The 225,671-nt window shown below is 64.4% G+C and carries 214 protein-coding genes and 1 tRNA gene (2 of these 215 running past the window's edge); 109 read left to right on the top strand and 106 right to left on the bottom strand.

Going from position 1 to position 225,671, the window contains the following annotated elements; translation table 11 throughout:
• Positions 1 to 680: the 5' portion of a cupin domain-containing protein gene (locus DDT93_RS09650; protein WP_109465580.1), read on the bottom strand. It extends 358 nt beyond the left edge of the window; 680 of the gene's 1,038 nt are visible here — the first part of the coding sequence; the start codon lies at positions 678 to 680; the stop codon falls past the left edge of the window.
• Positions 681 to 886: 206 nt separating this feature from the next.
• Between DDT93_RS09650 and DDT93_RS09645 the strand changes: the two genes are divergently transcribed.
• The 4 genes from DDT93_RS09645 to DDT93_RS09630 all read left to right on the top strand — a co-directional run bounded on the left by DDT93_RS09645 (position 887) and on the right by DDT93_RS09630 (position 3,215).
• Positions 887 to 1,120, top strand: a complete 234-nt coding sequence (locus DDT93_RS09645; protein WP_109465579.1) for a hypothetical protein — start codon at positions 887 to 889, stop codon at positions 1,118 to 1,120.
• A gap of 85 nt (positions 1,121 to 1,205) precedes the next feature.
• Positions 1,206 to 1,619, top strand: a complete 414-nt coding sequence (locus DDT93_RS09640) for a VanZ family protein (protein WP_109465578.1) — start codon at positions 1,206 to 1,208, stop codon at positions 1,617 to 1,619.
• A gap of 247 nt (positions 1,620 to 1,866) precedes the next feature.
• Positions 1,867 to 2,844 carry a response regulator gene (locus tag DDT93_RS09635; protein WP_109465577.1) on the top strand — a complete coding sequence of 326 codons (978 nt, stop codon included), beginning with the start codon at positions 1,867 to 1,869 and terminating at the stop codon, positions 2,842 to 2,844.
• Entirely contained in the window at positions 2,844 to 3,215 is a 372-nt protein-coding gene (locus DDT93_RS09630) for an Hpt domain-containing protein (protein ID WP_109465576.1), read from the top strand. Before DDT93_RS09635 ends, DDT93_RS09630 begins: the two co-directional genes overlap by 1 nt.
• A 95-nt stretch (positions 3,216 to 3,310) precedes the next feature.
• Here the strand turns inward: DDT93_RS09630 and DDT93_RS09625 are convergent, their stop codons facing one another.
• The 3 genes from DDT93_RS09625 to DDT93_RS09615 all read right to left on the bottom strand — a co-directional run bounded on the left by DDT93_RS09625 (position 3,311) and on the right by DDT93_RS09615 (position 8,479).
• Positions 3,311 to 3,679: a response regulator gene (locus DDT93_RS09625; protein WP_109465575.1), complete on the bottom strand. Its 369-nt coding sequence runs from the start codon at positions 3,677 to 3,679 to the stop codon at positions 3,311 to 3,313.
• A 38-nt stretch (positions 3,680 to 3,717) separates the two neighbouring features.
• Positions 3,718 to 5,211, bottom strand: coding sequence for a PAS domain-containing sensor histidine kinase (locus DDT93_RS09620; protein WP_198654810.1), 1,494 nt, complete (start codon positions 5,209 to 5,211; stop codon positions 3,718 to 3,720).
• Positions 5,212 to 5,614: 403 nt separating this feature from the next.
• Positions 5,615 to 8,479 carry a PAS domain S-box protein gene (locus DDT93_RS09615; RefSeq protein WP_109465573.1) on the bottom strand — a complete coding sequence of 955 codons (2,865 nt, stop codon included), beginning with the start codon at positions 8,477 to 8,479 and terminating at the stop codon, positions 5,615 to 5,617.
• A 486-nt stretch (positions 8,480 to 8,965) separates the two neighbouring features.
• On the opposite strand from DDT93_RS09615, the gene DDT93_RS09610 reads away from it, so the two are divergent.
• The 6 genes from DDT93_RS09610 to DDT93_RS09585 all read left to right on the top strand — a co-directional run bounded on the left by DDT93_RS09610 (position 8,966) and on the right by DDT93_RS09585 (position 15,004).
• Positions 8,966 to 10,165, top strand: coding sequence for an aromatic ring-hydroxylating oxygenase subunit alpha (locus DDT93_RS09610; protein WP_109465572.1), 1,200 nt, complete (start codon positions 8,966 to 8,968; stop codon positions 10,163 to 10,165).
• Between the two features lie 92 nt (positions 10,166 to 10,257).
• The gene (locus tag DDT93_RS09605; protein ID WP_232825408.1) at positions 10,258 to 11,067 is read left to right on the top strand and encodes an ABC transporter permease; all 810 of its coding nucleotides are present in this window, start codon (positions 10,258 to 10,260) and stop codon (positions 11,065 to 11,067) included.
• Positions 11,064 to 11,897: an ABC transporter permease gene (locus DDT93_RS09600; RefSeq protein WP_109465570.1), complete on the top strand. Its 834-nt coding sequence runs from the start codon at positions 11,064 to 11,066 to the stop codon at positions 11,895 to 11,897. The genes DDT93_RS09605 and DDT93_RS09600 overlap by 4 nt, the downstream gene beginning before the upstream one ends.
• A gap of 2 nt (positions 11,898 to 11,899) precedes the next feature.
• On the top strand, positions 11,900 to 12,994 hold the full coding sequence (locus DDT93_RS09595) for an ABC transporter ATP-binding protein (protein WP_109465569.1): 1,095 nt from the start codon (positions 11,900 to 11,902) through the stop codon (positions 12,992 to 12,994).
• A gap of 4 nt (positions 12,995 to 12,998) precedes the next feature.
• Positions 12,999 to 14,225, top strand: coding sequence for an aromatic ring-hydroxylating oxygenase subunit alpha (locus DDT93_RS09590; RefSeq protein WP_109465568.1), 1,227 nt, complete (start codon positions 12,999 to 13,001; stop codon positions 14,223 to 14,225).
• Positions 14,222 to 15,004, top strand: a complete 783-nt coding sequence (locus DDT93_RS09585) for a methyltransferase domain-containing protein (RefSeq protein WP_109465567.1) — start codon at positions 14,222 to 14,224, stop codon at positions 15,002 to 15,004. The genes DDT93_RS09590 and DDT93_RS09585 overlap by 4 nt, the downstream gene beginning before the upstream one ends.
• Before the next feature lie 3 nt (positions 15,005 to 15,007).
• On the opposite strand, the gene DDT93_RS09580 is transcribed toward DDT93_RS09585, so the two are convergent.
• The 8 genes from DDT93_RS09580 to DDT93_RS09545 all read right to left on the bottom strand — a co-directional run bounded on the left by DDT93_RS09580 (position 15,008) and on the right by DDT93_RS09545 (position 23,724).
• Positions 15,008 to 15,433, bottom strand: a complete 426-nt coding sequence (locus DDT93_RS09580) for an EVE domain-containing protein (RefSeq protein ID WP_109465566.1) — start codon at positions 15,431 to 15,433, stop codon at positions 15,008 to 15,010.
• Between the two features lie 2 nt (positions 15,434 to 15,435).
• On the bottom strand, positions 15,436 to 15,813 hold the full coding sequence (locus DDT93_RS09575; protein WP_109465565.1) for a VOC family protein: 378 nt from the start codon (positions 15,811 to 15,813) through the stop codon (positions 15,436 to 15,438).
• 162 nt (positions 15,814 to 15,975) lie between these two features.
• Positions 15,976 to 16,662: a helix-turn-helix transcriptional regulator gene (locus DDT93_RS09570; protein ID WP_109465564.1), complete on the bottom strand. Its 687-nt coding sequence runs from the start codon at positions 16,660 to 16,662 to the stop codon at positions 15,976 to 15,978.
• Positions 16,663 to 16,777: 115 nt separating this feature from the next.
• The gene (locus DDT93_RS09565) at positions 16,778 to 17,842 is read right to left on the bottom strand and encodes an extracellular solute-binding protein (protein ID WP_109465563.1); all 1,065 of its coding nucleotides are present in this window, start codon (positions 17,840 to 17,842) and stop codon (positions 16,778 to 16,780) included.
• Positions 17,843 to 18,018: 176 nt separating this feature from the next.
• Complete coding sequence (locus tag DDT93_RS09560; protein WP_109465562.1) at positions 18,019 to 19,353, bottom strand: aminotransferase; 1,335 nt, start codon at positions 19,351 to 19,353, stop codon at positions 18,019 to 18,021.
• 62 nt (positions 19,354 to 19,415) lie between these two features.
• Complete coding sequence (locus tag DDT93_RS09555; protein WP_232825407.1) at positions 19,416 to 20,621, bottom strand: aminomethyltransferase family protein; 1,206 nt, start codon at positions 20,619 to 20,621, stop codon at positions 19,416 to 19,418.
• Positions 20,618 to 22,090: a phytoene desaturase family protein gene (locus DDT93_RS09550; RefSeq protein ID WP_109465561.1), complete on the bottom strand. Its 1,473-nt coding sequence runs from the start codon at positions 22,088 to 22,090 to the stop codon at positions 20,618 to 20,620. Before DDT93_RS09550 ends, DDT93_RS09555 begins: the two co-directional genes overlap by 4 nt.
• Entirely contained in the window at positions 22,087 to 23,724 is a 1,638-nt protein-coding gene (locus DDT93_RS09545) for a phytoene desaturase family protein (RefSeq protein WP_109465560.1), read from the bottom strand. Before DDT93_RS09545 ends, DDT93_RS09550 begins: the two co-directional genes overlap by 4 nt.
• A 142-nt stretch (positions 23,725 to 23,866) precedes the next feature.
• Here DDT93_RS09545 and DDT93_RS09540 point away from each other — a divergent pair, with 142 nt between their 5' ends.
• Complete coding sequence (locus tag DDT93_RS09540; protein ID WP_109465559.1) at positions 23,867 to 24,514, top strand: TetR family transcriptional regulator C-terminal domain-containing protein; 648 nt, start codon at positions 23,867 to 23,869, stop codon at positions 24,512 to 24,514.
• Between the two features lie 6 nt (positions 24,515 to 24,520).
• Here DDT93_RS09540 and DDT93_RS09535 read toward each other — a convergent pair whose 3' ends face one another.
• From DDT93_RS09535 to DDT93_RS09525, 3 genes are all read right to left on the bottom strand, one after another.
• Positions 24,521 to 25,648 carry an aromatic ring-hydroxylating oxygenase subunit alpha gene (locus DDT93_RS09535; protein WP_109465558.1) on the bottom strand — a complete coding sequence of 376 codons (1,128 nt, stop codon included), beginning with the start codon at positions 25,646 to 25,648 and terminating at the stop codon, positions 24,521 to 24,523.
• A 235-nt stretch (positions 25,649 to 25,883) separates the two neighbouring features.
• Positions 25,884 to 26,540 carry an OmpA family protein gene (locus tag DDT93_RS09530; RefSeq protein ID WP_109465557.1) on the bottom strand — a complete coding sequence of 219 codons (657 nt, stop codon included), beginning with the start codon at positions 26,538 to 26,540 and terminating at the stop codon, positions 25,884 to 25,886.
• 125 nt (positions 26,541 to 26,665) lie between these two features.
• A complete protein-coding gene (locus DDT93_RS09525) occupies positions 26,666 to 27,517 on the bottom strand; it encodes a bifunctional helix-turn-helix domain-containing protein/methylated-DNA--[protein]-cysteine S-methyltransferase (RefSeq protein WP_109465556.1) in 852 nt (283 codons plus the stop codon).
• A gap of 177 nt (positions 27,518 to 27,694) precedes the next feature.
• On the opposite strand from DDT93_RS09525, the gene nth reads away from it, so the two are divergent.
• From nth to DDT93_RS09485, 8 genes are all read left to right on the top strand, one after another.
• Positions 27,695 to 28,339 (top strand): endonuclease III, encoded by a 645-nt coding sequence (gene nth, locus DDT93_RS09520; protein ID WP_109465555.1) that lies wholly within the window; start codon positions 27,695 to 27,697, stop codon positions 28,337 to 28,339.
• On the top strand, positions 28,336 to 29,331 hold the full coding sequence (locus DDT93_RS09515) for an adenosine kinase (RefSeq protein WP_109465554.1): 996 nt from the start codon (positions 28,336 to 28,338) through the stop codon (positions 29,329 to 29,331). Before nth ends, DDT93_RS09515 begins: the two co-directional genes overlap by 4 nt.
• On the top strand, positions 29,328 to 29,933 hold the full coding sequence (locus DDT93_RS09510) for a GNAT family N-acetyltransferase (protein WP_332872692.1): 606 nt from the start codon (positions 29,328 to 29,330) through the stop codon (positions 29,931 to 29,933). The genes DDT93_RS09515 and DDT93_RS09510 overlap by 4 nt, the downstream gene beginning before the upstream one ends.
• A 222-nt stretch (positions 29,934 to 30,155) precedes the next feature.
• The gene (locus DDT93_RS09505) at positions 30,156 to 32,366 is read left to right on the top strand and encodes a DEAD/DEAH box helicase (protein WP_109465553.1); all 2,211 of its coding nucleotides are present in this window, start codon (positions 30,156 to 30,158) and stop codon (positions 32,364 to 32,366) included.
• Positions 32,367 to 32,495: 129 nt separating this feature from the next.
• A complete protein-coding gene (gene deoC / locus DDT93_RS09500) occupies positions 32,496 to 33,497 on the top strand; it encodes a deoxyribose-phosphate aldolase (RefSeq protein WP_109465552.1) in 1,002 nt (333 codons plus the stop codon).
• A gap of 48 nt (positions 33,498 to 33,545) precedes the next feature.
• Positions 33,546 to 35,882: an aldehyde dehydrogenase family protein gene (locus DDT93_RS09495; protein ID WP_109465551.1), complete on the top strand. Its 2,337-nt coding sequence runs from the start codon at positions 33,546 to 33,548 to the stop codon at positions 35,880 to 35,882.
• 118 nt (positions 35,883 to 36,000) lie between these two features.
• A complete protein-coding gene (locus DDT93_RS09490) occupies positions 36,001 to 36,822 on the top strand; it encodes a DUF6635 family protein (RefSeq protein ID WP_109465550.1) in 822 nt (273 codons plus the stop codon).
• Between the two features lie 76 nt (positions 36,823 to 36,898).
• Positions 36,899 to 37,516, top strand: a complete 618-nt coding sequence (locus tag DDT93_RS09485) for a trimeric intracellular cation channel family protein (RefSeq protein WP_109465549.1) — start codon at positions 36,899 to 36,901, stop codon at positions 37,514 to 37,516.
• Positions 37,517 to 37,554: 38 nt separating this feature from the next.
• On the opposite strand, the gene DDT93_RS09480 is transcribed toward DDT93_RS09485, so the two are convergent.
• From DDT93_RS09480 to DDT93_RS09455, 6 genes are all read right to left on the bottom strand, one after another.
• Entirely contained in the window at positions 37,555 to 38,895 is a 1,341-nt protein-coding gene (locus DDT93_RS09480; protein WP_408607919.1) for a M16 family metallopeptidase, read from the bottom strand.
• A complete protein-coding gene (locus DDT93_RS09475) occupies positions 38,892 to 40,274 on the bottom strand; it encodes a M16 family metallopeptidase (protein ID WP_109465548.1) in 1,383 nt (460 codons plus the stop codon). The genes DDT93_RS09480 and DDT93_RS09475 overlap by 4 nt, the downstream gene beginning before the upstream one ends.
• Before the next feature lie 90 nt (positions 40,275 to 40,364).
• Positions 40,365 to 40,874: a DUF3035 domain-containing protein gene (locus DDT93_RS09470; RefSeq protein ID WP_109465547.1), complete on the bottom strand. Its 510-nt coding sequence runs from the start codon at positions 40,872 to 40,874 to the stop codon at positions 40,365 to 40,367.
• 53 nt (positions 40,875 to 40,927) lie between these two features.
• Positions 40,928 to 41,410 carry a signal peptidase II gene (gene lspA, locus DDT93_RS09465; RefSeq protein WP_109465546.1) on the bottom strand — a complete coding sequence of 161 codons (483 nt, stop codon included), beginning with the start codon at positions 41,408 to 41,410 and terminating at the stop codon, positions 40,928 to 40,930.
• A 15-nt stretch (positions 41,411 to 41,425) separates the two neighbouring features.
• A complete protein-coding gene (gene purH / locus DDT93_RS09460; RefSeq protein WP_109465545.1) occupies positions 41,426 to 43,015 on the bottom strand; it encodes a bifunctional phosphoribosylaminoimidazolecarboxamide formyltransferase/IMP cyclohydrolase in 1,590 nt (529 codons plus the stop codon).
• Positions 43,016 to 43,156: 141 nt separating this feature from the next.
• Positions 43,157 to 44,347: a Zn-dependent hydrolase gene (locus tag DDT93_RS09455; protein ID WP_109465544.1), complete on the bottom strand. Its 1,191-nt coding sequence runs from the start codon at positions 44,345 to 44,347 to the stop codon at positions 43,157 to 43,159.
• 230 nt (positions 44,348 to 44,577) lie between these two features.
• Here DDT93_RS09455 and DDT93_RS09450 point away from each other — a divergent pair, with 230 nt between their 5' ends.
• Together DDT93_RS09450 and DDT93_RS09445 are read left to right on the top strand one after the other, a co-directional pair.
• Positions 44,578 to 45,231 carry a histidine phosphatase family protein gene (locus tag DDT93_RS09450; protein WP_109465543.1) on the top strand — a complete coding sequence of 218 codons (654 nt, stop codon included), beginning with the start codon at positions 44,578 to 44,580 and terminating at the stop codon, positions 45,229 to 45,231.
• An 11-nt stretch (positions 45,232 to 45,242) separates the two neighbouring features.
• Positions 45,243 to 45,857: a glutathione S-transferase family protein gene (locus tag DDT93_RS09445; protein ID WP_109465542.1), complete on the top strand. Its 615-nt coding sequence runs from the start codon at positions 45,243 to 45,245 to the stop codon at positions 45,855 to 45,857.
• Positions 45,858 to 45,872: 15 nt separating this feature from the next.
• Here DDT93_RS09445 and DDT93_RS09440 read toward each other — a convergent pair whose 3' ends face one another.
• Positions 45,873 to 46,190: a DUF3775 domain-containing protein gene (locus DDT93_RS09440; RefSeq protein ID WP_109465541.1), complete on the bottom strand. Its 318-nt coding sequence runs from the start codon at positions 46,188 to 46,190 to the stop codon at positions 45,873 to 45,875.
• A gap of 180 nt (positions 46,191 to 46,370) precedes the next feature.
• Between DDT93_RS09440 and DDT93_RS09435 the strand changes: the two genes are divergently transcribed.
• Positions 46,371 to 47,441 (top strand): bifunctional transcriptional activator/DNA repair enzyme AdaA, encoded by a 1,071-nt coding sequence (locus tag DDT93_RS09435; RefSeq protein ID WP_109465540.1) that lies wholly within the window; start codon positions 46,371 to 46,373, stop codon positions 47,439 to 47,441.
• A gap of 9 nt (positions 47,442 to 47,450) precedes the next feature.
• Here DDT93_RS09435 and DDT93_RS09430 read toward each other — a convergent pair whose 3' ends face one another.
• From DDT93_RS09430 to DDT93_RS09415, 4 genes are all read right to left on the bottom strand, one after another.
• Positions 47,451 to 48,350, bottom strand: coding sequence for a LysR substrate-binding domain-containing protein (locus DDT93_RS09430; RefSeq protein WP_109465539.1), 900 nt, complete (start codon positions 48,348 to 48,350; stop codon positions 47,451 to 47,453).
• Between the two features lie 251 nt (positions 48,351 to 48,601).
• Positions 48,602 to 49,939: a nucleotide sugar dehydrogenase gene (locus DDT93_RS09425; RefSeq protein ID WP_198654823.1), complete on the bottom strand. Its 1,338-nt coding sequence runs from the start codon at positions 49,937 to 49,939 to the stop codon at positions 48,602 to 48,604.
• 130 nt (positions 49,940 to 50,069) lie between these two features.
• Positions 50,070 to 52,532 (bottom strand): tetratricopeptide repeat protein, encoded by a 2,463-nt coding sequence (locus DDT93_RS09420; RefSeq protein ID WP_198654809.1) that lies wholly within the window; start codon positions 52,530 to 52,532, stop codon positions 50,070 to 50,072.
• A gap of 65 nt (positions 52,533 to 52,597) precedes the next feature.
• Positions 52,598 to 53,287: a sugar transferase gene (locus DDT93_RS09415; RefSeq protein WP_109465536.1), complete on the bottom strand. Its 690-nt coding sequence runs from the start codon at positions 53,285 to 53,287 to the stop codon at positions 52,598 to 52,600.
• A gap of 638 nt (positions 53,288 to 53,925) precedes the next feature.
• Between DDT93_RS09415 and DDT93_RS09410 the strand changes: the two genes are divergently transcribed.
• From DDT93_RS09410 to DDT93_RS09400, 3 genes are read left to right on the top strand one after another with little or no spacing between them, the layout of a single operon-like run.
• Complete coding sequence (locus DDT93_RS09410) at positions 53,926 to 54,771, top strand: ExeA family protein (RefSeq protein ID WP_109465535.1); 846 nt, start codon at positions 53,926 to 53,928, stop codon at positions 54,769 to 54,771.
• 2 nt (positions 54,772 to 54,773) lie between these two features.
• Positions 54,774 to 56,318 (top strand): GumC family protein, encoded by a 1,545-nt coding sequence (locus DDT93_RS09405; protein ID WP_109465534.1) that lies wholly within the window; start codon positions 54,774 to 54,776, stop codon positions 56,316 to 56,318.
• Between the two features lie 41 nt (positions 56,319 to 56,359).
• Complete coding sequence (locus tag DDT93_RS09400; RefSeq protein ID WP_109465533.1) at positions 56,360 to 57,211, top strand: CpsD/CapB family tyrosine-protein kinase; 852 nt, start codon at positions 56,360 to 56,362, stop codon at positions 57,209 to 57,211.
• Between the two features lie 91 nt (positions 57,212 to 57,302).
• Here DDT93_RS09400 and DDT93_RS09395 read toward each other — a convergent pair whose 3' ends face one another.
• From DDT93_RS09395 to DDT93_RS09365, 7 genes are all read right to left on the bottom strand, one after another.
• Positions 57,303 to 58,160 carry a mechanosensitive ion channel family protein gene (locus DDT93_RS09395; RefSeq protein ID WP_109465532.1) on the bottom strand — a complete coding sequence of 286 codons (858 nt, stop codon included), beginning with the start codon at positions 58,158 to 58,160 and terminating at the stop codon, positions 57,303 to 57,305.
• A complete protein-coding gene (locus DDT93_RS09390; RefSeq protein WP_109465531.1) occupies positions 58,160 to 58,459 on the bottom strand; it encodes a 4a-hydroxytetrahydrobiopterin dehydratase in 300 nt (99 codons plus the stop codon). The genes DDT93_RS09395 and DDT93_RS09390 overlap by 1 nt, the downstream gene beginning before the upstream one ends.
• A complete protein-coding gene (locus tag DDT93_RS09385) occupies positions 58,456 to 59,643 on the bottom strand; it encodes a GNAT family N-acetyltransferase (protein ID WP_109465530.1) in 1,188 nt (395 codons plus the stop codon). Before DDT93_RS09385 ends, DDT93_RS09390 begins: the two co-directional genes overlap by 4 nt.
• A 48-nt stretch (positions 59,644 to 59,691) precedes the next feature.
• Positions 59,692 to 60,462 (bottom strand): glycerophosphodiester phosphodiesterase family protein, encoded by a 771-nt coding sequence (locus DDT93_RS09380; protein WP_109465529.1) that lies wholly within the window; start codon positions 60,460 to 60,462, stop codon positions 59,692 to 59,694.
• Positions 60,459 to 60,917: a RidA family protein gene (locus DDT93_RS09375; protein WP_109465528.1), complete on the bottom strand. Its 459-nt coding sequence runs from the start codon at positions 60,915 to 60,917 to the stop codon at positions 60,459 to 60,461. Before DDT93_RS09375 ends, DDT93_RS09380 begins: the two co-directional genes overlap by 4 nt.
• 69 nt (positions 60,918 to 60,986) lie before the next feature.
• The gene (locus DDT93_RS09370) at positions 60,987 to 62,312 is read right to left on the bottom strand and encodes an HlyD family type I secretion periplasmic adaptor subunit (RefSeq protein ID WP_109465527.1); all 1,326 of its coding nucleotides are present in this window, start codon (positions 62,310 to 62,312) and stop codon (positions 60,987 to 60,989) included.
• Positions 62,309 to 64,036, bottom strand: coding sequence for a type I secretion system permease/ATPase (locus tag DDT93_RS09365; protein ID WP_109465526.1), 1,728 nt, complete (start codon positions 64,034 to 64,036; stop codon positions 62,309 to 62,311). Before DDT93_RS09365 ends, DDT93_RS09370 begins: the two co-directional genes overlap by 4 nt.
• Before the next feature lie 249 nt (positions 64,037 to 64,285).
• Between DDT93_RS09365 and DDT93_RS09360 the strand changes: the two genes are divergently transcribed.
• Positions 64,286 to 65,071, top strand: coding sequence for an MlaA family lipoprotein (locus DDT93_RS09360; RefSeq protein WP_232825427.1), 786 nt, complete (start codon positions 64,286 to 64,288; stop codon positions 65,069 to 65,071).
• Entirely contained in the window at positions 65,061 to 65,672 is a 612-nt protein-coding gene (locus tag DDT93_RS09355; protein ID WP_109465524.1) for an MlaC/ttg2D family ABC transporter substrate-binding protein, read from the top strand. Before DDT93_RS09360 ends, DDT93_RS09355 begins: the two co-directional genes overlap by 11 nt.
• A gap of 82 nt (positions 65,673 to 65,754) precedes the next feature.
• Here the strand turns inward: DDT93_RS09355 and DDT93_RS09350 are convergent, their stop codons facing one another.
• A complete protein-coding gene (locus DDT93_RS09350; RefSeq protein ID WP_109465523.1) occupies positions 65,755 to 67,998 on the bottom strand; it encodes a transglycosylase domain-containing protein in 2,244 nt (747 codons plus the stop codon).
• Positions 67,999 to 68,252: 254 nt separating this feature from the next.
• On the opposite strand from DDT93_RS09350, the gene DDT93_RS09345 reads away from it, so the two are divergent.
• Entirely contained in the window at positions 68,253 to 68,591 is a 339-nt protein-coding gene (locus DDT93_RS09345) for a P-II family nitrogen regulator (protein ID WP_109465522.1), read from the top strand.
• Positions 68,592 to 68,624: 33 nt separating this feature from the next.
• Positions 68,625 to 69,947, top strand: a complete 1,323-nt coding sequence (locus DDT93_RS09340) for an ammonium transporter (protein WP_109465521.1) — start codon at positions 68,625 to 68,627, stop codon at positions 69,945 to 69,947.
• Positions 69,948 to 70,037: 90 nt separating this feature from the next.
• Here DDT93_RS09340 and DDT93_RS09335 read toward each other — a convergent pair whose 3' ends face one another.
• The 4 genes from DDT93_RS09335 to smpB all read right to left on the bottom strand — a co-directional run bounded on the left by DDT93_RS09335 (position 70,038) and on the right by smpB (position 73,269).
• The gene (locus tag DDT93_RS09335) at positions 70,038 to 71,222 is read right to left on the bottom strand and encodes an amino acid aminotransferase (RefSeq protein ID WP_109465520.1); all 1,185 of its coding nucleotides are present in this window, start codon (positions 71,220 to 71,222) and stop codon (positions 70,038 to 70,040) included.
• The gene (gene sseA, locus DDT93_RS09330) at positions 71,222 to 72,079 is read right to left on the bottom strand and encodes a 3-mercaptopyruvate sulfurtransferase (RefSeq protein ID WP_109465519.1); all 858 of its coding nucleotides are present in this window, start codon (positions 72,077 to 72,079) and stop codon (positions 71,222 to 71,224) included. The genes DDT93_RS09335 and sseA overlap by 1 nt, the downstream gene beginning before the upstream one ends.
• A gap of 61 nt (positions 72,080 to 72,140) precedes the next feature.
• The gene (locus DDT93_RS09325) at positions 72,141 to 72,788 is read right to left on the bottom strand and encodes a glutathione S-transferase family protein (RefSeq protein ID WP_109465518.1); all 648 of its coding nucleotides are present in this window, start codon (positions 72,786 to 72,788) and stop codon (positions 72,141 to 72,143) included.
• Between the two features lie 4 nt (positions 72,789 to 72,792).
• A complete protein-coding gene (gene smpB / locus DDT93_RS09320) occupies positions 72,793 to 73,269 on the bottom strand; it encodes an SsrA-binding protein SmpB (protein ID WP_109465517.1) in 477 nt (158 codons plus the stop codon).
• Positions 73,270 to 73,508: 239 nt separating this feature from the next.
• Between smpB and DDT93_RS09315 the strand changes: the two genes are divergently transcribed.
• On the top strand, positions 73,509 to 76,118 hold the full coding sequence (locus tag DDT93_RS09315) for an AMP-binding protein (protein ID WP_109465516.1): 2,610 nt from the start codon (positions 73,509 to 73,511) through the stop codon (positions 76,116 to 76,118).
• An 81-nt stretch (positions 76,119 to 76,199) separates the two neighbouring features.
• Here the strand turns inward: DDT93_RS09315 and DDT93_RS09310 are convergent.
• Positions 76,200 to 76,286: transfer RNA gene (locus DDT93_RS09310), tRNA-Leu, on the bottom strand.
• Between the two features lie 220 nt (positions 76,287 to 76,506).
• Here DDT93_RS09310 and DDT93_RS09305 point away from each other — a divergent pair.
• A complete protein-coding gene (locus DDT93_RS09305) occupies positions 76,507 to 77,490 on the top strand; it encodes a complex I NDUFA9 subunit family protein (protein ID WP_109465515.1) in 984 nt (327 codons plus the stop codon).
• Positions 77,491 to 77,504: 14 nt separating this feature from the next.
• Here DDT93_RS09305 and DDT93_RS09300 read toward each other — a convergent pair whose 3' ends face one another.
• Complete coding sequence (locus DDT93_RS09300) at positions 77,505 to 78,308, bottom strand: undecaprenyl-diphosphate phosphatase (RefSeq protein WP_109465514.1); 804 nt, start codon at positions 78,306 to 78,308, stop codon at positions 77,505 to 77,507.
• A 233-nt stretch (positions 78,309 to 78,541) separates the two neighbouring features.
• Here DDT93_RS09300 and DDT93_RS09295 point away from each other — a divergent pair, with 233 nt between their 5' ends.
• The 4 genes from DDT93_RS09295 to gltB all read left to right on the top strand — a co-directional run bounded on the left by DDT93_RS09295 (position 78,542) and on the right by gltB (position 85,481).
• Positions 78,542 to 79,981, top strand: a complete 1,440-nt coding sequence (locus DDT93_RS09295; protein WP_109465513.1) for an NAD(P)-dependent oxidoreductase — start codon at positions 78,542 to 78,544, stop codon at positions 79,979 to 79,981.
• Between the two features lie 87 nt (positions 79,982 to 80,068).
• The gene (locus tag DDT93_RS09290; RefSeq protein WP_232825405.1) at positions 80,069 to 80,509 is read left to right on the top strand and encodes a GFA family protein; all 441 of its coding nucleotides are present in this window, start codon (positions 80,069 to 80,071) and stop codon (positions 80,507 to 80,509) included.
• Entirely contained in the window at positions 80,506 to 80,952 is a 447-nt protein-coding gene (locus tag DDT93_RS09285) for a GFA family protein (RefSeq protein WP_109465511.1), read from the top strand. The genes DDT93_RS09290 and DDT93_RS09285 overlap by 4 nt, the downstream gene beginning before the upstream one ends.
• Positions 80,949 to 85,481: a glutamate synthase large subunit gene (gene gltB / locus DDT93_RS09280; protein WP_109465510.1), complete on the top strand. Its 4,533-nt coding sequence runs from the start codon at positions 80,949 to 80,951 to the stop codon at positions 85,479 to 85,481. Before DDT93_RS09285 ends, gltB begins: the two co-directional genes overlap by 4 nt.
• A 56-nt stretch (positions 85,482 to 85,537) precedes the next feature.
• Here gltB and DDT93_RS09275 read toward each other — a convergent pair whose 3' ends face one another.
• On the bottom strand, positions 85,538 to 86,326 hold the full coding sequence (locus tag DDT93_RS09275) for an AraC family transcriptional regulator (RefSeq protein ID WP_198654808.1): 789 nt from the start codon (positions 86,324 to 86,326) through the stop codon (positions 85,538 to 85,540).
• Positions 86,327 to 86,426: 100 nt separating this feature from the next.
• Between DDT93_RS09275 and DDT93_RS09270 the strand changes: the two genes are divergently transcribed.
• The 5 genes from DDT93_RS09270 to DDT93_RS09250 all read left to right on the top strand — a co-directional run bounded on the left by DDT93_RS09270 (position 86,427) and on the right by DDT93_RS09250 (position 92,261).
• Positions 86,427 to 87,635: an MFS transporter gene (locus DDT93_RS09270; RefSeq protein ID WP_109465508.1), complete on the top strand. Its 1,209-nt coding sequence runs from the start codon at positions 86,427 to 86,429 to the stop codon at positions 87,633 to 87,635.
• Positions 87,636 to 87,673: 38 nt separating this feature from the next.
• A complete protein-coding gene (gene mtgA, locus DDT93_RS09265) occupies positions 87,674 to 88,411 on the top strand; it encodes a monofunctional biosynthetic peptidoglycan transglycosylase (RefSeq protein WP_109465507.1) in 738 nt (245 codons plus the stop codon).
• 55 nt (positions 88,412 to 88,466) lie between these two features.
• The gene (fzlA, locus tag DDT93_RS09260; RefSeq protein WP_109465805.1) at positions 88,467 to 89,132 is read left to right on the top strand and encodes an FtsZ-binding protein FzlA; all 666 of its coding nucleotides are present in this window, start codon (positions 88,467 to 88,469) and stop codon (positions 89,130 to 89,132) included.
• Between the two features lie 87 nt (positions 89,133 to 89,219).
• Positions 89,220 to 90,254, top strand: coding sequence for a tRNA epoxyqueuosine(34) reductase QueG (gene queG, locus DDT93_RS09255; RefSeq protein ID WP_109465506.1), 1,035 nt, complete (start codon positions 89,220 to 89,222; stop codon positions 90,252 to 90,254).
• 6 nt (positions 90,255 to 90,260) lie between these two features.
• Positions 90,261 to 92,261: a hydantoinase/oxoprolinase N-terminal domain-containing protein gene (locus DDT93_RS09250; RefSeq protein WP_109465505.1), complete on the top strand. Its 2,001-nt coding sequence runs from the start codon at positions 90,261 to 90,263 to the stop codon at positions 92,259 to 92,261.
• Positions 92,262 to 92,309: 48 nt separating this feature from the next.
• Here the strand turns inward: DDT93_RS09250 and msrA are convergent, their stop codons facing one another.
• The gene (msrA, locus tag DDT93_RS09245) at positions 92,310 to 92,819 is read right to left on the bottom strand and encodes a peptide-methionine (S)-S-oxide reductase MsrA (protein ID WP_109465504.1); all 510 of its coding nucleotides are present in this window, start codon (positions 92,817 to 92,819) and stop codon (positions 92,310 to 92,312) included.
• Positions 92,816 to 93,265: a peptide-methionine (R)-S-oxide reductase MsrB gene (gene msrB, locus DDT93_RS09240; RefSeq protein WP_109465503.1), complete on the bottom strand. Its 450-nt coding sequence runs from the start codon at positions 93,263 to 93,265 to the stop codon at positions 92,816 to 92,818. Before msrB ends, msrA begins: the two co-directional genes overlap by 4 nt.
• A 145-nt stretch (positions 93,266 to 93,410) precedes the next feature.
• Here msrB and DDT93_RS09235 point away from each other — a divergent pair, with 145 nt between their 5' ends.
• Positions 93,411 to 93,932, top strand: a complete 522-nt coding sequence (locus DDT93_RS09235; protein WP_109465804.1) for a glutathione peroxidase — start codon at positions 93,411 to 93,413, stop codon at positions 93,930 to 93,932.
• Here DDT93_RS09235 and DDT93_RS09230 read toward each other — a convergent pair whose 3' ends face one another.
• The 4 genes from DDT93_RS09230 to DDT93_RS09215 form a co-directional block, all read right to left on the bottom strand.
• Positions 93,933 to 94,808 carry a DMT family transporter gene (locus tag DDT93_RS09230; RefSeq protein WP_109465502.1) on the bottom strand — a complete coding sequence of 292 codons (876 nt, stop codon included), beginning with the start codon at positions 94,806 to 94,808 and terminating at the stop codon, positions 93,933 to 93,935. It lies immediately after the preceding gene.
• A 125-nt stretch (positions 94,809 to 94,933) separates the two neighbouring features.
• A complete protein-coding gene (locus DDT93_RS09225) occupies positions 94,934 to 95,221 on the bottom strand; it encodes an HU family DNA-binding protein (protein ID WP_109465501.1) in 288 nt (95 codons plus the stop codon).
• A gap of 142 nt (positions 95,222 to 95,363) precedes the next feature.
• Positions 95,364 to 96,827: an AMP nucleosidase gene (locus DDT93_RS09220; RefSeq protein WP_109465500.1), complete on the bottom strand. Its 1,464-nt coding sequence runs from the start codon at positions 96,825 to 96,827 to the stop codon at positions 95,364 to 95,366.
• Positions 96,824 to 98,626, bottom strand: coding sequence for an adenine deaminase (locus DDT93_RS09215; RefSeq protein WP_109465499.1), 1,803 nt, complete (start codon positions 98,624 to 98,626; stop codon positions 96,824 to 96,826). The genes DDT93_RS09220 and DDT93_RS09215 overlap by 4 nt, the downstream gene beginning before the upstream one ends.
• A gap of 115 nt (positions 98,627 to 98,741) precedes the next feature.
• Between DDT93_RS09215 and DDT93_RS09210 the strand changes: the two genes are divergently transcribed.
• Positions 98,742 to 99,164, top strand: coding sequence for a glyoxalase (locus tag DDT93_RS09210; RefSeq protein ID WP_109465498.1), 423 nt, complete (start codon positions 98,742 to 98,744; stop codon positions 99,162 to 99,164).
• Between the two features lie 6 nt (positions 99,165 to 99,170).
• On the opposite strand, the gene DDT93_RS09205 is transcribed toward DDT93_RS09210, so the two are convergent.
• Positions 99,171 to 100,061, bottom strand: coding sequence for a LysR family transcriptional regulator (locus DDT93_RS09205; RefSeq protein WP_109465497.1), 891 nt, complete (start codon positions 100,059 to 100,061; stop codon positions 99,171 to 99,173).
• A 106-nt stretch (positions 100,062 to 100,167) separates the two neighbouring features.
• Here DDT93_RS09205 and DDT93_RS09200 point away from each other — a divergent pair, with 106 nt between their 5' ends.
• The 5 genes from DDT93_RS09200 (at position 100,168) to DDT93_RS09180 (ending at position 106,279) form a co-directional block, all read left to right on the top strand.
• The gene (locus DDT93_RS09200; RefSeq protein ID WP_109465496.1) at positions 100,168 to 100,923 is read left to right on the top strand and encodes a class II aldolase and adducin N-terminal domain-containing protein; all 756 of its coding nucleotides are present in this window, start codon (positions 100,168 to 100,170) and stop codon (positions 100,921 to 100,923) included.
• An 11-nt stretch (positions 100,924 to 100,934) separates the two neighbouring features.
• A complete protein-coding gene (locus tag DDT93_RS09195; protein ID WP_109465495.1) occupies positions 100,935 to 102,041 on the top strand; it encodes a TauD/TfdA family dioxygenase in 1,107 nt (368 codons plus the stop codon).
• Positions 102,041 to 103,201, top strand: a complete 1,161-nt coding sequence (locus tag DDT93_RS09190) for an acyl-CoA dehydrogenase family protein (RefSeq protein WP_109465494.1) — start codon at positions 102,041 to 102,043, stop codon at positions 103,199 to 103,201. The genes DDT93_RS09195 and DDT93_RS09190 overlap by 1 nt, the downstream gene beginning before the upstream one ends.
• 280 nt (positions 103,202 to 103,481) lie before the next feature.
• A complete protein-coding gene (locus DDT93_RS09185; RefSeq protein WP_109465493.1) occupies positions 103,482 to 105,503 on the top strand; it encodes an acetate--CoA ligase family protein in 2,022 nt (673 codons plus the stop codon).
• Positions 105,500 to 106,279: a carnitinyl-CoA dehydratase gene (locus DDT93_RS09180; protein WP_109465492.1), complete on the top strand. Its 780-nt coding sequence runs from the start codon at positions 105,500 to 105,502 to the stop codon at positions 106,277 to 106,279. The genes DDT93_RS09185 and DDT93_RS09180 overlap by 4 nt, the downstream gene beginning before the upstream one ends.
• A 9-nt stretch (positions 106,280 to 106,288) precedes the next feature.
• Here the strand turns inward: DDT93_RS09180 and DDT93_RS09175 are convergent, their stop codons facing one another.
• The 6 genes from DDT93_RS09175 to paaA form a co-directional block, all read right to left on the bottom strand.
• Entirely contained in the window at positions 106,289 to 106,918 is a 630-nt protein-coding gene (locus DDT93_RS09175; protein WP_109465491.1) for a class I SAM-dependent DNA methyltransferase, read from the bottom strand.
• A gap of 31 nt (positions 106,919 to 106,949) precedes the next feature.
• A complete protein-coding gene (locus DDT93_RS09170) occupies positions 106,950 to 107,999 on the bottom strand; it encodes a 2Fe-2S iron-sulfur cluster-binding protein (RefSeq protein WP_109465490.1) in 1,050 nt (349 codons plus the stop codon).
• Positions 108,000 to 108,009: 10 nt separating this feature from the next.
• Entirely contained in the window at positions 108,010 to 108,507 is a 498-nt protein-coding gene (paaD, locus tag DDT93_RS09165; RefSeq protein WP_109465489.1) for a 1,2-phenylacetyl-CoA epoxidase subunit PaaD, read from the bottom strand.
• On the bottom strand, positions 108,501 to 109,235 hold the full coding sequence (paaC, locus tag DDT93_RS09160) for a 1,2-phenylacetyl-CoA epoxidase subunit PaaC (protein WP_109465488.1): 735 nt from the start codon (positions 109,233 to 109,235) through the stop codon (positions 108,501 to 108,503). Before paaC ends, paaD begins: the two co-directional genes overlap by 7 nt.
• Positions 109,235 to 109,516 carry a 1,2-phenylacetyl-CoA epoxidase subunit PaaB gene (gene paaB / locus DDT93_RS09155; protein ID WP_109465487.1) on the bottom strand — a complete coding sequence of 94 codons (282 nt, stop codon included), beginning with the start codon at positions 109,514 to 109,516 and terminating at the stop codon, positions 109,235 to 109,237. Before paaB ends, paaC begins: the two co-directional genes overlap by 1 nt.
• 74 nt (positions 109,517 to 109,590) lie before the next feature.
• A complete protein-coding gene (paaA, locus tag DDT93_RS09150) occupies positions 109,591 to 110,586 on the bottom strand; it encodes a 1,2-phenylacetyl-CoA epoxidase subunit PaaA (RefSeq protein ID WP_109465486.1) in 996 nt (331 codons plus the stop codon).
• A 109-nt stretch (positions 110,587 to 110,695) separates the two neighbouring features.
• Here paaA and DDT93_RS09145 point away from each other — a divergent pair, with 109 nt between their 5' ends.
• A complete protein-coding gene (locus tag DDT93_RS09145) occupies positions 110,696 to 111,559 on the top strand; it encodes an SDR family oxidoreductase (RefSeq protein ID WP_109465485.1) in 864 nt (287 codons plus the stop codon).
• A complete protein-coding gene (locus DDT93_RS09140) occupies positions 111,556 to 112,152 on the top strand; it encodes an exopolysaccharide biosynthesis protein (protein WP_109465484.1) in 597 nt (198 codons plus the stop codon). The genes DDT93_RS09145 and DDT93_RS09140 overlap by 4 nt, the downstream gene beginning before the upstream one ends.
• Here DDT93_RS09140 and dxs read toward each other — a convergent pair whose 3' ends face one another.
• Genes dxs through DDT93_RS09110 form a run of 6 tightly spaced genes read right to left on the bottom strand, consistent with a single transcriptional unit; the run spans position 112,153 to position 117,400 of the window.
• Positions 112,153 to 114,081, bottom strand: coding sequence for a 1-deoxy-D-xylulose-5-phosphate synthase (gene dxs, locus DDT93_RS09135; RefSeq protein ID WP_109465483.1), 1,929 nt, complete (start codon positions 114,079 to 114,081; stop codon positions 112,153 to 112,155).
• Between the two features lie 24 nt (positions 114,082 to 114,105).
• Entirely contained in the window at positions 114,106 to 114,957 is an 852-nt protein-coding gene (locus DDT93_RS09130; RefSeq protein ID WP_232825426.1) for a polyprenyl synthetase family protein, read from the bottom strand.
• A gap of 15 nt (positions 114,958 to 114,972) precedes the next feature.
• The gene (locus DDT93_RS09125) at positions 114,973 to 115,215 is read right to left on the bottom strand and encodes an exodeoxyribonuclease VII small subunit (RefSeq protein WP_109465482.1); all 243 of its coding nucleotides are present in this window, start codon (positions 115,213 to 115,215) and stop codon (positions 114,973 to 114,975) included.
• Positions 115,208 to 116,140 carry a histone deacetylase family protein gene (locus tag DDT93_RS09120; RefSeq protein WP_109465481.1) on the bottom strand — a complete coding sequence of 311 codons (933 nt, stop codon included), beginning with the start codon at positions 116,138 to 116,140 and terminating at the stop codon, positions 115,208 to 115,210. The genes DDT93_RS09125 and DDT93_RS09120 overlap by 8 nt, the downstream gene beginning before the upstream one ends.
• A 49-nt stretch (positions 116,141 to 116,189) precedes the next feature.
• A complete protein-coding gene (locus DDT93_RS09115) occupies positions 116,190 to 116,891 on the bottom strand; it encodes a response regulator (protein WP_109465480.1) in 702 nt (233 codons plus the stop codon).
• Positions 116,891 to 117,400: a MarR family winged helix-turn-helix transcriptional regulator gene (locus tag DDT93_RS09110; protein WP_109465479.1), complete on the bottom strand. Its 510-nt coding sequence runs from the start codon at positions 117,398 to 117,400 to the stop codon at positions 116,891 to 116,893. Before DDT93_RS09110 ends, DDT93_RS09115 begins: the two co-directional genes overlap by 1 nt.
• A 162-nt stretch (positions 117,401 to 117,562) precedes the next feature.
• On the opposite strand from DDT93_RS09110, the gene DDT93_RS09105 reads away from it, so the two are divergent.
• Both DDT93_RS09105 and DDT93_RS09100 read left to right on the top strand, forming a co-directional pair.
• Entirely contained in the window at positions 117,563 to 118,435 is an 873-nt protein-coding gene (locus DDT93_RS09105) for a branched-chain amino acid aminotransferase (RefSeq protein ID WP_109465478.1), read from the top strand.
• 33 nt (positions 118,436 to 118,468) lie between these two features.
• Positions 118,469 to 119,590 carry an alpha/beta hydrolase gene (locus DDT93_RS09100; protein WP_109465477.1) on the top strand — a complete coding sequence of 374 codons (1,122 nt, stop codon included), beginning with the start codon at positions 118,469 to 118,471 and terminating at the stop codon, positions 119,588 to 119,590.
• A gap of 7 nt (positions 119,591 to 119,597) precedes the next feature.
• Here the strand turns inward: DDT93_RS09100 and DDT93_RS09095 are convergent, their stop codons facing one another.
• The 3 genes from DDT93_RS09095 to DDT93_RS09085 are packed head-to-tail and all read right to left on the bottom strand — an operon-like array spanning position 119,598 to position 121,842.
• Positions 119,598 to 120,149, bottom strand: a complete 552-nt coding sequence (locus tag DDT93_RS09095; protein WP_109465476.1) for a Smr/MutS family protein — start codon at positions 120,147 to 120,149, stop codon at positions 119,598 to 119,600.
• Complete coding sequence (gene mltA / locus DDT93_RS09090; protein WP_109465475.1) at positions 120,149 to 121,189, bottom strand: murein transglycosylase A; 1,041 nt, start codon at positions 121,187 to 121,189, stop codon at positions 120,149 to 120,151. The genes DDT93_RS09095 and mltA overlap by 1 nt, the downstream gene beginning before the upstream one ends.
• A complete protein-coding gene (locus DDT93_RS09085) occupies positions 121,186 to 121,842 on the bottom strand; it encodes a Tim44/TimA family putative adaptor protein (RefSeq protein ID WP_109465474.1) in 657 nt (218 codons plus the stop codon). Before DDT93_RS09085 ends, mltA begins: the two co-directional genes overlap by 4 nt.
• Positions 121,843 to 121,950: 108 nt before the next feature.
• Here DDT93_RS09085 and DDT93_RS09080 point away from each other — a divergent pair, with 108 nt between their 5' ends.
• Positions 121,951 to 122,445 (top strand): FxsA family protein, encoded by a 495-nt coding sequence (locus tag DDT93_RS09080; protein WP_109465473.1) that lies wholly within the window; start codon positions 121,951 to 121,953, stop codon positions 122,443 to 122,445.
• 81 nt (positions 122,446 to 122,526) lie between these two features.
• Positions 122,527 to 123,012: a protein-export chaperone SecB gene (gene secB / locus DDT93_RS09075; protein ID WP_109465472.1), complete on the top strand. Its 486-nt coding sequence runs from the start codon at positions 122,527 to 122,529 to the stop codon at positions 123,010 to 123,012.
• A gap of 52 nt (positions 123,013 to 123,064) precedes the next feature.
• On the opposite strand, the gene dnaQ is transcribed toward secB, so the two are convergent.
• The 4 genes from dnaQ to DDT93_RS09055 are packed head-to-tail and all read right to left on the bottom strand — an operon-like array spanning position 123,065 to position 125,766.
• Positions 123,065 to 123,754, bottom strand: coding sequence for a DNA polymerase III subunit epsilon (dnaQ, locus tag DDT93_RS09070; RefSeq protein WP_109465471.1), 690 nt, complete (start codon positions 123,752 to 123,754; stop codon positions 123,065 to 123,067).
• Positions 123,747 to 124,340 carry a dephospho-CoA kinase gene (gene coaE / locus DDT93_RS09065; RefSeq protein WP_109465470.1) on the bottom strand — a complete coding sequence of 198 codons (594 nt, stop codon included), beginning with the start codon at positions 124,338 to 124,340 and terminating at the stop codon, positions 123,747 to 123,749. Before coaE ends, dnaQ begins: the two co-directional genes overlap by 8 nt.
• Positions 124,340 to 125,170: a shikimate dehydrogenase gene (locus tag DDT93_RS09060; protein WP_109465469.1), complete on the bottom strand. Its 831-nt coding sequence runs from the start codon at positions 125,168 to 125,170 to the stop codon at positions 124,340 to 124,342. Before DDT93_RS09060 ends, coaE begins: the two co-directional genes overlap by 1 nt.
• Complete coding sequence (locus DDT93_RS09055) at positions 125,167 to 125,766, bottom strand: Maf family protein (RefSeq protein ID WP_109465468.1); 600 nt, start codon at positions 125,764 to 125,766, stop codon at positions 125,167 to 125,169. The genes DDT93_RS09060 and DDT93_RS09055 overlap by 4 nt, the downstream gene beginning before the upstream one ends.
• 408 nt (positions 125,767 to 126,174) lie before the next feature.
• Between DDT93_RS09055 and hemJ the strand changes: the two genes are divergently transcribed.
• The 7 genes from hemJ to DDT93_RS09020 all read left to right on the top strand — a co-directional run bounded on the left by hemJ (position 126,175) and on the right by DDT93_RS09020 (position 133,552).
• On the top strand, positions 126,175 to 126,621 hold the full coding sequence (hemJ, locus tag DDT93_RS09050) for a protoporphyrinogen oxidase HemJ (RefSeq protein ID WP_109465467.1): 447 nt from the start codon (positions 126,175 to 126,177) through the stop codon (positions 126,619 to 126,621).
• A gap of 125 nt (positions 126,622 to 126,746) precedes the next feature.
• Positions 126,747 to 128,024, top strand: coding sequence for a transcription termination factor Rho (rho, locus tag DDT93_RS09045; RefSeq protein ID WP_109465466.1), 1,278 nt, complete (start codon positions 126,747 to 126,749; stop codon positions 128,022 to 128,024).
• Between the two features lie 28 nt (positions 128,025 to 128,052).
• Positions 128,053 to 129,342 (top strand): tRNA uridine-5-carboxymethylaminomethyl(34) synthesis GTPase MnmE, encoded by a 1,290-nt coding sequence (gene mnmE, locus DDT93_RS09040; RefSeq protein WP_109465465.1) that lies wholly within the window; start codon positions 128,053 to 128,055, stop codon positions 129,340 to 129,342.
• Between the two features lie 11 nt (positions 129,343 to 129,353).
• Complete coding sequence (mnmG, locus tag DDT93_RS09035; RefSeq protein ID WP_109465802.1) at positions 129,354 to 131,222, top strand: tRNA uridine-5-carboxymethylaminomethyl(34) synthesis enzyme MnmG; 1,869 nt, start codon at positions 129,354 to 129,356, stop codon at positions 131,220 to 131,222.
• Positions 131,219 to 131,836: a 16S rRNA (guanine(527)-N(7))-methyltransferase RsmG gene (gene rsmG / locus DDT93_RS09030; protein ID WP_109465464.1), complete on the top strand. Its 618-nt coding sequence runs from the start codon at positions 131,219 to 131,221 to the stop codon at positions 131,834 to 131,836. Before mnmG ends, rsmG begins: the two co-directional genes overlap by 4 nt.
• A complete protein-coding gene (locus DDT93_RS09025; protein ID WP_109465463.1) occupies positions 131,829 to 132,638 on the top strand; it encodes a ParA family protein in 810 nt (269 codons plus the stop codon). The genes rsmG and DDT93_RS09025 overlap by 8 nt, the downstream gene beginning before the upstream one ends.
• A 20-nt stretch (positions 132,639 to 132,658) precedes the next feature.
• Complete coding sequence (locus DDT93_RS09020; RefSeq protein ID WP_109465462.1) at positions 132,659 to 133,552, top strand: ParB/RepB/Spo0J family partition protein; 894 nt, start codon at positions 132,659 to 132,661, stop codon at positions 133,550 to 133,552.
• Here the strand turns inward: DDT93_RS09020 and hemW are convergent.
• The 3 genes from hemW to rph are packed head-to-tail and all read right to left on the bottom strand — an operon-like array spanning position 133,549 to position 136,020.
• On the bottom strand, positions 133,549 to 134,706 hold the full coding sequence (hemW, locus tag DDT93_RS09015; RefSeq protein WP_109465461.1) for a radical SAM family heme chaperone HemW: 1,158 nt from the start codon (positions 134,704 to 134,706) through the stop codon (positions 133,549 to 133,551). The two genes, DDT93_RS09020 and hemW, sit on opposite strands and share 4 nt — an antisense overlap.
• Positions 134,699 to 135,310 (bottom strand): RdgB/HAM1 family non-canonical purine NTP pyrophosphatase, encoded by a 612-nt coding sequence (gene rdgB, locus DDT93_RS09010; RefSeq protein ID WP_109465460.1) that lies wholly within the window; start codon positions 135,308 to 135,310, stop codon positions 134,699 to 134,701. The genes hemW and rdgB overlap by 8 nt, the downstream gene beginning before the upstream one ends.
• Entirely contained in the window at positions 135,307 to 136,020 is a 714-nt protein-coding gene (gene rph / locus DDT93_RS09005; RefSeq protein WP_109465459.1) for a ribonuclease PH, read from the bottom strand. The genes rdgB and rph overlap by 4 nt, the downstream gene beginning before the upstream one ends.
• Before the next feature lie 114 nt (positions 136,021 to 136,134).
• On the opposite strand from rph, the gene hrcA reads away from it, so the two are divergent.
• Both hrcA and DDT93_RS08995 read left to right on the top strand, forming a co-directional pair.
• On the top strand, positions 136,135 to 137,199 hold the full coding sequence (gene hrcA / locus DDT93_RS09000; RefSeq protein ID WP_109465458.1) for a heat-inducible transcriptional repressor HrcA: 1,065 nt from the start codon (positions 136,135 to 136,137) through the stop codon (positions 137,197 to 137,199).
• Between the two features lie 9 nt (positions 137,200 to 137,208).
• Positions 137,209 to 137,772 carry a nucleotide exchange factor GrpE gene (locus DDT93_RS08995; protein ID WP_109465457.1) on the top strand — a complete coding sequence of 188 codons (564 nt, stop codon included), beginning with the start codon at positions 137,209 to 137,211 and terminating at the stop codon, positions 137,770 to 137,772.
• A gap of 32 nt (positions 137,773 to 137,804) precedes the next feature.
• On the opposite strand, the gene mutS is transcribed toward DDT93_RS08995, so the two are convergent.
• Positions 137,805 to 140,423 carry a DNA mismatch repair protein MutS gene (gene mutS, locus DDT93_RS08990; RefSeq protein ID WP_109465801.1) on the bottom strand — a complete coding sequence of 873 codons (2,619 nt, stop codon included), beginning with the start codon at positions 140,421 to 140,423 and terminating at the stop codon, positions 137,805 to 137,807.
• Positions 140,424 to 140,603: 180 nt separating this feature from the next.
• Here mutS and DDT93_RS08985 point away from each other — a divergent pair, with 180 nt between their 5' ends.
• On the top strand, positions 140,604 to 142,859 hold the full coding sequence (locus tag DDT93_RS08985; RefSeq protein WP_109465456.1) for an NADP-dependent malic enzyme: 2,256 nt from the start codon (positions 140,604 to 140,606) through the stop codon (positions 142,857 to 142,859).
• Between the two features lie 11 nt (positions 142,860 to 142,870).
• Here DDT93_RS08985 and DDT93_RS26465 read toward each other — a convergent pair whose 3' ends face one another.
• A complete protein-coding gene (locus tag DDT93_RS26465; protein WP_157960131.1) occupies positions 142,871 to 143,011 on the bottom strand; it encodes a hypothetical protein in 141 nt (46 codons plus the stop codon).
• 183 nt (positions 143,012 to 143,194) lie between these two features.
• On the opposite strand from DDT93_RS26465, the gene DDT93_RS08980 reads away from it, so the two are divergent.
• Both DDT93_RS08980 and DDT93_RS08975 read left to right on the top strand, forming a co-directional pair.
• Complete coding sequence (locus DDT93_RS08980) at positions 143,195 to 143,911, top strand: sulfotransferase-like domain-containing protein (protein WP_109465455.1); 717 nt, start codon at positions 143,195 to 143,197, stop codon at positions 143,909 to 143,911.
• 169 nt (positions 143,912 to 144,080) lie between these two features.
• Positions 144,081 to 144,425 (top strand): DUF7282 domain-containing protein, encoded by a 345-nt coding sequence (locus DDT93_RS08975; RefSeq protein ID WP_408607925.1) that lies wholly within the window; start codon positions 144,081 to 144,083, stop codon positions 144,423 to 144,425.
• Positions 144,426 to 144,582: 157 nt separating this feature from the next.
• On the opposite strand, the gene DDT93_RS08970 is transcribed toward DDT93_RS08975, so the two are convergent.
• Both DDT93_RS08970 and DDT93_RS08965 read right to left on the bottom strand, forming a co-directional pair.
• Positions 144,583 to 145,809 carry an argininosuccinate synthase gene (locus DDT93_RS08970; RefSeq protein ID WP_109465453.1) on the bottom strand — a complete coding sequence of 409 codons (1,227 nt, stop codon included), beginning with the start codon at positions 145,807 to 145,809 and terminating at the stop codon, positions 144,583 to 144,585.
• A 72-nt stretch (positions 145,810 to 145,881) separates the two neighbouring features.
• Positions 145,882 to 146,223 carry an Hpt domain-containing protein gene (locus DDT93_RS08965; protein ID WP_332872690.1) on the bottom strand — a complete coding sequence of 114 codons (342 nt, stop codon included), beginning with the start codon at positions 146,221 to 146,223 and terminating at the stop codon, positions 145,882 to 145,884.
• A 184-nt stretch (positions 146,224 to 146,407) separates the two neighbouring features.
• On the opposite strand from DDT93_RS08965, the gene DDT93_RS08960 reads away from it, so the two are divergent.
• Entirely contained in the window at positions 146,408 to 147,673 is a 1,266-nt protein-coding gene (locus DDT93_RS08960; RefSeq protein ID WP_232825404.1) for a PP2C family protein-serine/threonine phosphatase, read from the top strand.
• Positions 147,674 to 147,681: 8 nt separating this feature from the next.
• Here DDT93_RS08960 and DDT93_RS08955 read toward each other — a convergent pair whose 3' ends face one another.
• Positions 147,682 to 148,125 (bottom strand): NUDIX hydrolase, encoded by a 444-nt coding sequence (locus DDT93_RS08955; protein WP_109465451.1) that lies wholly within the window; start codon positions 148,123 to 148,125, stop codon positions 147,682 to 147,684.
• Positions 148,126 to 148,202: 77 nt separating this feature from the next.
• On the opposite strand from DDT93_RS08955, the gene hslO reads away from it, so the two are divergent.
• The 8 genes from hslO to DDT93_RS08915 all read left to right on the top strand — a co-directional run bounded on the left by hslO (position 148,203) and on the right by DDT93_RS08915 (position 157,173).
• Complete coding sequence (hslO, locus tag DDT93_RS08950) at positions 148,203 to 149,189, top strand: Hsp33 family molecular chaperone HslO (protein ID WP_109465450.1); 987 nt, start codon at positions 148,203 to 148,205, stop codon at positions 149,187 to 149,189.
• Complete coding sequence (locus tag DDT93_RS08945; RefSeq protein WP_232825403.1) at positions 149,182 to 149,778, top strand: CoA pyrophosphatase; 597 nt, start codon at positions 149,182 to 149,184, stop codon at positions 149,776 to 149,778. The genes hslO and DDT93_RS08945 overlap by 8 nt, the downstream gene beginning before the upstream one ends.
• Positions 149,775 to 150,929, top strand: a complete 1,155-nt coding sequence (locus DDT93_RS08940) for a CCA tRNA nucleotidyltransferase (protein WP_109465448.1) — start codon at positions 149,775 to 149,777, stop codon at positions 150,927 to 150,929. Before DDT93_RS08945 ends, DDT93_RS08940 begins: the two co-directional genes overlap by 4 nt.
• A gap of 213 nt (positions 150,930 to 151,142) precedes the next feature.
• Complete coding sequence (locus tag DDT93_RS08935; protein ID WP_109465447.1) at positions 151,143 to 152,990, top strand: ABC transporter ATP-binding protein; 1,848 nt, start codon at positions 151,143 to 151,145, stop codon at positions 152,988 to 152,990.
• Positions 152,987 to 154,819 (top strand): ABC transporter ATP-binding protein, encoded by a 1,833-nt coding sequence (locus DDT93_RS08930; RefSeq protein WP_109465446.1) that lies wholly within the window; start codon positions 152,987 to 152,989, stop codon positions 154,817 to 154,819. Before DDT93_RS08935 ends, DDT93_RS08930 begins: the two co-directional genes overlap by 4 nt.
• Positions 154,820 to 154,825: 6 nt before the next feature.
• Complete coding sequence (locus DDT93_RS08925) at positions 154,826 to 155,347, top strand: P-loop NTPase family protein (protein ID WP_109465445.1); 522 nt, start codon at positions 154,826 to 154,828, stop codon at positions 155,345 to 155,347.
• Position 155,348: 1 nt separating this feature from the next.
• On the top strand, positions 155,349 to 156,566 hold the full coding sequence (locus DDT93_RS08920; RefSeq protein ID WP_109465444.1) for a class I SAM-dependent RNA methyltransferase: 1,218 nt from the start codon (positions 155,349 to 155,351) through the stop codon (positions 156,564 to 156,566).
• 103 nt (positions 156,567 to 156,669) lie between these two features.
• Complete coding sequence (locus tag DDT93_RS08915) at positions 156,670 to 157,173, top strand: L,D-transpeptidase family protein (protein WP_109465443.1); 504 nt, start codon at positions 156,670 to 156,672, stop codon at positions 157,171 to 157,173.
• A 31-nt stretch (positions 157,174 to 157,204) separates the two neighbouring features.
• On the opposite strand, the gene dalA is transcribed toward DDT93_RS08915, so the two are convergent.
• Positions 157,205 to 157,717: a divisome-associated lipoprotein DalA gene (dalA, locus tag DDT93_RS08910; protein WP_109465442.1), complete on the bottom strand. Its 513-nt coding sequence runs from the start codon at positions 157,715 to 157,717 to the stop codon at positions 157,205 to 157,207.
• Positions 157,718 to 157,891: 174 nt separating this feature from the next.
• On the opposite strand from dalA, the gene DDT93_RS08905 reads away from it, so the two are divergent.
• Positions 157,892 to 158,506: a L,D-transpeptidase family protein gene (locus tag DDT93_RS08905; protein ID WP_109465441.1), complete on the top strand. Its 615-nt coding sequence runs from the start codon at positions 157,892 to 157,894 to the stop codon at positions 158,504 to 158,506.
• Between the two features lie 504 nt (positions 158,507 to 159,010).
• A complete protein-coding gene (locus DDT93_RS08900) occupies positions 159,011 to 159,193 on the top strand; it encodes a hypothetical protein (protein WP_109465440.1) in 183 nt (60 codons plus the stop codon).
• A 95-nt stretch (positions 159,194 to 159,288) separates the two neighbouring features.
• Here DDT93_RS08900 and hemH read toward each other — a convergent pair whose 3' ends face one another.
• Both hemH and DDT93_RS08890 read right to left on the bottom strand, forming a co-directional pair.
• Positions 159,289 to 160,341 carry a ferrochelatase gene (gene hemH, locus DDT93_RS08895; protein ID WP_408607924.1) on the bottom strand — a complete coding sequence of 351 codons (1,053 nt, stop codon included), beginning with the start codon at positions 160,339 to 160,341 and terminating at the stop codon, positions 159,289 to 159,291.
• Positions 160,342 to 160,401: 60 nt separating this feature from the next.
• The gene (locus DDT93_RS08890; RefSeq protein WP_109465438.1) at positions 160,402 to 161,220 is read right to left on the bottom strand and encodes a methyltransferase domain-containing protein; all 819 of its coding nucleotides are present in this window, start codon (positions 161,218 to 161,220) and stop codon (positions 160,402 to 160,404) included.
• A gap of 26 nt (positions 161,221 to 161,246) precedes the next feature.
• Between DDT93_RS08890 and DDT93_RS08885 the strand changes: the two genes are divergently transcribed.
• The 4 genes from DDT93_RS08885 to DDT93_RS08870 are packed head-to-tail and all read left to right on the top strand — an operon-like array spanning position 161,247 to position 163,547.
• Positions 161,247 to 161,966 (top strand): ComF family protein, encoded by a 720-nt coding sequence (locus DDT93_RS08885; protein ID WP_109465437.1) that lies wholly within the window; start codon positions 161,247 to 161,249, stop codon positions 161,964 to 161,966.
• 37 nt (positions 161,967 to 162,003) lie between these two features.
• Complete coding sequence (gene grxC, locus DDT93_RS08880) at positions 162,004 to 162,261, top strand: glutaredoxin 3 (protein ID WP_109465436.1); 258 nt, start codon at positions 162,004 to 162,006, stop codon at positions 162,259 to 162,261.
• The gene (locus DDT93_RS08875) at positions 162,261 to 163,091 is read left to right on the top strand and encodes a carbon-nitrogen hydrolase family protein (RefSeq protein WP_109465435.1); all 831 of its coding nucleotides are present in this window, start codon (positions 162,261 to 162,263) and stop codon (positions 163,089 to 163,091) included. The genes grxC and DDT93_RS08875 overlap by 1 nt, the downstream gene beginning before the upstream one ends.
• A gap of 12 nt (positions 163,092 to 163,103) precedes the next feature.
• Positions 163,104 to 163,547: a MarR family winged helix-turn-helix transcriptional regulator gene (locus tag DDT93_RS08870; RefSeq protein WP_109465434.1), complete on the top strand. Its 444-nt coding sequence runs from the start codon at positions 163,104 to 163,106 to the stop codon at positions 163,545 to 163,547.
• A 4-nt stretch (positions 163,548 to 163,551) separates the two neighbouring features.
• Here DDT93_RS08870 and ubiG read toward each other — a convergent pair whose 3' ends face one another.
• Positions 163,552 to 164,295, bottom strand: a complete 744-nt coding sequence (gene ubiG, locus DDT93_RS08865; protein ID WP_109465433.1) for a bifunctional 2-polyprenyl-6-hydroxyphenol methylase/3-demethylubiquinol 3-O-methyltransferase UbiG — start codon at positions 164,293 to 164,295, stop codon at positions 163,552 to 163,554.
• 55 nt (positions 164,296 to 164,350) lie between these two features.
• Here ubiG and pip point away from each other — a divergent pair, with 55 nt between their 5' ends.
• The 6 genes from pip to infB all read left to right on the top strand — a co-directional run bounded on the left by pip (position 164,351) and on the right by infB (position 171,667).
• A complete protein-coding gene (gene pip, locus DDT93_RS08860; RefSeq protein ID WP_109465432.1) occupies positions 164,351 to 165,331 on the top strand; it encodes a prolyl aminopeptidase in 981 nt (326 codons plus the stop codon).
• On the top strand, positions 165,328 to 166,143 hold the full coding sequence (locus tag DDT93_RS08855; RefSeq protein WP_109465431.1) for an ABC transporter substrate-binding protein: 816 nt from the start codon (positions 165,328 to 165,330) through the stop codon (positions 166,141 to 166,143). The genes pip and DDT93_RS08855 overlap by 4 nt, the downstream gene beginning before the upstream one ends.
• 138 nt (positions 166,144 to 166,281) lie before the next feature.
• Positions 166,282 to 166,887, top strand: coding sequence for a ribosome maturation factor RimP (rimP, locus tag DDT93_RS08850; protein WP_109465430.1), 606 nt, complete (start codon positions 166,282 to 166,284; stop codon positions 166,885 to 166,887).
• Positions 166,887 to 168,527, top strand: coding sequence for a transcription termination factor NusA (nusA, locus tag DDT93_RS08845; protein WP_109465799.1), 1,641 nt, complete (start codon positions 166,887 to 166,889; stop codon positions 168,525 to 168,527). Before rimP ends, nusA begins: the two co-directional genes overlap by 1 nt.
• A gap of 24 nt (positions 168,528 to 168,551) precedes the next feature.
• Complete coding sequence (locus DDT93_RS08840; RefSeq protein WP_109465429.1) at positions 168,552 to 169,181, top strand: RNA-binding protein; 630 nt, start codon at positions 168,552 to 168,554, stop codon at positions 169,179 to 169,181.
• Complete coding sequence (infB, locus tag DDT93_RS08835; RefSeq protein ID WP_109465428.1) at positions 169,181 to 171,667, top strand: translation initiation factor IF-2; 2,487 nt, start codon at positions 169,181 to 169,183, stop codon at positions 171,665 to 171,667. Before DDT93_RS08840 ends, infB begins: the two co-directional genes overlap by 1 nt.
• 148 nt (positions 171,668 to 171,815) lie before the next feature.
• Here the strand turns inward: infB and DDT93_RS27055 are convergent, their stop codons facing one another.
• The 4 genes from DDT93_RS27055 to DDT93_RS08820 all read right to left on the bottom strand — a co-directional run bounded on the left by DDT93_RS27055 (position 171,816) and on the right by DDT93_RS08820 (position 174,630).
• Positions 171,816 to 171,950: a hypothetical protein gene (locus tag DDT93_RS27055; RefSeq protein WP_269800945.1), complete on the bottom strand. Its 135-nt coding sequence runs from the start codon at positions 171,948 to 171,950 to the stop codon at positions 171,816 to 171,818.
• 200 nt (positions 171,951 to 172,150) lie between these two features.
• On the bottom strand, positions 172,151 to 172,549 hold the full coding sequence (locus DDT93_RS08830) for a (deoxy)nucleoside triphosphate pyrophosphohydrolase (protein ID WP_109465427.1): 399 nt from the start codon (positions 172,547 to 172,549) through the stop codon (positions 172,151 to 172,153).
• On the bottom strand, positions 172,546 to 173,772 hold the full coding sequence (gene argJ, locus DDT93_RS08825; protein WP_109465426.1) for a bifunctional glutamate N-acetyltransferase/amino-acid acetyltransferase ArgJ: 1,227 nt from the start codon (positions 173,770 to 173,772) through the stop codon (positions 172,546 to 172,548). The genes DDT93_RS08830 and argJ overlap by 4 nt, the downstream gene beginning before the upstream one ends.
• 6 nt (positions 173,773 to 173,778) lie before the next feature.
• Positions 173,779 to 174,630 (bottom strand): peptidylprolyl isomerase, encoded by an 852-nt coding sequence (locus DDT93_RS08820; protein WP_109465425.1) that lies wholly within the window; start codon positions 174,628 to 174,630, stop codon positions 173,779 to 173,781.
• Between the two features lie 176 nt (positions 174,631 to 174,806).
• On the opposite strand from DDT93_RS08820, the gene secA reads away from it, so the two are divergent.
• The 3 genes from secA to DDT93_RS08805 all read left to right on the top strand — a co-directional run bounded on the left by secA (position 174,807) and on the right by DDT93_RS08805 (position 180,222).
• Positions 174,807 to 177,533: a preprotein translocase subunit SecA gene (secA, locus tag DDT93_RS08815; RefSeq protein ID WP_109465424.1), complete on the top strand. Its 2,727-nt coding sequence runs from the start codon at positions 174,807 to 174,809 to the stop codon at positions 177,531 to 177,533.
• Positions 177,534 to 177,628: 95 nt separating this feature from the next.
• Complete coding sequence (locus DDT93_RS08810; RefSeq protein ID WP_109465798.1) at positions 177,629 to 178,645, top strand: hypothetical protein; 1,017 nt, start codon at positions 177,629 to 177,631, stop codon at positions 178,643 to 178,645.
• A 23-nt stretch (positions 178,646 to 178,668) separates the two neighbouring features.
• On the top strand, positions 178,669 to 180,222 hold the full coding sequence (locus tag DDT93_RS08805) for a phosphate ABC transporter substrate-binding/OmpA family protein (protein WP_109465423.1): 1,554 nt from the start codon (positions 178,669 to 178,671) through the stop codon (positions 180,220 to 180,222).
• Between the two features lie 70 nt (positions 180,223 to 180,292).
• On the opposite strand, the gene radC is transcribed toward DDT93_RS08805, so the two are convergent.
• The 4 genes from radC to DDT93_RS08785 form a co-directional block, all read right to left on the bottom strand.
• Positions 180,293 to 181,054 carry a RadC family protein gene (gene radC, locus DDT93_RS08800; RefSeq protein WP_109465422.1) on the bottom strand — a complete coding sequence of 254 codons (762 nt, stop codon included), beginning with the start codon at positions 181,052 to 181,054 and terminating at the stop codon, positions 180,293 to 180,295.
• 80 nt (positions 181,055 to 181,134) lie between these two features.
• Positions 181,135 to 182,274 (bottom strand): molecular chaperone DnaJ, encoded by a 1,140-nt coding sequence (dnaJ, locus tag DDT93_RS08795; RefSeq protein WP_109465421.1) that lies wholly within the window; start codon positions 182,272 to 182,274, stop codon positions 181,135 to 181,137.
• 76 nt (positions 182,275 to 182,350) lie between these two features.
• Positions 182,351 to 184,270, bottom strand: coding sequence for a molecular chaperone DnaK (gene dnaK, locus DDT93_RS08790; protein ID WP_109465420.1), 1,920 nt, complete (start codon positions 184,268 to 184,270; stop codon positions 182,351 to 182,353).
• A gap of 227 nt (positions 184,271 to 184,497) precedes the next feature.
• On the bottom strand, positions 184,498 to 185,475 hold the full coding sequence (locus DDT93_RS08785; protein WP_109465419.1) for an SDR family NAD(P)-dependent oxidoreductase: 978 nt from the start codon (positions 185,473 to 185,475) through the stop codon (positions 184,498 to 184,500).
• 114 nt (positions 185,476 to 185,589) lie between these two features.
• Between DDT93_RS08785 and DDT93_RS08780 the strand changes: the two genes are divergently transcribed.
• The gene (locus tag DDT93_RS08780) at positions 185,590 to 186,186 is read left to right on the top strand and encodes a TetR/AcrR family transcriptional regulator (protein ID WP_157960130.1); all 597 of its coding nucleotides are present in this window, start codon (positions 185,590 to 185,592) and stop codon (positions 186,184 to 186,186) included.
• Positions 186,183 to 186,794 (top strand): alpha-ketoglutarate-dependent dioxygenase AlkB family protein, encoded by a 612-nt coding sequence (locus tag DDT93_RS08775; protein ID WP_109465417.1) that lies wholly within the window; start codon positions 186,183 to 186,185, stop codon positions 186,792 to 186,794. The genes DDT93_RS08780 and DDT93_RS08775 overlap by 4 nt, the downstream gene beginning before the upstream one ends.
• Here DDT93_RS08775 and DDT93_RS08770 read toward each other — a convergent pair whose 3' ends face one another.
• Positions 186,795 to 187,616: an ABC transporter permease gene (locus DDT93_RS08770; RefSeq protein WP_109465416.1), complete on the bottom strand. Its 822-nt coding sequence runs from the start codon at positions 187,614 to 187,616 to the stop codon at positions 186,795 to 186,797.
• 121 nt (positions 187,617 to 187,737) lie between these two features.
• Here DDT93_RS08770 and cysQ point away from each other — a divergent pair, with 121 nt between their 5' ends.
• The 8 genes from cysQ (at position 187,738) to DDT93_RS08730 (ending at position 196,804) form a co-directional block, all read left to right on the top strand.
• Positions 187,738 to 188,535 (top strand): 3'(2'),5'-bisphosphate nucleotidase CysQ, encoded by a 798-nt coding sequence (gene cysQ, locus DDT93_RS08765; RefSeq protein WP_109465415.1) that lies wholly within the window; start codon positions 187,738 to 187,740, stop codon positions 188,533 to 188,535.
• Entirely contained in the window at positions 188,535 to 189,335 is an 801-nt protein-coding gene (locus DDT93_RS08760) for a 3-deoxy-manno-octulosonate cytidylyltransferase (RefSeq protein WP_109465414.1), read from the top strand. Before cysQ ends, DDT93_RS08760 begins: the two co-directional genes overlap by 1 nt.
• Before the next feature lie 225 nt (positions 189,336 to 189,560).
• Positions 189,561 to 190,454 (top strand): UTP--glucose-1-phosphate uridylyltransferase GalU, encoded by an 894-nt coding sequence (gene galU, locus DDT93_RS08755; RefSeq protein WP_109465413.1) that lies wholly within the window; start codon positions 189,561 to 189,563, stop codon positions 190,452 to 190,454.
• A gap of 23 nt (positions 190,455 to 190,477) precedes the next feature.
• Positions 190,478 to 191,461, top strand: coding sequence for a UDP-glucose 4-epimerase GalE (gene galE / locus DDT93_RS08750; protein ID WP_109465412.1), 984 nt, complete (start codon positions 190,478 to 190,480; stop codon positions 191,459 to 191,461).
• Positions 191,462 to 191,470: 9 nt separating this feature from the next.
• Positions 191,471 to 192,487 (top strand): glycosyltransferase family 2 protein, encoded by a 1,017-nt coding sequence (locus DDT93_RS08745; protein ID WP_109465411.1) that lies wholly within the window; start codon positions 191,471 to 191,473, stop codon positions 192,485 to 192,487.
• Positions 192,488 to 192,689: 202 nt separating this feature from the next.
• A complete protein-coding gene (locus DDT93_RS08740) occupies positions 192,690 to 193,676 on the top strand; it encodes a glycosyltransferase family 2 protein (protein WP_109465410.1) in 987 nt (328 codons plus the stop codon).
• Positions 193,673 to 195,370, top strand: coding sequence for a DUF5927 domain-containing protein (locus DDT93_RS08735; RefSeq protein ID WP_109465409.1), 1,698 nt, complete (start codon positions 193,673 to 193,675; stop codon positions 195,368 to 195,370). Before DDT93_RS08740 ends, DDT93_RS08735 begins: the two co-directional genes overlap by 4 nt.
• 45 nt (positions 195,371 to 195,415) lie before the next feature.
• Complete coding sequence (locus DDT93_RS08730; protein ID WP_109465797.1) at positions 195,416 to 196,804, top strand: nodulation protein NodH; 1,389 nt, start codon at positions 195,416 to 195,418, stop codon at positions 196,802 to 196,804.
• A gap of 5 nt (positions 196,805 to 196,809) precedes the next feature.
• Here DDT93_RS08730 and DDT93_RS08725 read toward each other — a convergent pair whose 3' ends face one another.
• From DDT93_RS08725 to DDT93_RS08685, 9 genes are all read right to left on the bottom strand, one after another.
• Entirely contained in the window at positions 196,810 to 197,274 is a 465-nt protein-coding gene (locus DDT93_RS08725) for a PTS sugar transporter subunit IIA (protein WP_109465408.1), read from the bottom strand.
• 45 nt (positions 197,275 to 197,319) lie between these two features.
• A complete protein-coding gene (gene hpf, locus DDT93_RS08720) occupies positions 197,320 to 197,892 on the bottom strand; it encodes a ribosome hibernation-promoting factor, HPF/YfiA family (RefSeq protein WP_109465407.1) in 573 nt (190 codons plus the stop codon).
• A gap of 253 nt (positions 197,893 to 198,145) precedes the next feature.
• Positions 198,146 to 198,904 (bottom strand): LPS export ABC transporter ATP-binding protein, encoded by a 759-nt coding sequence (lptB, locus tag DDT93_RS08715; protein WP_109465406.1) that lies wholly within the window; start codon positions 198,902 to 198,904, stop codon positions 198,146 to 198,148.
• Positions 198,904 to 199,407, bottom strand: coding sequence for a lipopolysaccharide transport periplasmic protein LptA (gene lptA / locus DDT93_RS08710; RefSeq protein WP_109465405.1), 504 nt, complete (start codon positions 199,405 to 199,407; stop codon positions 198,904 to 198,906). Before lptA ends, lptB begins: the two co-directional genes overlap by 1 nt.
• A gap of 3 nt (positions 199,408 to 199,410) precedes the next feature.
• Positions 199,411 to 200,010 (bottom strand): hypothetical protein, encoded by a 600-nt coding sequence (locus DDT93_RS08705; protein ID WP_109465404.1) that lies wholly within the window; start codon positions 200,008 to 200,010, stop codon positions 199,411 to 199,413.
• 19 nt (positions 200,011 to 200,029) lie between these two features.
• Positions 200,030 to 200,992 (bottom strand): KpsF/GutQ family sugar-phosphate isomerase, encoded by a 963-nt coding sequence (locus tag DDT93_RS08700; RefSeq protein WP_109465403.1) that lies wholly within the window; start codon positions 200,990 to 200,992, stop codon positions 200,030 to 200,032.
• Entirely contained in the window at positions 200,989 to 201,603 is a 615-nt protein-coding gene (locus DDT93_RS08695; protein WP_109465402.1) for a ribonuclease D, read from the bottom strand. Before DDT93_RS08695 ends, DDT93_RS08700 begins: the two co-directional genes overlap by 4 nt.
• Before the next feature lie 162 nt (positions 201,604 to 201,765).
• Positions 201,766 to 202,815 (bottom strand): TRAP transporter substrate-binding protein, encoded by a 1,050-nt coding sequence (locus tag DDT93_RS08690; protein WP_109465796.1) that lies wholly within the window; start codon positions 202,813 to 202,815, stop codon positions 201,766 to 201,768.
• Between the two features lie 68 nt (positions 202,816 to 202,883).
• Positions 202,884 to 204,074: a cytochrome P450 gene (locus DDT93_RS08685; protein WP_109465401.1), complete on the bottom strand. Its 1,191-nt coding sequence runs from the start codon at positions 204,072 to 204,074 to the stop codon at positions 202,884 to 202,886.
• A gap of 132 nt (positions 204,075 to 204,206) precedes the next feature.
• On the opposite strand from DDT93_RS08685, the gene DDT93_RS08680 reads away from it, so the two are divergent.
• From DDT93_RS08680 to DDT93_RS08670, 3 genes are all read left to right on the top strand, one after another.
• Positions 204,207 to 205,121, top strand: a complete 915-nt coding sequence (locus DDT93_RS08680) for a LysR family transcriptional regulator (RefSeq protein WP_198654807.1) — start codon at positions 204,207 to 204,209, stop codon at positions 205,119 to 205,121.
• A gap of 146 nt (positions 205,122 to 205,267) precedes the next feature.
• Positions 205,268 to 206,140 carry an amidohydrolase family protein gene (locus DDT93_RS08675; RefSeq protein WP_109465399.1) on the top strand — a complete coding sequence of 291 codons (873 nt, stop codon included), beginning with the start codon at positions 205,268 to 205,270 and terminating at the stop codon, positions 206,138 to 206,140.
• Positions 206,141 to 206,305: 165 nt separating this feature from the next.
• Positions 206,306 to 209,308: a methyl-accepting chemotaxis protein gene (locus DDT93_RS08670; RefSeq protein ID WP_198654806.1), complete on the top strand. Its 3,003-nt coding sequence runs from the start codon at positions 206,306 to 206,308 to the stop codon at positions 209,306 to 209,308.
• A gap of 358 nt (positions 209,309 to 209,666) precedes the next feature.
• Here the strand turns inward: DDT93_RS08670 and DDT93_RS08665 are convergent, their stop codons facing one another.
• The 5 genes from DDT93_RS08665 to DDT93_RS08645 all read right to left on the bottom strand — a co-directional run bounded on the left by DDT93_RS08665 (position 209,667) and on the right by DDT93_RS08645 (position 215,531).
• Positions 209,667 to 210,782, bottom strand: a complete 1,116-nt coding sequence (locus DDT93_RS08665; protein ID WP_109465397.1) for a flagellar basal body P-ring protein FlgI — start codon at positions 210,780 to 210,782, stop codon at positions 209,667 to 209,669.
• Entirely contained in the window at positions 210,779 to 211,786 is a 1,008-nt protein-coding gene (locus tag DDT93_RS08660; protein WP_109465396.1) for a flagellin, read from the bottom strand. Before DDT93_RS08660 ends, DDT93_RS08665 begins: the two co-directional genes overlap by 4 nt.
• 3 nt (positions 211,787 to 211,789) lie before the next feature.
• Positions 211,790 to 213,241, bottom strand: a complete 1,452-nt coding sequence (flgK, locus tag DDT93_RS08655) for a flagellar hook-associated protein FlgK (protein ID WP_109465395.1) — start codon at positions 213,239 to 213,241, stop codon at positions 211,790 to 211,792.
• 37 nt (positions 213,242 to 213,278) lie between these two features.
• The gene (locus DDT93_RS08650) at positions 213,279 to 214,580 is read right to left on the bottom strand and encodes a flagellar hook protein FlgE (RefSeq protein WP_109465394.1); all 1,302 of its coding nucleotides are present in this window, start codon (positions 214,578 to 214,580) and stop codon (positions 213,279 to 213,281) included.
• Positions 214,581 to 214,685: 105 nt separating this feature from the next.
• The gene (locus DDT93_RS08645) at positions 214,686 to 215,531 is read right to left on the bottom strand and encodes an OmpA/MotB family protein (protein ID WP_109465393.1); all 846 of its coding nucleotides are present in this window, start codon (positions 215,529 to 215,531) and stop codon (positions 214,686 to 214,688) included.
• Between the two features lie 231 nt (positions 215,532 to 215,762).
• Between DDT93_RS08645 and DDT93_RS08640 the strand changes: the two genes are divergently transcribed.
• The 7 genes from DDT93_RS08640 to DDT93_RS08610 all read left to right on the top strand — a co-directional run bounded on the left by DDT93_RS08640 (position 215,763) and on the right by DDT93_RS08610 (position 223,432).
• The gene (locus tag DDT93_RS08640) at positions 215,763 to 216,197 is read left to right on the top strand and encodes a MarR family winged helix-turn-helix transcriptional regulator (RefSeq protein ID WP_109465392.1); all 435 of its coding nucleotides are present in this window, start codon (positions 215,763 to 215,765) and stop codon (positions 216,195 to 216,197) included.
• Positions 216,198 to 216,332: 135 nt separating this feature from the next.
• A complete protein-coding gene (locus tag DDT93_RS08635; protein WP_109465391.1) occupies positions 216,333 to 217,184 on the top strand; it encodes an FAD binding domain-containing protein in 852 nt (283 codons plus the stop codon).
• Complete coding sequence (locus DDT93_RS08630; protein WP_109465390.1) at positions 217,177 to 219,918, top strand: molybdopterin-dependent oxidoreductase; 2,742 nt, start codon at positions 217,177 to 217,179, stop codon at positions 219,916 to 219,918. Before DDT93_RS08635 ends, DDT93_RS08630 begins: the two co-directional genes overlap by 8 nt.
• Positions 219,911 to 221,401, top strand: a complete 1,491-nt coding sequence (locus DDT93_RS08625) for a 6-hydroxynicotinate reductase (protein WP_109465389.1) — start codon at positions 219,911 to 219,913, stop codon at positions 221,399 to 221,401. Before DDT93_RS08630 ends, DDT93_RS08625 begins: the two co-directional genes overlap by 8 nt.
• Before the next feature lie 3 nt (positions 221,402 to 221,404).
• The gene (locus DDT93_RS08620) at positions 221,405 to 222,283 is read left to right on the top strand and encodes a UPF0280 family protein (protein WP_109465388.1); all 879 of its coding nucleotides are present in this window, start codon (positions 221,405 to 221,407) and stop codon (positions 222,281 to 222,283) included.
• Complete coding sequence (locus tag DDT93_RS08615) at positions 222,270 to 222,851, top strand: amino acid synthesis family protein (RefSeq protein ID WP_109465387.1); 582 nt, start codon at positions 222,270 to 222,272, stop codon at positions 222,849 to 222,851. The genes DDT93_RS08620 and DDT93_RS08615 overlap by 14 nt, the downstream gene beginning before the upstream one ends.
• A complete protein-coding gene (locus DDT93_RS08610; protein WP_109465386.1) occupies positions 222,848 to 223,432 on the top strand; it encodes an amino acid synthesis family protein in 585 nt (194 codons plus the stop codon). Before DDT93_RS08615 ends, DDT93_RS08610 begins: the two co-directional genes overlap by 4 nt.
• Here DDT93_RS08610 and fliP read toward each other — a convergent pair.
• The 4 genes in view from fliP to fliF are tightly spaced (at most 32 nt apart) and all read right to left on the bottom strand, a layout consistent with a single transcriptional unit that may run on beyond the window.
• Positions 223,429 to 224,130 (bottom strand): flagellar type III secretion system pore protein FliP, encoded by a 702-nt coding sequence (gene fliP, locus DDT93_RS08605; RefSeq protein WP_109465795.1) that lies wholly within the window; start codon positions 224,128 to 224,130, stop codon positions 223,429 to 223,431. The two genes, DDT93_RS08610 and fliP, sit on opposite strands and share 4 nt — an antisense overlap.
• Before the next feature lie 32 nt (positions 224,131 to 224,162).
• Positions 224,163 to 224,447 (bottom strand): FliM/FliN family flagellar motor switch protein, encoded by a 285-nt coding sequence (locus DDT93_RS08600; protein ID WP_109465385.1) that lies wholly within the window; start codon positions 224,445 to 224,447, stop codon positions 224,163 to 224,165.
• The gene (locus DDT93_RS08595) at positions 224,440 to 225,039 is read right to left on the bottom strand and encodes a FliH/SctL family protein (RefSeq protein WP_109465384.1); all 600 of its coding nucleotides are present in this window, start codon (positions 225,037 to 225,039) and stop codon (positions 224,440 to 224,442) included. The genes DDT93_RS08600 and DDT93_RS08595 overlap by 8 nt, the downstream gene beginning before the upstream one ends.
• A protein-coding gene (gene fliF / locus DDT93_RS08590) for a flagellar basal-body MS-ring/collar protein FliF (RefSeq protein ID WP_109465383.1) crosses the window boundary here: on the bottom strand, positions 225,039 to 225,671 show its final stretch. 987 nt of this gene lie beyond the right edge of the window; the window shows 633 of its 1,620 coding nt (coding positions 988-1,620); its start codon lies off the right edge, out of view — the gene reads right to left on this strand; its stop codon occupies positions 225,039 to 225,041. The genes DDT93_RS08595 and fliF overlap by 1 nt, the downstream gene beginning before the upstream one ends.

Here is a 225,671-nt window from a genome sequence, read left to right as displayed (position 1 = left end):
TCGGTGCGCGCCCAGGGGTAGCGCATCATCGGGTAGCGACGGACCGTGTTGTTCAGCCGCCGCGAGGGCGCCAGCCCGGCGGCGCGATACTCGACCTGGCTTGCGTCCGGGCGATTGCGCTGCGCCTGCAGCGGCGCCTCCTCGGCATAGGAGCCTTCGAGGTAGACGAAAAGTGGCAGGTCCAGCGCATCGAGCCAGATCACCGGCTCCTCGCCCTCGTGACCGTGGTCGTGCCAGTCGCCTCCCGGGGTCAGGACAAGATCGCCGTCTTCCATGGGGAGCTTCTCGCCGTCGACGACGGTAAAGCCGCCCCGGCCCTCGACGATGATCCGCGCCGCCGACGGGGTGTGCCGATGCGCCGGTGCGGTTTCGCCCGGCAGCAGCAGTTGCATTCCAAGGTAGATCGAGGAGGTCGCCTGCATCGCGCCGGTGCCGCGCCCGGGATCGGACAACACCAGAACGCGGCGCTCTGCCTTTTCCACCGGGGTCAGTTCGCCTGCACGCAGCAGCAGCGGGCGGAGGCTCTCGAAGGCCCAGTGGCCGGGCCGTGTCACGGGGTTGGGCGCGCCATGGGGCAGGACGTTGCGCATCATCGGCCAGAGTGGCGCGACGCCCGCGCGGGTCATGTCGTCGCGATAGTCCTGCGGCAGTTCCTCCAACGTTCCTAGCTGCTCTGACATCGGGTGTCCTCCTCTTTCGGCGCGCGCCCTCCCGGCGGCATATATGATGTATACTTACTATATGCATACCTGTCAACTCGGCGCACACCAGCTGTGTAACGCGGCTACGTTTACCGAAAAGACCCATGCGAAACCGAACGTTAGGAGACTGCTGCTAAACACGACGCCCCGGATGTTGACGGGCAACCGAGTCGCAGAGGGTCGTCATGGCCGCCGCCTACATCATTCTCGCGCCGCTGGCCGGACTGGTCTGCGCCATCGCCCTTCTGATTGCCGGTGCCGGGGTCTGGATCGCGCTGGCGGGTTACCTCGCCTCGGGGGTCGCGGTCTTCGGGCTGCTCTGCATCGTCACCCTCTCCCGCCCCCGCCGGACCGCGCCGAAGAACCGTTCCGGCAGAAAAGCAAATGCTGCCCGCAACAGCAATCTGATTGAACAATAGCCAATCGTGACACCATCGGCGCAGGTTTGCCGCCGTTGCCCTTCCTGCAGGTGACAAGCCCCTTCAGTGCCCATAAGGTCGCGCCATGACTGAGGTAAATTCTTCTCCGGTTCCCGCCATCAGCGCGCATGGCGGCGCCCGTTTCCTGAACCGGCAGGCTCTTGGGCTGGCCCTGACCACCCTGGTCGCCGTGACCGTCGTACTCACGACGCTGATGCCATCCGCCTATGTTCCCGGACCGCCGGGTGGTGACAAGACGATGCATCTGCTGGCCTTCGCCGCACTCACGCTGCCGACTGCCTTTCTGGCGCACCGACACCTCACCTGGGTCCTGCCCTTTGCCATCGTGCTGGGCGCCGCGATCGAGATCATCCAGCCCGCGTTTGGCCGCCACCGCGAACTCGCGGATCTCTACGCCGACAGCGCCGGGGCCCTTGCGGGGGTCGGCGTGGGGCTGATGTGCCGCGCCCTGCTCGGCCGACTCGGCCTGATGACCTGACCCCGATCCCTTGCAGGCGCAAGAACCTGCGCAAGGCATCCATCCAATGCCGCAGGGCAGCACAACGTAACGTCAACGGCGGAAATCAGCCTTTAATCCTTGGGATTTACCAGAGGATTTCACTTTTGACGCCACATTCCTGCCCGATTCATTCGTGAATATTGCATGTAATTGAAAATGTTCGCGCGGGACCGAACTCCCCAATAATACGAGACACCGCGCGAGATGAGCTCTGTAGAGGCACAGAATGCGTATTCTTGCGGTCGATGACGACCCGATCATTCTCGAACTTGTGGCCGAGCTTCTGGTCACGTTCGGCCACCATGACGTGGATACTGCCGGGTCTGCTGCCGAAGCTCTCGAGATTGTCGGCGATCCCCAGAGCGATCTCTACGACTGCTTCCTTCTCGACATCCAGATGCCCGAGATGGACGGCATCCAGCTGTGCCGCAAGTTGCGCGAAACCAGCCGCTACGTGCGCACGCCGATCCTGATGATCACCGCGATGTCGGACAAGGCCTACATCGACAACGCCTTCTCCGCCGGTGCGACGGACTACGTGACCAAGCCGTTCGACATCAACGAACTGCGCGAGCGCATCACCACCGCCGAGGCCCGTATCGCGGGCGAGGGTGCGCTGACCAAGAAGATCTTCGCCGTGTCGCGCGGGACCGAGCCGCAGGAGCAGGTCAAGGTCGCGCTGAACGAGCCCGTGACCATCATGGACGTGGACGGGGTGATCGACTACTTCGCCTTCGAGAACTACGTCTCGCAGCTGTCGCGCGGGTCGCTGTTCGGTTCCACAGTCTTCGGCTTTGCCATCCGCGGCATCGCCTCGCTCTATCGGCAAAGCACCGCATTCGGGTTTGAGTGCCTGATCACCGACACCGCCGAGGCCATCTCGGACTGCCTGCAGGGCAACCAGTTCCTGATCACCTATGCCGGCAACGGCGCCTTCATCTGCGTGGTCGAAGGCGGCTACCGCCCCGATCTCGAGCGGCTGACCGACATGGTCAACCTCTGCATCCACGACATGGACCTGCACTTCTGCGACGGGCGCAAGCTGGACTTCCGCGTCGCTCCGGGCGAGGCGCAGCGGATGATCTGGCGCGGCAATGGCAACGCGATGGAGGCCGTTATCCTGGCCCACCAGACCGCGGAGGACGAGGCTCTGCGCCGCGAGAAGATGCAGAATGACTTTTGGCTGACGGAGCGCGCAGGTTGATGTCCAACGCCGATTTGCTTCCGGGCATCGCCCGTATCCGGGCCCGTTTTGTCGGGATGCTCGGTGACCGCCTGAGCGAACTGGAAAGCCTCGTGGCTAGCGGCAACGGAATCGTTCCCGAGCCTGCCGCTCTGAACGACGCCAAGGCGATCCTGCACAAGATTGCAGGCTCGGCCGGCACGCTCGGTCTTCAGGACCTGGGCGAAGCCGCGCGCACCTGCGAGAATGACATCATCTGCTATCTCGACACCGGTGCGCCGGGCCTGCCCAAGATCTTCAACGATCTCGGCGATTTCGCGGAACTGGCCGAGGACCTGCTGGAGGAAGAGCAGCCAGAGGATGCGGAGCTCGCTCAGGCCGTACACGCCTGATCCGCACCTCAACGATATGGAATGAAAAAAGCAGGCCCCGGGGCCTGCTTTGTCGTTTCTGGGACCCGGGCAGGGCCCCAGTCTCTGGTGGCGTGTCAGCCGTTCAACGCGGCCATGATCTGATCGCCAAGGGTGATCGGGTCAAAGGGTTTGACCACCACGGTCAGCGCCGACATGGCCTTCAGTTCCTCGACCTCGGCAGGCTGGGCCCGTGCGGTCATGAAGATGGCGGGCGTTGTCTCGAGGCCCTTGATCTCGCGCAGCTTCTGCAGCGTGGTCGGCCCGCTCATGCCCGGCATCATGACATCCAGCAGAAGGATCTCGGGCTTGAACTGGGGCGCCTTCTCCAGCGCGTCCTCGCCCGAGGGGCACTGCATCACCTCGAACTGGCCTGACAGCTCCAGCGCCATCTTGGCAACTTCCCGAATATCCTCGTCGTCTTCGACGTGCAGCAGACGCATCATCGCGGCTTCCTCTCGTTTCTTTATTGCAAGTCCCGTGATCAGACTGCGCGATCGACGGGCTTGAGCTGCTCGACCTCGGCGGGCACGGCCGCGGGAAACTCCGCGTAGAAGGTTGCGCCCTTGCCAAGCTCGCTGAACAGTCCGATGGACCCTTTCTGCTCTTCCATGATGACCTTGGCAATATTGAGTCCCAACCCGGTGCTCTCTACGCCCCGGTTGGCAGTTGTGGATGCCTGTGCAAAGCGCTCGAAGATGCGCGCCTGCGCCTCTTTCGCGATGCCCTGGCCGTAGTCCTGAACGTTGATGCGGATACGATCCCCGATCCGCTCCATGTAGACGCGCACGCGTCCGCCCGGAGGCGAGAACTTGGCCGCGTTCGACAGGAGATTGGTCAGCACCTGCAGGGTACGGCCGAAATCGTAGTCGGCGCAGGCGTCGGGGTCGATCTCTTCCTTAACCACCTTCACGTCAAAGCGGTTGGCGAACTGCTCGTTCGCCGCGACCGCCTCTTCGATGACGCTGGCCAGAGGCTCGACCTTCAGCTTGAACTCCATCTGCCCGGCCGCGATCTTCTCGATATCGAGGATATCGTTGATGATCATCACCAGCCGGTCGGCGTTCCGATAGGCGATGCTGAGCATGCCGCGCGCCTTTTCGGGCAGTTCACCCGCGGCGTTCGACAGCAGCAGGCCCATGGCGCCCTTGATCGAGGTCATCGGCGTGCGCAGTTCGTGGCTGATGGTCGACATCAGCTCGGCCTGGGCGCGTTCCGCCTGAACCCGTTCGGACATGTCACGCAGCACCACGACCAGTTGCTCACGGGCGGCGTAGGGGCTGACCCGCTGCAGGCGAATGTCATAGGGCCGCGAGTCGATCACGGCCGTGTAGCTGACATGGTCCTTGCCGGTGACCAATGTATCGACATGGGTCCTGAAGGTCTCCGTCTCGAAATCCTCACTCACGGTAGCGAGGTTCTCGGGCGTGTAATCCTCGACGCTCCAGCCCTTCCGGGCCAACGCCGCCTCGTTCATGTAGGTACAGCGCAGGGTCGCGGGATCGAACATGTAGACCTCGTCCCACAGCTTGTGGAGCGCGGTGTAGAGTTCCTTCTGCGCGGCCGCCATCTTGTTGTCGGTGATGTCGGTGCGGACCGAGATCGAGCCGACGAGGTTGCCCTTGGCATCCATGCGCGGAACGATGGTCGCCTGGGTCCAGAGAACATTGCCCTGCTTGCACTGAAGACGGGTTTCGCCCGACCAGGGCTCGCCACGGTCCAGCCCCGCCCGGATGTCCTCCATCTTGCTAAGGTCATCTTCGAAGTAGAGCCGATCCATGCTGATGCCGCTGAGGTCGTCCAGCGCATAGCCGGTCGCGTCGCGGAACTTGTCGTTCACATGGACGATGCGCGCCTTGTCGTCGGTGAGGGTCACCATGGCATGACGGTTCAGCGCGGTGACTTCCTGCACGAGGCGCGCACGGGTGTCGTTGTTGCCGGCGAAAAGCGCCGGGCGGAAGACCGAGCGCCAGGTCAAGCCAAGCGCGAAAACCGCCCCGATGAGGGCGAGGGTGCTGAGAATGAGCAGCGGGAGGGAGGATGCAATAACGATAGCCCCAAACAGGGCAAGTACGAGAAAAGACAGACATACCAGTGCTGCTGCTGCATTGAACTTCTTAGAGTTCATGAGTCTTCTGCCTCTTTCTGTCGATCGGGCCCAAATTATTATTTTTAACTTCCTGGCGATGCCGGGATGTTTGGAATTCAGGGCTTTAACTGTCAATCTCGTATGGGATTTCTGCGCGTTCAACCGCGCATTTTGAGGCCCAGAACGTGTCAAAAGTGGGATATTTCCCACAGTCTCGTTAGTCAAATCTTAGTATTTCAAAGGGTTATTCCACGTCTCTTTTTTAGTGAGGCGGGCCCGTGTCCCGGTGATCTCACATGCCCGCGCTCGCCCGCGATCTTGCAAAGTCGTAGGCTTCGTCCTCGTCGTCCTGCCGGCGTACGGTGAACCAGAACACCGTCTCGCGTCCGGGATCGCTGGTGTAGCCGATCTCGCCGCCCATGCGTTCGACCAGCTGCTTGCAGATGCTCAGCCCGAGGCCGGTGCCGCCCTTCTCTCGCGTGTCCGTGCTGTCGGCCTGCGAGAACGGTTTGAAGATGTTCGAGCGGAAGGAATCCGGGATCCCCGGCCCGTTGTCGCGCACGAGGAAGCGAACCATGTTCTTTTCGGGCACGACCTCCAGGCTGACCGTGCCGCCGCGCTTGGAGAACTTGCAGGCGTTCGACAGCAGGTTGGCAAAGACCTGGAGCAGGCGCGCGCGATCGGTCCACAGCCCGACCACCTCCTCGCAGGGGGTGACCTTCAGCTCGACTCCAAGGTCGTTGGCATAGGGCATCATCTGCTGCGTGATCTCGGAGAGGACGCCGGTGACCACCTCGTGCGAGTAGTTGAACTGCATCCGCCCGGACTCGATCCGCTCGATGTCGAGAATGTCGTTCACCAGCGCGATCAGCCGGTCCGAGTTCGACTGCGCAATGGTCATCATGCGGCGGCCGACCGGGCTCACGTCCTGGCCCAGCGCATTGTCGAGCAGCGCAAGAGCCCCACGCAGCGAGGTGAGGGGCGTTCGCAGCTCGTGACTGACGGTTGCCACGAACTCGCTCTTGATCCGCTCCATGTGCTTCTTGTCGGTGATGTCGTTGACCTGCGCGATGAAGACTTCCTCACCGGTGTGCTCTTCGACGGTCCACGACACGTTGAGCATGGCCCAGAACTTCGAGCCGTCCTTGCGCACCAGCTCGCACTCGGTCTCGAAGGCGCCGTAGCCAAACTGCTTGCGCATGTCGATGCCGGTCAGAATGTCGGCGAGATCCTCTTCGGACATCACGTTGTAGAGCTGCTTGCCGCTGGTCAGCTCTTCCTCGCTGTACCCGAGATAGTCGCAGAGGGCCGCATTGGCTTCGGTGAAGCCGGCATTGTTGTTCAGCACGCAGACGCCGACCGGCGCGTTCGAGAAGATCAGCCGGAAGCGTTCCTCGCTGTTGCGCACGGCGATCTGCGCCAGCCGCTCTTCGGTCACGTCCACCTGCGCCCCAACAAAGCGCAGGGCGTGTCCGGCAGGATCCCAGTCGACCACCGTCGCCTCGGACCGCATCCAGCGCCAGCCGTCCTCGCCGAAATCGACGCGGAACTCGGAGACCGACCTCGCGGTCTCGCCCTTGATGCAGGCGAGGTCGGAAGCCTTGAGCGCCGCGAAATCCTCGGGGTGGACCCGTGCGTTGAACACGGCCTGCGTGTCGAGCTCGGGATCGTCCAGAGAGACCCCCATCAGGCGGCGCCAGCTGTCCGAAACCACCGACTTGCCGGTGCGGACGTCGATGTCGAAGACCCCGATTTCGGCCCCTTTCAGCGCGAGGTTCAGACGCCTCTCGGTGTCGCCGACCTTCTTGTGCAGGTTTTCCTCGTCGGTCACGTCCTGCAGGAAGAGCGAGCGGCGCCTGTGGCCCGTCGCGGTCTTCCACGTGCCGAGCCGGTACTGGTAGATCCGCCGGTTCTGTTCGCCGAGGTCGCCATCGACGACCGTTTTGCCCTCGGTCTCGGCAAGGGAAACCTCGGGCAGCAGCTTCGCTATGTCGCGACCGACCAGCATCGCCTTGTCTTCGCCCAGGAACGCCGCGCCGGTCGGGTTGCAGCTCATGATCAAGCCGGACTCGTCCAGTGTGATGATGCCGACCATCGCATTCTCGACGATGGCGCGGTTCTCTTCCTCCGAGGTTTTCAGCTCAGACGTTTTCTGCCGCACCTGCCGCGAGATGATGGCCTCGCGCCAGCTCGCAAGGAAGAACAGCCCCGAGATCAGCAGCGAGAGCATCAGGCCGCCGCCCAGAACGATGAGGGCGGTGACGCTCTTCTTGCCCGCCTCGAACCGAGGCGTGCTGTACCATTCCACCGTCCATGACCGGCCGAACACCTCGAAAGGCATGTAGGTCTTGAACATTGCCTCGTCCCGCCGCGCTCCGGGCGCATCGGAGGCATAGATCAGGCTATCGGGATTTGCCTCCTGCCCCTCGTAAACCCTCATCCCGAACTGGAGATCCTGGGAATGGGTCAGGTCGCTCAGCAGGGTCGGCGCGAGGAACATCGCGCTGACCCAGCCGCTGAAGGCCGCGCGCCGTTGTTCCGGCGTGTCGAGCGGCATGTCGGGCTGGTAGATCGGTTCGTAGAGCAGGTATCCCTGCGCGCCATCTTCTCCGTAAGCGAGATCAAGCGCGGAGGTCATGTGCGGCAGGCCGGAATCCCGCGCGGCGATCGCTGTCTCGTGGCGCTCCTCCTCGAAGGTGAGGTCGAGCCCGATGACCTGCTCCACGGCGCGGGAGGCTTCGAAGTACTGCACGAGGAACATTTCCTCGCCCCGAGTTTCGGGATGCGGAACAAGGGCATCGACCCCGACGGAAGACAGCCCCGCGATGAACTGGTCGAGCTCGGACCGCTTGACCGGACGGATGTAGGCCAGCCCCGCATCCTTGCTGCCCAGTTCGTGAGCCGAAAGCCTGTGCACGAAGTTCGCAAAATCGGCGCGCGTCACCTCTTCCGACGCGGAGAAGAGACCGGCAAGCGCGCGCAAGGTCTGACCCCCGGCCTTCATGCGGTCGGCGAGGGCGTCCCTGCTATCAGAGACAAGCGCGGCAAAGGCCTCGTCGGCACGTTGCTGCGTGACATTGCGCACCGCCTGGTACGCCATAACCGTTACGGTCAGGCACAGGATCAGCAGACAGAACTGCGCGAGTCTGGTCCCCAATCTCAATCTTACTGCTTCCCTTGTTCTTCTGATCGAACTGATGGCCCGAGTATTCTCGTCAATCCGACAGCGGCAGGTTAACCAAGGATCTGAAACGCAAAAGATCTTTTGTAACTTCTCGGGAAACTGTTGCGGCTTCAACCCACATCCCGCGGCTCCGGGCCAAGCCAGGTTCCCTGACGTAAAGGGAAGGCATCAACGCATTCCCTTGTTTTACTGAGCCTTACGCGAGTTGGCGGGATTTTTCCAGCACAACCTATAGGTTATTATCATACCGATAATTTCTCCCTAAGTAAAATTTCACTTAGCATTAAATTCAGACAGTTTCCGACGCTTAGCATCACTCGCGCCGGCATTGTCAGCGCCGCGAAACCGGGCAGATCGGGTGGCCGTCCTGCGGGTTCTGGCAGTTCTACCAAATTTTTTATTGAGCGCTCAAATAATTCTTGTTACCGTCCCTGAGACCGAAGGCGACGGAGCCGAAAGATGACCACGGAAGGCACCACTCACACCAAGATCCCGAACGACAGGGCCGGCCTCCCGGCGTGGAGCTATTTCAGCGAGGAGATGCTGGAGGAGGAGAAGGAACTGCTGTTCCGGCGACATTGGCAATTGATCTGCCATGTCAGCGACATCCCCGAACCCGGCGACTACATGGCCAGCGATTTCGTGGGGGAGCGCGCCCTCGTGATCCGCGGCCGCGACGGCAATGTCCGCGCCTTTCACAACCTCTGCCGCCATCGCGGTTCGCGTGTCGTGGCCGACGACAAGGGCACCTGCCGTGCCGCGATCATCTGCCCCTTCCACGGCTGGGCCTATAACCTTGACGGGACCCTGCGCGGGGCTGCCCGTCCCGACAGCCTGCCGCCGCTCGACCCCGAGGAATGGGGTCTCAAGGCGCTGGACATGGATATCTGGAACGGCTTCGTCTTTGTCCGTTTCAAGCCCGGCCCGCAGCCGAAGATCAGCGAGATCATGGCCCGCTTTGACGAGGAGCTGGCGCAATACGACCTTGCCGCGCTGGTTCCCGATGGAGAAGGCATGTGGAGCGAGGATATCCGCGCCAACTGGAAATGCGTGCGCGACGTCGACAACGAGGGATACCACGTTCCGATGGCGCATCCCGGGCTCGACGACCTGTTCGGACGCAACTACTACGACGAACCCTTCAAGGAAGGCACCAGCCGCTCCTTCTCGGGATTCCGCGAGGGGGACAGCAAGCTTTGGAGCGTGCGCCAGTACAAGGCGCTGCTGCCGCAGATGGACACGCTCGACGACGAGCACCAGCGCGCGTGGCTCTACATCGGGGTGTTTCCCAACCTCGTCTTCGGCATCTACCCGGACTCGGTGATCTACTACCACGAGTTTCCCGTCGATCATGGCCGGACCATCCAGCGTGGCGCCTGCTATCGCCGCCCGGACGAAGACCGCCGCATGCGCATCGCGCGCTATCTCAGCGGACGGATCGACCGGATCACCACCAAGGAAGATGAACAATTGATCGAATGGAGCTGGGAGGCCGCGCAATCGAGCGGCTTCGATGGCATCATCCTGTCCGATCTCGAGGCGGGTGTGAAAAGTTACCACGACGAGCTGCGCAGGCTCTATCCTGTCCTGAACACGGACGAGCCCGAACCCGGCACGCTGGCCGAGACCAACGCGGCCCTCGTCGAAACGGAGACCTGAATGACCGGAACTTCATCCCCCCGGCACGGGGGCCGCGCATCATGATCCTGGGGCGGGAAGCGCGGCAGGGACTTACCCTGATAAGCCCCACGATGATCTATGCTCTCCTGTTGCTGGCGGCGCCGCTGCTCACGGTGGTGACCTTCAGCTTCTGGACGCAGGATTACCTGACAATCGACACCACGCTGACGCTGAACAACTATCGCGAAGCCTGGACCCAGCCGATCTATCGCATCCTGATCCTACGGTCGCTGATGGTGTCCCTGGTGGTTACCCTGGTCACCGTCCTGCTGGCCTTTCCCATCGCCTACTACCTCTCGTTCCACGTCACCCGGCGCAAGGCGCTGTGGCTCTTCATGATCACCATTCCGTTCTGGACCAGCTACCTGCTGCGCGTGTTCCTGTGGAAGGTGATCCTCGGATACAACGGCGTGCTCAACTCGGCCCTGACCGGGCTTGGCATCATCGACGAGCCGCTGACCTTCCTGCTCTACAACATCAACGCCGTGATCATCACGCTGGCCCACGCCTGGGCACCCTTCGCGATCCTGCCGATCTTCGTCGCGCTGGAGAAGATCGACCGTTCGCTGCTCGAAGCGGCGGAAGATCTCGGTGACGGGCCGGTCCGCCGCTTCTTCCGGGTGACCCTGCCGCTCGCCATGCCCGGCGTCATCGCCTCGATCCTGATCGTGCTGATCCCCACAGTCGGCGATTTCATCACACCGCGCCTCGTGGGCGGGACCGACGGGCTGATGATCGCCAACATGATCCAGATCCAGTTCGGCAAGGCCAACAACGCTCCGCTTGGCGCGGCGCTCGCGGTCTCGTCCATGGTCATCGTCGCCTCGATCAGCCTGGTGATCTACCTCGCCGGCAAACGCTTTGGAGGGAAAACCCAATGAGACCCGGGCACAACTCCAAACGCTTCAGCTGGCTGACGATCTATGCCGTCGGCTACATGCTCTTCCTCTACGCGCCGGTCATCCTGCTGCCGCTCTTCGCCTTCAACAGCTCGACCATCATCGCCTTTCCGCTCAGCGGCTTCACGACCGAATGGTTCACGGTGCTGTTGAACAACGCCGCATTGGGCGAGTCGGTGGAGAACAGCCTGATCGTCGCGGTCAGCACCGCGATCCTCTCGACCCTGCTGGGCGCCTGCGCCGCGCGCGCCTCGGCGCGCTACAGGTTCCCCGGGCAGAGGGGCATGATCGCCTTCATCATGCTGCCGCTCGTCCTGCCCGAAATCATCGTGGCGGTGGCGCTCCTCGTCCTCCTGATGCAGCTCGGCCTCAGCCTCTCGCTCTGGACCGTGATCGGCGGGCACACCCTGATCTGCGTTCCCTATTCCATCGCCATCCTCAGCTCGGCCTTTCACGGACTCGACCGCAGCCTCGAGGAAGCGTCCTTCGACCTGGGCGAGACCAGCTGGGGCACGTTCAAGCGGGTCACCTTTCCGCTGGTGCTCCCCGGCGTGATCTCAAGCCTGCTGATCTGCTTCACCATTTCGCTCGACGAATTCATCATCGCCTTCTTCCTCACGGGAACCGATGCAACGCTCCCCGTCTACATCTGGAGCCAGCTTCGCTTTCCGACCAAGCTACCGTCGATCATGGCGCTCGGGACCATCCTCCTCGCGCTGTCGGTCATTCTGCTCATCCTCGCCGAATGGTTCCGCCAGCGTTCGGCCAAGCGACAGGGCGTGGAGGCATCCGCGGCCGGAGGGTTCCTGTAATCATGCAAGACAAGCCGATCATCGAACTCCGAGACGTGATCAAGCGATTTGGCTCCGTGCAGGCGCTGAACGGCATCAACGCCACCATCCGCGAAGGCGAGTTCTTCTCGCTGCTCGGCCCCTCCGGCTGCGGCAAGACCACCCTGCTGCGCATGATCGCCGGGTTCGAGGACCCGACCGACGGCGCCATCGTGATCGACGGCAAGTCGATGCAGGGTATCCCCGCCAACCGCCGCCCCACAAACATGGTGTTCCAGTCCTACGCGATCTTTCCGCACCTGAGCGTGGCCGAGAACGTCGCCTACGGGCTGAAAAAGAAGAAGCTGTCAAAGGCCGAGATCGCGGCGGAGGTCGACAAGGCCCTGTCGATGGTCGACCTCGCCGGCTATGGCCGCCGCGCCGCACATGAACTCTCGGGCGGTCAGCGCCAGCGCGTCGCCCTTGCCCGCGCCCTCGTGATGCGACCCAAGGTGGTGCTGCTCGACGAACCGCTCTCGGCACTCGACAAGAAGCTGCGCGAGCAGATGCAGGTCGAACTGCGTCAGCTTCAACAGTCCATCGGCATCACCTTCATCCTCGTCACCCATGACCAGGAAGAAGCGCTGATCATGTCCGACCGGATCGCGGTGATGTTCGAGGGCAATATCGCGCAGATCGACACACCCGAGGGTCTGTACCGCCGCCCTGTGAGCAAGCGCGTGGCTTCGTTCATCGGGGTGATGAACTTTCTGGACGCAACCGCGACCGGGCAGGACGGCACCGGCCTCTCGCTCGATATTCCCGCGCTTGGCAAGGTCACGGTACCGCCTTCGCATGTGCCCGAGGGCATGGCCGCCGCCTCGGTCCAGTCCATCGGCGTGCGGCCCGAAATGCTGACCATCCTGTTCGACGGCAAGGACAAGGCCGAGTCCGAAACGACAGGCAAGGTCACCGGCACCTCCTACTACGGCGACATGACCTATTACACGGTCGCCCTCAACGGAGTCGGGGCCCCGGTCACCGTCTCCATGCGCAACACCGCCGGACGCTCGGTCCTGCCGGTGGGCAGCCCCGTCCGTGTCGGATGGGGCGCCGAATCCATCGTCCTCTTCGAGTGAAGCCATGACACCTCGCCTCCAGCCCGGATCAGACCCTAACCTGTCGGACCTGCTGGGGCGCCACCGATGCGGACACGCGCTGGAGCAGGGGTTCTACACCTCGGACGAGATTTTCGCCGAGGACATGGAACGCGTGTTCCTGCCGGACTGGCACTATGCGGGGCATGTCAGCGAACTGCCCAACCCCGGCGACTACCTGCTGTTCGAGGTGCTGGACGAATCCGTCATCCTGACCCGCGACGCAGCGGGCGACATCCACGCGCTGGCAAACGTCTGCCGCCACCGCGGCTCGCGCGTTTGCCTTGAACAGAGCGGGCACACGCGGCGGTTCACCTGCCCCTACCACGCCTGGACCTACAACCTTGATGGCAGCCTGTTCTCGGCCCGGCTGATGTCCACCGACCTCGACAAGACCAAGCTGGGACTGAAAACCGTGCCGGTCGAGGTGTTCCACGGGATGATCTTCGTCTCCTTCTCCGACAACCCAGCCACCTTTGCGGGCGCGCGGGCCGAACTGGACCCATTGCTGAAACCCTTCGGTCTTGACCGGCTGCGCGTCGCACATCGCGAAAGCTACCCGGTGCAGGCGAACTGGAAGCTACTGATCGAGAATTACAACGAGTGCTATCACTGCGCCCCGGCGCACCCGGAGTATGCCCGCCACCACGCGATGCACATGGAGTTCGAGCGATTCCAACCCCTGAACGAGGCGCTCAAGCCCCGTGCCGAGGCGCTTGGCATCCCGACCGCGATGATCGACCGCGTCGGCGTCAACTGCCCCGCCGGGTCGGTGGACTACACCGTCAGCCGACAGGCCCTGTTCGAGGGCACGGACACCGGAAGCGACAATGGCAGACCCGTCGCGCCGCTGCTCGGCGATCTCAAGGGATACGACCAAGGCGCCTGCGACCTCTATGTCGGCATCTTCAACCCCATGCTGATCTACAACGACCATGCGGTGATCTACCGGTTCATTCCCGTGGACACCCGGACCTCGGTGCAGGAGATCATTTGGCTGGTGCACGAGGATGCGGTCGAGGGGCGCGACTATGATCTGAACCGCCTGACTTGGCTGTGGGACGTGACCACCAAGGCGGACAAGTTCATCATCGAGAAGAACCAGCAGGGTGTGAACTCGCGTTACTACGAACCCGGCCCTCTGGCCGGGATGGAGACCTTTACCCAGCGCTTCCTCGACCTCTACCTCGACCGGATGGGACGGCCCGCATGACCGACAGCGAACTGCTCTACGACGATCTCCACATTGCATTTCTCGAGGATCTCTGGGGCGGCGGATTCCTCTCACCCGGCGGCGCGGAAGAGGCTCTGCGTGTCGTGCAGGGTCTGGATCTGGACGGAAAGCGCGTGCTCGACATCGGCTGCGGCTCGGGCGCCATCGCCGTCTTGCTGGCCCGTGACGGCGGCGCGGCGGAGGTGGTCGGCATCGACGTCGAGTCCGATGTATGCGCCGCTGCGGAACGTCGGGTGCAGGAGGCAGGACTGGAGGGCCGAGTGACGATCCGGGAGGTCACCCCCGGCCCCTTCGACTTTCCCGACCAGAGCTTTGACCTGGTCTATTCCAAGGATTCCATCATCCATATTCCGGACAAGGAGGCGCTGGCCGCCGAAGTCTTCCGGATCCTGCGCCCCGGCGGCTGGTTCGCCGCCTCAGACTGGCTGATCTCGCACGACGGGACGCCCTCACCCGAGATGCAGGCCTATATCAAGGCCGAGGACCTCGATTTCGCCATGGCCTCGCCAGAGCGCTACCGCAGGGCGCTGGACGGGGCCGGGTTCACCGAGGTTTCGCTTATCAACCGCAACCCCTGGTACCGCGAGGTGGCGCAGGAAGAATACGACTGGCTGACAGGGTCCGAACGGGCGCGGCTCGAACAGACCTATGGCAAATCGTTCATCGCCGACCAGATCCACACCTGGACGGCGATGAACAAGGTTCTGGCCACTGGGGAGCATTGCCCTAACCACCTGCGGGCGCGGCGTCCGGGCTAGGCGTCATGCCAGCTCGGGCACCAGCATGCGGCCCTCGATCAGCCAGCCATCGACATCGCTGATCTCGAACAGGCCGAACCGGAAGGGCGCGCCCCAGTTACGCCGCCCGCGCGTGAACTCAAGCTGGTCGAGCAGTGGCGCGATGGGCATCGCACCGGCTTCGAGCCAGTCCACGTTCCGGCGCCAGGGCTGAAAGACCCCGTTGGCATCGGCCTGATAGGGCGCGCCCTCGCGCAACCGACCCACTGCGGTAAAGGCCTGAACGCGGTCGCGGCCTCCCATGGTCTGCACCGAAGAATAGTAGATCACCCGGTCGCCCGCAGAGAGGCGGCGCAATGGCGCCGCCTTTCCGTGACAGACCTGCATGAACCCCTCGGTGCGCCCCGCCGCCACGTGGTCGGCAGAGGCAATGGCGATCCAGCTGCGCATGGTCAGGCCGCAACCGACTCGGCCAGCGCATAGACGCGCAGGCGATTGCCGTCCGGATCGGTCGCGACAAAGCTGCGCCCGAAGGGAAGGTCGATCGGTTCCAGCACGATCTTTGCGCCAACCTTGCGCCATTCCTCGCATCGGGCATCGACCTCGCCGCGCATCACCCGCAAGCCCAGCTCGCAAGTGCCAGCCACGCCCTGCGCTGCGGGCTTCACGTCGTCCTTCTGCCAGAAGGCTAGAGTGAGGTCGGGAGAGATGACGAACTGGACATAGATCGGGCTCTCCATCACCGGGTCCTTGCCCAGCAGGCGTTTGTAAATGGACGCAGAGGCGAGGGGATCGGCGACGTAGAAGATGATGTTGTTGCTGTGTTCCATGATATGCTCCTGTGTTGGTCACAGGTGCAACGTGACATCCTATACTGTCAGTTTCTGGCAGTAATGAAGCGATGCCTCAGAAGTATTTTCTGTCCTGACACATGCCGGTCGATAGCCCAGCACCTGGGCGTCAAAACGGACTCTCCAGCAGAAGAACAGGCTCTAGGAGGGGATTCCACGGGCCGCGCGCCATTCGGCCATCAGGACCTGCCGCCGACGGGGGCTGCGCGCATCCAGCACTTCGGCCGAATGGATGCGGTCGGTGCGGAAGTTGCGGAAATCGTCACGCAGCTCGCACCAGCCGACCAGCAGGCGTACCTGGTCGAAGAAGGCAAGCGCGAAAGGCCAGATCACCCGCTCGGTCTCTGTCCCGTCCTCGGTCCGATAGACAAGCCGCACCTTGTGGCCGGTGCGGATCGCCTTGCGCAGGATCGCCGGATCGACGTTGTCTTGCGGGATGGCGGCACCGGGCCCGATGAACAGACCCGACTGCTCCATTTCGCTTGCGAGGTCGGGCGGCACCACTGCCCCGATCCGGGCCAGCGCGCTTTCCGCCGCCTCGCTAAGGCGGGCATCGCCCCGCTTCATCACCCAGCGCGCGCCGAGCACAAGGGTCTCGATCTCCTCGGCGGTGAACATCAGCGGCGGCAACAGGAACCCGGGGCGCAGGACATAGCCCACACCGGGCTCGCCCTCGATATTGGCGCCCTGGGCCTGAAGGCTGGCGATGTCACGGTAGAGCGTGCGGAGGCTCACCCCCATCTCGTCGGCAAGGGCCTGTCCGCTCACCGGGTGGTGGTGTCGGCGCAGCAGGTGCAACAGGTCGAGCAGGCGTTCGGATCGGGACATGCGCCTGCATAGCACGATCTAGTGCCAGAATCTGTCAGCATCGAACGCGCCCGCAAAGTATGAGCCCGCCAGGAAACCTCCCGGCGGGCTCAAAGTCAGACTCTGAAAGGTCCCCTCAGAAACCAGCCTTGATCAGTTCGAACTCGGCGATCATCTTTTCGCGCAGCTCAGCCGGGGTTGGCCCCTGCCACAGGGTGTTTGCCCGCAGCTGGTCGCTGGTGTCGAGGCCGACAGCCGCGAGATCCTCGGCGCTCATCTTGCCCATTTCGACCATGTTGGAGTGGCCATAGCCCCAGGCGTTCACGATGTAATCGGCGGTTTGCGGTTCAAGCCACGCGTTGACGAAGTCATAGAACTTGTCGTCTGAACCCGGCGCGTCCTTGAGGTGGACATATCCGCAGACCCAGCTCGACGCGCCCTCGTCGGTGTCGCGCTTCATGGCGATCGGATATCCTTCGGCGGACATGGTCGAGAAGGTCTCGTTCCAGGCCCATGCGAGGTAGACCTCGCCGCTCTGCATCAGCTGGGCGAGGGAAGACCCCGAATCCCAGTAGGAGCGCACGTTCTGGTGCACCTGCCGCAGAAAGTCCGAGGCGGCCTTGAACTGTTCGTCGGTGGCCGATGCCCAGTCCTTGACGCCGGTTGCAAGGAAGCCCAGCGCATAGGCGTCGTCCACGTTGTCACCGACCGAGACGCGACCGGCGTTCTTGGGGTCGGCAAAGGCCTGCAAAGACTGCACGTCGGCATCGGACAGCAGCTCGGTGTTGTAGGTCACGCCAGTGTTGCCCCAGTCGATCGGGATGAAATAATACTCGCCATCCTTCTGGAAGGCAGGCATGTCACGGAACGCCGGGTCCAGATCTTCCCAGTAGGTGATGCGCGAGGTGTCGAGCGGCTGAAGCAGACCCGCTTCGATCCACTTCGGCACCGACTGGGCACAGGGGTGCGCGGCGTCTGCCTTGAAGCCGGACCGCAGCTTCTGAAAGGCTTCTTCCTCGTCACCGAAGAACGAGAAGGTCGGGCCATCGCCATTCTTCTCGGTGAAGGACTTGTAGAACTCCGGATCCTCGTACCCGGCCCAGTCGAAGACGACGAGCTCGGGATCGGCGGCGCGGACGGCGGTGGCCGTCAGTGCCGTGGCCGCAAGCATGGCGGCAGCGGTCTTGGCAAAGGTCTTCATGGTTCACTCCCAGTTGGTACTTTTGTGTTTACCGACTCACGCCTCGACGTGCGCTGCGGCTCTTTTTTGGAAAGGCTAGGCCCCCGGGGGCCACGCCTCAAGCGTGCAGGAGGTGCTGATCTCATTTGTGAAACGCGCTGCCGCACCTCTGGGCAGCGCGTCCTGTTTGTTTCCCGTCAGCCCAGCTTGCGTGTGACGTTGGCCAGGGCGGTTTCGAGGATGTCGAACATGTCGTCGATCTGCTCCAAGGTGATCACCAGCGGCGGCGAGAAGACCGCCATGTTGATCAGGGGTCTGACCAGCAGCCCGAGCTCTTCGCAGGCTTCGTCGATCATGTTGCCAAGCTCGCGCTCTTCCTCGAGGTTCCGGCCCTTGCCCTCGATACAGCCCAACAGGCCCATGCCGCGCGCATCGCCGACGATGGGGAACTTGCGCAGCTGCTGCAGGCGATCCTGAAAATGCGGTGTTACCTCGCGCACATGCTCGAGGATACGCTCGCGCTCCATGATCTCGATGTTCTTCAGCGCCGCGACGCAGCTGACCGGGTGACCCGAATAGGTGAACCCGTTCGAGAACAGCACCGGTTCGTCGGGGGACGAGCAACGCTCCATCACCCGGTCCGAGATGATGCAGGCCCCGAGCGGCAGGTAGCCCGAGGTCAGCCCCTTGGCGCAGGTGATCATGTCGGGCTGGATGCCGAAGACCTCCTCGGAGCAGAACCAGTGCCCGAGCCGGCCAAAGCCGGTAACCACCTCGTCCGAGATGTAGAGGATGTCATGCTTGCGGCAGAGGTCGAAGGTTCGCTTGTGGTAGCCCGGCGGCGGCACGATGACTCCGCCTGACGACAGGATCGGCTCGGCGATAAAGGCGCCTACGTTTTCGGCCCCGACCTCCTCGATCATCCGTTCGAGGTCGCCGACCTTCTCGTCGCACCAGTCCTCGACGCTCTTGCCGTCCGGGCGGTTGTAGGGATTCACGTCAGGGAGAAAACGGACAAGCCGGCTCTCGGTGTCGAACCGCGTCTTGTCGCGTTCCTTGCCGGTCACCGAATGAGCGAGGTAGGTCGAGCCGTGATAGCCCTTTTCCCGCGCGATCACGATTTTCTTGTTCTTCCGACCCAGCCGGTTGTTCATGAAGTGCATGGTGCGCAGGGCGGTATCCACCGCCGTTGACCCGCCAGTGGTGAAGAAGACGTTGTTCAGATCGCCCGGCGCCATCTCGGCCAGCTTCTTGGCCAGCACTGCCGAGGGTTCGGTGGTGTTGGTAAAGGGCGAGGTATAGGGCAGCTTTCTGACCTGTTCGGCGATTGCATCCGCCATCTCGTCCCGGCCATAGCCGATCTGGACGCACCACATGCCCCCGGGTCCGTCGAGGAACCGTTTGCCGTTGCCGTCCCAGAGGTAGATGCCGTCGGCGGTATCCACCAGCATGTTGTCGTAACCCTGGTAGGCGTCCATCGCCGCCCAGGGGTGGATCTGGTGCAGACGATCCCATTCATGGAGTGTTTCCATGCTGGGTTCGTTACTAAGATCCTGCGCTATCGTATCGTTCACGCTGTTTCCTTTCCCCGCCCTCAGAACGCCCGGGGCGGCGTGGCGCGCGCCCTGTCGTTCCGGAAGAACGGCTTGGTCTGAACCGTGACCGGGACCAATCTCTTGTCCCAACGGCCCTCTTCGTTGACATAGACCTCGGCCCAGAGGTCGTCGGTTTTCTCACCGCCAAACGGCGCCCGCAGCTCGGCCAGCGCGATGTTGCGCTTGGCTGTGGGCGACCAGATGCCGGAGGTCACATGGCCGACCTCCCGGCGTTTGCGGTGATAGATCAATGCATCCTGCGCCGGCTTGAAGCCGCCGATATCGAGCCTGACAAGGTTGTAGCGCGGCCCGGTGTCACGCTGCTTCAGCAGGGCCCGTCGGCCGTTGAAGTGCCCCTTGTCGAAATGGACCAGCCGTTCGAACCCCAACTCGATGGGCGTCCGCCCACGGCCAAGGCGCGAGGCCGTCAGGACCGGCTGAAAGTCTACCTTGGCGGCGACGAAACCCGCTTCGATCCGCACCATGTCGAGCGCGTGCGTCCCGATGGCGCGCATCCCCCACGGTGCGCGTTGGGCCCAGAGCCGATCCCACAGCTTTGTCAGCCGGTCCCAGGGCACCCAGAGTTCATAGCCCAGATCTCCAGTGAACCCGGTGCGCGAGACCCACAGATCCGGCTCTAACTTGACCAGATCAAAGGGTTTCAGGCTCCCGGCGGCTCCCAGTCCGGCCGCCTGCAGCACCGAGAAGGAGGTCGGCCCTTGCAGCGAGAGACCGGCAACCGAATGCGACTCGTCGATCACCTCGACGTCAAAGCCCCATGCCGCATCCAGCAGCCAGCCGTGCATGGATTCCTGGCAGCAGAGTCGGAAGTCATTCTCTGCAAAGCGGAACAGCGTGCCATCGTCGATGACCATGCCTTCCTCGTCGCACCACATGGCATAGGCGACACGCCCCGGTGCGACCTTGCGCAGGTCACGGGTCACCATCCGGTTCAACATGGTTTCCGCATCCGGGCCCGTCACGCGGTACTTGTGCATCGGCGAGACGTCCAGCAGCGTGGACTGGTTGCGGATGGCGAAGTACTCGAACTCCATCGTGTCCAGAACGAGCGGCGATATGTACCCGGCCCAGTTTCCCCATTGCTTGGCCGTACTGATCTGATCCAGCCGCGAGAAGACCGGTGTTTCGATCAGACCGACGGGCACCGCCGCCACGTCGCGGGTTTCGATACGTCCGTCCATCATGCCACCCCGTCCGCCAGAACCTGCGCTGCACTGTTGCGCCCCGGCGCGCCGGTCACGTCGCCGCCCGGATGGGCCGATGCCCCGCAAAGGTACAGCCCCGCGACCCCGAACCGGTAGCGCGCCATGCCCACCGTGGGCCGTGTGGTCAGCATCTGGTCCAGCCCCATCTCGGCGTGGTGCCAGTGGCCGCCGGGCGCACCGGTCATCGCCGAGATGTCTTCCGGCGTCAGCAGGTCCGCCTCCTCGACCAGTGATCCGAACCCCGGTGCAAATCGTTCGATGGTCTCGACCACCGAAGCCGTGAAACTCTCGCGCCGGTCCGTGGTCCAGCTGGTTTCGGGAACATGTCCGGCAATGACCGACAGCGTGGATGGACCCGTCCCATCGGTCAGAACCATCTCTAGAACGGGCTGTTTTGGCAGGTCGCCGTATTTTGCCGGGTTGAAGGACCTCTCCACCCCCGCGACCGAAGGCGCAACCAGCAGTCGAGCCTTGACCTGCGCCGCCGAGAGCCCGGTGAACTCGGGCACCCCGCCCAGGCGCAGGTTCAGCTTGGCCGTGCTACCCTTGGCGCGAAGCTTGCGCGCCCGGCGCACTGCCTCGATGTCGAACTCGGCAATGCCCGCCATCCGCATCGTCTGCATCGGCCCCACGCTCGACAGCACCGCCGAAGCGTCGAGCCGCCCGCCGTCGGACAAAAGAACACCGGCGACCTTGTCGCCCTCGACGATCACCCGGGTCACACCCAATCCGCAGCGCACCTCGGCCCCGGCGCGGCGCGCCCCTTCGGCATAGGCCCCGGCCACCGCGCCCATCCCGCCAGCCGGCAGGAAAACCCCGCCGCCGTGGCGAAGGCGATACATCAGGCTCAGCACCGTGCCGGGCGACCGAGGTCCGGAAAAGGCGCCGCGCACCGCATCCGCCGCCAGCGCCCCCGGCAGCGGGCCGTCCGGCATCTCGTCCAGCAGCAGGTCGTAGGCGTTGGTCAGCAGGATCCGCAGGAACTCCCGCATCTCGGCCTTGCCGAGCCGCTTGACCCCCACCCCGAGCTTTGCCAGCCGCGACAGTTCGCGCAGACCCGCGAGGCTGGTCACGCCCTGTTCGAGTCCGGGCGGCGGCGCCTCTGCCAGTTGGTGCAGAAGGCCAGCGTACCGAACCAGGCGCCGGTAGAGAGTCTGATAAGCCGCGGCGTCCGGGTGCGGCTTACCGGAGGTGAACCGCGCCTCGCCTCGCCGGATCAGGACATGTGCGCCCTCGGGTGACAGCGAAACAGTGTCTATTTCGCGTGTTTCGACTCCGCTGGGCGCTGGATTGTACAGCAGATGCGCCAGCCGGTCGCAGGCCATCCCGCCCACGGCGTCGGACTGTTCCACGACGCAGACGCTCTTGCCGCGCTTTGCCAAGGCTTCGGCCGCTGCGAGCCCGTTGTGGCCCGCCCCGATCACGATGACGTCGAACCGCGCGTTCATGCTGCCTCGGCCGCAACGGCCGCCCCCTTGCCCAGTTTCTTCAGAATTTCACGCGCCGCGTTGGCCCCCGGCGCCGCCATCACCCCGCCGCCCGGATGGGCGGAGGAACCCACGAGGTACATGCCCTCGATCGGCGTGGCGTAGTTCGCGTAGCCCGGCACCGGCCGGTTGAACAGCAACTGGTCGAAGGTGAGTTCCCCCTGGAAGATGTTGCCTTCGGTCAGGCCCACCTCGCGCTCGATGTCTCGGGGGGTGCGTATCTCGGCATGAACGACCTTGCTGCGGATGTCCGGGCAGACCTGTTCGATCTTGTCGAAAACAGTCTCTGCAAAGGCCTTCTTGGCCTCTTCGGTCCAGTTCTCTCCGCTGCAGACGCCGTCTTTCTCCAGCGCGTAGGGCGCGTATTGGACAAAGACGGTCATCATGTGCTTGCCCGGAGGTGCCATCGTAGGGTCGATCTGGCTGGGGATCAGCATGTCGAAGTAGGGGTTGGCCGACCACCGCCCCTCTTTCCAGTCGTCGTAGGCCCGCTCCAGCTCTGCCAGAGACTCCGACGCGTGCAGATCGCCGCGCAGGAAGTTTGCCCCCTTCGGCGCGGCAGGGAAGTCCGGCAAGGCGTCCAGCGCGATGTTCAGCTTGCCGCTGGACCCTCGGATCTTGAACCGTTTGACCGCCCGCGTGAAATCTTCGGGCAGGTCCTTGGCATCGGTATGTTCAAGGAAGGTCCGCTTGACATCCATGTTCGAGGCGACGATTGGCGCGCGGTACTCGTCGCCATTGTCCAGCGCGACACCGATGATCTTGCCGCCCTCCACGAGGAACCGCTCGACCCCGGAGCCGGTGAAGATGGTACCTCCCGCCGCCTCGAAGCAATCGCCCAGCGCCTTCGAGATCGCGCCCATGCCGCCCCGCGCAAAGCCCCAGGCGCCAATGGCCCCGTCGACGTCGCCCATGTAGTGGTGCAGCAGCACATAGGCCGTGCCCGGTGAGTACACACCAAGGCCGGTGCCGATGATCCCCGAACCGGCCAGATGCGCCTTGATCAGGTCGTTCTCGAAGTGCTCGTCCAGAAAGTCGCCGATCGACATGGTCCAGAACCGCAGCGTCTCGGCCAGTTCGCGCGGCCCGAGACCATGCGCGCGCTTTACGAGATACAGCAGTTCCTGCAGGTCATTGATCTTGAACGAGGTCGGATCGGGCGCCGAGCGTAACAGGAAGGGACGGATGAACCGGCACTGTCGGATCACCGTCTGGCTGAACCGGTCGTAGGCATCCACGTCGCGCGGCTCGTGGCGGGCGATTTCGCGGCGCAGGGCGTCGTGGTCGGAGTGGTAGGCGAAGTAATCGCCATTCGCAGTGAATGTCGCACCGCCCTCGTAGGGGATCACCTGCAAACCGAATTTCGGCAGGTCGAGGTCGCGCACGATCTCTCGGCGGAGGAGAGAGCAGACATAGGAACAGTTCGAATAGGTCCAGCCCTCGTGCAGCGAGCGACTGACGGCCGCGCCGCCGATCCAGTCGTTCTTTTCGACCACGAGAACCTTCAGCCCGGCGCGCGCAAGGTAGCATGCCGTCGTCAGTCCGTTGTGCCCTGCCCCCGCGATTATCGCGTCGTATCTGTCGTGCTGCCCCATCGGCGCCTCCTCAGGTTGACCCGAGAGTAGGGAGATCCGATCCACCCGTAAAGTTTTTTGAGCGCTCAAATAAAATATTTCTGCTGACTTGACCTCGAAGATGTGAAAAACACATCGAACAGAGCAAACCCGGGGGTTTCGGATGACCTTCCCGCCCAATGAAATCGAGCGCCCTCGCAAGGAGCGCAAGGAAAACGCCGACAAGCGTCGGCGGCAGGTGCTGGACGCCACCTATCGCTCCATCGTGTCCAACGGGCTGGTCAAGACCACCCTGGCCACCGTGGCACAGCAGGCGGGCCTGTCGCAGGGTGTCGCGGTGTTCTACTTCAAGTCCAAGAACGGGCTGCTGACCGAGGCGCTGCGCGATCTCTATGAGCAGTATCAGAGCCACTGGAGCGCGGCCATCGCCACCGCCGATCCGGATCCCGTTGTCCAGCTGGTCGCGCTGATCCGGGCAGATTTCGACCCGGCGATCTGCAACCGCGAAATTCTCTCGGTCTGGTTCGCCTTCTGGGGCGAGCAGGCATTCGTGCCCCAGTACGGCGAGATCACGCGGGAATACGACGACAACCGGTCCCGCGCAATTCAGAAGATGTGCCAGGATCTGTTGCCGGGCGATCCCGACCGCGCGGCCAACATTGCGGACTGGATCGACACGCTGACCGACGGCTACTGGCAGAATCTCTACCTGTTTCCGGCGAACTACTCCAACGCCAGCGCACTCGAATCCTCGCTCAAGTGCCTTGCCGCCCTTCTGCCCGAATTCGCCGAAAAGCTCGGCCGTCTCTGACGGCGATCAGACCTCTTCGCCCATCTGCGCCAGCACCCATTGGTGAAAACGGTAAATATCGAATTCCTGCGGCATCAGGCGGCCGGCGGTGTAGGCGGGCGAGGCCAGCCCGCGCTGGTTCAGCTCGCAGGCGTCACCGTCTTGCTGCATGACGAGGGTGGCAAAGTCGACCACGTTGGCAAGGTCGAATCCCGGCGCTTCCATCGTCTCGGGCGCAAAGAGCCATTCGGCTCTAAGCCGGGTTTTTTGTGGCCCCAGTGGCTGCAGCGAGACCACGCGCACATAGTCTACATGGGCCACGATGAAGGCACTTGGGTAGCAGGTGACGAAGAAGAACCCGAGCGCCCGCTCCTCGGCGGTCAGCCCCGGGAAATCGGGCCCGCAGGGCGCGCCGGACATGGTCCAGCTGCGTGCGCCCTGTTTCATCGGCGCATGGGCGGCCTGACCTTCGCGCGGAACCCGCTCGGCCTCTGACATGACGCCTTCGCGATAGACCGGGACCATGTCGCAAAGCTCCGGATGGATGCCGGGGCAATGCAGACACTCGTTGTAGTTCTCCCAGAAGATCTTCCAGTTGCAGGCCAGTTCCTTCTCGAACACGTGCCCGGTGACCAGCCGATCCATCGGCCAGTTGTCGAGCGCGGCGAGGCCCATGTCCGGGCTGAGCGGCTCCGGCGTCTCGTCGAGATTGAGGAAGACCATCCCGTTCCATTCGAACAGAGAGACCGGGTAGAGCCCGTGCGCCCCCTTGTCGAAGTCCCGCGTCGGTGTGCCATAGCCCGTCGAGACCAGCCGCCCGTCAGGCGCATAGGCCCAGGCGTGATAGGGGCAGCGGATCAGTTTGCCGATCATCTCGCTCTCGGCGGTGCACAGCGCCGCGCCACGGTGGCGGCAGGTGTTGTGAAAGGCGCTCAGCGCTCCCGCGGTGTCGGCAACGACGATCACCTCCACCCCGCCGACCTGTCGCCGGGTCATCGAACCGGACTCAAAGGCGTCCTTCCGCCCTGCGTAGACCCAGTTCTTGCGCCAGATAGTCGCCATCTCGCGGTCGTACCAACCCTGATCGATGTAGGCGGCCTGCGGCAGCGTTGGCGGGCAATGGTCGAGCAGGGGCGATGGGGTCTGGACGGACATGGGATTTCTCCCCGTTGAGGGTCAGCGATTCGAGAGCCCCGCTTGGGGGTTCCTGAAGAGGCTACGCCCTCTTCTGCTTCGGCCGCAAATATAATTTTATGTGAGCGCTCAAATAATCAACTTGCCCCGGCGACCCGTCCGTTTCCGCGCCGGTGGGGATGAACAGTGTTACCGGCAAAGAAAAACCCCGGGCGCAGATGCGACCCGGGGTCTTGTTGTAACAGGATCTGCGACCTTACCCGCGCGGGATGATCACGATCTCGACGCGGCGGTTCTGGGCGCGGCCCTCGACCGTCAGGTTCGACGCGATGGGCTGGTTCTCGCCCCTGCCGATAGTCACGACCCGGCCCGCCGAGGTGCCAGAGTTGATCAGGATGCTGGCCACAGCGCCGGCCCGACGCTCGGACAGCGACTGGTTATAGGCCGCTTCGCCGGTGTTGTCGGTGTGGCCGATCACCTGGACAGTGGTGTCGGGGTAGTTCTGCAGGCTGCGCGACACCGCCTGAAGATCGGGGTAGAGCGCCGAGGACACGGTCGAGCTGTCCGTCGGGAACAGGATGTCCTGCGGCATGGTCACGATCAGGCGGTCGCCGGTGTTGACGATCTTGATCCGGTCGTCACCCAGCGTCTGGCGCAGTTCGGCTTCCTGCTTGTCGAGATTGTGTCCAATGAGCCCGCCTGCCGCGGCGCCCAGCATCGCGCCTGCGACGGTCGCCTTGGTGTCGCCGCCAGCGATCTGGCCCAGCGCAGCGCCGACCCCCGCGCCGAGCAGAACGCCCTGCTGCTGCTTGCGGTTGGGGTTGTTGGGGTCGTTGATCTGGCCCGGATCGGTACACGCGCCGAGCAGAAAGACGCCACCCAGAGCGGCAATTGCGGTTTTCTTCAAGATCATGGTTTTCCTGCCTTGGTTCAGATCCCGTTGGTTCGGGAGATTGAACGCAGTTAACCACATTTCCGACGGCCACCGCAGCCGGAAACCCATGCAGATAGGCGGATGTTCGCCAAGTTGTGATCGCCTCAGGCGTCGGCGCGCGCCGATTCCCAAGCCAGCATCGCGCGTTTCACGGGCAGGCCCCAATGATAGCCACCCAGCCCGCCGGACTTCCGGAGGGCACGGTGACAGGGGATCAGCCAGCTGACCGGGTTGCGCCCAACCGCACTGCCCACGGCCCTTACCGCGCGGGGGCTGCCGATGGCGCCGGCGATCTCGGAATAGGTGGTGACCTGCCCCGAAGGGATCCGCATCAGAGCCTCCCAGACCTTGATCTGGAACGGGGCACCGATGAGGAACAGCGGGGTATCCTCGAGTTTCCCGGTCCCGGCCCCGAAGGCGTTCAGCACCCACGGGCGCAACATCATCGGGTCCTCGACGAAGCGGGCCTTGGGCCACCGCCCCGTCAGGTCCTCCATCGCCGCCTCCTCGCCAGTCTCCGCGCCAAAGGCGATCCCGCAGATGCCCTTCTCGGTTCCCATCACCAGCGCCGGGCCGAAGGGACTCTCGAACCAGCCCCAGTATACCGTCAGCCCTTCGCCGCCGCGCGCGTAGTCGCCGGGGCTCATCGCCTCCCAGCGCAGGAACATGTCGTGCAACCGACCGCTGCCCGACAGCCCGGTGGCCAGCGCCGTTTCCAACGTGGTGAACCGGTCTTCGAGCAGGGCCTTGGCATGACCGAGCTTGAGGTACTGCTGGTAGCGCTTGGGCGAGACCCCGACCCAGGCCGAGAAAATCCGCTGGAAATGCGCCGAGCTCATGCCCATCTCGCGCGCCAGATCGTCGAGCGGCAGGTTGCCACCGTCGCGGTCGATCAGTTCGATCGCCCGGCGCATGACGCCATAGTGATAATCGCGTTCGCTGACCTGCATGTTCATGGCTCGGGTCTCCTTGTCTCACCAGCCAAGATACGCCCCGGGCGGCGTCACGGCGACCCGGAACTTGCGGGATGGGCCCGGACGCCTGCAGGGCCTTTGGGCATTCACCACGATGCCTTGGCACCCGGGCCGCTTTTCCGTTGCGGGACCGCCCGCCGCACGGCATTAAGGCCGCCGATGGCCAAGCAACTCGGATATCACCGGATCCACGAGATCTTTACGCGTTTTCACGCCGCCGAGCCCGAACCCAAGGGCGAGCTCGACCACGTGAACGCCTATACCCTCGTTGTCGCGGTCGCGCTCTCGGCGCAGGCCACCGATGCGGGCGTGAACAAGGCGACCAAGGAGCTCTTCAAGGTGGCGGACACGCCGCAGAAGATGCTCGACCTGGGCGAAGAGGGTCTGATCGATCATATCAAGACCATCGGCCTGTTCCGCCAGAAGGCCAAGAACGTGATGAAACTGTCGCGGATCCTTGTCGAGGACTACGGCGGCGAGGTGCCCAACTCGCGCGCGGCGCTGCAATCGCTGCCGGGCGTCGGACGCAAGACGGCGAACGTCGTGCTGAACATGTGGTGGCACTACCCGGCGCAGGCGGTCGACACCCATATCTTCCGCTTCGGCAACCGCTCGGGCGTGGCCCCCGGCAAGACCGTCGAAGCGGTCGAACGCGCCATCGAGGACAACATACCGGCGGATTTCCAGCTGCACGCGCATCACTGGATGATCCTGCACGGCCGCTACACCTGCGTCGCGCGCAAGCCGAAATGCCCGGCCTGCCTGATCCGCGACCTCTGCGACTACGAGGAAAAGACCCTATGAAGACCTATGACCTTGTCGGCATCGGCAATGCGATCGTCGATGTCATCACCAAGGCCGATGACAGCTTTCTCGACCATATGGGCATCGAGAAAGGCATCATGCAGCTGGTCGAGCGCGAACGGGCCGAACTGCTCTACGGCGCGATGGAAGGCCGGGTCCAGACCCCGGGCGGGTCGGTCGCCAACACCATCGCGGGCGCCGGTGCGCTGGGTCTGTCCACCGCCTTCATCGGCCGCGTTCACGACGACGCACTCGGGCGCTTCTACGCCAGCGCGATGAACGACAACGGCATCGACTTCGTGAACCCGCCGGTTCCGGGCGGCGAGCTGCCGACCTCGCGCTCGATGATCTTCGTCTCGCCGGATGGCGAACGGTCGATGAACACCTATCTCGGCATCTCGTCGGAACTCAGCTCGGGCGACGTATCGACCGAGGTCGCCGGTCAGGCCAAGATTATGTTCCTCGAGGGCTATCTCTTCGACAAGGACAAGGGCAAGACCGCATTCCTCGAGGCCGCACGTGACTGCCACAAGGGCGGCGGCAAGACCGGCATCGCCATCTCCGATCCCTTCTGCGTGGAACGGCACCGGGCCGACTTTCTCAAGCTCATCGAAAACGACCTCGACTACCTGATCGGCAACGAGGCCGAGATCCGTTCGCTCTTCGAGACCGATGACCTGGAATACGCCCTCGCGAAGACCGCCGAGATCTGCCCGTTGGTGGTCTGCACCCGGTCCGGCGACGGCGTCTCGGTGCTGGCCGAGGGCACCCGGATCGACGTGCCGGTGGAACGCGTTGTACCGGTGGACGCCACCGGCGCGGGGGACCAGTTCGCCGCCGGGTTCCTCTACGGCCTCGCCACCGGGCGCGACCTCGAGACCTGCGCCCGGATCGGCAACGTCTGCGCCCGCGAGGTGATCTCGCACATCGGGCCACGCCCCGAGGCGAACATGCCCGAACTGCTGCGCGACGCCGGGCTGCTGGAGGCATGATACTGCCCGACGGATTCCACGAGGTGCCGCCGGGGCGGGTGGCGACCGTGACCACCTACCTAGAGATGCGCGAGGCCGCGCCGCTGCGCCCGGCCGACCTGCCCGAGGGCTGCACGATCCGGCGGGTCGAACAGCCCGACTCGGTCTGGTACCGGGAATTGTTCACCCGGGTCGGCGGACAGGACTGGCTGTGGTTCTCGCGGCTGGTGATGGAGGTCGCGCAACTCAACGCGATCCTCGCCGACCCGGACGTGCATGTCTACACGCTGGACCGGGACGGCACCGCCATGGGCCTGCTGGAACTCGACTACCGCACCAAGGGGGAATGCGAGCTCGCTTTCTTCGGCGTGGCGCCCGAGATGACGGGCACCACCGCTGGACGCTGCCTGATGAACTTTGCCATCGAGACCGTCTTTGCCCAGCCGATCGAGCGCTTTCACCTACATACCTGCACGCTGGACCATCCGAGGGCGCTGAACTTCTATCGCCGCACCGGCTTTGTTCCGACGCGGCAGGAGGTCGAGGTGTTGCAGGATCCGCGCCTCACCGGCAACCTTCCGATCGACGCCGGGCCGCATATCCCGATCTTCCGCGAGACCTGAGGCACGGGGGCGCTGCCCCCTCTTGGCCCTGCGGGCCAATTCACCCCCGGGATACTTGCATACCCAAAGAAGGGGGATCGTGCGCCTTTGTCGCGGCGCGCAATAGGAGTATACAAGGCGCATTCTTTGCGTTAGAGGACCGGCTTTCGACCTGTCCCGCAGACAGACCGCGATCTCCTCCCAAAGGGTGGCCGTCGCGCGACCACCCAGATCGGTACCCTCATGATCCAGACTCTCTCCGATGCGCTCGCCGAGCGCGGTTACGACACGCTGACCCCCGTCCAGGAAGCGGTCACCGACCCCGCCCTGAGCGGCTCCGACCTGCTGGTGTCGGCCCAGACCGGCTCGGGCAAGACGGTGGGCTTTGGCCTCGCCATCGGCCCGACCATCCTCGACGAGGCCGGACATCTGGGTGCCGCGGGCCTGCCGCTGGCGCTGGTGGTGGCCCCGACGCGTGAACTGGCCTTCCAGGTCAAGCGCGAGCTCGACTGGCTCTATGCACGGGCCGGGGCGCGGGTGACCTCCTGTGTCGGCGGGATGGACATGCGTGACGAACGCCGCGCGCTGGAGCGCGGGGCGCATATCGTCGTGGGCACGCCGGGACGCCTGCGCGACCATATCCAGCGCGGCTCGCTCGACATGAGCGAACTTCGCGCCGTGGTGCTGGACGAGGCCGACGAGATGCTGGACCTCGGGTTCCGCGAGGACCTGGAGTTCATGCTGGGCGAAGCGCCGGAGGACCGGCGCACGCTGCTGTTCTCGGCCACCGTTCCGCCGATGATCGCGAACCTTGCCAAGCAGTACCAACGCGACGCGGTACGGGTGACCACGGTTTCGGAGAAGTCGCAGCACGCCGACATCGCCTACCAGGCACTGCAGGTGGCGCAGCATGACGCCGAGAACGCGATCATCAATGTGCTGCGCTATCACGAGGCGCAGAACGCCATCGTCTTCGCCAACACCCGCGCGGCGGTGAACCGGCTGACCGCCCGCTTTGCCAACCGGGGGTTCCAGGTGGTCTGCCTTTCGGGCGAGCTGAGCCAGCAGGAACGCTCACACGCGCTGCAGGCGATGCGCGACGGACGGGCGCGGGTCTGCGTGGCGACCGACGTGGCGGCGCGCGGCATCGACCTGCCGAACCTCGAACTGGTGATCCATGCCGAACTGCCCTCGAACGTCGAAGGACTGCTGCACCGCTCGGGCCGCACCGGCCGGGCCGGGCGCAAGGGCATCTCGGCGCTGGTGGTGCCGCCGAAGCAGGTGAAGAAGGCCGAACGGCTTCTGAAATGGGCTAAGGTCACCGCCGAATGGACCGCCGCGCCCGGTGCCGACGACATCCTGCGCCGCGACGAGGAACGGCTGCTGGCCAATGCGGTCTGGACCGACGAGATGACCGCGGACGAGGCCGATTTCGCCGCGCGGCTGCTCGAAGCGCAGACTCCCCAGGCCATCGCCGCTGCCTGCCTGCGACTCTACCGGAGTAATCATTCGGCGCCCGAAGAACTGGGCGCGCCCGCGGCGCGGCCCGAACGGGGCGAGCGCCCGGATCGTCCCGAGCGCAAGGACCACGCCGATTTTGGCCCGAGCGCCTGGGTGGCCCTGTCGGTCGGTCGCGGTGACAACGCCGAGGCGCGCTGGCTCCTGCCGCTGCTGCTGCGCGCGGGCGGTCTGGAGAAATCCGACATCGGTGCCATCCGGGTGCAGCAGGACGAAACGTTTGTCGAACTGGCCGAGCCGAGCCTCGAGGGCTTCTGGGCCATGGTCGGTGAGGGTGGCGCGCTGGAGGAAGGCGTGAGCGCCCGCGCGGTCGACGGCGTGCCGGAATTCAGCTCGGATCGCGGCGGGCCGTCCCGTGGTGCCCCCAGAGGGGGCCCGCGCGGCGCTGGCGCGGATCGCAAGCCGCATCGCGGCAAGGGGCCAAAGCCGGAGGGCTTTGGAGCCGACCGCAAACCGGGAGGATGGAAAAGGGACGAGGGCAAGCCTGCGGGCAAGAAGCCCTATGGCGGGGGCGAGGATCGTCGGGATTCCGCGCCCTATGAGAAACCGGCGGACAAACCCTATGGCAAGCCCGAGGGCGCGTCGAAGCCCCGGTCCGACAGTAAGGCCGCGCCAAGGTCGAAACCGGCGCGCGTGGTGCCGGAACATGCCGAGGTCAGCGAACGGCCCCGCCGCCCCGCCGCGAAATACGCCGACCGGGGCGCTGACGCGGTGCCGAAGTGGAAAAAGGCCAAGACCGGTGGCACGGGCAAGAAGGCAGGTGGTGACTTTGGCGGCAAGCGCCCCGCAGGCGGCAAGCCGGCCGGGAAATTCGCGGGGAAACCCGGGGGCAAACCGGCAGGCAAACCTGCGGGTAAGACGGCTACTCGATCCTCGGCCTCGGACACCTCCAAGCGGTTCACTCCGCCCAAGGGCGCCAAGCGCGGCAAGAGCTGATCGTTGACCGCCTGCGCGTGACTCCGCGCGCGGGCGTCTACCGATGCCCCTTCGTCAGCAGCCTGCCTCGCTTGCCAAGCTGGGGCCGCCATGCGAGGTTTTCGGGCGAGGAGTAGCCGAGGAATCCCGATGCAGACCGACAGGCTGGATATGAAAACGCAGCTGCCGCAGGTGACGGGGCACTCGGAGGTGCCGCGCAATCCGGGCATGCCGCTCGACATGGACTGGGTGCGCGCCGTGCAGGCCAATACCTCGGCCATCGAGCGCCGGGCGGCAACGCTGCCGGGGCGGCGGTCGGTAAAGAAGGCCTACCAGGCCGCCTGGCTGCTGAAGGCAATCACCTGCATCGACCTGACCACGCTGTCGGGCGACGACACGGCCGAGCGGGTCCGGCGGCTCTGTGCCAAGGCGCGCCAGCCGGTCGCGCCCGCGCTGCTGGAGACGCTGGGCATGGACGGGCTGACCGTGGGTGCGGTCTGTGTCTATCACGACATGGTCGAAACCGCCGTCGAGGCGCTGAAGGGCTCGGGGATTCCCGTGGCCGCCGTTTCGACCGGCTTTCCCGCCGGTCTCTCGCCCTTCCACCTGCGGATTGCCGAGATCGGGGAGAGCGTCAAGGCCGGGGCCGCCGAGATCGACATCGTGATTTCCCGCCGCCACGTCCTCTCGGGCGACTGGCAGGCGCTCTACGACGAAATGCGCGCCTTTCGAGAGGCCTGTGGCGACGCCCATGTGAAGGCGATCCTCGCCACCGGTGAACTGGGCACGCTGCGGAACGTTGTGCGCGCCTCGCTGGTCTGCATGATGGCAGGCGCCGATTTCATCAAGACCTCGACCGGCAAGGAGAGCGTGAACGCCACCCTTCCCGTCAGCCTCGTCATGATCCGGGCGATCCGCGACTACCATGCCCGCACCGGGATCCGCGTGGGCTACAAACCTGCGGGCGGCATTTCCAAGGCCAAGGACTCGCTGGTCTACCTGTCTCTGATCAAGGAGGAACTGGGCGACCGCTGGCTCTCGCCCGACCTGTTCCGATTTGGTGCCTCCTCGCTGCTGGGCGATATCGAGCGCCAGTTGGAGCACTACGTGACCGGCGCTTATTCGGCCGGGTATCGCCATGCGATGGGCTGAGGCCCGTGGCCTTTGGTGCGACCTGAGTATTTGCAGAAAGATGAAGCCATGAGCGTGAAAGAGATCTTCGACACCATGGACTACGGTACGGCACCCGAGAGCGCGGCGGAGGCACTGGCCTGGCTGGTGGACGCGGGCGACAGGTTCGGACAATTCATCGACGGAGTCTTTACCGAACCCGGCAAGACCTTCGAGGCGCGGAACCCGGCCAATGGCGAGGTCCTGGCCTTTGTCACACAAGCCTCGCAGGGCGATGTGGATGCGGCGGTCAAGGCGGCGCGCCGGGCGCAGGGCAAATGGGAAAAGCTCGGTGGGCCCGGGCGCGCGCGCCATCTCTATGCCATCGCGCGGCTGCTGCAGAAACACGCGCGGCTGTTTGCCGTGCTCGAGTCGCTGGACAACGGCAAACCGATCCGCGAGAGCCGCGACATTGATATCCCGCTGGCGCAGCGGCATTTCTACTATCACGCGGGTATGGCGCAACTGATGGAAGAGGCGCTGCCGGGCCGTGGTGCGCTGGGAGTGTGTGGACAGATCATCCCGTGGAACTTCCCCCTACTGATGCTGGCCTGGAAGGTCGCCCCGGCGCTGGCCATGGGCAATACCGTGGTCCTGAAACCGGCCGAGTATACCTCGCTGACCGCGCTGCTCTTCGCCGATATCTGCCGGCAGGCGGGCCTGCCCAAGGGTGTCGTGAACATCGTGACCGGCGACGGCACGGTAGGCGAGATGATCGTCAATTCCGACGTCGACAAGATCGCCTTCACCGGCTCGACCGAGGTGGGGCGCCGTATCCGCGAGGCCACTGCAGGCTCGGGCAAGTCGCTGACGCTCGAGCTGGGCGGCAAGTCTCCCTACATCGTGTTCGACGACGCCGACCTCGACTCGGCCGTCGAAGGGCTGGTCGATGCCATCTGGTTCAACCAGGGCCAGGTCTGCTGCGCCGGGTCGCGCCTCCTGGTGCAGGAGGGCGTCGCCGAGGTGTTCTTCGACAAGCTGCGCACGCGGATGGACAAACTGCGCATCGGCGATCCTCTGGACAAGTCCATCGACGTGGGCGCGCTGGTGGACCCGGTGCAGTTGAGCCGGGTCAAGGGGCTGGTCGAGGCCAATACCGCCGGGGAAACCCACGTGGCGGACTGCGACCTGCCCGAGAACGGCTGTTACTACCCGCCGACGCTGATCACCGGGCTCGCCCCCTCCGATCCGCTGATGCAGGAGGAGATCTTTGGCCCCGTGCTGGTCTCCTGCACGTTCCGGACTCCCGGCGAGGCCGTGCAACTGGCCAACAACACGCGCTATGGCCTTGCGGCGACGGTCTGGACCGAAAACGTGAACCTCGCGCTCGACATTGCGCCCAAGCTGGCGGCCGGGGTGGTCTGGGTCAACGGCACCAACATGTTCGACGCCGCCGCCGGATTCGGCGGGGTCCGCGAGAGCGGATTCGGACGTGAAGGCGGCTGGGAGGGGCTCACGGCCTACACCCGTCCGCTGGGCAAGGCCAAGCCGCTGGCAAAGGTCGAGCCCTTCACCGGCAGCGAAGGCCCCGTGGACGCCATCGACCGAACCGCCAAGATGTACGTCGGCGGCAAGCAGGCGCGCCCCGACTCGGGCTATTCCACCGCGATCCACGGACGCACTGGCGCACTGCTGGGCCACGTGGGCCAGGGCAGCCGCAAGGACATCCGCAACGCCGTCGAGGCGGCGCAGGCGGCCTCCGGCTGGGCGAAGACCACCGGGCACCTGCGCGCGCAGATCCTGTATTACCTCGCCGAGAACCTCTCGGCCCGCGCCACTGAGTTCGCGGCGCGTATCGACGCGATGACAGGCAAGCGTCAGGGCGCGGGAGAAGTGGAGGCGGCGATCCAACGCCTGTTCACCTATGCCGCATGGGCCGACAAATACGACGGGCAGGTGCATGGCGTACCAATCCGTGGCGTCGCCATCGCGATGAAGGAGCCGGTGGGCGTAATCGGCGCTCTCTGCGCCGACGAGGCACCGCTGCTGGGTCTGGTCTCGGTGATCGCGCCGGCGATGGCCATGGGCAACCGGGTGGTCACCATTGCCTCGGAACCCTTCCCGCTGGCCGCGACCGACTTCTACCAGTTGCTCGACACGTCCGACGTTCCGGGCGGTGTGGTGAACATACTGACCGGCGCGCACGAGGACATGGCCCCGACGCTGGCCGCGCACCTCGACGTCGATGCGGTCTGGTCCTTCTCCTCCTCCGACCTCTCGGCCACGATCGAGAAGGCCTCGGCAGGCAACCTCAAGCGCACCTGGGTCAACAACGGGATGGCGCGCGACTGGTACACCAACGACAGCGCCGAATGGCTGGCACAGGCGACCGAGGTCAAGAACATCTGGGTGCCCTACGGCGAGTGAACAGGGCAGCGGTGGCGCGCTTGGCGGTGCATGACCTTGCCCTGCGTGCCACCTCCGCCCCTTCCATTCGAGGCTGCGATCCCCAGATGTGAGGGCAAAGCCCAATCGGAAGCCACGCATGTCCGCCAAGTCCCTGCACGAGGAGCGTAAGGCCGAGGTCCGTCGGTTCGTCCGAACCAATTTCGACCCGCGGGGCAGCCTGCTGCTGCACCGTCATGCACTCGGGCTCGACCTGCTGCGCGCGCCTTTGAATGTGCTTCTGGCGCCGGTCTTTCTGCTGGTCCGGCTGATCGCGGGGCTGGCGGGGTTGCTGCGCCTCAAGCGCCTGCGCGGCTGGTTGCTGCGGCGGAAAATCCTGTTCGAGACCGAGGTGGCGCGGCGGGTCGGCGAAAGGACCCGGGCCTTTATCGGCGATCTGAACGCACGCGGAATGGGTGTTACCGCCGCGCCCGAGACCATCGACCGGGCGGTCGACGACTACGCGGGTGTCCGCAACGCGGTGGCCGAGATCACCACCAGCCTGCTGGTCCTCGTCACCGGTTTCTGGCTGTTCCACGCGGCCACCCCCGGCGTCTTCTCACTCGCGGGGCCGGTGGCCGAGCTGCGGGCGCAGGCGAACGCGGTCGATTCCTTCTGGCTGGGACAGGGGTTGGGCAGGCTCTATTACGGGGTGTTTCCCACGGCTCTGGGGCCCTGGCAGGTGATGCTGACCGCGCTGGCCCTGTCGTGCCTTGCGGCGCTGGTCACGACCTTCGCGGGGGTCATCGCCGACCCGATTCAGGTGCTGACCGGCACGCACCGGCGGCGGCTCATGCGTCTGCTGTCGCGGCTGGACAACGCCGGGGCGCAGAGCGGCGGGATCGAACGGGAGCACGTGACCGCACGCATCGGCGACCTTGCCGACCTCGCCTGGAGTGTCTGGCGGACCATCCGGGGATAAGTGCTTGGGGTTTGCCCGCTCAGCGCCGCGCGGCTAGGCTTGGCAACGGCCCGAGTTCCGGCCGAGGAGACCGTTCATGACGCCGCTTTTCCCATCCGTTGTCATCGACCTCATGGGCACCTTCGTCTTCGCGCTCAGCGGTGCGACCCTCGCGGTGAGGAAACAGCTCGATATCTTCGGGGTGCTGGTGCTGGCCGTCTGCGTGGGGGTGGCGGGCGGGATCACCCGCGACCTGCTGCTGGGCGACGTGCCGCCGATGGCGCTGAAGGACACGCGGTTCCTTGTGGCCGCCCTTGCCGCGGGGCTCGTGGTGTTCTTTGCCAGCCGCGCCATCGAGAAGCTGAACAAGCCAGTCATGCTGCTGGATGCGGCCGGGTTGGGCCTGTTCGCCGTCAGTGGTTGCGACAAGGCGCTGGAGTTCGGGCTGACGCCCCTGCCCTCCGTTCTTCTGGGGATCGTGACGGCAGTGGGCGGCGGCGTGCTCCGCGACGTGCTGGTTGCCGAGGTGCCCCGTGTTCTGCGCGAGGACGTCTACGCGCTGGCGGCCCTGCTCGGCGGTCTGGCCTTCGTTCTGGGGCTGAAGGCCGGGTTGCCCGAGCTGCTGGCAATGGCAATCGCGGTCCTGCTGACCTTTGTCGTGCGGGTGCTGAGTGTCTATCGCGGGTGGCAGGCGCCAAGGGCGCCCGGGTCCTAGCGAGGCGCGGGACGGGGTCATCCCCCGCCCCGGCAGGATCAGTTTGAGGCCGTGCTCTCCAGCCCGTCGGGCTTGCCGACCACCACGAAATGCAGGTGGTCCGGATCGAGCAGTTCCTTGGCCACGCGGTTCACGTCATCAAGTGTCACCGCCTCGACCTTGTCGTTCCGCGTCGCGATGTAGTCGATGGGAAGACCCTGCAACTGCATTCCCGCGAGGATGCTGGCGATCTCGCCGTTGCCATCGAACCGCAGCGGGTAAGCCCCGGTCAGATAGGTCTTGGCGTCTTCCAGTTCCTTCTCGGTCACACCGTCGTCGCGCAGGCGGGTCCATTCCTCTTTCACCAGCTTGATCGCCTCGGCGACCTTGTCGTTCGAGGAGGCAACGCTGCCCATGTAGACGGCGGCCCAGTCCTTGGGATTGAGGTAGGAATAGATGCCGTAGGTCAGCCCCCGCTTTTCGCGGACCTCGGTCATAAGTCGGCTCTCGAACCCACCGGCACCAAGGATCTGGTTCATGACATAGGCGGCAAAGAAATCGTCGTCATCGCGCTCGATCCCGCGCTGCCCGAACAGGGCCACCGATTGCGGCGTATCGAAGGGCACCACCGTCACCCCACCATCGATGCTGACATCGGCAGGTCCGGGGAACGGCGCGCCGGTTTCAGGGAGGTCCCCGAGCAGGTTGTCGAGCAGGGTGCTGAGTTCCTCGGGCGTGATATCTCCAACAGCCCCGATATAGAGCCTGTCACGCGCGAATACGCCCTTGTGCGCGGCAAGTATGTCGTCGCGGGTCAGGGCATTGACCGACTCGACAGTGCCCTTGCCATCGGTGGCATAGGGGTGCTCGCCATAGGCCATCTGGGTGAAGGCGTTCGCAGCGATGTCGCGCGGATCCTTGGCGTCGGACATGATGCCCGAGATAACCTGCGCGCGCACCCGGTCGATGGCATCCTGATCGAACCGCGGTTCCATCAGCGAAGTGCGCAGCAGTTCGACCGCCTCGTCGCGGTTCTCGCTGAGAAAGCGGGCCGAGACCGAGAGCGCGTCGTCGCCCACGTCATAGCTGAAGCTGGCCGCGAGGCTCTCCTGCGCCCGGGCAAAGGCGCGCGCGTCGAGATCGGCGGCGCCTTCCTCGAGCAGACCGCTCATCAGATAAGTCGCGCCGCGCTTGCCCGGCAGGTCGAGCGAGGTACCGCCCTTGAACCGCAGTTCGAGGGCCGCGAAGGGGATCGAATGTTCCTCCACCAGCCAGGCCTTGATGCCCTTGGGCGTGGTCACTTCCTGGATCTTGACCTCGGCGAGGGCCGGCAGGGCCGTCAGCAGGGCCACGAGCCCAGCGAGGGCGGCGATCAGCGGGCGCATCTTGGGGGCGTTCATTGCATCACCTCTTCTTCGTCCTGGCGCATCAGCCAGCCGGTCACCGAACTCTCCGGGCGCAGCACGTCCCGCGCCGCCTCCATGATCTCGTCTGCCGTCACCGATTGCAGGATCTCGGGCCAGTCCTGGATATCCTTGACCGACAGGCCGACCGCCAGCGCGCTGCCATAGCGATTGGCGATGCCGTCCACGTTGTCCTGCTGATAGATCTGCGAGGCCCTGAGCTGCATCTTGATGCGCTCCAGCTGCTCCATGTCGACACCGCGCTCCATGAAGTCGGCCAGCGCCTTGTCCAGAGCCGCCTCGGCCTCTTCAAGGTTCACGCCATCGGCCGGAACCACCACGAGGTCGAAGGTCGTCCTGTCGACCGAAGTCCCGCTGTAATAGGCGTTGGACCAGACCGCTGCCTGGGTGTCGAACTGCAGCTTTTCGGCAAGGTACGAGGTGTTCCCGCCACCGAGCATTTCGGCCAGCAGGGTCAGCGCCGCCGCCTTTTTCTGGTCGCCGGGATCGCGCTCGGGCGCGAGGTAGGACCGGCTGACATAGGGCTGGGCCACGCGCGCGTCCTTGTAGGTCAGGCGCCGCGCCGCGGTCTGCGGCGGCTCCTGCGCGCGGATGCGCTCTGGCAGGTTCGGATTGGCCGGGATCACACCATAGTAGGTCTCGGCCAGACGCCGCACCTCTGCCGGATCGACATCACCCGAAACCACGAGGATGGCATCGTTGGGGGCATAATAGGTGTGGTAGAAGTCGAGCGCGTCGGCGCGCGACAGTTCTTCCATCTCGTGCCGCCAGCCAATTACCGGCAGGCCGTAGCGGCTGTTGAGATACTGCGCCGCGTTCATCTGCTCGCCGAACAGGGCACGCGGGTTGTTGTCGGTGCGCATGTTACGTTCTTCGAGGATCACGTCGCGCTCGGTCCGGATGTCGTCCTCGCTGAGGATGAGGTTGACCATGCGGTCCGCCTCCATCTTCATCATCAGCTCCAGCCGGTCAGCTGCGACGCGCTGGTAGTAGGCGGTGTAGTCGTAGCTGGTAAAGGCGTTGTCCTCGCCCCCGTTGGCCGCCACCGTCGCCGAGAGCTCGCCCGAGGCCATGTTCTTGGTCGCCTTGAACATCAGGTGCTCGAGAAAGTGCGCCACGCCGCTCTCGCCCTTGGGTTCGTCCGCGGACCCGGCCCTGTACCAGACCATCTGCTGCACCACGGGGGCACGGTGATCCTCGACCACCACCACCTGCATTCCGTTGTCGAGCATGAAATCGGTCACCCGGTCGGTGACCGATGCCGGGGCTTCGGCGAAGGCCGGGGCGGCCAGCCCCGAGAACAGCCCCGCCACCAGGGCAAGGGGCGCGAGGCCGCGCGCGATCGTTTGCAACATTCAGGGTCCTTTCACGCTGTGCGCCACCGGGTCATCGCCAACCTACGGTGCCGCGGACAGGGGTCAAGGACCGGTCCCGGAAATGTGAGGTCAGTTCTTCTCGGGGGGCGAGGAGGGAGTCTGCACGCCCATCCGCCGCAGACGCTTGCTTTCCTCGAAGGGATCAAGGGTCTGGCGCTTGTAAATCTGGGCGTAGCGGTCCACCGGGAACAGGCGCAGGCGCGTCCAGCGGCCCTGTTTCTGCAGGTAGTCGGCGTCCTGTTGGGCAAGATCCTGCCGGATACCGCCGGATACGCCATAACGGCTCGCCTGGGTCACCAGGGCGGAATCCGAGGAGGGAACCGAGGTCGAGGTATCGGGCCGGCCACCCAGCGCCGCGATGGCGTCGGCCTTGGGGTTCTTGTCCACGAGGTTGCTGCCGCCCGGGGTCGGTGCGGGCAACGAACGGGTGTCGCCGGGAATGGTCAGCGGTTTGGTCGGAAGGATCATGAACTCGTCCGGGCCGTCACCCGGCTGACGCAGATCCATCAGCCCCTTTTGCGCACAGCCGGAAACCGCGACGGCGAGCGTCAGAACCATGATACCCAGTTTCGTGCGCAAACCGCGTCTCCTGCCTGTTACTTCTGGCGTTCTAGCCTATTCACCGCCCAAGGTCACGGGGCGTTTTTCCGTGCCTTGCCACCCGGTTCGCCAAGGATCAGCCCCACCGCACCGAGGAAGATGAACACATCCGCGATGTTGAAGACAAAGGGGTTGCGGATGCCGCAGCACGACATGTTGAGAAAGTCGAGGACGTAGCCGTAGAGCACCCGGTCCACCACGTTCCCGAGCGCTCCACCGATCAGCAGACCGGCGCTGAGGATCATCAGGCGGCTCTTGCCGCCCCGTCTGATCCAGAGGGCAACGGCGACGCAGACCACCAGCGAAAAGATCGTGAGCGCCCAGCGCGACAACTCGGACTCGCCGTCCAGCAGGCCAAAGTTGATGCCCCGGTTCTCGCCGTACTTGAAGGTCAGGAACGGGTACCAGACGTCGATGGCCAGCCTCTGGGCAAGGCCAAAGGTATGCACCACCAGGTACTTGCTGAGCTGGTCGAGCGCGAGCGCGACCAGCGCCGCGATGGAAAGAAGGCGCATACCCTGGGGTTCCTGTCAGTGCCGGAAGTGGCGCATTCCGGTGAAGACCATCGCCAACCCGGCCTCGTCGGCGGCGGCGATCACCTCGTCGTCGCGCATCGAGCCGCCCGGCTGGATCACCGCCGTCGCACCTGCGCCAGCCGCTTCCATCAGGCCATCAGCAAAGGGGAAGAAGGCGTCGGAGGCGACGACCGAACCCTTGGCGGGGCTCTCGGCAAGGCCGATCACGTCGGCCATGCGCTGCGCCTTGATGGCGGCGATGTTGGCGCTGTCCACGCGGCTCATCTGGCCCGCGCCGACACCCACGGTGGCACCGTCCTTGACGTAGACGATGGCGTTGGACTTGACGTGCTTGGCCACCTTCCAGGCGAACAGCAGGTCCTTCAGTTCCTGCTCGGAGGGCGCGCGCTTGGTCACGACCTTGAGGTCATCCAGCGTGATGTGGCCGGTATCCTTGTCCTGCAGCAGGAAGCCACCCGACACCTGGCGCCAGGTCAGCGCCTTTTCCAGCGGGTTGGCGAGGCCGCCGGTGGTCAGCAGGCGCAGGTTCTTCTTCTTCGCAAAGATCTCCTTGGCCGCGTCATCTGCCTCGGGCGCGATCACCACCTCGGTAAAGATGGCGCTGATCTCTTCCGCAGTCGCCGCGTCGAGCGGCTGGTTCAGCGCGATGATCCCGCCAAAGGCCGAGGTGCGGTCGCAGTCGAACGCGCGCTTGTATGCGTCGACCAGCGAGGTGCCGCGCGCCACGCCGCAGGGGTTGGCGTGCTTGATGATCGCCACCGCCGGGCCGTCGGCGGGCGCAAACTCACTGACCAGCTCGAACGCCGCGTCGGTGTCGTTGATGTTGTTGTAGGACAGTTCCTTGCCCTGATGCTGCTGGGCGGTTGCCACGCCCGGGCGCGAGGAGCCATCGGTGTAGAAGGCCGCCGACTGGTGCGGGTTCTCGCCATAGCGCAGGGTCTGCGCCAGCGTCCCCGCCACGGCGCGGCGGCGCGGGTTGGCTTCCTTCAGCGCATCCGCCATCCACGTCGACACGGCCGCGTCGTAGGCGGCGGTGCGGGCATAGGCGTTCAGCGCCAGCTTCTGGCGGAATTCGTAGGACGTGCTGCCGTCGTTCTCTTCCAGCTCTGCCAGCAGGGCGTGATAGTCCTCGACGTCCACGACCACATTGACGAAGGCGTGGTTCTTGGCTGCCGCGCGGATCATTGCCGGGCCGCCGATGTCGATGTTCTCGATGCACTCGTCATACTCCGCGCCCTTCGCCACGGTGGCCTCGAAGGGGTAGAGGTTGACCACCAGCAGGTCGATGGCGCCGATGCCATGCTCTTCCATCGCCATGACGTGCGCATCGTTGTCGCGCAGCGCCAGCAGGCCGCCGTGGACCTTGGGGTGCAGCGTCTTGACCCGCCCGTCCATCATCTCGGGGAAACCGGTGACTTCCGAGACGTCCTTCACCTCGAGCCCGGCCTCGCGCAGCGCATGGGCGGTGCCCCCGGTGCTCAGCAGTTCGATCCCGCGCGCGTAGAGGGATTTGCCGAGATCGACGAGACCGGTCTTGTCGGAAACCGACAGTAGGGCACGGCGGACGGGGTGGAGATCGCTCATTTGGGCATCCTCGGATATGGCAGCATATGCCGCGCGGCATAGACTATCTTGGCGGGAGATAGAACCATGTGTTTTGGGGCCCCGGCGCATGGCCGGGTTGTGCGAAACTCGCCAGAGAGCGTCCTTCGCAGTCCACTTCCCTCAAACAGCCGCCCGCGCCAGCACTTCCAGCCCGGCCACCAGGTCCGCCTCGGCCGTGTCCTCGGCGAAATCGTGGCTGATCCCGTTGATCGAGGGCACGAAAAGCATCGCCACCGGCATCAGGGCGCCGACGTTGGTGGCGTCGTGCAGCGCGCCCGAGGGCATCTTGCGCCACTTGCCCGGTGCGACGCTCGCCGCGCCGAGTTCCAATGCGCCGCGCAGTCCCGCGTCCATCACCACCGGCTCCAGCCCCAGCATCGGGCCATAGCTCAGCTTCATCCCCCGCGCCTCCGCGATCTCCTGCGCCGTGCTGCGGATGATCTCCTCCATCCGAGCAAGCCGGTCGGTATCGCCATCGCGCCACTGCATCGAGAAGGTCGCGCGCCCCGGCACGATGGAGCTCGCGTTCGGGTGCAGCGTCACGTGGCCGATGGTCCAGACCGTCGCGGGAGTCACCACGTTGCGGAACCGGTCGTTGATTGCCGACGAGAAGGCAGACATCGCCTGGAAGGCGTCGCGGCGCAGGTGCATCGGGGTGGTGCCCGCGTGGTTCTGCTGACCTCCAAAGGTCACGCGCATGTCGCGGATGCCGACGATATCGCTGACCACGCCGATCTTGTCGCCCTCTGTGTCGAGCCACGGGCCCTGCTCGATGTGCATCTCGATGAAGCCGGTGAACTGAGCCGGGTCGACGAAATCGCCGGCAAGGTCCGCCATCCGCGCGCGCGCCTCGGCAAAGGGCACGCCCGCGTGGTCGGTCAGCGTATCGGCCTTGGCGAGGTCGAGGTTGCCCGACCAGATCGCGCTGCCGGTGGTGACGCCGAACCGCCCCTCCTCGTCCTGGAAACTGACCACCGAGATCGGCGGACCGCCCACCTCTCTGCTTGCCCGCGCGACTTCCAGCGCCGCGATCACGCCCAGCGCACCGTCGAGCCATCCGCCTTCGGGCTGGCTGTCGGAATGGGAGCCCATCAGCAGCGACCGTTCCCCGGCGATGCCGAACAGGTTGCCGACCGGGTCGAAGTGCGGCGTCAGCCCTGCCTCCTCCATCCGCGCCGCCAGCCACCTTCGCGCCGCGATGTCGGCGTCGGAAAAGGCGGGCCGCACCACGCCCTTGTCCACCCCCGAGGCCCCGAAAGTGCGCAGGTGGTGCAGATCGGCAAGAAAGCGGTCCGGGTTCGCGGGGATCATGGCGGTCTCCTCAAATCGGGGTTGCCGGCACTATGGCGCGAAGCCCCGCGCCGGGGCAACGGGGCGGCGGAAATTCCCGCTCACGCGACAGGGGCTGCCAGAAGGCACCACCCCGGGGGCTGCCGACTTCCTCGGCACATCATCCCCTCACCTTGGACAAATGGCCTGCTGCCACTGGCCTCGCTGCCAAACCCGGCGTAAGAGACCCTGTAACGGTTACAGGAATTCTGATGTCCCATATTACCCTTGTCCGTCACGGTCAGGCCAATACCGAGGCCCGTGACGAGGTCAGCTATGACAAGCTCAGCCCCCTTGGCCACCAGCAGGCGGCATGGCTGGGCGATTACCTGCGCGACTCGGCCCATTTTCACCCGCGCGTCTATTGCGGCACCCTGATCCGTCACCGCGAAACCGCCCGGTCGATGGGCTTTGGCGACGAGGTGATTCAGGATGCCCGCCTGAACGAGCTGGAATACTTCAATCTCGCCAAGCTGATGGAAGAGCAGCACGGCCTGCCCCTGCCCACCGAGCGCGAGGAATTTGCTCGCCACATGCCCCGCGTCTTTGGCGCGTGGCAGGAGGACGCGCTGGAAAACCCGCCCGAAACCTGGGCGGACTTCGAGAGCCGCGTGCGGTCGGCGCTGGCCGAGATCGGCGCGGGGGACGGCCCGGCGCTGGTGGTCACCTCGGGCGGCCTGATCGGCATGGTGATGCGGCAGCTGCTGGATCTCGACGTCAGCGCGATGGCGCGGGTTTCGATGTCGATCATGAACACCTCGATGCACCGTCTGCGGCTGGTCGGCGACCAACTGAGCCCGGTGCTGTTCAACGCGGTACCGCACCTCGATCATCCCGATCGGCAGTTTGCACAAACCCACATGTGAGGACGAAGAAGATGAAGCTCTATTGCGGCAAGGGGACCATCTCGGTCGTCGTGTACCTCGCACTGACCGAGGCGGGCATCGCTTTCGAACCCGTCCGCGTCAACTTTGGCGAGGCGGAGCAGACCAAACCCGCCTACCACGCCATCAATCCCAAGGGCCGGGTGCCGGCGCTGGCGACGGACAAGGGCGTGCTGACCGAGACCGGAGCGATCCTCGACTACATCGCCGCGATTGCCCCCAACGCCGGACTGGTGCCCGCAGATGCCTTCGAGGCGGGCCGCATGCGCGAGTTGATGTACTATCTGGCCTCGACCATGCACGTGAACCACGCCCACAAGATGCGCGGCGCACGTTGGGCGACCGAGGAGAGCTCGTTCGAGGACATGCGGGCCAAGGTTCCCGAGACCATGGCGGTCAGCGCGGCCCATATCGAAGAGCGTTACGCGCTGTCGACCTATGTCCTCGGGGAGAGCCTGAGCCTGGCCGACCTCTATCTCTTCGTCGTCTGCGGCTGGCTGGCTGGCGACGGGGTGACCATCGCCAATTACCCCAAGATCGCCGCCTTCATCGAAGCAATGGAACAGCGCGAGTCGGTCAAGTCGGCACGCGAGGCCGGGCTGCTCTGACGCAGCCCGCCCGGGCTACATGATCTCGTCCTCGATATCGGTGGCCGAGATACCCAGCGCGTCGAGACCGTTCTCGAGGTGATCCGAGAGGTGCGGGGTGCCGATCAGGTAGTCCGCACAGGGAGTCGTCGCCTCGTTGCGCGCGGTCTCGATGGCCTCGGCAAGATCCTCGGGTTCGAAGCTGCCGCGCCCGATCCACATGACCGCGACCAGCTCGGCCTGCTCGTCCTCACTCATGCGGTCGATGAAGGCGCGAAACTCGGGTTCCGCGCGGGCCAGCTCGTGACCCATCAGCGCCACCTGGGCGATCTTGCTCGGAGAAATTTCCAGCATCCTGAACTCCTTGTCCGGCCGGGGCCCGGCCACTCAGATGCCGGTATCATGGCATCGAATCGCGGCGCGGCGCAAACCCCGGCGTTGCCATTTCGGCTGCTCCACAACGTCGCGCATGCCGCCATATCCGCGCCCGAAAACCGGCGACATCGCGGGCGGGATTCGCGCTAGAGTGAGGTCATGATGTTCGACCTGCCACACCCCGATACGCTCTATGCCGCGCTGCTGTCCCGCGATTCCGCCTACGAGGGTCGCGCTTATGTCGGCGTGACCTCCACGGGTATCTTCTGCCGCCTGACCTGCCCGGCCCGGAAGCCCAAGCGAGAGAACTGCCGGTTCTATCCCTCGGTCGCTGCCTGTCTCGATGCCGGGTTCCGGCCTTGCAAGCGATGTCACCCGATGACGCCCGAGGCCGAGGGCGATCCCTCGGTCACACGGCTGCTGGCCGCTTTGCAGGCCGATCCGGCCCGTCGCTGGCGCGAGGAGGACCTTGCCGCGATGGGCCTTGACCCCTCGACCGTGCGGCGGGCGTTCAAACGGCAGTTCGGCTGCACGTTCCTCGACATGGCTCGCCGGTTCCGGATGCGGGCCGGGCTGGAGACGCTGGCGCGCGGCGCACCGGTGATCGAAGCACAGCTCGACGCGGGCTTCGAGAGCCCCAGCGCCTTTCGCGCCGCCTTTGCGCGGCTCACCGGGCTAACCCCGGGCGCCTTCGCGGCCAGGGGCTTGCTTCAGGCGGACTGGATCGACACCGTGCTGGGGCCGATGATTGCCGTGGCCGACGACAACCACGTCCACCTGCTGGAATTTGCCGAACGGAAGGCCCTGCCGACCGAGCTCAAACGGCTTCACGCCATGACCCGGGGCCAGATCGGCTTTGGCCGCCCCGGCCCGACCGAGATGGCGGCGGAACAGCTGACATCGTTCTTTGCGGGCACCTGTCCGACCTTCTCGGTGCCGCTCGCCTATCACGGCAGCGCCTTTGCCGGTGCCGTCTGGGATGCGCTGCAGTCGATCCCCGCAGGTGAGACCCGCAGCTATTCCGAGGTCGCCGCGGGGATTGGACGCCCCGACGCGGTGCGCGCCGTTGCGCGGGCGAACGGGGCGAACCAGATTGCCATCCTGATCCCCTGCCACCGGGTGATCGGCGCCGATGGCTCGCTCACCGGCTACGGCGGCGGGCTTTGGCGCAAGCAAAAGCTGATCGAGGTCGAACGCCAGTACCGGACCGAAAGGGCCCAGACCGCCTGAACCGGAGCGTCAGGCTGTTTCCCAGCTCGCACGCTCGGATGCCAGCCGTGCCCTCAGCCAAGCCGCGAAGCGGCGCGGTGCGGTCCGCGACAGGGTGCCCGGCATCCCGACCAGCCAGATGGCGAGGCCGGTCGTGACCCTGCGCGGAAACGGACGCACCAGCGTGCCGCGTGCGATCGGATCCGCCGCGATGGTATCCCACGCTATGGCAACACCCCGCCCGGTCATGGCCGCATCGAGGCAGAGGCCGGCATCGCCGTGGTCCGGCCCGGGCTGCATGTCCCCCAGCGCCAACCCCTCCGCCGCCAGCCAGGCCTCCCAGCTTTCAAGGTGGTCGCGCTCGCGGATCAGAGGCACCTGCGCAAGGTCCGCCGGGGACGAAAGCCGTGGCAGTAGCGAGGGCGCGCAGACGGGAAAGTAGCTGTAGAGGTGCAGTTGCTCGCAATCGAGGCCGGGCCAGGGCTTGCGCCCGATCCGCAGGCACAGGTCCACGTCCTCGACCCGCAGGTCGACGATGCGGTCGGTCGGTTCGATCCTGATCCGGATCTCGGGGTTCTCGGCCTCGAAGTCCGATAGCCGCCAGATCAGCCACCGGCTGGCCAGCAGCGGCGCGGCCGAGATCGTCAGGCTGCAGGTGTCGGGCCGCAGCACGGCGGCCGCATCCGAGAGGCGCGCGAACCCGGCCTGCAAGTGCGGCAGCATTTCGGCCCCGAGTTCGGTCGGCGACATGCCCTGCGGCCCGCGAATGAACAGGGGGCGTCCCGTCGCTGTTTCGAGCGCTTGCAGCCGCTGGCTAACCGCACCCGGAGTAATGCCCAGCGCATCGGCAGCGGCCCGCAATGTCCCGAGGCGGCCGATGGCCTCGGCCGCGCGCAGACCGGAAAGGGGCAGGCGATTGAGCTGATCCATTCAGAAAACCTAAACAAGGTATCTGAAGAAGTCGATCTATGTCTGCACATCGGCGTGGTAATGATCACGCCATGCTAAACACACTCAGATATCTTCCTTGGTTCTGGCCAACCTGCCCTCGCGTAGAGGACTGCCCCGGCAGGTCATGGCGGCGTAATCCGCTGGCTCATCCCGCTCTGCGCCGGATGACCGAGCGGGAGCTGGCCGACCTGCCCTTCGATCCGGCCCGCGTACTGCCGGAGTGACAGTGTTCAGGACTTGACCACCCTGTCCATCGGCAACCCGCGTTTCTGAATCGCGTTGCGGGTGTCGACTATGGGGAGGCCCAGCGCCACCAGCGCCGCGTAGTCCACCGCATCGTGATCGGTCGAGATCAGGATGGCATCGAACCCCGCCGCCGCGACCTCTTCGGGCGCGATGGCCTGACGGCCCACGAGATCAGGATAGTCGCGCATGGGCGGGATCGCGGGCACATGCGGATCGAGGTAGTCGACCTCTGCCCCTGCCTCCACCAGCAGCTCCATCAGCCGTACCGAAGGGCTCTCGCGCATGTCCGAGACATTCTTCTTGTAGGCGATACCGACGATCAGGATACGCGACCGGCTGAGGCCCTTGCCCGACGCGCGGTCCAGCGTTTCGCGCAGCCGGTTGACCACGTAGAGCGGCATGTTCGAGTTGATCTCGCCCGCAAGCTCGATGAACTTGGTCGAGAGTTCGTACTCCCGCGCCTTCCACGTCAGGTAGAAGGGGTCGATCGGGATGCAATGCCCGCCAAGACCCGGACCCGGATAGAACGGCATGAAGCCGAACGGCTTGGTCGCGGCGCCGTCGATCACCTCCCAGATGTCGATGCCCATGGCGTCGTAGATCACCTTGAGCTCGTTCACGAGCGCGATGTTCACCGCCCGAAAGATGTTCTCGGTGATCTTCACCGCCTCGGCAGTCTGAGTTGTCGAGACCGGCACGACGCGATCCACCGCGATCTGGTAGAAGGCGGTCATCGCCTGCCCGGCGGCCTCGCCATCGCCCGCCACGATCTTGGGGATGGTCGCGGTCCGATAGGTGGCATTGCCCGGATCCTCGCGCTCGGGCGAGAAACCGAGGAAAATTTCTTCGCCCGCCTTCAGCCCCGAGGTTTCGAGAATGGGTTTCATGACCTCGACCGTGGTGCCGGGATAGGTCGTCGATTCCAATACGACCAAGGTGCCGGCAGACAGATGCGCCGCGATGCTTTCGCAAGTGCGCACCACGTAACCAAGATCGGGGTCGCGGGTCTTGGACAGCGGGGTCGGCACGCAGATCACGATCACATCCATGTCCGAGAGCGCGGCGAAGTCGGTGGTCCAGCCCAGTTTGCCCGCATCGTGAAGGCGGGCAATGTCGGCGCTATTCACCGCCTCGATGTAGCTCTGATGTGCGTCGAGCTGGGCCATCTTGCCGGGATCGATGTCAAATCCCGTTGTCGCGAGGCCCCGATCCGCGCAGGTGACCGCGAGGGGCAGACCCACGTATCCCAGACCGATCACCCCGATCCGCGCCGACCTGTTTTCAAGCCGTGCGAGCAACTCGCCCAGATGAGACTCTGCCAAGGGAGTTCCTGCCCTTCCTGAAACCCGACGCCACGCGGGCCGATCTTCGGCCAGCGTGGCGACAAGGTAAATGGTTGTCGGGAAAAAATCGGGTGCCCCGCCAGCCCCCCGGCAGGGCACCCAGCTGCGGTTACTGATCCGCCGGCTTGGACAGCCGTGCGATCTCGTCGTCGAGATCCTGCTGGTAGGCCGGGATGCTCCCGCTCTCGTCCAGCATCGCCGCGGATTTCTTGAACTGCTCCAGCGCGTCTTCGGTCCGGCCCGCCGCGGCAAGCGCCTTGGCATAGTGGTATTGGACCGTCGGATCGTTGGCCAGCGCGTCGGAGGCCGCCTTGAGGTACGGCAGGGCCTCTTCCACGTTACCCTGGCGGAAAGCGATCCAGCCGTAGGTGTCCTGCAGGGCCGGGGTCTCGGTCCCGCGCAGACGGCGGGCAACGGCATAGGCCTTTGCGAGGCTCGCCTCGTCCTGACGGTTGTCCGCCAACAGGCTCGCCAGGTTGTTGGCCACCACCACCGAGTTTGAATGCGTCTCGTACAGCTCTTCATAGAGCTTGATAGCCGCTTCGATGTCGCCGCTGCGTTCGACTTCCTGAGCCATCGAAAGCTTCAGCTCGGCCGAGTCCGGGTTGGCCTCCATCGCCTCACGCAGGGTCTCCGATGCCTTCTCGGTATCGCCCTTGAGCAGGTAGAGCCGGTGCAGCGTAGCCCAGAGCCGCGGTTTCTGCGGGTTCTGCGTGACCAGATCGCGATAGATCGCCTCGGCCTCGTCCGGACGCTGAAGGGCAACAAGGGCGCCGGCCTTCAGGTAAGTGTAATCCGGGTCGCCGGGTGCGTCCTTCAGCAGATCCTCGACAAAGTTCAGGGCACCTTCGGGACCATCGGTCGAGGCACGGGTGCGGAAGATCGCGATGTTCGCGGCCTTCTTGGTGCCCGGGTTCCCTTCGACGCCCTGCAGCATCGCGACGAGGTCTTCGTTGCGGTTCTGACCAGCCAGCGACTGGGCCTGAAGCGAGAGCGCGGCGTTCGTGGCCTGATCCGTCCCCAGTTCGTTCAGCCGGGTGATCACGCCCTTGGCCTGCGCCCAGTTCTCCATCTTGATGTAGAGACCGCCCAGCATCGCCAGCAGTTCGAGGTTGTCGGGATTGGCCCGCAGCGACTCGATCAGAACGCTTTCTGCCGGCAGCATCTGCTCTTCGGCCATCAGGTAACGGGCATAGCGCAGCGTTTCCGTCGGCGCGTCGCGAGAGGCCTCCATGGCCTGCGACAGCATCTCGGCCATCAGCTCCTTATTGCCCTGACGCTCGTAGGCCGAAGCCATGAGGGTCATCAGCGAGGCATCTTCCGGGCTGTTGCTGAGCGCATCGCGCAGCAGGACGATGGCATCGTCGGTCTTGTCGTCCTGGATCAGCCAGTTGGCCTTGAGCTTGCTCGCTTCAGGGTTGGCCGAGTCCACCGACAGGACGTTTTCGACAAGCCGTCGCGCTTCGACCATGTTGCCCTGCTGCGCGTACATCCGCGCGAGGTCAACCTTGACGTTGTTCAGTTCGGGCGAGGCCGCTTCACCTTCGGCGGGCTGGTTCTCGTCCACCACGGCCTGCATGTCAGCAATCGCTCCGGCAAGGTCACCACCGCGATACTTGAGCTGGGCAAGCTGCGCCTTGAACATCATCGGCGGCAGGCGCCCATCGCTCAGGACGCGCTCGAGTTCCGCAGTGGCCGCTTCGGGGCCACGGAACTGCAGGACAAAGCTGATCAGCTGGCTGGTCTTGGCCGGATCGTCAGACTCGGCCTCCTTGCGCAGGAACGCTTCGGCAGCATCGAGGTCATTGTGCTTGACGTAGAAGGACAGCAGCGCCTGCTTGATCTCCGGGTTTTCGGGGAACACGCTGACGGTGTTCTCCAATTCGGCGCGCAGGTTGTCGGTATCGCCGAGTCGATCCAGAACGCTGAGACGGAAGCGGTAGAGTTCGTATTCCTTGGGCGAGGCTTCGATGGCCTTCTGAAGCTGGCTCAGCGCCTCTTCCCACTGCTGCTTGCGCACCAGGTCATCGATCAGGACCTTGCGGGCCGAAACGAGGCTGCTGTCCTGTTCCAGCAACTCACGCGCCTTGACCACACCGGCCTGCATCGCCGCATCATCCTTGGCGTCCATCGCCGAGAGGTACTGCTGCGTGTTGTTCAGGGACATCGCTTCGAGGTTGGCCGGCTCGATTTCCAGGGCCTGCTCCGAATGCTTCTTGAGCTCGGCCATGTCGTAGTTTTCCAGTGCCATCTCCGAGAGCGCGATCTGAGCCTCGAAGTTCTGCGGCTCCTGCTCGGCGACGGTCAGGTACTGGCTGTAGGCCGTCCGGTCGTTGCCGCCGTCGCGCAGGATACGGGCGAAGGCAAGGCGCGCGGGCACATGCTCGTTGTTGAGCTTGAGCGCGTTTCTCAGTTCGATGGTGGCGCGTTCGATGTCGCCCTTGTCGATAAGTTCAAGACCGCTCTTGAAGTGCTCTTCGGCCCGCTCTTCCGAGCTGTCGCAGGCCGCGAGGGCAAGGAACGACAGCAGCAGCACGAGCACGAAGACAAGGGAAATCCGTTCACGGGCCATGAATCGACCCTCAACCTGGAAAGACATAGCTATCCCCGAATAAACTTATACGTGTCCGGATCGGGTTAGCACCCGGTTCCGCGCAAAACAACGATTAGGGTGCGAACGATGATCTTGATATCGAGCCACAGGGACAAATCTCGGTGATACTCAGTATCGTAGGCCGCCCGCGCCGCGAAGGTCGTGCCATTGCGGTCGGAGACCTGCCAGTTGCCCGAAACACCGGGACGCAGCAGGTAGTAGGCAACGCCCGGATAGATCGGCATCTGCTCGATCATCATCGGACGTGGCCCGATCAGGGACATGTCGCCCTTGAGCACGTTGATCAGCTGGGGAAGTTCGTCGAGGGAGCTGTTGCGCAGGAGCTTGCCAAGGCGGGTGATCCGCGGATCGTTGCGGAGCTTCTGGTTGGCTTCCCACTCGGCGCGCGCGGCGCTGTCGGAAGCGAGGTAGCTCTCAAGCGATGCCTTGGCGTTGGGGATCATCGTGCGGAGCTTGTAGATACGGAAGATGCGGCCATGACGGCCGACACGGTTTTGCGTATAGAACGGGTTGTGCCCATCCATCGCCACCAACACCGCCAGGAACACGATGATCGGCAGGACGATGGGCAGGGATAGGACTACGAGGAGCACGTCCAGGCCACGTTTGACGGAGCCTGCGTATAGCTTCGTCAGACCGTTGGGTGCTTCACTGAACGCGCTGGCGACAGGGGTCGCGCCACGATGGTTCACGTCGTTAACTTGCAATGTCATACGCTTCACTAACTACCAGAACCCCTGATCGCCAAAACACCGGCGTAGGCGGCTCACATGAAAAATTACGGTTCCGGCCTTATTCTGGCCACGATTCACCACTCGACGACGGAACCGTGTCTCAAAATGCGATTCTTGGCAACCGATTCGAGCGTATTCATACCTTCGCAGGGGACTGTAACGCTTTGAAAAAGCTATTGTCGATCATTCGTTAACATTCAGCACCAAAAACGGCCTGAATGCCCACTGCAAGACCACATTCAGAACGTGCAACCGGCAAAATACCGCCATATGTCTGATTTACATGGATTTACTGTGTTCGTCTGTCTTGCATGCCGGGACAACGCCACTCCGGGATTGCAACTTTTCAGAGAAATCAGCACAGTAGCCTCACGCAAATGAAGATTAGCAGGTTGGCATCGAACGGGTTTTCGAGAAATGTTACTGCAGGAAGGCAGTGCCTTGTTACGCGCTGCGTCCCGTTCACCGGTTGTGCCAGTCAATGTGCGAGTAAAGAGTTTGAGTAGGCAACCAAGATTTGCGAGGGGTCCGCAGGGACCAGCCCGGCGTCTTGCATTCGGGTGCGCGCGCACGCACACCCGTCGGACGATGCCCGAGTCGATCGGAAAAATCTTGCTGTGAACGAATTCTACCTGAGCTACTTCGGTCTTAACCAGAGGCCGTTCACCCTGTTGCCGGACCCGGAGTTTCTCTACTGGTCCGACCAGCACCGTCGCGGCTATGCCGTGCTGGAGTACGGGATCATGTCCCGCGCGCCGATCACCATCCTCACCGGTGAGATCGGGGCCGGAAAGACGACTCTTCTGCAAAAGCTGCTGGGTCAGGTCGAGGCGGGCGTGACCATCGGCCTGATCTCGAACGCACAGGGCAACCGCGGCGAGATCCTGCAATGGGTCCTGAACGCACTTGACGTGCAGTTCGACCAGAACGCCAGCTACGTGCAGAACTTCCAGAAGCTTCAGGACTTCCTGGTCGACGAATATGCCCAGGGTCGGCGCGTGATCCTCGTGTTCGACGAGGCCCAGAACGTCTCGATCGAAGGTCTCGAAGAACTGCGGATGCTGACTAACATCAACTCCAATAAGGACGAGCTGATCCAGCTCATACTCGTCGGTCAGCCCGAGCTGCGCGACCTGATCCGCGACCCCCGCATGAACCAGTTGGCCCAGCGCGTCGCCGCGAGCTTTCACCTGAACCGGATGAGCAAGGACGGCACCCAGGCCTACATAGAACACCGGATGCGCACGGCGGGCGGGACCGGCAACGAGTTCACCTCCGAAGCGGCCGAACTCATCTTCAAGGCGACCAACGGCGTGCCGCGCCTGATCAATCAACTTTGTGACTTCGGCCTGCTCTATGCATGGACCGATGATTCCCGCGAAGTCGAGGAACGGCTGATCCGTTCCGTCCTCGACGATGGTACGTTTTTCTGGGCCGACAGCAGGCCCGTGGAGACCGAGTAACGATGTCCGACCTGCGCTATTACCTATCCCTGTTCCTGCGGCGTCTGCCGGCCTTCCTTCTGGTCGCTGCGGTGATCAGCGCCATCTCGGTGGTCGTCGCCGTCACCCTGCCCCCTGCCTACGAATCCCAGACCCGGCTGTTCGTCGAGGCCTCGCAGATTCCAGACGCGCTGGCGCCCAGCACGGTGTCGATGCCGGGGCAGGAACGCCTGCAGCTGATCGAACAGCGCCTGCTGACCCGCCCGAACCTGCTGGATATCGCCAAGCGTCTGAACGTGCTGGAAAACCAGTCGTCGATGACCCCTGACGAGATCTACGAGGCCATGAACGCCCGCACCAAGATCCGGATGCAGGCGGGCCGCAACGAAGTGTCGCTGATGACCATCAGCTTCGAGGCGCGCAGCGGTCAGCTGGCCGCCTCGGTCCTGAACGAATACCTGCGCCTGATCCAGGAAAGCGACCTGTCCCTTCGCCAGGGCCGTGCCGGCAAGACGCTCGACTTCTTCGAGCTCGAAGTCGACCGGCTGGGCAAGGAGATGCAGAACGCCAGCGGCAAGATCCTGAACTTCAAGAACGCCAATGCCGATGCGCTGCCCGACAGCCTCGACTTCCGCCAGCAGCAGCGCGCGTCGCTGCAGGAACGACTGGAAGATGCCGAGCGCGAGATTTTCCGGCTGAATTCCCAGCGGCAGCAGCTGATCAGCCTGTTCAACGACACCACGAACGCATCCGGCGTGGTGCCGCAGACCCCCACCGAGCAGGCCCTGGCCAAAGCCCGGTCCGAGCTGGAATCCGCGCTGCTGGTCTATTCCGAGACCAACCCGCGGGTGAAGATGCTGCAGAAGAACGTGGCCAAGCTCGAGAAGGACGTCGAGAACGCGCGCGCGTCGGTCAAGACCGACGACTCCAGCGCAGGCCCCGAAACCGGCAACCCCGCGCTCGACCTGCAACTCGCCGAGATCGACACCCGCGTGAAGGCGCTTCAGGAACAGAAGGCATCGACGGAACAGAAGATCGCCGAGCTGACGACCACGATCGACCGCACCCCGGCCAATGCCATCATGCTCGAAGACCTGATGCGCGACTACGAGAACGCCCAGGCCCAGTACAATGCCGCCGTGGCACGTCTGGCCCAGGCCTCGACCGGCGAGCGGATCGAAGTGCTGTCGCGCGGCGAGCGGCTGACGGTGATCGAACAGCCTTCAGTGCCCAGCACGCCCACCAAGCCCGCCCGCAAGAAGATCGCGGCCGCCGGGTCGGCTGCCGGTATACTGCTGGGTTTCGGCCTGATCGCCCTGATCGAGTTGATGAACACGGCACCGCGCCGCCCCGAGGACATTATCCGCAAGCTGGAAATCTGGCCGATGGCGGCGATCCCCTACACCCGGACGCGCCGAGAGATCGTTCTTCAGCGCGGGCGAAAACTTGCCGCAATTCTCGTTATCCTTGTCGGCGTCCCCGTGGCCGTCTGGGCCGTGCACGTCTACTATCTGCCGCTGGATCTGCTGGCGGACAAAGTCATGAACAAGCTGGGCGTCAGACTGTGACCCCCGGCATCGCAACCTGTTAAAGAGGCGGAGTTCCGGTTATGGACCGTTTGCAACAAGCGATCAGCAAGGCGCGGAAAGACCGCGAGACCGCCACGTCGGATGTCGCCGGCGCGGCGCCCCGGATGCCCGCGCGCGCTGCGGCCCCGGCAGAGGCCAGCGCCGCGACGACAGACCTCGGCCTGCTCTGGGGTGAGTTCTCGCCGCTGCAAATTCCGCAGAACGCGATCACCGAGAACCGGCTGGTGGCCTACAACTCCGGCGACTCGGCAATCCCCTTCGACATGCTCCGCACCAAGGTGCTGCAGCAGGCTCGCAAGAACGACTGGAAGCGGATCGCGATCGTGTCGCCCGAGAGTGGCGCGGGGAAAACGACCACTGCCGCCAACCTTGGCCTCAGCTTCAGCCGGATGCGCGAGAAACGCGTCGTGGTCATCGACTTCGACATGCGCCGCGCCGGGCTGGCCCGCGTTCTGGGCCAGCGCTGCAAGACCAGCATGTCCGACGTGCTCGAGCGCCGCATTCCCTTCTCTCAGCACGGGCTTTGCCACGATGGCAACGTCGTCTTTGGCCTGAACCGCGAGCGTGTGGTGAACCCCTCCGAACTGCTGCAGAACCCGATGAGCCGCGACGTGCTGGACGAGATCGAGGAAGTCTACCAGCCCGACCTGATGCTGTTCGATACCCCGCCGCTGATGGTGAGCGATGACAGCTACGGCTTCCTTGAATCGGTGGATTGCGCCCTGCTGATCGCCGCCGCCGAAAAGACCCCGATGGAGCGCATCGACGTGGCCGAACGGCAGCTGTCGGAACTGACCAACGTCATGGGCATCGTGCTGAACCGCTGCCGCCATACCACCGGCGCGCACGGCTACGAGAACGAGTACTACTGAGCCGCTCGGACCGCGATCTGTCAGGTGACCTGAAAACAAGAACGCTCTCGCAGGAACCTGCGAGAGCGTTCTTGTTTTCGAAGGGTCGATCTTATTCCGCGGCCGCCTGCAGTATGGTTCTGGTCGGGAAGGGAATGTCGACACCATTGGCATCCAGCGCTTCCTTGACCTTGCGGGTCATGTCGGTCTGGAAGGCGTAGGCATCGGAATTCTTGCACCAGACCCGAACGGTGAAATCGACCGAGAAGTCACCAAGGTTGCTGACCTGGATGAAGGGGTCGGGCTCCTTCAATGCGCGCGGGTCGGCCATGATGGTCGACATGATGGTGTCTTCGGCGGATTTAAGGTTCGCACCGTACCCGACCCCGAACACCCACTGCACCCGGCGCGTGGGATTGACCGAGTAGTTGATGATCGTGTTTCCCCAGACCTCGGAGTTCGGGATGATGATCTGGACGTTCTGAAGGTTGGCAAGCTCGGTATAGTTCAGGGTGATGTTCTTTACCGTACCCGTGTTGCCGTTGACGTCGACGAAGTCGCCGGTCTTGATCGGGCGGAAGAAGATCAGCATGACGCCGGCGGCCACGTTCGACAGGGTGCCCTGAAGCGCAAGACCGATGGCCAGACCCGCGGCACCGAAGAGCGCGACGATGGAAGTCGTCTGCACCCCGAAGGTGTTCAGGACGAAGATCACCGAGAAGGCGATGATCACGTAACGCAGGATCGAGCCGAGGAAATCGAACAGGGTGGAATCGAGCTGGGCATAGCGGTTGCCGATCGCGGTAACGCGCCGGTGCGCCCAGGCCGCGAAAATCCAGCCGACCAGCAGGATCGCGATCGCGGCCAGCACCGAACCGGCTGCCGAGGCCAGAAATTCGAGCGTCAGCAGATCGCCAAAGGTCTTCCCGTTCCAGATTTCGGTTTTCAGGAGGTTGTCGACTTCTTCCATCAGTTCTCCGCCAGGCTGTCCATTTTTCTAGCGAGTTTTGCGTCCTGTGAACTCAGGCCGTCCACGTCATGCGTGGTCAGCACCACATCGACGGTCTTGTACACATTGCACCACTCGGGGTGATGGTTCCATTTTTCGGCCCAGAAGGCCACCCTTGTCATCCAGCCGAAGGCGCAGACAAAATCCTCGAACACGAAGGTCTTCGAGATGGCATCCCGCCCGTCGACCATGGACCAGCCATTGGCGAAGAGCGGTTCCAGCAAGGGTTTTCGGGTCTCCTCCGAAAGTTTCTCCGTCATTCCTGCTCCTCCACGTTTGCCTTTCTGAACGGGCCATAGTCCGTCAGGATTTCGATTTCTTCGGCCACCGCCTCGCGCTCGGCTTCGAGGTAGCGCTCGATGGCGTTGGCAAAGCCGGGGTCGCCGACCCAATGCAGGCTATGCGTCTGTGTCGGCAGGTAGCCGCGGGCCAGCTTGTGCTCGCCCTGGGCACCGGCCTCGACGCGGCTCAGCCCGTGACCAAGGGCAAAGTCGATGGCCTGATAATAGCACAGCTCGAAGTGCAGGCACGGGTGATGCTCGATGCAGCCCCAGTAGCGCCCGAAAAGCGTGTCGCGCCCGATGAAGTTGAGCGCCCCGGCAACATAGCGCCCGTCGCGCTCGGCCAGCACCAGCGCGATGTCGTCACGCAGCCGCTCCTGAGCAAGGTTGAAAAAGGCGCGCGTGAGATAGGGTGAACCCCATTTGCGCGCACCGGTGTCCTGGTAGAACTGCCAGAAGGCATCCCAGTGCTCGGGGCGCAGCTGATCCCCCGTGTAGGTGCGGATGACACCGCCAAAGGCCTGGGCCTGCTGACGCTCCTTTCGGATGTTCTTGCGCTTGCGCGAGGAGAGGCTGGCGAGGAACCCGTCAAAGTCGCCATAGCCGTCATCCTCCCAGTGGAATTGCTGGGTGGCGCGGGGCATCAGCCCCATCTTCTCACCCGCCTCGGCCTCGGACCGGGTGCAGAAGGTCGCGTGCAGCGAGGAGATGCCGTTGTTAGCCGCCAGCTGCACCGCACCCTGGATCAGCGCGGGCATCCCGATCTCCTCGTACCCCGGCCGCACGAGGAACCGGCGGCCGGTGGCGGGGGTGAAGGGAACGGCGATCTGCAGCTTGGGGTAATAGTGCCCACCTGCCCGCTCGTAGGCATGGGCCCAATTATGGTCGAAGATGTATTCGCCCTGGCTGTGCGACTTCAGATACATCGGCGCACAGGCGATCATCATCCCGTCGAGGTAGGCGGCAAGGTACTGCGGCTGCCAGCCTGACCGGCCCCCGACGGACCGGCTGTCTTCCAGCGCGGCCAGGAAACGATAGGTCGTGAAGGGATCACGCGGCGCGGCGCCATCCGCGACTTCGGGACAGGCGCAGGCATCCCACGCCTCCTCCCCGATCTGGGCAAGCGACGTCACGATCTGGATTTCGATTTGAGCCTGGTCCATCTGGTCCCCGTCGCGCCTGCCCCTTATGTGTGGCACCGCGTCCCGGGTTCAACCCGGGATAACGGCCTGATATCCCTCGAAGGTCACATTATCGGCGATGCGCCGCGCCTCTGCCTCGGCCTCGGGCGAACGGATCGTCCAGCAGAGGATCGGCGTGCCGCCGGATTTCAGTTCGGCCACCCTGTCCCGCCCCAGATCCTTCGCCTCGTGGCTGATGAAGGATGCGCCGACGCGGTCGAAGTCGGGGATGCCCCTCAGGTGCTCGCAGATCTCGGGGGAGAGCGGCCAGTCATCCGGATCGTAGGCCGAGGTCACCAGGCCACGCGGCAGATGAGGCGCGATCCGCGCCATTTCGGCGATACTGTTGGGATTGAACGACATCAGCGCCACCGGGCCCTTGTAGCCGTCCAGCGCGCTTGCGGCCGCGGCTTCCAGCGGGCCGACATCCGGGCCCATCGCCCCGTCCTGATCCTTGAGCTCGATCAGCAGCGGAACCTGGCCCGCGACGATGTCGAGCACCTTGGCGAAGCTCGGAACCGTCTCGCCATCTCCGTGGGACAACGCGATGCCCGCAAGGGCCGCAGCCGTATTCTGGCGCACGGTGCCCTCCGCCCCGGTCAGGCGCGCGAGGGCGTAGTCGTGAAAGACGACGGCCTGCCCGTCAGCGGTCAGCTGAAGGTCGATCTCGATCCCGTAACCATTGGCGATGGCCGCGCGAATGGCGGCTCGGCTGTTCTCGGGGCGCCCGGCGGCCTTGTCGTGGAAGGCACGGTGGGCGATCGGGCTTTGCAGGAACGCTGCAGGCAGGGCAGGTGTCATCGGATCTGAAAGATGCCTTCAATCTCGACCGCAACGCCCCGCGGAAGGGCGGCAGCGGACACCGCCGAGCGCGAATGGCGACCGGCATCGCCCAGCACGGCGACGAGGAAGTCGGAGGCGCCGTTGATTACCTCGGGCTGGTCGCGGAAATCCTCGGTCGAATTCACGAAACCGGTCAGCTTGACCACCCGCACCAGTCGGTCGAAGTCGCCGCCACAGGCCGCGCGGACCTGCGCCAGCAGCGACATGGCACAGCGCTTGGCCGCCGCCGCGCCTGCCGCACTGTCGAGGTCGCGGCCTACCTTGCCGATGATCGGACCGTTCTCGTCCGCCGAGATCTGCCCGGAGACGTAGAGCGTGTCACCCACCCGGACAAAAGGAACGTAGTTCGCCGCCGGGGCGGGGGCGTCGGGCAGGGTCACGCCCAGTTCGGCCAGTTTCGCTTCGATGCTCATCGCGTCCTCTCTGTCATCCGGAGTCGCGCGCACGCTAACGTCGCGCGCGACCCGCGAAAAGGAGAAAGCTCAGCCTTCCCGGAATGCCTTGGCAAAGAACGCCACGAAGGGCTCGATGAGATAGGCCAGCGGTGTGCGGTCATTGGTCCGGATGAAGGATTCGACCGGCATCCCGGGGATCAGGACCGACCCTTCGGGCAACTTGGCCTGCTCGCCTTCGTTCAGCGCAATCTCGGCTCTGTAGAAGGACACACGGCTGTTGGTATCCTCGAAGGCGTCCGCCGAGAGCTTGGTCACGGTGCCGAAGATCTCCGGCATCTTGCGCTGGTCGAAGGCCGAGAAGTGCAGCATGACCTCCTGCCCCACGGTGACCTTGTCGATGTGGATCGGCTCGATCCGCGCGGCGATGATCAGCGGGCGGTCTTGCGGCACGAGGTAGAGCACCGGGTCGGCAGCCCGGATCACCGAGCGCGGCGTATGGACCTGCAACCCGTAGACGATGCCGGAAACCGGTGCCTTGATATCGAGGCGCGCAAGGCGTTCCTGCAGCGACCGGCGCTGTTCGGCCAGTTCCAGTTCGCGGTACTGGAGGTCGCGAAGCCGCGTGATGGCTTCCTCGCGCTCTGTCGTCTCAAGGTTCATGATCTGGATGTCGATCTCGGTGATGCGCCCCTCGGCCTCGGCCTTGCCGGCGGCGAGTTCACCCAGCGACCCTTCGAGGTCGGCAGTCGTGCGCTGGAGATTAAGCACCGTCCCGGCTTGTGCGAGGCCACGGTCCAGCAGCGATTGCTGGTTGGTGAGTTCAACCTCGATCAGTTCAAGCTGGCGATTGAGCGACGTCTGCTGCGCCTCGATCCCCTCGATCTGGTTGGTGATCTGGGACTGGCGCTTTTCCAGTTGCTCGCGCTCCCGCTCGATGGATTCCCGGCGGGCCTGGAACAGGTTCTGCTGCCCCTCGACCAGCTCGGCGACCTCGGGCCGGTCGGCCGCGATCTTCAGCAGTTCGGGATCGAAGGTTATATTGTCTTCGCCGTTCTGCTCGGCCTGCAGCCTGCCGTTCCGCGCCATCAGCTCGAACAGCTGGCCTTCGACGATGATAAGCTCGGATTTCAGCTGGGTCGGGTCGAGGCGGATCAGGATCTCTCCTTCCTCGACCGAGTCGCCCTCCTCGACGAGGATCTCCTCGACCACACCGCCGTCAGGGTGCTGCACCACCTGCCGGTTGCGTTCCACTTCCAACCGGCCCGGCGCGATCACCGCGCCCGCGATGGTGGTCATCGCGGCCCAGGTGCCAAAGCCACCGACAAGGACCAGCAGCGAAATGAAACCGATCAGCAGATGCGTCCGCGCAGACCAGCCCTTCTGGTTCGACAGCTCGTTGGAAGGCCGGTTCATTGCACACCTCCCATCGCGGCGGTCTTCTGCAGTTCCTCGTGGTTCACCACCATTTCGCGCAGGACCTTGTCCTTGGGACCAAAGGCCGCGCGGGTTCCGTGGTCGAGCACGAGGAGCATGTTGCACTCCTGGATGGCTGCCGGACGGTGCGCCATGATCAGGCAGGCGCGCCCCTCGGCCTTGATCGACCGGATGGCCTGGTTCAGTGCCATGGACCCGTCATTGTCGAGGTTTGAGTTTGGTTCGTCCAGGATCACGATGACCGGATCGTCATAGAGCGCGCGGGCCAGCGCGATGCGCTGCATCTGCCCGCCTGACAGGCGTCCTCCGCTGGCCGAAACCCGGGTGTCGTAGCCGTCAGGCAACTGCACGATCATATCATGGGCGGCGGCCTTCTTGGCCGCTGCAACCACCTTTTCGGCGTCCGGCTCGGGGCTCAGCCGCGCAATATTCTCGGCAATGGTGCCGTCAAACAGCTGCACCCGCTGCGGCAGGTAGCCGATGTGCTGGCCCAGCACGTCGGGCGCATATTGGTCAAGCCCGGCACCATCCAGCCGGACGATGCCGCCGGCTGCGCGCCAGACACCGGTCAGGGCCCGTGCGAGAGTGGACTTGCCGGCGCCAGAGGGGCCGATGACACCCACAGCCTGACCCGGTTCGACCTTGAAACTGACGGTCTTGAGCGACGCGCGGGTATCGCCCGGCGGCACCACGGTCAGGCCCTGCACATCAAGACGCGCACGCGGCTTCGGCAACGCGGTGCGCTGCATCTCGACCGGGGTCTTATCCAGCAGGTCGGCGAGGTTATTCCAGCCCTTCTGCGCCCGCTGCACCAGCGGCCACTGGCCGATCGCCATCTCGATCGGGGCAAGTGCACGGCCCATCAGGATTGAGCCGGCAATCATGGACCCCGCAGTCATCTCGCCCTGAAGCACGAGGTAGGCCCCAAGGCCCAGCATCGCAGACTGCAGGAACAGGCGAAGCGTCTTGGTCATCGACGAGAAGGTGCCGCCGATGTCGTTGGAAGTAACACTCTCGCTGAGCGAGGCATCGCGCGCCACGCGCCAGCGCCGGAAGGCGGCGCCGCGCATCCCCATGCTCTGGATCAGCTCGGATTCGTTGCGGATCTGTTCGGACATCAGGTTCGCACGGTGCGCCGCCGTGTTGGCCTTGAGCACCGGTTGACGCGACAGCATCTGGTTCAGAATGGTGATGATCACCAGGACGGCACCACCGCCCATCGCCAGGAAGCCGAGCCAGGGGTGGAACAGCATGATCCCGGCAAGGAATATGGGCGTCCATGGAATGTCGAAGGCGGCCATCAGGACCGGCGAGGAAATCAGGCGCTGGACCGACTCGAGGTCGGCCAGCCCGGTCTGTGCCACCGGGTCGTTCGAAACAGACGAGCGGCGCACCATCGCGTCGAACACGCGGTGGTCGAGCGCCGCCTGGAACCGCGCGCCGACCCGCGCCATGATCCGGCCGCGGGTGTAGTCGAGCACGCCCATCACGCCGTAGAGAAACACGACAAGCAGGGACAACGCAGCGAGCGTCGCCTCCGACCGGCTGCCGAGCACCCGGTCATAGACTTGCAACATAAACAACGGACCCGTCAGCATGAGCATGTTCGCAAAGAAGCTGAACAGTCCGACGGCCCAGTAAAGTCCGCGGCTCTGACGCCTCGCATTGCGCAGCTCTTCGCGCCCTGACTGATTTTTTACCACCTGATAAACCTCATCGCCCCGCGCCGATGGTGAACCATTGAACCTTCGGCATGAAATCACCAAATCGGATTGGGGCTGTTCCTAATGTGCCACAAATTGTTTAAGTGACTCTCGACCGTCTGTGAACTGACCTTGAACGGAATACATAAGCGGATCGACGCCGCACATGGACCGAATAAGTGGACATCTGATAGAATGAAGCTCTCGTTGCAAGCTGCCCGTGGCACGTTTCTGATCATTTTGGTGGGTATGCTTTCAGCCTGCGCCGTGCCGAGTGGCCCCCGCTACTCCGGCGAAGTGATGGACCCCTACGAGAAGCAGAACCGTGGTGTCCACAAGTTCAACCTCGCCGTCGACCGGTCCCTGTTTCGCCCCGCATCAAAGGGTTACGTGACCATCGTTCCCGATTTCATGGTCACCAGCTTCAGCAGCTTTGCCGCCAATTTCCAGGAACCCGGCAACGCCGTGAACGCCGTGTTGCAGGGCAACCCCAAGCGCGCGGGCACGGCTGTCGGTCGCTTTCTTGTGAACACCATCGTCGGCTTCGGCGGGCTGGGTGACCCTGCGTCCGAACTCGGGCTGATGCCGGACCCGACCGATTTCGGCGAAACCATGCACGTCTGGGGCGTCCCGGAAGGTGCCTATGTCGAGCTTCCGTTCTTCGGACCGTCCACCCAGCGCGACTCGGTCGGCCTGCTGGTCGACTTCTTTACCAACCCGCTGGGCCCCGCAGGCGGCACCCGAGCACAGAACACCGGGCGGGTGTCCTATGTCGTCGACAAGATGGGGAGCCGCGGCCGGTACTCCGATACTGTGGACGATATTCTCTACAACAGCGCCGATAGTTACGCGCAGGCACGTATCATCTACCTGCAGAACCGTCGGTTCGAACTCGCCGGTGAAAATGGTCAGACCTACTCTGACCCCTACGAAGACCTATATGGTGACACGTCAGCCGATCCCTATGCCGACAGTTCGACTGACCCGTACGCCGCTACATCGACCGACCCCTACGAGGATCCCTATGCCGAGTAACACTTTTCTCCCCCGCCGCCGCTTCCTGGGCGCAGCCGCAGCCCTCGCCGGCCTTGCCGCGCTGCCCTCGCGCGTGCTGGCCCTGACCGAGGCAGGCGCGCGCCAGCTCGTCGACCGGCTGGTTGCCGACATCAATGCCGTCATTGCCTCGGGCAAGTCGGAATCCGCGATGATCAGGGATTTCGAAGGCATCTTCTCGCGCTATGCCGACACCAATATCATGGCGCGCTATGCCCTTGGCCCGGACGCGCGCAGCGCGTCGGCCGCACAGCTCAAGCGGTTCACCGATGCGTTCGAGACCTACATCGCCCGCAAGTACGGTAGCCGTTTCCGCGAGTTCATCGGCGGCACCGTCTCGGTGAAGTCCACCCGCCAGATCAAGGCCGGGTACGAAATCCGCGCAATGGCCGACCTAAAGGGTCAGGCCCCGTTCGAGGTGACCTTCCTCGTGTCCGACAAGTCGGGCAAGGAGAAGTTCTTCAACATGTTCGTCGAGGGTGTGAACCTGCTGCTGACCGAGCGCACCGAGATCGGCGCCATGCTGGACAAGCGCGGCGGCAACATCGACGCGCTGATTTCGGATCTCGGCAAGACCGGCTAAGGCCGACCGAACAGCTCTACGGTTGATTTGACCCCCAGCGCTCCCGGTCGGAGCGCTGGGGGTTTTTCGTTTCCCGTGCGACTCAGCGCTGGCCGGGGCGCGGGGCCTCGCCCGGAGCGGCGTTGCTGCCGAAAATGTTCCGCAGCAACTGCTCCACCCCGTTCTGCAGCGAATTGCCGCCGCCCGTGTTCGGGTCGTCGCCGTTCAGCGACCGCGACGCACCTTCGGGTACGCGCATCGGCAGCGGCTGGGGTTCCAGCCCCTCGTGCACGCGGATCATGGTTTCGCGCCAGATCTCTGCAGGCAGACCACTGCCGGTCACGCCGGTCAGCGGTGTGTTATCGTCATAGCCAAGCCAGACGCCGGCAACATAGTCGGCGGTGAAGCCCATGAACCATGCGTCGTGGTAGCTGGAGGTCGTACCGGTCTTGCCCGCGACTTCCCAACCGGGGATCTGCGCGCGCTTGCCCGTGCCCTCGCTCACCACCTTGCTCATCATCCAGACCAGTTCCTGCGCTGCCTCGGTACGGATGACCCGCTCGCCGATCCCGCCCTGCGCGTCCATCAGGGGCTGGTCGTCGCCCTGCAGCCGCAGGTCGACAAGGCCGTAGGGTTTGACCGAGGAGCCGCCGTTCAGGATCCCGGCGTAGGCACCGGTCATCTCCAGCAGCGTGCTCTCGGACGCGCCCAGCGCGAGGGACGGCCCGGCGGCAAGGTCGCTGTGAATGCCAAAGCCTTCGGCCACCTGCCGGACGAGATCGCGGCCCACGGTCTCGGAAACCTTGACGGCGGGCACGTTCAAGGAGTTCTCCAGCGCCTGTGCGAGCGTCACACGGCCATAGTGCTTGTGGGTGTAGTTCTCGGGGCACCACTGGCCCGAGCCCGGAATGTTCATGCAGTAGGGTTCGTCCATCACCGTGTCGAGCGGCGAGAACCCCTGCTCCAGCGCGGTGGCGTAGACGAAGGGCTTGAACGACGAACCGGTCTGACGCTTGGCCTGGATCGCACGGTTGAAGGCACCCGACACCGTGTTGTCGCGCCCGCCGACCATGGCGCGCACCGCGCCGTCGGCCGACATCACCACCACAGCGACCTGCGCCTTGGACCCTTCCTTGACCTTATCCTCGAAGATGACCTTCACCGCATCTTCCGCGGCCTTCTGCAGGCGGCGGTCTAGCGTGGTTTTGATGATCACGTCCTCGGTCGTGTTGCGGGTGAAGAACTCCGGCCCGCTCGACATCACCCAGTCAGCAAAATAGCCACCGGCCTTGGCCGCAGCCTCGGCAGACAGCTGTGCGGGGTGGGTCAGTGCATCGTCAGCCTGCGCCTTGGTCAGGTAACCCTGTTCCTGCATCAGGCCCACGATGGTCGCGGCGCGATTCTGCGAGCGTTGCAGGTTGTTGGTTGGCGCATAGCGCGTCGGCGCCTTGAGCAGCCCGGCCAGCATTGCCGCCTCGGCAGGGGTGACCTCGGAGGAGGACTTGCCGAAATAACGCTGGCTGGCCGCCTCGAACCCACGTGCCCCGGCGCCGAGGAATGCGCGATTCATGTAGATCGTGAGAATTTCGTCCTTGGAGTACTTGAGCTCCATGGCGATGGCATAGACGGCTTCCTTGCCCTTGCGCCACAGCGAGCCCTGACGGCAATCGTCCTCGTACTCGGTCTCGGTCTTCCACTTCTGCGGATCGTATTCGACCCCGAGGCACAGCAGCTTTGCGGTCTGCTGGGTAATGGTCGAGCCGCCATTGCCCGAGAGAGGGCCGCGCCCGGCCTGAAGGTTGATGCGCACCGCGCTGGCAATGCCGCGCGGGCTGAGGCCGAAGTGGCGGTAGAACCGCTTGTCTTCGGTTGCGACGATCGCGTTCTTCAGGTTGGGCGAAACGGTATCGGCGGTGATGACGCCGCCAAAGTAGTCACCGCGCCACGCAAAGGGCTTCGACTCGTAGTCGAGCAGGGTGACCGAGCCGCGCTGGCGTGCGTCGAGCAGCGCCGACATGTCGGGCAGCGTATTGTAGACCAGCATGACCGCCAGCCCGAGGAGCAGCGCGACAACGGTCGCGAACTTCCACGTCACCCGCCAGATCAGGCGGAAGAACCAGCCGATGATCGATCCGAAGAAGCCTCCGATCCCCCCGCCGCCACCGCTGCGGGACTTGCGCCGGGGCGCCTTGCCTCGTGGTGCCGGTTTCGCCTTTGCCTTGGCCTTCGGCTTTGCCGTGCCCGGTTTGGGCGGGGTCTTGGACTTGGTGTTGACCTGCTGAACCGTCTCGGCCCTATAGCGTTGATCGGCCACCAGCGGTGACTTGCGTCTGGATTTCTCTGTCATGTGCAGCCCTGCCCGGCCTCGGATTTTCGCGGCAGCTTACCTGTATCCGAAGGGATTGTTGAGGGCCTGCAGCACCGATCACGCTTTCCTTTTTTGGCTAAATTTTAATCGTATTACGAATTTTGTGCAAAAATTGTGCAACATTGACATCTCTCTCAGGTGACGACCCGGCAGCATTGTTCCATTTTTCAACCCTGCAGCGCCTTGTGTCCGTCGTGGACGCAGGAGGAGCCTGCCAAGTTAAGGGGATCGAGGTGAAACTCATCATTGCGACAATCAAGCCGTTCAAGCTGGAAGAGGTCCGCGAAGCGCTGACCGCTGCCGGCGTCCGCGGCATGATGGTGACGGAAATCAAGGGGTTCGGATCGCAGTCCGGCCACACGGAAATCTATCGCGGCGCGGAATACGAAGTGAACTTCGTGCCCAAGATCAAACTCGAAATCGTGGTCTCGTCCGGCATGGTCGACCAGGTGGTGGAAACCATCACCAAGACCGCCCAGACCGGCAAGATCGGCGACGGTAAGATCTTTGTGCTGGACGTGCTGCAGGCGATCCGCGTGCGCACCGGCGAAACGAACGAAGACGCGCTGTGACAGACGCGGCCAACGCTAGGGACAAATGACATCATGAAACACCTGAAACTACTTCCTGTCGCAGCGGCGCTGATCGTGCTGCCGACGCTGGGTTTCGCCCAAGACGCCGACGTGACTCCTCCGAATGAGGAAATCGGCTACATCTTCACCACCTTCATGTTCCTCGTCACCGGATTCCTGGTGATGTTCATGGGCTGCGGCTTTGCCATGCTCGAAGCCGGTCTCGTTCGTCAGAAGAACGTGACCATGCAGCTGATGAAGAACGTGGCGCTCTTCGCCATCGCCGCCATCATGTACTACCTCGTCGGCTACAACCTGATGTACCCGGGCGACGGCTGGTCCATCACCGGTATCCTCGGCGCCTTCTCGACCACCTCGCTCGAGCCCGTCGGCCTGGCCGAAACCGAGACCGACCTGACCTATGCTTCGGTCGGTTCGGACTTCTTCTTCCAGCTGATGTTCTGCGCCACCACCTGTTCGATCGTCTCCGGCACCCTCGCCGAGCGCATCAAGCTGTGGCCCTTCCTGATCTTCGCCCTGCTGCTGGCAGGCTTCATCTACCCGATCCAGGCCTCCTGGAAATGGGGCGGCGGCTTCCTGGACGAAGCTGGTTTCCTCGATTTCGCAGGCTCGACCGTCGTTCACTCGGTCGGCGGCTGGTGTGCCCTGACCGGCGCCCTGATCCTCGGCCCGCGTATCGGCAAGTACAAGGACGGCAAGGTCACCCCGTTCCCGGGTTCCAACCTGTCGCTGGCCACCCTCGGCACGTTCATCCTGTGGCTCGGCTGGTTCGGTTTCAATGGCGGTTCGCAGCTCTACATGGACACCGCTGGCAACGTTGCTGACATCTCGCGCATCTTCGCCAATACCAACACTGCAGCAGCAGGCGGCGCCCTCGCAGCTCTGGTCCTGACCCAGATCCTCTACAAGAAGCCGGACCTCACCATGGTGCTGAACGGCGCACTGGCTGGCCTGGTCTCGATCACCGCTGAACCGCTCACCCCGGGCCTCGGCGGCGCGACCATCATCGGTGCCATCGGCGGTATCCTCTGCGTCCTCGCAGTTCCGATGCTGGACAAGCTGAAGATCGACGACGTGGTCGGCGCCATCCCGGTCCACCTGGTCTGCGGCATCTGGGGCACCATCGCGGTTGTCTTCACCAACAGCGACGCCTCCTTCGGCACTCAGCTCTACTCCATCGTCGTGGTCGGCATCTTCTGCCTCGTCGTCTCGGCAGTGCTGTGGTTCATCCTCAAGGCCGTCATGGGCCTGCGCGTCAGCGAGGAAGACGAGATCACCGGTCTCGACATGGCCGAACTGGGCATGGAAGCCTACCCGGAATTCGCCAAGGGCTAATCCCCGGCGACATCACGGAAAAGGAAAGGCCCCGGCGATCTGCCGGGGCCTTTTGCATTAGGTGCCTTGCGTCAGCGACGTGCCGAAGGGTCAGACCCCGGCGTCGGCGATCGCCTTGGCCAGCAGCGGAACGGTCTTGGCGTTCAAGCCGGCAATGTTCATGCGGCTGTCACCCACCATGTAGATCGCGTGCTCCTTGCGCAGTTCCTCGACCTTCTCGGGCGAGGTGCCGAGGCGCGAGAACATGCCACGGTGCTGGGCGAGGAACCCGAAACGGTCGGACCCCGTCAGTCGCTGAAGTTCAGAGGCCAGTTGCTCGCGCAGAACCAGCATCCCGAGGCGCATCTGCTCCAGCTCGGCCGACCACTGCGCGCGCAGGGTCTCGTCGGTCAGGATCATGGTGACGAGCCGCGCGCCGTGGTCCGGCGGGAACGAGTAGTTCTGACGGTTCAGGAAGGCCAGCGTGTCGCGCGTCAGCCCGGTCTTGGAAGCATCCTGCGATACCGCCATCAGCAGGCCCGTCCGCTCGCGGTAGATCCCGAAGTTCTTGGAGCAGCTGGCCGCGATCAGGCATTCCGGCACCGAGGACGCCACAAGGCGGGTGCCCGCGGCATCTTCTTCCAGACCATCGCCAAAGCCCTGGTAGGCAATGTCGATCATCGGCAGCGCGCCGGTCTTCAGCAGCAGGTCGGTCACCGCCTGCCACTCGGTCATGTTGAGGTTGGCGCCGGTCGGGTTGTGGCAGCAGCCATGCAGCAGCACGACATCGCCCGGCTTGGCCTCGGCGAGGTCTTCCATCATCCCGGCAAAGTTCACGCCGCCGCTCTCGCTGTCGAAATAGCGGTACGAGACGGTCTCGATCCCGAGGTAGTTCAGGATCGAAATGTGGTTCGGCCACGTCGGGTCGGACACGAAGACGCGGGCCGAAGGGTTGCCGTATTGGATTAGCTCGAACGCCTGGCGCACCGCGCCGGTACCACCCGGCGTCGCTGCCGCGGCAACGTTCGCGCGCGGAACGGCATCACCCAGCACCAGGTCAATCATTGCATCGGAGAAACCCGGATCGCCCAGCAGGCCGACGTAGGTCTTGGTGGTCTGCTCTTCCCACAGCTGCTTCTCGGCCGCCTTGATCGCGGCCATCACAGGCGTCAGGCCGGTGGCATCCTTGTAGACGCCGACGCCGAGGTCGACCTTCTCGGCCCGCGGGTCATCCTTGTAGAGCTGCATCAGCGCCAGGATCTTGTCGGCGGGCTGCGGTTTCAGGCTCTCGAACATCATGCGTCTCCGGTCGCAACGGGAAGTGTCGGGAAGGCGCCCCACTCGGCCCAGGAGCCGTCATAGAGCGAATGGTCGGTCTTGCCGATGCGTTCCAGCGCGAGGCTGAGCACGGCGGCGGTCACGCCGGACCCGCAGGTGGTGATCGCGGGCTTGGACAGGTCGACACCGGCAGCTTCGAACACCGCGCGCAGTTCGGCGACGGGCTTCATGGTGCCGTCGTCGTTCAGCAAGGTCTTGAAGAAGACGTTCTTCGACCCCGGGATGTGACCCGAGCGCAGCCCCTCGCGCGGTTCGGGCTGCTCGCCGCGGAACCGGCCCGGGGCGCGGGCATCGATGATCTCGTGATCGCCCAGCTTGGAGGCGGCCGAAACCTGCGTGACATCGCGGACCAGCGCATTCTGGACCCGGACGGTCATGTGACGGTCGCGGATCACCGGCGGCATGTCCTCGATCTCGCGTCCCTCGGCCTGCCATTTCGGCAGTCCGCCGTCGAGCACGGCGACGTTGTTCTGGCCCATCAGGCGGAACAGCCACCAGACCCGCGCGGCAGACATCAGCCCGGCGCCATCATAGATCACCACCTGGTGGCCGTCGCCGACGCCCATTGCCCGCAAGCGGCTCATGAACTTCTCGACCGGGGGAGCCATATGCGGCAGTTCCGACCGCTGGTCCGAGATCTCGTCGATGTCGAAGAACCGGGCGCCGGGGATGTGACCGGCTTCGTACTCGGCCTTCGGGTCGCGCGCCTCGGCGGGCAGGTACCACGAACCGTCGAGAACCCGAAGGTCGGGGTCCTTCAGGTGGGCCGCCAGCCATTCGGTGGAAACAAGAGTCTTCGGATCGTCCTTTGCCATCGCCTGCCCCTCTCGGATTTGCCATGACCTACAACCCTGCATGGCGCGAGGCAAGGCTATGTCAGGTCAGCGGGCCTGCGAAGGCCGGGCGGGTGGCCTCGAAACTGCGACGGCGGCGCACCTGATGCCACCAGTCGCAGAGGCAGCCGTGCACCTCCAGCATGTCGCGCCCCTCTGGTGCCATCTGGAAGTAGTCGATCATCGGAGCGAGGAACATGTCGGCCAGCGAAATGTCGTGACCGTTCAGCTGTATCCCCTCTTCAGCGATACGCTCGAGCGCGCCCAGCACCGGGATCGCGGCTTGCAGCCCCTGCCCTATCTGGTCCTCCACCGGCTTGTCGCCGGAGAGCGGCGCCAGAACCCGGTGCGAGAACACCTGCCGCACGAGCGGCCAGTAACCATAGCAATCGACGATCCCCATCACCTGCGCCATGCGTGCCGCAGCGCGCGGGGTATGCGGCACGAGGGCGGGCTCGGGAAAGGCGGCGTCAAGGTAGCGCAGGATCGCGTTGGTCTCGAAGATGGCAAAGCCATCATGGCTCAGCACCGGAACACGCCGGAACGGATTCATGCGCAACAGAGCCGGATCCGGGGCCTCGGCAAAGGGGTCGGCCTCGACGAAAGAATAGCGCAGGTATTTCTCTGCCAGCGCCATTCGGACAATCCGGGTATAGACGCTGATTTCCAATCCAGTGAGAACCAGCGTCATGAGATCACCCGTGGTCCTTTAACAATCTTTGCTTTTGACGCGACCAGTCCCGCTTGGCCTGGGTCTCGCGCTTGTCATGCAATTTTTTACCTTTAGCGATACCAAGCTTAATCTTCGCAAGGCCGCGATGATTAAAGTACATCACGAGGGGCACCAGAGTCATCCCCTTGCGCTGCGTGTCGTTCCAGAGACGCGCCATTTCCTTACGGCTGACCAGCAGCTTGCGGCGACGACGTTCCTCGTGCTTGAACATCTTGGCCTGCTCGTAAGGGGCGATGTAGCTGTTCACCAGCCACAGCTCACCCTCTTCGACAGCCGCATAGCTCTCGGCGATGTTGGCCCCGTTCTGGCGCAGCGACTTGACCTCGGAGCCTTCCAGCAGGATGCCGCACTCCAGATCTTCCTCGATCGCGTAATCGAAACGCGCACGCCGGTTCTCGGCGATCACCTTGTAGTTCTTGTCTTCGCTACTCTTGGCCATGGCTCGCTGAAATAGGCCCCGCGTGCGGTTTAGGCAAGGGAGCGCGTGGCTTGGCGCTGACAGAGGGCCGCGAATGTGGTCCGGCGAGACGGGTGGCACCGTACACAAAACCGACGAATCCTGCCGCTTTGTCGTCGAAAATCACCAGGAGTGTCGCCCGCGCACTGAAAAAATTGATTTGTAAGTGAAATCTCGCAAGATAGAGACATCCGGATTGTAGATGATGACGAGTTCTTGATTTGAAGGAAAACCTTTATACGTCCCAGGGCCTTCACAGGCCCTTCTGGGATCTCGATTCCGTTCCGTCCGGAACCGTAGCCCTGCGTATCGGGGCCAGCGATCAGGTCATCACCTACGGCGAACTTCGCGACCGCCGCGACCATGTTCGGTCGCAGTTCACCTCGGGGCGCGGCCTCTGCCGCATCGTCGCCAGGCCAACCGTCGCGTGCATCGCGGGCTACCTGGCCGCGCTGGATGCCCAGATGCCGATTGTCTTCGGCGAGGCGACGGGCGAAGGCGCGCCGACAGAGGGAGAGCTGCCCTGTCTCTACCGGCTGGGCGAGGACGGGAGCATCGAGACCGACCAGTCCGGTGCCGGTCTTGCGCTCCACCCCGAGCTGAGGCTGCTGCTGTCGACCTCCGGTTCCACCGGCTCCCGCAAGTACGTGCGCCTGTCTTCCGACAACCTTGCCTCGAACGCCGCGTCGATTGCCCAGTATCTCAAGATACAGCCGGAAGATCGCGCCCCGACATCGTTGCCGCTGGCCTATTCCTACGGGCTTTCAGTGCTCAACAGCCACCTCGACGTCGGCGCGTCCCTCGTCCTGATCGACGCACCGGTCGTGTCCCAATCGTTCTGGGACCAGTTCGATGCGCATGACTGCACAAGCTTTGCCGGCGTCCCGCAAAGCTACAAGCTGCTCCAGCGCGGCGAGCAGCTCTTTCGCAAGCGCCCTTCGCTTCGGTACCTCACCCAGGCGGGAGGCAAGCTTCCGCCGGGAGACGTGAAGACTTGGGCCGAGGCCGGACGCCGGTACGGCTGGGACTTCTTCGTGATGTATGGCCAGACCGAAGCCTCGCCACGGATCGCTTACCTGCCCCCGAATCTCGCCGCGAAGAATCCCTCCAGCATCGGTGTCGCCATTCCGGGCGGCGAACTCTGGGTGGCGGATGCCGAAGGCAAGAGGCTGAGGGCAGGTCAGGAGGGCGAACTGGTCTACAGCGGCCCCAACGTAATGATGGGCTACGCCACCAGCCCGCAGGACCTCGCACGCGGTTCCGAACTTGATCAGCTCAAGACCGGCGACCTCGGGCATGTCGACAAGAGCGGTCTGTTCCACATCACCGGGCGTGCCTCTCGATTCCTAAAGGTATCCGGCAAGCGGGTCAGCCTCGACGAGGTCGAAAGCTGGTGCGCGCGTCACGGGGTGGACTGCATCGCTGCCGGCGGCGACGACGCCCTCGCCCTGATCCACACCGGCACGGACCCGGACCTAGGCCGGCAGGTTGCCGGCTGGCTCTCGGTGCCCGCCGTCTTCGTTCACGAGATCGGCGTCAACACCCTTCCGCTCAATCAGAACGGCAAGCCGGACTATCGGGCGGCACAGGAACTGTTCCGCGCGGCCTCTGCCCGCGCAGCAGACAGAACGCCCCAATCGGTAAGTTCCGGTGACGGCTACGAGCGGATTGCAAACATCTTCCGGCACCAGTTCCCGGGGCGCGATATCACCCGGGATACGAGTTTCGACGAACTCAGCGGCACCTCGAACGATTTTGTCGAAATGGAAATGTCGCTTGAACGCGCCGGGGTAGCACCTTTCGAGAACTGGCAGGTCTATTCCGTCGCCTCTCTGGCCGAGATGGCGGTTGGTCAGACGCAAAAGACCGGCTGGCTCACTCCCGATCACGCTGCGGCGCGGGCCTTCTGCTGCCTCCTCGTCGTCATGCTGCACATGATCGGCCTGAAGGAAGGCAGCGGCGGCCTCAATCTGCCGGACGCCTCGGTCTGGCACAGCGTGAACGACATGCTCGATCCCCTTCGGATGCCGCTGTTCGCCCTGCTCTCCGGTTATGCGTTCCACGCCATGAGCGTTGCGCGTCGCACCCCGCGCGAGCACTTCGCCAATATCTCCGTAAGGCTCTGGGCCCCCACGATATTTGCCATCATCTGCTTCGCCATTGTGTCGGACCTGATCGGGACCGAGTTCATGGTCCGCACCGCCGAGGACGTGCTCCGGCTGTTCTACCTGCCATACGGGCACTTCTGGTTCGTCATGGCCCTGACGATCATGATGACGGTGACCTACGCCATCGTGAGATACCTGCCAAACCGCAGCGTGGACGCCGTACTGATCGTCATCGCGGCGGTCCTTGCGCCCCTGCAGATCGTCGTCCATCCCAACGTCTGGGCGCTGAGTCAGGTGTTCGAACTGCTGCCGTTTTTCCTCTGTGGGTACTATTATGCGCGCCACGCGCAGTATCTTCACGCCCGGATGAAGATCGTCGTTTCGATCGCCCTCGCCGTAGCGCTTGCCTGCTGGATCATTCAACTGCCGGTGGGACCAGTCAGGAATCTCGAGGGCTTCGTGCTCTCGCTGTCCTACATCGCGCTCTGCATCGCGCTGGCGGGACGGATTCCACTCCTGTCACTCATCGCGCCCTACACCTTCTTCATCTACCTCTGGCACGTGTTCGGAACATCGGGCGCGCGGCGGATGCTGACGATGGCGGGAATCGACAGCATTCCTGTCCTTGTCCTTATCGGCACCGTCGTCGGCGTCGCCTTCCCCATCCTGCTGTTCCACCTGCTCGCCCGGGCGCCGGGGCGGGTCTATCTGAGAGGGAAATAGCGCGGCCGCCGGAGGGCTGGTCCGAAACAGAAAAACCCCCGGAAACCAAGGGTTCCGGGGGTTTTTCTAAGATCCGACAAATGGTGCCCAGGAGAGGACTCGAACCTCCACGCCCTTGCGAGCGCTAGCACCTGAAGCTAGTGCGTCTACCAATTCCGCCACCTGGGCACTTGTCGTGAGCCGTGCATCTAAGGCCCCTTGCGGGGGGTGTCAAACGGATTCTGGAAGAAAAATGAAACTTCCGTCGCGGAGGGCAAAAATTCCCTTTCCCACCTCGCCCGCGCGCCCGCCAGAGCAGGGCATTCTCGGTGTTTTGCGCCTTGTTCGGCGGGGCCGGGAGGGGTAGAGCAATGAAAAGCCAAGCGGAAAAAGCCAAGGAGAGCGGGGCATGTCCAATCTGGTGACGATCTATGGCGGGTCCGGATTCGTGGGACGTTACATCGCACGCAGGATGGCCAAGGCAGGATGGCGCGTACGTGTCGCCGTGCGCCGCCCGAACGAGGCTGGCTTTGTCCGCACCTACGGCGTAGTCGGCCAGGTCGAACCGGTGCTCTGCAACATCCGCGACGACGCATCGGTCGCGCTGGCCATGCAGGGCGCAGACGCTGTCGTGAACTGCGTCGGCATCCTGAACGAAACCGGCAAGAACAGCTTCGACGCGGTGCAGGCCGAAGGGGCCGCACGTGTCGCACGGCTGGCCACCGAGGCAGGTGTGACGCGCCTCGTGCAGATTTCGGCCATCGGCGCCGATGCAGAGGCCGCCAGCGACTATGCCCGCACCAAGGCCGAGGGCGAAGCCGCCGTTCTGGAACACTTCCCCGGCGCCGTGATCCTGCGCCCGTCGATCATCTTCGGCCCCGAGGACGGTTTCTTCAACCGCTTCGCCGGCATGACCCGCATGGGCCCCGCGCTGCCGCTGGTCGGGGCAGAAACCCGGTTCCAGCCCGTGTACGTCGATGACGTCGCGCAGGCGGCCGTCAAGGCGATCACGGGCGAAGCCGCATCGGGCACCTACGAGCTGGGCGGCCCCGATGTCGCGACCTTCCGCGAACTGATGCAGGAGATGCTGAAGGTGATCCACCGCCGCCGTCTGCTGCTGGGCCTGCCGTTCTGGGTGGCCCGGATCATGGGCGGCTTGCTGGACCTCGTCCAGGCGGCGACCTTCGGCCTCGTGACCAACTCGATGCTGACCCGTGACCAGGTGCGCAACCTGAAGAACGACAATGTGGTCAGTGCAGATGCCAAGGGCTTTGCTGATCTGGGCATCGTCCCGACCGCGATGGAATCAGTCCTGCCGCAGTACCTGTGGCGCTTCCGTCCGTCGGGCCAGTACGACGCCATCAAGGACTCGGCGCGCAACCTGCGCGCCTGAGTCCCTTTGCTAGTCTAGGCGTAGGCGTAGACCAGCAGGACGATCCCCAGGATCACCCGGTAGATCACGTAGGGCGTGAAGCTCACGCTCTTCAGCAACCGCATCATCAGCGTCAGCGCCAGCAGCGCAGCGCCGAAGGAGAAGATCGCGGCGATCCCGCCATCGCGCAGGGCTGCGGTGTTCATGTCCGCGACAGTCTCGGCACCCAGCAGAACCGCCGACGCGATGATCACCGGGATCGACATCAGCATCGAAATCTTGGCGGCATCGGTCCGGGCGTAACCCATGCGACGCGCGCCCGTGATCGTGATCCCCGAACGCGAGGTGCCGGGAATCAGCGCGACGGCCTGCCAGAAGCCCAGCGAGATCGCGTCGCGCATGGTCCAGTCCTCGGCGCGTTTCCGCTCGGCGCCGTTCTGATCTGCCCAATATAGCACCAGACCGAAGATCAGCATGGTCCATCCGATGACCGCGACCGAGCGCATCTGGTCGGAAATGCCCGTCAGGTTGAGAATGGCACCGATGACGATGGCCGGGATTGTCGCGACGATCAGGTGTAGCGCCAGCCGGGCGCCGGGCGTGTCGGCCTTGCCGCGCACGAGCCTGCCGAGACCGGCAACCGCGTCGCGCACATAGGCCCAGAAGTAGATGACGACGGCAAACAGCGTGCCGACATGGACTGCAACGTCGATTACCTGGCCCTGATCCTGCATGCCCGTAAGGCTTGGCAGGAGGATCAGGTGGCCTGAGGAGGAAATGGGAAGAAACTCGGTCAGGCCCTGGATAACGGCCACGAGAAACAGTTGGAGGAGGGGCATGGAAGAGAGCCTGCGTGTTTTGGTCTGTGCTCGGGAATCATCTATAGAATGCGTTTGTGAAAAGGGAAGGACACTGATAGGTCCGGGGTGTGACCTAAAATTGAAGGTTTCGGACCCTCTTTTTGATGCTGGACCTCAAAAAACCATAATATAGGTCAGTACTACTGACTTTTAATCTGGAAAGAGCTCTTTTAAAGAAACTGCGCCGGTTACCCAAATCTGGAGAATGACTCGTGGCCAAGCAGCCGATGCTCAAATTCGTTCAAATCGAACGCGACATGCCAGCCAAGCGCGATGCCAGTGAACGTCGTGAGGACTTTCACGAGATCTATGCGGAATACGCGAAGGCCAAGGCCGAGGAGCAGGCCAGCCGGTGCAGCCAGTGCGGCGTGCCCTATTGTCAGTCCCACTGCCCGCTGCAGAACAACATTCCCGACTGGCTCCGCATGACCGCCACGGGCCGTCTGCAGGAAGCCTACGAGATCAGCCAGGCGACCAACACCTTCCCCGAGATTTGCGGCCGCATCTGCCCGCAGGACCGGCTGTGTGAAGGCAACTGCGTCATCGAGCAGTCGGGCCACGGTACAGTTACCATCGGCTCGGTCGAGAAATACATTACCGACACCGCATGGGAAGAAGGCTGGGTTCAGCCGGCGGCACCCGCTGTCGAGCGGGCCGAGAGCGTCGGGATCATCGGTGCGGGCCCCGGGGGTCTGGCGGCGGCAGACATGCTGCGCCGCGCCGGGGTACAGGTCACCGTCTATGACCGCTACGACCGCGCGGGCGGTCTGCTGACCTACGGCATTCCGGGCTTCAAGCTCGAGAAGGACGTGGTGATGCGCCGCAACGAGCTACTGGAAAAGGGCGGCGTGACCTTCGTGCTGAACTGCAACATCGGCGAGGACGTCTCCTTCGACGACCTGCGCAAGAAGCATGACGCGATCATCATCGCCACCGGCGTCTACAAGTCGCGAGATCTTGGCGGACCTGGCAGCGGTGCGGACGGCATCGAGAAGGCCATCGACTTCCTGACCGCCAGCAACCGCAAGAGCTTTGGCGACGCGGTCGAGGACTTCGACAACGGTCGCCTGAACGCGGCGGGTAAGAAAGTCGTCGTTATCGGCGGCGGCGATACCGCGATGGACTGCGTGCGCACCTCGATCCGTCAGGGCGCGACCAGCGTCAAGTGTCTCTACCGCCGTGACCGGGCCAACATGCCCGGTTCGCAGCGCGAAGTCGCCAACGCCGAGGAAGAAGGCGTGGTGTTCGAATGGCTCTCCGCCCCCAAGGGCTTTGCCACCAAGGGCGACAAGGTCAGCGGCGTGATGGTGCAGAAGATGCGCCTTGGCGCTCCGGACGCGTCTGGCCGGCAGGCCCCCGAGATCATCGAAGGCGCCGATTATGTCGAAGAGGCAGACCTCGTGATCAAGGCACTTGGTTTCGAGCCGGAAGAACTGCCGACCCTGTGGGACCAGCCCGAACTGACGGTGACCCGCTGGGGCACCATCCGGGCCGAGTTCACCACCGGGCAGACCGACCTGCCGGGCGTGTATGCCGTGGGCGACATCGTGCGCGGCGCCTCGCTGGTGGTCTGGGCGATCCGCGATGGCCGCGACTGCGCCGACGCGATCCTGAAGGAATTCGAAGACCGGGCGGCCGTCGCCGCCGAGTAAGTCCGGGCCTGCCCCGGGGAGTGTGACATCAACCGCCGGGCGACCCGGCGCCGAGCAAACGGGGCCCCGCCCCGGTGAGAGCCAGGAATGAGCGAACGGACAGGACAATGCATGTGCGGCGCGGTGAGCTTCACCGCGAAGGACGTGCCGGACGTCTTCGGTGCGTGCCATTGCGAAATGTGCCGACGCTGGACCGGCTCCGCCCTGCTCGCGGTCACCGTTCCCGGCTCGGGCCTGACCTGGACGGGCGAGGCCCATATCCGCACGCTGCAAAGCTCGGACTGGGCCGAACGCGCGTGGTGCCAGCGCTGCGGCAGCGGTCTCTATTACCACGTCACCGCCGAGGGCCCGATGTCGGAGGGCTACGAGATCCCCATCGGCCTGTTCGACAACCTCGATGGCATGTCGCTCGGCAGCGAGATTTACATCGACCACAAGCCCGAGGCCTTTGCCTTTGCGGGCGAGCACAAGCGCCTGACGCGCTCCGAGATCCTGTCCAAGCTCGGCGTACCGGAGGAAAACCTGTGAGCGAGGGTATCCTCCGCGAAGGTCGCTGCCTCTGTGGCGAGGTGCGCATCAGCACGCGCGCGCTCGGAGGCGAGATCAGCGCCTGCTATTGCGACAACTGCCTGCGGTGGAGCGGCTCGGTCCAGATGGGCATCGAAGTACCGCGCGATGCGGTCACCGTGACCGGCCCGGTCAAGACCCACCGGTCGTCCCACCTCGCCGAGCGGGCCTGGTGCGATACCTGCGGCTCGGCGCTTTGGTTCGCTTATGTCGAAGGGCCGGATGCCGGTTACTTCGAGATCGCGCCGGGGCTGTTCAAGAATGCCGGCGACGCAAGGCTGACGCACATCGTCTACAGCGACCGCGAGCCGACCGGCTGGCACATGGGCGGCGATTTGGATCGGATGCCCGAGAAATACTATCAGAAGAACTTCCCGTTCCTCAGTGAAGGAGACACGCCATGACCAAGTATGATGAAGCCTGGGCCCGCGCCGAGGAAGCCAAGCGCAAGTGGATGGCTGAAAACAGTCTCTATACCGAGGAAACCGAACATTCTTCCTGCGGTGTGGGTCTCGTCGTGTCGGTCAATGGCTCCAAGAGCCGCAAGGTCGTGGAGTCCGGCATCAAGGCGCTGAAGGCGATCTGGCACCGGGGCGCGGTGGACGCAGACGGCAAGACCGGCGACGGCGCGGGCATCCACGTCGAGATCCCGGTTCCGTTCTTCTATGACCAGATCGAACGCACCGGCCACAAGCCCCGCAAGGACGAGCTGATTGCCGTCGGCCAGGTCTTCCTCCCGCGCACCGATTTTGGCGCACAGGAAACCTGCCGGACCATCGTGGAATCCGAAGTTCTGCGCATGGGTTACTACATCTACGGCTGGCGGCACGTGCCGGTCGACATCTCCTGCCTTGGTGAAAAGGCCAACGCGACGCGTCCCGAGATCGAGCAGATCCTGATCTCGAACTCCAAGGGCGTGGACGAAGAGACCTTCGAACGCGAACTCTACGTGATCCGCCGCCGGATCGAGAAGGCGGCCATCGCCGAGGGCGTCAGCCAGCTCTACATCGCATCGCTGTCCTGCCGGTCGATCATCTACAAGGGCATGATGCTGGCCGAGCAGGTGGCGGTGTTCTACCCGGACCTGATGGACGAGCGCTTCGAGTCCGCTTTCGCCATCTACCACCAGCGCTATTCGACCAACACCTTCCCGCAGTGGTGGCTGGCCCAGCCGTTCCGCATGCTGGCCCACAACGGCGAAATCAACACGCTGAAGGGCAACCTGAACTGGATGAAGAGCCACGAGATCCGCATGGCCTCTTCGACCTTCGGCGACATGGCCGAGGACATCAAACCGATCATCGCGGGCGGGTCCTCTGACTCCGCCGCGCTCGACTCGGTGTTCGAGGTTCTGGTGCGCGCGGGTCGCTCGGCCCCGATGGCCAAAACCATGCTGGTGCCCGAGAGCTGGTCGAAGCAAGCCATCGAGCTGCCCGAAGCGTGGCGCGACATGTACTCCTACTGCAACTCGGTGATGGAGCCATGGGACGGTCCTGCCGCGCTGGCCATGACCGATGGCCGCTGGGTCTGCGCCGGTCTCGACCGGAACGGCCTGCGCCCAATGCGCTACGTGGTGACTGGTGACGGTCTGCTGATCGCCGGCTCCGAGGCAGGCATGGTCCCGATCAACGAGGCCACCGTGGTCGAGAAAGGTGCACTTGGCCCCGGCCAGATGATCGCCGTCGACATGAAGGAAGGCAAACTGTTCCACGATGTCGCCATCAAGGACCGGCTTGCCGCCAGCCAGCCGTTCGGCGAATGGGTGGGCAAGATCAACGATGCCGACGAAGTGCTCGCCGGGGTGCAGGAAAAGGCCCTGTTCACCGGGAAGGAACTGCGCCAGCGCCAGATCGCGGCCGGTTACACCATCGAGGAACTGGAACAGATCCTCTCGCCAATGGCTGAGGACGGCAAGGAGGCACTGGCCTCGATGGGCGACGACACGCCCAGCGCGGTCCTGTCCAAGCAGTACCGCCCGCTGAGCCACTTCTTCCGCCAGAACTTCAGCCAGGTGACCAACCCGCCGATCGACAGCCTCCGCGAATACCGCGTGATGTCGCTCAAGACCCGCTTCGGCAACCTCAAGAACGTGCTGGACGAGGATTCGAGCCAGACCGAGATTGTCGTGCTGGAAAGCCCCTTTGTGGGCAACGCGCAGTACACCAAGCTGGTCGAGCAGTTCAACGCGCCGATGGTCGAGATCGACTGTACCTTCGAGCCGGGCGTCCGCGCGCTACATGGCGCGCTGGCCCGCATCCGGCGCGAAGCCGAGGATGCCGTGCGTTCCGGCGCAGGGCACATCGTGCTGACCGACCAGTATTCCGACGCCGGCAAGGTCGCGATGCCGATGATCCTCGCCACCAGCGCCGTGCACAGCCACCTGACGCGCAACGGTCTGCGGACCTTCTGCTCGCTGGCCGTGCGCTCGGCTGAATGTATCGACCCGCATTACTTCGCTGTGCTGATCGGCTGCGGCGCGACGGTGGTGAACCCCTACCTCGCCGAGGATTCCATCGCCGACCGTATCGAGCGCGGCCTGCTCGATGGCCCGCTGACCGAGGCCATCGCGCGCTATCGCGAAGCCATCGACCAGGGTCTGCTGAAGATCATGGCCAAGATGGGGATCTCGGTGATCTCCTCCTACCGTGGCGGCCTGAACTTCGAGGCCGTGGGCCTGAGCCGTGCCATGTGCAACGACTTCTTCCCCGGCATGACCAGCCGGATCAGTGGCATCGGCGTCAGCGGCATCCAGCGCAAGGCCGAGGAAGTCCATGACAAGGGCTGGCTCTCGGGCCTCGACGTGCTGCCGATTGGCGGCTTCTACAAGGCCCGCGCCTCGGGCGAGACCCACGCCTGGGAAGCGACCTCGATGCACATGCTGCAGATGGCCTGCAACAAGGCCTCGTTCGAGCTGTGGAAGCAGTACTCGAAGAAGATGCAGTCGAACCCGCCGATCCACCTCCGCGACCTGATGGACATCAAGCCGCTGGGCAAACCCGTCCCGATCGAGGAAGTCGAGTCGATCACTTCGATCCGCAAGCGGTTCGTGACCCCGGGCATGAGCCTTGGCGCACTGAGCCCCGAAGCGCACAAGACGCTGAACGTCGCGATGAACCGCATCGGCGCCAAGTCCGACAGCGGCGAAGGCGGCGAGGATCCGGCACACTTCGTCCCCGAGCCGAACGGCGACAACCCCTCGGCCAAGATCAAGCAGGTGGCGTCGGGCCGCTTCGGCGTCACCGCCGAGTACCTGAACCAGTGCGAAGAGCTCGAGATCAAGGTCGCGCAGGGTGCCAAGCCCGGCGAGGGTGGCCAGCTGCCCGGCATGAAGGTCACCGACCTGATCGCGCGGCTGCGGCATTCGACCAAGGGGGTGACGCTGATCTCGCCCCCGCCGCACCACGACATCTACTCGATCGAAGACCTCGCGCAGCTGATCTACGACCTCAAGCAGATCAACCCGCGCTGCAAGGTGACGGTCAAGCTGGTGGCGTCCTCGGGCGTTGGCACCATCGCTGCGGGCGTGGCCAAGGCCAAGGCCGACATCATCCTGATCTCGGGCCACAACGGCGGCACCGGGGCCTCGCCGGCGACCTCGATCAAGTATGCGGGTCTGCCGTGGGAAATGGGCCTGACCGAGGCGCATCAGGTGCTGTCGATGAACAAGCTGCGCGAACGCGTGACGCTGCGCACCGACGGCGGTCTACGCACCGGCAAGGACATCGTGATGGCGGCAATGATGGGCGCCGAAGAGTTCGGCATCGGCACCGCCGCGCTAATCGCGATGGGTTGCATCATGGTGCGCCAGTGCCAGTCCAACACCTGCCCCGTCGGTGTCTGCACGCAGGACGAGAGCCTGCGGGCCAAGTTCACCGGCAACGCGGACAAGGTGGTCAACCTCATCACCTTCTACGCGCAGGAAGTCCGCGAGATCCTCGCCTCCATCGGTGCGCGCAGCATCGACGAGGTAATCGGCCGCGCCGATCTTCTGGCGCAGGTGTCGCGCGGATCGGCTCACCTGGACGACCTTGACCTGAACCCGATGCTGATCACCGTCGATGGCTCGCACAAGATCAAGTACGACCGCGACAAGCCCCGCAACGTGGTGCCCGACACGCTCGACGCCGAGATCGTGCGCGATGCCGCACGGTTCCTGAAGGACGGCGAGAAGATGCAGCTCTCCTACGCGGTGCAGAACACGCACCGGACGGTGGGCACCCGCACCTCGAGCCTGATCGTGCAGAACTTCGGCATGCGCAACGCCTTCCAGTCCGACCACCTGACGGTCAAGCTGCAGGGCTCCGCCGGTCAGTCGCTGGGCGCCTTTGCCGCGCCGGGGCTCAAGCTGGAAGTCTCCGGTGACGCGAACGACTACGTAGGCAAGGGTCTGTCGGGCGGCACCATCGTCGTGCGCCCGCCGATGTCGAGCCCGCTGGTCGCCTCGGAGAACACGATTATCGGCAACACCGTTCTCTACGGTGCGACCGACGGTTACCTCTTTGCCGCCGGGCGTGCGGGCGAGCGTTTCGGCGTGCGCAACTCGGGCGCCAAGGTGGTGATCGAGGGCTGCGGTTCGAACGGTTGTGAATACATGACCGGCGGTGTCGCGGTCATCCTCGGCAGCATCGGGCCGAACTTCGGCGCGGGCATGACCGGTGGCATGGCCTACCTCTACGACCCCGAGGGCAAGGCGCAGCCGCTGATGAACATGGAAACCCTGGTGACCGGCCCGGTCACGGTGCAGCACTGGGAACTGCAGTTGCAGGACCTGATCGAGCGCCACGCCCGGGAAACCGGCAGCCGCCGCGCCGAGGACATCCTGCAGCACTGGGACCTCGAAAAGCAGAACTTCATCCAGGTCTGCCCGAAGGAGATGCTGGTGCACCTCCCGGCCCCGCTGAGCCTCGAGAAAGGTGCGATTCCGGCCGAATAGAGCCTGATCTTACCGCGATTGAATTGGCCCGTCCCGGAGTGCCGGGGCGGGCTTTTTCATGCCCGGCGAAGATAGTCCCTCGGCGTCCGGCCAAGCATCCGGCGAAACATGGTGGTGAAGGCAGCCGGGCTGTCATACCCGATGTCGAGCGCGACGGTGGTCACCTTCTCTCCGTCGATCAGCCGCGGCAGCGCGGCAAAAACGCAGGCCTGCTGCCTCCACCGCTCGACCGCGAGCCCGGTTTCCTGCCGGAAGTGCCGCGTCAGGCTGCGCCTGCTCATCCCGGCGCGATTGGCCCAGTCGTCGAGCGGCGCGCGGGCATCCGGCGCGGCGATGAACCCGCGGCACAGCGCGACAAGACGGGGATCGGAAGGCAGCGGCAGGGCCAGCGGCTGTTCGACAAGGCGCGGGATCTCGTGCAGCAGCAGATCGCAGAGCAGCTGGCCGCGCGGCGAGTCCGCTTCGTCCGGGCCAAGGGAAATGGCCTCGATGATCAGCGCGCGCACCAGCGATGTCATGCCCAGCACACGCGGATCACCGCTCGGGGCCTGCAGATCACCCGGCCGAAGATAGACCGACCGCATCCGCACCGCGCTCAGCATCTCGACCCGGTGCTCGCAACCGGCAGGGATCAGCAGCGCATAGCCTTGCGGGACGATCCAGTGCCCCGAGGCCGTGGACACGATGAGGATGCCGGACAGCGCATGGAGAAGCTGATGCCGGTCGTGGATGTGCGGGCTGACGACGATTCCCTCGCCATAGTCCGTCCCGATGGCCATCAGCGCACCCCGCGCGGCGGCGATCCGTGCGATGTTGTTTGCGATGATTTCGTCGGTGTCGGTCATGGCGACTCGTGATTGGCCCAATCGCGAAGATTTATGACCAACCTACGAAAGATCGCAAGGTCCACTTGCTCTATCTCCGGCGCCGGAGGTATGCCACCGAATGACCAACACCACCCTCACCCCCGACCGCAGCGCCGATACCACGACCTATGCGATCCTGCTGTCGATCAGCCTGTGCCACATGCTGAACGACGTGATGCAATCGCTGCTTTCGGCGATCTACCCGATGCTGAAAACCGAGTTCGCGCTCGATTTCTGGCAAATCGGGATGCTGACCTTTGGCTTCCAGGTCACCGCCTCGCTGCTGCAGCCGGTCGTCGGCATCGTGACCGACCGCAAGCCCATGCCCTACTCGCTGCCGGTCGGTATGACCTCGACCATGTGCGGGCTGATCCTGCTCTCGACCGCGCCGAACTACGCCGCCCTCTTCGGCGGTGCCGCGCTGATCGGGATCGGGTCGTCGATCTTCCACCCCGAAGCGTCTCGGGTGGCCCGGGCAGCCTCGGGCGGGCGTTTCGGACTGGCGCAATCGGTGTTCCAGGTCGGCGGCAACTTCGGCTCGGCTCTCGGGCCGCTGCTGGCCGCCTTCATTGTGCTGCCCTTTGGCCGCGGCAGCGTGGGCTGGTTCGCGGTCATCGCCTTGCTGGGCATGATGATCCTGACCGCCGTCAGCCGCTGGCATTCGCGCGAACAGGCAGTTGCGCGCCGCCGTCCAGTGAAGCCTCCGGTCGCCCTGCCCCGCCGCAAGGTCCAGATCGCCCTCGCTGTCCTCGTGCTGCTGATCTTTTCCAAGAACGTCTACATGGCCAGCATGTCGAGCTACTACACCTTCTTCCTGATCGAGCGGTTCGACCTCTCGACTCAACAGGCCCAACAGATGCTGTTCCTGTTCCTCGGCGCGGTTGCGCTCGGCACCATCATCGGTGGGCCCATCGGCGACCGCATTGGCCGGCGCACTGTGATCTGGGTCTCGATCCTCGGGGTCCTGCCCTTCACCCTGATGCTGCCCTATGCCAGCCTGTTCTGGACCGCGATCCTGACCATCATCATCGGTGTCGTACTCGCCTCGGCCTTCCCCGCTATCGTCGTCTTCGGGCAGGAACTGCTGCCGGGCCGCGTGGGCATGGTCGCCGGCCTGTTCTTCGGCCTCGCCTTCGGCGTCGCCGGGATTGGCGCCGCGGTGCTGGGTCTGGCTGCCGACCATTGGGGCATCGCGAAGGTCTACACCATCTGCTCGGTCCTGCCAGCGATGGGAATTCTCACCCTCTTGTTGCCGCATCGCCGCGACCTGCTCGGCACGCCGGATTAGGGGGTGCGGCGCACGCGCGGCGCCGATAATGTGCCGCCATGGCAAAGGCGGCTGGCAAGTCAAAGAGAACCGGTAAGACTGACAGGGCGAAGCGGAAACCGTTTCGCCCTCTGCGACTCCTGCGCAAATGGCTGATCCGTGCCATCCTCGCGGTGGTGCTGCTGATGCTGGCGCTGATCCTGATCTACAGCTTCCTCAATCCGCCGATCACCCTGACAATGTTGGGCGAAAAGCGCCGTCTGGGCGAGATTGAGCGGCAATGGGTTCCGCTGGAAGAGATGGCCCCGGCCATGGCCCGCTCGGCAGTGGCCGCCGAAGATGCCAACTTCTGCCTGCATTGGGGCTTCGACGTCGAGGCGATCCGCACCGCGATGGAAGGCGGCGGCAACCGGGGCGCCTCGACCATCAGCCAGCAGGTCGTGAAGAACGTGTTCTTCTGGCAGGGCCGGAACTGGCTCCGCAAGGCGCTGGAAGCCGCGACGACACCTGCGGTGGAGGCGCTGTGGTCCAAGCGGCGGATCCTCGAGGTCTACCTGAACGTGGCCGAGACCGGGAACGGCATCTTCGGGGTCGAGGCAGCGGCCCAGCATTACTTTGGCGTCAGCGCGGCCAAGCTGAGCGACCGGCAGGCCGCCCTCATTGCCGCCGCCCTGCCCAATCCCAAGGAACGCAACCCCGCCAAGCCGAGCAACTATCTGGCCAAGCGGGCCCGCGCGATCACCGATGGCGCGGCCACCATTCGCGCAGACGGCCGCGCAGCCTGTTTCGAGGATTGAAAATTCCCGGACGAACAGGCATTGCTGGGGGATACCACAACAAGTCCGGATGATCATGGCCCGCCTGTTCCACGTTCCCCTCTCCCCCTTCTGCCGCAAGGTGCGCCTGAGCCTCGCCGAGAAGAAGATCGAGGTGGAACTGGTGGAAGAGCGCTACTGGGAGGCCGATCCCGACTTTCTGCGGCGCAACCCGGCGGCAAAGGTCCCGGTGCTGCGGCTGGACGGCAAGACCATGGCCGAGAGCGCCGCGATCTGCGAATACATCGAAGAAACCCGGCCCGACCCCTCGCTGATGCCGCGTGACCCCGAAGGGCGCTACGAGGTCCGGCGACTGATCGGCTGGTTCGACGACAAGTTCCACCACGAGGTCACCTCCAAGCTGCTGTACGAGCGGGTGAACAAGAAGGTGACCGGCTCTGGCTATCCGGACAGCGGCAACGTCAAGGCAGGCGCCAAGGCGATCAAGTATCACCTGGATTACATGGCCTGGCTGCTGGACCACCGCCGCTGGCTGGCCGGAGACTCGATGACGCTGGCCGATTTCGCCGCCGCCGCGCATCTGTCGTCGCTCGACTACATCTCGGACGTGGACTGGAACCGGCAGGCCTCGGTCAAGGACTGGTACGCCAAGATCAAGTCGCGGCCCGCCTTCCGCTCGATCCTGGCCGACCAGATCCCCGGCTTTCGCCCGCCGCCGCATTATGCCGACCTCGATTTCTGAACCGGTGATCAGGTCGGGGGGCTGTCTGCCCCCCATCGCCTGCGGCGATTCCCCCCGAGGATATTTTTCGACCCAAAGAACCGCCACGTGACCGATCTGAAGCGGAAACTGGTGGCGCGTGCGCTCGAGGAAGGGTTTGTCGCCTGCCGCGTCTGTCGGCCCGCGGACGTGCCCGAGGTTGCCGCGCGTCTTTCCGCCTTTATCGAGGCCGGGTACCACGGGCAGATGTCGTGGATGGCCGAGCGCACGCACTGGCGCGGCGACCCTGCTGCGCTGTGGCCCGAGGCGCGCTCGGTGATCATGCTGGCCGAGAGCTATGCGCCCGAGCGGGACCCGATGGAGGTTGTCGGCATGCCGGACCGCGGCGCGATCTCGGTCTATGCCCGGAACCGGGACTATCACGACCTGGTCAAGAAGCGGCTGAAACGGCTGGGGCGCTGGCTGATCGACGCGGCAGGGGGCGAGATCAAGGTCTTTGTCGATACCGCGCCGGTGCCCGAGAAGGCTCTGGGGCAGGCGGCTGGACTGGGATGGCAGGGCAAGCACACCAACCTGCTGAGCCGCGACTGGGGCAACTGGGCCTTTTTAGGGTCTGTTTTCACCACGCTGGACCTGCCGGTGGACGGCGCGGAGATTGACCATTGCGGGCGCTGCCGTGCCTGCCTGGACGCCTGCCCGACGGATGCCTTTCCGGCGCCCTATCAGCTCGACGCGCGGCGCTGCATTTCCTACCTGACCATCGAGCACAAGGGGCCGGTGCCGGAGGAGCTGCGGGACCGGCTGGGTAACCGCATCTATGGCTGCGACGACTGTCTCGCCGCCTGTCCCTGGAACAAGTTCGCGGTGGCGGCGAGCGACATTCGCTATGCCGCGCGCGACGAGCTTGTGGCGCCGCGTCTCTCCGACCTCGCGCGGTTGGACGATGCCGCCTTTCGCGCCATGTTCTCTGGCTCGCCGATCAAGCGCATCGGGCGCGACCGTTTCGTGAGGAATGTGCTTTACGCCATCGGGAATTCGGGCGATGCCGCGCTGTGCGACGTGGCGCGCGAGCTGACGGACGACCCCGATGCGGTGGTGGCCGAGGCCGCACGCTGGGCCGTGGACAGGCTGGAACGGGACTGATCGAAGATGGCAATTCTCCTGGGTGTCGATACCGGCGGGACCTATACGGACGCGGTCCTGTTGCGCGACGAGACCGAGGTCATCGCCTCGGCCAAGGCGCTGACGACACGACAGGACCTCGCCATTGGCGTCGCCGGTGCGGTGTGCCGGGTGCTGGAGCAGACCGGGATCAGGCCCGAAGAGATCGCGCTGGCCTCGCTTTCGACCACGCTCGCCACCAACGCGCTGGTCGAAGGGCAGGGCGGGCGCGTCGCCTTGGTCTACATCGGGTTCCGCGAGGGCGATCTTGAGCGGCACGGGCTGGCCGAGGTGCTGAAGGGCGACCCCGCCCTGGTGCTGACCGGCGGGCATGACCACGGCGGCACCGAAGCCGCACCGCTGGACACCGAGGCGCTGGAGGCCTTCCTGGCCAGCGAAGCGGCGCAGGTCACGGGGTTCGCCGTTGCGGCGCAGTTTGCGACACGCAACCCGGCGCACGAACTGGCTGCTGCACGGATCATCGCCGAACGCACCGGCAGGCCGGTAACCTGTTCGCACCAGCTCTCGGCCCGGCTGAACGGGCCCCGCCGCGCCGTTACCGCCGTGCTGAATGCACGTCTTGTGGGCATGATCGACCGGCTGATCGGGCGGGCGCAGGACGTGCTGACAGAGATGGGGATCACCGCGCCGCTGATGGTGGTGCGGGGCGACGGCGCGCTGATGAGCGCGGAACAGGCCCGCATCCGGCCCATCGAGACCATCCTGAGCGGTCCGGCGGCCTCGATCGTCGGGGCGCGCTGGCTGACCGGGATCGACGAGGGCCTGGTCTCTGACATCGGCGGGACGACGACCGACGTCGCCATGCTGAAGGGCGGGCGACCTGCCATCAACCCCGAGGGCGCCGAGGTGGGCGGACACCGCACCATGGTCGAGGCCGTGGCGATGCGGACTACGGGGCTTGGTGGGGACAGCCAGGTGCACGTGGTGACCGAAGGGCTGGACGGCGGCATCTCGCTGGGCCCGCGCCGGGTGCTGCCCGTGTCGTTGGTTGCCACCGAGGCTCCCGAGGTGGTGCACCGCACACTTGACGAGCAGTTGCGCGCGCAGACGGTGGGAGAATACGACGGACGGTTTCTACGCGCGGTGCCCGGCATGGCGGCGCAGGGGCTTTCGGCGCGAGAGTCCGAGCTGCTGGCGCGGCTGGGCAGTGACCTCCACCCGATGGGCCATGTTCTGCGCACGCGGATGGAGCAGGGTGCCCTTGGCAGGCTGGTCGACCGCGGGCTGGTGCAGGTGGCCGGGGTGACGCCCTCGGACGCGAGCCACGTTCTTGGAAGGCTCGACAGCTGGGATGCCGAAGCGGCCGAGAAGGCAGTCACGCTGATGGCACGGCGGCGCACCGGGAGCGGGGGACGGCTGGCACCGGACGCCGGTGCGCTCGCCCGGATGATCATCGACCAGCTGACGGAACAGACGGTTCTGGCCTTGTTAGAGACCGCTTTCGCCGAAGAAGGAGAGAGCTTCAACCTGCCGGCCCGAGACCTTGCGCGTCATGTGCTGGTGCAGAGGGCGCTGGGTCAGCACCGGGGGATCCTCGCGCTCGACGCGCGGCTGAACGTCGATGTGGTGGGGCTGGGCGCTTCGGCCCCGGCATATTATCCCGCCGTTGGCGAGCGGTTGCGGTGCCGGATGATCCTGCCGGACCATGCAGGGGTAGCGAATGCCATCGGCGCGGTAGTCGGGCGTGTGACGGTGCGCCGCTCTGGGACGGTGACCTCCCCCGCCGAAGGACGCTACCGTGTGCACCTAGAGACCGGACCAGAGGATTTCGGCTCTTCCGATGCGGCGCTGAGCCGGTTGGAAGGCGCCTTGCGCGCCGATGCCGAAACTGCGGCGGCCGGTGCCGAGGGTCTGCAGATCCGGGTCGACCGGGATATCCGGACTGCGCGGACCGAAGCCCGCGAGGTCTTTGTCGAGGCGGTGGTCACCGTCGAGGCGAGCGGCCGGCCAAGGGTCGCGGTCGGGTAGGGCCGATCACTCAAGATGGCTGCCCCGGACCATGTCCGGGGCGCTGTTTCACTCAGCTGCCGCGCGCTTGGGAAGAACCCAGTCGGGGCGCGCAAAGTGGCAGGTATACCCGTGCGGCAGGCGCTGCAGATAGTTCTGATGCTCCGGCTCCGCCTCCCAGAAATCGCCGGCGGGCTCCACCTCGGTCACCACGCGACCGGGCCAGAGACCGGAGGCATCGACATCGGCGATGGTATCCTCGGCCACGGCCTTCTGAGCCTCGTCCACGTAGTAGATGGCCGAGCGATAGGAGAGGCCCAGGTCGTTGCCCTGCCGGTTGAGGGTGGTCGGGTCGTGGATCTGGAAGAAGAACTCCAGGATCTGGCGATAGCTGATCACTTCGGGGTCAAAGATGATCTCGATCCCCTCGGCATGGGTGCCGTGATTGCGATAGGTCGCATTGGGAACATCGCCGCCGGTGTAACCGACACGAGTCCCCAGCACGCCCTTCTTGTGGCGGATCAGTTCCTGCATGCCCCAGAAACATCCACCGGCGAGCACTGCGCGTTCCTTGCTCATTCCACGTCCTCCACCTGATCAATGTAGTCGCCATAGCCTTCCGCCTCCATGTCGTCGCGATGGACGAAGCGGAGGGAGGCCGAGTTGATGCAATAGCGCAGCCCGCCACGGTCGATGGGCCCGTCGGGAAACACGTGGCCGAGGTGGCTGTCGCCGTGTTTCGAACGGACCTCGGTGCGTACCATGCCGTGCGAGCGGTCGTGGAACTCCATCACATGCGCCGGTTCGATCGGCTTGGTGAAACTCGGCCAGCCGCAGTGAGACTCATACTTGTCCGCCGACGCGAACAGGGGTTCACCCGAAACGATATCGACGTAAATGCCGGGTTCCTTGTTGTTCAGGAGCTTGCCGGTGCCGGGGCGTTCCGTGCCGCTTCGCTGCGTCACGTAGAATTCCTCGGAGGAGAGAGCGGCGATCTTGTCCGGGTCCTTGGTGTATTTGTTCATGGATCACCTTTTCGCTGAGTGTTGCCCCTATAGATGGGTTCTCGGGCCCGGAATCAAAGCGATTCTTGGGCGTGGCCCGTTCCCGATTGGTTGATCCGGCTGTCACAATGCTACGTATGACACTACAGGATCGGAGGATATCATGATGGCGCGCGCGTTTCTTGCTCTTTGGTTGGCGATATGGGCGCAGGCGGCGGCAGCGACCGGCCTGACCGGCACGTTTCCCAACATCGACGGCGGAACGCTCTCCATCGAGTCCTGGCGCGGGCATCCGGTGCTGGTGGTCAACACGGCGTCGGAGTGTGGCTTTACCTACCAGTATGAGGGTCTGCAAAAGGTCTACGACACTTATCGCGACCGGGGACTCGTGGTTCTGGCGGTCCCCTCCGACGACTTCCGGCAGGAGCTGGACTCGGCCGAAGCGGTCAAGGAGTTCTGCGCGGTGAACTTCGGGCTGGACCTTCCGATGACCGATATCACCCACGTCCGCGGCGCCAAGGCCCACCCGTTCTACAAGGCCGTCCGGGACGAGACCGGCTTTGAACCGTCATGGAACTTCAACAAGATCCTGATCGGGCCGGACGGCAAGGTCGTGAAGACATGGGACTCGCGTACCAAGCCCGAGTCCGCCGAAATCCGCGCCGGGATCGAGGCACTGCTGAACTGATCAGCCCTTTGGCGCTGGCTGGCGCGAAAGCTGCACAGCGAGGATGCCTGCGGTGATCACCAGAACCCCGACCACGTCCCACGGACCCAGCCGTTCGCCCAGAAGCAACGCAGCGATGGCGACCCCGAACACGGGGTTCAGAAAGTGGAAGGTCGCGGCCCGCGTCGGGCCAATGCGGTTCAGCAGCAGGAACCAGACCAGGGTTGCCAGCAGGCCCGGCACCAGCGTGGTATAGAAGAAGGCGAGGACAAGCGGGGTGGTCAGGTGAATGCGCACGGTCTCGAACAGCGCCGTGGCGACAAACAGCGTGGCGGAGCCAACCAGCATCTGCAGGCCCACGATCATCAGGAAGTTGCCGCCCGACGTGGCGCCGCGCACCGCGAGGGTGGCAAAGGTCAGCGCCAGCACCCCGAACCCGCAGAGGATCATGCCGAAGGTGTCCGCGCCCGCCTCCAGCCGGGTGCCCATGATGATCGCCACGCCCACGAACCCCGCGACGAGTCCGAGGATCCCGAGCGGCCGGAGCTTTTCACCAAAAACCAGCCAGCTGGCGGTGGCGACGAGCAATGGCATGGTCGAGGCGATGATGGTGGCGAGACCGGCCTCGACCGTCTGCATCCCGACGAAGTTCAGCCCGAGATAGAGTGCGTTCTGGCAGATGCCGAAAAGGATGGTCGCGTACCACTGCTTTGGTGTCAGCCGCCAGCTTTGCCCGATCAGCCGCGCCAGCGTCACGCCGATCACCCCTGACAGCAGGAACCGCAGGGCCAGCGAAAACAGGGGAGAGGCATCGGCGACGATGATCCGCGCCGAGGTGAAGGCAGAGGACCACATGAAGGCAAAGGCGATGCCCATGAGAATGGCGCGAACATCCATTACCGCCGTCCGCATCCTATGGAATACACCACGCCTCGACCCTCCCCGATCCGCGTCACCTGTGACCAACAAAAAAGGGCCGCCAGCGGTGGCGACCCTCTCTGAATTCAATCAGCGATGCAAGGTCAGCCGTTGACGCTGTCCTTCAGAGCCTTCGCGATGGTCATCTTGACGACCTTGTCGGCTTCCTTGGTGAACTGCTCGCCGGTGGCGGGGTTGCGTACCATGCGCTCCGGGCGCTCACGGCAGTAGATCTTGCCGACGCCGGGCAGGGTCACTGCGCCGCCAGCGGACACTTCGCTGGTGATGATGTCGGTGATGGCGTCGAGTGCGCCGGTGGCGGTTTTCTTGTCAGAACCCATTTTTTCGGCCAGAGCGGCGACAAGCTGGGTCTTGGTCATCGGTTTTGCCATTTTTTGTTCTCCTTAGATCTGCCCGAGCTATTGGGCCTCGTCTGCGTCATTTAACGGAATATGGGGGTGCACCACAACGGTTTGCGGTACGCAGAGAGGCCAAAACAGGCTGTTTTTCGCTGTTTTCTGTGGTTTTTCGGTATCAGAGGAAGGCGGTTTCGTCGAAAGACCGCAGTTTCCGGCTGTGCAGACGCTCCAAAGGCATGGTTCGCAGCGTTTCCATCGCCTTTATCCCGATCGCAAGATGGCGTGCAACCTGCGTTTTATAGAAGTCCGAGGCCATGCCCGGCAGCTTCAATTCGCCATGCAGGGGCTTGTCGGAAACACACAGAAGCGTGCCATAGGGCACCCGGAACCGGTAACCGTTGGCGGCGATGGTCGCGCTCTCCATGTCCAGCGCGATGGCGCGGGACTGGCTCAGGCGCTGCACCGGGCCGGACTGGTCGCGCAGTTCCCAGTTCCGGTTGTCGATCGTCGCGACGGTTCCGGTCCGCATGATCCGCTTCAGCTCGTACCCCTTCAGCTCGGTGACCTCGGCCACCGCCTGCTCGAGCGAAGTCTGGATCTCGGCCAGCGCCGGGATCGGAGTCCAGACGGGCAGGTCGTCGTCCAGCACGTGATCTTCGCGGAGATAGCCGTGGGCAAGAACAAAATCGCCCAGCGCCTGCGTGTTCCTGAGCCCCGCGCAATGTCCCACCATCAGCCAGGCATGGGGGCGCAGGACCGCAATGTGGTCGGTCGCCGTCTTGGCGTTGGAGGGGCCGACGCCGATGTTGACCAGCGTGATGCCGCTCCCGTCTGCGCGCTTGAGGTGATAGGTCGGCATCTGGGGCTGCTTGCCGGTCGCGCCGATCTCGGCCGCCGGATCGGTGATCTCGACGTTCCCGGTACTGACGAAGCCGGTATAGCCGCTGTCCTTGTCGGCCAGCTGGCGCCGCGCGAAGGCTTCGAACTCGGCGACGTAGAACTGGTAGTTGGTGAACAAGACGTGGTTCTGAAAATGCTCTGGGTCGGTCGCGGTGTAGTGCGACAGCCGCGCCAGCGAGTAATCTATCCGCTGCGCCGTGAACAGCGAGAGCGGGCCGATGCCGTCCGGCGGGGTATGCGTCCCGTTGACGATATCGTCGTTCGTTGTCGCAAGGTCGGGCACGTCGAAGATGTCGCGCAGGGTGAAGTTGGCCGCGCCTTCCTGCGGCACCGTCAGATCCGGCCGGGTCGCAACCGCGAAATGCACCGGGATCGGCGTGCTCGACGGACCCACCACAACAGGCTGCCCGTGGTTCTTGATCAGCAGACCGATCTGCTGGATCAGGTAGTTCCTGAACAGATCGGGCCGGGTGATCGTGGTGGCATAGGTGCCGGGGATCGACACGTGACCAAAGCTCAGACGCGTATCCACCTGCGCGTAGCTGGTCGTGGTCAGGCGTATCTCGGGATAGTAGGCGCGGATCCGATGCGCCGGCGCGCCGTTTGCCAGCGCCTCGACAAAGCGGCCGCAAAGAAAGTCCGTGGCTTCGGAATACAACTGCTGAAGACGGTCGACCGCCTCGGTCGCGTCCATAAAGCTCTCGGTCTTGAAGGTGTCGGGGGTATCGATCCTGCTCATGTCTGCGGCTCTAACAAGGGAATTTTCTGGAATGTGCGGACGTCGACCAGGCCAAGGTCGGAGATGCGCAGCTCGGGGATGACGACCAGCGCCAGCAGCGAATGCTGCATGTAGGCGTTGTTGAGCTTGCATCCGCAGGCGACCATCGCCTCGACCATCTTCTGTGCCTTCGCCGCCACGTCCTTGGCGGGGCTGTCGGACATCAGCCCGGCGATCGGCAGTTCGACCAGCGCCAGTTCCTTGCCGTCCTTGAAGATGGTGATGCCGCCGCCCACCTCAGCCAGCCGGTTCGCGGCCAGCGCCATCTGCTCCCGGTCGGTACCGACGACGATCATGTGGTGGCTGTCATGGGCCACGGTCGAAGCCATCGCCATCCGACCCTCGTAGCCAAAGCCGGAGACAAAGGCATTGGTCACGCCCCCGGTGGCGCGGTGACGTTCGACCAGCGCGATCTGGCAGACCCCGTCGGCGCCCTCGACCAGTCCGTCGACGACCGGCAGATCGCATTTCAGCGCCTTGGTCGGGGCCTGGTTCTCGACCACGCCAATCACGTTGGCGCGGGCGGTATTGGCACCCGCCGGGGCTTCGATCTCAAAATCCTTTCCCGCCAGCTCGTGACCAAGGTGAACCGTCTGACGCGCGCTTTCGGGCCAGTCGAAATGCGGGCAGTCGACAAGGCATTCGCCATCCTTCGCAACGATCTTGCCGCGCGCGATCACCAGTTCGATGGGCAGCTCGGTAAGGTCAGAGGTCAGGATCACGTCAGCCCGCCGACCCGGCGTGATAGAGCCTATTTCACGCTCGAGACCGAAGTGGGTCGCCGTGTTGATCGTCGCCATCTGGATCGCGATCAGCGGATCGCAACCACAGGCGATGGCATGGCGCACCACGCGGTTCATGTGCCCCTCGTTCACCAGCGTTCCCGAATGGCAGTCGTCGGTGCAGAGGATGAAGTTGCGCGGATCGAGCCCCTTCTCGGTCACTGCGGTGATCTGGCTCTCGACGTCGTACCAAGCCGAGCCCAGCCGCATCATCGAACGCATCCCCTGACGCACCCGCATGATCGCGTCGGCCTCGCTGGTGCCTTCGTGGTCATCCGCCGGGCCGCCCGCAACATAGGCGGCAAAGTCGGGCCCAAGATCGGGCGAGGCATAGTGTCCGCCCACCGTCTTGCCTGCACGCTGGGTCGCGGCGATCTCGGCCAACATCTTGGGGTCGGCATGGGCAACGCCGGGAAAGTTCATCATCTCGCCCAGACCGATGATCCCCGGCCAATTCATCGCCTCGGCGACGTCCTCGGCCGATATCTCGTAACCCGTCGTCTCGAGCCCGGGCGCGGACGGCGCGCAGGAGGGCATCTGGGTAAAGACGTTCACCGGCTGAAGCATCGCCTCGTCATGCATCATCCGTACCCCGGCGAGGCCCAGCACGTTCGCGATCTCGTGGGGATCGGTGAACATCGACGTGGTACCGTGGGGAATGACCGCGCGGGAGAACTCGGCAGGGGTCAGCATCCCGGACTCGATGTGCATATGCGCATCGCAGAGCCCGGGCATCATGTAGCGCCCCTCGGCCTCGATGATCTGCGTCTCGGGCCCGGTGCAGTAGGAGGCGTCGGGCACCACGCAGGCGACGCGCCCGGCAACGATGGCGATGTCATGATCGGGCAACAGCTCGCGCGAGTGGACGTTGACCCAGATGCCGCCGCGAATGACGGTCTCGGCCATCTCGCGGCCAGAGGCGACGGCGATCAGGCGGGCGGCCACATCGGGCCAGGAGGGGAATGCTATGTGTTCCATGTTCCAATTGTCCTGATTGCGCTGTCGGGTTCAAGCCCCAGCGAGCATGGTTTTGTGAAGGGGTCATGTCGCAAACGCACTTGCGGGGTTCAAGGGGCTGCGCCAGTCTGGCCTCATGGACTACGAAACAGTATCCGCCGAGGCGTTCGGCAAGTCCCTCAGGGGCATTGGCCTGAACCTGCTGGTTCGGGACGTTCCCGCTCAGTGCGCCTTCTTAGAGACTGTTTTTGGCATCACCGCGCATCAAATCAGCGCGGACTTTGCCATCGCGCGTTATGGAGATCAGGTGTTTCAAATCCATGCCGACGGGACATACCACGCCAATCCCCTGCTGGGGCTGTTGCCGGAACTGCCGCCGCGCGGTGCGGGGATCGAGATTCGGCTCTACGAAAGCGATCCCGATACAGCTGCGGCGCGGGCCATTGATGCGGGCGCAACTGTCCTGCAGGCCCCGACCGACAAGCCCCACGGCCTGCGCGAGGCCTATATCCTTTGCGACAACGGCTATGCCTGGGTTCCGAGCAGGCCGCTGGAGTAGGGCGGGTTACAGCACGTAGCCACGCCGCGTCATGTCCGCCGCCATCTCGGCCCTGATCCAGTTGGCAAAGGCGAGCGCACCCGGCGAGCGCTCGGCCTGAGGTGACAGGATCAGGTAATAAGCCTCGGCCATCTTCGCCCGATGCTCGAACGGCACCACCAGTTCGCCCTGGTCGATCATCCACGTGGCGATGGTGTCATGCGCAAGCGTCAGCCCGCCGCCGGTCCGCGCAATCGACATGGTGAGCGCAAAGGTCGTCGCGCTGATAATGGGCGGATTGTTCCAGGGCAGGGCCTGATCCTCGGCCCAGTTCGCCCATGAACAGAGCAGGTTGGAGCATTCGTAAAGCGGATGCTGCTGCAGGGTGTCCAGCGTCACCTGATACCCGGGCGCGCAGACAGGATAATAATACTCGCTGCAGAGCTGCTCGGCCCGAACCGTATCGGAAGGGCGCACCGAGTAGCGGATTTCCACGTCCGCATTCTCGGCCATCTCGCGTGGCTCCCACAGTTCGGTGATCAGGTTGAGCAGCACGTCGGGATGCGCGGCGCGGAACCGGGGCAGGCGGGGCGCCAGCCAGAAACAGGCAAGGCTGAGGTTGCAGATCACCTGAACCACGTCGCCCGTCTGTCCGGTCACGGCCCGGGTTCCACGCAGCAGCGTGCGAAAGGCATCGCGCACCACAGGCAGATAGGTGATTCCCGCCTCGGTGAGCTCCAGCGCCCTTGGACGACGGTGAAACAGCGGCTGCCCGAGGTAACCCTCGAGCGACTTGATCTGCTGGCTGACCGCGCTCTGGGTCATGTTCAGATCATGCGCCGCCCCAGTGAAAGAGAGGTGCCGCGCGGCCGCTTCGAAGGTGCGCAGCCAGCCGAGTGGAGGGAGTCCCTGTGCCATTGCATAAATTTGCCATAAGTAGGGCTAATGGCAAGCTGATGTTTTTTTCATTGGTGAATTTTGTAGGTTGGATGCAGGTTTCCACCAGCCAAAGGAGACACGCCATATGAGCATCGCACAGCTGCGCCCGAACATGGATCACTGGGAGGAACGGGTCGACCTCGCCGCCGCCTTCCGCTGGACCGCCCGGCTGAACTTTCACGAGGCCGTGGCAAACCATTTCTCACTGGCGATCAACGATGACGGCACCAAGTTCCTGATGAACCGGAACCAGGTCCATTTCTCGCGGATCCGCGCCAGCGAACTGCTGGAAATCGATGCCAACAACCCGGAAACGCTGAAGGGCCCCGATGCCCCGGACCCGACCGCATGGGGGCTGCACGGCGGCATCCACCGCCATTGCGCCCATGCCCGCTGCGTGATGCACGTGCATTCGATCCACGCGACCGTTCTCGCCTCGCTCAAGGACAGCAACCTGCCGCCGATCGACCAGAATTGCGCGACCTTCTACAATCGCTACGTGATCGACGAGAGCTATGGCGGGCTGGCCTTCGAGGACGAAGGCGAGCGCTGTGCCCAGCTGCTCTGCGACCCCAAGAAGAAGGTGATGATCATGGGCAACCACGGTGTGCTCGTGATCGGTGACAGCGTCGCCGACACCTTCAACCGACTCTACTACTTCGAACGCGCGGCCGAGACCTACATCCGCGCGCTTCAGACCGGCCAGCCGCTGCGCGTGCTGCCGGACGACATCGCCGAGAAGACGGCACAGGAGCTGGAGGACTACCCCGGACAGGGCGACCGTCACCTGGCAGAACTGAAAGCCATTCTCGACGACGAAGGCAGCAACTACGCAAGCTGAAAGCGAAACCCATGACCGTACAACTTGAAGCCAAGGGCCTGAGGCTGCCACTCGCCTCGGGAGAGGGATACTTTAACTATTTCTGGCTGCGGGACAACGACCCCAGCTCGATCGACCCGGTGACCCGAGAGCGTGTCTTCGACATCTCCGAACTGCACGCGGACCCGGTTCCCGAGGCCGCTCTGCTGGACGGCAGCACCCTCGTGATCCGCTGGAAGGGCGAGACGCTGGAATCGCGCTTTCCGCTCGAGTTTCTGTCGGCCTGGCAGGAACGCGGACGCCCCGAAGACGTCGCCGCCATCCCGCGCCACGCCTGGGAAGCCGGTTACTACCCAAGCTTCACCCGCGTGAGCCAGCCCAAGCTCGACACCGACCCGGCCGAGCGCGCAAAGTTCGCCCGCGCCCTGATCGAGGACGGCATCGCGCTGGTGCAGGACATGGAGGATAGCGACGAGGGCCTGACCCGTCTGACCGGCGTCCTCGGCCCGATCACCCCCTGCGTCGACGGCTACTACTTCGACGTCAAACTGCACATCAACCCGAACAACCTGGCCTATACCGCCGGCGCGCTCGAGATGCACACCGACCTGCCCTCGGAAGAGGCCGCGCCGGGCGTCCAGTTCCTGCACTGCCGCCGCAACTCGGTTCAGGGCGGCAACTCGCTCTTCGTGGATGGCGTGGCCGTCGCCAATGCGCTGAAGGAAGAGGACCGCGAGGCCTTCGACCTGCTGGCCGGGTACGACATCCCGTTCAAGCGCGGGCATGAGGGCTGGGATTATCGCGCACACCAGCGCGTGATCGAACTGGACGTGAACGGCAATGTCTCGGGCGTGACGGTGTCTCAGCACCTGGCCGACGCCTTCGACCTGCCGCAATCCCTGCTCGACAGCTACTACCCCGCCTTCTGCAAGTTCCTGAGGATGCTGCGCTCGGACCGCTTCATGAACAAGTTTCGCCTCGCCGCCGGCGAATGCATCGTGTTCGACAACCACCGCGTGGTCCATGGCCGCGAGTCCTTTGTCGCCACCAGCGGCGAACGTCACCTGCGCGGCTGCTACGTCGACCGGGGTGCGCTGCGCTCTACCTACCGGATGCTCGCCAAGCAGGGCCACGCCTGATGCAATACGGACTGACTGACGAACAGGAGATGATCGTCTCCACCGTGCGGAGCTTTGTCGAAAACGAGATCTACCCGCACGAAAACCTTGTCGAACGGACCGGCGAAGTGCCGAAGGAGATCGCGGACGAGATCAAGCGCAAGACGCTGGAACTCGGCTTCTACGCCTGCAACTTCCCCGAGAGCGTGGGCGGGGCAGGGCTGAACCACCTTGAGTTCGCGCTGGTCGAGCGTGAACTCGGGCGCGGTTCGATGGCGCTGAACCACTTCTTCGGCCGTCCGCAGAACATCCTGATGGCCTGCGAGGGCGAGCAGAAGGAGCGTTACCTGATGCCCGCGGTCCGGGGAGAGCGCATGGATGCGCTCGCCATGACCGAACCGGGCGCCGGATCGGACGTGCGCGGCATGAAGTGCGCGGCACGCCGCGACGGCGGCGACTGGGTGGTCAACGGGACCAAGCATTTCATCTCCGGCGCCGACCACGCGGACTTCATCATCGTCTTCGTCGCAACCGGCGAGGACATGACACCGAAGGGCCCCAAGAAGCGCATCACCGCCTTCCTCGTGGACCGCGGCACACCGGGCTTCACCATCCGCGACGGATACAAGTCGGTGAGCCACCGCGGCTACAAGAACATGATCCTCGAGTTTGACGACTGCCGCCTCTCGGACGCGCAGGTGCTGGGCGAGGTCGATGGTGGCTTCGACGTGATGAACACCTGGCTCTACGCCACGCGGATCACCGTTGCGACCATGTGCGTCGGCCGCGCGCGCCGGGTCTTCGACTACGCGCTGACCTACTCGGCCGAGCGCGAGCAGTTCGGCCAGCAGATCGGCAAGTTCCAGGGCGTCGGGTTCCAGATCGCCGACATGATCACCGACATCGACGCCGCCGACCTGCTGACGCTGGCCGCCGCGGATCGCCTGGACCAGGGTCTGCCCGCCAACCGCGAAATCGCCTCGGCCAAGCTCTTTGCCAGCGAGATGCTCGCCCGCGTCACCGACGCCGCGATCCAGATTCACGGCGGCATGGGGCTGATGGACGACTACCCGCTGGAACGCTTCTGGCGCGACGCAAGGGTGGAACGCATTTGGGATGGCACCTCGGAAATCCAGCGCCACATCATCAGCCGCGACCTGTTGCGGCCGCTTGGCGCATGATCCCAGGCCCGGGCAAGGTCCGAAGGGAAGGAGCGAGGGGCCAGCCCCTCGCGCTCCCCGGGATACTTGAAACCCAAAGAAGACGACCCTCCGCACCGATAAGGCGCGGAGGGCTTCTTCGGGTACGGTCATCGGCGTCCCCGCCTGTACCGTGGTCCGACAATGACAGATCAAGCTTAACAACGGATTACCAAGGCCGGGTCTCAGACGCAGACCTCCTCTTCTTTGGGTTCCCAAATATCCCCGCCGGAGGCACATCGGCCAAGGGCAGCGAGGCAAGATGACGCGAGAGCTCTCAAGACTGCTGAACCCCCGCAGCATCGCCGTGATCGGGGGCGGAAAATGGTGCGAGTCGATCATCGGCGCGGCGGAGCGCATCGGTTACGATGGCGAGATCTTCCCCGTGCACCCCGCCGGAAAGGTCATCGCGGGCCGGCAATCGCTGCGCTCGCTCGATGAGCATGAGGGGCCCATCGACGCGGCCTTCATCGGCGTCAATCGCCATGCCACCATCGAGACCGTAAAGACCCTGGCCGACCTCGGGGCCGGTGGGGCCACCTGTTTTGCCTCCGGCTTTTCCGAGGCAGCGGCGGAAGATGCCGGCGGTACCGATCTGCAGGCGCAGCTGCTGGCAGCCGCGGGAGATCTGCCGATCCTCGGGCCGAACTGCTATGGTTTCATCAATGCGCTCGACGGGGCGGCGATCTGGCCTGACCAGCATGGCATGACCCGGGTCGAGCGCGGCGTCGCGATCCTGACGCAATCCTCCAACATCGCCATCAACATGACGATGCAGCGCCGGGCGCTTCCCATCGCCTACATGGTGACCTGCGGAAACATGGCCCAGACCAGCCAGGCCGAGATCGCCATGGCCCTGTTGCGGGATGAACGGGTTACGGCGATCGGAGTGCATATCGAGGGATTCGGCGACCTGCGGCAGTGGGAAGCACTGGCTCAGGCCGCCCATGCCCGCGGGGTGCCTGTGATCGCGCTGAAGGTCGGCGTTTCCGAACAGGCGCGGGCTGCGACCGTGTCTCACACGGCCTCCCTTGCCGGGGGCGATGCCGGGGCGCAGGCCCTGCTGGACCGGCTGGGATTTGCCCGTGTGACCAGCATTCCGGAGTTTCTGGAAGCGCTGAAGCTCCTGCACTGCACCGGGCCACTGGAGTCGAACCGGATCGCCTCGATCAGCTGCTCCGGAGGCGAGGCGAGCCTGATCGCCGATCTGGCGTCTGGCCGCGATCTCGTGTTTCCTGCGCTTGATCCTTTCCAGAAGCAGGCTCTGCGCAGCGCTTTGGGCCCGATGGTCGCGTTGGCAAACCCGCTGGACTACCACACCTACATCTGGCGGGACACTGCCGCGATGACGAAGGCTTGGGGCGGGATGACAAGTGCGGAAATCGCGCTGACCCTCTCTGTCGTGGACTATCCGCACACGGATGCCACCGACTGGCTCTGCGCCACCGAGGCCGCGCTTGGGGTGCGGGCAGAGACGGAGCGGCCCTTTGCCGTTGTCGCATCGCTCCCCGAACTGATGCCGAAGGACGTGGCGGAGCGGCTGATGGCCGGTGGGGTGGTGCCGCTCTACGGCATGGGCGAGGCCCTGGCCGCCGCCGAGGCTGCGGCGCGGATCGCCGAGCCCATTGCCGAACCGATCCTCCTGGGCGGGGACGCGGGCGATGCGGAAACCCTCTCCGAGGCAGATGCCAAGGCTGCTCTTTCCGCCTTTGGTCTTGTAACGCCGCGCGCGATCACCGCCGAGACGGCGGATTGCGCGGCGGAGGCGGCTCAGGAGATCGGCGGCCCGGTCGTGCTGAAGGGCATGGGCATCGCTCACAAGTCAGAGCACGGCGCGGTGCGGGTGGGTCTTGGCGCGGACGAAGTCAAGGCCGCAGCCGCCTCCATGCCCGCCAAGGGCTTTCTCGTCGAAGAGATGATCACCGGCACCGTCGCCGAACTGCTCGTCGGCGTCACGCGGGACCCGGCACATGGGTTCGTCCTGACGCTAGGCGCGGGTGGGGTCATGACCGAACTGCTGCGCGACACCGTTTCGCTGCTTGTGCCCAGTTCCCGCGATGCCGTGAAACAGGCTCTGTTCAAGCTGAAATGCGCCCCCTTGCTCTCCGGCTTCCGGGGAAAGCCCCCCGCCGAGATCGAGTCGATCCTGGATGCCGTCGACGCCATTCAGGCCTATGTGACCGCCACAGCAGATGCGGTCACCGAAGTTGAAATCAATCCGCTGATCTGCACCCCCGAGCGTGCGGTCGCCGCGGATGCCCTGATCCGAAGGACAGTGACATGAACCCCATCAAGACACGGCGCGACGGTGCCATCCTCGAAGTGACGCTGGACCGGCCCAAGGCCAATGCCATCGATCTGAAAACCAGCATCGTGATGGGCGAGACCTTTCGCGCCTTCCGCGACGATCCCGAACTGCGGGTAGCGATCATCACCGGGGGCGGGGAGAAGTTCTTCTGCCCCGGCTGGGATCTCAAGGCGGCAGCAGACGGCGATGCGGTCGACGGCGACTATGGCGTCGGCGGGTTCGGCGGCCTGCAGGAACTGCGCGAGATGAACAAGCCGGTGATCGCCGCGGTCAACGGCATCGCCTGCGGGGGCGGGCTGGAGCTGGCGCTCTCCGCCGACATCATCCTCGCCGCCGATCACGCCACCTTTGCCCTGCCCGAGATCCGCTCGGGCACCGTGGCCGATGCCGCCTCGATCAAACTGCCCAAGCGCATTCCCTATCACATCGCCATGGAACTGCTGCTGACCGGGCGCTGGTTCGATGCCGAGGAGGCCAACCGCTGGGGTCTCGTGAACGAGATCGTCGCCGCCGACCAGTTGCTGGACCGGGCATGGGAGCTCGCCCGTCTGCTGGCGTCGGGCCCGCCGCTGGTCTACGCCGCGATCAAGGAAATCGTTCGCGATGCCGAGGACAGCAAGTTTCAGGATGCTATGAACCGGATCACCAAGCGGCAGCTGCGGTCGGTCGACGTTCTCTATGCGTCCGAAGACCAGATGGAAGGCGCACGTGCCTTCGCCGAAAAGCGTGACCCGGTCTGGAAAGGCAAGTAGCCACCAGCCTCAGGCCTTGCGGAACAACGCGATCAGGGCCTTGTCGTCCCTGTGGTCGCTGGTGTTCCGCGGGCCGTAAATGTTCACCTCGGTCAGGGTCAAATCGGTGATCTTTCCCTGCATCAGAGCTTGAAACTTGGCTTCGAACCCCGCCGATGCGAAATGCCTGGCGTTCACCCCCAGCGATAAAAGCGCGCCGGGGCGGCAGGCGTCCAGCAGGGTGTCTATGGCATCCGGCCCCACGTGCCCGGTGGTGAAGGTCCCCGAAGAGACCATCCCTGCATAGGGCGTATCGGTCGCCGGCAGCGGCTTGTTGATGTCCGCCTCGATGGCCCGACGGTAGACGCCCTTTTTGATCGCCTGCGCCAGCATGGCGGAAGAGATGTCGGTGGCGTCGATCGGCCCGATGCCCAGCGCCGCCAGCGCAGCGCCGCAGACGCCGGTCCCCGCGCCCACATCCAGAACCGGGCCCTCACCGCCCGCCTGCGCAAAGGCGGCGGCGGCATGCTGGTGCATCCGGTAATCCTCGGCCGCGACGAAGTCGTCTTCGTAGCTCTCGGCCCAGTCGGCGTATAGCCGAACCGAGTCCTCGGCGGTTTTCAGGGAATAGGCTGCGGAGAGATCGGGTTTTGTGCTCATGCCCGCATGAAACGGGCATGAGTTCACGAAATCAAGCGGCGTCGAAGTCGAGCGTCAGTTTCTCACTGGTCGGGCGCGTCTGGCAGGCAAGAATAAAGCCCGCTTCCAGCTCCCAGGGCTCCAGCGAGTAGTTCACCGCCATTTCGGCCGAGCCTTCGGCGACCTTGCACCGGCAGGTGCAGCACATGCCGCCCTTGCAGGAGAAGGGCAGCTCCAGCCCCTCGCGGTGCGCGGCGTCAAGCACGGTGTCGTCTTCCGCTTCCATGTCGAAGGTCCGGGTGGTCCCGTCCAGCACGACGGTCACGGCGACACCCGACTTGGCCGCCGCCTCGGCCGCAGCCGATTTCGGCGCGCGCGGCACTTCGCCATTCTGATAGAAGCGCTCGAAATGCACCCGGTTGCGGGCAACGCCGCGGGTCTCCAGCGTGGCGGCGACATCGTCGATCATCTCTCCAGGGCCACAGAGAAAGATGCCGTCGGCGCCATCGAGGTCAACCGCGCCCGCCTGTGCCAGCTGCGTGATCTTCTCTCCGGTCACCCGACCATTCAGCAACGGCACATCCTGCGCCTCGCGGCTGAGGATGTGGACCAGGGTAAAGCGATCGAGGTAGCGGTCCTTGAGCGAATCCAGCGCGTCGCGGAACATGATGCTGCCGGTCTGGCGGTTGCCATAGACCAGCGTGACCTTCGCGCCCCGCGCCAGCGCATCAGCGGCAATAGCAACCATCGGGGTGATGCCGGAACCCGCGGCGATCAGGACGATGTTGCTTTCCTCGTGGCAGATGAACCGGCCTTCCGGCGGCATCACGGCCAGTTCGCCGCCCTTCTCCAGCGCCTGCGCAAAGGTCGAGAAGGCGCCATCGGCCACCCGCTTGACGCCAACCGTCAGGGCGGCGCCCGGCGCGGAGGCAATGGAGTAGGAGCGGCGGATATCCTCTCCGTTCACTTCGGCGCGCAGGGTCAGATACTGGCCCGGCTTGTAGGCGAAAGCCTCGCGCAGCTCCTCGGGAACGTCAAAGCTGATCGCCACGGAATCGGGCGTCTCGCGGCGGATATCGCTGATGGTCAGGGTGTGGAACATGCCCGCCTCCTCAGATGCATTTGAAGTAGTCGAAGGGTTCGCCGCAGGCGGTGCACCGGTAGTGCGCCTTGCAGGCGGTCGACCCGAATTCGGATAGTTTCTCGGTCATGGTGCTGGCACAGCGCGGGCAGGCCACAGTGGACTCTCCGAAAAGCGCCAGTTTAGAGCCTGATTTCTCGGCGGGCGGCGCAATGCCGTACTCGCGCAACTTCTCCCGACCGTCCTCGGTGATCCAGTCCGTGGTCCACGGCGGGCTCATCACCCGCTCGATCCGCGCCTCGAACCCGGCCTCCAGCAGTGCGGCCTCGACCGCCAGTTCGATCGCGAGGACTGCGGGACAGCCCGAATAGGTGGGAGTCACTCCCGCCACCGCCACGCCGTCCTCGATCCGTACCCAGCGCAGGATGCCGAGGTCGGCCACCGTGACGCAGGGCACCTCGGGATCGGGGACCGCCGCCGCAGCCTCCCAGGCGCGGCGTTCGTCCAGGGATGCGAGCCCGGTTACCATGTCGCTCCGGGATGGGCGCGGTGCACCGACTGCATCTCGGCCAGCATGTGACCCAGACCCTCGCCGTGTCGTCCATCGCGTCCGCCGCTCTGCGGGAAGGGCGATGTCACCTGCTCCAGCCCGGCCTCGTCGAAGATCCGCTTGATCGTGGCCTCCCACTCCGGGCGCAGCGCGGCACGGTCCGGCAGGGCGTCGAGCCCTTCACCAGCGCCTTCCTCGAACAGCTCGTCCACGTAGATCGCCAGCGCCGTCACCGCGTCCCGCATCCGGCGTGCACTTTCCTCGGTGCCGTCGCCAAGACGGATCACCCACTCGCCGGTGTGGCGGATGTGATAGGCCATCTCCTTGACCGCCTTGCCGGCAATCCCGCGAACGGTCTCGTCCGGGCTCTCGAGCGCGGCAGTCCAATAGGGATGCATGAAGGCAGCAAAGTAGAGCTGCCGCAGCATGGTATGCGCGAAATCCTCGTTCGGACGCTCGACCAGCAGCAGGTTCCGGTACTCCCGTTCGCCGCGCAGGTACGCGAGGTCGTCCTCGTCCCGGCCCTTGCCCTCGACCTTGCCCGCGTAGTCGTAGAGGTTGCGCGCAGTGCCGATGACGTCCAGCGCCATGTTCGGCATGGCGAGGTCCTCTTCGAGCATGGGCGCATGGCCGCACCACTCGCTCACCCGGTGGCCGAGCACCAGGTGATCGTCGGCCAGTTCCAGCAGCGCGTCGAACAGGGCCATCACATGTGCCCCACTTCGTCGGGAATCTCGTAGAAGGTCGGGTGACGGTAAATCTTCTCGCCCGGCTCGAAGTTCTCGCCGGCCTGGTCCGGATCGGAGGCGGTGATCGCCTTCGACGGGACCACCCAGATCGAGTTGCCCTCGCCGCGCCGCGTATAGACATCGCGGGCCGCCTGCAGGGCCATCACCTCGTCCGTCGCGTGGAGCGAGCCGACATGTTTATGCGCCAAGCCGTTCCGCGGCCGGATGAATACTTCCCACAAAGGTACCTCACCAGACATGGGCATCCTCCTCTTCTTTGGGTTTGAAAATATCCCGGGGGTCCGGGGGCAGGGCCCCCGGCGTTCCGGTCAGGTCACTCGGCCGCGAGCGGTGCCGCTTCGCGCCGGACCTTGCGTTTCTCTGCGTGGGCCAGGGCCGCCTCGCGGACCCATGCGCCGTCGTCCCATGCCTTGCGGCGGGCCTTGATCCGGTCGCGGGCCATCGGGCCGTGGCCCTTCACGACGCTCCAGAACTCGTCCCAGTTGATCGGGCCGTGATCGTAACCGCCCTTCTCCTCGTTCCATTTCAGGTCCGGATCGGGGAGGGTCAGGCCAAGGTACTCGGCCTGCGGCACGGTGGCGTCGATGAACTTCTGACGCAGCTCGTCGTTGGTAAAGCGCTTGATCTTCCACGCCATCGACTGGTCCGAATGCTGGCTGTCCGCATCGTGCGGGCCGAACATCATGATCGAGGGCCACCACCAGCGGTTCAGCGCATCCTGCGCCATCGCCTTCTGCTCGGGCGTACCCTGGGCCAACTTCATGACGATCTCGTAACCCTGACGCTGGTGAAAGCTCTCTTCCTTGCAGACGCGGATCATCGCGCGGGCATAGGGCCCGTAGGAGCAGCGGCACAGCGGGATCTGGTTCATGATCGCGGCGCCATCCACCAGCCAGCCGATGGTGCCGATGTCGGCCCAGCTCAGCGTCGGGTAGTTGAAGATCGAGGAGTATTTTGCACGACCGTCGAGCAGCTCTTCGGTCATCTGCTCGCGGGTCACGCCAAGCGTTTCGGCGGCGGAGTAGAGGTACAGGCCGTGGCCGCCCTCGTCCTGCACCTTGGCCAGCAGGGCCGCCTTGCGACGCAGGCTCGGCGCGCGGGTGATCCAGTTGCCTTCCGGCAGCATGCCGACGATTTCCGAATGCGCGTGCTGACCGATCTGGCGCACCAGGGTCCGGCGGTAGCCCTCGGGCATATCGTCGTTCGGCTCGATCTTTTCCTCGGCGTCAACACGCGCCTGGAAAGCGGCCAGAAATTCGGGAGTTTCATCCGAGCGCCCATCGGCGCCGATCAGACCTTGGCTATACATGGCTCTAGGCTCCTCCAAACCGGTAGCTCGAATATATGTTACGAAAGTTAATCAATCAAGATTTTTTCGTAACACTTGCGCGACTCGTCCGCCCGGCTCATCTAGGGGCATGACCAAGACACTGTTTTCGTTCGGACATGGCTATTCGGCGCAGGCGCTCACCCGGCTGCTTCTGCCGCAGGGATGGCGCGTCATCGGCACCACCCGGTCTGCGGACAAGGCCGAATCACTCAGGGCACAGGGGGTGGAGCCGGTGGTTTTCCCCGGCGCCGACATGACCGCCGCGCTGGAAGAGGCCACACACCTGCTGATCTCGGCGGGGCCCACCGCCGAGGGCGACCCGGTGCTGGGCAGCCTCCGTGCGCGCATCACCAAGCTTGCCCCGCGCCTCGAATGGGCGGGATACCTGTCGACCACCGGCGTCTACGGCGACCATCAGGGCGGCTGGGTGGACGAAAGCACCCCGCTGACCCCTTCCACGCGACGCGGCCGCTGGCGGGTCGACGCCGAAGCCGAATGGCAAGCCATTCCCGGATTGCCCCTGCACATCTTCCGTCTCGCCGGCATCTACGGTCCGGGGCGCGGTCCCTTTGCCAAGGTCAAGGCCGGCACCGCGCGGCGCATCGTGAAGCCCGGACAGGTCTTTTCGCGCATCCACGTGGAAGACATCGCGCAGGTCCTTGCCGCCTCCATCGCCCAGCCGAACCCCGGCGCGATCTACAACCTCTGCGACGACGATCCCGCGCCGCCGCAGGATGTCATCGCCCATGCGGCAGAGCTGCTTGGCCTTCCCGTGCCACCGGAAGTCGCCTTCGACGAGGCCGAGATGACCCCGATGGCGCGATCTTTCTACGCCGAAAGCAAGCGGGTGCGGAACGACAGGCTCAAGAACGAGTTGGGTGTCGTACTGCGCTATCCCGACTATCGCTCCGGGCTGGCCGCCCTGCTGCAAGAGGAAGACCCGCCTAGATGACGGCAACCCAACAGGCCACCAGTCCCCGGAGCCTGACCGAGCTGCTCGACATTCTTGAGGAGGCGCCGGACGGCAAGAAGGTGACGGTGGCCGAGATGCTGCGCCATATCGGCGACAGGTCCTTCACTCCGCTGATCCTCGCGATCTCGGTGATCGTGGTGTCTCCGATCTCCGGCATTCCCACGGTTCCGACCTTTTCGGCCCTGCTGCTGCTGACCATCGGTGTTCAGGGGCTTGCCAGACGCGATCACCTCTGGCTGCCGGGCTTCCTGATGCGGCGCCAGATTCCCGCCGAGCGGCTGCACGGCGCCATCAACTGGCTGCGAAAACCCTGTGCGTGGATCGACCGGCATTCCCGCCCCCGGCTTCGGATCCTGACCGAGGGCGCGCCCCGCGTCTTTGCCTTCGCCGTCTGCACTTTCCTGCCGCTGGTCTGGCCGCCGCTCGAACTTCTGCCGATGTTCACCTCGGTCGGCGCCTTCGCCATCGCGCTCATCGCCTTCGGCCTGCTGACGCACGATGGGCTTTATACCCTGCTGGGGTATTCGGTCATCGGGGCCGGGGCCGGAGTGACAACCTGGTTCCTGCTGTAATCAGGCGCGCCGTTCGCCGATCCGGGCAACGCCCAGAACGTCCAGCACCTTTGCCTCGATGTCGTCCGCGTTCATGCCTGCAACCGCGTACATGTCGGCGGGGCTGGCCTGATCGATGAAGATATCCGGCAGGACCATCGAGCGGAACTTCAGCCCGGTGTCGAAAACACCCTCGTCGGCGAGCAGCTGTGCGACGTGGCTGCCAAAGCCGCCGACCGCGCCTTCCTCGATGGTGATCAACGCCTCGTGCCGCGCGGCAAGGTCCAGGATCATGCCCCGGTCCAACGGTTTGGCGAAGCGGGCATCCGCGATGGTTGGCGTGATCCCTTTGGCGCCCAGCGCCTCGGCGGCCTTTTCGACCTCGGCCAGACGCGTGCCGAACGACAGGATGGCGACGCGCTTGCCCTCGCGGATCATACGGCCTTTGCCGATTTCCAGGATGGACCCGGCCTCGGGCATGTCGACCCCGGTGCCCTCGCCCCGCGGATAGCGGAACGCGATGGGTCCGTCGGAATGGGCAGCAGCAGTGGCAACCATGTGTTTCAACTCCGCCTCATCCGCGGCGGCCATGACGACAAAGCCCGGCAGGTTGGCAAGGTAGGCCACATCGAAGGCGCCCGCATGGGTCGCGCCGTCGGCCCCGACCAGACCGGCCCGGTCGATGGCAAACCGCACCGGCAGGCGCTGGATTGCGACATCATGCACGACCTGATCATAACCGCGCTGCAGGAAGGTCGAATACATGGTGCAGAACGGCTTCATCCCGCCAGCGGCAAGGGCGGCAGAGAAGGTCACACCGTGTTGCTCGGCGATCCCCACGTCAAAGCAGCGGCTGGGAAAGCGCTCCGCGAAGAGGTTCAGCCCGGTACCATCCGGCATTGCTGCGGTCACCGCGCAGATCTTGTCGTCTGCCGCAGCCAGCCGGGCCAGTTCGTCACCGAAGACCTTGGTGTAGCTCGGCGCGTTCGACGGCGTCTTCTTCTGCTCGCCGGTCAGCACGTTGAACTTGGCCGTGGCATGACCCTTGTCGCGTGCTTCCTCGGCCGGGCGATAACCCTTGCCCTTCTTGGTAAGGGCGTGGATCAGGATCGGGCCTGTCGCCCGCGCGCGCACCATCCGCAGCAGCGGCAGAAGCTGCTCCATGTCGTGGCCGTCGATCGGCCCGATGTACGAGAACCCCAGCGATTCAAACAGCGTCCCGCCCATCGCCATGCCCTTCAGCATGTCCTTGGCACGCTTGGCACCTTCGCGGAACGGCCCGGGCAACAACGAAACGGCACCCTTCGCCGCGTCCTTCAGTTGCTGGAAGGGTTCCTCGGCATAGAGCCGCGACAGGTAGGACGACAGCGCGCCGACCGGGGGCGCGATGCTCATCTCGTTGTCGTTCAGGATGACGATCATCCGTTTCTTCAGATGACCCGCGTTGTTCATCGCCTCAAAGGCCATGCCCGCGCTCATCGCGCCGTCGCCGATCACCGCGATGGCATCGCCCAGACCTTCGGGCGTGACGCCGCCGAGGTCGCGCGCCACGGCAAAGCCCAGCGCGGCGCTGATCGAGGTGGAGGAATGCGCCGCCCCGAAGGGGTCATAGGGACTTTCCGAGCGCTTGGTGAATCCCGACAGACCATCCTTCTGGCGCAGGGTCCGGATACGGTCCCGGCGCTCGGTCAGGATCTTGTGGGGATAGCACTGGTGGCCCACGTCCCAGATGATCTTGTCACGCGGCGTATCGAACACGGCGTGCAGCGCCACGGTCAGTTCGACCACGCCAAGCCCGGCCCCCAAGTGTCCGCCCGTCACCGAAACGGCCGAGATCGTCTCGGCCCTCAGTTCGTCCGCCACCTGCCGCAGCTGCGTATCCGACAACCGTTTCAGGTCGGCGGGCCGGTGGATGGTGTCGAGAAGGGGCGTGGCGGGCCGGTCGGTCACTGTCGGCTCCTGTGGCTGGGCGCGTTAACTCTCGCGCGAGATAACGAAACGGGCGGCTTCCCGCAAGTTGTCGGCCCGTGATCCATAGGTATCTAGCTCGGCGCAGGCGGATAGCATCAGTTCGTTTGCGCGGCGTTTCGCCTCTCCGAGGCCCAGCAGCGAAACGAAGGTCGCCTTTCCGGCCGCAGCGTCCTTCTGAAGTCGCTTGCCCGCCTTGTCCGCATCGCCTTCGACATCGAGGATATCATCGGCGATCTGAAACGCCAAACCGAGGTCTCGGGCGTAGTTTGAAAGGGGTCGGATATCTGCACCGGCAAGCCGCGCGCCCGCGCAGGCAGACCATTCGATCAACGCCCCGGTCTTGCCCGCCTGCAGCGCGGTGATCTGGTCGAGGGTGAGGGGAACGCTCGCGGTTTCCGCCGCCATGTCGAGCGCCTGGCCCAGAACCATGCCACGCGCACCGGCCGCCCGGGCAAGGCTCAGTGCCAGATCGGCCCGCACCTCGGCAGGGCCGCAGTCTGCGTGAGCGGCAAGTTCAAAGGCCAGCGCCTGCAGCGCATCCCCGGCAAGAACCGCAGTGGCATCGTCCCATTTCACGTGAACCGTCGGCTGGCCCCGGCGCAGGTCATCGTCGTCCATGCAAGGCATGTCGTCGTGAACGAGGCTGTAGGCGTGCATCGCCTCGATGGCGGCGGCGGGCCAGATCGCGCGGGCCTCGTCAATGTCGTGCAGCCGAGCACTTTCCAGCACGAGGTAACCGCGCAGACCCTTGCCGCCGGTCACCGCATAGCGCATCGCCGAGACGACAGGCACATCGGCGAGCCCGCCGAGAACGGTGTCGAGGTGGGCGGCGATCGTTTTGGTCGCCGCCGCCAGATCAGCGGTGAACACTTAGAGGCCTTCGACCGGCTTGGTCCCCGTCGGTTGGCCATCGGCGTCGAGCGTGATCGCGGCGACCTTTTCCTCGGCCCGCTTCAGCTCTTCCTCGCAGCGCTTCTTCAGCGCGGCGCCCCGTTCGTAGAGCGTGATCGAGGCGTCGAGCGGCACGTCGCCGCGCTCGAGCTGGTCGACAACCGACTCCAGCTCTTTCATCGCCTGTTCGAAACTCATTTCCGATACGGGTGTGTCAGTCATCGCTCGCGGCCCTCACCAGTTCTTCCACATGCGCCTTCGCCGAGGCGGCCAGGGCCTTCAGATCATAGCCGCCTTCCAAAGTCGAGACCACGCTCCCGCCGCAAAGCTCGTCGGCAAGTTTGCACAGTTCGGCGGTAAGCCAGGCATAGTCTTCCGTCGCCCAGTTCAGATTGGCCAGCGGATCGTCGCGGTGGCAATCGAACCCGGCCGACAGGATGATCAGTTCAGGCTGGAACGCCTTCAGCCGCGGAAACACCTCATCGGAATAGGCAGACCGCATGACGGCGCCGTCGCTTTCCGGGGGCAGGGGAACGTTCAGGATGTTGTCATGCGCGCCTCGCTCCGAGGCTTCACCGGTGCCGGGCCAGAGCGGGACCTGCTGGCTGGTCACCACCAGCGCGCGCGGCTCGTTCCACAGCAGATCCTGCGTGCCATTGCCGTGGTGCACGTCAAAGTCGACCACCGCGACACGGCTCAGCCCGTGATGATCCAGCGCGTATTTCGCCGCCAGCGCGGCATTGCCGAAGATGCAGAAACCCATCGGCTTTGCCGTTTCGGCGTGATGCCCGGGAGGACGGATCGCGGCAAAGGCGTTTCCGACCTCGCCCGAGAGCACCATGTCGACTGCCCGAACCACCGCACCCGCAGCGCGGCGCGCAGCGTCCAGTGACCCCGGCGAAAGCCACGTATCCTCGTCGAGCGCGATCTGGCCCTCTTCCGGAACACGCGGCCCCAGCATGTCGATGTAGTCCTGCGGGTGAACGCGCAGCAGGTCCGCGTCCGATGCCAGCGGCGCCTCGATGCGCAACAGATCGAGCGGGGTCAGCGCCTCCAGCACGTATTCCAGCCGCGCAACCTGTTCGGGGTGCCCCTCTGGTGTCACGTGTTTCAGGCAGTCGGGATGGGTGATCAGCGCCGTGGTCATGTCGGCATCCTGTCCTTCATTGTTCGGGTAATGCTTTAGACCAGCCCGGTCAGTCCGGTGCCAGCATGTAACCTGCGCCGCGCACGGTCTGCAGGTATCGCGGCTGCTTCGGGTCGGCCTCGATCTTGCGCCGGAGCCGCGTGATCTGGACGTCCACCGCGCGTTCCTGCGCCTGTCCGCGATCGCGACCCAGGTCCTCGACCAGCTTGCTGCGGCTTACGGCCTCGCCGGGGCGGGCCGAGAAAATGCGCATCAGCTGGCTCTCGGTCGCGGTCAGGCGGATCAGGTCCTCTCCCTGCCACATCTCTCCGCGTTCGATATCGTAGCGGATCGGCCCCAGGTGCAGGATCTTCGGCACCGTCGCCTCTGCCGGAGTCTCGGGCATACGGCGCAGGATCGCGTTGATCCGCAGCAGTAACTCCTTCGGCTCGAACGGCTTGGCAAGGTAATCATCCGCCCCCGCCTCGAGCCCCGCAATCCGGTTCTCGGTCTCGCCCTTGGCGGTCAGCAGCAGGATCGGGGTCTTGTGGGTTTCGCGCAGCGCGCGGGTCAGGCTGATGCCATCCTCGCCGGGCATCATCACATCCAGCACGATCATGTCGAAATCGAGCCCCGAGAGCACCCGTCGCGCATGGGCCGCGTCGCGGGCGGCTGTCACGAGGAACCCCTGGCGGACCAGGAACTTCTTGAGCAGGTCACGGATCCGCTCGTCGTCGTCGACGATCAGCAGGTGGGCATCGAGTTCGCGCATCAGCTTCCATCCCTCAGGCGCGTGTAGGCCCGGCGCATCTCCGGGTCCATCATGGCTTCGAGAACCTGCCGGAACCCGGCAACGGCCTCCGGCCCGGCATCGCGATAGGCGGCGCGCATCCGCGCACGCTGGGCATCCGACAGGGTGGATTCCAGCGCCTTGCCCTTGTCGGTGAGGTAGAGGTGTCGCTCGCGCTTGTCGACCGGGCCGACCCGGCTCTCGACCAGCCCGTCGCCGACCAGCGTCCGCAGCACCCGGTTGAGCGATTGTTTCGTCACCCCCAGGATCGATAGCAGGTTGTTGACTGTGGTCCCCGGCGCGCGGTTGATAAAGTGGATCGCGCGGTGATGCGCGCGCCCATAGGCAATCTCGGCGAGGATACGATCGGGGTCTGCGGTGAAGCCGCGATAGGCAAAGAACATGGCCTCGATCCCCTGCCGAAGCTGTTCATCGGTAAGGAACAAAAGGCTTTCGCCACCATACCCCCCGGTGGGGCGCCCGTCCGACATAATCATTCTCACCGTGTCGCTTTTTTCATCAGCATAAGTCAGCGTTATTGACTTTCCAAGTGTCAAGCGGTATCGAATCGCAGTTTTCACGCAAGAATATGTCCTTATCCGGCGTGGATGACGCAACAAACGCAAACCCCCCTCGCACGCAGGAGTAGAAACATGTCGGGATATGACGACCGCGACGGCAAGATCTGGATGGATGGCAAACTCATCGATTGGCGCCAGGCGAATGTACACATCCTGACTCACGCGATGCACTACGCCAGCTCGGTGTTCGAGGGAGAGCGTTGCTACAGCGGCAAGATCTTCAAGGGCGTGGAACATTCCCAGCGCCTGATCAACTCCGCCCGGATGCTGGACTTCGAGATCCCCTACACTGTTGAGGAGATCGAGGCGGCCAAGTACGCCATGCTGGAAGCCAACGGCTGGACCGACGCCTACGTGCGCGCCGTCGCATGGCGCGGCGCCGGCGAGGACATGGGCGTTTCCGCCGCCCGCAACCCCGTCCGCCTTGCCATCGCCGGCTGGGAGTGGGGCAACTACTATGGCGACGCCAAGTTCAAGGGCGCCAAGCTCGACATCTCCAAGTGGAAGCGCCCCTCGCCCGAGACCATTCCGGTCCATGCCAAGGCCGCGGGTCTCTACATGATCTGCACCATGTCCAAGCACGCGGCCGAGGCCAAGGGCTGCTCGGACGCGCTTTTCATGGACTACCGCGGCTACGTGGCCGAGGCGACTGGCGCGAACATCTTCTTCGTCAAGGACGGCGAGGTTCACACCCCGATGGCCGATTGCTTCCTCAACGGCCTGACCCGTCAGACCGTGATCGGGATGCTGAAGGACAAGCAGATCAAGGTGCACGAGCGGCATATCGAGCCCGCCGAGATGGAAGGCTTCCAGCAGTGCTGGCTGACCGGCACCGCGGCCGAAGTGACCCCGGTCGGCCAGATCGGCGACTACAACTTCGAAGTCGGCGACCTGACCAAGGACATCGCCGGCAGCTACGAAAAGCTGGTGCGCAGCCACGGCTAGCGCCCTTCGCGCGGCTCTGGTACGGCTTGCCACATGTGCCGGAGCCCGCGACCGACCCTGTTCCTTCTGATCCTGCTGGTCGTCGCGGCCTGCACCGACAGAAGTGCGACCCCGGTGCGCCCCGACGCACTGGAGGTCGGAACCCCCTTCACCATCTTCGCCGCAAGCTCGCGCGCACAGGAGCCTGACGGTTCGTTCGGATTCCGGCGCTCGGACCGGCTGAGCTATCTCGAACTCACCGTCTCGATCCCGCCCGCGCACCACAGTGGCGACCTTGTCTTCGGCTACGCCGATCCGGACCCCCGCCGCGAATTCACCCTTGCGCGGCAAGAGAGCTTTGCCTCCGATAAGGACTTTCTCGCGCGCATCAACCAGGCCCTGCGCCAGCGTCCGGCGGAAGAGCGCGAAGTCACGCTCTTTGTCCCCGGCTTCAACTCGACCCAAACGGAATCCGCCTTTCGCGGCGCGCAGATGGCCTATGACATCGGGGTGCCGAGCCTGTTCGCCCTCTACTCCTGGCCCAGCCGGGGCAAGGCGCTGTCCTATGCCTACGACAACGACAGCGTTCTGTTCGCGCGCGACGGACTGGAAAAGATGCTGCGTGACATGTCGCGCACATCGGCCAGCCGGGTTCTGCTGGTGGCGCATTCGATGGGCAGCCTGCTGGTGATGGAAACCCTACGCCAGATCGACCAGAAGGATCCCGGCTGGCCCGCACGCAACCTCGCGGGGGTCGTCCTGATCTCGCCTGATCTCGATATTCAGGTGTTCCGTTCCCAGGTCCTTGGTCTCAGTGAAGTGCCCGAGCCCTTCGTCCTGCTGACCTCGCGCAGGGACCGCATCCTCAACCTGTCCGCTCGGCTGCGCGGCACCGTGGTTCAGAACCGACTTGGCAACATTTCCGACGAGAGCGAGATCGCGGACCTTCCGATCGAGCTGATCGACACCACCGCGTTTTCGGGGGGCGGTGCGGACCCGCACTTCCTGCCCGCCACCTCGCCCGCACTGCTCAGCATCCTGTCCGAGGCGCGGCAGGTCGGCGCGACACTGGGAGAAGAACGGGTAACGCTGTCCTCTGCCATAACCGGCCGCACGTCATCTTCGCACTCGGCGATCATGATCGAATTGTCACCCGACGGCGTGGTCCCGCGCTGAGACGGGGTCACCGACCGCGCCGGAGATAAACGTAAAACGCCCCTTCGCCGCCGTGGCGGAGATGGGCCGGCGTCACCTGCAGTACCGCCTGTGCCAGCGGCGGCATGGCGAGCCATTGCGGCACCTGACGCCGCAGGATCCCCCGGGGCCGGGGGATCGGTCCGGTATCGTCGCCCGACTTGCCCTTGCCGGTGATCACGAGGACCAGCCGCTTGCCAGCGGCATGGGCCGACAGGATGAACCCCGTAAGCTCCGGATGCGCCTGATCGAGCGTCATGCCATGCAGGTCGATCCGGCCCTCGGGCATCAGCTTGCCTCGCTTCATCCGGCCGAACTGCTTGTGGTCCATCTGCAGCGCCGGAGGCGGTGCGGGCACCGGGTCAGGCTTGGGCGGTTCGGACCGCGGGGCAGGGCGGGGCCGCGCCACGGCGGGTTTGGTCGGCTTCGGCTTGGGCAGGGGTTGCGCCACGGGGGCGGACTCCGGGTGCAGCCGCTCCGCGCGCGCCACCACCTTCTGCCACAGGGCAATCTCTTCCGCTGTCAGTCGGCGCCGGGTCATCAGGCCCCATCCGGAACCAGGGCATAGGCACGCTGGATCGGCAGCAGAACGATCATGCGGCCCGGGTCGCGCAGGCTTCCGGCGTCGCGGCCCGCCTTGGCCCCGGTCCCGAAGAAGATATCGGCCCGCTGCGCACCCTTGATCGCCGAACCGGTGTCCTGCGCGATCATCAGCCGCCGTATCGGCGCCGCGCCATCCTTTTCCACCCAGACCGGCGCGCCCAATGGCGTATAGCGCGGATCCACCGCGATGCTGCGCATGGCCGTGACCGAACGGTTCATCGCGCCAAGCGGTCCCTCGCCGGCCGCAACGTGCGAGACCTCGCGGAAAAAAACGTAGGATGGATTGTGCATGAGCAGCGCGCGTCCCTCGTCCGGATTGCGCTTGACCCAACTGCGGATCACCAGAGCGCTGACCTGGTGCGCGGCATAGATCCCCTTGTTCACCAGTTCCATCCCGATCGAGCGGTAGGGGTGCCCGTTGGCGCCACCATACCCCACGCGGATGGTCGTGCCATCGTCCAGCCGGATCCGGCCGGATCCCTGAATCTGGAGAAAGAACAGCTCCACCGGGTCGTCGACCCATGCAATCTCGAGCCCGCGGTTGTCCATCACACCGCTGCTGGCGATCTCTTCGCGCGTCAGCCAAGGTGTCTCGCCTTTCGCTTCGGGCGGCATCCGATAGATCGGATAGCTGAAGCGGTCGCTGCGGTGGCGGGATCCCTTCAGTTCCGGTTCGAAGTACCCCGTAAAGAGGGCGTCGGCCCCGTCACGAACCAGAACCGGGCGAAAGAACAGCTCGAAGAAGGCCCGGGCGTCTTCGGGCTTTCGAGTCGAGCCAAGCGCGCAGAGGGCGCGCCAGTCAGGATCGTCAAGGTCCGGGCAGGTTTTCATGAAGACGGAAAGCGCCGAGCCAAGGTCATCCCCGGCCCAGCCGTCGAGATCCTGAAAGCTGAGGATCTCGTAAGTTGTGTCAGCCTGCGCGCCGGCGGAGGTCAAGATTGCCCCCGCAAGCAATGTCGCGCGCAGCGCTGCAATCATGTGCCCGTTGCAACGAGACGCCAGTTCGGATCGTCCTCGCCCATCGTGCGCGCAAAGGTCCAGCTGTCTTTCTGGCGTTTCGCCGTGGTCGGGCTCCCCTCGACGATTTCGCCGGAGGCATCGCGCACGACCGAGGTCAGTTCGCCGATGAACCGCATGGTGATCTCGGCAAGGTTGGTGTCCTTGTCAAAGTTCACCTCCTGGACGCGGGTTTCGCGGATACCGATGAACTCGGCCTCGACCTTCAGACCCTTGTCCTCGCGGTCGGCAACCACCGACACGAAGGCGTCGAACACGTCTTCCGACAGAAACGGCTGCAGCTCGTTCAATTCGCCCCGCTCAAAGCCCATCACGATCATCTCGTAGGCGCCACGCGCGCCTTGGATGAATTCCGTCACCGAGAAGGCAGGTTCCACGCGCTTCATCGCGGCCAGCTGCTGGGCCGCATCGCTGTCCTTGTCCACATGATCGGTGATATCGAGATCGGGGCCCCCCTCGATAACCTCGAACCCGGGCCGCGAGGATTTTTGCACCGGTGTCGGCGCGGGCGGTTTCTCAAATCCCTCACGGGTCCCCAGCACGCTTTTCAGTCGCAAAATCAGGAAGATGGCGATGCCGGCCAGTACCAGGAGCTGGATCAGTGGGGAATTCATCGGAACCTCATTTCAGGCCACAGGCTTTTAATACCTCGGGTCGAACACTTATGTAGGTGACGTGCGGGTCCGAGTCCACCGCAAGCGACCAAATGGAGACACGACGGAATGTACCTGTTTCTGGCCTTTCTGGCCGTTCCGATCATCGAAATCGCCCTGTTCATCCAGGTGGGTGGGCTGATCGGCCTGTGGCCGACACTCGCGATCGTGATCCTGACCGCAATCATCGGCACCTCGCTGATGCGGTCGCAGGGGCGGTTGGCCTTGGCCGAGCTGAACAAGTCCTTCTCGCAGCTGAACGACCCGACCGAGCCCCTCGCGCACGGCGCGATGATCCTGCTGGCCGGTGTCCTGCTGCTGACTCCCGGTTTCTTCACCGATGCAACCGGGTTTGCCCTGCTGATCCCGCCGGTGCGGCGCGCCGTCTTCACCTTCATCAGCAAGCGCGTGACGATCCAGCGGTTCCAGATGGGTCAGGGCCCAGCGACCCGCAGCCCCTTCGGGCGCGGCGACGTGATTGATGGCGAGTACGAAGAAGTTCGCACCGAGCGCCCGAAACAGACCGGTCCCTCGGGCTGGGTGGAAGGCCCCGAGAACCGCTGACCGCGGCGGCCCGGCTTGCCATTGAGGTAGTCTGCCCAAGCTGCTAAGCAGCCTGCAACTACGTATACCGGGAGAAACCAAATGTCCGAGAACGGCGCTGCGCAGCAGCCGCAGGTCCAGATGAACATCCTCGGGCAGTTCGTGCGCGATCTGTCCTTCGAAAACGTGATGGCCCAGAAGGGCGTCCGGGCCGAGGGCCAGCCGGACATCAACGTGCAGGTCAACCTCGATGCCAAGAAGCGTCAGGGCGATGACCAGTACGAAGTGATGATCAAGCTGAACATCGAGTCCAAGACAAAGGAAAAGAAGGAAGATCTCTTCCTGCTCGAGATCGACTATGTCGGCCTGTTCCGCATCGCCGGCGTGCCCGAAGCCCAGCTGCACCCCTTCCTGCTGATCGAGTGCCCGCGGATGCTGTTCCCCTTCCTGCGCCGGATCGTCAGTGACGTGACGCGCGATGGTGGCTTCCCCCCGCTGAACCTCGAGAACATCGACTTCGTTCAGATCTACCGTGCCGAACTGGCCCGCCGCCAGGCCGCACAGGGCGACGCTCCGACCACGGTCTGAGACTGACGAATTCCGGAACCCCGCCCCGGGCAGCCGCCCGGGCGGGGTTTTTTCATGCCATCTTGGTCCAGAGTGCGTTTTCGCCAAGCTTGGCGGTAAAGGCGTCATGCGCCGCCTTCTCGGCCTCGCTCAATCGCGAGGGCAGGGGCGACGGACGCGGCGAAGGTCGCCATGCGGGCCCATCGTCACCCACACTGCTTTGCGTGGCCGTCGACAGGGCAAAGTCGGGCTGTCTGCCCCCGATCAGTTCAAGGTAGACATCGGCAAGGATCTCGGAGTCGAGAAGCGCGCCGTGCAGCGTCCGCGAGGAGTTGTCGATCCCGAAGCGGCGGCAGAGCGCGTCGAGCGAGGCCGGAGAGCCCGGAAATCTCTTGCGCGCGATGGCCAGCGTGTCGATGGCCTGCTCCCACGGAATCTGCGGCAGGCCCATCCAGCGCAGTTCGGCGTTCAGGAACTTGATGTCGAAGGCCGCGTTGTGGATGACCAGCTTGGCATCCCCCACGAAATCGAGGAACGCCTGCCCGATCTCGGCAAACTTCGGTTTGTCCCTGAGAAAGTCGATCGACAGCCCGTGCACCTCGAACGCTTCCTGCGGCATGTCGCGCTCGGGGTTGATGTACTGGTGATAGGTGTTGCCCGTCGCCACGTGGTTGAACAGCTCCACACCGCCGATCTCGACGATCCGGTCGCCGGACTCTGGGTCGAATCCGGTGGTTTCGGTATCGAGCACGATCTCACGCATGGGCCAGTTTCCTTCTGATGTCCGCGATCACATCCTGCACCTGCTGGCGCGCATGGTCCATGGTGTCGGTGATGATCACATAGTCCGACTTTTCGCGCTTTATGGCGTCCGGCACCTGCTTGGACCGGATCAGCTCGAACTGCTCTCGGGTCATGGTGCCTCGCTCGAGGACACGGCGTTCCTGTGTCTCGGCATCGACCGAAACCGTCGCGACTGCGTCCATCCGTCTCTCGCCGCCGGTTTCGAAGATCAGCGGAATATCGAAGACGATGATGTCGGAACTCGCGTTAGCCTTGAAGCGCTCCCGATCCTCGCCCACGAGCGGATGCACGACGCCTTCGATCCGCTTCAGCGCGCCGGGATCCGCTGCGATGATGCGTTTCAGCGCCCCACGATCAATCGCTCCGTCAGAAAGGGCATCCGGAAACAGCGCGGCGAGCGGCGCCACCGCGGCACCCCCTTTGGAATAGAGGCGGTGCACCGCCGCATCCGCATCCCAGACATCGAGACCCATCTCGGCAAAGAGCTTGGCCGTCGTGCTTTTTCCCATGCCGATGGATCCGGTCAGGCCGAGAAGGAACGCCATCAGAGGATCGCCGCCCGCGTGGCATCGTCCACCTCCGGGCGCTGGCCAAACCACCGCTCGAACCCGGGAAGGGCCTGGTAGATCAGCATCCCAAGGCCATCGACGACCGTGCAGCCCACGCGCTCGGCTTCGGCAAGAAGGCTGGTCTTGAGCGGATTGTAGACGAGGTCGGTCACCACCATGTCGGGGCGCAACCCGTCGAGCGGAACGCGCAGGTCGGGTTTACCGACCATCCCGAGAGAGGTGGTGTTCACCACCAGCGTCGCCTCGTCCAGCATGTTCCCGGCCTGCACCCAGTCTACGACGCGCACCCGCTTGCCAAAATCGTCCTTCAGCTTTTCCGCACGGGGCCGGGTCCGGTTCGCCAGCAGGATCTCGGGCACGCCGGCATCGGAAAGCGCCGCGATGACCGCGCGCGCAGCACCGCCGGCACCAAAGACACAGGCCGCGCCCTCGCGCGGGGCCCAGTTCGGCGCGTTCACCCTCAGGTTTTCGATAAACCCGTACCCATCGGTATTGTCGGCGTGGATCTTGCCATCGCTGCGAAAGATCAACGTGTTCGCAGCCCCGATCAGCGTGGCCCGGTCGGTGATCTGGTCCGCGATGGCCATCACCGTTTCCTTATGCGGAACTGTGATGTTGACGCCGACGAATCCCATCTTCGGCAGGGTCCGGATCACCTGTTCCAGATCGGCATGGGTCACATCCATGGGAATGTAGAACCCCGGCAGCCCAAGGGTGCGCAACCAGTGACGGTGGAGCAGGGGGGACTTGGAATGGGCGATGGGCGAACCGATGACACCGGCCAGGGGTATTTTCGGCAAGGTCATGTGGCTATCGCTCCTCTGAGTGACAGGTAGTTGAGTAACTCGATCAGGGGCAGACCCAAAACGTTAAAGTAGTCGCCGTCAATGCCGCTAAACAGCCGCACCCCTTCTTCCTCGAGCTTGTAGCCCCCAACGGCGTGCCGGATGCTCTCCCAGTTCCGCGCGATGTAGTCCTGCAGGTAGCCGTCAGACACCTCGCGCATTCTCAGCCGCACCTGGCCCACGTGACGCCAGATCGGCTGGCCGTTTTCCACGATGACAGCAGCTGACAAAAGACTGTGCCGGTCGCCCCGCATTTCAGAGAGCTGATCAAACGCTTCGTCCGGCGACTCCGGCTTGGACAGCAGCCTACCACGAAAATCGAGAACCTGGTCGCACCCGAGCACCAGCGCACCCGGTCGCTTGTCGCTGATCTTGCGCGCCTTCAGTTCGGCAAGTGCGTCGGCAATGTCTCGTGGGCTGGCCTGCTCTGCCAGTAGAGCCGCCTTAACCGCTTGTTCATCAACGCGTGCGACCATGACCTCGAATGGTACTGCTGCATTCGTCAGCATCTGGGCCCTGATCTGGGAGCCGGAGGCGAGGATGATTGGGTCACTCATGGGGATAACTCACGGAAGAAAGCAGGTACGGAACCGGGAGCGTTTGTAGGAGTTTTGAGAGTCATCGCAACCACCTCGGATAAACCCGGCGCCTCAGCGGCCTTGCCGGGGAGTCGTCCTGCGTGGAGAAGAATAACCGCGAACCTGTGACCTAAGCGCGGATCTGAAAGTTTTTCCCGACATATACACACAACTTTAACGAGAGAATCAGCCATAAGCGTCTGTAAAAAATTAACTAATTTTCTATCCACGCGACGTGATGAAATTTTGTCCCAAGCCTCCCTGTCTGGGGACAAGAGACGGAGAGAACGATAATCCACAGGTTCCGGGCTGCCTACAAACATCAACAATCTTTCTTCTTCTTTTTCTTATTAGTAGGAAGGTCACGCCCCTGACCCGGACCCTGCCATGACGGACTTCCTGATCTCGCTCTATCCCTGGACCAAGGCCTTTCACATCATGTCGGTGATCGCCTGGATGGCCGGGCTGTTCTATCTGCCGCGCCTCTTTGTCTATCACGTCGAGAAGGCCGAGACCGAGGCGCTGGGCCTGGTCTTTGAAGTCATGGAAGTCAAACTGCTCCGGGCGATCATGAATCCCGCGATGATCGCGACCTGGGTCTTCGGGCTATGCCTGGTGTTCACCCCGGGCGTCGTCGACTGGGGCTATACTTGGCCCTGGACCAAGGCGGGCGCCGTACTTGTCATGACGTGGTACCACCACTGGTTGGGCCGCCGCCGCAAGGATTTCGTGGCTGGCCGAAACCGGGTGACGGGGCGGCAGTACCGCATGATGAACGAATTGCCGACGATCCTGATGGCAATCATCGTCATTTCCGTGGTCGTCCGGTTCTGAGCGGGTTTGACTCGGGAACGGAGAGTCACTAGATACACGGCCAACCTGCCCGTCCGGGTAAAGTGTTTTTCCCAAGACCAACATATTCAGGCCCACATGCTGGGCCGTGCGAAGGCTGCACCATCATGACCCAAGAGCTTGAGTCCCTGAACCTGTCCGACCTGAAGGCGAAGAGCCCGCAGGACCTGTTGGCCATGGCAGAGGAACTGGAGATCGAGAACGCCTCGACCATGCGCAAGGGCGAGATGATGTTCCAGATTCTCCGCGAACGCGCGGATGAGGGCTGGGAGATCTCCGGGGATGGCGTGCTGGAAGTGCTGCAGGACGGTTTCGGCTTCCTGCGGTCGACCGAGGCGAACTACCTGCCGGGTCCGGACGACATCTATGTCTCGCCCGACATGATCCGCCAGTACAGCCTCCGCACTGGTGATACCATTGAAGGCCAGATCAAGGCGCCGGACGACAACGAGCGTTACTTCGCGCTGACCAACGTGTCGAAGATCAACTTCGAGGACCCGGAAGGCGCCAAGCACAAGATCGCCTTCGACAACCTCACGCCGCTCTACCCGGATGAGCGCCTGAAGATGGAGATCGAGGATCCGACCATCAAGGACCGCACCGCGCGCATCATCGACTTGGTCGCGCCGATCGGGAAGGGCCAGCGGTCGCTGATCGTGGCCCCGCCGCGGACCGGTAAGACGGTGATCCTGCAGAACATCGCTCACTCGATCGAGAAGAACCACCCGGAGTGCTACCTGATCGTCCTGCTGATCGACGAACGTCCGGAAGAAGTCACCGATATGCAGCGCAGCGTGAAGGGCGAGGTGATCTCCTCGACCTTCGACGAACCGGCAACGCGGCACGTTGCGGTTTCGGAAATGGTGATCGAGAAAGCCAAGCGGCTGGTCGAACACAAGCGAGATGTTGTTATCCTTCTCGACTCGATCACCAGACTTGGTAGGGCATTCAACACCGTGGTGCCGTCCTCGGGCAAGGTTCTGACCGGTGGTGTGGATGCCAACGCGCTGCAGCGGCCGAAGCGGTTCTTCGGTGCGGCCCGGAATATCGAGGAAGGCGGCTCGCTGACCATCATCGCGACAGCGCTGATCGACACCGGCTCGCGCATGGACGAAGTCATCTTCGAAGAATTCAAGGGGACCGGTAACTCGGAACTCGTGCTGGACCGCAAGATCGCGGATAAGCGCGTGTTCCCGGCCATCGACATCCTCAAGTCCGGCACGCGGAAAGAGGACCTGCTGGTCGACAAGGGCGATCTCCAGAAAACCTTCGTTCTGCGCCGCATCCTGAACCCTATGGGGACGACGGATGCCATCGAATTCCTGATTTCCAAGCTGAAGCAGACCAAGACCAACGGCGAATTCTTCGACTCGATGAATACCTGAGGTCGGTCCGGAGATACCGGAGCGGGACATGGATACCATCTTCGCCCTGGCCAGCGCGCCGGGCAAAGCCGGCGTTGCCGTCATCCGGGTCTCGGGTCCGGAGGCGTTTACAACTGCACGAGAGCTGACCGGCGCCGCTCATCAGGGGAGGGGCATGGGCCTGCGCCAGCTGCGCGACCGGTCCGGCGCCATATTGGACCAGGCGCTCGTGCTCGCTTTTCCCGGGCCGGGCAGTTTTACCGGCGAGGACGTGGTCGAGTTTCATCTGCACGGCAGCGTGGCAGCGGTTTCGGCGGTGTCTGCCGAGTTGTCCGGCTTTGCTGGCGTTCGGCTGGCTGAACCCGGTGAATTCACCCGCCGCGCGCTCGAGAACGGCAAGATGGACCTCGCGCAGGTCGAAGGCCTTGCCGACCTTATCGACGCCGAAACCGAGGCGCAGCGCACGCAGGCGATGCGGGTGCTGTCCGGCGATCTCGGTCGGCGAGTGGACTCCTGGCGTCGCGACCTGATCCGCGCCTCGGCCCTGATTGAGGCGGTGATAGATTTTGCCGATGAGGATGTTCCTGTCGATGTCACGCCTGAGGTGGGCGAATTGCTCGACCGTGTGGCGGCCGACCTCGCGCGGCTGTCGGAGGGCGTCGGCATGGCGGAACGGATACGTCAGGGCTTTGAAGTCGCGATCGTCGGTGCTCCGAACGTCGGGAAATCCACGTTGCTGAACGCTTTGGCGGGTCGGCAGGCAGCGATCACCTCCGAGTATGCGGGAACAACGCGCGACATCATCGAGGTTCGGATGGACCTCGGTGGTCTGGCCGTCACGCTGATGGATACGGCGGGGCTGCGAGAGGCTTCGGACGAAGTGGAGAAAATCGGAATCGCTCTCGCGCGAGAACGGGCGCAGGCGGCAGATATCCGCGTTTTCCTGATTGAGGACGAAGGCGAGCGTCTCGAGATGGAGCGGCAGCCAGGCGATATCGTTCTGCTCTCCAAGGCCGACAAGCGGTCCGATCGGGCTGGGGCGATTTCGGGTGTGACGGGGCAAGGGCTGGAGACGCTGGTCGCGGACCTGACATCGGAACTGTCAAAGCGCTCTGGCAGGGCAAGCTTGGCAACGCGGGAACGGCATCGCGTCGCGATGGATCGGGCGCGCGCTTCGATTGATGCGACCAAACAGGTGCTGTCGCGTGGGCCTGATGAGTATGATATAGCGGCAGCTGAGTTGCGGCACGGGGTCATGGCCCTCGAATCTCTTGTCGGACGTGTCGATGTCGAGGATCTTCTGGACGAGATCTTTTCCAGCTTTTGCCTGGGCAAGTAGGAGTGTTTCACGTGAAACATTTGCAGAAAGATGTGGTGGTCATCGGCGGCGGACATGCCGGCGCCGAAGCTGCGAGCGCCTCCGCACGAATGGGAGCCCAAACCGCGCTGGTTACGCTCAAGCGTGACGGAATCGGGGTGATGTCCTGCAACCCGGCCATTGGCGGGCTTGGAAAAGGGCACCTCGTCCGCGAAATCGACGCGATGGACGGCGTCATGGGCCGGGTCGCTGACGCCGCGGGCATCCAGTTTCGTCTCCTGAACCGTCGCAAGGGCCCGGCAGTGCAGGGCCCGCGCGCACAGGCAGATCGTAAAATCTATCGCCAGACCATGTTGCATGAGATGGAGCAGCAACAACATCTTGAGATCGTCGAGGGTGAAGTCGTTGATCTCTTGTTGGATGGCAAGTCGATCGCCGGTGTCCGGCTGCACGATGGCACCGAGATTTCGGCAAAGGCAGTCATCCTGACCACCGGCACCTTCCTGCGCGGTGTGATCCACATTGGCGACGTTTCGCGCCCCGGCGGTCGTATGGGCGACAAGCCTTCGGTAGCCCTGGCAGAGCGTATCGACAGCTTCGGCCTTCCGCTGGGCCGTCTGAAAACAGGTACACCGCCGAGGCTTGATGGGCGCACCATTGATTGGTCGGAACTGGAGGTTCAGCCGGGCGACGATGACCCGGTGTTGTTCTCCTTCCTTTCCAAAGGTGTTCAGGCGCCGCAGATATCTTGCGGTATCACGCATACAAACGCGGAAACTCATCGGATCATCGAGGAAAATCTCTCGCGCTCGGCCATGTATGGTGGCCACATCGCAGGAATCGGCCCGCGGTACTGCCCGTCGATCGAAGACAAGGTCGTGAGGTTTGCGGACAAATCCTCGCATCAGATCTTCCTTGAGCCGGAAGGCGCGGACGATCACACCATCTATCCCAACGGCATCTCGACCTCGCTTCCCGAAGACGTGCAGGAGCAGTACGTTCACTCGATCCGCGGCCTGGAAGAGGCTGTCATCCTTCAGCCGGGTTATGCGATCGAATACGACTACGTCGACCCGAGAGCTCTCTCTGCTCAACTGCAGGTAAAGGCTGTTCCGGGGCTATATCTTGCGGGGCAGATCAACGGAACTACAGGATATGAGGAAGCGGCGGCGCAGGGTCTTGTCGCGGGCCTTAACGCCGCGCTCGCGACGCAGGGGAGGGAGCCCCTCACTTTCAGTCGTTCGCAGAGCTATATCGGCGTCATGATTGATGACCTCATCACCCGAGGGGTGTCTGAGCCCTACCGCATGTTCACCTCGCGCGCCGAATTCCGCCTGTCGCTTCGTGCCGACAATGCGGACCAGCGCCTGACTCCTCTTGCGATGGAGCTTGGGTGTGTCAGTTCCGAGCGGAAAGAGCAGTTCGAGGACAAGCTCGGGCGGCTCACGCGCGCCAGAACGATCCTCGAGGCGGACACCTTCACCCCGAAGCAGGTCTCGGAGAGCGGTATTCGGGTTAATCAGGACGGCAACCGTCGCACCGGAATGGACCTTCTCGCGTTTCCTGACGTCGTCTTTGATGACCTTGTTCCTCTGATGCCGTCGCTCTCCGAGGTGGACGAGGAGGCGCGGCAACAGATCTCCCGCGACGCCATGTACGCCAACTACATCGCGCGGCAGGAGAAGGACGTGGAAGCTGTCAAGCGGGATGAATCACATGTCATTCCTGCGGATTTCGATTTTACGCTTCTGGATGGCCTGTCGAATGAGTTGAAGCAGAAGCTGACGCGCGCGCGTCCGGGTAATCTTGCGCAGGCAGGTAAGGTTGAAGGTATGACACCCTCGGCCCTTGCCCTCTTGCTGTTCCATCTGCGGCGCAAGCCGGAAGCTCGCCGGGCATGAGTGGAGATCGGATCGGCCAGCTCGATGTTTCACGTGAAACAATGGAACGGCTGGAAACCTACGTCGAACTCCTCAAGAAATGGAATCCACGGATCAACCTCGTTTCGCGCCGCAGCCTGGAAGATCTCTGGAGCCGGCACTTCGTGGATTCCGCGCAGCTACACAGCTTGGCGGGGCAGGGGGCTGGCAGCTGGGTCGATATGGGCAGCGGCGGGGGCTTTCCCGGGCTGGTGGTCGCGATTCTTGGCGCGGAATTCACGCCCGAGCGCAGGTTTACCCTGATCGAGAGTGATCAGAGGAAGTCTGCTTTCCTGCGAACGGCGATCCGGGAAACCGGGGTCGCCTGCAATGTGATTTCTCAGAGAATCGAGGCAGTGCCACCGCAGGGCGCAGCCATCATCTCCGCGCGGGCATTGGCCGATCTGACGGCCTTGTTGGCCTTCTCCGAGCGTCATCTTGCCCCCGATGGGCTGGCAGTGTTCCCGAAAGGGGCGAACTGGAAAAAAGAGGTCGACGAGGCGCGAACCGAATGGCGTTTCGACCTCGATGCAATTACAAGTTGGACGGAACCGGACGCAGCGGTTCTGCTGATCAAAGGAGTGACGCGTGAGTGATCCGACGCGCCCGATTGGGCCAAAAATCATTGCCGTTGCAAACCAGAAGGGCGGGGTCGGCAAGACCACGACGGCGATCAATCTCGCCGCCGCGCTGGTGGAATCGGGCTACCGCGTCCTCGTCGTGGACCTTGATCCGCAGGGCAACGCCTCGACAGGGTTCGGGATCGAACGGGACGACCGCGAATACACAACCTATGATCTCCTGTTGGACGATGCGCCGCTCGAAGACGTGATCTATCCGACCTCGATCGACGGGCTCAGCATCGTTCCTGCTACCGTTGATCTCAGCTCGGCCGATATCGAGCTGATTTCGAACGAGAAGCGCAGTTTCCTTCTGCACGACGCGCTTCGGCAAGTCGCGATGGACCGCTTCGCTTGGGACTACATTTTGATCGACTGTCCGCCGTCCCTCAATATCTTGACGGTGAACGCAATGGTTGCGTCTCACTCGGTTCTCGTCCCATTGCAGAGCGAATTCTTCGCGCTTGAAGGGCTGTCTCAGCTGATGCTGACTGTGCGCGAGGTGCGCCAGTCGGCCAATCCCGAGCTGCGGATCGAGGGGATCGTTCTCACCATGTACGACCGCCGGAACAACCTCTCGCAACAGGTCGAGCAGGATGCGCGCGACAATCTTGGCGACATGGTGTTCCAGACGGTGATCCCGCGCAACGTGCGGGTCAGCGAGGCGCCGTCCTTCGCGATGCCGGTTCTGGCCTACGATCCCAAGTCGCAGGGCGCGATGGCCTATCGCGATCTGGCGCAGGAACTGGTGAGCAAGCACAGCCGCGCGGCGGCGTAACGACGCGGGAGGAGACGAGCATGGACAAGAAGGCAAAACCACGCGGCCTGGGGCGCGGCCTATCGGCATTGATGGCGGATGTGACCACAGCCGAAGATCGGGTAAATCCGGCGGCGCCGCGGCGGCCTGACCTGACGGTGCCGATCGAGCGCGTCGTTCCGAACCCGGATCAGCCGCGCCGCCGCTTTTCGAAGGAGGCGCTGGACGAACTCGCAAGTTCGGTGAAGGAAAAGGGGATCATCCAGCCCCTCATCGTCCGCGAGGTCGCAGGCGGCAACTTCGAGATCGTCGCAGGTGAACGTCGCTGGCGTGCGGCGCAGCAGGCGCAGCTGCACGAGGTACCGGTGATCGTGCGCGATTTCGACGACACCGAGGTGCTCGAGGTCGCGATCATCGAGAACATCCAGCGGGCCGACCTGAACGCGGTGGAGGAGGCGGCTGGCTATCGTCAGCTGATGGACCGGTTCGGCCACACGCAGGAAAAGCTGGCCGAGGCGCTCGGCAAGAGCCGCAGCCATATTGCCAACCTCCTGAGGCTGCTGAACCTGCCCGAGGATGTTCTGGAGTTCCTGCGCGAGGGCCAGCTGTCCGCGGGTCATGCCCGCGCGCTTGTCACCTCCGAGAACGCGTCGGAGCTCGCGAAGAAGATCATCCGCGAAGGCCTGTCGGTGCGCGAGACCGAGGCGCTGGTCAAGAAGTCGGATGCGGAGCCGCGCGAGCGCAGCAAGGCGCCCAAGTCCTACGAGGACAAGGACGCCGACACCCGCGCGCTCGAGGGCGATCTGTCGGCAAATCTCGGGATGCGCGTGACCATCTCGCATGAACCTGGCGGAGAGCGGGGCCGAATTTTGATCCAGTATGAGAACCTCGACCAACTTGACGAGATTTGCCGCGTTCTGAGCGGCGGACACTAGTCTGCCAGCAGGGCGCCCAATACCGCGTTCAGGACGTTAAATCCTTGATCCGTAACTGAAATGTTGGTTTTTCCGACATTCAGCATGCCGAGGTCCTGCAACTCGGAAACGGCCTTGGCGGGCAGGGGATAGCCTGCCAGGGCGGCAAACCTCTCCGGATCAACCCCTTCAACCAGACGCAGACCCATCATCAGGAACTCCTGCGCCTGTTCGATCCCGCTGAGCGCAGTGCGTTCGGACTCTCCCGAGGCCTTCCGAACGGCATCGAGCCAGGCCTGCGGGTTTCGCGGGGCCTCGGTGGCGTAGCGATTTCCGCCCACAGTCAGACGGCCATGCGCCCCGGGGCCGATCCCGATGTAATCGCCATAGTGCCAGTAGATCAGGTTGTGCCGGGATTCCGATCCGGGGCGGGAGTGGTTCGACACCTCGTAGCGGGACATGCCGTGCGCCCCGCAGATGTCCTGCGTCGCATCATACATGTCGGCGGCCAGATCATCATGTGGAAGGCCGCGCAGCTTGCCGGCGTTGTAGCGGTCGCCAAACGCCGTGCCCTGCTCGATGGTCAGCTGGTAGAGCGAGATGTGGTCGATTGCCATGCTCAGGGCCTCGGTCAGCTCGGCCTGCCAGTCGGCGAGGGTCTGATCCTGCCGCGCATAGATCAGATCGAAGCTGACCCGGTCAAAGCAGTTCCGCGCGATATCAAAGGCAGCCCGGGCTTCGGCGACCGAGTGAATGCGGCCCAACCGGGCCAGATCACGATCATTCAGAGCCTGAATGCCCATGGAGACCCTGTTGACGCCTGCATCGCGATAGGCGGCAAAGCGTCCTGCCTCGACAGAGCCGGGGTTCGCTTCAAGTGTCACTTCAAGATCGTTGGCCAGCGTCCAGTACCGTCCCGCCGCCTCGATCACGGCGGCAACGGCCTCGGGTTCCATCAGGCTGGGGGTACCGCCACCGAAGAAGATGGCGTTCAGAACGCGGCCGGGCGTTTCGGCGGCCGAGCGTTCGAGTTCATGCGCGTAGGCATTGCGCCAAGCCGCGTGGTCGATGGTGCGGGCGACGTGGCTGTTGAAGTCGCAATAGGGGCACTTGGCGGCACAGAAGGGCCAGTGCACGTAGAGGCCGAAACCTCCCTGCCGCCAGTCCTCACTCAAAACAGCCCTTCACCAGCTTGGCGACCGCATCGGCGCGGTGGCTGATCTTGTTCTTCTCGGCCGGATCCATCTCGGCAAAGGTGATCTCGAACCCTTCGGGGACGAAGATCGGGTCATAGCCGTGCCCGTTATTGCCGCGCATGGGCCAGGTCACATGGCCGGGCATGACCCCGGGAAAGACCTCGTCATGTCCATCCGGCCATGCCAGGACGAGCGTACAGCAGAAGCGCGCGGTGCGCGGATGCGGCGCATTCTTCTCTTCAAGCTCGCGGTTGGCCCGTTCCATCGCCATGACAAAGTCGCGCCCGTTGGGCGTTTCTGCCCAATCGGCGGTATAGACACCGGGCGCGCCGTCCAGCGCGTCGATCTCGATGCCGGAATCGTCCGAAAGGGCAGGGAGCCCGGTCGCCTTGGCGGCGGCGTGGGCCTTGATCCGTGCATTGCCGACAAAGGTCGTTTCGGTCTCTTCCGGCTCGGGCAGGTTCATCTCGGCCGCGCCGACAACGCTGACCCCGAAAGGCGCCAGAAGCTCCTTCATCTCGGCCAGCTTGCCCTTGTTGTGGGTGGCGACCAGAATCTGGTCGCCAGTGAACTTGCGCGTCATGCCGTTGCGGCCTTCTGAGCGGCGACCAGTTCGTCCACGCCTTTCTGGGCGAGGTCGAGCAGGCTTGTCATCTGCTCGCGGGAGAAGACAGAGCCCTCTGCCGACATCTGCACTTCGATCAGCTTGCCGGATCCGGTCATGATGAAGTTGCCGTCGACACCGGCCTCGCTGTCCTCGGGGTAGTCGAGGTCCAGGACCGGTTGCCCGGCATAGATACCGCAGGACACTGCGGCCACCGGATCCACCAGCGGATCGCTGATCACGTCGCCGGCCTTCATCAGCTTGTTGACGGCAAGGCGCAGCGCAATCCAGCCGCCGGTGATCGAGGCACAGCGGGTGCCGCCATCGGCCTGCAGCACGTCGCAATCCACGGTGATCTGGCGTTCGCCCAAGGCCACCCGGTCTACACCGGCGCGCAGGGCGCGCCCGATCAGGCGTTGGATCTCGACGGTACGGCCACCCTGTTTGCCCGAGGCCGCCTCGCGGCGCATCCGGGTGTTGGTGGCGCGGGGCAGCATGCCGTATTCGGCGGTGACCCAGCCCAGGCCGGACCCCTTGATGAACGGCGGAACCCGGTCCTCGATGGTGGCGGTGCACAGCACATGGGTGTCACCCACCTTGATCAGACACGACCCTTCGGCATGTTTGGTAAAGCCCGTTTCGATGGAAACGGGGCGCATCTGGTTCAATTCTCTTCCTGACGGTCGCATCTCTATTCCCTTGTGTTTCCGCACGGGATACCGCCCGCGGCGCGGCTGATGCAAGTGCGATTGACCTTTACCTTCAGAGCCCCTTTATTACATTTCGGTCCGAGGATGACGAGCATGACCGACGCCGCCAAGATGCTGGAGGAGATGAACGACCGGTCCCGAGAGGTGTTCCGGTCGGTGGTCGAACAGTACCTGCTCAGTGGCGATCCCGTCGGCAGCCGGACCCTGACCCGAACCCTCAGCGAAAAGATCAGCGCCGCGACGATCCGCAACGTCATGCAGGACCTCGAATATCTCGGCCTGCTCGACAGTCCGCATGTGAGCGCGGGCCGGATCCCGACCCAGCTGGGTCTGCGGATGTTCGTGGACGGGCTGCTGGAAATCGGCGACCTCGACGAGTCCGACCGCATGAAGATCGACGCGACCCTGTCCAGCAACACGCAGGACGTCGAAACGGCTCTGGACCGGATCGGATCGGCTCTGTCAGGCGTGACTCAGGGCGCGTCGCTGGTGCTGACCCCGAAACGCGAGGCGGCGATCAAGCATATCGAGTTCGTCTCGCTGAATCAGGCCAAGGCGCTGGTCGTCCTCGTGTTCTCGGACGGGCACGTGGAAAACCGCCTGTTCTCGCCACCGCCGGGCCAGACGCCCAGCTCGATGCGCGAGGCCGCAAACTTCCTGAACGCGCTGATCGAGGGCAAGACGCTCTCGGAAGTGCGCGAAGTGATCCAGACCGAGATCCAGAACCGGCGGCAGGAAATCGACCAGCTGGCACAGGACATGGTCGAGAGCGGGCTGGCCGTCTGGGAAGGCAGCAGCGGGGATGCCGCGCGGCTGATCGTGCGGGGCAGGGCGAATCTGCTGACCCCGTCGGAGCCCGATCAGGAGCTGGAACGCATCCGGTCGCTGTTCGATGACCTCGAGCGTAAGCGTGACATTGCCGAATTTCTCGAACTCGCCGAAGAAGGCGACGGAGTGCGCATTTTTATAGGCTCGGAGAACAAACTTTTCTCACTTTCGGGTTCCTCTCTGGTGGTCTCTCCTTATATGAACGCTGACCGAAAGATCATTGGCGCGGTCGGGGTGATTGGGCCGACCCGCCTGAATTACGGACGGATCGTGCCAATCGTGGATTACACGGCGCAGCTGCTGGGGCGGCTCGTTTCCGACCGGAGTTAGAGGTGAAGAATGGCAGAGCCGAAGAATGACGACTTTCTGGATGACCTGGCCAATGCCGAGGCCGAGGAATATGCCGAAGACATGACCGAGATCGACCCCGAAGCCGCGGAACTCGACGCGCTGCGGGCCGAACGTGACGAGCTGAAGGACCGTTTCATGCGGGCGCTGGCGGATGCCGAGAACGCGCGCAAGCGGTCCGAGAAGGACCGCCGCGAGGCCGAGCGCTATGGCGGGTCCAAGCTGGTGCGCGACATGCTCCCGGTCTACGACAACATGAAGCGCGCGCTCGAAGCGGCCAGCGACGAGCAGAAGGAAGTTTCGGCTGCCCTGATCGAGGGCGTGGAACTGACCATGCGCGAGCTGCAGAACGTGTTCACCAAGCACGGGATCGAGATCATCGCGCCCGAGGTCGGTGACCGCTTTGACCCGAAACTGCATCAGGCGATGTTCGAGGCGCCGGTTCCCGGAACCAAGGCGGGCGACATCATTCAGGTGGCCGCAGAGGGCTTCCTGCTGTTCGACCGGCTGCTGCGCCCGGCGCAGGTCGGTGTTTCGTCGATGCCGGCCAGCTAAGACGTTTCACGGGAAACAGATGGAAGGGGCGGTCAGGTTTTGACCGCCTCTTTCAGTTTATAGAGGGCGTCCAGCGCCTCGCGCGGGGTCATCTCGTCGGGATGCAGACCCTGCAGCAGGTCGAGCGCGGGCGAAGGCTCGGCTTTGACAGGACGCGGCGCCGGCGGCGGTGCGGCGGCAAACAGCGGCAGATCGTCGATCAGCGCCTTGGGCCGGGCCCCGCCTTCGCGTTCACCCTGTTCCAGCGCGTCGAGCACGACGCGGGCCCGGGCGACCACCGATTTCGGCAACCCGGCAAGCTGAGCGACCTGAACCCCGTAAGATCGGTCGGCCGCGCCTTTGCGCACCTCGTGCAGGAAGATCACTTCGCCTTCCCACTCCTTCACCGCGACGGTCGCGTTCTCGACACCCGCCAGCTTCCCGGCAAGCGCGGTCAACTCGTGGTAGTGGGTCGCGAACAGGGCCCGCGCCCGATTGGTCTCGTGCAGGTGTTCCAATGTCGCCCAGGCGATCGAAAGGCCGTCATAGGTTGCGGTGCCCCGGCCGATCTCGTCGAGGATGACCAGCGCCCGGTCGTCCGCCTGATTCAGGATCGCAGCGGTCTCGACCATTTCGACCATGAAGGTCGAGCGGCCCCGAGCAAGGTCGTCCGAGGCGCCGACGCGGCTGAACAACTGGCTCACCAATCCGATCCGGGCCTGCTCGGCGGGAACGTAGCTACCCATTTGCGCCAGCAGGGCAATCAGGGCGTTCTGGCGCAGGAAGGTCGATTTACCGGCCATGTTCGGACCGGTCAGCAACCAGACCGCCGCGCCATCCGTCGCCGACAGGTCGCAATCATTGGCAACGAAGCTTTCCCCCTCGCGCCGCAGGGCCCGTTCCACCACCGGGTGACGTCCTCCTTCGATCCGGAAGGCACGTGAGTTGTCGACTTCCGGCTTGCACCAGTCCTCGGCGCGGGCGAGGTCGGCCAGCGCGGTGGTCAGGTCGATTTCGGCCAGGGCGCGGGCGGCGGTGCCGATCCGGGCCGCAACCTCAAGAACAGAGCCTTTCAGCCCGTCATAGAGCCGTTTTTCAAGCTCCAGCGCCCGGTTCCCTGCGTTCAGGATCTTGGTTTCCATCTCGCTCAGTTCGACCGTGGTGAACCGTACCTGGTTCGCCGTGGTCTGACGGTGGATATAGGTCTCTGACAGGGGCGCCGAGAGCATCTTGTCCGCATGCGTCGAGGTGGTCTCGATGAAGTACCCCAGCACGTTGTTGTGCTTGATCTTAAGCGAGGTGATGCCGGTATGCTTGATGTACTGCTGCTGCATCCCCGCGATGACAGACCGGCCCTCGTCCCTGAGCGCCACGGCTTCATCCAGGTCCGAGTCGAACCCGCGGGCAATGAAACCGCCATCGCGGGTCAGCAGCGGGGGATCCGCGACAAGCGCGGTGTCGAGCAGGGCGGTAAGGTCGTCAAAACCCACGAGGTCGAGCGCGGCCCGCGCGATCAGATCGGGTGCCTCGCTGTTCGAGACCAGGTCGGAGATCGCCTGTGCCTGTTCCAACCCGGTCCGGATAGAAGCAAGATCGCGGGGGCCGCCCCGATCGAGCGCGAGCCGTGACAAGGCGCGGTCAAGGTCCGGGGTCTTTTTCAGCGCGTCGCGCAGGTCGGCGGCAAGGCGAGATTGTTCGATGGCGAATTCGATGGCGGCAAGGCGATTCTGAATGGTTCCAAGATCGCGCGAAGGGCTCGACACCCGCTGATCCAGCAGGCGCGCCCCCCCGGGAGTTACCGTGCGGTCGATGGCCGAGAGCAGCGACCCTTCGCGCCCGCCGTTCAGGCTGCGCGTCAGTTCGAGGTTGCGCCGGGTTGCGGCGTCGATCTGCACCACGCGTTCCTGCGCATCACGCACCGGTGTCTGCAAAAGGGGCAATTTGCCTTTCTGCGTGATCTCCAGATAGTCGATCACCGCGCCCATCGCCGAGATCTCGGCGCGTTCGAAGGCACCGAAGGCATCGAGCGTGGAGACACCAAAGAGATCGCACAGCTTCTTTTCCGCCGCGGTGCTGTCGAAACTGGAGCGGCCAAGCGGGGTGAGCGCAATGCCAAGATCTTCGGCCAGCCCATAAGGCGCATCAGGCCCGTCCACAGCGATCAGCTCGGAGGGGGCAAGCCGGGCGAGCTCGGGGCCAAGCCGCACCTCAGGCAACAGCATGACATGGAACGCGCCAGTCGAAATATCGGCCCAGGCCAGCGCGGATTCGTCTCTGATACGGGCGAATGCGGCCAGAAAGTTGTGCCGGCGGGCCTCCAGCAGCGCGTCTTCGGTGAGGGTGCCGGGCGTGACAAGCCGGACCACGTCGCGCCGGACGACGGACTTGTGCCCGCGCTTCTTGGCCTCGGCAGGGCTCTCCATCTGTTCGCAGACGGCAACGCGGAATCCCTTGCGGATCAGCGTCAGCAGGTAGCCCTCGGCGGCATGCACCGGAACGCCGCACATCGGGATATCGTCGCCATCATGCTTGCCGCGCTTGGTGAGCGCGATGTCGAGCGCTTCGGAGGCGGCGACGGCATCCTCGAAGAACATCTCGTAGAAGTCGCCCATCCGGTAGAACAGCAATGCGTCCTTATGCGCGTCCTTGATTTCAAGGTATTGCGCCATCATCGGCGTGACGTTTGACAAGATGGTCCCCCGAGCCTTGCGGTTCATGTCTTTCGGATCAGAGGCGACCTTACAAATCCCCCGGCGGGGACGAAAGGCGAAAACCATGCCGATTCCCTAAAGAGATTGAGGCTTTGCGCATGCTGGGATAAGACCGCGCCTACCTGCGAGGAGGGGCCATAAATGTCCAAGTCGAAAATCACGCCGGAAGAGGCGCTTGCCTTCCACCTGGAGCCGAGCCCGGGCAAGTTCGAGGTACGCGCCACGGTCCCGATGACCACCCAGCGCGATCTGAGCCTTGCCTATTCGCCCGGCGTGGCGGTGCCCTGCGAAGCCATCGCGGAAAACCCCGAGATGGCCTACGACTACACCAACAAGGGCAACCTCGTCGCGGTGATCTCGAACGGGACCGCCGTTCTGGGTCTGGGCAACCTTGGCGCGCTCGGGTCCAAGCCGGTGATGGAAGGCAAGGCGGTTCTGTTCAAGCGCTTCGCCGACGTGAACTCCATCGACATCGAACTCGACACCGAGGATCCGGATGCCTTCTGCCAGGCGGTCAAGCTGATGGGCCCGACCTTTGGCGGCATCAACCTCGAGGACATCAAGGCGCCCGAGTGCTTCATCATCGAGCAGCGGCTCAAGGAAGAGATGGATATCCCCGTCTTCCACGATGACCAGCACGGAACCGCCGTGATCTGCGCCGCCGGTCTGATCAACGCGCTGCATATCTCGGGCAAGAAGATCGAGGATGTGAAGATCGTCCTGAACGGCGCCGGTGCCGCCGGGATCGCCTGCATCGAACTGCTCAAGCGTATGGGCGCGCGGCACGAGAACTGTGTCGTCTGCGATACCAAGGGCGTGATCTACCAGGGCCGGACCGACGGCATGAACCAGTGGAAGTCGGCCCACGCGATCAGCACCAAGCTGCGGACCCTCGAAGAGGCGATGAAGGGCGCGGACGTCTTCCTTGGCGTGTCGGTCAAGGGGGCGGTGACGCCCGCGATGGTTCAGAGCATGGCCGAGAACCCGGTGATCTTTGCGATGGCGAACCCCGATCCCGAGATCACGCCCGAGGAGGCGCACGAAGTGCGGCCCGACGCGATCGTCGCGACCGGGCGCAGCGACTACCCGAATCAGGTAAACAACGTTCTCGGCTTTCCCTATCTCTTCCGCGGCGCGCTCGACATTCATGCGCGCGCCATCAACGACGAGATGAAGATCGCCTGCGCCGAGGCGCTGGCCGAACTCGCGCGCGAGGATGTGCCGGACGAGGTTGCGCTGGCCTATGGTAAATCGCTGAGCTTTGGCCGTGACTACATCATCCCCACGCCGTTCGACCCGCGCCTGATCCACCGGATCCCGCCGGCCGTGGCCAGAGCGGGGATGGATACCGGCGCGGCACGGCGTCCGATCATCGACATGGACGCCTACGAACTGAACCTGAAGAGCCGGATGGATCCGACGGCCAGCATCCTGCGGGGTCTGAATGCGCGCGCCCGTGCGGCGCAGGCGCGGATGATCTTTGCCGAGGGCGACGATCCGCGCGTTCTGCGGGCGGCGGTGATGTATCAGCGCTCGGGCCTCGGCAAGGCCCTGGTGGTCGGCCGTGCGGACGACGTGAAGGCCAAGCTTGAAAAGGCGGGTCTGGGCGACGCGGTGTCGGAGCTGGAAGTCGTCAACGCGGCAAACACCGCGCATCTGTCGACCTACAAGGACTTTCTCTACAACCGGCTCAATCGCAGGGGCTTTGACGCGCAGGACATCCACCGGCTCGCGGCGCGCGACCGCCATGTGTTCGCGGCCCTGATGCTGGCCCACGGCCACGGCGACGGCATGATCACCGGCGCGACACGCAAGTCGGCGCACGCGCTGGAGCGGATCAATCATGTCTTCGATGCCGATGCCGCACATGGCGCGGTCGGGGTGACGGCACTGCTCTACAAGGGTCGAATTGTCCTGATCAGTGACACATTGGTCCACGAATGGCCCGACGATCAGGACCTCGCGACCATCGCCGAGAAATCAGCCGACGTCGCGCGCCACATGGGGCTCGAGCCCCGTGTCGCCTTCGTCAGCTTCTCGACCTTCGGTTACCCGATCTCGGAGCGCGCCGAAAAGATGCACCACGCGCCGCTGGTTCTGGAAGAGCGCGGCGTCGATTTCGAGTTCGAAGGCGAAATGACGGTGGATGTGGCCCTGAACACCAAGGCGCAGGCGGCCTATCCCTTCTGCCGTCTGACCGGCCCGGCGAACATTCTCGTGGTTCCGGCGCGGCACTCGGCCAGCATCTCGGTCAAGCTGATGCAGGAAATGGCCGGTGCAACGGTGATCGGCCCGATCCTCACCGGCGTCGACAAGCCGATCCAGATCTGTTCGACCGGATCCACGGCGAACGACATCCTGAACATGGCGATCTTCGCGTCCTGCAAGATCGGCTGAGCGCTCCTCGGTCAGCCGGCCTCGATCGTGGCCGGCTGGCAGGTGGCGCAGTTTGCGAGATTGCCGTGATGCCCGTCGTGGCACCGGATCGCAAAAGCGGTCACGATCAGAACGCCTAGCAGGATCGGTTTGAAGGTGTTCATCGTCAACATGGCCGTACTCCTTTCCCTTTGACGGTTACGCTGTTTCCCGTGGCGGGCAAGCCTCCAGGCATCTGCGTCACGCACTGGTGACTTTCGTTACCACTTGGCCTTGGCCGTCGCTGCGCCTAGCGTGCGGCGAAACACGGCGCGCGGCGCCGGAACCGTTTGGATCGACGAGAGGAAAGCTGCCTGATGCGGATAGCGATGTGGTCGGGGCCGAGGAACCTCAGCACGGCAATGATGTACTCCTTCGGCAACCGCGAGGATTTCGCAGTTGTGGATGAACCCTTCTACGCCGCCTACCTCGCGGCGACCGGGCTTGACCACCCGATGCGCGACCAGATCCTCGCCTCGCAATCTCAGGATGCAGCGGCCGTGGCGGAAGCTCTGACAGGCTCTATTCCGGGGGAAAAGCCGCATTTCTATCAGAAGCACATGACCCAGCACATGATCCCGGAGGTTCCACGTGACTGGATGGGAGAGGTCACCAACGTCTTCCTTCTGCGCCATCCCGCCCGCGTGGTTGCGAGCTTCTCGGCCAAGTACGACGCGCCCACGCTCTCGGACATCGGGTTTTCCCAGCAGACCGAGCTTTACGAGCAGATCGTGGCCAGTGGCGATGAGCCGGTGATCATCGACAGTGCCGATATCCGCCGCAACCCGGAGGACATGCTGCGCAAGTTGTGCGACCGCCTTGGCCTCGCATGGGATCCGGCGATGCTCTCGTGGAAGAAGGGCGGCCATCCCGATGATGGCATCTGGGCTGCGCATTGGTACGGGGCCGTGCATGACTCGACCGGCTTTGCGGGACCGGAGGGCGCGCTCCCCGAGCTTGACGGCGCGCTTGCCCGCCTGACCGAGGAAGCCATGCCGCACTATGAAAAGCTCTACGTCCACCGGCTCACCTAAATTTTCTCGGGCCTGAAACTTTCCTGACCGATCCAGCGTGACTTCTCTGTCCGGGCGCTCATGGCGCCCGGCCCAAGGAGCGATTGATCAGACAGGGAGATTGGGAATGAGACTGGTTATCGTCGCCGCGGCCGCGGCTTGTGTGGCGTCTTCGGCCTGGGCCGAGGGTATGGATCCCATGGTCGAGGCCATGGATCAGGATGTGTCCAACGGCGTGGTGTCGGCGTCAAAGATCGTCGCGCAGGAAAACGGCTGGATGGTTGTCCACCGTACCGACGCCAGCGGCAAACCGGGCCCGGTGGTCGGCTATGCGCCCTTGCGCGCGGGCGAGAACATAGACGTGGCGGCGCTGCTGCAGGAAGACGTCCAGCCCGGCGACATGCTGATGCTGATGATCCATTCCGAAGCAGGCGGCATGAAAACCGGTGTCTTCGAATACACGCTGGGCGCTACCGAAGACGGCCCGATCAAGCCCGGCGGATCGCTGGTGATGCAGACCATCACGGCGGATTGATTTCGGTTTAGCGAGTGATCGGGGGTGAAGAGTAGGGCGGTCTCGGAGATCGGGGCCGCCCAGTTTATTGCGGGAAACCGGTCTGGCCCGGCGCAGATACGAAAAAGACCCGGCAGCTCATCGAACCACCGGGCCTTTCTCAAATTTCAGAGCGAGTTCAGCCCTTCAGGCGACGGTCGCGCGCGGCCAGCAGCTTGAGCCGCAGCGCATTCAGCTGGATGAAGCCCTTGGCGTCTTCCTGATTGTAAGCGCCTGCGTCTTCTTCGAAGGTCACGTGCGCCTCGGAATAGAGCGAGTGATCGGACCAGCGGGCCACGGTACGCACCGAACCCTTGTAGAGCTTGAGCTTGACCGTGCCAGAGACGTGCTCCTGGCTCTTGTCGATCAGCGCCTGCAGCATCTCGCGCTCGGGGCTGAACCAGAATCCGTTGTAGATCAGCTCGGCATAGCGCGGCATGATCGAATCCTTGAGGTGGCCGGCACCGGAATCGAGCGTGATCTGCTCGATGCCGCGGTGCGCTTCCAGCAGGATGGTGCCGCCGGGGGTCTCGTACAGACCGCGGGACTTCATGCCGACGAAGCGGTTCTCGACCAGGTCGAGGATGCCGACGCCATGCTTGGAGCCCAGCTCGTTCAGCTTGGTCAGGATCGTGGCGGGCGACATGGCCTCGCCGTTGATCGCCACCGCGTCACCCTTTTCAAAGGTGACCTCGACGAACTCGGGCGCGTCCGGGGCATCCTCGGGCTTGGTGATGCGCTGCAGCACGTAGTCGGGCGCTTCCTCGGCCGGGTTTTCCAGCACGCGGCCCTCGGAGGAAGTGTGCAGAAGGTTCGCGTCAACCGAGAAGGGCGCTTCGCCACGCTTGTTTTTCGCAACGGGGATCTGGTTCTGCTCGGCGAACTCCAGCAGCTTGGTCCGCGAGGTCAGGTCCCACAGCCGCCAGGGCGCGATCACCTTGATATCGGGGTTCAGCGCATAGGCGGCCAGTTCGAAACGCACCTGGTCGTTGCCCTTGCCGGTCGCACCGTGGGCGACGGCGTCGGCCCCGGTCTCGGCGGCGATCTCGACAAGACGCTTGGAGATCAGCGGACGCGCAATCGAGGTGCCCAGCAGGTACAGGCCCTCGTACAGCGCGTTGGCGCGGAACATCGGGAAAACGAAGTCGCGCACGAACTCTTCGCGGACATCCTCGATGTAGATGTTCTCGGGCTTGATGCCCAGCAGCTCGGCCTTCTGGCGCGCCGGTTCCAGCTCCTCGCCCTGGCCGAGATCGGCGGTAAAGGTGACGACCTCGCAACCGTATTCGGTTTGCAGCCATTTCAGGATGATCGACGTATCGAGGCCGCCGGAATAGGCCAGCACGACTTTCTTGGGCGCGGACATGGAAAATCCTCTTTCTCAGACCGGCTGGGGCGTAGCCGTTTTTCCGCGCCGGGGCAAGGGCAGCCCCCGGGCTCAGGACCCGAGAAAACGGGGCATTTCGCTCTGAAAGCGGGTTTTGGAGCGCTCATAGGCCCCGATGATCTCCTCCAGCCGAACTTCATTGGCCGCGCCGGCGGCGCATTGGCGTTCCCCGAGGTCGCAAAGCTCCGCAAGGGACCGGAACCCAAGGTTCAGGGCGCTGCCCTTCACGAAATGCAGGTCGGCCTCCATGCGTTCAATCTCCGGCGCGTCCCGCAGACGCCCGATCACCTCCTCGACCTCGCGCAGTAACAGCGCGACCACTTCGTCAAAATCCTCATTCCCGATCTCTTCGCGCAACTCGTTCACCCGAGACCACGCGATCATGCCGGACATCTCTCATCGCTCCTCCGCCGAGAACAGATGGGTTGGGTGTCAATGATGTTGCCTGCCGGGAGGTTACTGCCGGGTTAAAAGATGCATGTGAATACGGAAAATTGTCTGTTTTACATGATCTTAACGGACGCACCCCAATAGTCCGAACCCAATGCCGACCGGTAACCCAAAAAGGCCCGTCACAGTGCCAAAGATCGTGTCATCCCTCCCTGACCGCCCGGAAGCAGGGTCTATCCAGCGCGTTCTGGTGGTGGATGACAGCCTGTTGCAGCGGCGCATTCTCTCGGGGTTTCTTCGAAAATGGGGCTACACCGTGATCGAGGCAGCCAATGGCGACAGCGCGATCGAGCTGTGCCGGACCATGCGCCCCGACCTCGTGCTGAGCGACTGGATGATGCCCGGTCTCGACGGGCTGGAATTCTGCCGGGCCTTCCGCGACCTGACGGGCGAGGAGTATGGCTATTTCATCCTGCTGACCTCGAAGAGCGAGAAGGTCGAGGTCGCCCGTGGGCTGGACGCCGGAGCCGATGATTTTCTGACCAAGCCGGTCAATCCGGGGGAACTTCGGGCGCGGATCAGGGCCGGGGACCGTCTGCTTGCCATGCAGCGCGAAGTCTCCGAGAAGAACAGGGTCATCGGCGACACGCTTCACAAGCTGCAGGCGGCCTATGACTCGATCGACCGTGACCTGATGCAGGCCCGCAAGATCCAGCAGTCGATGGTGCCTGAACTGTCGCGCTCCTTTGGCCGATCCCGGGTCAGCCTGCTACTGAAACCCTGCGGGCACATCGGCGGCGATCTCGTCGGCATGTTCTCCCCCGCGCCGGACCGGGTGGCCTTCTACGCCATCGACGTGTCGGGCCACGGGATCACCTCGGCCATGATGACGGCGAGGCTGGGTGGCTACCTGAGCCCCAGTTACTTCGATCAGAACCTCGCTCTCGCGTGGCAGCCCGACGGCAGCTTTGCCCTCCGCCCTCCGGCCGAAGTGGCGCGTCTCCTGAATGTCCGGCAGCTCGCCGATACCGGCATCGACGAGTATTTCACCCTGGCCTATGCCACGGTGGACCTGACCGATGGCCATCTGCAACTGGTGCAGGCTGGTCATCCGCACCCGCTGCTGCTGCGGGCGGACGGCGCGGTGGAATTCGTGGGGCAGGGCGGGTTGCCGGTGGGCCTGTTGACCGATGCAGGTTTTGCCCAATGCGATCTGAGGCTCAGGCCGGGCGATCGCCTGTTGTTCTATTCCGACGGTTTCACCGAGTGCCGCCTGGCGGATGGTCGCATGCTCGATACCGACGGGTTGCTGCGCCTGCTTTCGGCCTGCGAGCCCGGTCAGACCGGGCAGGAGCTGCTGGATGATCTGTTCTGGAACCTGACGCAGTCGATGGACCCGGAGACCGGGTTGCAGGACGATGTCTCTGCAACCCTGTTCGAGTATGGCGGCTGACCCGGCCCTCAGACCCAGCCGGTGAACTGCGCGACGAAATGGCGGTCGCCGGGGTTGCCCAGCTCGGCCAGAGCGGCGTCAATCGGCAAGTGCATCGCGATATGACCGGGTTCACGCGGATCCGAAACCTGACGCACGGGCCGTGCAACGTAAATGTTGCAGATCTTCTCGGCCCAGAGGTCGTATTCGGGCATGTAGGCAAACCGGCGGAAGGCACCCAGCCTTCGAGGCGCCGAAATCAGCCAGCCGGTTTCCTCGTAGACCTCCCGGTGAAGCGCGGCGAGGGGGGACTCGCCCGGGTCGATCCCACCACCGGGCAGCTGTATCTCGGGCTCCGGTTCGCTCTGCCGGGTGACGAGAAGCCCGTCGCCAAGGGGCAGAATTGCATATGCGCCCGGCCTGCGGGTATACGTCCGCCCCTGTTGAGGAGGGGTGCCGAATCGTCTGATCATGAGCGGGGCCCTTCATTCCCGGGTTGTTGACCCTATATTGCGGCGGTATGCCAAGACACGGCGTTTAAGGAAACCCCATGACCTTTGGACCAAAACTTGCGTGGGACGACACCGTCCTGCCCTTCCAGCTCGATGCGACGAACATGCGTGGTCGTGTCGCGCGGCTTGATGGCGTGCTGGACGGGATCCTGAAACAGCACGATTACCCGCCCGCCGTCGAGGCGCTTGTGGCCGAGATGGCATTGCTGACGGCTCTGATCGGCCAGACGATCAAGCTGCGCTGGAAGCTGTCGCTCCAGATCCAGTCCAAGGGCGCGGTGCGGATGATCGCAACGGACTACTATGCCCCCCAGAAAGAGGGCGAGGCGGCGCGGATCAGGGCCTATGCAAGCTTTGATCCCGAGCGGGTCAATGACTCGGTCCCGATGCACCAGGTCGGCGAAGGCTATTTTGCCATCATGATCGACCAGGGGCAGGGGACGGCGCCCTATCAGGGCATCACCCCGCTGACCGGAACCACGCTGAGCGATTGCGCCGAGGCTTACTTCGCCCAGTCCGAACAGCTGCCCACCCGCTTCTCGCTGAGTTTCGGGCGGTCGGCCGGCCCGGACGAGCCCGAGCACTGGCGCGCCGGGGGCATCATGCTCCAGCACATGCCCAAGGCGTCGCCCTTTGCGGCCACGCAGGAGGGCAATGGCAATGTTCTGACGGCCAGCGATCTGGTCGAGGGTGAGGAAGAAGAGAACTGGAACCGGGTGAACATCCTGCTCGATACCGTCGAGGAGCTGGAGCTGATCGGGCCCATCGTTCCGCCGACCGACCTGCTGGTGCGCCTGTTCCACGAGGAAGGGCCGCGGGTCTACGATGCGCAGGCCGTTCGCTTTGGCTGCACCTGTTCCGAGGACCGCGTGCGCCAGAGCCTGTCGATCTACTCGGCCCGGGACATCGAGAAGATGACCACGGACGACGGCCGGGTCACCGCCGACTGCCAGTTCTGCGGCGCACATTACGACCTCGATCCGGCCACCGTCGGTTTCGATGCGGAGAAGCCCGCAAGTGAATGACATCGCGCACCTGCTCGGCACGGCCCTGTCGCGGCCGGGCGGGGCGTCGTCCGACTTTGACCTGAACCCCGGCACCGTGTTGCCCGAGGGGCGCAAACTGCGCGAGGCCGGGGTGCTGATCGCGGTGACGACCTATGGCGGGCGCCCCGAGGTCCTGCTGACCAAACGGTCCTCGGCGCTCAAGCACCATCCCGGTCAGATCGCCTTTCCCGGCGGCAAGCGCGAAGAGGGCGACGCCGATGTCGCCGCCGCCGCGCTGCGCGAGGCCAGCGAAGAGATCGGCCTGCCCGAAGACCGTTCGGTGATCCTTGGGCAGATGCCGACGCATGAGACCGTGACCGGCTTCATGGTGACTCCGGTGGTTGCCATGGTCGAGCGGCCCTTCGAGATCATTCCCCAGCAGAGCGAGGTCGAGGAAGTCTTCTCGGTGCCGTTGTCTCACCTGCTGGATACATCGAATTATTCCATCCAGTCCCGTCGCTGGCGCGGTACGCGCCGCCACTACTTCACCGTGCCCTGGGGTCCGTATTATATCTGGGGCGCAACCGCCCGGATGCTCCGGGCCCTGGCCGCACGGATGGAGGAATGACGCACGTCACCGGACCTTGGCTGACCAATTCCGCCACGCAGGCGGTCTGCCGTGCCATTTCTGCCGGTGGCGCGCAGGCGCTCTTCGTGGGGGGCTGCGTGCGGAACGCCCTGCTAGGAACCGAAACCTCCGACATCGACATCGCGACCGATGCCACGCCGCATGAGGTCGTGAGGCTTGCCAATGCCGCCGGGATCAAGGCGGTCCCGACTGGGTTCGATCATGGAACCGTGACGCTGGTCAAGGGTGGCATCCCGCACGAGGTCACCACCTTTCGGCGCGACGTGGAAACCGATGGCCGCCGCGCGGTTGTTGCCTTTTCGACCCGGGTCGAGGAAGACGCGGCGCGGCGCGATTTCACCATGAACGCCCTCTATGCCCGCGCGGATGGCACCGTGATCGACCCGCTGAACGGGTTGCCCGACCTGCAGGCCCGCCGCGTCAGGTTCATTGGCGATGCCGAAGCCCGGATCCGCGAGGACTACCTGCGGTCGCTTCGCTATTTCCGGTTTCACGCCTGGTATGGCGACCAGGCTCAGGGGATGGACCCAGATGCGCTGGCTGCAATCGCGGCCAATCTCGACGGGCTCGACCGTGTCTCGCGCGAGAGGATCGGGGGGGAGTTCCTGAAACTACTCGCCGCACCGGATCCGGCGCCCTCGGTCGCGGGGATGCGGTCCGCCGGTGTCCTGTCCCACGTCCTGCCGGGTGCCGATGACCGTGGGTTGGCGCCGCTGGTTCACCTCGAACAGCAGAACGGGATGCTGCCCGATGCGCCCCGTCGCCTCGCCGCGCTGGGCGGGGACGAGGCCATCGCCAACCTTCGCCTCAGCAAGGCTGTCGCCGGGCGCGTCGCCATCCTCCGCGAGGGCATCGGCTCGGGTGTTTCGGGTAGCGAACTCGGCTACCGGCTGGGAGTCGATTCAGCCCGCGATATCCTGTTGCTGCGGGCCGCGATCTTTGAGCAGCCGCTGGACCTTGCGGCGTGGGAGCGCGCAGCGGCGGGGGCAGGCGCAGAATTTCCGCTCAAAGCCGCCGACCTGATGCCTGCCTACAGCGGCAAGGCTCTGGGTGCGAAACTGTCCGAGTTAGAGACGAAATGGATCGCCTCCGGCTTCTCCCTGACGCGCGACGATTTGCTGTCGTCGTAAAAACTTCACGCTCTCAGTTTGACAATTTTTGCCCTCGAGGGGTGACAAAACGGATTTTCCCGGCTATCGCTCCTGTCATCTAACTCAGTCGGAGGAATGCAAATGTATTACGGGCTCTGGTTCATCTGAACTGACCACCCGTATCGCGGTGGCTTGGTTTCTGTCACCCAACACTACATTTGCGTCTAATTTGCTCGTGAGGAGCACCCGACTATGTTCCGTTTCTTTGAAAATCTTGTGGACCCTTATGTCTCCTATGAGGAGAAGGATGTTCCTCCAAACCGTCTCTGGCCCTTCCTGAGGGACTATTGCGGCCCGTTCTGGAGGGTCTTCTTCTGGACCGGCCTGCTGTCCATCGTCGTGGCGGCCATCGAGATCTGGCTGATTTACTACATGGGCCGGCTGGTCGACATCATGGGCGGCGATCCGCAGGTGGTCTGGCAGCGCTACGGGCTAGAACTGATCCTCGTGGGCCTGTTCATCCTGATCCTCAGGCCGTTGCTGCACGGGCTCGACGTTCTGCTGCTGAACAACGCGATCATGCCCAACTTCGGGACGCTGATCCGCTGGCGGTCGCACAAGCACGTGCTGCGGCAGTCCGTGTCGTGGTTCGAAAATGATTTCGCAGGCCGCATCGCGAACCGGATCATGCAGACCCCGCCCGCAGCGGGCGAGGTGATCTTTCAGGTCTTCGACGCGATCTCCTTCTCGATTGCCTATCTCGTGGGCTGCGCCGTGCTCCTCTTTGCCGCCGATCCCCGGTTGCTGATCCCGATGCTGATCTGGCTCGTGCTCTACGGTCTGCTGACCCGCTGGACCGTGCGCAACGTCGGCCCCGCCTCGCAGGCGGCGTCGGATGCGCGCTCGGCGGTCACGGGCCGGGTGGTGGACAGCTACAGCAACATCCACTCGGTCAAGATGTTCGCCAACGATAACCACGAGCTCGACTATGCCAAGGAGGCCATCGAGAAGACCCGCAAGACGTTCCAGGCCGAGATGCGCATCTTCACGGTGATGGATCTGCTGCTCTTCACGCTCAACGGTCTGCTGATCGTCGGTGTCGTGGGCTGGGCGATCCTGCTCTGGCTGCAGGGCCTTGCCAGTGTCGGTGTCGTCGCGGCGGCAACCGCCCTGACCCTGCGGCTGAACGCCATGACCGGCTGGATCATGTGGGCGCTGACCACCTTCTTCCGCCAGCTCGGCGTGGTGGCCGAGGGGATGCAAACCATCGCCCAACCGATCGACCTCGTCGATGACAAGGGCGCGCGGGCGCTCACCTTCAGCGAGGGCAAGATCGAGCTCGAGGACCTGTCGCACCACTACGGGCGTGGGTCCGGCGGGCTGGACCGGCTGAACCTGACCATCGAACCGGGCGAAAAGATCGGTCTGGTGGGGCGGTCTGGCGCGGGCAAGTCCACGTTGGTCAAGCTTCTGCTGCGGTTCTACGACCCTGAAACCGGCGAAATCCGGATCGACGGGCAGAACATCGCGCAGGTCACGCAGGACAGTCTGCGGCGCAAGATCGGGATGGTTCAGCAGGACAGTTCCCTGCTGCACCGCTCGGTGAGAGAGAACCTGCTCTATGGCCGCCCCGATGCGACCGATGCGCAGATGATCGCTGCCGCGAAAAAGGCCGAGGCCCATGACTTCATCCTGGACCTCATCGATCCGCAGGGGCGCACCGGCTACGACGCCCATGTGGGCGAGCGCGGCGTCAAGCTCTCGGGCGGGCAGCGGCAGCGGGTGACGCTGGCGCGCGTGATCCTCAAGGATGCGCCGATCCTGCTGCTGGACGAGGCGACCAGTGCGCTCGACTCCGAGGTGGAGGCCGCGATCCAGCGGACCCTCTACGGCATGATGGAAGGCAAGACGGTGATTGCAATTGCCCACCGTCTGTCCACCATTGCCCAGATGGACCGCATCCTGGTTCTGGATGGCGGGCATATCGTCGAAGAGGGCACCCATGCCGTGCTTTTGGAACGGGGCGGACTATATGCCCAGTTCTGGGCACGCCAGTCGGGCGGGTTCCTCAACATGGATGAGGCCGAGGCAGCGGAATGAAGATCGCCGACGTGATTAACGCCTTCCGACCAGCAGAGGGTCCGCCACCGCGGACCCTCGTCGCTTTCATGCGCTGGTGCCTGTCCGGGGCATGGCCAGCGCTGTGGGCGGCCGCGGTTCTCTCGGCGCTCGCCGGGGGGCTGGAGGCCGGCACCGCCTATGTCCTCGGCCACGTGATCGACACCGCGACGTCGAGCGGGCCGGCGAACTACTTCGACGGCTCCAATACAGCCAGCATCCTTGGCGCGCTGGCCTTCTTCCTCGTCGCGCGGCCGCTGCTGATGGGCCTGTCCTCGGCAGCCAACTCGATTATCATCGGGCCGAACGTGAACCCGCTGGTCCTGTCGCGCCTGCATCGCTGGACCCTCGGGCAGGCGGTCAAGTTCTTCGACGACGACTTTGCCGGTCGCATCGCCCAGAAGCAGATGCAGACCGCGCGGGCCGTCACCGACGTGGCGGTCGAGATGATCAACGTCGTGGCCTTCGCGCTTGCCTCGCTGGCCGGTTCGCTGATCCTGCTGACGACGATCAACCCGGGCATCACGCTGACCTTCCTCGTCTGGCTCGTCGCCTATTTCTTCCTGATTGCGATATTCCTGCCCAAGATCCGCCTGCGGTCCGCAGCACGGGCCGGGGCACGGGCAATGGTCTCGGGGCAGGTGGTCGACACCATCACCAACATCAAGACGGTCAAGCTGTTTGCCCATGCCGACTTCGAGGATCGTGCCGCGCTGGGCGCGATGGAGACCTTCCGCAACAGGGCGCTCGATTTCGGCTACATGGCGGCGAGCTTCCGCTTCCTCCTGATGACGCTGGCCGGGGTGCTGCCCGTTCTCCTGATTGGCGGGACGCTGCTGTTGTGGCGCAACGGAAACGCGACCGAGGGCGATATCGTCGCCGCCGGTGCCATCGCCATCCGCATCGCGCAGATGACCGGCTGGGTCAGCTTCACGCTGATGACCATCTATTCCAACGTCGGCGAGGTCGAAGACGGGATCCGGACGCTGACTCCCCCGGTCCGCATCGACGACCCGGAGGGCACGCCCGACCTTCAGATCGACCGGGGCCAGATCGAATTCCGCGACGTGAGCTTTGCCTACGGACGCGAGAGCGGCGGTGTGCAGGATATCAACCTGACCATTCACCCGGGCGAGAAGCTGGGTATCGTCGGCGCCTCGGGGGCCGGGAAATCCACGCTCGTCTCGTTGTTGATGCGGCTCTACAAAGGTGAAGATGGGGAAATCCTGATCGACGGCCAGAATGTCGAGGCGGTGACGAAAGAGAGCCTGCGCCGACAGATCGGGATGGTCACGCAAGAAACCGCGATGTTCAACCGCTCGGCCCGCGAGAACATCCTCTACGGCCGTCCCGAGGCGACCGAGGAAGACCTGATCGCGGCGGCCAAGAAGGCAGAAGCGCATGAGTTCATTCTGAACCTGATGGATCACAAGGGCCGCACGGGGTACGAGGCGCACCTTGGCGAGCGTGGAGTCAAACTCTCCGGCGGTCAGCGGCAGCGCATCGCGCTGGCCCGCGCCATCCTCAAGGACGCGCCGATCCTCGTGCTGGACGAAGCGACAAGCGCGCTCGATTCCGAGGTCGAGGCCGCGATCCAGACCGCGCTGCACCGGGTGATGGAGGGTAAGACGGTTCTGGCCATCGCGCACCGGCTGTCGACCCTGTCCGAGATGGACCGCATCCTCGTCCTCGAGGACGGGCGGATCGCCGAGGTAGGCACCCATGACGCGCTGCTGGCCAAGGGCGGCCTCTACGCCCGGTTCTGGAATCGCCAGTCCGGCGGCTTCATCGGCAGCGAGGCGGCAGAGTGACGTCCGATGCAGCGAGTGATGATCGTCGGCCAGCCCGGAGCCGGTAAATCCTGGCTTGCGCGCGAAATGGGCCGGATCACCGGCCTGCCGGTTCACCACATGGACTCGATCCACTTTCTGCCCGGCTGGGTTCCGCGCCCTGCGGACGAAAAGATCGAGATGGCCCGCGCGGTCGAGCGGGGAGAGGCCTGGATCTTCGAGGGCGGGCTCTCAGCCACCTATGACACGCGGATGCAGCGCTGCGACACGCTGGTCATTCTCGACATGCCCCTGTTGTTGCGGGTCTATCGCGTGGCCCGGAGAACGCTGCGCGATCACGGCCGGACCCGGCCAGAACTGCCCGAGGATTGCCCCGAGCGCTTTGATCCCGAATTCTGGCGCTGGATCTGGCAGACGCGGAACACACACAGGCAGGAATTGCGTCGGCTTCCGGCCCGCGCTCCGGCCCATGTGCGCGTACACCACTTGCGCACTCCCCGCGAGGTGAGGCATTTCCTCGAGACCATTCGCCCGGGGAGTCCAGCCTGATATGCCAGAGTTCACCATCCAGCGCCTCGGTCACCAGGGTGACGGAATCGCCCAAGGTCCCGTGTTTGCACCGCGTACCCTGCCGGGCGAGGTGGTCAGCGGCACGCTGGACGGCAACCAGCTTGCGGATATCCGCATCGTCACGCCCTCGTCGGATCGGGTCCAGCCGCCGTGCCGGCACTACCGGTCCTGTGGCGGCTGCCAGTTGCAGCACGCGTCGGACGACTTCGTGGCGCGCTGGAAGCAGGACTTCGCCCGCACGGCGCTGGCCGCGCAGGGGATCGATACGGAATGGCGCGATATGGCGATTTCTCCGCCTCACTCGCGCCGCCGCGCAACGGTTGCGGTGCGACGGACCAAGAAGGGCGCGCTCACCGGGTTTCACGGCCGCGCTTCGGGCACCATCACCGAGATTCCCGATTGTCACCTGCTGGACCCCGACCTGATCGCGGCCCTGCCGATGACCGAGGCGCTTGCCGCGCTGGGCGCCAGCCGCAAGGGCGAGATGGCCGTCACGCTGACCCTGTCGGGCGGCGGTCTGGACGTCGCGGTGAAGGGCGGCAAGGTGCTCGATGGGCCGCTCGAAATGGCGCTGGCCCAGTTCGCAGAGGCACAGAGGCTGGCCCGGCTGGCGTGGGAGGGCGAAACCATCGCCACCCGCATCCCGCCGACGCAGGTCTTTGGCCGTGCTGCGGTGGTGCCACCGCCGGGCGCCTTCCTTCAAGCCACAGCCGAAGGCGAGGCCGCCCTGCTGGCCGGTGTGCGCGAGATCGTCGGCGCGGCCAAGCGGGTGGCCGACCTCTTCGCGGGCTGCGGCACCTTCGCCCTGCCGCTGGCGGAAACCGCCGAGGTCCATGCAGTCGAGGGGGAAAAGGCGATGACGGCGGCGCTCGACAAGGGGTGGCGTGAGGCGCAGGGCCTGAAACGGGTGACGAGCGAGGCGCGCGACCTGTTCCGTCGCCCCCTGATGCCCGACGAACTGTCGCGCTTCGACGCCGTGGTGATCGACCCGCCCCGCGCGGGGGCCGAGGCGCAGGTCGCCGAACTGGCGCAGGCGGCGGTTCCGGTCATTGCCCATGTCTCGTGCAACCCGGTGAGCTTTGCCCGCGACGCGCGTACGCTGGTCGATGCGGGCTATCGTCTGGACTGGGTTCAGGTGGTCGATCAGTTCCGCTGGTCGGTCCATACCGAACTTGTTGCCCAATTTAGCAGAACCTGACGCGAATCCACTGAATTCAGGCGCGACTCACGCGAATGTCGGTTTGAAACGCGGCCGATTTCGTCTATGCGTCCGAAAAAACCGTCAGGGGCAGACAGAGCATATGGAACGGCGGACATTCGCGTTCGGAGCGCTTGCAACATTGGCCATTCCCGGCTGCAGCGCGAGCAAGTTCAAACGATACAACGGGCCAGAGGTCACCTCGATCGTCGTCAACAAGACGGCGAAGCGGATGTTCCTTCTGCACAACGAGGACGTCCTCAAGGCCTACGACATCTACCTCGGCTTTGCGCCGGCGGGGCCCAAGCAGTTCGAGGGCGATGGCAAAACGCCAGAGGGCACCTACCTCATCGACCGGCGCAACCCGAACAGTTCGTTCCACCTGTCGTTGGGGATCTCCTATCCCAACACGCAGGACATCGCGTTCGCCGAGTCCATGGGCAAGCGCCCGGGCGGGAACATCTTCATCCACGGCCAGCCGAACAACGACAAGAAGTCCGGCAAGAAGGAAAACTGGACCGCGGGCTGCATCGCCGTGCGCGACAAGGAGATCGAGGAGATCTACGCCATGGTCCGCAACGGCACGCTGATCACCATCCGCGCCTGAAGTCTGGGCCGATAAGGTTCGGGATGGGCGATCAGTCGCCCATCACTAGCGTCCACCACAGCTTGCCGTTGCTCTCCTGGAACCAGGCAAAGCCGAGGTTGGTCGCGCTCGGGTCGAGGATGACATCCCGTGTCCCGGCTTCATCCATCCATGCGGCAAGGGTTTCCAGCTCGGTCTCGTAGGTTTCCGAGATGTTTTCTCCCAGCATCCGGCCCTGATAGCCGACCCGGCGCACGCGATCGAGCGGCGAGGAACCGTCGGAGCCGAAGTGCCACGGGCGGTTCTGGATCGACATGTCCCGCGCATGGGTGGCGGCAGCAGCGTTCAGTTGGGAATTCAGCTGCACCGGCCGGGCCCCCGAGGCCTGACGCAGGGCATTGACGGCGTCGAGCATGCGGTACTCGATCTTGGGTCCATCATTCTTCTTGATGTGGTAGACCTTGGGCAGCGGATTGCCGTTCGCATCCATGTGTACTTCGGGCGCGGCAGTACATCCGGCAAGGATGAGACCGGCGCTCAGAACCACAGACAAGAGACGTACCATTTAGCTACCCCGAAGATGCATTTGCGAGCTTCGCTTTACCGCGCCGCAGGCCGCAGCGCAAACGGGCATAGCCTAAATGTGATCGGTCGTCGTGGGATTGGTTTGCGACTGCGGCTTTGGCGACCTATACAACGCCAATCAGGTGTTTTCAGAACCCAGACAAGAGCAACAATCATGAGCAAGAAGAGCCAAAACCTGCCGACCCGCCGGGGATTCCTGGGCGGGGTGGCTGCCGGCGCTGTCGCCCTGGGGTCCACGCCCGCACTGGCGCAGAGCGTCAACGGCGCCGGGACCACGGAGGTCGAGCGCGACCTGAGCAAGTCCGTGCGTCACAACATCTCGAGCTTCCGGTCGCTGGAGTGGCAACCCTACTTCAGCAACCTTAAGGGCGGCGCCATCCTCGTCGATATCACCTCGCGCGCGCTGCACTACTGGTCCGAGGATCAGGGCATCTACAAGCTGTATCCGACCTCGGTACCGCTGACCGATGACCTTACCCGCAAGGGCCGGACCGAGGTTGTCCTGAAGGATCCCAATCCCGATTGGCGTCCGACTCCGTCGATGCGCGAGCGCAATCCGGAGTGGCCGGAATACATGCCTCCGGGGCCGGGCAATCCGCTGGGCACGCGCGCGCTGCACCTCAGCTGGACCTACTACCGGATCCACGGAACCCACGACACGCGCAAGATCGGCCGCCGCTCCTCGAACGGCTGCATCGGGCTCTACAACGAGCACATCGAGGAACTGTACGAACTGGCCAATGTCGGCACTCAGGTGTTGCTGATTTGACCGGCCCAGTCGCGGATCGCCCCCGGGCCATCCGCGACTGTTGCGACCCTGGGGAGAGGGTCGCTAGGATGATGGAGGAGGATTTATCGGTGCAAGTCGGGACTTTAGGCGGATTTCAGCCGTAGGGCGTTTCGCGCCCGCCGGCGATTTTCGACCCGCTTCATCGGCGCTGCATAAGTGTGCCGGGGCCGCTTCGGTTCCCGGCGGATGCAAAAAATTTTTCCGGTCGAACACGCCGGACACCAAGCAATTCAGGGAATCGCGCGAAGAACCGCCGGAAGCGGGCCAATCGCGCAAGGCGTTTTGATGGAATCACCGCCTCCTGCGCGCCTATCTTGGCGTAAGTCCAGTGTTGCTATTATGACGACATTCGGCGCCGCCGCGCCGAAGAGCATCCAACAACCATTTGCAATCTTTTCGCTTTACTGCTTAGAAAAAGGCACGAGGCTAGTCTTGGGTGCGCGATTCAAACTGTTTCGAATTGCGCGAATTCTGGAGGTTAACATGAAGAAACTCGTTCTCGCCGCTGCACTGGCAGGTGCCGCTTCGACCGCAACCGCTGGCTCCATGGCTGAGCCGGTAATGGAAGCACCGGTCGTCGTGGAAGAAACCGGTAGCTCCTCGAACGGCATCATCGTTCCGCTGATCATCCTGGCCGTGGTTGCAGCAGCTGCAGCAGCCAACTAAGGTTGATTGGACACGATAAAGAAAGGCGGTGGGTTTCCACCGCCTTTTTTTGTTCCTGATCGAAGTCTGCTCGGGTCACGGGCCAGACGGCCCGATCAGTCGATCCAGCCTGCCAGATTCTCGTCGATCACAGCCGACAGCGCCGCGATATGCGCCGCGTCGTCATTCAGACAGGGAATGTAGGTAAAGGCTTCTCCGCCCGCGCCCACAAAGCTGTGGCGGATCTCCTCGTTGATCTCTTCCAGCGTCTCGATGCAATCGGCGGAAAAGGCCGGGGCGATCACCGCGATGCGACGGGTGCCGTCCTCGCGCGCCAGCCGCGCGACCTCTTCCACGGTATAGGGCTTCAGCCATTCCTCGGGGCCAAAGACCGACTGAAACGTTGTCGCGATCCGGCTGTCATCCCAGCCGAGCCGTTCCTTCAGCAGTCGCGTCGTCTTCTGGCACTGGCAATGGTAGGGGTCGCCCTCCATCAGATAGCGCCGGGGCATCCCGTGGTAGGACACCAGCAGCTTCTCCGGCGCCTGGTCCAGACCGGCATAGGCGCGCTCGACCGATTGGGCGAGCGCATCGATATAGTCGGGGCGGTCGAAGTAGGCTGGCACGGTACGCGCCGAGGGCTGCCACTTTTCCTCCATCAGCGCGCGAAAGAACTGGTCGTTCGCGGTCGCCGTGGTGGCCCCGGCGTACTGCGGATAGAGCGGGAAGAACAGGATGCGCTGGCAGCCCGCCGCGACCATCTCACGGACCTTCGACTTGGTCGAAGGGTTGCCGTAGCGCATGCAGAAATCGACCATCACCCTGTCGCCGTGGCGCGCTGCCATCTGTTCGGCGATCCGGGCGGTCTGGTCGCGCGTGATGGTCATCAGTGGGCTTTCGCCCTTTTCCTCGTTCCAGATCGACTTGTAGGCCTTGCCGCTGGAGAACGGACGCTTTGACAGGATGATCAACTGCAGCAGCGGCTGCCACTTCCACTTGGGATAGTCGATCACCCGGCTGTCCGACAGGAACTCGCCAAGGTAGCGGCGCATCGACCAGTAATCGTAGTTGTCCGGCGTGCCGAGGTTGGCGAGCAGGACGCCGATTTTCTCATCGGGGATCGCGGGGTGCTGATCGGGGGCGTTCGCAGGGCGTGCGGCTGGGTTCATCATGTGGTGCGGTCCTCGGCCTCGGGGTCTGCGGAGCAGATAAAGGCTGACGCGCGCAGGTCAATCCGGCAAGGGCGTTTCCGTCGCACCCAATGCGTCGGCCAGCCGCATCGCGGCCGATCCGGGCCGCAGCGGCTTCTGCTGGCTCTCGTCCGGGGCCCAGCCGGTCAGGCAGGCGATTTCGAAGCTGGCGGTCAACCGGCCCTCGGGCGTGGCAAAATGCGCGGCATAAAGGTCGGCAGCGGCGTCGAAGACCGCGCGGCGCGTCGGGCGGCGCAGCCGGTTCGAGAGCGCATTGGTCTCGCCCATGCCGCGCAGGTCGTGCAGCAGGTGGGTCAGGTCGCGGTAATCGGCGGTCAGGGTCAAGGTATCGGCGACCGGCAAGGCCAGCCCGGCCCGCTGCAGCAGGGCGCCGAGGTCTCGGATCTCGGCCATCGGGGCGACGCGGGGCGACAGACCGCCGGTCACCCGCGTCTCGGCCTCGGCCAGAACCGCGCGGAGCTCCTTCAGCGTGTCGGCCCCGAACAGCAGCGCCAGCAGGAACCCGTCCTTGCGCAGTGCGCGGCGGGCCTGGATCAGCTGGCCGACCGGATCGTTGGCCCAATGCAGGCACATGGCGTGAATCACGAGGTCATGCGCGCCGGGCGCGAGGTCGAGCGCGTCTTCGTCGCCTACGAAACGGGCATCCGGGAAGGACTCCTGCCAGATCGCGGGAAAAGGCGTCACGATGGCCGGCTCGCTAAACGTTCTGTTTACCATCGAGAGCCGATCCTGAACCTCCTCCACCGCCGCGCGGTGCAGGAACAGGGCATCGTCCGACGCGCGCGCGCGGTGCATCAGCAATGCGGACCGGTCGAAAAGGGTGGGTGCGGATGACATGGGCGGAACCTAAGCGCGAAGGCGGGATGTTTCAAACGGCTGTGCAGCTTTTGTATCCCCCGCGATGCATCGGCTGCGGCGCCCTTGTCCAGAGCGATTTCGGACTCTGCGGCACTTGCTGGGGTGACACGCCCTTCATCGGCGGCACCCTCTGCGAGTCCTGCGGGGTGCCGCTCCCCGGTACTGGCGACGGGCATCGCCTGGAATGCGACGACTGCATGGCCACGCCCCGGCCCTGGTCGCAGGGGCGCGCGGCACTGCTCTATCGCGACAAGGCGCGCCAGATGGTGCTGGCGCTCAAGCACGCTGATCGGCCCGAGGTGGTGCGCCCCGCCGCCCTGTGGATGGCCCGCGCGGCGCGCGAGATGCTGCAGCCCGGCATGCTGATCGCGCCCGTCCCGCTGCACCGGAGCCGCCTGTTGATGCGGCGCTACAACCAATCCGCGCTGCTGGTGCAGGCCCTGGCGCGCGAGACGGGGCTGGAGTATTGCCCCGACCTGCTCGTCCGCACGCGCCGCACCGGTTCGCAAGAGGGCAAGTCGGCGGCGGAGCGGTTCGAGAACCTGCGCGGCGCCATCGCGCCGCACCCGGGCCGGACCCATCGGATGCAGGGGCGGCAGGTGCTTTTGGTCGATGACGTCATGACTTCGGGCGCGACGCTGGCCGCCTCGACCGAGGCTTGCCTTGGCGCCGGTGCAACCGGGGTTTGCGTTCTGGTACTGGCGCGCGTCGCCAAGGATGACTAAGTTTCACGTTAACGAAACTTTCATCCGGGGGCTCGCCATGAAGCCGGTCGAAATCTACACCTCGCCCTACTGCGGCTACTGTCATGCGGCCAAGCGGCTGCTGACGCAGAAAGGCGTCGCATTCAGCGAGATCGACGTGATTCAGAACCCCGACCGCAAGGCCGAGATGATCCAGCGCGCCCATGGCGGCTATACCGTCCCGCAGATCTTCATTGGCGAGGATCACGTGGGCGGCTGCGACGATCTCTATGCGCTGGAGCGTGACGGCAAACTCGATCCGCTGCTGGCCGCCTGATGAAGACGGCCCTTGTCCAGCTGACGTCGAGCGACGATCCCGAGGCCAACCTCGCGGTGACGCGCGGCTACATCGAAGAAGCCGCCGCCGCGGGAGCCGGGTTCGTTTTGACCCCCGAGGTGACGAACTGCGTTTCGGGCAGCCGCAAGCGACAGCAGGCAGTGTTGCAGCACGAAGAAGACGACCTCACGCTCGCCGGTCTAAGGCAGACGGCTGCCGACCTTGGCATCTGGCTGCTGATCGGCTCGCTGGGGCTCAAGACCAATGACGCCGACGGACGCTTTGCCAACCGCTCGTTCATGATCGGCCCCGATGGTACGGTGCGGGCGAAATACGACAAGATCCACATGTTCGACGTGGATGTGACCCCCGAGGAAACCTACCGCGAATCCGATGGCTACCGCCCCGGAACGCGCGCCGTTCTGGCCGAGACCGATTTCGCGCCGGTGGGCATGACCATCTGCTACGACATCCGGTTTTCCCATCTCTACCAGTGTCTTGCGCAGGCCGGGGCCCGGGTACTGACTGTTCCGGCAGCGTTCTCGCATGTGACCGGCGCGGCCCATTGGGAATCGCTGCTGCGCGCACGCGCGATCGAGACGGGGTGCTTTGTCCTCGCCCCGGCGCAGACGGGCGTCCATGCCACGACCGAGGGCAAGACCCGTCGCACGCATGGGCACAGCCTTGCCGTTTCGCCCTGGGGCGAGGTGCTGGTCGACGCGGGAACGGAACCGGGCATTCACATTTTTGACATGGATGCTACATCTGTGGACATTGCCCGCAAAAAAGTGCCGTCCCTGACCCATGTCAGACCTTTCGACGGTCCCTGACCGGAAAGACGTATGCCCGAAGACAAGAACGCTCTGGCTGTCGCCTTGTTCAGCGAAGTCCTGACCGCCGACCAGCTGGTGCGCAACCGGCTGTCCAAGGTCTTGCCGAAGGGTATGGAGATCTCGCACTTCTCGGTTCTGAACCACCTCTGCTTTGTCGGGCAGGAACGGTCACCCGCGCAGTTGGCCCACACGTTTCACGTGACCCGCGGGGCCATGACCAACACGCTGAACAAGCTCGAATGGGCGGGCTACGTCCACATCCGCCCCGATTGGGACGATGCGCGCCGCAAGATGGTGGCGATCAGCCCGGCCGGACGGCAGGCCCGTGACCACGCGGTGGCCTCGATCACGCCACTGATCAACGAGGTCGTCGGCGACATGGGCGCCGAGAAGGTGCGCATGGTTCTGCCGGTCCTGCGCGAGCTGCGCGCCCGGCTCGAGCCGGGCGACTGAGCCGTCAGGCCGCCGGTTTCAGCGAGGCGGTGACGTAGTTGACCGACAGGTCGCGCGCCGAGATGCTCCAGCTCCACAGCAGCGGGTTGAACACGAAACCCTTGCGGTCCACCGGTTCCAGACCGGCCTCGCCCAGCAGCGCAACCAGTTCGTCCGGCGTGATGAACTTGGCCCAGTCATGGGTCCCGCGTGGCAGCCAGCGCATCACCACCTCGGCCCCGACGATGGCGACGGCATAGCTCTTGGGATTGCGGTTGATGGTCGAACAGATGTGGAGCCCACCGGGCCGCAGCAGATCGTGGCAGGCAGTAAGATAGGCCAGCGGATCCGCCACGTGCTCGACGACTTCCATGTTCAGGACGACATCGAACTGCTCTCCGGCAGCGGCCAGCGCCTCGGCAGTGGTGTTGCGATAATCGATATCGAGCCCGGACTGTTCGGCGTGAATCTGTGCAACCGGGATGTTGCGCTCGGCGGCGTCTGCACCCACCACCTCGGCACCCAGCCGGGCCATCGGTTCCGAGAGCAGCCCGCCGCCGCAGCCGATGTCGAGCAGCCGCAATCCGGCAAAGGGTTTGGGAGCGGAAAGGTCGCGGTCGAACTCGCCCGCGATCTGGCGGGTGATGTAGTCCAGACGGCAGGGATTCATCATGTGCAGAGGTTTGAACTTGCCGGTCGGATCCCACCATTCCGCGGCCATGGCTTCGAACTTGGCGACTTCCGCGGCATCAATCGTCGACTGCGTCATTTACATTCCAATCTCAGCATGACCTTTTTGTAGCGGAGTACTATATAGGTCTTCGATGGACAAACACCCGGACCAGAAACGCGCAGTTCAGTATCTTTATCCGCCACTCGACCCGTTCGATCAGCGGATGATGGATGTTGGACAGGGCCACCGCCTCTATGTCGAGCAATGCGGCAATCCTCAAGGTATTCCGGTCGTGGTGCTGCACGGCGGTCCCGGCGGCGGGTGCAGCCCCGCGATGCGGCGCTATTTCAACCCGGACGTCTACCGTGTGATTCTGTTCGACCAGCGTGGTTGTGGCCGGTCGCGGCCCCATGCCTCGGTCGAGGATAACACCACCTGGCACCTCGTGGCGGATATCGAGTTGATCCGCGAGGAACTGGGCATTTCCCAGTGGATCGTCTTCGGTGGCAGCTGGGGCGCCACGCTTGCCCTGATCTATGCCCAGTCGCATCCCGACCGGGTCAGCCAGCTGGTGCTGCGCGGTGTCTTCCTGATGACCAAGGCCGAGCTCGACTGGTTCTATGGCGGTGGTGCCGGGCGGTTCTGGCCCGAGACCTGGGCGCGTTTCGTCGCGCCGATCCCGGAAGAGGAACGCGGCGACCTGATTGGCGCCTATCACAAGAGGCTGTTCTCGGGCGACCTCATGGTCGAAACCCGGCTTGGGCGCTCTTGGTCAGCGTGGGAAAACGCGCTCGCCTCGGTGCATTCGAACGGCGCGTCGGGTGAAAGCCCGGGGGACTATGCCCGCGCCTTCGCCCGGCTGGAAAACCACTACTTCATCAATGCCGGCTTCCTCGAGAAGGATGGCCAGATCCTCGACCAGATGGATCGCATCGGGCATATTCCCGGCATCATCGTTCAGGGCCGCTACGACATGATCTGCCCGCCCGTCTCGGCGTGGGAACTGTCGCAGCGCTGGCCGGCCGGTCGGCTCAAGCTGATCCGCAACGCGGGGCATGCCCTGTCCGAGCCGGGCATCAGCGCCGAACTGGTCCGCATCATGGACGAGATCGCCGAGGATCTGCGGCAATGACCCGGATCGACCGTCGCGCGCTCTTTACCTCCGGTGCGGCCGCCGCGCTTCTCGCGGCCTCCGGCGTTTCGGCCAAGGCCCGCCCGAGCCGTGGCGGTGTCCTGCGCATGGCGGTCCCGCGGGATGGCAGCCTTGCCCGGATCGCGCGCGGCGCGGCCTTCGACGGGCTGACCGAGATCGGGCCCGACGGCATCCTTCGCCCCGACCTCGCGCTCGCATGGCAGAGCAACCCCGGCGCGACCGAATGGACCTTTGGTTTGCGCCGCGATGCCCGTTTCTCGGACGGAACCCCGTTCCAGGCGCGTCACGTTTCTACCGCGCTGGGCGCGCTGCCGGATTTGCAGGAGCTCCGCGTGCTGGACGCGCACAGCCTGCAGGTCACGCTGAGCCGCGGGAACCCCGACCTTCCCGTGCTGCTGGCCGATGCGGCCTTTGCCATCGGCCTGCCGCTCGACGGCACGGAATACGGCACCGGCGTCTACCATGTCACCCGGATGGACGAGGTGCGCCACCTGCAGGCGATGCGCGTGGCGCAGCACTACAAGGATGGGCACGCCGGCTGGGCCGACCGGATCGACGTGGTCGTCATTCCCGACCCGGTGGTGCGGGCCGAGGCGCTGCGCGACGGCTACGTGGATCTTGCCTACCTGCCGGACGCCACCGTGCTGGACGGCAGCGACCGCTACCAGTTCCATCCCGCCGCCGACCGCTTGGCGATTGCCGCGCGCCACGGCGTCGGAATTCCGCCGGTGGTCAGTGCGCGCAGCCCGCTGGATGACGGGCGGATCGCCGCCCGCTGGTGGATCGCCTGATCCCCGGGGCTTTTCCCGCTTGCAGATTCGGTCAGGGATGCGTATATCCCCCTCGACAGCGGCGCGCTGGGCACCTCGCCCAGGGCTCCACCGGGTAAGTTCAACGGGCCGCGGGCCCGTTTTTTTGTTTTTGGACCTATGACAAACGATCTGATCGCCAAGGCCGCAATCGACAGGCGTCTCGCCGAGATCATCACCCCCGTCATCGAGGACATGGGGTTCGAACTCGTGCGGATCCGGCTGATGTCGGGCAAGTCGACGACACTGCAGATCATGGCCGACAAGCCTGACGGCGGGATCGAGGTGGACGACTGCGCCGAGATCTCGAACGCCGTGGGGGCCGTGCTGGACGTCGAGGACCCGATCCTCGACGAGTATACGCTCGAAGTGTCGAGCCCCGGCATCGACCGCCCGCTGACGCGGCTCAAGGATTTCGACACCTACGAAGGTTACGAGGCCAAGATCGAAACCTCGGAGATGATCGACGGGCGCCGCCGCTTCAAGGGCGTGCTGGCCGGGATCGAGGGCGACGAGGTTCTGATCAACGTCGACGGTGGCGGCAACGAGATCGTCACCATCGGGCTCCAGTTCGACTGGCTGTCTGATGCCAAGCTGGTCCTGACCGACGAGCTGATCAAGGAAATGCTGAGGCAGCGGAAGGCGTCGGGCTCGGCCCCGGAGACGCTCGACGAATCCGCCTTTGACGAAATCGAGACCGAGGTCTCTTCTGAGGAGAATGAATGATGGCAATCACCTCTGCAAACCAGCTGGAGCTGTTGCAAACCGCCGAGGCCGTCGCCCGGGAAAAGATGATCGACCCCGGCCTGGTGATCGAGGCGATGGAAGAGAGCCTCGCCCGTGCCGCCAAGAGCCGCTACGGCGCCGAGATGGACATTCGCGTCAAGATCGACCGCAAGACCGGCCGCGCGACCTTTACCCGCGTCCGCACCGTGGTTGCCGATGAAGACCTCGAGAACTACCAGGCCGAGTTCACCGTGGACCAGGCCAAGCAGTACATGGCCGACCCGGAGATCGGTGACACCTTCGTCGAGGAAGTGCCCCCGGTCGAGCTGGGCCGGATCGCGGCGCAATCCGCCAAGCAGGTGATCCTGCAGAAGGTGCGCGAAGCCGAGCGTGACCGCCAGTACGAGGAATTCAAGGACCGCGCCGGCACCATCATCAACGGTGTCGTCAAGCGCGAGGAATACGGCAACGTCATCGTCGACGTGGGCGCTGGCGAAGCGATCCTGCGCCGCAACGAGAAGATCGGCCGCGAAGCCTATCGCCCGAACGACCGCATCCGCTGCTACATCAAGGATGTGCGCCGCGAGCCCCGCGGCCCGCAGATCTTCCTGTCCCGCACCGCGCCCGAGTTTATGGCCGAGCTCTTCAAGATGGAAGTGCCGGAAATCTATGACGGCATCATCGAGATCAAGGCCGTGGCCCGTGACCCGGGTTCGCGCGCCAAGATCGCCGTTATTTCCTACGACAACTCGATCGACCCCGTCGGCGCTTGCGTCGGTATGCGCGGGTCGCGCGTGCAGGCCGTGGTGAACGAACTGCAGGGCGAAAAGATCGACATCATTCCGTGGAACGAGGACCAGCCGACCTTCCTCGTCAACGCGCTGCAACCGGCGGAAGTCACCAAGGTGGTTCTCGACGAGGAAGCCGAGCGGATCGAAGTCGTGGTTCCGGAAGAACAGCTGTCGCTGGCCATCGGCCGCCGCGGTCAGAACGTGCGTCTGGCGTCGCAGCTGACCGGACTCGACATCGACATCATGACCGAGGAAGAAGAGAGCCGCCGCCGTCAGGCCGAGTTCGAGCAGCGCACGCGCCTGTTCATGGACACGCTGGACCTCGACGAGTTCTTTGCCCAGCTGCTGGTGTCCGAAGGGTTCACCAACCTCGAGGAAGTCGCCTATGTCGACGTCGACGAGCTGCTGGTGATCGACGGTGTGGACGAAGGCACTGCCGAGGAACTGCAGGCCCGCGCCCGCGACTACCTCGATGCGCAGAACAAGGCCGCACTTGAAAACGCCCGCGCGCTGGGTGTCGAGGACAGCCTGGTTGAATTCGAGGGTCTGACACCCCAGATGATCGAGGCACTGGCCAAGGACGGCGTGAAGACGCTGGAAGATTTCGCGACCTGTGCAGACTGGGAACTGGCCGGTGGCTGGACCACGGTCGATGGCGAGCGGGTGAAGGACGACGGTATTCTCGAGCCCTTCGACGTTTCGCTTGAAGAGGCGCAGAACCTCGTCATGACCGCCCGCATCCTTCTCGGCTGGGTCGATCCGACCGAGCTCGAAGAGGAAGAGGCGGAAGAAGATGAAGACGCAGAACTGACGGCTGATGACGTCTTCGCACCGGAGGCAAGGGCCTGAGGCCCGTGCCCTGGAGCGTGACACATGAGCCGCGGTGGTGCAAAACCCGATCGTGACGGCGATCCGGAGCGCAAGTGCATTGCGACAGGCGAGGTTCAGCCCAAGAACGGGCTGATCCGCTTTGTCGTCGGTCCGGACGGACAGGTTGTCCCCGACATCCTCGGCAAGTTGCTGGGTCGAGGGGTCTATGTTGCGGCCGACCGGGCCGCGCTGGAAAAAGCCGTGGCGAAGAAGCTCTTCGCCCGCGGCCTGAAACAGCCGGTCAGCGTGCCCGACGGTCTCGTCGCCGAGGTCGAGCAGCAACTGGCGCGACGGGTCATCGACCTGATCAGCCTCGCCCGCAAGTCGGGCGATGCGGTCGCCGGATACGAGAAGGTCAAGGACTGGCTGGACCGCGAGGACGCCGAGATCCTGATCCAGGCCGCCGATGGTTCGGGTCGGGGAAAGTCGAAACTGAGTACGCCGCATTTCGGCCGCTACATCGGCTGGCTGACGGCCGATGAGTTGGGCATGGCCTTCGGGCGGCAAACTGTGATACATGCAGCGCTCGCCTCTGGTGGACTCAGCCATCGTGTTGTAGAGGAAGCGCAGCGGCTGCGCGGATTGCGCGAAACTGAGAGCGGCAAGGGCCGTTCGGAAGGAAAAAGAGCTTAATGAGCGATACTGACGGCAAGAAGACATTGGGTTTGCGTGGCGGCTCCCGGCCTGGGAACGTGAAACAGAGTTTCAGCCACGGGCGGACCAAGAATGTCGTTGTGGAAACCAAGCGCAAACGCGTTGTGGTTCCCAAGCCGGGCGCGTCAAAAGCTGGCGGCGCCGGTGGCGCACCGCTGGGTGATCCCTCCAAGCGGCCCGCAGGCATTTCCGATGCCGAGATGGAACGCCGGATGAAAGCACTCGCTGCCGCCAAGGCCCGCGAGGCCGAGGAAGATGCGCGCCGTGCGGCCGAGGAAAAGGCCCGCGAGGAAGAACGCGAGCGTCGTCGCGCCGAGGCAGAGGCCAAGGAACGCGAAGAGCGCGAGCTGGAAGAGGCGCTGAAAGCCAAGGCGCAGGAAGAGGAGCGCCAGAAGCGTGAGGCGGAAGAAGCCGCGCGCCGTGCCGCTGCCGAGCCTGCCCCGGCGCCCGAAGAAAAGAAAACCGATGCCGCGCGCGCGCCCAAGCAGCCCGCCGCACCGTTGCCGTCGCGTCGCAACGATGACGGCGAGCGCGAGCAGCGCCGTGGCAAGGGCCGCGACGACAACCGTCGCGCCGGCAAGCTGACCCTGAACCAGGCGCTTTCGGGCGGTGAAGGCGGGCGTCAGCGGTCGATGGCCGCGATGAAGCGCAAGCAGGAACGCGCCCGCCAGAAGGCGATGGGCGTGGCCGAGCGTGAAAAGATCGTGCGTGACGTTCAGGTTCCCGAGGCGATCGTCGTTTCGGAACTGGCCAACCGCATGGCCGAGCGCGTCGCTGACGTGGTCAAGGCACTGATGCAGAACGGCATGATGGTCACCCAGAACCAGACCATCGACGCCGATACCGCGGAACTGATCGTCGAGGAATTCGGCCACAAGATCGTCCGCGTGTCGGATGCCGACGTCGAAGACGTGATCCAGACTGCCGACGACAAGGCCGAAGACCTGGAGCCGCGCGCTCCGGTGGTCACCATCATGGGCCACGTCGACCACGGCAAGACCTCGCTGCTGGATGCCATCCGCAACGCCAAGGTCGTGGCGGGTGAAGCCGGCGGGATCACGCAGCACATCGGCGCCTATCAGGTGAAAACCGACGACGGTCAGCTGCTGACCTTCCTCGACACCCCGGGCCACGCCGCCTTTACCTCGATGCGCTCGCGTGGTGCACAGGTGACGGACATTGTTGTGCTCGTCGTTGCCGCGGATGACGCGGTGATGCCGCAGACCGTCGAAGCGATCAACCACGCCAAGGCCGCCAAGGTGCCGATGATCGTGGCGATCAACAAGATCGACAAGCCGCAAGCGAACCCGACCAAGGTGCGCACCGACCTGCTGCAACACGAAGTTGTCGTGGAACAGATGTCCGGTGAAGTGCAGGACGTTGAAGTGTCGGCGACGACTGGTCAGGGTCTCGATGACCTGCTGGAAGCCATTGCGCTGCAAGCGGAAATCCTCGAGCTCAAGGCCAACCCGAAGCGCGCGGCACAGGGCGCCGTCATCGAAGCGCAGCTCGACGTGGGCCGTGGTCCGGTGGCAACCGTCCTCGTGCAGAACGGCACCCTCAAGCAGGGCGACATCTTTGTCGTCGGCGAGCAGTGGGGCAAGGTTCGCGCGATGGAGAACGACAAGGGCGAGCGGGTCAAGGAAGCTGGCCCCTCGGTTCCGGTCGAGGTTCTGGGTCTCAACGGTACGCCCGAGGCCGGCGACGTTCTGAACGTGGTCGACACCGAGGCGCAGGCCCGCGAGATCGCCGAGTACCGCGAGAAGGCGGCCAAGGACAAGCGCGCGGCTGCCGGTGCGGCCACGACCCTCGAACAGCTGATGGCCAACGCCAAGGCGAACGAGAACGTCACCGAGCTGCCGATCCTCGTGAAGGCCGACGTGCAGGGTTCTGCCGAGGCCATCGTTCAGGCGATGGAGAAGATCGGCAACGACGAAGTCCGCGTGCGCGTGCTGCACTCGGGTGTGGGCGCCATCACCGAGACCGACGTTGGTCTCGCCGAAGCGTCCCGCGCGCCGATCATGGGCTTCAACGTTCGTGCCAATGCCTCGGCCCGTAACACCGCCAACCAGAAGGGCGTGGAGATCCGGTACTACTCGGTGATCTACGACCTCGTGGATGACGTTAAAGCGGCCGCATCCGGCCTGCTCTCGAACGAAATCCGCGAGCACTTCATCGGCTACGCGCAGATCAAGGAAGTCTTCAAGGTTTCCGGCGTCGGCAAGGTTGCCGGCTGTCTGGTCACCGAGGGCGTCGCCCGCCGTTCGGCTGGGGTTCGCCTGCTGCGCGACGACGTGGTGATCCACGAAGGTACCCTGAAGACGCTCAAGCGCTTCAAAGACGAAGTGGCCGAGGTCCAGTCGGGCCAGGAATGCGGTATGGCCTTCGAGAACTACGACGATATCCGCCCGAACGACGTGATCGAGATCTTCGAGCGCGAAGAGGTCAAGCGGACGCTGGCCTGATCGTTCAGAACGGCAAGAACAGAGAAAGTCCCGGACATTTGTCCGGGACTTTTTTCTTGCGTCAGCGCGATTGAATCATGGGGACAACAAAAAAGGCACGGTCGGTGGACCGTGCCTTTCCCGTATTCTCTGGGGGCAAAAAAACCTGTCAGGCCGCGGACTTGACCGGGGTACCTTTATAGGTCGTCTTGCCGTCGCGTACCGCGATCTTGCCATCCGGGTATGCCTGAACGAACAACCCCTGGATGGAAATCGAAGTACCAATCGTGATCGTACGAAGCATTACACATCCTCCTCGGAAGAACCGGACGTAACCGTAGGAAGGATTTATAAAGTCAATCGAATAGTAAATCGAGCAAATTCATTGGGAACATTGGCAGAAATTTTGTGCAGCTGTCGCAAGTGTGACAACAAAATCAGCATCTGGTCGATCGATTCTCGCCAGATTCGCACTCTGAACAGATCAACGAACTTAACGTTCGGTTAAAGCCAGTCGCGGAGAATCGGAATCAGCGGAACATCGGCAGCAGGCATCGGGTAAGAGCGCAGATCCGCCGGTTTCACCCATGCGAGCTTCTGGTTCTCGCGCGAAGACGGGATGCCGTCCCACTTGCGGCAGGCGAACAGCGGCATCAGCAGGTGAAAATCCGCATAGCTGTGGCTGGCAAAGGTCAGGGGGGCAAGGCAGGAGGCCCAGGTGTCGATGCCCAGCTCTTCCTGAAGCTCCCGGATCAGCGCGGCTTCGGGCGTTTCGCCCGGTTCCACCTTGCCACCCGGAAACTCCCAGAGGCCAGCCATCGACTTGCCTTCCGGGCGCTGCGCGAGCAGCACCCGGCCATCCACGTCGATCAGGGCAACAGCCGAGACCAGAACGGTCTTCACGACCGGTAGTCCGCGTTGATGTCGATGTAGCCGTGGGTCAGGTCACAGGTCCAGACAGTCGCGGCACCGTCGCCCAGCCCCAAATCGACCCGGATCAGCAGCTCCTGCTGCTTCATGTGCGCCGCGGCGTCGGCCTCGACGTAGCTGGGGCTGACCCAGCCTTTCTCGGCCACAAGGATATCGCCGAACCAGATGCTCAGCGCATCGCGGTCCGCGGCGGCCCCGGATTTGCCGATCGCCATGACGACGCGGCCCCAGTTCGGGTCTTCCCCGGCTATGGCGGTCTTGACCAGGGGCGAGTTGGCGATGGCCATGCCGTGAACCTTGGCATCCTTGGCCGAGGCGGCGCCCGTCACCCGGATCTCGACGAACTTGGTCGCGCCTTCGCCGTCCTTCACCACCTGATGGGCCAGGTCCAGCATGACCTCGTGCAGCGCTTCGCCAAACGCGGCGTTGCCCGTCGCGTCCACACCCGATGCGCCGGTCGCGCAGAGCATCAGGCTGTCCGAGGTCGATGTGTCGCTGTCGACCGTGATGCAGTTGAACGTCCGGTCGCACTCGGCCGCCAGAAGGGCCTGCAGCGCGGCCTGATCATGGGCGGCATCGGTAAAGATATAGACCAGCATCGTCGCCATGTCGGGCGCGATCATGCCCGAACCCTTGGCAATCCCCGAGATCGAGACGGTCTTGCCGTCGATCTCGATCTGCCGCCCGGCGCCCTTGGGGAAGGTGTCGGTCGTCATGATCGCCTTGGCGGCACCCTTGATCGCCTCGGCGGTCAGGGCACCGTTCAGTTCGTCGAGCTTGGCGATGATCTTCTCATGCGGCAGCGGTTCGCCAATCACCCCGGTCGAGGCGGTAAAGACCCGCGACGCTGGAATACCGACCGTCTTGGCGGCCGCTTCGGTCAAGTCCTTCACGGACATCTGGCCACGTTGCCCGGTAAAGGCGTTGGAATTCCCCGAGTTCACGAGGATCGCGGCACCGGTCGAGCTGTCGCCGCCCAGCTTGGCCTGACAGTCCAGTACCGGGGCAGACCGGGTGGCAGAGCGGGTGAAGACACCCGCAACCGCCGTGCCCGGATCGAGCACCGCCAGCATCACGTCGGTTCGGCCCTTGTAACGCACCCCTGCCTCGGCGGTTCCTAGGCGAACGCCCGCAATCACCGGAAGGTCGGGGAAAGAGGCCGGGGCCAGCGGCGATACGGCGGTGATCTTTGCCATGCTTTCTTATTCCTGGATAAGGTCGAGCTTAGTCAGCACGGAAGGATCCAGCCCGTCAACTGCCGGACGGTCCACCTTGGCGGCTGCGGTCAGTTCGTCGATACGGGCCTGAACGGCGGTGCGGCGCAGTTCGTTGGCGATCTCTTCGTGAACCTCTTCCAGCTCGGGCGCCTTGGCGCGGCGCTTGTCGTTCAGCTTGATCAGGTGCCAGCCGAACTGGGTCTGGATCGGGTCAGAGATCTGGCCGGGCTCCATCCCGACAACGGCCTGCTCGAACTCGGGAACCATCGCGCCCAGCCCGAACCAGCCGAGATCGCCGCCATTGGGGCCCGAGGGGCCGGTGCTCTTTTCCTTGGCGGTCGCGGCGAAATCCGCGCCCTTGTCCAGCTCGGCCTTGAGGGCCTCGGCCTCTTCCTTGGTTTCCACCAGGATGTGGGCTGCGTTGAACTCCTCGCCGCCAAAGCCGTCGGCATACTTCTCGTCGTAGGCGGCCTTGATGTCGTCCTCGGACACCGCAGTTTCGGCGATATCGTCGACTTCTTCACCGGCAAGCATCGAACGGCGCTGGTTTTCAAGCGTCAGGGCAACATGCAGCGGGACGTCGTCGCCGTGGGTCTGCTCAAGCACGACCTGCTGGATCAGCTGGTCGAGGATCGCGTCGTACAGCTGCTCCGGCGGGATCTGCTTGTACTGCGGAGGAAGCGACGCGTAGGCCACGATCATGTTCCCGACGGTGATGTTTTCTCCGTTCACCGTCGCCACCACCGTTTCCGCGCTGGGCTCTGCCAGAACGGCAGTCGGCAGGGCCAACCCGGTGCTCAGGACCAGGCTGGTGAGAATGGTGAGGCCTTTACGCATTGAATCATCCTATTCGCTTGGCCCCAAGGGGGGCGCGGCGTTGACACTGTATAGCCTGCCCCTTACATCGCTTTGTAGCCTTGGCAGGCCCTGTTTTGCCCCCCGTATCTATGAGTTGTGCGAAGGGCGGGCAAGCCTGCGTAAACCACGAAAACGTCAGATCGGCTGGAGTGTACATGCTGGGTATCGGATCAATCGCCAAGAAGGTGTTCGGGACACCGAACGACCGGAAGATCAAGGCGACACGCCCGCTGGTCGAAAAGATCAACGCCCTGGAGCCCGAATTCGAGAAGCTGAGCGACGAGGGTCTCAAGCAGAAGACCGCTGAGCTGCGGCAGAAAGTGGCCGAGGGCGCCAGTCTGGACGACCTGCTGCCCGAAGCATTCGCCAACTGCCGCGAGGCCGCCAAGCGGGCGCTGGGCCTGCGCGCCTTCGACACCCAGCTGATGGGCGCGATCTTCCTCCATCAGGGCAACATCGCCGAACAGAAGACCGGCGAAGGCAAGACGCTGACCGCGACCTTCGCCGCCTACCTGAATGCCCTCGTGGGCAAGGGCGTGCACGTGGTCACGGTGAACGAATACCTCGCCCGCCGCGACTCCGAGTGGATGAGCAAGGTCTACGCCGCGCTGGGTCTGAGCACCGGCGTGATCCATTCCGACATGCCCCATGACGCCAAGATGACCGCCTATACCAGCGACATCACCTACGGCACCAACAACGAGTTCGGCTTCGACTATCTCCGCGACAACATGAAGTCCGAGCTGTCGCAGCTGTTCCAGAAGCACCACCACTTCGCCATCGTCGACGAGGTGGACTCGATCCTGATCGACGAGGCGCGTACCCCGCTGATCATCTCGGGGCAGGCCACCGACCGGTCCGAGCTCTATCAGACCATCGATGCGGTGATCCCGCTGCTGACCGAGGAACACTTCACCATCGACGAGAAGACCCGGAACGTGACCTTCACCGACGAGGGCAACGAGTTCCTCGAGGAGCAGCTCCGGGCACGCGGCCTGCTGGACGAGGATGCAACCCTCTACGACCCGGAAAGCACGACCATCGTGCACCACGTGAACCAGGGTCTCCGGGCTCACAAGATCTTCCAGAAGGACAAGGACTACATCGTCCGCAACGGCGAGATCGTCCTGGTCGACGAATTCACCGGCCGCATGATGGCGGGCCGGAGGCTGTCCGACGGCCTGCATCAGGCCATCGAGGCCAAGGAAGGCGTCGAGATCAAGCCCGAGAACGTCACCATGGCCTCGGTGACCTTCCAGAACTACTTCCGTCTCTATGACAAGCTGGCCGGCATGACCGGTACGGCGGCCACCGAGGCCGACGAGTTCATGGAGATCTACGGTCTCGGCGTGGTCGAGGTTCCGACCAACTTGCCGATCGCCCGGGCCGACGAGGACGATCAGGTCTATCGCACCGCGCGTGAAAAATACGAGGCGATGATCGAGGAAGTCCGCAAGGCTCACGAAAAGAACCAGCCGGCCCTCGTGGGGACGACCTCGATCGAGAAGTCCGAGATGCTGAGCCAGATGCTCACCAAGGTCGGCGTACCGCACAACGTGCTGAACGCCCGCCAGCACGAGCAGGAAGCCCAGATCGTCGCCGACGCGGGCAAACTTGGCGCCGTGACCATCGCGACCAACATGGCGGGCCGCGGGACCGACATCAAACTGGGCGGCAACGTCGAGTTCAAGATCATGGAGGCGATTGCCGCCAACCCCGAAGAGCACCCCGATGTGATCCGCAAGCAGATCGAGGAACAGCACAAGGCCGACGAAGACGCGGTGAAAGCCGCGGGCGGCCTGTTCGTTCTGGGCTCGGAGCGGCACGAAAGCCGCCGCATCGACAACCAGCTGCGCGGTCGTTCCGGCCGTCAGGGCGACCCGGGCCGCACCGTGTTCTTCCTCAGCCTCGAAGACGATCTGATGCGCATCTTCGGCTCCGAGCGGCTTGAAAAGGTGCTCAAGACGCTGGGTCTGAAGGAAGGCGAAGCCATCGTCCACCCGTGGGTCAACAAGTCGCTTGAGCGGGCGCAGGCCAAGGTCGAAGGCCGGAACTTCGACATGCGCAAGCAGATCCTCAAGTTCGACGATGTGATGAACGACCAGCGCAAGGTGATCTTCGCCCAGCGTCGCGAGATCATGGAAGCCAAGGATCTCTCCGAGATCGTGGGTGACATGCGTCACCAGGTGATCGACGATCTGATCGACGCGCACATGCCGCCCAAGACCTACGCCGACCAGTGGGACATTCAGGGCCTCTATGCCGAGGTGATCGCCAAGCTGGGCATCGACGTGCCGGTCATGGAGTGGGCCGAGGAAGAGGGCGTCGACGACGAGGATATCCGCGAGCGCCTGATCAAGGCGGCCGACGAGTACATGGCCAAGAAGACCGTGGAATTCGGGCCCGAGAACATGCGCAGCATCGAGAAGCAGGTGCTGCTGCAGACCATCGACACCAAGTGGCGCGAACACCTGCTCACGCTGGAACATCTGCGCTCGGTCGTCGGGTTCCGGGGCTACGCCCAACGCGATCCGCTGAACGAGTACAAGAACGAGAGCTTCCAACTCTTCGAATCCATGCTCGACTCGCTGCGCGAGTCGGTCACCCAGAACCTGTCGCAGATCCGCCTGCCCACCGAGGAGGAACAGCGGGCCTGGATGGAACAGGTCGCGGCCCAGCAGCGCGCTGCACAGGCGGCAGCACCCCAGCCAGAAATGGCAGGGGCCGAGGCTGAGACGGCAGAGGCCGACGAAGAGCCGGGCGCACCGCTTCCCGGGTTCGACGAGAACGACCAGACGACCTGGGGCAACCCGGGCCGGAACGAGAAGTGCCCCTGTGGCAGCGGCAAGAAGTTCAAGCACTGCCACGGCAAGCTGAGCTGATCGCCACCGCGCCAGAATGACTCCACTCCCCGGTCACAAGATGGCCGCGTTTGGCTGCGACCCATGTCGCGGCCAAATGGGAGTCGGAGCGCGCAATGAGCAAAATCAAGCGAGTAGCCACAACGGCTGCCACGATCGTGGCGGCGCTCGGCATTGGCTACGTCATGCAGAACCTGCAGCAGGCCCCCGACAAGGAGGCCAGCCTCACGCCGGTCCCGGTCAGCCAGGTGATGCTCGACAGCTCCGGCACTGCGATGCCCGAACCCCAGCTTGATCTCGCCTCGATCACCCTCACCTCGGTGGACGTCGCGCCGCAGATCGGCCGCCTGACCGACCAGGTCTTCGATGCGCTGACCCAGGGCGAAGACGTGCCGGTCAAGACGTCGGCGCCCGTCCTCGACGCCCCCGCCGCACCCGCGGACCCGGTGATGCCCCAGCTTGGCTGCGACGTGCTGCTGCGCGCGACACCGGCCCCGATGGCCAGCGTCACGCTGAGCCTCGACGCACCCTGCAATCCGAACGAGCGCCTGACGGTCCACCACACTGGCATGATGTTCACGGCAACCACTTCGGACTCGGGGCACCTCGACGTCACCGTTCCGGCGCTCAGCCGCAAGGCGGTCTTCGTCGTGGAACTGAGCCAGGGCGCCGGCGCCGTGGCCACCGCCGAGGTGCCTGACCTCGGCGACTTCGACCGTATCGTTCTGCAATGGTCCGGGAACACCGGGTTCCAGCTCCATGCCCGCGAGTTCGGTGCCGCCTACGGTTCAGCCGGGCACGTCTGGTCGGGTGCCACCGAAACATCCGGTGACGAGGGGCTCGGCCATGTCACCCGCCTCGGAGACTCCGGCCTGCAACAGCCGAACCTTGTCGAGATCTACAGCTTTCCGCTAAACGATGCGCACCGCGCGGGCACCGTGGACCTTTCGGTCGAGGCTGAGGTGACGGCGGCGACCTGCGGGCGCGACATCGCTGCCCAGTCGATCGAACTGCGCCGCGACGCCGCCCCGGTCACACAGGACCTGACCCTGTCGATGCCCGAATGCTCGGACGTCGGCGGCTTTCTGGTATTGAACAATCTCGTCGATAACCTGAAGATTGCGGCCAGGTAATTCGCGCAACCGGAAGGCTCCTCATGATCCGGCAACGTGCGGCGGTCTGCGCCGCACTTTTTCTTTTGGGCATGCCCGGTGCCGCGGCTGCGCAGGATGTCACGCTGACCTCGCTCGACGGGACGGTGGAACTTACCGGGTCGCTGCTGGGCTTTGACGGCGAATTCTACCGGGTGGACACGCGGTTCGGCGAACTGACGGTGGATGGCACCGGGGTGCGCTGTGCCGGTCCGGGCTGCCCGAACCTTACTGATTTCGTGGCCGAGATCGTGTTTTCCGGTGCGGCCAACATGGCCGGTCGGCTGATGCCTGCGCTGGTCGAAGGCTTTGCGCTACGTAACGGCTACAACGCGGAACGCCACGAGCCGGACAGCGGCCACCTCCTCTACGAGATCCGCGACGAGGACCGGACGCTGGCCCGGCTGACCTTTCGCCTGACCAGCGCGGACGAGGGCTTTGCCGACCTCCTCGCGAACGAGGCCGATGCCGTACTGGCCCTGCGCGAGGTGCGGCCCGAAGAGCGCGCCCGCGCACTCGAGGCGGGGATGGGCGACCTCACCGGGCCGGGGCGGGGCAGGGTGCTGGCGCTCGACGCCATCGTGCCCGTGGTGGCTCCCGGCAACCCGGTGCGCGAGATCACCATGCCGCAGCTGGCCCAGGTCTTTGCCGGCGAGATCGTCAACTGGGCCGACCTCGGCGGGCCCGACGCGCCGATCACCCTCTACTTCCCGTCCGAGGAGTCCGGCCTTGCGCAGGCGGCACAGGACTACCTGTTGCGCCCGGCCGACCGGACCCTTGCCGAGACGGCGCAGCGGGCCGTGCCCGACGGAACGCTGGTGCGCCAAGTCGCTGAAGACCCCTTCGGCATCGGCATCGCAAGCTACTCCGGCACCGGCACCGCGCAGGCGCTGACACTCGCTGGGGACTGCGGCTTTCGCCTCGCGGCGTCGCCCTGGACCATCAAGACCGAGGATTATCCGCTCACCTCGCCGATGTTCATGTACCTGCCCGCGCGCCGCCTGCCCAAGATCGGGCGCGAGTTCCTCGCCTACCTGCGCAGCCCGACGGCGCAGGTGGTCGTGCGCCGCGCCGGATTCGTCGATCAGGCGGCCGAACGGATCGGCCTCGACGTGCAGGGCGACCGGTTCGCCAACGCGATTCTCGCCGCCGGGCCCGAGGTGCCGCTGGACGAGCTGCACCGGATGACGGCCTTCCTGCGTCCGATGACCCGGCTGACCCTCTCGTTCCGCTTCGAGACCGGCGCATCGCGGCCTGACGCGCAGTCGCGCAGCAACCTCGCGCTCCTTGCCGAAACCATCGAGTCGGGCGCGTTTGACGGCAGACGGCTGGTCTTTGTCGGTTTCAGCGACGGAGAGGGCCTGGCACCGGCGAACCAGCGCATCGCGCTGGCCCGCGCCGAGGCGGTGCGCAACGCCGTGATGTCGGCGGCGCAGGCGGCCGGGGCAGGGCAGGTCGAGATCGGGGTGGAAGCCTTTGGCGAGGCCCTGCCGATGGCCTGCGACAACAGCGACTGGGGCCGCAAGGTAAACCGGCGCGTCGAAGTCTGGGTCGAATAGGGGGCGCTGCCCCCTCTTGGCCTTCGGCCAATTCACCCCCGGGATACTTGCGACCCAAAGAAGGCCGGGATCACAGCAACCCGGCGCTGCGAAAGCTCAGCTCGCGCGATTTTCCGATGATCAGGTGATCGTGCAGGGTGATTCCCAAGGACTGGCAGGCCGCCCGGATCTGCTCGGTCATGGCGATGTCGGAGTCCGAGGGCGTGGGGTCGCCCGAGGGGTGGTTATGCACGAGGATCAGCGCGCTGGCGTTGAGTTCGAGCGCCCGTTTGACCACTTCGCGCGGATAGACCGGGACGTGATCGACCGTGCCGCGCGCCTGCTCCTCGTCGGCGACGAGGATGTTCTTGCGATCGAGGTAGAGCACGCGGAATTGCTCGGTCTCGCGGTGGGACATGGTGGTGTGACAATAGTCGAGGACCGCATCCCAGGACGAGATCACGTGACGCTGCAGCACCCGGGCGCGCGCCATGCGATGGGCGGCGGCCTCGACCAGCTTGAGTTCGGTGATCACGACCTCGCCGACGCCACGGACCGTGGCGAGTTGTTCCGGGGGCGCCGAAAGCACGCGGTTGAAGTCTCCGAACCGGTCCAGCAGGGCGCGGGCGAGCGGCTTGGTGTCCTGCCGGGCGAGGGCGCGGAACAGCAGCAGTTCCAGCAGTTCGTAGTCGGGCAGGGCGGTCGCACCACCCTCGCGGAAGCGGGCGCGCAGCCGGGCGCGGTGGTCGGCGATGTAGGAGGGCAGCCGCCCCTGCGGCAGCGGCGCGGCGGGCGCCTCGTCCGGGGTGAAGAGCGAGGGATTGGTATCGCTGAAATGAGTGGGGCCGGGCATGACGCAAGCGTCGCCCGGCCTGGTGAATTATTGGTTAACGAGGAGTGGATCGTCCGGGGTTTCAGGCCCCGGAACACATCTTACCCCTTCATGCCGTCCCAGAAGGACTTCACCGACGAGAAGAACGATTTGCTCTCGGGGTTGTTGTCCTCGCCTAGTTCCTCGAACTCCTGCAGCAGCTCCTTCTGGCGGCTGGTCAGGTTGACCGGGGTTTCCACTGCCAGTTCGATGAACATGTCGCCGGGCCCGCCGCCGCGCAGGGCGGGCATGCCCTTGCCGCGCAGGCGCATCTGGCGGCCGGACTGGCTGCCGGCCGGGATCTGCACCTTGCCGCGGCCGCCGTCGATGGTCGGGACCTCGATGGCGCCGCCGAGCGCGGCCTTGGCCATGCTGACCGGGACGCGGCAGTAGAGGTTCACGCCGTCACGCTCGAACAGTTCGTGCTGGGTGACCTCGACGAAGATGTAGAGATCGCCCGGGGGGCCGCCACGCATGCCCGCCTCGCCCTCGCCGGCCAGCCGGATCCGGGTTCCGGTCTCGACCCCGGCGGGGATGTTCACGTTCAGCGCGCGGTTCTTTTCGACCCGGCCCTGGCCGTGGCAGGTCTGGCAGGGGTTCTTGATGATCTGGCCCAGACCCGAGCAGGTCGGGCAGGTGCGTTCGACAGTGAAGAAGCCCTGCTGCGCCCGGACCTTGCCCATGCCCGAACAGGTGGGGCAGGTGGTCGGTTCGGCACCGCCCTCGGCGCCCGAGCCTTCGCAGGCGGAACAGGCCACCGCGGTGGGCACGTTGATGGTCTTCTGCAGGCCCGAGAAGGCGTCGTCGAGCGAGATGCGCAGGTTGTAGCGCAGGTCCGAACCGCGCGCGGCCCGGCGTCCGCCCCCGCGTCCACCGCCCATGAAGTCGCCGAACAGGTCGTCGAAGACATCGGAGAAGGCCGAGGAGAAATCACCGCCGGGGAAGCCGCCGCCGCGCCCGCCGCCGCCCATGCCGCCCTCGAAGGCCGCGTGGCCGAAGCGGTCGTAGGCCGCCTTCTTGTCGGCGTCCTTCAGGACTTCGTAGGCCTCGTTGGCCTCCTTGAACTGCGCCTCGGATTCCGGGTTGTCGGCATTGCGGTCGGGATGCAATTCCTTGGCCTTCTTGCGATAGGCCTTCTTGATCTCTTCCGCCGTGGCGCCTTTGGTCACGCCGAGGACGTCATAGAAATCACGCTTTGACATCGTTCAACCTCTCTTGCGGAACAGAACGGGCCGGCCCGGAGACCGGGCCGGCCCTGTGAGTGTTCCGTCTTATGCCTCAGGCACGCTTGTCATCGTCCAGGTCTTCGAACTCGGCGTCGACGATATCGTCGTCGTTGCCGCCGCTCTCACCGCCCATGTCGGCGGCCTGCGGTTCGTCGTCAGCCCCATCCTGCTGTGCCTTGTAGATGGCCTCGCCCAGCTTCATGGCGGCTTCGGTCACGTTCTGGATGCCGGACTTGATCTTGTCGGCGTTCTCGGTTTCCAGTTCGTCCTTGAGCGCGGCAATGGCCAGTTCGATCGCCTCGATGGTGGTCGGGTCGACCTTGTCCGAGTGCTCTTCCATCGACTTTTCGGTCGAGTGGATGAGGCTTTCGGCCTGGTTTTTGGCGTCCACCAGCTCGCGGCGCTTCTTGTCCGCCTCGGCATTCTCCTCGGCGTCCTTGACCATCTTTTCGATGTCCTCATCGGACAGACCGCCAGAAGCCTGGATGGTGATCTTCTGCTCCTTGCCGGTGCCCTTGTCCTTGGCGGAGACCGACACGATGCCGTTGGCGTCGATGTCGAAGGTCACCTCGATCTGGGGCATGCCGCGCGGGGCCGGCGGGATGTTCTCGAGGTTGAACTGGCCGAGGATCTTGTTGTCGGCGGCCATTTCGCGTTCACCCTGGAAGACCCGGATGGTCACGGCGTTCTGGTTGTCTTCCGCGGTCGAGAAGATCTGCGACTTCTTGGTCGGGATCGTCGTGTTGCGGTCGATCAGGCGGGTGAACACGCCACCGAGCGTCTCGATGCCCAGCGACAGCGGGGTCACGTCGAGCAGAACGACGTCTTTCACGTCACCTTGCAGAACACCGGCCTGGATGGCCGCGCCCATGGCGACCACTTCGTCCGGGTTCACGCCCTTGTGCGGCTCCTTGCCGAAGAACTTGGTCACTTCCTCGACCACTTTCGGCATACGGGTCATACCGCCGACCAGAACCACCTCGTCCACGTCGGAGGCCGAGAGGCCCGCGTCTTTCAGAGCAGCCTGGCAGGGCTTCAGCGATGCCTTGATCAGGTCGGAAACGAGGCTTTCCAGCTTGGCGCGGGTCAGCTTCATCACCATGTGCAGCGGCTGGCCGTTGGTGCCCATCGAGATGAACGGCTGGTTGATCTCGGTCTGCGACGCGCTCGACAGTTCGATCTTGGCCTTCTCCGCAGCTTCCTTCAGACGCTGCAGGGCCATCTTGTCGTTGGTCAGGTCGACGCCGTGCTCTTTCTTGAACTCGTCGGCGAGGTAGTTGACGATCCGCATGTCGAAGTCTTCACCGCCAAGGAAGGTGTCCCCGTTGGTGGACTTCACTTCGAACAGGCCGTCGTCGATCTCGAGGATGGTCACGTCGAAGGTACCGCCGCCAAGGTCATAGACCGCGATGGTGTGCGAGTTTTCCTTGTCGAGGCCATAGGCCAGCGCCGCGGCGGTCGGTTCGTTGATGATCCGCAGCACTTCCAGACCGGCGATCTTGCCGGCGTCCTTGGTGGCCTGACGCTGGGCGTCGTTGAAGTAGGCCGGGACGGTGATCACCGCCTGGGTCACTTCTTCGCCAAGATAGCTCTCGGCGGTTTCCTTCATCTTGCCAAGGATGAAGGCAGAAATCTGCGACGGGGAGTATTTCTCGCCCCGCGATTCGACCCACGCGTCGCCGTTTCCGCCGTCGATGACGTTGAACGGCACGTTCTTCTTGTCCTTGGCCAGGTCGGCGTCGTCGAACCGACGGCCGATCAGGCGCTTGACGCCGAAGATCGTGTTGGTGGGGTTGGTGACGGCCTGGCGCTTGGCCGGCTGGCCCACGAGGCGCTCGTCATCCGTGAATGCAACGATAGACGGGGTCGTGCGTGCCCCTTCGGAGTTCTCGATAACGCGCGGCTGCGAACCGTCCATGATGGCAACGCAGCTGTTCGTGGTACCGAGGTCAATACCGATAACTTTACCCATTGTTTGATCCCTTCCACTTAAGGCGATTGTCTGGACGCCGACCCGTTTCGGCATCGGCTGCCCGACCCGGTCCGACAAAGCTTGCGCCCTGCCCTCCGGGCTTCGAAGCGTATATAAGGAGGGGGTCCAAGGGCTGCAAGCCGCTCACAAACGCGAGATCGGCAAAAATGTCGCTTTGCCGGGCTTTGCCGCCACATGGGGCGGTTTTGGCCCGGGATTCAGCGCATTTAGGGGAAGAAGCGGGTAATTCCGGTCGAGGCGAGGCTGGCATCCCACAGCATTTTCTCGCCTGCGGGGTCGCGTTCCGGGGGCAGCAGCAGGGCGGGGCCGGTGCGCGTCTTGGCGTCGGGGCCGAAGAAATCGCCGCCCTTCGCGCCCGGATCGAAAGCCGCCCGGGCAAGGCCGCAGGTGCCGTCCTCCTGGCTCTGCGCGATCTTCAGTGTCGAGTTGATGATGTAGCGATCCAGAATCGTGGTGCCGCCGGCCCGCGTGGTCTTGGCCTGCAGCCCGCTGTCGGCCGGGCCCGGGTGGGCACAGAGCGCCTTGACCCCGTTGCCGGGCCGCTGGTCGGCGTGATCCTGCAGAGCATAGGTGAACAGCAGGTTGGCCAGCTTCGATTGCTGGTAACGCCGCCATTTCTGAAAGCCGGGCCAGCGGTCGCCGCCAAGGTGCCCGCCGTTGCGCTCGAGATAGGGCTGGCGCATCTCCGCGTCGGGCCGGTTGCGTGCGCCGGAAGAGTGGTTGACGACCCGAGCCTCGCCGCGTTGCTGGGCGGCCTCTTCCAGCAGGGGCCAGACCTCGTGGACCAGCAGGAAGTGCGACAGGTGGTTGGCCTGCATCTGGAGGTCGAACCCATCCTCAGTGGCAAGGTCCGTCATCCCCATGACCCCGGCATTGTTCACCAGCACATCCAGACCGGTGTCGCCAAGTCGTTCGCGCAGCGTGACTCCGGCGGCGCGGACCGAGGCCAAGCTTGCCAGGTCGCAGGGCACGAGGTCTGCCGTTCCCAGCCTTTGCACCTCGGCCAGCGCCCGGTCGGCCCGCTCGGAGGGGCGGTTCAGCATCACAACGCGCGCGCCCAGCCGGGCGGCGGTGCAGGCCAGCACAAACCCCATGCCCGAGGTGCAGCCGGTGATCGCGACGACCTTGCCGTCTTGCGTGGGCAGCGTCGCGACGAGTTCGTCGAAGTGCAGGGTGGCGGGCATCGGATACTCCCTTGCTCTATATTTACAGTGTAAATTTACATCGGAAATATTGATGCGCAGCCAACCTGTCAATCCAATATTTACACCGGAAACATAATGTCGGATTGTGCCGGCATGAATGATGTCAGGAAATACCATCACGGCGACCTGAAGCGCGCGCTGATTCAGGCGGGAATCGAAATCCTCCGCACCGAGGGGCTCGACCGGCTTTCGCTGCGCGCCTGTGCCGAACGCGCGGGGGTCAGCCATACCGCACCGAAGAACCATTTCGGCAACCTGACCGGCCTGCTGACCGCCATCGCGGCCGAGGGTCAGAAACAACTCTGCGCGGCGATGCAACCGAACCAGGGCGCATCGCGTGACGACCGGCGGCAGGCGGCTTTCGAGGGCTACGTGGCCTTCGCCCGTGCCAACCCGGCTATGTTCGAACTCATGTTCTCGCGCCGACTCGTCGACTTCTCCGACCCGGTGCTTGCCGCACCGCTGGGCGCCAGTGCCGCGATCCTCCGCGATGTCTCGGGCGGTATGATCTGGGACAAGTCAGATGCCCCCGACGCCGACAAGCGCGCCGAGATGTTCAACTGGTGTCTCGTCCACGGCTTTGCGACGCTGGCCCTGCAGGGCGTCTTCGACAAGGACGGGATGCGGGACATCGGGATCGCGGACATCCTGCCCGGCTTCGCGTTCCGCGACCCGGCAGCGGCGGAATGACCCCGGCGCCAACCCTCACGATCCGGGGGGTCAAGGTCTGGCAGGAGGCGCTCGACCGGGCCGAGCAGGAGGCGCTGGTCGCCGATCTGCGCTCGGTCGCCGCAGCCGCCCCGCTGTTTTCGCCCGAGACCCGATGGGGCAAGAAGATGTCGGTGCGGATGACCTCGGCGGGCCGCTTTGGCTGGTACTCCGACCGGCGCGGCTATCGCTACGAGCCCCGGCATCCCTCAGGCGTGGCGTGGCCACCGATCCCGGACCGGGTGCTGCGGCTGTGGCACCGGCTTGCCGGGACCGAGCGCGCGCCGGACTGCTGCCTCGTGAACTTCTACGCCGAAGGCGCCCGGATGGGGCTGCATCAGGACAGGGACGAGGCGGATTTCTCCTTTCCCGTGCTGTCGGTTTCCCTGGGCGACGACGGGTTGTTCCGGATCGGCAATACCGAACCGGGTGGCAGCACCGAATCCCTCTGGCTCCGGAGTGGCGACGTTGTCCTGATGGGCGGCGATGCCAGGCTGGTGCACCACGGGGTGGACCGGATCCGGCACGGCTCGTCCACGCTCCTGCCAGAGGGCGGGCGGATCAACCTCACGCTGCGGGTGGTGACGTGACTAGCGCCGCGCGCCCCAGCTGATCGAGGCATTTCGCCGGGTGTAGAACTCGCCCATCAGCCCGATCATCAGCAGGGCAACGCCGACCCACAGCGCATACTTCCAGTTCGAGAAATGCGGGTTGTAGTTGATGAACACGAACCCGCGCGCCTGATCGATCGTGTGGAACAGCGGGTTCCAGTCAAAGATCGGCAGCATGAACCCCGGCAGCGTATTGGCGAGAAACATCTTGCCCGACGCAATCATGTTGGCGCGCTGGTAGACGGTGGAGGCGATGCTGACGAACCCGGGGAACCAGGGCTTGATCGAGTAGAAGATCAACCCGACCCCGCAGCCCGTGAACCATGCCAGCAGGACCATGCCGATGGCGGGTATGGGATCGTAGATGGTGATGGGGGTCATGGCGATATGGTACAGCACCAGGATCACCAGCATCGACAGCACCTGCAGATAGAGTGCGCTGAGTGCGGCCGAGGCCACCGCGATGAAGGGGTTCATCGGCGCGTGCTGCATCATCGGGCTGCTGGCGCTGTCTGCCGAGGCGATGGCGCCCACCGCCTTGACGTGACACATGAACAGGAAGATGCCCGACATCATATACAGCAGGAAATCGCCACGCACCGCAGACCGCCGCAGGTTGAGCACGGAAAACATGATGTAGAAGACCGCCACGAAGACGACCATCTGCATGATGTTCACCAGAATGGCCATCAGCGCGTTGCTGTTCTTGGACCGGACGCTGCGCACCATCGAATGGAAGATCAGCTCGCAGGTCGTCGCCATACGCGACAGGGTGGAGCTGTTGTCCCTGTGTGCAAACATGCTGCCGATATCCCGTGAGGCTGCGCAAAACTGTCACGGAATTCTTGCCGTTCCGTTAGCCGCGTATCATAAGGGTGCGGAGCTGAAAATTCAACAAAACCGCGCCAACGGAGCAGTATTCTTGACCTATGACACCCTGATCCCACTGATCCGCAAGCTTGCCATCGAGGCGGGCGCGAAGATCATGGAAATCTACGACGCCGACGACTTCGACGTGAAGGTCAAATCCGACGACAGCCCGGTGACCGCAGCCGACGAGGCGGCGGATGCCCTGATCTCCGCAGGCCTGCGCGCGGCCTTCCCCGACGTGATGCTGGTGACCGAGGAACAGGCGGCGAGCCACAAGGAGAAGGGCGATACCTTCCTGATCGTCGACCCGCTGGACGGGACCAAGGAATTCATCAACCGGCGCGGCGATTTCACCGTGAACATCGCGCTGGTCGAACATGGCAGGCCGACACGCGGCGTGGTCTATGCCCCGGCCAAGAACCGCATGTTCTTCACCCGCCCCGATGGCCAGTCGGTCGAGGAAACGGGGGCCTTCGACCCCGAGACGGTCGGCGAGACCACCGAGATCCACGTGGCGCAGTCCGACAACGCGGCGCTGATGGTCGTTGCCTCCAAGTCGCACCGCGATCAGGCCACCGACGACTACATCGGCAAGTACGCCGTGAAGGACATGAAGAGCGCGGGCTCCTCGCTCAAGTTCTGCCTTGTCGCGACGGGCGAGGCCGATCTCTATCCGCGTCTCGGGCGCACGATGGAGTGGGACACCGCCGCGGGCCACGCCGTCCTGAACGGCGCCGGTGGCAGCGTCGTGCGGTTCGATGACCTGACGCCGCTGACCTACGGCAAGGACGGCTACGCCAACCCCTTCTTCATCGCCCACGCTCCGGGCGTCACGCTCAAGGCCGGCTGATGTCGGTCCTCGTCGTTATCCCGGCGCGCTACGCCTCGACCCGGTACCCCGGCAAGCCCCTCGTCGCACTGACCGGGGCGGACGGGCAGAAGCGGACACTCATCGAACGGTCCTGGCGCGCGGCGACTGCCGTGAACGGGACGGACCGCGTCGTAGTGGCCACCGACGACGACCGCATCCGCGATGCAGCGGAAGCGTTCGGCGCCGAAGTCGTCATGACCTCGGAAGACTGCCGGAACGGGACCGAACGCTGCGCCGAGGCCCATGCGGCGCTGGGCGGCGGGTACGAGATTGTCGTGAACCTCCAGGGCGATGCCCCGCTGACCCCGCATTGGTTCGTCGAGGACCTCGTTGCCGGCCTGCGTGCCGCGCCCGAGGCCGAGATCGCAACCCCGGTTCTGCGCTGCTCGGGCGGGATGCTGGCCGACCTGCTGGCCGACCGCCGCGCCGGTCGCGTCGGCGGCACGACGGCGGTTTTCGGCCATGAGCGCAACGCGCTCTACTTCTCCAAGGAGGTGATCCCCTTCACCTCGAAATCATATGGAACCGACGAGCCCTCGCCGGTGTTTCATCACGTGGGGGTCTACGCCTATCGGCCGGACGCCCTCGCAGCCTATCCGGGCTGGCCCACCGGGCCGCTTGAAACACTGGAGGGGCTGGAGCAATTGCGTTTCCTCGAGCAGGGGCGTAGGGTTTTGTGTGTCGAGGTCGAGGCACGGGGGCGCCAGTTCTGGGAACTGAACAACCCCGAAGACGTGCCAAGGCTAGAATCGATGATGGCGCAGATGCGCCTGAGTTGAGTCGCATTCTCGGACTCGAATGTGTCCGAAGCGAGGGGCGAACTGACATGGAGTATCGACTGTGATCGTTTACGCGATGATCAATCGAGCGCCACGCAAGCCTATTTCCGCCGCCCGCAAGGACAATGTCTTAAATTTGCCCAGAAACCTGCGTAGTTTCATACGAAGCATGAACACTGAAAAGCCATGTTCAAATTCGGCCGTCAGATCGAATTGAGGAGTAATATGCGAAAGAAAGTCACAAAAGCGATCTTCCCCGTTGCGGGGCTCGGAACGCGCTTCCTGCCGGCGACCAAATCGGTGCCGAAGGAGATCATGACCCTGGTGGACCGGCCGCTGGTCCAGTACGCGATCGACGAGGCGCGTGCTGCCGGGATCAAGGAGTTCATCTTTGTCACGTCCCGTGGCAAGAGCGCGCTCGAAGACTATTTCGATCACTCCCCCATCCTCGAGAACGAGCTTCGCCGTAAAGGCAAGAAGGACCTCCTGGATGTGCTCAAGTCCACCAACATGGACAGCGGTGCCATCGCCTATATCCGCCAGCACAAGGCGCTGGGCCTCGGCCACGCCGTGTGGTGCGCGCGTCGCCTGATCGGCAACGAACCCTTTGCCGTGATCCTGCCGGATGACGTCATCGCCGCCGAGACCCCCTGCCTGCAGCAGATGGTCGAAGCCTACGCGGAAACCGGTGGCAACATGGTTGCCGCGATGGAAGTTCCGCCGGAACGCGCCTCGGCCTATGGTGTTCTCGACGTCAAGGAAGACATGGGCTCCATCGTGTCGGTGAACGGCATGGTGGAAAAGCCCAAGAAGGAAGAGGCGCCGTCGAACCTCGCGGTCATCGGTCGCTACATCCTTGCGCCCTCGGTTCTGAACAACCTGAACAAGATGAAGACCGGCGCAGGCGGCGAGATCCAGCTGACCGACGCGATTGCGGCCGATATCGGCAGCGAGTCCGGGGTCTACGGCTACCGCTTCCGCGGCCAGCGGTTCGACTGCGGGTCCAAGTCGGGCTTCCTGCAGGCCACCGTCGCCTTTGCCTTGGCGCGCGACGACCTGCGTGACGACCTGAGCGCATACCTGCGCGACATCGTGCAAATGGATAAAGCGGCCGAATAAGGCCGCACCGCTGGGGGACGAGCGTGAAGACAGTACTGGTAACCGGCGGTGCCGGGTACATCGGGTCGCATGCGTGCAAGGCACTCAAGGCGGCCGGGTACCTGCCCGTTACTTACGACAATCTGGTCACCGGCTGGAAAGACGCGGTGAAGTTCGGACCTTTCGAGCAGGGCGACCTGCTCGACCGTTCCCGGCTTGACGAGGTCTTTGCCAAACATCATCCCTCGGCGGTCATGCACTTCGCTGCGCTGAGCCAGGTCGGCGAAGCGATGAGCGAACCCGGCCTCTACTGGCGCAACAACGTCCTCGGCTCGCTGACGCTGGCCGAGGCCGCCGTCGCAGCGGGCTGCAAGGACTTCGTGTTCTCCTCGACCTGCGCGACCTACGGCGAACACGACAATGTCGTGCTTGACGAGGACACCCCCCAGTATCCGCTGAACGCCTACGGCGCGTCCAAGCGCGCGGTGGAGAACATCCTCCGCGACTTCGAGGCGGCCCACGGGCTGCGCCATGTCATCTTCCGCTACTTCAACGTGGCGGGAGCCGACGAAGAGGGTGAGGTGGGTGAACATCACCGCCCCGAGACCCATCTGATCCCGGTCATGCTCGAAGCCATCGACGGCAAGCGCCCGGCGCTCACGATCCACGGCTCGGACTATGAGACGCCCGATGGCACCTGCATCCGCGACTACGTCCATGTCTGCGACCTCGTCGATGCGCACGTGCTGGGGATCGGCTGGCTGGAGCAGGGCAAGGAAAGCCGCGTCTTCAATCTTGGCACCGGCAAGGGGTTCTCGGTCCGCGAGGTGATCGACGCATCGCGAAGCGTCACCAACCGCGAGGTGCCGCATTCCGAAGGTCCCCGCCGCGCCGGGGATGCGACCAAGCTGGTTTCTGGTTCCACCCGGGCCGCAGCCGAACTCGGATGGGAGCCGAAACGCTCGACTATGCCGCAGATGATCGCCGACGCATGGCGCTGGCATCAGGTCGGACGCTATGAAGGCTGATCCGCTGGCATGAGCCGTCATGGGCCGATAACGGCCTACCGGCTGATCCTCAAGCGTCACCGTTTGCTGTGGCGCTCCTTTCGGAGCCGCCATGCGCTGACGTCCGTCGCCGACCGCACGGCCTCGATCCGGCCAGACGATATCCTCGTCGTGATGGTGGTCCGCAACGAGGCGCTGCGACTGCCGTGGTTCCTCGAGTACTACCGGGCGCTCGGCGTCGGTCACTTCCTCATCGTCGACAACCAGAGCACCGACGGCACGGCCGAGTTGCTGGCACAGGCACCCGACGTTTCGCTCTGGACCACCCCGGCCAGCTACCGCGAGGCGCGTTTCGGTCTCGACTGGGCGAGCTGGCTACTCATGCACTACGGGCATGGCCACTGGTGCCTCCTGCTCGATGCCGACGAGCTGCTGGTCTATGCCCATCACCGCGAGCGCAACCTGCCCGACCTCACGCGCTGGCTGGAGGGGCAGGGGCGCCTCGGCTTCGGCGCGCTCATGCTGGACATGTATCCCCGGGGGCCGCTCGGATCGCCCGTAACAGAGCCGAAAACAGACCCTATCAAGGACCTTTGCTGGTTCGATTCCAGTCCCTACAAAGCGATCCGGCAAGAGCCGATGCGCAATCTCTGGGTCCAGGGCGGGGCGCGTGAGAGAGTCTTTTTCAGGGATATGCCGGGGCGGTCTCCAACTCTGAACAAGCTGCCGCTGATCAAATGGAACCGCCGCTGGGCCTACGTGAATTCGACCCATTCGATCCTGCCATCGCGCCTCAACAGGCTCTATGACGGGCCCGGAGGCAAGGAGCCTTCGGGTATCCTCCTGCACACCAAGTTCCTGCACGACGTCGTGGATCGGGCGACCGAGGACATGCAGCGCAAGCAGCATTTCCACGATCCAGAGGCGCTCGGACCCTATTACAGGGAGATCGCGGCGCAGCCGACCATGTGGCACGAGGGCTCGGTGCGCTACCAAGGCTGGGAGCAGCTGGAGGCCCTAGAGCTGATGAGCTCGGGCGGCTGGTAGGGCGTTTTCCGCAGGCAGCAAAGCAACAGGGACGGAAATTGCCAGAACGCTGCTTCCCTGCACCTTGTAACAGAATATAAATTCATTGATTTTCTACTGGGATGGCAGTCGGCGGCAAAACGCCGAACCGTGTTAGTCGGGCAGGCCGATCGACGCGGCGAAACGTTTGGGCAACACGGTGGGTATTTGGGACTCTTATCGGATGCGGTTGCGCCGGCGTCGCCGGCTGATCCGGGCTGTCCGTAAGTCATTCGAACTCAAGACCGTCCAGAACCACACGGCAAACATCCGCCCCGGCGACGTGCTGCTGGTTTCGACCATGCGCAACGAAAAGGTCCGCCTACCCTACTTCCTGTCCTACTACCGCGACCTCGGGGTCGGGCACTTCCTCTTCGTGGACAACGACAGCGACGACGGCACGCTCGACTACCTTGCCGGGCAGGAGGACATTTCCGTCTGGTCCACGGGCGCAAGCTACAAGCGGTCCGCCTTCGGGGTAGACTGGGTGAACTGGCTGAACCGGCGCTATGCCCACGGGCACTGGACGCTTGTCGTCGATCCGGACGAGTTCTTCGTCTACCCCTTCTGTGATACCCGGCCGATCCCGGCGCTGACAGACTGGCTCGACAACTCGGGGCTGCGCAGCTTCTCGGCGATGCTGATCGACGTCTATCCCAAGGGCAGGCTCGACCAGCAGGTCTATCTCCCGGGCCAGAACCCGCTCGAGATTGCCTCGTGGTTTGACCCGGGGAACTACACGATCAAGAAGAACGACATCTACGGCAACCTCTGGATCCAGGGCGGGCCGCGCGCGCGGATGTTCTTTGCCGACCGGCCGGCCAAGGCCCCCGCGATGAACAAGATCCCGCTGGTGAAGTGGGACCGGCGCTTTGCCTACATCAGCTCGACCCACGCGCTGCTGCCGCGCGGGCTGAATTCCGTCTACGAGGAATGGGGCGGCGAAAAGGCGTCGGGCGCGCTGCTCCATGCCAAGTTCCTGAACACCTTCGCCGCCAAGGCGCAGGAGGAACTGGAGCGGGGCCAGCACTACTCCGGCTCGGTCGAGTACAAGGCCTACGCCGCCGCGATGGAGACGCACCCGGACCTGTGGTGCAAGTGGTCCGAGAAATACATCAACTGGCGCCAGCTCGAAATCCTCGGTCTCATGTCCAAGGGGAACTGGGCATGACCGTCGGCATCGTCATGCTGGTCCACACCTCGCTGGACCGCGCCGCCCAGGTGGCCCGGCACTGGACCGCCTCGGGCTGCCCGGTGGTGATCCACGTGGACAAGGCGGTCCCGCGCAAGACCTATCAGGCCTTCCGCGCCGCCATCGAGAAAGACCGGCTGATCCGCTTCTCCAAGCGTCATCGCTGCGAGTGGGGGACATGGGGCATCGTCGCCGCGTCGCAGTCGGCCTCCGAGATGATGCTCGCCAGTTTCGAACAGGTGCGCCACGTCTACCTCGCCTCGGGCTCGTGTCTGCCGCTGCGCCCGGTTCAGGAGCTGATCGACTACCTTGCCGCCCGGCCCCAGACCGACTTCATCGAAAGCGCAACCACCGCCGACGTGCCCTGGACAGTCGGCGGGCTGGACGAAGAGCGCTTCACCCTGCGCTTCCCCTTCTCGTGGAAGAAGCGCCGCGCGCTGTTCGACCGCTGGGTGAACATCCAGCGCAAGATCGGATACCGGCGCCGCATTCCGGCCGGGCTGACCCCGCACATGGGCAGCCAGTGGTGGTGCCTGACCCGCCAGACTCTCTCGGCCATTCTCGAAGACCCGGACAGGCCGCGCCACGACAAGTACTTTCGCAGGGTCTGGATCCCGGACGAGAGCTATTACCAGACTCTCGCGCGGCTCTATTCCCGCAAGATCGAGAGCCGCTCGCTGACGCTCAGCAAGTTCGACTATCAGGGCAAGCCGCACATCTTCTACGACGATCACCTCCAGCTCCTGCGGCGGTCGGACTGTTTCGTTGCCCGCAAGATATGGCCGGGGGCGAACAGGCTCTATCATGCCTTCCTGACGGACGAGCGGGGCGCGATGAAGAAAGCAGAGCCTAATCCGGGCAAGATCGACCGGATCTTCGCCAAGGCGGTGGAACGGCGCACGCGCGGCCGCCCCGGCCTCTATATGCAGAGCCGCTTGCCACGGCAGGGTTGGGAGAACGGGATCACCGCCTATCCCTATTCGATGTTCCAGGGCTTCGACGAATTGTTCGAGGATTTCGGCGGCTGGCTGAACCGGATCACCGGGACGCGGGTGCACGGGCATCTGTTCTCGCCCGAACGGGCACAGTTCTCGGGCGATTACACCGTGATGAACGGGGCGCTCAGCGACAGCGCCAAGCTGCGCGACTATGACCCCGAGGGGTTCCTGACCAACCTGATCTGGAACACCCGGGGCGAACGGCAGTGCTTCCAGTTTGGGCCGATGGACCATCAGGGCGTGAACTGGCTGGTGGCGCGCGACCCGAACGCGCAGGTTTCGGTCATCACCGGCGCATGGGCGGTGCCCCTGTTCAAGTCCAACCGGAACTTCGGCGAGATCCGCAAGGAGGCCGCCCGGCTGCAACGGGTCGAGAGCGAGCACCTCGGCATCCTGCGCTCCACTTGGGCCAAGGCGAACATCCGGATCTGGAGCATGGCAGATTTCGTCGACAGCCCGATGGAGCCGTTGCAGACCATCATCGAGGAAACCGGGACCTTGCGGCAGCGCCGTCTGGCCGAGGTCCCGCGCATGGTCGATCTCGACGGGTTCGGCCAGTTCCTGCAGAATCTCAAGAACCAGGGGATGCACCCCTATCTGATGGGCGATTTCCCGGTCGAAAGCGGACCGGAGAGAAAGCCGAAACCGCCGCGTAGACCCTACGTGGTGCGCTAAGACCCGGAGTTCGTGGTGTTCGACTACTTTATCGTACTGGCCGAGATGCGGACCGGCTCGAACTTTCTCGAGACCAACCTGAACGCGCTGGACGGCGTGCAATGCCACGGCGAAGCCTTCAATCCGCATTTCATCGGCTACCCGAACCGCACGGACCTGCTGGGCCTGACGCAGGACGCGCGAGACCGGGATCCCGCCCAGCTGGTCGAGGCGGTGAAAGCCGCGCCGGGGCTGAACGGTTTCCGCTTTTTCCACAACCATGATCCGCGGGTGCTGGAACTGGCCTTGGCCGACCGGCGCTGCGCCAAGATCATCCTCACGCGCAACCCTCTGGACAGCTACGTGTCGCTTAAGATCGCGAAGGCGACCAACCAGTGGAAGCTGACGAACGTGCAGCGCCGCAAGGACTCCCTCGCCGAATTCGACGCCCTCGAATTTGCCGAGCATGTGACCAGGCTGCAGGCCTTCCAGGTGGAGGTGCTGCACAGGATGCAGACCAGCGGGCAGACGGCCTTCTACGTGGCTTACGAGGATCTGCAGGACATCGACGTGATGAACGGCCTTGCGGCATGGCTGGGGTCCGAGTCCCGGCTGGAGAGCCTTGACCAGAGCCTGAAGGTGCAGAACCCGGGATCAGTGACCGAAAAGGTCTCTAACCCCGAGGAAATGGAGCAGGCGCTCGCCGGTCTCGACCGGTTCAACCTGACCCGCACGCCGAACTTCGAGCCGCGCCGCGGCGCCTCCGTGCCCAGCTACATCGGTGGCGCCACGGCCCCGCTGCTGTTCCTGCCGGTGCCGGGCGGGCCGGTGGATTCGCTGCGCGACTGGCTGGCTGCGCTCGACGGTGTCTCCGCGGACGATCTGCACGTGAGGATGAACCAGAAGCAGCTGCGGCAATGGAAACGCAAGCGGACCGGCCATCGCAGCTTCTCCGTGCTGCGCCATCCTCTGGCGCGCGCGCACGAGGTGTTCTGCCGCCGGATCGTGGCGACCGGCCCGGGCAGCTACGACAAGATCCGCGATACTCTGCGCCGCCAGTTCAAGCTGCCGCTGCCGGAAGGGGCCACCGACGCCTCCTATGGCGCGGATCAGCACCGCGACGCGTTCCACGGGTTCCTCGAGTTCGTCAGGGCAAACCTTGCCGGGCAGACCGCAATCCGTGTGGATGCCGCATGGGCGACGCAGGCGACCATCGTCAGCAGCTTCGCCGACTTCATCCTGCCCGATCACATCCTGCGAGAGGATGAACTGGACGAGGCGCTGGGCGCACTCGCCTCAAAGGTGGGATACCCCCAGGCACCCGCTCCGATGGCCGAGGCAGAAACCGGACCCCACACGCTGAAGTCGATCCACGACAAGGACCTCGAAGACCTTGCCGCCGATGTCTACCAGCGCGATTACGTGATGTTCGGGTTCGGTCCTTGGCGCACCTGACCGCCTCAGGCGGCCTGCACGGCGTTCGGCGTCGTCAGCAGGGTATAGAGCGTCGCCGGATCGGGGTTGGCCCGCAGCTTGCTGCAGAGCGCTGTGTTGCGCAGCGTCCGCGACACCAGTGCCAGTGCCTTCAGATGCTCGACCCCGGAATCTTCCGGCGCGAAAAGCGCAAAGGCGAGGTCGACCGGCTGACGGTCCACCGAGCCGAAGTCCAGCGGCTTCTCCAGAAGAACGAATGCGCCCACGACCTCGTCGAGGCCGGACATGCGGGCATGCGGCAGCGCGACCCCGTGACCCACACCGGTGGGCCCCAGGCTCTCGCGTTCCAGCAGCGCCTCGACAGTCGTCGAACTATCCAGATGATAGACCGACTGGGCGACATCCCCGATCTCTTGGAACAGGCGTTTCTTGCTGGAGGCCGCGGCAAAAACCTTCACGGCCTCCGGTCTTAGGATGCTCGAAAGCTCCATATGTTCAGTGCTCCACTGGCGGGCGCCCGCGTGGCGGGACCGGCCTCAGTCTTGCAAACGTGGTTCGATCCAGCCGATGTTTCCATCCTCCCGGCGGTAAACCACGTTCAAACCCTTTTTCCCCTCGTTCCGGAAGATCAGCACTGGGGCGCCGGCCAATTCCATCTGCATGACCGCTTCGCCGACAGACAACGAAGGTATCTGCGTCTCCATTTCAGCAACGATGATTGGCTGAAGCGATTCCGGCTCGTCGTCAGACTGCTCTTCCGCGGCGAGGATATACGAGGACGCGCCCAGGAGTTCAACAGGTTCCGCGCGTTCGCGATGGTGGTCCTTCAAACGCCTCTTATAGCGGCGCAATTGCTTGTCGAGCTTCTCTGCGCAGCTTTCAAATGCCGCGTATATTTCGGTGTCATGCGCCTTGGCGGCCGCGTTCAGCCCGGACGACAGGTGTATGGTGGCCTCGCAAACATACTCGTGGGCCGATTTCGAGAAGATAATGTTCGCGTCGGTCGGACGACCGGCATACTTCTGGACGGTCTCGTCCAGCGTGGTCTGTACGTGGGTCTGAAGCGCTTCGCCAATGTCGATCTGTTTGCCGCTGATTTGGTAACGCATGTGTGCTCCTTCACGTCATGCATCCGCGCGCGCGCCGCGGGTGCGGCGCAGCGCCTCAAGTTCGGATGCGGGGGAATGGGATTGCGATGGGAAGCAGGCGGTCGGGCCTGTCACATAAGGCCGTTCCACGCGTTGCAATAGCCCATGCATTCACCATACCTCAATTGAGGCACTGCGGCGGGCTGCTGTCAACGAAAAGCGGTTGAGCGTCGGCACGATTCCGCATCGAATCCGCCATAACTGTCCCGGAAACCTAGGAAATACGGAAATTGTCGCCCAGGTAGACCCGTCGCACGTTCTCGTTCTCGACGACTTCGCTGGGCGTCCCCGACATCAGCACCTGGCCATCGTGCAGAATGTAGGCGCGATCCACGATCTCCAGCGTCTCGCGGACGTTGTGGTCGGTGATCAGCACCCCGATTCCCCGCGTCTTGAGGTCCGCGACGAGGTGACGGATGTCGTTGACCGAGATCGGGTCGACCCCCGCGAAGGGTTCGTCGAGCAGCAGGTACCGCGGTTCGGCCGCGAGGCAGCGCGCGATTTCGACCCGCCGCCGCTCGCCGCCGGACAGGGCGAGCGCGGGTGCACGGCGCAGGTGTTCGATGGAAAAGTCCGACAGCAGCTCTTCCAGCCGCTCGCGCCGCTTCGACTTGTCGTTGTAGGTGATGTCCAGAACCGCAGAGATGTTGTCTTCGACGCTCAGGCCTCGAAAGATCGACATTTCCTGCGGAAGATAGCCGATTCCCAGCCGCGCCCGGCGGTACATCGGCAGGTTGGTCACGTTGACCCCGTCGATCATCACGCGGCCCGCCTCGGGAAACACGAGCCCGGCGATGGCATAGAAGGATGTCGTCTTGCCGCTGCCGTTGGGCCCCAGCAGCGCCACGACCTCGCTCCGCTGCAGCGACATCGTCACGTCACGGATCACCACCTTCTTGCGGTAGGACTTGCGCAAATGCTGGATGCGCAGACCGGAGTCGCCTTCGGTCACGGTGAGCTTCGGGGTCGCCATCAATTGTTGCCGTTGTTGCCGTCGGGGTTCAGCACGGTTTTGACGCGGCCGGTCATCTGCGCGGTTCCGCTCGTCAGGTTTACGGTCATGGCCTGCGAGGAGATCACATTGGGCCCCTGGTTCAGCAGCACGTTGCCGGTCATGACGATCACGCCCGAGGCAATCGTGTATTCGGCGCGGTCCGCCTCGGCGGCGTCCTCGCCGCTCACCAGCACGACGTCACCCGTCGCCTCGAGCCGGTCGATGGCCTTTTCGTCCTGGCTGTAGATCACCAGCACCCGCTTGGCCGAGAGTTTCATGACCCCCTGCGAGATCAGCACGTTGCCCTGGAACTCTGCCGAGCCGTCTTCTTGGTTCACGTCCAGCTGGTCCGCGGTCACCTCGACCGGCTGGCTGGGATCGGCCTTGGTATTGCCAAAGGCGACATTCGTCGTCTGGGCGCTGGCGGGCAGGGCCACCAGTCCGAGACACAGGCTGAAAATCAGGGCGCCAATCGGGTTCAAAGTCTATTTTTCCGTCTCTTTGGGGCGATATATCAGCTTTACACCGTCCTTGAAAAGAACATGCAGAGGTCCGTCCTCGGTATTCGGGCCAAATTCCATCTGTCCGGCGGTGATATCGCCGAATGGCCCGGTGCCGGTGATGGTCCCCGGAGAGTTGCCCTGGATGCCGTCCAGCACGGTGTAGAGCTGGTCCGTCCGCACCTCGATCCCGGTGGAGGACTGGAACAGGACGTTCCCGGAGAAGGTCGCGGCCTTGCCGTCCATGTCCACGCTGGCGAGGTCTGAATCGAGGGTAATCAGCTCCCCGCGCGAGGTCGTGAGCTTGGCATTCACCTCGTTTGCCTCGGCCGGCTTGTCGGGGCCGCCCGGGCGCGCGACGGCGGCGCTAAAGACGATTTCCTCGCCCTCCGCCGTGGTGCCCGAGAAGAACGGGCCGGTGATCTGCTGGTCGCGCAGGCGGTCGGCCACCTCGTCCTCGGCAAAGGGGATGGTCGCCTCGAAGTTCACGCCGCGCGAAATCAGGAACAGGGTCGCAAGAATGGCCAGCGCGGCCAGGGGCAGCAGCACTTTGAAGAAGCCGACGATCCGGGAGTGGGAATCCATCGCGCTCGCCCCTGCCATGTCAGCCCAGACCGGCGCGCAGGCAGTCGTGGATATGCAGCAGCCCGAGGGCCGGTCCGCCGTTGTCGGTCACGAATAGACAGGTGATCTTCTTCTGGTTCATGATCGCCACGGCCTCTTCGGCCAGGGCATCCGGGCCGATGGTCGTGGGAGAGGCGGTCATCACCTCGCCGGCCGTATGCTCCAGAAGCCCCGCCATCTTGCGACGCAGGTCACCGTCGGTGATGATCCCGACAAGGGTGCCATCCGTGGCGGCGACGCCCGCAACGCCAAAGCCCTTCTGACTGATCTCCAGCAGCGTGTCGCTCATCGGGGTCTCGGCCCCGACCAGCGGCAACGCCTCGCCCGAGTGCATCAGGTCGCGGACCTTCGACAGGCGCGCGCCCAGCTTGCCGCCGGGGTGGAAGTCGCGGAAGTTCTCTGGCCGGAAATCGCGGTACTTCATGATCGCGATCGCCAGCGCATCGCCCATCGCAAGGGTGAGGGTGGTCGAAATCGACGGCACCATGCCGAACCCGCAGGCCTCGCCCGCGTTCGGGATCAGCAGGTGCGCATCGGCCTGAGTCATCAGCGTGCTCTCCGGACGGCTCGACAGTCCGATCAGCGGAATGCCGAAACGCCGGGTGTAGGACAGCAGGTTGGCAAGTTCGGGGGCCTCGCCCGAGTTCGAGATCGCCAGCACCACGTCGCCCTTGGCGACCATGCCAAGGTCGCCGTGGCTCGCCTCGGCCGGGTGCACGAAATGCGCGGGTGTGCCGGTGCTGGCCAGCGTCGCGGCGATCTTACGGCCGATGTGGCCGGACTTACCGATACCGCTGACGATGATCCGCCCGGTGGCCGAGAGCACAAGCCGCACGACCTCGGCAAATTCCTTGTCGAGGTGATCCGCCATCAGGTCGAGCGCGCGGGCCTCATCGAGGATGACCTGGCGCGCCGTGGCGAGGAATGTCTCTGTTTCGGTCATGAGTGCGCAAAAATGTCGATTTCGGGCCAGCCGGCAAGGTCCAGCCGCGCCCGCGTGGGCAGGAAGTCGAAACAGGACTGCGCAAGCTCGGTGCGGCCCTCGCGGGCCAGCATCTCGTCAAGCCGGTCCTTCAGCTTGTGCAAGTGAAGCACGTCCGAGGCCGCATATTCAAGCTGGGCGTCGGTCAGGGTCTCGGAGCCCCAGTCGCTCATCTGCTGCTGCTTGGAGATATCGAGCCCGATCAGCTCCTGCGTCAGGTTCTTGAGCCCGTGGCGGTCGGTATAGGTCCGCACCAGTCGGCTGGCGATCTTGGTGCAATAGACCGGCGCGGCCAGTGCGCCAAAGGCGTGGTACATGGCGGCGATGTCGAAGCGGCCGAAGTGGAACAGCTTCAGCGTGTTCGGATCGGTCAGCAGCTTGCAGAGGTTGGGCGCCTCGGTCTGCCCCTTGGCGACCTGGATGATATGGGCATTGCCGTCGCCGTCCGACATCTGGATCACGCAAAGCCGGTCGCGCCACGGGTTCAGGCCCATCGTCTCGCAGTCGATGGCGACCACGGGGCCAAGTTTCAGCCCGTCGGGCAGGTCATTCTGGTAGAGGTGGTTCGCCACGCCGGGATCCTTCGCATCATGCGCATTTGCGGGTATTTGAGCCGAGATAGGCGTTTTGCGGCGTGAACTCAACTGGCTAGGGTCCGGCCCTCGGCAAAGGTGCGCTGCAACGAAAGACGCCCCGGCGCAGGGCCGGGGCGTTTCCTCGTGATCAGCCGGCGGTCAGCCGCCGTGCTTCTCGATCAGCGCGCGGGCCTGTTCGATCAGCGCCGCGCCGTCGATGCCCTTGCCGTCCATGTCGGCGATCCAGCGATCGACCACCGGCTGCGCCTTTTCCTTCCAGCGCTCGATCTCGGCAGTGTCAAGCTGCACGAACTCGGTGCCGTTCTTCTCGGCGATGTCCCGGCCGGGCTTGTCCTGCTCGAACATGACCTCGGCGGCAAAGCTCGACAGCTTCTGGCCGGACTCCGCGTCGATGATCGCCCGCAGGTCCTCGGGCAGAGACTCGTACTTGGCCTTGTTCATCACCGTGACGATGGTCGCGGTATAAAGCGCTTCCTTCGAGTTGGTGAACTCGGTCGCGTGATGCACCAGTTCCGAAAGCCGGATCGCGGGCGTCACCTCCCACGGGATCACGGTCCCGTCGATAACACCCTTCGACAGGGACTCGGGGATCGCCGGCAGCGGCATGCCGACCGGGGTCGCGCCCAGTTCCTTCAGCATGTCGGTGATCACCCGGGTCGGGCCACGCACCTTCAGGCCCTCCATGTCCTCCAGCGTGCTGACGCCGTCACGGCTGTGCACCACCCCTGGGCCATGCACCCATGCGCCAAGGACATGCACGTCCTTGTACTCGTTGTCCTTGAGATCTGTTTCCACCAGCTCCTGAAACGCCTGCGCGGTGGCGATGGGGTCGGTCATCATGAACGGCAGTTCAAAGACCTCGGTGCGCGGAAAGCGCCCCGGAGTGTAGCCGACCACCGTCATGATGATGTCGGCGGTGCCGTCGATGGCTTGGTCCATCAGGCTCGGCGGCGTGCCACCCAGCGCCATGGCATCGTAATGCTCGATCTTGATCCGGCCGTTCGAGGCCGTTTCGATCCGCTCTGCCCAAGGCTTCAGGATCATCTTCGGCACGGTGGCCGGTGGCGGCAGGAACTGGTGCAGCCGCAGCGTCACCTCCTGTGCCTGAGCGACACCCGTCATCGGCCCCAAGGCCGTAAGGACGGCCAGCGTCGCCGCGGCCCCCTTCAGCAGGTTGCGTTTCCTCATCATTCCCTCCCGAGTGATGGCGCGTCTCTCCCTCGCGCCTATTGGTCTCTGCTTTGCCTTGTTAGGCCCTAGTTCAGTGTCACCGGCAGAGACAGCGGCCCCCTGAATCCGAACCCCCAGAACTGCACCTTCTCCGGTTCCGGCAACGCCATGTCGGGGAAGCGGTCATAGAGCATGGGCAGCATGATGTCGGCCAGCATCCGGCGGGCGATATGTGTGCCCTGGCAGAAATGCGGCCCGTTGCCAAAGGCCTGATGCGGCGTCTTCGGACGGAAGATGTTGTAGAGATGCGGATCCTCGTAGAGATCCTCGTCATGGCAGGCCGAAGCCTGAACGGTCATCACGATATCGCCCTTGGGGATGAAGTGCCCCCGTATCTCGGTATCTTCCATCACCCGGCGCGAGCTCGCCTGGATCGGCGCCACCCAGCGCACCCCTTCCTCGAATGCCTGCCCCCAGAGCCCGTCACGCTTGGCGGCCTCGTTCTGGTCGGGGTTGGTAAGCAGCCCGTAGAGGATGGTCAGCAGCGCATCGCGCGGCTCGTTGATCCCGCCGCCGATGGCGATCTTGATGTTGGCATAGATCTGCGACATCGGGATCGGCGTCTCGGCGTTCACCATGACCGACAGGGCCGAGGCATTGGGGTCCTTCAGATGCCGTTCGATGGCCCGGGCAAACAGCGCGTCCATCTCGTCGTTCGCCGCATCGCACTTGTCGAACAGGTCCTGCCGGTAGCCAAAGTTGCCGGCGCCGTCGATCAGGGTCTGACTCCAGCGTTCCATGTCGGCGTCGCTCGATTCCTCGATCCCCAGAAGGTGTTTGAGGCACCGCGCGGCGAAGGGCGCGGCGAGTATCTTGAACAGGTCGACTGTCTCGCCCCGCGGCAGCGAGTCGACGAAATCGCGGGCGATGCCCTCGTAGATCGGTTGCCAGCAGGCCTTGATGTTGCGCCCGGTAAAGGTCGGCGCCATCGCGTTGCGCTCGGCGAGGTGCTCTTCGGCGTCCTTGCGCATCAGGGTGTGGGCGCGAAAGGCCCGCTCCATCGGCGTGGTCGGATCGTCCGAACTGAACAGCGCGGGCGTCTCCTTCACATACTTGGTATCCTCCGCCTTGGTCAGCATGGTCCGGTTGATCGACCGGACGGTCAGAACCGGCGCCTCGGCCCGAAGCCTGCGGTAGATACTGTATGGATCCCGTGTCAGCTGCTCGATCGTGATCGACTCGTCGATCGGCGCGCGCGTCTTCAGCGTTGTCGTCATCGCTGCTCCTCCCCAAGAACTGCGATCCAAGCCTAGAAAGCCCGAAACCATCCCGCAATCCGATGGGATGAATGGACAACATCGAGAATTTCGATAAGCTCTGCGCACATGTTCAGGCGAGGGGAGGAGAGCTTGGGCACACGGATCGACCCTGCGTCGCTTGATTTCGCGGCGCTCAGGACCCTGCGCATGGTGCATGCGCTCGGATCCTTCACGCGCGCGGCCGAGAGCCTCGGCCTGACCCAGTCCACCGTCAGCTATACCATCGACAGGCTGCGCAGCGCCTTTGGCGACCCGCTCTTCGTGCGGCAGGGCGGCGGCATCGTCGCCACCGACCGCTGCGACGAGATCGTGACCTCCGTCGCCCGGATCGCCGATGACTTCTCGGCCCTGCTGGAGCCACCCGCTTTTGACCCTAACAAGGCCGATACGCAGGTCACCCTCTCGTGCAACTACTACGAACGGCTGCTGATCCTGCCGGGCCTGCTGCGCATCCTCCGCAAGAAGGCGCCGGGCATGCGGCTCAATATCCTGACCTCGACCGTGCTGGGCAAGGGCCAGCTGGACAGGGGAGAGAGCGACCTGCTGATCAGTCCGGTGCCCATCGAGGACAACAGCTTTTACCGCCGCCGCCTGCTGCAAGAACATTCGGTCTGCGTGATGTCGCCCGACAACCCGCTTGCCGGACAGGAGATAGACGAGGCGACCTACCTCGCCGCACCCCATGTCACGGTGATCTACGGCGGCACCTGGCAGTCGCGCTTCCTCGTCGAGCTCGAGGCGCGTGGGCTGGCGCTGAACGAGATCCTCCGTGTCCCGAGCCCCGCCGCCGTGCCCCGCATCCTCAGTGGCACCGACCTGATTTCGACCCTGCCCAGCCGTATAGCCCGGGCCTTTGGCGACGAGTTGCACAGCACCGCCTGCCCCTTCGCGGGGACCTTCGACATCTACCTCTACTGGAACGCGCGCACCCATCACTCGGCGATGCACAGCTGGCTCAGGGCGCAGATCGCCGACCACGTGATTGCCGGGGGAGAAATCCGTTAGCACCGGCGCACCTGTCAGCGTCGTGCCGTGAGTATTTAGTGAGAAAAGATGCAGGCCCGTGGCGCGAACCGGCGCCGGGACGAAAAGCCCATTTGACATTCCCGCCTATCTGCGCACGATCCGCCCCGACCAAGGGAGGACCATTCGTGATCGATCTAGCCAAAGTCCGTGCCATCGATTTCCACACCCACGCGGAAGAGCCCTGCGGCTGCCATTCCGACGACGGCTACGACGATCTGCAGACCGCGATGGCCAAGTACTTTGGCGCGCCGTGGCAGCATCCGCCCACCATCGAGCAGACGGCGGCGCACTACCGCGAGCAGAACATCGCGGCGGTGATCTTTCCCGTCGATGCGGAGCGCGAGACGGGCTATCGCCGCTACAAGAACGAGGAAGTGGCGGAACTGGCGGCCCAGCATTCCGACATCCTGATCCCCTTCGCCTCGATCGACCCTGCCAAGGGCAAACTGGGGGCGCGCGAGGCGCGAAACCTGGTCGAGAACTACGGGGTTCAGGGGTTCAAGTTCCACCCGACGATGCAGGGGTTCTACCCCAATGACCGCATGGCCTACACGCTCTACGAGGCCATCGCCGAGACCGGCAAGCCGGCGCTGTTCCACACCGGCCAGACCGGGGTCGGTTCGGGCATGCCCGGCGGCAACGGGATGCGGCTGAAGTACTCCAACCCGATGTATATCGACGATGTCGCGGTGGATTTCCCGGAAATGCCGATCATCCTCGCGCATCCCTCCTTCCCCTGGCAGGAAGAGGCGCTGTCGGTGGCGCAGCACAAGCCCAATGTCTACATCGACCTCTCGGGATGGTCGCCCAAGTACTTCCCGCCGATCCTCGTGCGCTACGCCAACACGCTGCTGCGCAAGAAGATGCTGTTCGGGTCCGACTGGCCGATGATCGCGCCCGAGAAATGGCTGGATGCCTTCGACAAGGCCGATTTCCGCGACGAGGTGCGCCCGCTGATCCTCAAGGACAACGCGGCGAAGCTGCTCGGCCTGTCCTGAGCGACAATACCGACAAATGTTCGTAAATTCCGGACGGGGTCCTGCCCCGTCCGTCCCTGCGTGGCTGGCGCGATAGGGGGAGTTTACGGCCCATAAATGAATTCCGTTTAGGCGATGAAACGCGGCCGGGAGAGGTCCGCGTTCCATCAACCGGAGTTCCCGACGGTGAAGAGCCTTGCCAGCATCCGCATAATCTACAAGCTTCCGGCCGCCATGATGGCCATAACCTCCATCGCGGTGATCGCGACGATGGCCGTCGCCTTCCTGCAATCCGCCTCGGTGGTCACGGGCGAGGCCAGGCACCGGATGTCGGCGGTCGCAAACGACCAGGCCGGGCGAATTCTCGATCTTGTTGCGGGCATGGCGCGCGACCTCGAACTGCAGGCGCAAAGTTCGCAGTCGATGGATGCGCTGCAGGCTTTCTCGACTTCGTTCCAGTTCATGCAGGATCCGGAACAGGTGCTGGGCGACCGGTTCGTGACCGGCAACCCGCACGCGCCGCAGGAACGGGCCAAGATGGTCCTCGGCGGGGTGAACGACCCCTACGACCGGGCCCACGAGCGGTTTCATCCCGTGCTCGCGCGGCTGATGCGGACCATGGGCTATGCCGATATCTACCTCGTCGATACCGGTGGCAACGTTGTCTACAGCGTCGCCAAGCAGGCCGAGTTCGCCACCAACCTGCAAAGCGGCACCTGGCGCGGCTCGGGGCTGGGCCGCGTCGTGCGCGAGGCGCTGGACGGTGGAGAGGGTGAGCCCCCGGCATTCGCCGATTTCGAACGCTACGCCGCGGTGGACGGCGCGCCCTCCGCCTTTATCGCGCGGCCGATTTTCACGCTGGAGGGCCGCCCGCTTGGCGCCATCGCCTACCGGATTCCCATCGGCAAGCTCAACCAGTCCTTCCAGAACCTCGTCGGTCTCGGCAAGACCGGGGAGGTTTATGCCACCGGGCCCGACGGGCTGTTGCGCGCCGATTCCGTGACAGAGCGTCAGAGCCAGCTGATGTCCGAGAAGATCGCGAACCCGGCCATCGAGGCAGCGCTTTCGGGTCAGACGGGCATGGCCGAGATGACAAACCGTATCGGTGTTGCCGTCCTCGCAAACTACCGGAGCCTTGATGTCCTCGGGACAAGGTGGGCGCTGGTGACGATGGAGAGCGTCGCGGAACTCTATCAGCCGGTCACGGAAATGCGCCGCAACTTCGTCCTCATCGGCGGGGGCACACTGGTGCTCGCAGCGCTGATTTCCTTCCTCCTGTCGCGCGGCATGTCGCGCCCGCTCTCTGCCGTGGGTCAGGTCATGCGGCGCATTGCCCACAAGGATTACGACGTCACCGTGCCGGCAGCAGACCGCGGCGACGAAATTGGCGACATTGCCAAGGCACTCGAAAACTTCCGCCACTCCCTGATCGAGGCCCGGGAGATCGAGCGCGATTCGGCCTTCAAGAGCTCCGCCTTCGAGACCGCGTCCTCGGCGATGCTCATGGTCGACGAGGATTTCAACCTCATCCTGATGAACGACGCGATGGCACAGACCGTCGAGGAACGGATCAAGGATTTCTCCGAGCTCACCGGATGCAGTGCCGCGCAGGATCTCATCGGCCAGAACATGGACAATTTCCACGAGGTCCCCGAGCAGGTTCGCAGGCTGCTGGCGCATCCAGATGCCCTGCCGATGAAGACCGTGATCAAGATCGGCCAGACCTTCTTTGCCCTGACGATAAACTCGGTGACGAACAAGTCGGGGGAGCGGCTGGGCATGGTGATCGAGTGGAAGAACGAGACCAAGTCGCTCAGGGATTCGACGATCATCGCCGCCCTCGACAACAGCTCCGCGAGGATCGAGGTCACCGAGGAAGGCCGTGTGCTGTGGGCGAATGCCTATGTGTGCAATCATGCCGACCTTAAGGTTCATGACCTTGTAGGACGAAATGCCAGCGACCTTCTCGAATTCCGGCCATCTCATGGAGAACAGGGCGCGACCATCATCGACATGATCCGTTCGGGCGAAACCGTGGTCGGCGATTTCCTGCTCCGACTGCCGAACAAGACGATGCTGCTCGACGCCACCCTAGCGCGCATGTCCGATCCAAAGGGCAAGCCGAACGGTATGGTTCTTGTCGGCAATGACGTCACCGACGAACGGCGGCGGATCGAGGAGGGTGAACAGCAGCGCGCCCATGCCGAAGCTGCCCAGAGTCTGGTGGTGGACCATCTTCGCGAGGGGCTGACACGGCTGTCGCAGGGAGATCTCACCGTCGAGCTCAGCGAAGAATTCGCGCCCGAATACGAACAGCTTCGCCTCGACTTCAATATGGCGACCGCCAAGCTGCTGGAAGCCATTCGCGGCCTGATCGAGAGCGCCGCGTCGATCAACGCGGATTCCAACAACATCAGTGACGCCACGCAGGCGCTCTCGAAGAAGACCGAGACACAGGCGGCAACGCTGGAAGAGACCGCTGCTGCCCTCGATCAACTCACCGGTTCGGTTCAGAGTGCCGCCGGTGACGCAACCAACGCAGCGCGCATGGTGACCGAAACCCGCGAAAACCTGCAGACCAGCGGGGGCGTTGTCCATGAAGCCGTCGGAGCCATGGGCGAAATCGAAAAGTTCTCCAACGAGATCTCCAGCATTTCGGGAGTCATCGACGAGATTGCTTTCCAGACCAACCTGCTCGCTCTCAACGCAGGTGTGGAAGCTGCACGCGCCGGCGACGCCGGTCGCGGCTTCGCAGTCGTCGCCTCCGAGGTGCGCGCGCTGGCCCAACGATCGTCGGATGCCGCGCGCGAGATCAATTCACTGATCTCGTCGAGCAGCGCTCAGATCAAGAAGGGCGTCACGCTGGTAAGCCAGGCAGGAGACGTCCTGAGCAAGATGATGGCATCGGTCACGCAGATCGCCGACAGTGTCGAAGGCATCGCCGATGGCGCAACGGTGCAGTCTCAGGGTCTGCAGGAAATCAACTCCGCTGTGACGCAACTCGATCAGGTCACCCAGCACAACGCCGCGATGTTCGAACAGACAACGGCCGCGAGTGTGGCATTGGCGAAGGAAGCCCACTCCCTGACCCGGACAATGGCCCAGTTTCAGATTGCGACGGATGACGCGGCAGAATCGGGGATCAAAGGACGAGACCAGGCGCAGCTGCGGGTTGTTCACGGGGAGTGAGGTGAGGGCGGTTTTGAGGTCCGTTAATGCCGAATTCGCCGAGCTGATTGCTCTCTGACGCCTCTAGAGGGCGCTGGTAACCGCTAACTCGTGATCGAACATGATGTATTGGACAGCGGGTGGATCCCGAACTTCTAGCAGCTGGCGGGATCGGACGAGCCGAGCACGATTTCGACAGTGTCCAAGCAAGCGCCGATAGACCCGCAACATAGTAGACACGGTCAAGAAGTGCTATCTGAGAGGCCGTAAGCTCTGAAGGCTTGCTATGGATCCACCACCATCACGCGGTCTTTTCGCAGGACGATTGATTGCTAGGTATCCGTCCCGTCGCTAAAAACAGGATAAGATCTCGCCGCCGTTATCGAACGACAAAGTCAGCATGAAGAGCTCCCGCGGCCTTCAGGCTCTTCAGAATGTCAATCATGTCACGTGGAGAAACACCGAGAGCATTCAGGCCGGCAACAACCTGAGAAAGCGATGTACCTTCCGGAATTTCCGCGAGCGAAATGCCTGGATTCTCTTCGATAGCTGCCCGAGTTCGGGGTACGACGATGGTCTCTCCATCCGCAAAGGGATTCGGTTGCGCGACCAAGGGCGTCTCCTCAATGCGGAGTGTCAAATTGCCTTGAGAGACCGCGACGCGCGACAAGCGTACGTCGTCTCCCATGACGATGGTTCCCGAACGCTGATCGACCACGACCCGAGCCTTCCGCTCTGGTTCCACGAGGATGTTCTCGATCCGACCGATCGCATGGGCCGTCGAGGTCATACGAGTGGCCGGGACACTGACCTCGACGGTCCCGGAATCCCGCATGATGGCGACCGGCCTCCTGAAGCTCTCGTTGATCGCGATCTCTATGCGTACTGCCGTCGTAAAGTCCGGATCTCTCAAAGCCAATCGCACCGTAGTCAGGGAGGACAGATCGAATTCGATTTCGCGTTCAACGCGGGCGCCCGACGGAATCGTGCCGGATGTCGGTACACCCTGCACAACTCGCGCAGCGTCGCCTTCCGCAGCCGCCCCACCCGCTAGTATCGACCCTTGAGCGACTGCGTAGATTTGGCCGTCGGCAGCATTCAAAGGAGTCATGATCAGTGTTCCGCCGAGCAGGCTATCCGAATCCCCAATCGCAGAGACACTCACGTCGATTTGGCTCCCGACCCGGGAAAAGGCTGGGAGCGTCGCGGTGACAAGAACAGCGGCTACGTTTTTTGGTCGAAACTGTTCACCTGTGACATTGACGCCCAGTCTTTCGAGTATATTCGTCATTATTTCTTCGGTGAACGGTGCATTTCGCAGGCCATCTCCGGTGCCATCGAGGCCGACGACAAGTCCATAGCCAACGAGATCGTTGCCTCGCACCCCGTCGAATTCGACCAGGTCTTTGAGTCGGACGGGGCCGCAGATGACAGGGCCCGCAAGCGTCAGCGCCCCGAGAAAAATGCAACAGGTAGCCAAACGCTTGGACGTCATTCCAGGAATCTCACCATAGATAGCTGAGCATTTCGAACGGTGACGGCGTAGAGGCTTTCGAGCTGGAATTGAGCATCTTCGAGCCAGGTCGCCGTTTCGTAGGGGTCGGCCTCAAGCAGCGTCGCACGTGAGATCTCGAATCCCGACCTTGCTGCCTGGTTGCGTGCCGTGGCCTGCTCCACTCGGGATTGGACGAATCCCAGATCGGATCGAAGCGCCGCAAGAGCTTCCTGGCCGGAAAGGAGTTCTTCACCGCTTTTCCGCAAGAGGTCATTCTGAGTGTCGAGGTCAAATCCGAGAGTGGTGTCGTTGGCGAGAGCGCTCAGGGCGAGATTGCGCAGCAAATCCTTCAAGGTCTCGTTATCGGCCATTATGGACATCGAGACGGTTTGTCCCGGTGCAAGCTGCAAGGGTGCCAGGGCCGAGTTGCCCCCGGCGTAGGCGGTTGCACGGAAGCCGGCCGGGTCGTCGAACCACGCGGTGGCGGCTGTTCTGATATCGTCGGGATCACTGAGGCCGCTGATAGCCGACTCTAGCCCATTCAGGAGGGTTTCGACATCGGCGAGCGGAGCGATGTCGGTGCTTACACCACCAAAGATCGTGCGGCCGGCAATCGTGGTGTTGAGAGCGGCGATTGTGCTTTCGAGGTCAGTTCGCGCCCGAGCGGCGCCGTGATCCAGAATGGATTGCAGATGGGTTGGAACGCTGGCAATCAGGTCGGTAGCGAAAGCAGAGGTCACATCCTGTACGCGTTCGAGACTGGATTGTGCTGCGTCTGTGAAAATCCGCGCTTCTGTGTTGGCAACGGCGTAGCCGTCGAGCTGGGCAAGCCTATGATTGATGTCATTCAGGTAGGAATAGTCGCCGCCGACACGAGAGGTGACATCGCTGACCTGGCCCGAGCTGAGTTCCAGGGTCAGGCGGGAGATAGTTTGCTTCAGCGCTGTGCTCCGGCTGCGGAGCATCAGGCTCTGTGCAAGGTCGCCGATGGAGGTGACATTCATGATTCACAGCCTCAACAGGGTTTGCATCAGTTCATCGACGACTTCGAACATTCGGGCATTGGCCGCGTAGGCCTGTTCGATCAGCATCAACCGGGCCAGTTCCGCATCGGTATCTACTCCCTGCGCCAGCTCGATTTCCTGCATTTCGGTTTGGCTGGCGGAGGCAAAGGCGAGGCGTTGTTCGGCAACGGTGGACTGCTGAGAGAGGCCGGACATGAACGAGGCGGTGACTTGATCTGCCGTGAGCAGCCCGGTTCCGAAGTTGCCCGAACCGGGCGCGCGGGCTGTGGAAAGAGCCGCCTGCAAGGACTGCAGCAATGTAGCATCGCCGGAAGGGCCCGCAGAGATCGCGCCGAGGCCATCGCGCAGGCGCCAGCTGGCGCCTCCATTCTCGGTATCGACCGCGCCGTTCACGGCGATGCGACCGGCCAGTCCAACCTCGAGCGTTGGATCGAAGGCATCGCCATTATCGGTGAAAAGCCCGGGGTCGCCGGTTGCCCTTGTAGAGTCCAGCCCGGCGTCTTCGAAGCGCTCGACTAGATCGCGTGCAAGGCTGTCGAGCTCGGCTTGGGTCTCGACGGAGAGTTCGTCACGCAGTTCGAAGAGGGCGGCGAGCGAGCCGCCGCGCAGGGCGCCACCGGAGCTGTCGGTGCGCAGGAAGCGTCCGTTCATTTCGAGCCCGGAGAGACCGCCGCCTTCGAGAGTCATCTCGGCGACAATGGTGTAGCTGCGGGAAAAGGTGATGGTGGCCGGCAACCCGTCGAGGAGCATGACACCTCCGTCGGTATAGAGAGCGATTTGCCCATGATCGCGCTCGACCATGTTTATCGGGGCGATCTCGTTGATCTCGTCGACGAGGGCCTGGCGCTGATCCATCAGCGAGGCGGTGGCGCCGCCGCCCGAAATGGTCGCGGTGATCCTGGTGTTGAGTTCGCGTACCTCGATCAAGGCCTCGTTCAACCGGTCGACCTGAATGTCGATCTGGCGGTCGGCCTCGCTGCGCATTGACTGGATGGTATCGGTCGCCTCGTTGAGCAATTGCGCAAGGTCCTTGGCCTTCAATACTGCGTCGTCCAGTCGCTGGACGCTGCTGGGCAGACTCGCGGCAGCGATCAGGCTGTTGTCGAAGGCGGCGAGCCGGGCGGCGAGCGAATTCTCGTCGGTGGAGTCGCCAATCACGCTGCCGAGGCGGCTGTGGAACGTGGACAGGACCTGAGCGTTGGCTAGGGTCGCATCCGCATCCCGGCGGTTGGCCAAGATACCCGGGTCGACGTGGCGCTCGATCCCCAGAACCCGGACGCCCGGGCTGACATCGCTTTGCGAGTCGAGGATGATGGAGCGCCGCGCGTAGCCTGGGGTCAGGGCGTTGGCGATGTTTTCCGACACTACGCCCGAGGCTCGGCTGGCAGCGGTCAGCCCGCTGAGAGCTGCGTGTAGCGCGAGTGAAAGTGTCATGCCTGCAACTCCTATTTCTGTGAGCTGACCTCAGGGGTCAGCGTTTGATGTTGGTGGTTTCCTGCAGCATCTCGTCGACGGTCTGGATCACCTTGGCGTTCGAGGAGTAGGAGCGCTGGGTCTCGATCATGTTGGTGAGTTCGGCGGCCACATCGGTGGCGGATTCCTCGCGTGCGTAGGAGACGATGTCGCCGGTCGGGCCGTCACCGGCATCCCAGAGGAAGTATGTGCCGCTCTCGGGTGAGGGCATGTAGGTCTGCTGGTCGAGGGCGACCATGCCGTTGGGGTTTGGCAGGTCGACAAGGGGAACCTGGTAGATGATCCGGGTGATGCCGGTATCGAAGTAGGCGTGGACCATGCCGTTGGCGTCGATCTCGACATTGGTCATGTTGCCGACCGGGGTGCCGTCCTTGATGATCGAGACGGGGGCGAAGGTATCGGAGAGCTGGGTGATCCCGTCGCTTTCGCCGATCATGCCGATGTCGATCTCGATGGGTCCGCCATCGACCGTCACGATCAGCGTGCCGGTGCTGGTGTCGTAGGTTCCGCCGGAGACCGTGGTGACCGAGGCAAGGGTGCCGCCCAGTGCGCGGCTGTTGTCAAAGGTCATGACATATTCGCCGACCACCGCGTTGCTGAGGGCGGAATCGGTGATCACCATCGTCCATTCGTTCGAGGCGCCGCTGGCGGGCACCGTGGGGGTGAAGGTGATGCCGAGGCTCTCTGATGTGCCGAGATTGTCGAAGTATTCGATCGAGAGTTCCTGCGTCGTGCCGCTGGAGGTGGCCTCGGTCTCGGTCGCGGGCAGGTTCACGCCCAGGGACATGCTGGTCGTCGGTTCGCCCGAGAACTGGTTCACGTTGATCTGAACCGGTTCCAAACCTTCGGAGGTGTCGCGCGGGAAGGTCGAGATGGTGCCGTCGGGCTCGGCCGGCCAGCCCAGCAGGACGAGGCCGGAATCGGTGGTGAGATACCCCTCGGAATCGGTGCGGAACGACCCCGTGGTGGTCAGCAGCATGGTCAGCGAACCGTTGTCGGCGGCGACCTCGGAGGCGGTGGCCACGGGCAGCATGCCCCGGCCCCGGACCGCCATGTCGGTGGCGTTGGAGGTGGAAACCAGCGGGCCACGTTCGTCGATCAGGCGGGAGGAGGTCGAGCGCACGCCGCCCGCGGAGTAGTTGCCGCCCGAGGCGGAGATCACCATCGAGTGGAAATCCGTCTGAACCCTCTTGTAGCCAAAGGTCGAGGAGTTGGCGATGTTGTCCGAGATCGATGCCAGCTTGTTCGCGTTCGCGGTGAGACCCGCGATTCCGGCATTGAGGGAGGAGGACATGGACATGAAGTGGCCTTTCCAAATCTGCGGCTGAACCTGCCCACAGTGCTAAGGCCCTCGCCTTAACGTCGCGCTAACAGATAAAATGTTGCCTAGATCTCCCGCGCCCGCTCATCGCCGTTGGGTGCGCAGCAGGGTGATCTCCACCCGCTCGTTGCGCGGCGCCATCGTGTTGTCGGTCGCGGGCGCGCGGTCGGCGTGGCCGGTCACGCGCTTCAGCCTCGCAGCGACGGTGCCCCCGGCCTCCATCAGCAGCCTTATGCGCTGGGCGCGGTCGGTGGACACGTCCCAGACCGGGTTGCGGGCCAGCACCACGGGGTTCGAGGGCACGTGCCCGTCAATCGCGATGCCGTTGCCGACCAGCGAGGAAACGCGGGCGATCATCGCCACGAGCTCGCGCATCAGCTGGGTGGGCTCGCTGCTTCCCGCCTCGAACAGAGCCGCTTCGGGGCGCGCGAAAAGCTCGATGATCAGGCCCTCGTCGGTCACCCGGGTCACGATGTGGCGCAGGGCCTCCTCGCTGACCATGCTCTCGCCGCTGCGGCCGGTCATCGCCTCTTCCAGCGCCTTGAAATCCTCGTCCTCCGCAGCCTGTTCGGCGCTGGTCTCAAGCCCGGTCTCGCCCCGCGACTGGCGGCTCTCGGTGGTGTAGGCCGTCGAGCCGCCGGTGCCGTCGTTCTTCTGGGAATCCTCTGAAAACAGGCTGTCGCCGCCGAAGGGATTGTCGCTCCCGTCCGACATGCGGTGAATCGGGACAGTCGGCGCAAAGTAGTCGGCCAGGCCCTTTCTCTGTTTCTCGCTCGTCGCGTTCAGCAGCCACATCAGCATGAAGAATGCCATCATGGCGGTCACGAAGTCGGCGTAGGCGACTTTCCAGGCTCCGCCGTGGTGGCCGTCGCCGGTCACCTTCTTCTTGCGCTTGATGATGACCGGCGCGGCATTCGGCTGCGCAGCCATGTTCTCCACCTTTCGATCCACCCGGCCAGAGGGATAGCACGAGGGCGTTAAGCAGGCCCTAATGCCTGGATTTGTGTCGAATACCGGTGTTGAGAGGAGGCGACGGACCGGAAGGACACACCTTGGCTGCCCGCAAGTGGTAGTGGCGCCACGTGATAGACAGGGCGGCAGCGCCGGACTACGCTTTTGCAAATGACGGGCCGAACGGCCGCTTACGGAATGCACTTGCGAATGCCAGACCCAGACGACGCCGTACCGCCCTATGTTCTTGACGATCAGATCGGGTTCCTGTTGCGGCTTGCGAACCAGCGGCACACGGCGATCTTCCAGAAGCAGATGCTGCAGGATCTCACGCCGATGCAGTTCTCGGCCATGGTCCGGCTGCTGGAGATCGGCGAATGCTCCCAGAACGAGCTGGGGCGGCAGGTCGGGATGGATATTGCGACCACCAAGGGGGTCGTGGACCGGCTCCGCGCCAAGGGGCTGATTGACGCGCGGCCAGACCCTTCGGACAAGCGCCGCGCGCTGCTGTCGGTGGCGGAAGAGCATCTGGGCCTGCGCGCGCCGCTCCACGCGGCGGGGCATGCGATTACCGATGCGACCCTCGCGCCGCTGAGCAAGGCAGAGCGGGCCAAGCTGCTGCAGCTGATCCGCAAGCTGACCTGAGGCCCGGCCGCCGTCTGCCGGTTTTCGCCGCGATTGCGGCGATGGGGCGGGCGCTGCGCGGGAAAGTCGTTGACTCGGAAAACGAGCGCTAATTATGTTTGTATACTAACGAAAGCGAGGCAAGGGAGGCAGATCGTGTCATACCTCACGCCGAAGTCCACCGAAGAGGCGCTCGCCCTGCTGGGCCAGGCCGGTGCGGACGTGCTGGCCGGCGGCACCGATTTCTTTCCCTCTCGCGGCACCCGCCCGCAGACGCGCAGCATTCTCGACCTCGGGCAGATCGACTCCCTGCGCGGCATCGAAAAGACCGCTAGGGGCTGGCGCATCGGGGCGATGACCACGTGGAGCCAGATTCAGCGCGCCGACCTGCCCCCGGCGTTCGATGCGCTGAAACGCGCGGCGCGCGAGGTCGGCTCGGTCCAGATCCAGAACCGGGGCACCATCGCCGGGAATCTCTGCAACGCCTCTCCTGCCGCCGACGGGGTGCCGCCCCTGCTGGCGCTCAACGCCGAGGTCGAGATCGGATCGCCCGGGGCAACCCGGCGCGTGGCGCTCTCGGACTTCGTGACCGGGGTGCGGCGCGTGGCTCTGTCGCCCGGTGAACTGGTGCTCGCGGTGCATGTCCCGTCGCTCCCGGACGATGCGGTCAGCCACTTCCTGAAGCTCGGAAGCCGCCGATACCTCGTCATTTCCATCGCCATGACCGCGGCGGTCCTCGAACTGGACGGGCCGCGCATCGCCACGGCGCGCGTCGCGGTGGGAGCCTGTTCGCCGGTGGCGCAACGGTTGCCAGGGCTCGAGGCGGCGCTCGTCGGGCTGACCGCTGCCGAGGTCGCGGCCCTGCCAGTCGTGCCGGAGACCCACCTTGCCCCGCTGGCGCCCATCGCGGATGTGCGCGGCTCGGCCGCCTACCGGATGCGGGCCGTCGCCGATCTCTGCCGCCGTACCGTCATCGCCGCGATGACCGGAGGGACCACCGATGAATAAGCCGATGCAAGAGGTTCTGACCCGGTTCGACCTGAACGGCGAGGCAGTTCAGGTCACCCCAGCCACCGGGGAACGCCTGTCACAGAGCCTGCGCGAAAGGCTCGGGGCGCGCGACGTCAAGGTCGGTTGCGACGCGGGCGACTGCGGCGCCTGTACCGTCCTGCTCGACGGGGCGCCGGTCTGCGCCTGCCTCGTCGCGACACAGCAGGTCGAGGGCTGCAGCGTCGAAACACTCGCCGGACTTGCCGAAACAGACTCTGTAGCGAGCCGTCTGGCCGAGAGTTTTCAGGATCACGGCGCCGCGCAATGCGGGATCTGCACGCCGGGGATGATGGTCTCTGCCGTGGCCCTGCTGCGCGAGACACCGGAGCCGACCGAGACCCAGATCCAGGATGCCCTCGGCGGAGTGCTGTGTCGCTGCACCGGATACCGCAAGATCATCGACGCCGTTGCCGCCGTGCCGTCGCGGCTCGACGGGCAGGGCGGCATCGGCGGCTCCATTCGTCGGCTCGACGGTCTGCCCAAGGTGACGGGGCAGGAGGCTTTTGGTGACGACGTGGCCCCGGCCGGAACGCTGGAGGTTCGGCTCATCCGTTCCCCCTATCCCCATGCCGCCTTCACGCTTGGCGATCTCGAAGGATGGCAGGCAACGCAGCGCGGGATAGAGGCGGTTCTGACCGCGGCGGATGTGCCGGGGCGCAACCGCTTCGGCGTGATCCCCGCCTTCGTCGACCAGCCGGTCTTTGCCGAGGGGGTTACTCGCTTTCGCGGCGAGGCCGTCGCGGCCGTGGTCGGCACGCCGGAGGCGATCCGGGCCCTCGACCTCGACGCCTTCCCGGTGACATGGACCGAGCGTCCGGCAACGCTCGATATCGTCTCTGCACAGGCCGATGGCGCGGCTCTGCTGCACGAGGACCGCGCAGGCAACGTGATGTGTGGCGGCTTTGTTGCCCACGGTGACGCCGATGCGGGCCTTGCCGCGGCGGATATCGTGGTCGAGGGGCACTTCCAAAGCGGTTTCGTGGAACATGCCTATATCGAGCCCGAGGCCGGTTTTGCGCAGGTTGTGGACGGCAGGCTGGAAATCCACGCCTGCACGCAGGCGCCGGTGATGGACCTCGAGTCGATGGAGGATATCCTCGGCATGGAACGGGGCCAAATTCGCATTGTCCCGACTGCAGTCGGGGGCGGTTTCGGCTCTAAACTGGACATTTCGGTGCAACCTTACCTCGCGCTCGGGGCGCTGAAGACGGGCCGGCCGGTCCGTCTGGCCTACAGCCGGGTCGAGTCGATGCAATCGACGACCAAGCGGCACCCCTCGGATATCCACCTCAGGATCGGTGCGACCCGCGACGGCAAGTTGAGCGGCTTTTCCTTCTACGGCGAATTCAACACCGGGGCCTATGCCTCCTGGGGCCCGACCGTGGCGAACCGGGTGCCGGTCCATGCCTCGGGGCCCTACCGGATCGCCGATTACCGGGCCGAGGCCAAGGGCATCCACACCCATTGCCCGCCCTCCGGTGCGTTCCGGGGCTTTGGCGTTCCGCAATCCGCCATCGCGCAGGAATCCCTGTTCGACGAACTGGCCGGACGGCTCGAGATGGATCCGCTCGACTTCCGCCTCCTGAACGTTCTCGAAGACGGCCAGCCGACGGTCTGCGGGCAGGTCTTCCAGCAGGGCGTCGGCATCCGCCAGTGTCTCGAAGCCTTGCAACCGGCATGGCGAACCGAACGCGCGGCTGCCGAGGCCTTCAACGCGGCGCAGACCGGGCCGCTGCGGCGCGGTGTCGGGATCGCTTCGGGCTGGTACGGTTGCGGCAACACCTCTCTGCCCAACCCCTCGACCATCCGGGCCGGGGTACTGCCGGATGGCACCGTAGTGCTGCACCAGGGCGCGATGGACATCGGACAGGGGGCCAATACCGTCATCGCCCAGATTTTCGCGACGGCGCTGGGTGTGTCTGTCGAGACGATCCGGATCGTCGGCCCGGATACCGACATCACGCCCGATGCTGGCAAGACATCCGCGTCCCGGCAGACCTTCGTGTCGGGCAACGCCGCGCGGCTCTGCGGGACGGCGCTGCGCTCTGCTATCCTGCGGTCCGTCAACGCGGGGGACGAGGCCGCGCTGAACTTTGGCGGGGGCCAGATCCATGTCGCCGGGACCGGCGAAGTCCACGAGATCGCGCTGGGTGACCTGCAACAGGGCGACCTCGGCTATGTTTTCGAAGCCGTGGAGAGCTATGACCCGCCCACCAAGCCGCTCGACGCGAACGGTCAGGGCGAACCCTATGCCCAGTTCGGCTATGCCGCGCATCTCGCCGTGATCGAGGTGGACACCGCATTGGGCACCATCCGCCCGCTCCGCTTTGTCGCCGCCCATGACGTGGGCCGGGCAATCAACCCGATGCTGGTCGAGGGGCAGATCCACGGCGGTATCGCGCAGGGCCTCGGGATGGCGTTGATGGAAGAGTTCATCCCCGGGCGCACCGAGAACCTGCACGACTACCTGATCCCGACCATCGGAGACATTCCCCCGATCGAGTCGGTCATCGTCGAGGTACCGGATGCGCACGGGCCCTATGGCGCCAAGGGGCTTGGCGAACATGCCCTGATCCCGACGGCTCCGGCCCTGCTGAATGCCATCGCCCACGCCACCGGCACCCGTATCACCCGCGTCCCGGTGACGCCGTCCAGACTGAGCGCCGCGCTGAGGGGAGACACCGATGAGTGAAGCCGCCCGACAGATGCCCGAGAAGATCCGCTGCGACGCCTGCCCGGTGCTCTGCTACATCGCCGAGGGCCGTTCGGGTGCCTGCGACCGCTACGGCAACGAGGGCGGCAGGCTAGTCCGGCTCGATCCGCTGACCATCATCGAGAGTGCCATCGACAAGGGGGTGCAGGCCGTTCCCTTCCTCGCCGGAACCGAGGGCAACGACTGGGACGGTACCATCGTCCAGCCGCAGCGCCCCTTCGTGACGGCGGTCGGCGCCGGGACGACCTATCCCGACTACAAGCCCGCCCCCTTCATCGTCAGCCAGACGGTGGACGACGCCGACATGGTGACCGTGGTCACCGAGGGGATCTTCTCCTACTGCGGGGTGAAGGTGAAGATCGATACCGACCGCTTCATCGGCCACGAACGCGCCGTGGTCAGGGTGGAGGGCGAGCCGGTGGGCCACGTGATGACCAGCGAGTACGGCTCGCGGATGCTGACCCTGGGCGGGGTCGAACACCTGACCGGCGGCTCCAAAAAGGAAGGCCGCGTCACCTGCGACACGCTCCTCAAGCTCTGCAACCGCGAAGCGGTGGAGGTCTCCATCGACGACGGGGCGACCGTGGTGGTGCAGGCGGGCAAGGCACCCATCGTCAACGGGGTTGAAGAACACCTGATGCGCGTCGGCTGCGGGTCCGCCGCTATCGGCATGTTCGCCTCGCAATGGGCGCCGCACACCGACGAGGTGATCGTGGTCGATGACCATATCACCGGCGTCCTGTCGGAGCATCAGGCGGGCAAGATGCTCGACGTGCCGCCGACAGGTATCAAGATCAGCGGCCGCCGGTCCACCCCAGGCCGCTACTTTCAGGTGGCGAACCCGGGCACCGGCTGGGGCGGAACCGACATCGACGATCCGCTCTCCATCCTCAAGCCCGCCGATGGCAAGATCGCCTGGCCGGGCCTGCGCCTGCTGATGGTCTCGACGACGGGCGAACACTCGGCCTATTTCGAACTGGACGAGGCCCTGCAGCCGGTGGCGAAGCCCATGCCGGAGGTGCTGCGCAAATCCGTCGAACGGGTCGCCGAGAACTGCGAACCCTCGATCTGCTCGGTGCTTTTCATGGGCGGGGCAGGCGGCTCGCTCCGGGCCGGGGTCACCGAGAACCCCGTGCTGCTGACCCGCTCGGTCAAGGACTCGCTGACCCATGTCACCTGCGGCGGGGCCAGTGCCTATGTCTGGCCCGGCGGCGGCATCACGGTGATGGCCGACGTGATGGAGATGCCGTCGAACGCCTTCGGTTACGTGCCGACCCCGGCGCTGGTCGCCCCCATCGAATTCACCATGCGCCTCTCCGACTACATCGCGCTGGGCGGTCACGCGAGCCACGTGCGCCCGGTTTCGGAGGCGATCACCGACGAGGTGCGCCGCGTCAGCCGGATCGACCGCGACGAGGATCCGATGGCGCCGCACAACTATCGCTGGGGAGGCAAGGGCTGAGCCATGCAGGGTCCGGTGGCGGCATTGCTGGACGGGGGGGCGCGGCTGCATCTGCAGCACGGTCCCATCGACCTGCTGATCACCGCCGATACCGACCCCGATGCGCGCGCCCGCGCCTTTCATGTCGCCCGCGACCGCTTCGCCTCGGTGCTGGAAGAACTCGTGGCGGAACTGCCCGCGTTGCGCACGCCCATGACCGCAGAAACGCCACCGCCGCAGGGCGCCGTCGCGCTCCGGATGCACCGCGCAACCAGACCCTATACAGGGCTTTTCGTAACGCGCATGGCCGCCGTCGCCGGGGCCGTGGCGGACGAGATCCTCGCGGCGATGCTCGCCGCCGCACCCCTGCGGCGTGCCTTCGTGAACAACGGCGGCGACATCGCGCTTCACCTCGCGCCGGGCGAAACCTGCCGCGCCGCGATGGCAGGCGTAACGGGGGCCGACCTCGGCCGCGTCACCATTGCTGCCTCCGACGGGATCGGCGGCATCGCCACCAGCGGGTCTGGCGGTCGCAGCCTGTCGTTCGGAATCGCGGACAGCGTGACCGTGCTCGCCCGCACCGCCGCCGGTGCGGACGTGGCCGCCACGATGATCGCGAATGCCGTCGATCTGCCCGCGCACCCAGGGATCGAACGCCGCCCCGCCGACCAGCTGCACCCCGACAGCGACCTCGGTCCGCGCCTCGTGGTCACCGCCGTTCCGCGCCTCTCGGCCGAGGAACGCCGGATCGCGTTGCAGGCGGGTTCCGCCCGGGCGCAGGACTGGCTGGCCGCGGGGCGTATTGCCGGTGCGGCCCTTTTCCTTCAGGGAGAACAGGTCGTTGTCGGCGGACAGATGACAGCAGCGACAAGGGAGGTTCTGACGCAAGATGCCAGCGGTTGAAATTCGCAAGACGGTTCTGGTGGTCGAGGAGATTTTTCACGAGGGCGGCCCGGTCGCCGAGGTGCCGCTGCTGCGCGGCGCCTGCTTCGCGGTGATCGCCAACCCCTTTGCCGGGCGGTACGAGCCGGAGATCCAGGGCTTCATGGACGATCTGCGCCCCCTCGGGCTGCAACTGGCCGAGCGTCTGGCCGCCGCGCTGGGCGGTCCTGACCGGATCGAGGGTTACGGCAAGGCCTCGGTCGTGGGCGAGGGGGGCGAGCTGGAACACGGCGCGCTCTGGCATGCGCCGGGCGGTTACGCCATGCGCGAGGTGCTGGGCGGGGCCAAGGCCATCGTGCCCTCGGCCAAGAAGGTCGGCGGTCCGGGTGTGCGCATCGACGTCCCGGTGACCCACGTCAACGCCAGCTACGTGCGCAGCCACTTCGACTCGATGGAGATCGGGCTGAACGACGCGCCGCGCGCCAACGAAATGCTGGTCGCGCTGGTGATGACCACCGGTCCGCGCATCCATTCGCGCGCGGGCGGGTTGGAGGCGGACCAGATCACCGGCGAAGACGGTCTGCGATGAAGGCCGCGATCCGCAAGCTGGTGGTCTGGGTCGAGGAAACCCATCGCGAGGGCGGTCGCGAGATCGCGCCACCCACCCGCAAGGCGGTGGCCGCGGCGGTGATCCAGAATCCTTTTGCCGGGGTCTACGCCCAAGATCTCTCTGACCTCGTCGAGATTGGTGCCGAACTGGGCGACTTGCTGGGCCGTCGTTGTGTCGCCGCGCTCGGCATCCGCCCGGACCAGGCCGAGAGCTATGGCAAGGCGGCCCTGGTCGGGGTGAACGGCGAGCTCGAACACGCGGCTGCCCTGCTGCACCCCAAGATGGGCGCACCGCTGCGCGCGGCGGTCGAGAAGGGGGCCGCGCTCGTGCCCTCCTCCAAGAAGCGCGGCGGCATGGGCCAGGATCTGGACATTCCGCTGGGCCACAAGGACGCAGCCTATGTGCGCTCGCACTTCGATGGCATCGAGATCCGCATTCCCGATGCTCCCCGCGCCAACGAGATCCTCGTGGCCATCGCCGTGACGGACAGCGGGCGCCCGCTGCCCCGCGTCGGCGGTCTGACCGCCGAAGAGGCCGAGGGCAGGGACGGGCTGCGCTAATTGGCATAGCCGCGCACCATCGCCCCTGCGACCAGCGACCAGCCGTCGGCGATGACGAAAAACGCGAGTTTGAACGGCAGCGAGACAATCGCGGGCGGCACCATCATCATGCCCATCGACATCAGCACCGCCGCGACCACGAGGTCGATGATCAGGAAGGGGAGGAACACGAGGAATCCCACCTGAAAGGCGCGGGCGATCTCCGACAGCAGAAAGCTCGGCACCAGCACGGACAGGGCCGCCTCCGGCCCCGGCTCGACCATGTTCACCCCCGGCCGCATCGAGGCGACCTCGTGAAAGGTGTCCGGATCGACCCGCGAGGCCATGAAGGCTCGGAATGGCGCGATCATGCGCGGCAGCGCGACCTCGATCTCGATCTCCTCCTGCAGCACCGGTTCAATTCCATCGGTCCAGGCCTGCTGAAACACCGGCTCCATCACGAAATAGGTCAGAAACAGCGCGAGGCTGACGATCAGCATGTTGGGCGGAGACTGTTGCAGCCCGATGGCCTGTCGCAGGATCGCGAAGACCGTGACCAGAAAGGGAAAACAGGTCACCATCATCAGCAGCCCGGGGGCCAGGCTCAGCACGGTGATCAGCAGGATCAACTGGATCGACCGGGCCGTCAGCGAGCCTCCGTCGCCCAGCGACAGCGTCACTTCCTGCGCCGCCGCGGCCGCGGGCCAGGCCAGCAGCATCAGCGCAACGATCCAGGGCAGCCGGGGCAGTCTCACAGTTCGGACTGCATGTCGGCGATCTCGGTCAGGCGCACCGCCAACTGCCCGGCGTTCTCCCCGTCCATCTCCTCCAGCTGGCCGCGCGCGATCAGCCGGTCGCCAATGTAGAGGTCGACCGGGTCGTCGACCCGTTTGTCCAGCGTCAGCACCGCGTTCTCGCCCATGCTCACGAGGTCGCGGATCAAGGGTCGCGCCTTGCCGACGGACACGATGATCTCAATCGGCACCGAGGTGAACGGATTGCCTCGTACAACGCCGGGTTCGGCCTGGTCATCCATGGCCTGACTCCTTTCTGGTCTGATGGAAGAAGGCATCGACCGCCACCTCGAAGGCTTCGGTCAACCGAGCCGTGTCCAGCCGGGATTCGCTCTCGCCGATGCGCAGATCGGCCTGTCCGGCTTCGAGCGCCGGGTCCTCGCGCACCTTGACCGGCATGGCCAGCTGGTCGCGCAGCAGCGCGCGCACCGCCGCCCCTTCGCCCGGCGCGACGGCGAGGGTGACCGGCTGCGCCACTTCCTCCTCGGTGACGGCGCGAATGCGCTCAAGGATGTGCCCGCCGAACTGCTGCGCGAGGGTCTGCGGCAGCACCCTCTCGACCAGCGCGCGGAACACCGGCTCGGTGCTCAGCATCAGCTGGTTGACCGCCTCGTGATAGGTAAAGGACAGATCCTCGAGGTTGCGCGCCAGTTCGGCCGACACGCGGTTCTGGTCCTCCGTCTGTGCCTTCACCGCGTCCTCCCAGCCGGCGGAATAGCCCTGCTCGAAGGCCGCGAGGCGGAAATCCTCCAGCTCTTCCTCGTCCAGCGTGCGACCGGCCCCCTGTGGCGCACGGAGCGCGCCGAAATCCTCCAGCAGATGAGAGATCGGCATCAGGTCTTCTCTCCGCTGTCTTCAAGCCAGCTCCGCAGGATCTCGACCGTTTCTTCCTGTCGCTCGCCGATCATGTTGCGCAGCCGCTGAACCGGGTCCTCGCCCGCCATGGCAAAGCCGGGCATCCCGCCGCCATCGGCCCCGCCTCCGTTGGCCATGCCAAAGGACGGCAGGCTGTCGAAATCGCCATCGTCGATCTCGCCGGTCAGGGCCGGACCCGCCGCTTCCGTCTCGGCGCCGGGCAGGGCGGGAAAGCCGCCGGTCCCCGGGAGCGCCACGGGCGCGCGCGTCAGGATGGGGCGGAGAACGAAGAGCCCGAGGATCGCCGCGACCAAGGCGAGGAGTCCCATCTGGATCAGGGACATGAGGTCGAGGTTCACCTGCTGGAGCAGCGATTGGCCCGCCGCTGTCCCCAGCGGTTCGGCAGCCGGCAGATCCATCGAACGGATGGTAATGCGGTCCCCGCGTTCCTCCTGGAACCCGACTGCCGAAGCGACGAGGTCGCGCATGGCGTCCAGCTCTTCCGCCGGGCGTTCTGCAAAGACAGTGGCACCGCTCGCGTCGGTGGTCGTCAGCCCGTTGACCAGCACGGCCACGGTCAGGCGTTTGACGGCACCCGGGGCGCGCAGGAT

This window comes from Albibacillus kandeliae, from assembly GCF_003116585.1.
GTDB classification, from domain to species: Bacteria; Pseudomonadota; Alphaproteobacteria; order Rhodobacterales; family Rhodobacteraceae; genus Albibacillus; species Albibacillus kandeliae.
This window is presented reverse-complemented; position numbering and strand designations above follow the sequence as displayed.

Bases quoted from the DNA above. Each gene is read 5' to 3' on its own strand.
- DDT93_RS09085 (WP_109465474.1), bottom strand. From the start codon at position 121,842: ATGAATTCCCCACTGATCCAGCTCCTGGTACTGGCCGGCATCGCCATC.
- DDT93_RS08640 (WP_109465392.1), top strand. From the start codon at position 215,763: ATGCCAGACCCAGACGACGCCGTACCGCCCTATGTTCTTGACGATCAG.
- DDT93_RS09340 (WP_109465521.1), top strand. From the start codon at position 68,625: ATGAAACACCTGAAACTACTTCCTGTCGCAGCGGCGCTGATCGTGCTG.
- DDT93_RS09060 (WP_109465469.1), bottom strand. From the start codon at position 125,170: ATGACCTTGCCGAAAATACCCCTGGCCGGTGTCATCGGTTCGCCCATC.
- DDT93_RS09110 (WP_109465479.1), bottom strand. From the start codon at position 117,400: ATGTCGGACGGGCGCCCCACCGGGGGGTATGGTGGCGAAAGCCTTTTG.
- lspA (WP_109465546.1), bottom strand. From the start codon at position 41,410: ATGCGCCTTCTTTCCATCGCGGCGCTGGTCGCGCTCGCGCTCGACCAG.
- DDT93_RS08870 (WP_109465434.1), top strand. From the start codon at position 163,104: ATGCCCGAAGACAAGAACGCTCTGGCTGTCGCCTTGTTCAGCGAAGTC.
- DDT93_RS08805 (WP_109465423.1), top strand. From the start codon at position 178,669: ATGATCCGGCAACGTGCGGCGGTCTGCGCCGCACTTTTTCTTTTGGGC.
- mnmE (WP_109465465.1), top strand. From the start codon at position 128,053: ATGGATACCATCTTCGCCCTGGCCAGCGCGCCGGGCAAAGCCGGCGTT.
- DDT93_RS09485 (WP_109465549.1), top strand. From the start codon at position 36,899: ATGACGCCGCTTTTCCCATCCGTTGTCATCGACCTCATGGGCACCTTC.
- DDT93_RS09360 (WP_232825427.1), top strand. From the start codon at position 64,286: ATGCTTTCAGCCTGCGCCGTGCCGAGTGGCCCCCGCTACTCCGGCGAA.
- paaB (WP_109465487.1), bottom strand. From the start codon at position 109,516: ATGTCTGGTGAGGTACCTTTGTGGGAAGTATTCATCCGGCCGCGGAAC.
- DDT93_RS08920 (WP_109465444.1), top strand. From the start codon at position 155,349: ATGCCAGAGTTCACCATCCAGCGCCTCGGTCACCAGGGTGACGGAATC.
- DDT93_RS09325 (WP_109465518.1), bottom strand. From the start codon at position 72,788: ATGACGCTGGTTCTCACTGGATTGGAAATCAGCGTCTATACCCGGATT.
- DDT93_RS09475 (WP_109465548.1), bottom strand. From the start codon at position 40,274: ATGTTGCAAACGATCGCGCGCGGCCTCGCGCCCCTTGCCCTGGTGGCG.
- dnaJ (WP_109465421.1), bottom strand. From the start codon at position 182,274: ATGTCAAAGCGTGATTTCTATGACGTCCTCGGCGTGACCAAAGGCGCC.
- DDT93_RS09570 (WP_109465564.1), bottom strand. From the start codon at position 16,662: ATGTCCCGATCCGAACGCCTGCTCGACCTGTTGCACCTGCTGCGCCGA.
- DDT93_RS09195 (WP_109465495.1), top strand. From the start codon at position 100,935: ATGACCGTACAACTTGAAGCCAAGGGCCTGAGGCTGCCACTCGCCTCG.
- DDT93_RS09640 (WP_109465578.1), top strand. From the start codon at position 1,206: ATGACTGAGGTAAATTCTTCTCCGGTTCCCGCCATCAGCGCGCATGGC.
- DDT93_RS08875 (WP_109465435.1), top strand. From the start codon at position 162,261: ATGAAGACGGCCCTTGTCCAGCTGACGTCGAGCGACGATCCCGAGGCC.
- DDT93_RS09225 (WP_109465501.1), bottom strand. From the start codon at position 95,221: ATGGCAAAACCGATGACCAAGACCCAGCTTGTCGCCGCTCTGGCCGAA.
- DDT93_RS08620 (WP_109465388.1), top strand. From the start codon at position 221,405: ATGCAGGGTCCGGTGGCGGCATTGCTGGACGGGGGGGCGCGGCTGCAT.
- DDT93_RS08900 (WP_109465440.1), top strand. From the start codon at position 159,011: ATGAAGAAACTCGTTCTCGCCGCTGCACTGGCAGGTGCCGCTTCGACC.
- DDT93_RS09095 (WP_109465476.1), bottom strand. From the start codon at position 120,149: ATGACCCGGCGCCGACTGACAGCGGAAGAGATTGCCCTGTGGCAGAAG.
- DDT93_RS09215 (WP_109465499.1), bottom strand. From the start codon at position 98,626: ATGGAACACATAGCATTCCCCTCCTGGCCCGATGTGGCCGCCCGCCTG.
- lptB (WP_109465406.1), bottom strand. From the start codon at position 198,904: ATGGCGACCCCGAAGCTCACCGTGACCGAAGGCGACTCCGGTCTGCGC.
- DDT93_RS08650 (WP_109465394.1), bottom strand. From the start codon at position 214,580: ATGTCCATGTCCTCCTCCCTCAATGCCGGAATCGCGGGTCTCACCGCG.
- dnaQ (WP_109465471.1), bottom strand. From the start codon at position 123,754: ATGCGTGAGATCGTGCTCGATACCGAAACCACCGGATTCGACCCAGAG.
- nth (WP_109465555.1), top strand. From the start codon at position 27,695: ATGGCCAAGCAACTCGGATATCACCGGATCCACGAGATCTTTACGCGT.
- DDT93_RS08975 (WP_408607925.1), top strand. From the start codon at position 144,081: ATGGATCCCATGGTCGAGGCCATGGATCAGGATGTGTCCAACGGCGTG.
- rimP (WP_109465430.1), top strand. From the start codon at position 166,282: ATGACAAACGATCTGATCGCCAAGGCCGCAATCGACAGGCGTCTCGCC.
- DDT93_RS09430 (WP_109465539.1), bottom strand. From the start codon at position 48,350: ATGGATCAGCTCAATCGCCTGCCCCTTTCCGGTCTGCGCGCGGCCGAG.
- DDT93_RS09055 (WP_109465468.1), bottom strand. From the start codon at position 125,766: ATGAGTGACCCAATCATCCTCGCCTCCGGCTCCCAGATCAGGGCCCAG.
- DDT93_RS08735 (WP_109465409.1), top strand. From the start codon at position 193,673: ATGACCGTCGGCATCGTCATGCTGGTCCACACCTCGCTGGACCGCGCC.
- DDT93_RS09605 (WP_232825408.1), top strand. From the start codon at position 10,258: ATGATCTATGCTCTCCTGTTGCTGGCGGCGCCGCTGCTCACGGTGGTG.
- DDT93_RS09275 (WP_198654808.1), bottom strand. From the start codon at position 86,326: ATGACCGACACCGACGAAATCATCGCAAACAACATCGCACGGATCGCC.
- fliP (WP_109465795.1), bottom strand. From the start codon at position 224,130: ATGCTGCTGGCCTGGCCCGCGGCCGCGGCGGCGCAGGAAGTGACGCTG.
- mutS (WP_109465801.1), bottom strand. From the start codon at position 140,423: ATGATGGCGCAATACCTTGAAATCAAGGACGCGCATAAGGACGCATTG.
- secA (WP_109465424.1), top strand. From the start codon at position 174,807: ATGCTGGGTATCGGATCAATCGCCAAGAAGGTGTTCGGGACACCGAAC.
- DDT93_RS08685 (WP_109465401.1), bottom strand. From the start codon at position 204,074: ATGACGACAACGCTGAAGACGCGCGCGCCGATCGACGAGTCGATCACG.
- DDT93_RS09630 (WP_109465576.1), top strand. From the start codon at position 2,844: ATGTCCAACGCCGATTTGCTTCCGGGCATCGCCCGTATCCGGGCCCGT.
- DDT93_RS09385 (WP_109465530.1), bottom strand. From the start codon at position 59,643: ATGGACCAGGCTCAAATCGAAATCCAGATCGTGACGTCGCTTGCCCAG.
- DDT93_RS08730 (WP_109465797.1), top strand. From the start codon at position 195,416: ATGCGGACCGGCTCGAACTTTCTCGAGACCAACCTGAACGCGCTGGAC.
- hemH (WP_408607924.1), bottom strand. From the start codon at position 160,341: ATGAACCCAGCCGCACGCCCTGCGAACGCCCCCGATCAGCACCCCGCG.
- DDT93_RS09210 (WP_109465498.1), top strand. From the start codon at position 98,742: ATGGACTACGAAACAGTATCCGCCGAGGCGTTCGGCAAGTCCCTCAGG.
- DDT93_RS09555 (WP_232825407.1), bottom strand. From the start codon at position 20,621: ATGATGGACGGACGTATCGAAACCCGCGACGTGGCGGCGGTGCCCGTC.
- DDT93_RS09645 (WP_109465579.1), top strand. From the start codon at position 887: ATGGCCGCCGCCTACATCATTCTCGCGCCGCTGGCCGGACTGGTCTGC.
- hrcA (WP_109465458.1), top strand. From the start codon at position 136,135: ATGACCGACGCCGCCAAGATGCTGGAGGAGATGAACGACCGGTCCCGA.
- DDT93_RS08660 (WP_109465396.1), bottom strand. From the start codon at position 211,786: ATGAATGTCACCTCCATCGGCGACCTTGCACAGAGCCTGATGCTCCGC.
- DDT93_RS08855 (WP_109465431.1), top strand. From the start codon at position 165,328: ATGACCCGGATCGACCGTCGCGCGCTCTTTACCTCCGGTGCGGCCGCC.
- msrB (WP_109465503.1), bottom strand. From the start codon at position 93,265: ATGAACAAATACACCAAGGACCCGGACAAGATCGCCGCTCTCTCCTCC.
- DDT93_RS08840 (WP_109465429.1), top strand. From the start codon at position 168,552: ATGAGCCGCGGTGGTGCAAAACCCGATCGTGACGGCGATCCGGAGCGC.
- DDT93_RS08665 (WP_109465397.1), bottom strand. From the start codon at position 210,782: ATGACGTCCAAGCGTTTGGCTACCTGTTGCATTTTTCTCGGGGCGCTG.
- DDT93_RS09510 (WP_332872692.1), top strand. From the start codon at position 29,328: ATGATACTGCCCGACGGATTCCACGAGGTGCCGCCGGGGCGGGTGGCG.
- purH (WP_109465545.1), bottom strand. From the start codon at position 43,015: ATGAGCGATCTCCACCCCGTCCGCCGTGCCCTACTGTCGGTTTCCGAC.
- DDT93_RS08780 (WP_157960130.1), top strand. From the start codon at position 185,590: ATGAATGATGTCAGGAAATACCATCACGGCGACCTGAAGCGCGCGCTG.
- coaE (WP_109465470.1), bottom strand. From the start codon at position 124,340: ATGGCGTTCCTTCTCGGCCTGACCGGATCCATCGGCATGGGAAAAAGC.
- dnaK (WP_109465420.1), bottom strand. From the start codon at position 184,270: ATGGGTAAAGTTATCGGTATTGACCTCGGTACCACGAACAGCTGCGTT.
- DDT93_RS09115 (WP_109465480.1), bottom strand. From the start codon at position 116,891: ATGCGCGAACTCGATGCCCACCTGCTGATCGTCGACGACGACGAGCGG.
- DDT93_RS08940 (WP_109465448.1), top strand. From the start codon at position 149,775: ATGACGCACGTCACCGGACCTTGGCTGACCAATTCCGCCACGCAGGCG.
- DDT93_RS09080 (WP_109465473.1), top strand. From the start codon at position 121,951: ATGTACCTGTTTCTGGCCTTTCTGGCCGTTCCGATCATCGAAATCGCC.
- rho (WP_109465466.1), top strand. From the start codon at position 126,747: ATGACCCAAGAGCTTGAGTCCCTGAACCTGTCCGACCTGAAGGCGAAG.
- DDT93_RS09120 (WP_109465481.1), bottom strand. From the start codon at position 116,140: ATGACCACGGCGCTGATCACCCATCCCGACTGCCTGAAACACGTGACA.
- radC (WP_109465422.1), bottom strand. From the start codon at position 181,054: ATGCCCGGCCCCACTCATTTCAGCGATACCAATCCCTCGCTCTTCACC.
- DDT93_RS09440 (WP_109465541.1), bottom strand. From the start codon at position 46,190: ATGCTGGAAATTTCTCCGAGCAAGATCGCCCAGGTGGCGCTGATGGGT.
- DDT93_RS08610 (WP_109465386.1), top strand. From the start codon at position 222,848: ATGAAGGCCGCGATCCGCAAGCTGGTGGTCTGGGTCGAGGAAACCCAT.
- DDT93_RS09370 (WP_109465527.1), bottom strand. From the start codon at position 62,312: ATGAACCGGCCTTCCAACGAGCTGTCGAACCAGAAGGGCTGGTCTGCG.
- DDT93_RS09530 (WP_109465557.1), bottom strand. From the start codon at position 26,540: ATGATCTTGAAGAAAACCGCAATTGCCGCTCTGGGTGGCGTCTTTCTG.
- DDT93_RS09405 (WP_109465534.1), top strand. From the start codon at position 54,774: ATGTCCGACCTGCGCTATTACCTATCCCTGTTCCTGCGGCGTCTGCCG.
- DDT93_RS09480 (WP_408607919.1), bottom strand. From the start codon at position 38,895: ATGAACGCCCCCAAGATGCGCCCGCTGATCGCCGCCCTCGCTGGGCTC.
- DDT93_RS08760 (WP_109465414.1), top strand. From the start codon at position 188,535: ATGTCGGTCCTCGTCGTTATCCCGGCGCGCTACGCCTCGACCCGGTAC.
- DDT93_RS09105 (WP_109465478.1), top strand. From the start codon at position 117,563: ATGTCGGGATATGACGACCGCGACGGCAAGATCTGGATGGATGGCAAA.
- DDT93_RS08705 (WP_109465404.1), bottom strand. From the start codon at position 200,010: ATGGATTCCCACTCCCGGATCGTCGGCTTCTTCAAAGTGCTGCTGCCC.
- DDT93_RS08925 (WP_109465445.1), top strand. From the start codon at position 154,826: ATGCAGCGAGTGATGATCGTCGGCCAGCCCGGAGCCGGTAAATCCTGG.
- DDT93_RS09515 (WP_109465554.1), top strand. From the start codon at position 28,336: ATGAAGACCTATGACCTTGTCGGCATCGGCAATGCGATCGTCGATGTC.
- rsmG (WP_109465464.1), top strand. From the start codon at position 131,219: ATGAGTGGAGATCGGATCGGCCAGCTCGATGTTTCACGTGAAACAATG.
- DDT93_RS08740 (WP_109465410.1), top strand. From the start codon at position 192,690: ATGCGGTTGCGCCGGCGTCGCCGGCTGATCCGGGCTGTCCGTAAGTCA.
- DDT93_RS08725 (WP_109465408.1), bottom strand. From the start codon at position 197,274: ATGGAGCTTTCGAGCATCCTAAGACCGGAGGCCGTGAAGGTTTTTGCC.
- DDT93_RS09590 (WP_109465568.1), top strand. From the start codon at position 12,999: ATGACACCTCGCCTCCAGCCCGGATCAGACCCTAACCTGTCGGACCTG.
- DDT93_RS09625 (WP_109465575.1), bottom strand. From the start codon at position 3,679: ATGATGCGTCTGCTGCACGTCGAAGACGACGAGGATATTCGGGAAGTT.
- DDT93_RS08600 (WP_109465385.1), bottom strand. From the start codon at position 224,447: ATGGATGACCAGGCCGAACCCGGCGTTGTACGAGGCAATCCGTTCACC.
- sseA (WP_109465519.1), bottom strand. From the start codon at position 72,079: ATGGCAAAGGACGATCCGAAGACTCTTGTTTCCACCGAATGGCTGGCG.
- DDT93_RS09145 (WP_109465485.1), top strand. From the start codon at position 110,696: ATGACCAAGACACTGTTTTCGTTCGGACATGGCTATTCGGCGCAGGCG.
- DDT93_RS08935 (WP_109465447.1), top strand. From the start codon at position 151,143: ATGTTCCGTTTCTTTGAAAATCTTGTGGACCCTTATGTCTCCTATGAG.
- DDT93_RS08985 (WP_109465456.1), top strand. From the start codon at position 140,604: ATGTCCAAGTCGAAAATCACGCCGGAAGAGGCGCTTGCCTTCCACCTG.
- DDT93_RS09575 (WP_109465565.1), bottom strand. From the start codon at position 15,813: ATGGAACACAGCAACAACATCATCTTCTACGTCGCCGATCCCCTCGCC.
- secB (WP_109465472.1), top strand. From the start codon at position 122,527: ATGTCCGAGAACGGCGCTGCGCAGCAGCCGCAGGTCCAGATGAACATC.
- deoC (WP_109465552.1), top strand. From the start codon at position 32,496: ATGCAGACCGACAGGCTGGATATGAAAACGCAGCTGCCGCAGGTGACG.
- rdgB (WP_109465460.1), bottom strand. From the start codon at position 135,310: ATGACGCGCAAGTTCACTGGCGACCAGATTCTGGTCGCCACCCACAAC.
- msrA (WP_109465504.1), bottom strand. From the start codon at position 92,819: ATGAGCAAGGAACGCGCAGTGCTCGCCGGTGGATGTTTCTGGGGCATG.
- DDT93_RS09400 (WP_109465533.1), top strand. From the start codon at position 56,360: ATGGACCGTTTGCAACAAGCGATCAGCAAGGCGCGGAAAGACCGCGAG.
- DDT93_RS09505 (WP_109465553.1), top strand. From the start codon at position 30,156: ATGATCCAGACTCTCTCCGATGCGCTCGCCGAGCGCGGTTACGACACG.
- DDT93_RS09185 (WP_109465493.1), top strand. From the start codon at position 103,482: ATGACGCGAGAGCTCTCAAGACTGCTGAACCCCCGCAGCATCGCCGTG.
- DDT93_RS09395 (WP_109465532.1), bottom strand. From the start codon at position 58,160: ATGGAAGAAGTCGACAACCTCCTGAAAACCGAAATCTGGAACGGGAAG.
- DDT93_RS09220 (WP_109465500.1), bottom strand. From the start codon at position 96,827: ATGAGCAGGATCGATACCCCCGACACCTTCAAGACCGAGAGCTTTATG.
- DDT93_RS09170 (WP_109465490.1), bottom strand. From the start codon at position 107,999: ATGTTCCACACCCTGACCATCAGCGATATCCGCCGCGAGACGCCCGAT.
- paaA (WP_109465486.1), bottom strand. From the start codon at position 110,586: ATGTATAGCCAAGGTCTGATCGGCGCCGATGGGCGCTCGGATGAAACT.
- DDT93_RS09435 (WP_109465540.1), top strand. From the start codon at position 46,371: ATGATGTTCGACCTGCCACACCCCGATACGCTCTATGCCGCGCTGCTG.
- DDT93_RS08980 (WP_109465455.1), top strand. From the start codon at position 143,195: ATGCGGATAGCGATGTGGTCGGGGCCGAGGAACCTCAGCACGGCAATG.
- DDT93_RS08745 (WP_109465411.1), top strand. From the start codon at position 191,471: ATGAGCCGTCATGGGCCGATAACGGCCTACCGGCTGATCCTCAAGCGT.
- galU (WP_109465413.1), top strand. From the start codon at position 189,561: ATGCGAAAGAAAGTCACAAAAGCGATCTTCCCCGTTGCGGGGCTCGGA.
- DDT93_RS08775 (WP_109465417.1), top strand. From the start codon at position 186,183: ATGACCCCGGCGCCAACCCTCACGATCCGGGGGGTCAAGGTCTGGCAG.
- DDT93_RS09250 (WP_109465505.1), top strand. From the start codon at position 90,261: ATGGCAATTCTCCTGGGTGTCGATACCGGCGGGACCTATACGGACGCG.
- DDT93_RS08930 (WP_109465446.1), top strand. From the start codon at position 152,987: ATGAAGATCGCCGACGTGATTAACGCCTTCCGACCAGCAGAGGGTCCG.
- DDT93_RS09205 (WP_109465497.1), bottom strand. From the start codon at position 100,061: ATGGCACAGGGACTCCCTCCACTCGGCTGGCTGCGCACCTTCGAAGCG.
- DDT93_RS09375 (WP_109465528.1), bottom strand. From the start codon at position 60,917: ATGAGCATCGAAGCGAAACTGGCCGAACTGGGCGTGACCCTGCCCGAC.
- DDT93_RS08785 (WP_109465419.1), bottom strand. From the start codon at position 185,475: ATGCCCGCCACCCTGCACTTCGACGAACTCGTCGCGACGCTGCCCACG.
- dalA (WP_109465442.1), bottom strand. From the start codon at position 157,717: ATGGTACGTCTCTTGTCTGTGGTTCTGAGCGCCGGTCTCATCCTTGCC.
- argJ (WP_109465426.1), bottom strand. From the start codon at position 173,772: ATGGCAAAGATCACCGCCGTATCGCCGCTGGCCCCGGCCTCTTTCCCC.
- DDT93_RS09355 (WP_109465524.1), top strand. From the start codon at position 65,061: ATGCCGAGTAACACTTTTCTCCCCCGCCGCCGCTTCCTGGGCGCAGCC.
- DDT93_RS09415 (WP_109465536.1), bottom strand. From the start codon at position 53,287: ATGACATTGCAAGTTAACGACGTGAACCATCGTGGCGCGACCCCTGTC.
- DDT93_RS09300 (WP_109465514.1), bottom strand. From the start codon at position 78,308: ATGCCCCTCCTCCAACTGTTTCTCGTGGCCGTTATCCAGGGCCTGACC.
- DDT93_RS09140 (WP_109465484.1), top strand. From the start codon at position 111,556: ATGACGGCAACCCAACAGGCCACCAGTCCCCGGAGCCTGACCGAGCTG.
- DDT93_RS08820 (WP_109465425.1), bottom strand. From the start codon at position 174,630: ATGCGTAAAGGCCTCACCATTCTCACCAGCCTGGTCCTGAGCACCGGG.
- DDT93_RS09545 (WP_109465560.1), bottom strand. From the start codon at position 23,724: ATGGGGCAGCACGACAGATACGACGCGATAATCGCGGGGGCAGGGCAC.
- DDT93_RS08625 (WP_109465389.1), top strand. From the start codon at position 219,911: ATGAGTGAAGCCGCCCGACAGATGCCCGAGAAGATCCGCTGCGACGCC.
- paaC (WP_109465488.1), bottom strand. From the start codon at position 109,235: ATGGCCCTGTTCGACGCGCTGCTGGAACTGGCCGACGATCACCTGGTG.
- hemJ (WP_109465467.1), top strand. From the start codon at position 126,175: ATGACGGACTTCCTGATCTCGCTCTATCCCTGGACCAAGGCCTTTCAC.
- DDT93_RS08965 (WP_332872690.1), bottom strand. From the start codon at position 146,223: ATGTCCGGCATGATCGCGTGGTCTCGGGTGAACGAGTTGCGCGAAGAG.
- DDT93_RS09270 (WP_109465508.1), top strand. From the start codon at position 86,427: ATGACCAACACCACCCTCACCCCCGACCGCAGCGCCGATACCACGACC.
- DDT93_RS09235 (WP_109465804.1), top strand. From the start codon at position 93,411: ATGGCGCGCGCGTTTCTTGCTCTTTGGTTGGCGATATGGGCGCAGGCG.
- DDT93_RS09200 (WP_109465496.1), top strand. From the start codon at position 100,168: ATGAGCATCGCACAGCTGCGCCCGAACATGGATCACTGGGAGGAACGG.
- DDT93_RS09565 (WP_109465563.1), bottom strand. From the start codon at position 17,842: ATGAAGACCTTTGCCAAGACCGCTGCCGCCATGCTTGCGGCCACGGCA.
- infB (WP_109465428.1), top strand. From the start codon at position 169,181: ATGAGCGATACTGACGGCAAGAAGACATTGGGTTTGCGTGGCGGCTCC.
- DDT93_RS08645 (WP_109465393.1), bottom strand. From the start codon at position 215,531: ATGGCTGCGCAGCCGAATGCCGCGCCGGTCATCATCAAGCGCAAGAAG.
- DDT93_RS08615 (WP_109465387.1), top strand. From the start codon at position 222,270: ATGCCAGCGGTTGAAATTCGCAAGACGGTTCTGGTGGTCGAGGAGATT.
- DDT93_RS09350 (WP_109465523.1), bottom strand. From the start codon at position 67,998: ATGACAGAGAAATCCAGACGCAAGTCACCGCTGGTGGCCGATCAACGC.
- DDT93_RS09635 (WP_109465577.1), top strand. From the start codon at position 1,867: ATGCGTATTCTTGCGGTCGATGACGACCCGATCATTCTCGAACTTGTG.
- DDT93_RS09290 (WP_232825405.1), top strand. From the start codon at position 80,069: ATGAGCGAACGGACAGGACAATGCATGTGCGGCGCGGTGAGCTTCACC.
- mltA (WP_109465475.1), bottom strand. From the start codon at position 121,189: ATGATTGCAGCGCTGCGCGCGACATTGCTTGCGGGGGCAATCTTGACC.
- DDT93_RS09495 (WP_109465551.1), top strand. From the start codon at position 33,546: ATGAGCGTGAAAGAGATCTTCGACACCATGGACTACGGTACGGCACCC.
- DDT93_RS08595 (WP_109465384.1), bottom strand. From the start codon at position 225,039: ATGCCGATCTCTCATCTGCTGGAGGATTTCGGCGCGCTCCGTGCGCCA.
- DDT93_RS08995 (WP_109465457.1), top strand. From the start codon at position 137,209: ATGGCAGAGCCGAAGAATGACGACTTTCTGGATGACCTGGCCAATGCC.
- DDT93_RS08770 (WP_109465416.1), bottom strand. From the start codon at position 187,616: ATGTTTGCACACAGGGACAACAGCTCCACCCTGTCGCGTATGGCGACG.
- DDT93_RS08915 (WP_109465443.1), top strand. From the start codon at position 156,670: ATGGAACGGCGGACATTCGCGTTCGGAGCGCTTGCAACATTGGCCATT.
- DDT93_RS09380 (WP_109465529.1), bottom strand. From the start codon at position 60,462: ATGACACCTGCCCTGCCTGCAGCGTTCCTGCAAAGCCCGATCGCCCAC.
- DDT93_RS08885 (WP_109465437.1), top strand. From the start codon at position 161,247: ATGTTTCAAACGGCTGTGCAGCTTTTGTATCCCCCGCGATGCATCGGC.
- DDT93_RS09100 (WP_109465477.1), top strand. From the start codon at position 118,469: ATGTGCCGGAGCCCGCGACCGACCCTGTTCCTTCTGATCCTGCTGGTC.
- DDT93_RS08630 (WP_109465390.1), top strand. From the start codon at position 217,177: ATGAATAAGCCGATGCAAGAGGTTCTGACCCGGTTCGACCTGAACGGC.
- ubiG (WP_109465433.1), bottom strand. From the start codon at position 164,295: ATGACGCAGTCGACGATTGATGCCGCGGAAGTCGCCAAGTTCGAAGCC.
- fzlA (WP_109465805.1), top strand. From the start codon at position 88,467: ATGGCCCGCCTGTTCCACGTTCCCCTCTCCCCCTTCTGCCGCAAGGTG.
- flgK (WP_109465395.1), bottom strand. From the start codon at position 213,241: ATGACACTTTCACTCGCGCTACACGCAGCTCTCAGCGGGCTGACCGCT.
- pip (WP_109465432.1), top strand. From the start codon at position 164,351: ATGGACAAACACCCGGACCAGAAACGCGCAGTTCAGTATCTTTATCCG.
- DDT93_RS09560 (WP_109465562.1), bottom strand. From the start codon at position 19,353: ATGGAAACACTCCATGAATGGGATCGTCTGCACCAGATCCACCCCTGG.
- hslO (WP_109465450.1), top strand. From the start codon at position 148,203: ATGACCTTTGGACCAAAACTTGCGTGGGACGACACCGTCCTGCCCTTC.
- gltB (WP_109465510.1), top strand. From the start codon at position 80,949: ATGACCAAGTATGATGAAGCCTGGGCCCGCGCCGAGGAAGCCAAGCGC.
- DDT93_RS09540 (WP_109465559.1), top strand. From the start codon at position 23,867: ATGACCTTCCCGCCCAATGAAATCGAGCGCCCTCGCAAGGAGCGCAAG.
- DDT93_RS09125 (WP_109465482.1), bottom strand. From the start codon at position 115,215: ATGACTGACACACCCGTATCGGAAATGAGTTTCGAACAGGCGATGAAA.
- mtgA (WP_109465507.1), top strand. From the start codon at position 87,674: ATGGCAAAGGCGGCTGGCAAGTCAAAGAGAACCGGTAAGACTGACAGG.
- DDT93_RS08890 (WP_109465438.1), bottom strand. From the start codon at position 161,220: ATGTCATCCGCACCCACCCTTTTCGACCGGTCCGCATTGCTGATGCAC.
- DDT93_RS27055 (WP_269800945.1), bottom strand. From the start codon at position 171,950: ATGCTTCGTACGATCACGATTGGTACTTCGATTTCCATCCAGGGGTTG.
- paaD (WP_109465489.1), bottom strand. From the start codon at position 108,507: ATGGTAACCGGGCTCGCATCCCTGGACGAACGCCGCGCCTGGGAGGCT.
- rph (WP_109465459.1), bottom strand. From the start codon at position 136,020: ATGCGACCGTCAGGAAGAGAATTGAACCAGATGCGCCCCGTTTCCATC.
- DDT93_RS09490 (WP_109465550.1), top strand. From the start codon at position 36,001: ATGTCCGCCAAGTCCCTGCACGAGGAGCGTAAGGCCGAGGTCCGTCGG.
- DDT93_RS09175 (WP_109465491.1), bottom strand. From the start codon at position 106,918: ATGAGCACAAAACCCGATCTCTCCGCAGCCTATTCCCTGAAAACCGCC.
- DDT93_RS08955 (WP_109465451.1), bottom strand. From the start codon at position 148,125: ATGATCAGACGATTCGGCACCCCTCCTCAACAGGGGCGGACGTATACC.
- DDT93_RS09305 (WP_109465515.1), top strand. From the start codon at position 76,507: ATGTCCAATCTGGTGACGATCTATGGCGGGTCCGGATTCGTGGGACGT.
- DDT93_RS09600 (WP_109465570.1), top strand. From the start codon at position 11,064: ATGAGACCCGGGCACAACTCCAAACGCTTCAGCTGGCTGACGATCTAT.
- DDT93_RS09525 (WP_109465556.1), bottom strand. From the start codon at position 27,517: ATGAACATGCAGGTCAGCGAACGCGATTATCACTATGGCGTCATGCGC.
- DDT93_RS09180 (WP_109465492.1), top strand. From the start codon at position 105,500: ATGAACCCCATCAAGACACGGCGCGACGGTGCCATCCTCGAAGTGACG.
- DDT93_RS08690 (WP_109465796.1), bottom strand. From the start codon at position 202,815: ATGAGGAAACGCAACCTGCTGAAGGGGGCCGCGGCGACGCTGGCCGTC.
- DDT93_RS09445 (WP_109465542.1), top strand. From the start codon at position 45,243: ATGAAGCTCTATTGCGGCAAGGGGACCATCTCGGTCGTCGTGTACCTC.
- DDT93_RS09190 (WP_109465494.1), top strand. From the start codon at position 102,041: ATGCAATACGGACTGACTGACGAACAGGAGATGATCGTCTCCACCGTG.
- DDT93_RS08700 (WP_109465403.1), bottom strand. From the start codon at position 200,992: ATGACCGAAACAGAGACATTCCTCGCCACGGCGCGCCAGGTCATCCTC.
- DDT93_RS09610 (WP_109465572.1), top strand. From the start codon at position 8,966: ATGACCACGGAAGGCACCACTCACACCAAGATCCCGAACGACAGGGCC.
- DDT93_RS09535 (WP_109465558.1), bottom strand. From the start codon at position 25,648: ATGTCCGTCCAGACCCCATCGCCCCTGCTCGACCATTGCCCGCCAACG.
- DDT93_RS09335 (WP_109465520.1), bottom strand. From the start codon at position 71,222: ATGTTCGAGAGCCTGAAACCGCAGCCCGCCGACAAGATCCTGGCGCTG.
- DDT93_RS09450 (WP_109465543.1), top strand. From the start codon at position 44,578: ATGTCCCATATTACCCTTGTCCGTCACGGTCAGGCCAATACCGAGGCC.
- DDT93_RS08970 (WP_109465453.1), bottom strand. From the start codon at position 145,809: ATGTCCGCGCCCAAGAAAGTCGTGCTGGCCTATTCCGGCGGCCTCGAT.
- nusA (WP_109465799.1), top strand. From the start codon at position 166,887: ATGGCAATCACCTCTGCAAACCAGCTGGAGCTGTTGCAAACCGCCGAG.
- DDT93_RS09455 (WP_109465544.1), bottom strand. From the start codon at position 44,347: ATGATCCCCGCGAACCCGGACCGCTTTCTTGCCGATCTGCACCACCTG.
- hpf (WP_109465407.1), bottom strand. From the start codon at position 197,892: ATGCGTTACCAAATCAGCGGCAAACAGATCGACATTGGCGAAGCGCTT.
- DDT93_RS09580 (WP_109465566.1), bottom strand. From the start codon at position 15,433: ATGCGCAGCTGGATCGCCATTGCCTCTGCCGACCACGTGGCGGCGGGG.
- smpB (WP_109465517.1), bottom strand. From the start codon at position 73,269: ATGGCCAAGAGTAGCGAAGACAAGAACTACAAGGTGATCGCCGAGAAC.
- DDT93_RS08810 (WP_109465798.1), top strand. From the start codon at position 177,629: ATGAGCAAAATCAAGCGAGTAGCCACAACGGCTGCCACGATCGTGGCG.
- DDT93_RS09390 (WP_109465531.1), bottom strand. From the start codon at position 58,459: ATGACGGAGAAACTTTCGGAGGAGACCCGAAAACCCTTGCTGGAACCG.
- DDT93_RS08905 (WP_109465441.1), top strand. From the start codon at position 157,892: ATGAGCAAGAAGAGCCAAAACCTGCCGACCCGCCGGGGATTCCTGGGC.
- DDT93_RS09230 (WP_109465502.1), bottom strand. From the start codon at position 94,808: ATGGATGTTCGCGCCATTCTCATGGGCATCGCCTTTGCCTTCATGTGG.
- grxC (WP_109465436.1), top strand. From the start codon at position 162,004: ATGAAGCCGGTCGAAATCTACACCTCGCCCTACTGCGGCTACTGTCAT.
- DDT93_RS09595 (WP_109465569.1), top strand. From the start codon at position 11,900: ATGCAAGACAAGCCGATCATCGAACTCCGAGACGTGATCAAGCGATTT.
- DDT93_RS09585 (WP_109465567.1), top strand. From the start codon at position 14,222: ATGACCGACAGCGAACTGCTCTACGACGATCTCCACATTGCATTTCTC.
- DDT93_RS09420 (WP_198654809.1), bottom strand. From the start codon at position 52,532: ATGGCCCGTGAACGGATTTCCCTTGTCTTCGTGCTCGTGCTGCTGCTG.
- DDT93_RS09020 (WP_109465462.1), top strand. From the start codon at position 132,659: ATGGACAAGAAGGCAAAACCACGCGGCCTGGGGCGCGGCCTATCGGCA.
- DDT93_RS26465 (WP_157960131.1), bottom strand. From the start codon at position 143,011: ATGTTGACGATGAACACCTTCAAACCGATCCTGCTAGGCGTTCTGATC.
- DDT93_RS09550 (WP_109465561.1), bottom strand. From the start codon at position 22,090: ATGAACGCGCGGTTCGACGTCATCGTGATCGGGGCGGGCCACAACGGG.